General features: G+C 66.6%; 221 protein-coding genes and 5 tRNA genes (2 of these 226 cut by a window edge). 99 read left to right on the top strand and 127 right to left on the bottom strand.

Annotated features, from left to right (window positions below; all coding sequences use genetic code 11):
* From phoB to recJ, 11 genes are all read right to left on the bottom strand, one after another.
* Positions 1-462 carry the 5' portion of a phosphate regulon transcriptional regulator PhoB gene (gene phoB / locus AAW00_RS04335; protein WP_047003043.1) on the bottom strand. It extends 228 nt beyond the left edge of the window, so only the first 462 of its 690 coding nucleotides appear in the window; it begins with the start codon at positions 460-462; its stop codon lies beyond the left edge, outside the window.
* Positions 463-571: 109 nt separating this feature from the next.
* Positions 572-1,243: a phosphate signaling complex protein PhoU gene (gene phoU / locus AAW00_RS04330; RefSeq protein ID WP_047003528.1), complete on the bottom strand. Its 672-nt coding sequence runs from the start codon at positions 1,241-1,243 to the stop codon at positions 572-574.
* Between the two features lie 14 nt (positions 1,244-1,257).
* On the bottom strand, positions 1,258-2,004 hold the full coding sequence (gene pstB, locus AAW00_RS04325) for a phosphate ABC transporter ATP-binding protein PstB (RefSeq protein WP_241461656.1): 747 nt from the start codon (positions 2,002-2,004) through the stop codon (positions 1,258-1,260).
* A 104-nt stretch (positions 2,005-2,108) separates the two neighbouring features.
* Complete coding sequence (pstA, locus tag AAW00_RS04320; protein WP_047003042.1) at positions 2,109-3,359, bottom strand: phosphate ABC transporter permease PstA; 1,251 nt, start codon at positions 3,357-3,359, stop codon at positions 2,109-2,111.
* Positions 3,352-4,737, bottom strand: a complete 1,386-nt coding sequence (pstC, locus tag AAW00_RS04315; protein ID WP_047003041.1) for a phosphate ABC transporter permease subunit PstC — start codon at positions 4,735-4,737, stop codon at positions 3,352-3,354. The genes pstA and pstC overlap by 8 nt, the downstream gene beginning before the upstream one ends.
* Before the next feature lie 18 nt (positions 4,738-4,755).
* Complete coding sequence (locus AAW00_RS04310) at positions 4,756-5,805, bottom strand: substrate-binding domain-containing protein (RefSeq protein ID WP_047003040.1); 1,050 nt, start codon at positions 5,803-5,805, stop codon at positions 4,756-4,758.
* A gap of 112 nt (positions 5,806-5,917) precedes the next feature.
* Positions 5,918-7,309, bottom strand: coding sequence for an OprO/OprP family phosphate-selective porin (locus AAW00_RS04305; RefSeq protein WP_047003039.1), 1,392 nt, complete (start codon positions 7,307-7,309; stop codon positions 5,918-5,920).
* Positions 7,310-7,432: 123 nt separating this feature from the next.
* Positions 7,433-8,617, bottom strand: a complete 1,185-nt coding sequence (locus AAW00_RS04300; RefSeq protein WP_052761754.1) for an ATP-binding protein — start codon at positions 8,615-8,617, stop codon at positions 7,433-7,435.
* 86 nt (positions 8,618-8,703) lie between these two features.
* Positions 8,704-8,778, bottom strand: a tRNA-Glu gene (locus tag AAW00_RS04295).
* Positions 8,779-8,801: 23 nt separating this feature from the next.
* Positions 8,802-8,876 (bottom strand) — tRNA-Glu (locus AAW00_RS04290).
* Between the two features lie 62 nt (positions 8,877-8,938).
* Positions 8,939-10,645, bottom strand: a complete 1,707-nt coding sequence (recJ, locus tag AAW00_RS04285; protein WP_420911616.1) for a single-stranded-DNA-specific exonuclease RecJ — start codon at positions 10,643-10,645, stop codon at positions 8,939-8,941.
* Between the two features lie 293 nt (positions 10,646-10,938).
* On the opposite strand from recJ, the gene AAW00_RS04280 reads away from it, so the two are divergent.
* Both AAW00_RS04280 and AAW00_RS04275 read left to right on the top strand, forming a co-directional pair.
* The gene (locus AAW00_RS04280; protein ID WP_156169918.1) at positions 10,939-11,703 is read left to right on the top strand and encodes a hypothetical protein; all 765 of its coding nucleotides are present in this window, start codon (positions 10,939-10,941) and stop codon (positions 11,701-11,703) included.
* A 53-nt stretch (positions 11,704-11,756) separates the two neighbouring features.
* Positions 11,757-12,251, top strand: a complete 495-nt coding sequence (locus AAW00_RS04275) for an AHH domain-containing protein (protein ID WP_241461624.1) — start codon at positions 11,757-11,759, stop codon at positions 12,249-12,251.
* A 30-nt stretch (positions 12,252-12,281) separates the two neighbouring features.
* Here AAW00_RS04275 and AAW00_RS04270 read toward each other — a convergent pair whose 3' ends face one another.
* From AAW00_RS04270 to miaA, 10 genes are all read right to left on the bottom strand, one after another.
* Positions 12,282-14,267 carry a PAS domain-containing hybrid sensor histidine kinase/response regulator gene (locus AAW00_RS04270; protein ID WP_162199407.1) on the bottom strand — a complete coding sequence of 662 codons (1,986 nt, stop codon included), beginning with the start codon at positions 14,265-14,267 and terminating at the stop codon, positions 12,282-12,284.
* Between the two features lie 80 nt (positions 14,268-14,347).
* Entirely contained in the window at positions 14,348-16,042 is a 1,695-nt protein-coding gene (gene leuA, locus AAW00_RS04265) for a 2-isopropylmalate synthase (RefSeq protein WP_047003035.1), read from the bottom strand.
* Positions 16,043-16,265: 223 nt separating this feature from the next.
* Positions 16,266-16,919 carry a YceI family protein gene (locus tag AAW00_RS04260; protein WP_082124906.1) on the bottom strand — a complete coding sequence of 218 codons (654 nt, stop codon included), beginning with the start codon at positions 16,917-16,919 and terminating at the stop codon, positions 16,266-16,268.
* Between the two features lie 76 nt (positions 16,920-16,995).
* Entirely contained in the window at positions 16,996-17,352 is a 357-nt protein-coding gene (locus AAW00_RS04255) for a DUF2200 domain-containing protein (protein WP_047003033.1), read from the bottom strand.
* 4 nt (positions 17,353-17,356) lie between these two features.
* Positions 17,357-17,779 carry an I78 family peptidase inhibitor gene (locus tag AAW00_RS04250; RefSeq protein WP_047003032.1) on the bottom strand — a complete coding sequence of 141 codons (423 nt, stop codon included), beginning with the start codon at positions 17,777-17,779 and terminating at the stop codon, positions 17,357-17,359.
* Between the two features lie 41 nt (positions 17,780-17,820).
* Positions 17,821-18,840 carry a ketol-acid reductoisomerase gene (gene ilvC / locus AAW00_RS04245; protein WP_047003031.1) on the bottom strand — a complete coding sequence of 340 codons (1,020 nt, stop codon included), beginning with the start codon at positions 18,838-18,840 and terminating at the stop codon, positions 17,821-17,823.
* Positions 18,841-18,865: 25 nt separating this feature from the next.
* Positions 18,866-19,261, bottom strand: a complete 396-nt coding sequence (locus AAW00_RS04240) for a hypothetical protein (RefSeq protein WP_047003030.1) — start codon at positions 19,259-19,261, stop codon at positions 18,866-18,868.
* 12 nt (positions 19,262-19,273) lie between these two features.
* Positions 19,274-19,789, bottom strand: a complete 516-nt coding sequence (gene ilvN / locus AAW00_RS04235; protein ID WP_047003029.1) for an acetolactate synthase small subunit — start codon at positions 19,787-19,789, stop codon at positions 19,274-19,276.
* A complete protein-coding gene (ilvB, locus tag AAW00_RS04230; RefSeq protein ID WP_047003028.1) occupies positions 19,789-21,531 on the bottom strand; it encodes a biosynthetic-type acetolactate synthase large subunit in 1,743 nt (580 codons plus the stop codon). Before ilvB ends, ilvN begins: the two co-directional genes overlap by 1 nt.
* A gap of 127 nt (positions 21,532-21,658) precedes the next feature.
* Positions 21,659-22,606 carry a tRNA (adenosine(37)-N6)-dimethylallyltransferase MiaA gene (gene miaA / locus AAW00_RS04225; protein WP_047003027.1) on the bottom strand — a complete coding sequence of 316 codons (948 nt, stop codon included), beginning with the start codon at positions 22,604-22,606 and terminating at the stop codon, positions 21,659-21,661.
* On the opposite strand from miaA, the gene serB reads away from it, so the two are divergent.
* Positions 22,599-23,462, top strand: coding sequence for a phosphoserine phosphatase SerB (gene serB / locus AAW00_RS04220; protein WP_047003026.1), 864 nt, complete (start codon positions 22,599-22,601; stop codon positions 23,460-23,462). The genes miaA and serB overlap by 8 nt on opposite strands.
* 328 nt (positions 23,463-23,790) lie before the next feature.
* Here serB and AAW00_RS04215 read toward each other — a convergent pair whose 3' ends face one another.
* The 3 genes from AAW00_RS04215 to purL are packed head-to-tail and all read right to left on the bottom strand — an operon-like array spanning position 23,791 to position 27,094.
* Complete coding sequence (locus AAW00_RS04215) at positions 23,791-24,456, bottom strand: nitroreductase family protein (protein ID WP_047003025.1); 666 nt, start codon at positions 24,454-24,456, stop codon at positions 23,791-23,793.
* Positions 24,453-24,860, bottom strand: a complete 408-nt coding sequence (locus AAW00_RS04210) for a DUF3052 family protein (protein WP_047003024.1) — start codon at positions 24,858-24,860, stop codon at positions 24,453-24,455. Before AAW00_RS04210 ends, AAW00_RS04215 begins: the two co-directional genes overlap by 4 nt.
* A complete protein-coding gene (gene purL / locus AAW00_RS04205; RefSeq protein ID WP_047003023.1) occupies positions 24,860-27,094 on the bottom strand; it encodes a phosphoribosylformylglycinamidine synthase subunit PurL in 2,235 nt (744 codons plus the stop codon). The genes AAW00_RS04210 and purL overlap by 1 nt, the downstream gene beginning before the upstream one ends.
* 117 nt (positions 27,095-27,211) lie before the next feature.
* On the opposite strand from purL, the gene AAW00_RS04200 reads away from it, so the two are divergent.
* The 6 genes from AAW00_RS04200 to AAW00_RS14870 all read left to right on the top strand — a co-directional run bounded on the left by AAW00_RS04200 (position 27,212) and on the right by AAW00_RS14870 (position 31,383).
* Positions 27,212-27,460 carry an exodeoxyribonuclease VII small subunit gene (locus tag AAW00_RS04200; RefSeq protein ID WP_047003022.1) on the top strand — a complete coding sequence of 83 codons (249 nt, stop codon included), beginning with the start codon at positions 27,212-27,214 and terminating at the stop codon, positions 27,458-27,460.
* A 7-nt stretch (positions 27,461-27,467) separates the two neighbouring features.
* Positions 27,468-28,379 carry a polyprenyl synthetase family protein gene (locus AAW00_RS04195; protein ID WP_047003021.1) on the top strand — a complete coding sequence of 304 codons (912 nt, stop codon included), beginning with the start codon at positions 27,468-27,470 and terminating at the stop codon, positions 28,377-28,379.
* Positions 28,376-28,888 carry a pantetheine-phosphate adenylyltransferase gene (gene coaD, locus AAW00_RS04190; RefSeq protein WP_047003020.1) on the top strand — a complete coding sequence of 171 codons (513 nt, stop codon included), beginning with the start codon at positions 28,376-28,378 and terminating at the stop codon, positions 28,886-28,888. The genes AAW00_RS04195 and coaD overlap by 4 nt, the downstream gene beginning before the upstream one ends.
* A gap of 86 nt (positions 28,889-28,974) precedes the next feature.
* Positions 28,975-29,676 (top strand): peptidylprolyl isomerase, encoded by a 702-nt coding sequence (locus AAW00_RS04185; protein WP_047003019.1) that lies wholly within the window; start codon positions 28,975-28,977, stop codon positions 29,674-29,676.
* Positions 29,677-29,734: 58 nt separating this feature from the next.
* A complete protein-coding gene (gene queA / locus AAW00_RS04180; RefSeq protein ID WP_047003018.1) occupies positions 29,735-30,763 on the top strand; it encodes a tRNA preQ1(34) S-adenosylmethionine ribosyltransferase-isomerase QueA in 1,029 nt (342 codons plus the stop codon).
* 2 nt (positions 30,764-30,765) lie between these two features.
* The gene (locus tag AAW00_RS14870; protein WP_156169916.1) at positions 30,766-31,383 is read left to right on the top strand and encodes a hypothetical protein; all 618 of its coding nucleotides are present in this window, start codon (positions 30,766-30,768) and stop codon (positions 31,381-31,383) included.
* A 2-nt stretch (positions 31,384-31,385) separates the two neighbouring features.
* On the opposite strand, the gene AAW00_RS04170 is transcribed toward AAW00_RS14870, so the two are convergent.
* A complete protein-coding gene (locus AAW00_RS04170; RefSeq protein ID WP_047003017.1) occupies positions 31,386-31,604 on the bottom strand; it encodes a hypothetical protein in 219 nt (72 codons plus the stop codon).
* 105 nt (positions 31,605-31,709) lie between these two features.
* On the opposite strand from AAW00_RS04170, the gene AAW00_RS04165 reads away from it, so the two are divergent.
* From AAW00_RS04165 to tgt, 5 genes are all read left to right on the top strand, one after another.
* On the top strand, positions 31,710-32,657 hold the full coding sequence (locus tag AAW00_RS04165; protein ID WP_047003523.1) for an ABC transporter ATP-binding protein: 948 nt from the start codon (positions 31,710-31,712) through the stop codon (positions 32,655-32,657).
* Positions 32,654-33,421, top strand: coding sequence for an ABC transporter permease (locus AAW00_RS04160; protein WP_047003016.1), 768 nt, complete (start codon positions 32,654-32,656; stop codon positions 33,419-33,421). The genes AAW00_RS04165 and AAW00_RS04160 overlap by 4 nt, the downstream gene beginning before the upstream one ends.
* Before the next feature lie 109 nt (positions 33,422-33,530).
* A complete protein-coding gene (locus tag AAW00_RS14195; protein ID WP_052761751.1) occupies positions 33,531-34,079 on the top strand; it encodes an outer membrane protein in 549 nt (182 codons plus the stop codon).
* A gap of 88 nt (positions 34,080-34,167) precedes the next feature.
* Positions 34,168-35,121 carry a DUF481 domain-containing protein gene (locus AAW00_RS04150; RefSeq protein ID WP_047003015.1) on the top strand — a complete coding sequence of 318 codons (954 nt, stop codon included), beginning with the start codon at positions 34,168-34,170 and terminating at the stop codon, positions 35,119-35,121.
* On the top strand, positions 35,111-36,268 hold the full coding sequence (tgt, locus tag AAW00_RS04145) for a tRNA guanosine(34) transglycosylase Tgt (RefSeq protein WP_047003014.1): 1,158 nt from the start codon (positions 35,111-35,113) through the stop codon (positions 36,266-36,268). The genes AAW00_RS04150 and tgt overlap by 11 nt, the downstream gene beginning before the upstream one ends.
* Here tgt and AAW00_RS04140 read toward each other — a convergent pair.
* From AAW00_RS04140 to AAW00_RS04080, 13 genes are all read right to left on the bottom strand, one after another.
* A complete protein-coding gene (locus AAW00_RS04140; protein WP_047003013.1) occupies positions 36,265-36,453 on the bottom strand; it encodes a hypothetical protein in 189 nt (62 codons plus the stop codon). The two genes, tgt and AAW00_RS04140, sit on opposite strands and share 4 nt — an antisense overlap.
* A 110-nt stretch (positions 36,454-36,563) precedes the next feature.
* Complete coding sequence (gene rpsD / locus AAW00_RS04135) at positions 36,564-37,178, bottom strand: 30S ribosomal protein S4 (protein WP_047003012.1); 615 nt, start codon at positions 37,176-37,178, stop codon at positions 36,564-36,566.
* A 196-nt stretch (positions 37,179-37,374) separates the two neighbouring features.
* Positions 37,375-37,680, bottom strand: a complete 306-nt coding sequence (locus AAW00_RS04130) for a hypothetical protein (protein ID WP_047003011.1) — start codon at positions 37,678-37,680, stop codon at positions 37,375-37,377.
* Positions 37,681-37,731: 51 nt separating this feature from the next.
* Positions 37,732-38,460, bottom strand: a complete 729-nt coding sequence (locus AAW00_RS04125; protein ID WP_047003010.1) for an RNA methyltransferase — start codon at positions 38,458-38,460, stop codon at positions 37,732-37,734.
* Complete coding sequence (gene nrdR, locus AAW00_RS04120; protein WP_047003009.1) at positions 38,453-38,923, bottom strand: transcriptional regulator NrdR; 471 nt, start codon at positions 38,921-38,923, stop codon at positions 38,453-38,455. Before nrdR ends, AAW00_RS04125 begins: the two co-directional genes overlap by 8 nt.
* Before the next feature lie 6 nt (positions 38,924-38,929).
* Complete coding sequence (locus tag AAW00_RS04115; RefSeq protein WP_047003008.1) at positions 38,930-39,160, bottom strand: hypothetical protein; 231 nt, start codon at positions 39,158-39,160, stop codon at positions 38,930-38,932.
* A gap of 98 nt (positions 39,161-39,258) precedes the next feature.
* On the bottom strand, positions 39,259-40,569 hold the full coding sequence (glyA, locus tag AAW00_RS04110) for a serine hydroxymethyltransferase (RefSeq protein ID WP_047003007.1): 1,311 nt from the start codon (positions 40,567-40,569) through the stop codon (positions 39,259-39,261).
* Positions 40,566-41,015 carry a ribose 5-phosphate isomerase B gene (gene rpiB, locus AAW00_RS04105; protein WP_047003006.1) on the bottom strand — a complete coding sequence of 150 codons (450 nt, stop codon included), beginning with the start codon at positions 41,013-41,015 and terminating at the stop codon, positions 40,566-40,568. Before rpiB ends, glyA begins: the two co-directional genes overlap by 4 nt.
* Before the next feature lie 120 nt (positions 41,016-41,135).
* On the bottom strand, positions 41,136-42,935 hold the full coding sequence (locus tag AAW00_RS04100; protein ID WP_047003005.1) for a DEAD/DEAH box helicase: 1,800 nt from the start codon (positions 42,933-42,935) through the stop codon (positions 41,136-41,138).
* Positions 42,936-43,059: 124 nt separating this feature from the next.
* On the bottom strand, positions 43,060-45,096 hold the full coding sequence (gene rpoD, locus AAW00_RS04095; RefSeq protein ID WP_047003004.1) for an RNA polymerase sigma factor RpoD: 2,037 nt from the start codon (positions 45,094-45,096) through the stop codon (positions 43,060-43,062).
* Between the two features lie 10 nt (positions 45,097-45,106).
* Positions 45,107-47,008 carry a DNA primase gene (gene dnaG, locus AAW00_RS04090; RefSeq protein WP_047003003.1) on the bottom strand — a complete coding sequence of 634 codons (1,902 nt, stop codon included), beginning with the start codon at positions 47,006-47,008 and terminating at the stop codon, positions 45,107-45,109.
* A gap of 5 nt (positions 47,009-47,013) precedes the next feature.
* Positions 47,014-47,772 carry a hypothetical protein gene (locus tag AAW00_RS04085; RefSeq protein WP_241461623.1) on the bottom strand — a complete coding sequence of 253 codons (759 nt, stop codon included), beginning with the start codon at positions 47,770-47,772 and terminating at the stop codon, positions 47,014-47,016.
* Positions 47,769-48,221 carry a GatB/YqeY domain-containing protein gene (locus AAW00_RS04080; RefSeq protein WP_047003521.1) on the bottom strand — a complete coding sequence of 151 codons (453 nt, stop codon included), beginning with the start codon at positions 48,219-48,221 and terminating at the stop codon, positions 47,769-47,771. The genes AAW00_RS04085 and AAW00_RS04080 overlap by 4 nt, the downstream gene beginning before the upstream one ends.
* A gap of 160 nt (positions 48,222-48,381) precedes the next feature.
* Here AAW00_RS04080 and carA point away from each other — a divergent pair, with 160 nt between their 5' ends.
* The 4 genes from carA to greA all read left to right on the top strand — a co-directional run bounded on the left by carA (position 48,382) and on the right by greA (position 53,959).
* Positions 48,382-49,566: a glutamine-hydrolyzing carbamoyl-phosphate synthase small subunit gene (gene carA / locus AAW00_RS04075; protein WP_047003001.1), complete on the top strand. Its 1,185-nt coding sequence runs from the start codon at positions 48,382-48,384 to the stop codon at positions 49,564-49,566.
* A complete protein-coding gene (locus tag AAW00_RS14865) occupies positions 49,563-50,084 on the top strand; it encodes a hypothetical protein (protein WP_156169915.1) in 522 nt (173 codons plus the stop codon). Before carA ends, AAW00_RS14865 begins: the two co-directional genes overlap by 4 nt.
* Positions 50,068-53,391 carry a carbamoyl-phosphate synthase large subunit gene (gene carB / locus AAW00_RS04065; protein WP_047002999.1) on the top strand — a complete coding sequence of 1,108 codons (3,324 nt, stop codon included), beginning with the start codon at positions 50,068-50,070 and terminating at the stop codon, positions 53,389-53,391. The genes AAW00_RS14865 and carB overlap by 17 nt, the downstream gene beginning before the upstream one ends.
* A 100-nt stretch (positions 53,392-53,491) precedes the next feature.
* Positions 53,492-53,959 carry a transcription elongation factor GreA gene (gene greA, locus AAW00_RS04060; RefSeq protein WP_047002998.1) on the top strand — a complete coding sequence of 156 codons (468 nt, stop codon included), beginning with the start codon at positions 53,492-53,494 and terminating at the stop codon, positions 53,957-53,959.
* A 22-nt stretch (positions 53,960-53,981) separates the two neighbouring features.
* Here greA and AAW00_RS04055 read toward each other — a convergent pair whose 3' ends face one another.
* The 5 genes from AAW00_RS04055 to AAW00_RS04035 form a co-directional block, all read right to left on the bottom strand.
* Positions 53,982-54,218 carry a DUF4170 domain-containing protein gene (locus AAW00_RS04055; protein ID WP_047002997.1) on the bottom strand — a complete coding sequence of 79 codons (237 nt, stop codon included), beginning with the start codon at positions 54,216-54,218 and terminating at the stop codon, positions 53,982-53,984.
* An 89-nt stretch (positions 54,219-54,307) separates the two neighbouring features.
* A complete protein-coding gene (locus AAW00_RS04050) occupies positions 54,308-54,799 on the bottom strand; it encodes a hypothetical protein (RefSeq protein WP_047002996.1) in 492 nt (163 codons plus the stop codon).
* 65 nt (positions 54,800-54,864) lie between these two features.
* The gene (locus tag AAW00_RS04045) at positions 54,865-55,131 is read right to left on the bottom strand and encodes a hypothetical protein (protein ID WP_156169914.1); all 267 of its coding nucleotides are present in this window, start codon (positions 55,129-55,131) and stop codon (positions 54,865-54,867) included.
* Between the two features lie 31 nt (positions 55,132-55,162).
* On the bottom strand, positions 55,163-55,543 hold the full coding sequence (locus AAW00_RS04040; protein WP_047002994.1) for a phage holin family protein: 381 nt from the start codon (positions 55,541-55,543) through the stop codon (positions 55,163-55,165).
* 104 nt (positions 55,544-55,647) lie between these two features.
* Positions 55,648-56,172, bottom strand: a complete 525-nt coding sequence (locus tag AAW00_RS04035; protein ID WP_241461622.1) for a hypothetical protein — start codon at positions 56,170-56,172, stop codon at positions 55,648-55,650.
* 173 nt (positions 56,173-56,345) lie between these two features.
* Between AAW00_RS04035 and eno the strand changes: the two genes are divergently transcribed.
* The gene (gene eno / locus AAW00_RS04030) at positions 56,346-57,632 is read left to right on the top strand and encodes a phosphopyruvate hydratase (protein ID WP_047002993.1); all 1,287 of its coding nucleotides are present in this window, start codon (positions 56,346-56,348) and stop codon (positions 57,630-57,632) included.
* Here the strand turns inward: eno and AAW00_RS04025 are convergent.
* The 3 genes from AAW00_RS04025 to ribB are packed head-to-tail and all read right to left on the bottom strand — an operon-like array spanning position 57,629 to position 60,274.
* Positions 57,629-58,588: an aldo/keto reductase gene (locus AAW00_RS04025; RefSeq protein ID WP_047002992.1), complete on the bottom strand. Its 960-nt coding sequence runs from the start codon at positions 58,586-58,588 to the stop codon at positions 57,629-57,631. The genes eno and AAW00_RS04025 overlap by 4 nt on opposite strands.
* Complete coding sequence (gene ribH / locus AAW00_RS04020; protein WP_047002991.1) at positions 58,581-59,003, bottom strand: 6,7-dimethyl-8-ribityllumazine synthase; 423 nt, start codon at positions 59,001-59,003, stop codon at positions 58,581-58,583. Before ribH ends, AAW00_RS04025 begins: the two co-directional genes overlap by 8 nt.
* Positions 59,004-59,005: 2 nt before the next feature.
* Positions 59,006-60,274: a 3,4-dihydroxy-2-butanone-4-phosphate synthase gene (gene ribB / locus AAW00_RS04015; protein WP_047002990.1), complete on the bottom strand. Its 1,269-nt coding sequence runs from the start codon at positions 60,272-60,274 to the stop codon at positions 59,006-59,008.
* A 108-nt stretch (positions 60,275-60,382) separates the two neighbouring features.
* On the opposite strand from ribB, the gene AAW00_RS04010 reads away from it, so the two are divergent.
* Complete coding sequence (locus tag AAW00_RS04010; RefSeq protein WP_047003519.1) at positions 60,383-60,892, top strand: flavin reductase family protein; 510 nt, start codon at positions 60,383-60,385, stop codon at positions 60,890-60,892.
* On the opposite strand, the gene AAW00_RS04005 is transcribed toward AAW00_RS04010, so the two are convergent.
* Positions 60,889-61,884, bottom strand: a complete 996-nt coding sequence (locus tag AAW00_RS04005; RefSeq protein WP_052761749.1) for a PDZ domain-containing protein — start codon at positions 61,882-61,884, stop codon at positions 60,889-60,891. The two genes, AAW00_RS04010 and AAW00_RS04005, sit on opposite strands and share 4 nt — an antisense overlap.
* 157 nt (positions 61,885-62,041) lie before the next feature.
* Here AAW00_RS04005 and AAW00_RS04000 point away from each other — a divergent pair, with 157 nt between their 5' ends.
* From AAW00_RS04000 to AAW00_RS03975, 6 genes are all read left to right on the top strand, one after another.
* Positions 62,042-63,526 carry an oligosaccharide flippase family protein gene (locus tag AAW00_RS04000; RefSeq protein WP_047002989.1) on the top strand — a complete coding sequence of 495 codons (1,485 nt, stop codon included), beginning with the start codon at positions 62,042-62,044 and terminating at the stop codon, positions 63,524-63,526.
* Positions 63,527-63,664: 138 nt separating this feature from the next.
* The gene (locus AAW00_RS03995; protein ID WP_047002988.1) at positions 63,665-64,639 is read left to right on the top strand and encodes a hypothetical protein; all 975 of its coding nucleotides are present in this window, start codon (positions 63,665-63,667) and stop codon (positions 64,637-64,639) included.
* A gap of 32 nt (positions 64,640-64,671) precedes the next feature.
* Positions 64,672-65,148, top strand: coding sequence for a hypothetical protein (locus AAW00_RS03990; RefSeq protein WP_047002987.1), 477 nt, complete (start codon positions 64,672-64,674; stop codon positions 65,146-65,148).
* Positions 65,149-65,216: 68 nt separating this feature from the next.
* Positions 65,217-66,251 (top strand): DUF11 domain-containing protein, encoded by a 1,035-nt coding sequence (locus AAW00_RS03985; RefSeq protein ID WP_047002986.1) that lies wholly within the window; start codon positions 65,217-65,219, stop codon positions 66,249-66,251.
* A 77-nt stretch (positions 66,252-66,328) separates the two neighbouring features.
* Positions 66,329-71,395 carry a DUF11 domain-containing protein gene (locus AAW00_RS03980; protein WP_052761748.1) on the top strand — a complete coding sequence of 1,689 codons (5,067 nt, stop codon included), beginning with the start codon at positions 66,329-66,331 and terminating at the stop codon, positions 71,393-71,395.
* Entirely contained in the window at positions 71,392-73,482 is a 2,091-nt protein-coding gene (locus AAW00_RS03975; RefSeq protein ID WP_052761747.1) for a DUF11 domain-containing protein, read from the top strand. The genes AAW00_RS03980 and AAW00_RS03975 overlap by 4 nt, the downstream gene beginning before the upstream one ends.
* Positions 73,483-73,542: 60 nt before the next feature.
* Here the strand turns inward: AAW00_RS03975 and AAW00_RS03970 are convergent.
* From AAW00_RS03970 to AAW00_RS03945, 6 genes are all read right to left on the bottom strand, one after another.
* Positions 73,543-73,618: transfer RNA gene (locus AAW00_RS03970), tRNA-Lys, on the bottom strand.
* 112 nt (positions 73,619-73,730) lie between these two features.
* A complete protein-coding gene (gene rodA / locus AAW00_RS03965; RefSeq protein WP_277619334.1) occupies positions 73,731-74,855 on the bottom strand; it encodes a rod shape-determining protein RodA in 1,125 nt (374 codons plus the stop codon).
* Positions 74,852-76,903, bottom strand: coding sequence for a penicillin-binding protein 2 (gene mrdA / locus AAW00_RS03960; RefSeq protein ID WP_047002984.1), 2,052 nt, complete (start codon positions 76,901-76,903; stop codon positions 74,852-74,854). Before mrdA ends, rodA begins: the two co-directional genes overlap by 4 nt.
* Position 76,904: 1 nt before the next feature.
* Entirely contained in the window at positions 76,905-77,459 is a 555-nt protein-coding gene (locus AAW00_RS03955) for a rod shape-determining protein MreD (protein ID WP_047002983.1), read from the bottom strand.
* A complete protein-coding gene (gene mreC / locus AAW00_RS03950) occupies positions 77,459-78,367 on the bottom strand; it encodes a rod shape-determining protein MreC (RefSeq protein ID WP_047002982.1) in 909 nt (302 codons plus the stop codon). Before mreC ends, AAW00_RS03955 begins: the two co-directional genes overlap by 1 nt.
* Before the next feature lie 33 nt (positions 78,368-78,400).
* Positions 78,401-79,447 (bottom strand): rod shape-determining protein, encoded by a 1,047-nt coding sequence (locus AAW00_RS03945; RefSeq protein ID WP_047003515.1) that lies wholly within the window; start codon positions 79,445-79,447, stop codon positions 78,401-78,403.
* A gap of 186 nt (positions 79,448-79,633) precedes the next feature.
* Between AAW00_RS03945 and mutL the strand changes: the two genes are divergently transcribed.
* Both mutL and AAW00_RS03935 read left to right on the top strand, forming a co-directional pair.
* Entirely contained in the window at positions 79,634-81,445 is a 1,812-nt protein-coding gene (gene mutL / locus AAW00_RS03940) for a DNA mismatch repair endonuclease MutL (protein WP_047002981.1), read from the top strand.
* Complete coding sequence (locus AAW00_RS03935; protein WP_047002980.1) at positions 81,445-81,966, top strand: hypothetical protein; 522 nt, start codon at positions 81,445-81,447, stop codon at positions 81,964-81,966. Before mutL ends, AAW00_RS03935 begins: the two co-directional genes overlap by 1 nt.
* Here the strand turns inward: AAW00_RS03935 and AAW00_RS03930 are convergent, their stop codons facing one another.
* Together AAW00_RS03930 and AAW00_RS03925 are read right to left on the bottom strand one after the other, a co-directional pair.
* Positions 81,967-82,764: a DUF1206 domain-containing protein gene (locus tag AAW00_RS03930; protein WP_047002979.1), complete on the bottom strand. Its 798-nt coding sequence runs from the start codon at positions 82,762-82,764 to the stop codon at positions 81,967-81,969.
* A gap of 77 nt (positions 82,765-82,841) precedes the next feature.
* Positions 82,842-83,564: an NYN domain-containing protein gene (locus AAW00_RS03925; protein ID WP_047002978.1), complete on the bottom strand. Its 723-nt coding sequence runs from the start codon at positions 83,562-83,564 to the stop codon at positions 82,842-82,844.
* A gap of 80 nt (positions 83,565-83,644) precedes the next feature.
* Here AAW00_RS03925 and AAW00_RS03920 point away from each other — a divergent pair, with 80 nt between their 5' ends.
* Positions 83,645-84,427: a hypothetical protein gene (locus AAW00_RS03920; protein ID WP_047002977.1), complete on the top strand. Its 783-nt coding sequence runs from the start codon at positions 83,645-83,647 to the stop codon at positions 84,425-84,427.
* 93 nt (positions 84,428-84,520) lie between these two features.
* Entirely contained in the window at positions 84,521-85,114 is a 594-nt protein-coding gene (locus AAW00_RS03915; RefSeq protein ID WP_047002976.1) for a ferric reductase-like transmembrane domain-containing protein, read from the top strand.
* A gap of 3 nt (positions 85,115-85,117) precedes the next feature.
* On the opposite strand, the gene AAW00_RS03910 is transcribed toward AAW00_RS03915, so the two are convergent.
* Both AAW00_RS03910 and AAW00_RS03905 read right to left on the bottom strand, forming a co-directional pair.
* Entirely contained in the window at positions 85,118-85,618 is a 501-nt protein-coding gene (locus AAW00_RS03910; RefSeq protein WP_047002975.1) for a ComEA family DNA-binding protein, read from the bottom strand.
* A gap of 68 nt (positions 85,619-85,686) precedes the next feature.
* Positions 85,687-86,337, bottom strand: a complete 651-nt coding sequence (locus tag AAW00_RS03905) for a carbonic anhydrase (protein WP_047002974.1) — start codon at positions 86,335-86,337, stop codon at positions 85,687-85,689.
* Between the two features lie 64 nt (positions 86,338-86,401).
* Here AAW00_RS03905 and lipA point away from each other — a divergent pair, with 64 nt between their 5' ends.
* Entirely contained in the window at positions 86,402-87,346 is a 945-nt protein-coding gene (gene lipA, locus AAW00_RS03900) for a lipoyl synthase (protein WP_047002973.1), read from the top strand.
* The gene (locus AAW00_RS03895; RefSeq protein ID WP_047002972.1) at positions 87,346-87,810 is read left to right on the top strand and encodes a type II toxin-antitoxin system RatA family toxin; all 465 of its coding nucleotides are present in this window, start codon (positions 87,346-87,348) and stop codon (positions 87,808-87,810) included. Before lipA ends, AAW00_RS03895 begins: the two co-directional genes overlap by 1 nt.
* On the opposite strand, the gene AAW00_RS03890 is transcribed toward AAW00_RS03895, so the two are convergent.
* Together AAW00_RS03890 and AAW00_RS03885 are read right to left on the bottom strand one after the other, a co-directional pair.
* Positions 87,771-88,262 carry a CinA family protein gene (locus tag AAW00_RS03890; RefSeq protein ID WP_047002971.1) on the bottom strand — a complete coding sequence of 164 codons (492 nt, stop codon included), beginning with the start codon at positions 88,260-88,262 and terminating at the stop codon, positions 87,771-87,773. The genes AAW00_RS03895 and AAW00_RS03890 overlap by 40 nt on opposite strands.
* Positions 88,259-89,404, bottom strand: coding sequence for a bifunctional 2-C-methyl-D-erythritol 4-phosphate cytidylyltransferase/2-C-methyl-D-erythritol 2,4-cyclodiphosphate synthase (locus tag AAW00_RS03885; protein WP_047002970.1), 1,146 nt, complete (start codon positions 89,402-89,404; stop codon positions 88,259-88,261). Before AAW00_RS03885 ends, AAW00_RS03890 begins: the two co-directional genes overlap by 4 nt.
* Before the next feature lie 74 nt (positions 89,405-89,478).
* Here AAW00_RS03885 and dusB point away from each other — a divergent pair, with 74 nt between their 5' ends.
* The 7 genes from dusB (at position 89,479) to hflX (ending at position 99,105) form a co-directional block, all read left to right on the top strand.
* The gene (gene dusB / locus AAW00_RS03880; RefSeq protein ID WP_047002969.1) at positions 89,479-90,519 is read left to right on the top strand and encodes a tRNA dihydrouridine synthase DusB; all 1,041 of its coding nucleotides are present in this window, start codon (positions 89,479-89,481) and stop codon (positions 90,517-90,519) included.
* Positions 90,516-91,583 (top strand): two-component system sensor histidine kinase NtrB, encoded by a 1,068-nt coding sequence (locus AAW00_RS03875; RefSeq protein ID WP_047002968.1) that lies wholly within the window; start codon positions 90,516-90,518, stop codon positions 91,581-91,583. The genes dusB and AAW00_RS03875 overlap by 4 nt, the downstream gene beginning before the upstream one ends.
* Before the next feature lie 10 nt (positions 91,584-91,593).
* Entirely contained in the window at positions 91,594-92,970 is a 1,377-nt protein-coding gene (locus AAW00_RS03870; protein WP_047002967.1) for a sigma-54-dependent Fis family transcriptional regulator, read from the top strand.
* 354 nt (positions 92,971-93,324) lie between these two features.
* On the top strand, positions 93,325-95,577 hold the full coding sequence (locus tag AAW00_RS03865; protein WP_241461621.1) for a sensor histidine kinase: 2,253 nt from the start codon (positions 93,325-93,327) through the stop codon (positions 95,575-95,577).
* Positions 95,578-95,580: 3 nt separating this feature from the next.
* Positions 95,581-96,963 carry a nitrogen assimilation response regulator NtrX gene (ntrX, locus tag AAW00_RS03860; RefSeq protein WP_047002966.1) on the top strand — a complete coding sequence of 461 codons (1,383 nt, stop codon included), beginning with the start codon at positions 95,581-95,583 and terminating at the stop codon, positions 96,961-96,963.
* 178 nt (positions 96,964-97,141) lie between these two features.
* Positions 97,142-97,780, top strand: a complete 639-nt coding sequence (gene hfq / locus AAW00_RS03855) for an RNA chaperone Hfq (protein WP_047003513.1) — start codon at positions 97,142-97,144, stop codon at positions 97,778-97,780.
* Between the two features lie 2 nt (positions 97,781-97,782).
* Complete coding sequence (hflX, locus tag AAW00_RS03850) at positions 97,783-99,105, top strand: GTPase HflX (protein ID WP_047002965.1); 1,323 nt, start codon at positions 97,783-97,785, stop codon at positions 99,103-99,105.
* On the opposite strand, the gene mazG is transcribed toward hflX, so the two are convergent.
* From mazG to AAW00_RS03770, 17 genes are all read right to left on the bottom strand, one after another.
* Complete coding sequence (gene mazG, locus AAW00_RS03845; protein ID WP_047002964.1) at positions 99,102-99,860, bottom strand: nucleoside triphosphate pyrophosphohydrolase; 759 nt, start codon at positions 99,858-99,860, stop codon at positions 99,102-99,104. The genes hflX and mazG overlap by 4 nt on opposite strands.
* A 117-nt stretch (positions 99,861-99,977) precedes the next feature.
* Entirely contained in the window at positions 99,978-100,157 is a 180-nt protein-coding gene (locus tag AAW00_RS03840) for a hypothetical protein (protein WP_047002963.1), read from the bottom strand.
* Positions 100,154-100,921, bottom strand: a complete 768-nt coding sequence (locus tag AAW00_RS03835) for an MBL fold metallo-hydrolase (protein WP_047002962.1) — start codon at positions 100,919-100,921, stop codon at positions 100,154-100,156. The genes AAW00_RS03840 and AAW00_RS03835 overlap by 4 nt, the downstream gene beginning before the upstream one ends.
* Positions 100,918-101,712 (bottom strand): TatD family hydrolase, encoded by a 795-nt coding sequence (locus AAW00_RS03830; RefSeq protein ID WP_047003512.1) that lies wholly within the window; start codon positions 101,710-101,712, stop codon positions 100,918-100,920. The genes AAW00_RS03835 and AAW00_RS03830 overlap by 4 nt, the downstream gene beginning before the upstream one ends.
* On the bottom strand, positions 101,712-103,274 hold the full coding sequence (gene metG / locus AAW00_RS03825; protein ID WP_047002961.1) for a methionine--tRNA ligase: 1,563 nt from the start codon (positions 103,272-103,274) through the stop codon (positions 101,712-101,714). The genes AAW00_RS03830 and metG overlap by 1 nt, the downstream gene beginning before the upstream one ends.
* On the bottom strand, positions 103,267-104,226 hold the full coding sequence (locus tag AAW00_RS03820) for a DNA polymerase III subunit delta' (RefSeq protein WP_047002960.1): 960 nt from the start codon (positions 104,224-104,226) through the stop codon (positions 103,267-103,269). Before AAW00_RS03820 ends, metG begins: the two co-directional genes overlap by 8 nt.
* Positions 104,223-104,858 carry a dTMP kinase gene (gene tmk / locus AAW00_RS03815; RefSeq protein WP_047003511.1) on the bottom strand — a complete coding sequence of 212 codons (636 nt, stop codon included), beginning with the start codon at positions 104,856-104,858 and terminating at the stop codon, positions 104,223-104,225. Before tmk ends, AAW00_RS03820 begins: the two co-directional genes overlap by 4 nt.
* Positions 104,855-106,057 (bottom strand): D-alanyl-D-alanine carboxypeptidase family protein, encoded by a 1,203-nt coding sequence (locus AAW00_RS03810; protein WP_047002959.1) that lies wholly within the window; start codon positions 106,055-106,057, stop codon positions 104,855-104,857. The genes tmk and AAW00_RS03810 overlap by 4 nt, the downstream gene beginning before the upstream one ends.
* Before the next feature lie 64 nt (positions 106,058-106,121).
* Entirely contained in the window at positions 106,122-107,192 is a 1,071-nt protein-coding gene (locus AAW00_RS03805) for an SPOR domain-containing protein (RefSeq protein ID WP_082124901.1), read from the bottom strand.
* A complete protein-coding gene (locus AAW00_RS03800; protein WP_047002958.1) occupies positions 107,176-108,207 on the bottom strand; it encodes a lytic murein transglycosylase in 1,032 nt (343 codons plus the stop codon). The genes AAW00_RS03805 and AAW00_RS03800 overlap by 17 nt, the downstream gene beginning before the upstream one ends.
* A gap of 318 nt (positions 108,208-108,525) precedes the next feature.
* Positions 108,526-108,615, bottom strand: a tRNA-Ser gene (locus AAW00_RS03795).
* A 58-nt stretch (positions 108,616-108,673) separates the two neighbouring features.
* Positions 108,674-108,811 carry a hypothetical protein gene (locus AAW00_RS14860; protein ID WP_156169913.1) on the bottom strand — a complete coding sequence of 46 codons (138 nt, stop codon included), beginning with the start codon at positions 108,809-108,811 and terminating at the stop codon, positions 108,674-108,676.
* 82 nt (positions 108,812-108,893) lie between these two features.
* Positions 108,894-109,616: a sulfotransferase-like domain-containing protein gene (locus AAW00_RS03790; protein ID WP_156169912.1), complete on the bottom strand. Its 723-nt coding sequence runs from the start codon at positions 109,614-109,616 to the stop codon at positions 108,894-108,896.
* The gene (locus AAW00_RS03785; protein ID WP_047002957.1) at positions 109,613-110,539 is read right to left on the bottom strand and encodes an aminotransferase class IV; all 927 of its coding nucleotides are present in this window, start codon (positions 110,537-110,539) and stop codon (positions 109,613-109,615) included. The genes AAW00_RS03790 and AAW00_RS03785 overlap by 4 nt, the downstream gene beginning before the upstream one ends.
* A 4-nt stretch (positions 110,540-110,543) precedes the next feature.
* Positions 110,544-111,971, bottom strand: a complete 1,428-nt coding sequence (gene lpdA / locus AAW00_RS03780) for a dihydrolipoyl dehydrogenase (protein ID WP_047002956.1) — start codon at positions 111,969-111,971, stop codon at positions 110,544-110,546.
* A 3-nt stretch (positions 111,972-111,974) separates the two neighbouring features.
* The gene (locus AAW00_RS03775; protein ID WP_047002955.1) at positions 111,975-112,310 is read right to left on the bottom strand and encodes an acyl-CoA thioesterase; all 336 of its coding nucleotides are present in this window, start codon (positions 112,308-112,310) and stop codon (positions 111,975-111,977) included.
* A gap of 46 nt (positions 112,311-112,356) precedes the next feature.
* Complete coding sequence (locus tag AAW00_RS03770; protein ID WP_047003508.1) at positions 112,357-113,679, bottom strand: pyruvate dehydrogenase complex dihydrolipoamide acetyltransferase; 1,323 nt, start codon at positions 113,677-113,679, stop codon at positions 112,357-112,359.
* 132 nt (positions 113,680-113,811) lie between these two features.
* Here AAW00_RS03770 and AAW00_RS03765 point away from each other — a divergent pair, with 132 nt between their 5' ends.
* Positions 113,812-114,264 (top strand): universal stress protein, encoded by a 453-nt coding sequence (locus tag AAW00_RS03765; protein WP_047002954.1) that lies wholly within the window; start codon positions 113,812-113,814, stop codon positions 114,262-114,264.
* A gap of 74 nt (positions 114,265-114,338) precedes the next feature.
* Here the strand turns inward: AAW00_RS03765 and rnr are convergent, their stop codons facing one another.
* From rnr to radA, 10 genes are all read right to left on the bottom strand, one after another.
* The gene (gene rnr, locus AAW00_RS03760; RefSeq protein WP_047002953.1) at positions 114,339-116,633 is read right to left on the bottom strand and encodes a ribonuclease R; all 2,295 of its coding nucleotides are present in this window, start codon (positions 116,631-116,633) and stop codon (positions 114,339-114,341) included.
* Between the two features lie 18 nt (positions 116,634-116,651).
* Entirely contained in the window at positions 116,652-118,031 is a 1,380-nt protein-coding gene (locus AAW00_RS03755) for a M28 family peptidase (RefSeq protein ID WP_047002952.1), read from the bottom strand.
* A gap of 40 nt (positions 118,032-118,071) precedes the next feature.
* Entirely contained in the window at positions 118,072-118,662 is a 591-nt protein-coding gene (locus AAW00_RS03750; protein ID WP_047002951.1) for a DUF805 domain-containing protein, read from the bottom strand.
* A gap of 28 nt (positions 118,663-118,690) precedes the next feature.
* Entirely contained in the window at positions 118,691-120,235 is a 1,545-nt protein-coding gene (locus AAW00_RS03745) for an aminoacyl--tRNA ligase-related protein (protein WP_047002950.1), read from the bottom strand.
* A 17-nt stretch (positions 120,236-120,252) separates the two neighbouring features.
* Positions 120,253-120,816: a polyhydroxyalkanoate synthesis repressor PhaR gene (gene phaR / locus AAW00_RS03740; protein ID WP_047002949.1), complete on the bottom strand. Its 564-nt coding sequence runs from the start codon at positions 120,814-120,816 to the stop codon at positions 120,253-120,255.
* 84 nt (positions 120,817-120,900) lie between these two features.
* Positions 120,901-121,962 (bottom strand): alanine racemase, encoded by a 1,062-nt coding sequence (alr, locus tag AAW00_RS03735; protein WP_047002948.1) that lies wholly within the window; start codon positions 121,960-121,962, stop codon positions 120,901-120,903.
* The gene (locus AAW00_RS03730; protein WP_047002947.1) at positions 121,949-123,586 is read right to left on the bottom strand and encodes an MFS transporter; all 1,638 of its coding nucleotides are present in this window, start codon (positions 123,584-123,586) and stop codon (positions 121,949-121,951) included. Before AAW00_RS03730 ends, alr begins: the two co-directional genes overlap by 14 nt.
* Positions 123,587-123,616: 30 nt before the next feature.
* Positions 123,617-124,048: an iron-sulfur cluster assembly scaffold protein gene (locus AAW00_RS03725; protein WP_047002946.1), complete on the bottom strand. Its 432-nt coding sequence runs from the start codon at positions 124,046-124,048 to the stop codon at positions 123,617-123,619.
* Positions 124,045-124,590, bottom strand: a complete 546-nt coding sequence (locus AAW00_RS03720; RefSeq protein WP_047002945.1) for a CvpA family protein — start codon at positions 124,588-124,590, stop codon at positions 124,045-124,047. The genes AAW00_RS03725 and AAW00_RS03720 overlap by 4 nt, the downstream gene beginning before the upstream one ends.
* Before the next feature lie 12 nt (positions 124,591-124,602).
* Positions 124,603-125,970 carry a DNA repair protein RadA gene (gene radA / locus AAW00_RS03715; protein WP_047002944.1) on the bottom strand — a complete coding sequence of 456 codons (1,368 nt, stop codon included), beginning with the start codon at positions 125,968-125,970 and terminating at the stop codon, positions 124,603-124,605.
* Between the two features lie 79 nt (positions 125,971-126,049).
* Between radA and AAW00_RS03710 the strand changes: the two genes are divergently transcribed.
* Positions 126,050-128,362: a patatin-like protein gene (locus AAW00_RS03710; RefSeq protein ID WP_047002943.1), complete on the top strand. Its 2,313-nt coding sequence runs from the start codon at positions 126,050-126,052 to the stop codon at positions 128,360-128,362.
* A gap of 9 nt (positions 128,363-128,371) precedes the next feature.
* Here the strand turns inward: AAW00_RS03710 and dnaJ are convergent, their stop codons facing one another.
* Positions 128,372-129,487: a molecular chaperone DnaJ gene (gene dnaJ / locus AAW00_RS03705; RefSeq protein WP_047002942.1), complete on the bottom strand. Its 1,116-nt coding sequence runs from the start codon at positions 129,485-129,487 to the stop codon at positions 128,372-128,374.
* 72 nt (positions 129,488-129,559) lie between these two features.
* Positions 129,560-131,494, bottom strand: a complete 1,935-nt coding sequence (gene dnaK / locus AAW00_RS03700; protein WP_047002941.1) for a molecular chaperone DnaK — start codon at positions 131,492-131,494, stop codon at positions 129,560-129,562.
* A gap of 174 nt (positions 131,495-131,668) precedes the next feature.
* On the opposite strand from dnaK, the gene AAW00_RS03695 reads away from it, so the two are divergent.
* The 4 genes from AAW00_RS03695 to AAW00_RS15265 all read left to right on the top strand — a co-directional run bounded on the left by AAW00_RS03695 (position 131,669) and on the right by AAW00_RS15265 (position 134,494).
* Positions 131,669-132,190 carry a copper chaperone PCu(A)C gene (locus tag AAW00_RS03695; RefSeq protein WP_052761744.1) on the top strand — a complete coding sequence of 174 codons (522 nt, stop codon included), beginning with the start codon at positions 131,669-131,671 and terminating at the stop codon, positions 132,188-132,190.
* Positions 132,191-132,267: 77 nt separating this feature from the next.
* Positions 132,268-132,690, top strand: coding sequence for a hypothetical protein (locus AAW00_RS03690; protein WP_047002940.1), 423 nt, complete (start codon positions 132,268-132,270; stop codon positions 132,688-132,690).
* Positions 132,691-132,749: 59 nt separating this feature from the next.
* Positions 132,750-133,268 carry a hypothetical protein gene (locus AAW00_RS03685; RefSeq protein ID WP_241461620.1) on the top strand — a complete coding sequence of 173 codons (519 nt, stop codon included), beginning with the start codon at positions 132,750-132,752 and terminating at the stop codon, positions 133,266-133,268.
* 311 nt (positions 133,269-133,579) lie between these two features.
* Positions 133,580-134,494: a hypothetical protein gene (locus tag AAW00_RS15265; protein ID WP_047002939.1), complete on the top strand. Its 915-nt coding sequence runs from the start codon at positions 133,580-133,582 to the stop codon at positions 134,492-134,494.
* Between the two features lie 69 nt (positions 134,495-134,563).
* On the opposite strand, the gene AAW00_RS03675 is transcribed toward AAW00_RS15265, so the two are convergent.
* The 3 genes from AAW00_RS03675 to hrcA all read right to left on the bottom strand — a co-directional run bounded on the left by AAW00_RS03675 (position 134,564) and on the right by hrcA (position 136,588).
* The gene (locus AAW00_RS03675) at positions 134,564-134,854 is read right to left on the bottom strand and encodes a glycine zipper domain-containing protein (RefSeq protein WP_047002938.1); all 291 of its coding nucleotides are present in this window, start codon (positions 134,852-134,854) and stop codon (positions 134,564-134,566) included.
* Between the two features lie 77 nt (positions 134,855-134,931).
* Positions 134,932-135,534, bottom strand: a complete 603-nt coding sequence (grpE, locus tag AAW00_RS03670; RefSeq protein WP_047002937.1) for a nucleotide exchange factor GrpE — start codon at positions 135,532-135,534, stop codon at positions 134,932-134,934.
* 10 nt (positions 135,535-135,544) lie between these two features.
* The gene (hrcA, locus tag AAW00_RS03665; RefSeq protein ID WP_047002936.1) at positions 135,545-136,588 is read right to left on the bottom strand and encodes a heat-inducible transcriptional repressor HrcA; all 1,044 of its coding nucleotides are present in this window, start codon (positions 136,586-136,588) and stop codon (positions 135,545-135,547) included.
* A gap of 53 nt (positions 136,589-136,641) precedes the next feature.
* On the opposite strand from hrcA, the gene rph reads away from it, so the two are divergent.
* Both rph and rdgB read left to right on the top strand, forming a co-directional pair.
* The gene (gene rph, locus AAW00_RS03660) at positions 136,642-137,355 is read left to right on the top strand and encodes a ribonuclease PH (protein ID WP_047002935.1); all 714 of its coding nucleotides are present in this window, start codon (positions 136,642-136,644) and stop codon (positions 137,353-137,355) included.
* Positions 137,352-137,981, top strand: coding sequence for an RdgB/HAM1 family non-canonical purine NTP pyrophosphatase (rdgB, locus tag AAW00_RS03655; RefSeq protein WP_047002934.1), 630 nt, complete (start codon positions 137,352-137,354; stop codon positions 137,979-137,981). Before rph ends, rdgB begins: the two co-directional genes overlap by 4 nt.
* A gap of 1 nt (position 137,982) precedes the next feature.
* Here rdgB and AAW00_RS03650 read toward each other — a convergent pair whose 3' ends face one another.
* Positions 137,983-138,486 carry a CAP domain-containing protein gene (locus AAW00_RS03650; RefSeq protein ID WP_047002933.1) on the bottom strand — a complete coding sequence of 168 codons (504 nt, stop codon included), beginning with the start codon at positions 138,484-138,486 and terminating at the stop codon, positions 137,983-137,985.
* A 45-nt stretch (positions 138,487-138,531) separates the two neighbouring features.
* Here AAW00_RS03650 and hemW point away from each other — a divergent pair, with 45 nt between their 5' ends.
* Together hemW and AAW00_RS03640 are read left to right on the top strand one after the other, a co-directional pair.
* Positions 138,532-139,683, top strand: coding sequence for a radical SAM family heme chaperone HemW (hemW, locus tag AAW00_RS03645; RefSeq protein WP_047002932.1), 1,152 nt, complete (start codon positions 138,532-138,534; stop codon positions 139,681-139,683).
* Positions 139,680-140,579 (top strand): tyrosine recombinase XerC, encoded by a 900-nt coding sequence (locus tag AAW00_RS03640; protein WP_047002931.1) that lies wholly within the window; start codon positions 139,680-139,682, stop codon positions 140,577-140,579. Before hemW ends, AAW00_RS03640 begins: the two co-directional genes overlap by 4 nt.
* On the opposite strand, the gene AAW00_RS03635 is transcribed toward AAW00_RS03640, so the two are convergent.
* From AAW00_RS03635 to rsmI, 4 genes are read right to left on the bottom strand one after another with little or no spacing between them, the layout of a single operon-like run.
* Complete coding sequence (locus AAW00_RS03635; protein ID WP_047002930.1) at positions 140,576-141,190, bottom strand: DedA family protein; 615 nt, start codon at positions 141,188-141,190, stop codon at positions 140,576-140,578. The two genes, AAW00_RS03640 and AAW00_RS03635, sit on opposite strands and share 4 nt — an antisense overlap.
* Positions 141,191-141,222: 32 nt before the next feature.
* On the bottom strand, positions 141,223-142,194 hold the full coding sequence (gene gshB / locus AAW00_RS03630) for a glutathione synthase (protein ID WP_047002929.1): 972 nt from the start codon (positions 142,192-142,194) through the stop codon (positions 141,223-141,225).
* Positions 142,195-142,202: 8 nt separating this feature from the next.
* Positions 142,203-142,553, bottom strand: coding sequence for a YraN family protein (locus AAW00_RS03625; RefSeq protein ID WP_047002928.1), 351 nt, complete (start codon positions 142,551-142,553; stop codon positions 142,203-142,205).
* Positions 142,550-143,392, bottom strand: coding sequence for a 16S rRNA (cytidine(1402)-2'-O)-methyltransferase (gene rsmI, locus AAW00_RS03620; RefSeq protein WP_047002927.1), 843 nt, complete (start codon positions 143,390-143,392; stop codon positions 142,550-142,552). Before rsmI ends, AAW00_RS03625 begins: the two co-directional genes overlap by 4 nt.
* A 38-nt stretch (positions 143,393-143,430) precedes the next feature.
* On the opposite strand from rsmI, the gene AAW00_RS03615 reads away from it, so the two are divergent.
* Positions 143,431-144,603, top strand: coding sequence for a penicillin-binding protein activator (locus tag AAW00_RS03615; protein WP_047002926.1), 1,173 nt, complete (start codon positions 143,431-143,433; stop codon positions 144,601-144,603).
* Positions 144,604-144,665: 62 nt separating this feature from the next.
* On the top strand, positions 144,666-146,642 hold the full coding sequence (gene parE / locus AAW00_RS03610; protein WP_047002925.1) for a DNA topoisomerase IV subunit B: 1,977 nt from the start codon (positions 144,666-144,668) through the stop codon (positions 146,640-146,642).
* 28 nt (positions 146,643-146,670) lie between these two features.
* Here parE and AAW00_RS03605 read toward each other — a convergent pair whose 3' ends face one another.
* Complete coding sequence (locus AAW00_RS03605) at positions 146,671-147,579, bottom strand: class I SAM-dependent methyltransferase (protein WP_047002924.1); 909 nt, start codon at positions 147,577-147,579, stop codon at positions 146,671-146,673.
* A gap of 98 nt (positions 147,580-147,677) precedes the next feature.
* Between AAW00_RS03605 and AAW00_RS03600 the strand changes: the two genes are divergently transcribed.
* The gene (locus AAW00_RS03600; protein ID WP_047002923.1) at positions 147,678-148,046 is read left to right on the top strand and encodes a hypothetical protein; all 369 of its coding nucleotides are present in this window, start codon (positions 147,678-147,680) and stop codon (positions 148,044-148,046) included.
* Here AAW00_RS03600 and AAW00_RS03595 read toward each other — a convergent pair.
* Together AAW00_RS03595 and AAW00_RS03590 are read right to left on the bottom strand one after the other, a co-directional pair.
* Positions 148,040-149,242 (bottom strand): exo-beta-N-acetylmuramidase NamZ family protein, encoded by a 1,203-nt coding sequence (locus AAW00_RS03595; protein ID WP_047002922.1) that lies wholly within the window; start codon positions 149,240-149,242, stop codon positions 148,040-148,042. The genes AAW00_RS03600 and AAW00_RS03595 overlap by 7 nt on opposite strands.
* Entirely contained in the window at positions 149,239-149,706 is a 468-nt protein-coding gene (locus tag AAW00_RS03590) for a DOMON-like domain-containing protein (protein WP_241461619.1), read from the bottom strand. Before AAW00_RS03590 ends, AAW00_RS03595 begins: the two co-directional genes overlap by 4 nt.
* A 142-nt stretch (positions 149,707-149,848) precedes the next feature.
* Here AAW00_RS03590 and tyrS point away from each other — a divergent pair, with 142 nt between their 5' ends.
* The 4 genes from tyrS to cysK all read left to right on the top strand — a co-directional run bounded on the left by tyrS (position 149,849) and on the right by cysK (position 153,778).
* Positions 149,849-151,081, top strand: a complete 1,233-nt coding sequence (gene tyrS / locus AAW00_RS03585) for a tyrosine--tRNA ligase (protein WP_047002920.1) — start codon at positions 149,849-149,851, stop codon at positions 151,079-151,081.
* A gap of 68 nt (positions 151,082-151,149) precedes the next feature.
* On the top strand, positions 151,150-151,488 hold the full coding sequence (locus tag AAW00_RS03580; RefSeq protein ID WP_047002919.1) for a PilZ domain-containing protein: 339 nt from the start codon (positions 151,150-151,152) through the stop codon (positions 151,486-151,488).
* A gap of 68 nt (positions 151,489-151,556) precedes the next feature.
* Positions 151,557-152,861, top strand: coding sequence for an MFS transporter (locus AAW00_RS03575; protein ID WP_052761743.1), 1,305 nt, complete (start codon positions 151,557-151,559; stop codon positions 152,859-152,861).
* Positions 152,858-153,778 (top strand): cysteine synthase A, encoded by a 921-nt coding sequence (cysK, locus tag AAW00_RS03570; RefSeq protein WP_047002917.1) that lies wholly within the window; start codon positions 152,858-152,860, stop codon positions 153,776-153,778. The genes AAW00_RS03575 and cysK overlap by 4 nt, the downstream gene beginning before the upstream one ends.
* Positions 153,779-153,883: 105 nt before the next feature.
* Here the strand turns inward: cysK and hisI are convergent, their stop codons facing one another.
* Both hisI and AAW00_RS03560 read right to left on the bottom strand, forming a co-directional pair.
* The gene (gene hisI, locus AAW00_RS03565) at positions 153,884-154,252 is read right to left on the bottom strand and encodes a phosphoribosyl-AMP cyclohydrolase (protein WP_047003505.1); all 369 of its coding nucleotides are present in this window, start codon (positions 154,250-154,252) and stop codon (positions 153,884-153,886) included.
* 323 nt (positions 154,253-154,575) lie between these two features.
* The gene (locus AAW00_RS03560; protein ID WP_047002916.1) at positions 154,576-155,322 is read right to left on the bottom strand and encodes a ComF family protein; all 747 of its coding nucleotides are present in this window, start codon (positions 155,320-155,322) and stop codon (positions 154,576-154,578) included.
* 41 nt (positions 155,323-155,363) lie between these two features.
* Here AAW00_RS03560 and AAW00_RS03555 point away from each other — a divergent pair, with 41 nt between their 5' ends.
* A complete protein-coding gene (locus tag AAW00_RS03555; protein WP_047002915.1) occupies positions 155,364-156,116 on the top strand; it encodes a methyltransferase domain-containing protein in 753 nt (250 codons plus the stop codon).
* Here the strand turns inward: AAW00_RS03555 and ppdK are convergent.
* From ppdK to AAW00_RS03540, 3 genes are read right to left on the bottom strand one after another with little or no spacing between them, the layout of a single operon-like run.
* Entirely contained in the window at positions 156,094-158,772 is a 2,679-nt protein-coding gene (gene ppdK, locus AAW00_RS03550) for a pyruvate, phosphate dikinase (RefSeq protein ID WP_047002914.1), read from the bottom strand. The two genes, AAW00_RS03555 and ppdK, sit on opposite strands and share 23 nt — an antisense overlap.
* A gap of 60 nt (positions 158,773-158,832) precedes the next feature.
* A complete protein-coding gene (glyS, locus tag AAW00_RS14185) occupies positions 158,833-161,037 on the bottom strand; it encodes a glycine--tRNA ligase subunit beta (RefSeq protein ID WP_052761742.1) in 2,205 nt (734 codons plus the stop codon).
* A complete protein-coding gene (locus tag AAW00_RS03540; protein ID WP_047002913.1) occupies positions 161,034-161,936 on the bottom strand; it encodes a glycine--tRNA ligase subunit alpha in 903 nt (300 codons plus the stop codon). Before AAW00_RS03540 ends, glyS begins: the two co-directional genes overlap by 4 nt.
* Before the next feature lie 98 nt (positions 161,937-162,034).
* Between AAW00_RS03540 and AAW00_RS03535 the strand changes: the two genes are divergently transcribed.
* From AAW00_RS03535 to pth, 15 genes are all read left to right on the top strand, one after another.
* Positions 162,035-163,018, top strand: coding sequence for a TraB/GumN family protein (locus AAW00_RS03535; protein WP_047002912.1), 984 nt, complete (start codon positions 162,035-162,037; stop codon positions 163,016-163,018).
* Positions 163,019-163,180: 162 nt separating this feature from the next.
* Entirely contained in the window at positions 163,181-163,510 is a 330-nt protein-coding gene (locus AAW00_RS03530; RefSeq protein WP_047002911.1) for a UrcA family protein, read from the top strand.
* A 92-nt stretch (positions 163,511-163,602) separates the two neighbouring features.
* Positions 163,603-164,001, top strand: coding sequence for a hypothetical protein (locus AAW00_RS03525; RefSeq protein WP_047002910.1), 399 nt, complete (start codon positions 163,603-163,605; stop codon positions 163,999-164,001).
* Positions 164,001-164,462 (top strand): hypothetical protein, encoded by a 462-nt coding sequence (locus tag AAW00_RS03520; RefSeq protein ID WP_047002909.1) that lies wholly within the window; start codon positions 164,001-164,003, stop codon positions 164,460-164,462. Before AAW00_RS03525 ends, AAW00_RS03520 begins: the two co-directional genes overlap by 1 nt.
* Positions 164,452-164,910, top strand: a complete 459-nt coding sequence (locus tag AAW00_RS03515; RefSeq protein WP_047002908.1) for a hypothetical protein — start codon at positions 164,452-164,454, stop codon at positions 164,908-164,910. Before AAW00_RS03520 ends, AAW00_RS03515 begins: the two co-directional genes overlap by 11 nt.
* Before the next feature lie 44 nt (positions 164,911-164,954).
* Complete coding sequence (locus tag AAW00_RS03510; RefSeq protein ID WP_156169910.1) at positions 164,955-165,329, top strand: hypothetical protein; 375 nt, start codon at positions 164,955-164,957, stop codon at positions 165,327-165,329.
* Entirely contained in the window at positions 165,326-165,757 is a 432-nt protein-coding gene (locus AAW00_RS03505) for a hypothetical protein (protein ID WP_047002906.1), read from the top strand. Before AAW00_RS03510 ends, AAW00_RS03505 begins: the two co-directional genes overlap by 4 nt.
* Positions 165,754-166,245 carry a hypothetical protein gene (locus AAW00_RS03500; protein WP_206539313.1) on the top strand — a complete coding sequence of 164 codons (492 nt, stop codon included), beginning with the start codon at positions 165,754-165,756 and terminating at the stop codon, positions 166,243-166,245. The genes AAW00_RS03505 and AAW00_RS03500 overlap by 4 nt, the downstream gene beginning before the upstream one ends.
* Positions 166,242-166,436, top strand: a complete 195-nt coding sequence (locus AAW00_RS03495) for a helix-turn-helix transcriptional regulator (RefSeq protein WP_047002904.1) — start codon at positions 166,242-166,244, stop codon at positions 166,434-166,436. Before AAW00_RS03500 ends, AAW00_RS03495 begins: the two co-directional genes overlap by 4 nt.
* Positions 166,423-166,842 carry a hypothetical protein gene (locus AAW00_RS03490; protein ID WP_047002903.1) on the top strand — a complete coding sequence of 140 codons (420 nt, stop codon included), beginning with the start codon at positions 166,423-166,425 and terminating at the stop codon, positions 166,840-166,842. Before AAW00_RS03495 ends, AAW00_RS03490 begins: the two co-directional genes overlap by 14 nt.
* 41 nt (positions 166,843-166,883) lie before the next feature.
* On the top strand, positions 166,884-167,843 hold the full coding sequence (locus AAW00_RS03485; RefSeq protein ID WP_047002902.1) for a TraB/GumN family protein: 960 nt from the start codon (positions 166,884-166,886) through the stop codon (positions 167,841-167,843).
* Between the two features lie 86 nt (positions 167,844-167,929).
* Positions 167,930-168,697 (top strand): TraB/GumN family protein, encoded by a 768-nt coding sequence (locus AAW00_RS03480; protein ID WP_052761741.1) that lies wholly within the window; start codon positions 167,930-167,932, stop codon positions 168,695-168,697.
* A 104-nt stretch (positions 168,698-168,801) separates the two neighbouring features.
* A complete protein-coding gene (locus tag AAW00_RS03475) occupies positions 168,802-169,497 on the top strand; it encodes a 50S ribosomal protein L25/general stress protein Ctc (RefSeq protein ID WP_047002901.1) in 696 nt (231 codons plus the stop codon).
* Positions 169,498-169,499: 2 nt separating this feature from the next.
* Entirely contained in the window at positions 169,500-169,919 is a 420-nt protein-coding gene (locus AAW00_RS03470) for a hypothetical protein (protein WP_047002900.1), read from the top strand.
* A 14-nt stretch (positions 169,920-169,933) separates the two neighbouring features.
* Complete coding sequence (pth, locus tag AAW00_RS03465; RefSeq protein WP_047002899.1) at positions 169,934-170,506, top strand: aminoacyl-tRNA hydrolase; 573 nt, start codon at positions 169,934-169,936, stop codon at positions 170,504-170,506.
* On the opposite strand, the gene AAW00_RS03460 is transcribed toward pth, so the two are convergent.
* The gene (locus AAW00_RS03460; RefSeq protein ID WP_047002898.1) at positions 170,503-171,516 is read right to left on the bottom strand and encodes a tetratricopeptide repeat protein; all 1,014 of its coding nucleotides are present in this window, start codon (positions 171,514-171,516) and stop codon (positions 170,503-170,505) included. The two genes, pth and AAW00_RS03460, sit on opposite strands and share 4 nt — an antisense overlap.
* A gap of 123 nt (positions 171,517-171,639) precedes the next feature.
* Here AAW00_RS03460 and ychF point away from each other — a divergent pair, with 123 nt between their 5' ends.
* A complete protein-coding gene (ychF, locus tag AAW00_RS03455; RefSeq protein ID WP_047002897.1) occupies positions 171,640-172,740 on the top strand; it encodes a redox-regulated ATPase YchF in 1,101 nt (366 codons plus the stop codon).
* On the opposite strand, the gene AAW00_RS14180 is transcribed toward ychF, so the two are convergent.
* The gene (locus tag AAW00_RS14180; RefSeq protein WP_052761740.1) at positions 172,730-173,602 is read right to left on the bottom strand and encodes a DUF2167 domain-containing protein; all 873 of its coding nucleotides are present in this window, start codon (positions 173,600-173,602) and stop codon (positions 172,730-172,732) included. The two genes, ychF and AAW00_RS14180, sit on opposite strands and share 11 nt — an antisense overlap.
* A gap of 106 nt (positions 173,603-173,708) precedes the next feature.
* Positions 173,709-174,995 (bottom strand): tetratricopeptide repeat protein, encoded by a 1,287-nt coding sequence (locus AAW00_RS03445; protein ID WP_047002895.1) that lies wholly within the window; start codon positions 174,993-174,995, stop codon positions 173,709-173,711.
* Positions 174,996-175,270: 275 nt separating this feature from the next.
* Between AAW00_RS03445 and gyrA the strand changes: the two genes are divergently transcribed.
* The gene (gene gyrA / locus AAW00_RS03440; protein ID WP_047002894.1) at positions 175,271-178,114 is read left to right on the top strand and encodes a DNA gyrase subunit A; all 2,844 of its coding nucleotides are present in this window, start codon (positions 175,271-175,273) and stop codon (positions 178,112-178,114) included.
* Positions 178,115-178,138: 24 nt separating this feature from the next.
* Here the strand turns inward: gyrA and AAW00_RS03435 are convergent, their stop codons facing one another.
* Positions 178,139-179,236, bottom strand: coding sequence for an alpha/beta hydrolase (locus AAW00_RS03435; protein WP_241461618.1), 1,098 nt, complete (start codon positions 179,234-179,236; stop codon positions 178,139-178,141).
* 138 nt (positions 179,237-179,374) lie between these two features.
* Complete coding sequence (locus tag AAW00_RS03430; protein ID WP_047002892.1) at positions 179,375-180,070, bottom strand: lysoplasmalogenase family protein; 696 nt, start codon at positions 180,068-180,070, stop codon at positions 179,375-179,377.
* A gap of 65 nt (positions 180,071-180,135) precedes the next feature.
* Here AAW00_RS03430 and trmFO point away from each other — a divergent pair, with 65 nt between their 5' ends.
* On the top strand, positions 180,136-181,494 hold the full coding sequence (trmFO, locus tag AAW00_RS03425; RefSeq protein ID WP_047002891.1) for a methylenetetrahydrofolate--tRNA-(uracil(54)-C(5))-methyltransferase (FADH(2)-oxidizing) TrmFO: 1,359 nt from the start codon (positions 180,136-180,138) through the stop codon (positions 181,492-181,494).
* 1 nt (position 181,495) lies between these two features.
* Here the strand turns inward: trmFO and AAW00_RS03420 are convergent, their stop codons facing one another.
* Positions 181,496-181,960: an EF-hand domain-containing protein gene (locus AAW00_RS03420; RefSeq protein ID WP_047002890.1), complete on the bottom strand. Its 465-nt coding sequence runs from the start codon at positions 181,958-181,960 to the stop codon at positions 181,496-181,498.
* 30 nt (positions 181,961-181,990) lie between these two features.
* Positions 181,991-182,644, bottom strand: a complete 654-nt coding sequence (locus tag AAW00_RS03415) for a hypothetical protein (protein WP_047002889.1) — start codon at positions 182,642-182,644, stop codon at positions 181,991-181,993.
* Between the two features lie 447 nt (positions 182,645-183,091).
* Between AAW00_RS03415 and AAW00_RS03410 the strand changes: the two genes are divergently transcribed.
* From AAW00_RS03410 to AAW00_RS03385, 6 genes are all read left to right on the top strand, one after another.
* Positions 183,092-184,648, top strand: a complete 1,557-nt coding sequence (locus AAW00_RS03410) for a pilus assembly protein TadG-related protein (protein ID WP_162199405.1) — start codon at positions 183,092-183,094, stop codon at positions 184,646-184,648.
* Positions 184,645-185,112: a TadE/TadG family type IV pilus assembly protein gene (locus tag AAW00_RS15155; RefSeq protein WP_047002887.1), complete on the top strand. Its 468-nt coding sequence runs from the start codon at positions 184,645-184,647 to the stop codon at positions 185,110-185,112. Before AAW00_RS03410 ends, AAW00_RS15155 begins: the two co-directional genes overlap by 4 nt.
* Complete coding sequence (locus AAW00_RS03400; RefSeq protein ID WP_047002886.1) at positions 185,109-185,564, top strand: TadE/TadG family type IV pilus assembly protein; 456 nt, start codon at positions 185,109-185,111, stop codon at positions 185,562-185,564. The genes AAW00_RS15155 and AAW00_RS03400 overlap by 4 nt, the downstream gene beginning before the upstream one ends.
* A 106-nt stretch (positions 185,565-185,670) precedes the next feature.
* A complete protein-coding gene (locus AAW00_RS03395) occupies positions 185,671-187,596 on the top strand; it encodes a pilus assembly protein (protein ID WP_047002885.1) in 1,926 nt (641 codons plus the stop codon).
* Positions 187,593-188,186: a TadE/TadG family type IV pilus assembly protein gene (locus AAW00_RS03390; RefSeq protein WP_047002884.1), complete on the top strand. Its 594-nt coding sequence runs from the start codon at positions 187,593-187,595 to the stop codon at positions 188,184-188,186. The genes AAW00_RS03395 and AAW00_RS03390 overlap by 4 nt, the downstream gene beginning before the upstream one ends.
* The gene (locus AAW00_RS03385) at positions 188,183-188,881 is read left to right on the top strand and encodes a TadE/TadG family type IV pilus assembly protein (RefSeq protein WP_052761739.1); all 699 of its coding nucleotides are present in this window, start codon (positions 188,183-188,185) and stop codon (positions 188,879-188,881) included. Before AAW00_RS03390 ends, AAW00_RS03385 begins: the two co-directional genes overlap by 4 nt.
* Positions 188,882-188,900: 19 nt before the next feature.
* Here the strand turns inward: AAW00_RS03385 and AAW00_RS03380 are convergent, their stop codons facing one another.
* From AAW00_RS03380 to AAW00_RS03370, 3 genes are all read right to left on the bottom strand, one after another.
* Complete coding sequence (locus tag AAW00_RS03380) at positions 188,901-190,292, bottom strand: pyruvate dehydrogenase complex E1 component subunit beta (RefSeq protein ID WP_047002883.1); 1,392 nt, start codon at positions 190,290-190,292, stop codon at positions 188,901-188,903.
* Positions 190,293-190,295: 3 nt separating this feature from the next.
* Positions 190,296-191,381, bottom strand: a complete 1,086-nt coding sequence (pdhA, locus tag AAW00_RS03375) for a pyruvate dehydrogenase (acetyl-transferring) E1 component subunit alpha (protein ID WP_047002882.1) — start codon at positions 191,379-191,381, stop codon at positions 190,296-190,298.
* A 131-nt stretch (positions 191,382-191,512) separates the two neighbouring features.
* Positions 191,513-191,839, bottom strand: coding sequence for a septum formation initiator family protein (locus AAW00_RS03370; protein WP_047002881.1), 327 nt, complete (start codon positions 191,837-191,839; stop codon positions 191,513-191,515).
* Between the two features lie 109 nt (positions 191,840-191,948).
* Here AAW00_RS03370 and hppD point away from each other — a divergent pair, with 109 nt between their 5' ends.
* Both hppD and AAW00_RS03360 read left to right on the top strand, forming a co-directional pair.
* Positions 191,949-193,040 carry a 4-hydroxyphenylpyruvate dioxygenase gene (gene hppD, locus AAW00_RS03365; RefSeq protein ID WP_047002880.1) on the top strand — a complete coding sequence of 364 codons (1,092 nt, stop codon included), beginning with the start codon at positions 191,949-191,951 and terminating at the stop codon, positions 193,038-193,040.
* Positions 193,041-193,115: 75 nt separating this feature from the next.
* Positions 193,116-193,192, top strand: a tRNA-Arg gene (locus AAW00_RS03360).
* A gap of 12 nt (positions 193,193-193,204) precedes the next feature.
* On the opposite strand, the gene AAW00_RS03355 is transcribed toward AAW00_RS03360, so the two are convergent.
* Genes AAW00_RS03355 through grxC form a run of 3 tightly spaced genes read right to left on the bottom strand, consistent with a single transcriptional unit; the run spans position 193,205 to position 194,767 of the window.
* The gene (locus tag AAW00_RS03355; RefSeq protein WP_047002879.1) at positions 193,205-193,663 is read right to left on the bottom strand and encodes a DUF1178 family protein; all 459 of its coding nucleotides are present in this window, start codon (positions 193,661-193,663) and stop codon (positions 193,205-193,207) included.
* Positions 193,660-194,487 carry a carbon-nitrogen hydrolase family protein gene (locus AAW00_RS03350; RefSeq protein ID WP_047002878.1) on the bottom strand — a complete coding sequence of 276 codons (828 nt, stop codon included), beginning with the start codon at positions 194,485-194,487 and terminating at the stop codon, positions 193,660-193,662. The genes AAW00_RS03355 and AAW00_RS03350 overlap by 4 nt, the downstream gene beginning before the upstream one ends.
* Before the next feature lie 16 nt (positions 194,488-194,503).
* A complete protein-coding gene (gene grxC, locus AAW00_RS03345) occupies positions 194,504-194,767 on the bottom strand; it encodes a glutaredoxin 3 (protein ID WP_047002877.1) in 264 nt (87 codons plus the stop codon).
* 128 nt (positions 194,768-194,895) lie between these two features.
* On the opposite strand from grxC, the gene AAW00_RS03340 reads away from it, so the two are divergent.
* Positions 194,896-195,384, top strand: a complete 489-nt coding sequence (locus AAW00_RS03340) for an Hsp20 family protein (RefSeq protein WP_047002876.1) — start codon at positions 194,896-194,898, stop codon at positions 195,382-195,384.
* A 361-nt stretch (positions 195,385-195,745) separates the two neighbouring features.
* On the opposite strand, the gene AAW00_RS03335 is transcribed toward AAW00_RS03340, so the two are convergent.
* From AAW00_RS03335 to tpiA, 3 genes are all read right to left on the bottom strand, one after another.
* Entirely contained in the window at positions 195,746-197,383 is a 1,638-nt protein-coding gene (locus AAW00_RS03335; protein WP_047002875.1) for a CTP synthase, read from the bottom strand.
* A gap of 92 nt (positions 197,384-197,475) precedes the next feature.
* Positions 197,476-197,940 carry a preprotein translocase subunit SecG gene (secG, locus tag AAW00_RS03330; RefSeq protein ID WP_047002874.1) on the bottom strand — a complete coding sequence of 155 codons (465 nt, stop codon included), beginning with the start codon at positions 197,938-197,940 and terminating at the stop codon, positions 197,476-197,478.
* Positions 197,941-198,040: 100 nt separating this feature from the next.
* Positions 198,041-198,802, bottom strand: a complete 762-nt coding sequence (gene tpiA / locus AAW00_RS03325) for a triose-phosphate isomerase (protein WP_047002873.1) — start codon at positions 198,800-198,802, stop codon at positions 198,041-198,043.
* 228 nt (positions 198,803-199,030) lie between these two features.
* On the opposite strand from tpiA, the gene AAW00_RS03320 reads away from it, so the two are divergent.
* From AAW00_RS03320 to lexA, 12 genes are all read left to right on the top strand, one after another.
* Positions 199,031-200,974 (top strand): peptidylprolyl isomerase, encoded by a 1,944-nt coding sequence (locus AAW00_RS03320; RefSeq protein WP_047002872.1) that lies wholly within the window; start codon positions 199,031-199,033, stop codon positions 200,972-200,974.
* A 22-nt stretch (positions 200,975-200,996) separates the two neighbouring features.
* The gene (gene trpE, locus AAW00_RS03315) at positions 200,997-202,496 is read left to right on the top strand and encodes an anthranilate synthase component I (RefSeq protein WP_047003501.1); all 1,500 of its coding nucleotides are present in this window, start codon (positions 200,997-200,999) and stop codon (positions 202,494-202,496) included.
* A gap of 29 nt (positions 202,497-202,525) precedes the next feature.
* A complete protein-coding gene (locus AAW00_RS03310) occupies positions 202,526-203,293 on the top strand; it encodes a phosphodiester glycosidase family protein (protein WP_082124895.1) in 768 nt (255 codons plus the stop codon).
* Complete coding sequence (gene pip, locus AAW00_RS03305; protein ID WP_047002871.1) at positions 203,290-204,249, top strand: prolyl aminopeptidase; 960 nt, start codon at positions 203,290-203,292, stop codon at positions 204,247-204,249. The genes AAW00_RS03310 and pip overlap by 4 nt, the downstream gene beginning before the upstream one ends.
* Positions 204,250-204,521: 272 nt before the next feature.
* Positions 204,522-205,133: an anthranilate synthase component II gene (locus AAW00_RS03300; RefSeq protein WP_047002870.1), complete on the top strand. Its 612-nt coding sequence runs from the start codon at positions 204,522-204,524 to the stop codon at positions 205,131-205,133.
* Positions 205,130-206,122: an anthranilate phosphoribosyltransferase gene (trpD, locus tag AAW00_RS03295; RefSeq protein ID WP_047002869.1), complete on the top strand. Its 993-nt coding sequence runs from the start codon at positions 205,130-205,132 to the stop codon at positions 206,120-206,122. The genes AAW00_RS03300 and trpD overlap by 4 nt, the downstream gene beginning before the upstream one ends.
* Before the next feature lie 139 nt (positions 206,123-206,261).
* Positions 206,262-207,050 (top strand): indole-3-glycerol phosphate synthase TrpC, encoded by a 789-nt coding sequence (gene trpC / locus AAW00_RS03290; protein ID WP_047002868.1) that lies wholly within the window; start codon positions 206,262-206,264, stop codon positions 207,048-207,050.
* 132 nt (positions 207,051-207,182) lie between these two features.
* Positions 207,183-207,566, top strand: a complete 384-nt coding sequence (locus AAW00_RS03285) for a DUF3597 domain-containing protein (protein WP_047002867.1) — start codon at positions 207,183-207,185, stop codon at positions 207,564-207,566.
* A gap of 56 nt (positions 207,567-207,622) precedes the next feature.
* Positions 207,623-207,994: a tRNA-binding protein gene (locus AAW00_RS03280; RefSeq protein WP_047002866.1), complete on the top strand. Its 372-nt coding sequence runs from the start codon at positions 207,623-207,625 to the stop codon at positions 207,992-207,994.
* Positions 207,995-207,998: 4 nt separating this feature from the next.
* Positions 207,999-208,469 carry a cyclic pyranopterin monophosphate synthase MoaC gene (moaC, locus tag AAW00_RS03275; protein WP_241461616.1) on the top strand — a complete coding sequence of 157 codons (471 nt, stop codon included), beginning with the start codon at positions 207,999-208,001 and terminating at the stop codon, positions 208,467-208,469.
* A complete protein-coding gene (locus tag AAW00_RS03270) occupies positions 208,466-209,668 on the top strand; it encodes a molybdopterin molybdotransferase MoeA (RefSeq protein ID WP_047002864.1) in 1,203 nt (400 codons plus the stop codon). Before moaC ends, AAW00_RS03270 begins: the two co-directional genes overlap by 4 nt.
* Positions 209,669-209,763: 95 nt before the next feature.
* A complete protein-coding gene (lexA, locus tag AAW00_RS03265) occupies positions 209,764-210,426 on the top strand; it encodes a transcriptional repressor LexA (RefSeq protein WP_047002863.1) in 663 nt (220 codons plus the stop codon).
* Positions 210,427-210,451: 25 nt separating this feature from the next.
* Here lexA and AAW00_RS03260 read toward each other — a convergent pair whose 3' ends face one another.
* Positions 210,452-212,644: a ComEC/Rec2 family competence protein gene (locus AAW00_RS03260; RefSeq protein WP_047002862.1), complete on the bottom strand. Its 2,193-nt coding sequence runs from the start codon at positions 212,642-212,644 to the stop codon at positions 210,452-210,454.
* A gap of 29 nt (positions 212,645-212,673) precedes the next feature.
* Here AAW00_RS03260 and gltX point away from each other — a divergent pair, with 29 nt between their 5' ends.
* Positions 212,674-214,104, top strand: a complete 1,431-nt coding sequence (gene gltX, locus AAW00_RS03255) for a glutamate--tRNA ligase (RefSeq protein ID WP_047002861.1) — start codon at positions 212,674-212,676, stop codon at positions 214,102-214,104.
* Positions 214,105-214,145: 41 nt separating this feature from the next.
* Positions 214,146-215,432: a citrate synthase gene (locus AAW00_RS03250; RefSeq protein WP_047002860.1), complete on the top strand. Its 1,287-nt coding sequence runs from the start codon at positions 214,146-214,148 to the stop codon at positions 215,430-215,432.
* Between the two features lie 4 nt (positions 215,433-215,436).
* Here the strand turns inward: AAW00_RS03250 and AAW00_RS03245 are convergent, their stop codons facing one another.
* From AAW00_RS03245 to AAW00_RS03235, 3 genes are read right to left on the bottom strand one after another with little or no spacing between them, the layout of a single operon-like run.
* The gene (locus AAW00_RS03245) at positions 215,437-216,783 is read right to left on the bottom strand and encodes a sensor histidine kinase (protein WP_047002859.1); all 1,347 of its coding nucleotides are present in this window, start codon (positions 216,781-216,783) and stop codon (positions 215,437-215,439) included.
* 4 nt (positions 216,784-216,787) lie between these two features.
* Positions 216,788-217,747: a hypothetical protein gene (locus tag AAW00_RS03240; protein WP_047002858.1), complete on the bottom strand. Its 960-nt coding sequence runs from the start codon at positions 217,745-217,747 to the stop codon at positions 216,788-216,790.
* Positions 217,748-217,782: 35 nt separating this feature from the next.
* Positions 217,783-218,946 carry a hypothetical protein gene (locus tag AAW00_RS03235; protein ID WP_047002857.1) on the bottom strand — a complete coding sequence of 388 codons (1,164 nt, stop codon included), beginning with the start codon at positions 218,944-218,946 and terminating at the stop codon, positions 217,783-217,785.
* Between the two features lie 193 nt (positions 218,947-219,139).
* On the opposite strand from AAW00_RS03235, the gene AAW00_RS03230 reads away from it, so the two are divergent.
* The gene (locus AAW00_RS03230; protein WP_052761738.1) at positions 219,140-221,626 is read left to right on the top strand and encodes a hypothetical protein; all 2,487 of its coding nucleotides are present in this window, start codon (positions 219,140-219,142) and stop codon (positions 221,624-221,626) included.
* Positions 221,627-221,632: 6 nt separating this feature from the next.
* Here the strand turns inward: AAW00_RS03230 and AAW00_RS03225 are convergent, their stop codons facing one another.
* The 3 genes in view from AAW00_RS03225 to AAW00_RS03215 are tightly spaced (each overlapping or abutting the next) and all read right to left on the bottom strand, a layout consistent with a single transcriptional unit that may run on beyond the window.
* The gene (locus tag AAW00_RS03225; protein ID WP_047002856.1) at positions 221,633-221,923 is read right to left on the bottom strand and encodes a DUF1467 family protein; all 291 of its coding nucleotides are present in this window, start codon (positions 221,921-221,923) and stop codon (positions 221,633-221,635) included.
* Positions 221,920-223,569 (bottom strand): ribonuclease J, encoded by a 1,650-nt coding sequence (locus AAW00_RS03220; RefSeq protein WP_047002855.1) that lies wholly within the window; start codon positions 223,567-223,569, stop codon positions 221,920-221,922. Before AAW00_RS03220 ends, AAW00_RS03225 begins: the two co-directional genes overlap by 4 nt.
* Positions 223,566-223,780, bottom strand: partial view of a type III pantothenate kinase gene (locus AAW00_RS03215; RefSeq protein WP_047002854.1) — the final stretch only. 565 nt of this gene lie beyond the right edge of the window; 215 of the gene's 780 nt are visible here — the last part of the coding sequence; its start codon lies off the right edge, out of view — the gene reads right to left on this strand; it ends in the stop codon at positions 223,566-223,568. Before AAW00_RS03215 ends, AAW00_RS03220 begins: the two co-directional genes overlap by 4 nt.

Genomic DNA, 223,780 nt, shown 5'->3' with positions numbered 1-223,780 from the left:
CAGCTCGCGTCCGCGCCGCTCGATTCGATGCGCGACGGCATCAAGTCGCAGGTCCCCGACCTCGAGCGTTTCGCCCGCCAGCGCCGGACGCACCCGGCGCAGAACAGCGGCGACGCGCGCCAGCAGTTCGCGTGGGGAGAAAGGCTTGGTGATGTAGTCGTCGGCACCGGTTTCCAGCCCGCGTACACGGTCGTCCTCCGCCTCGCGGGCGGTGAGCATCAGGATCGGCACGTGCGCGGTCGCCTTTTCGCGGCGGAGGCGGCGGCAGACCTCGATGCCGCTTACGCCCTCGATCATCCAATCCAGGATGACGAGGTCGGGCGCGTCCTCGGCGGCCATCACTAGCGCCTCGTCGCCGTCCGGCGTGGCGCGCACCGCATAGCCTTCGTTCTCGAAGCGATATTGCAGCAGCTCGGCGAGGGCCGTGTCGTCCTCGACCAGCAGGAGCTTGGGGGCGGACATGGCGATTTAATCCCTGGCGGCGCCTGCGATCAGGCGGTGGTCAGGCAGCGCCATATGACAGGTTCATGGCAGATTTATTGCAATCCGGCTGCACCGCGCAGGCGCGAGGTCACCGCTCGATCTCGCGCGGATAGGCCCCGGTCGCCGAATAGTGGACCATTTCCGCCACGTTGGTCGCGTGATCGCCGATGCGCTCGATATTGCGGGCGACGAACAGCAACTGCGCCGCCGTGCTGATGGTCGAGGGATTCTCGACCATGTGGCTGACGAGGTTGCGGAAGATCGAATCGTAGAAGGCGTCCACCTTTTCGTCGCGCTCGATCACCTCCAACGCCATGACCGGGTCACGCGCGGCGAAGGCGGTGAGCACGTCGTGCACCATCTCGGCGGCGATCTCGCCCATGGCGGGAAGCAGGGTCAGCGGTTCGAACTTTGCGCGCCCGTCGATCTTGCCGATGCGCTTGGCGATGTTCTTGGCATAGTCGCCGATGCGCTCGACCACGCCGGAAATCTTCAGCGCGGCGACGATTTCGCGCAGGTCGTCGGCCATCGGGGCGCGCAGGGCCAGCACCCGCACGGCCATCGCGTCGACCTCGGCCTCGAGCGCGTCGAGCTTCTTGTCGCGTTCGATCACGCGCTTGGCCAGGTCCTCGTCGCCGCTGACCAGCGCGGACAGCGCCTCGCTGATGCCGAGCTCGGCCAGGCCGCCCATCTCCGCGATCAGGCCGCGCAGGCGGGTGATGTCCTCGTCGAATGCCTTGACGGTGTGCGTGTGTTCCATGTGGCCCTCTGCCATCACCCGTAACGCCCGGTGATGTAATCCTGCGTGCGCTGCTCGCGCGGATTGGTGAAAATGTCCGAGGTGTGTCCATACTCCACCAGGTGGCCCAGATGGAAGAAGGCCGTGCGCTGGCTGACGCGGGCGGCCTGCTGCATGGAGTGGGTGACGATGACGATGGCGTAGCGGCCGCGCAGGTCGTCTATCAGCTCCTCGATCTTGGCCGTGGCGATGGGGTCGAGCGCGCTGCACGGCTCGTCCATCAGGATCACCTCGGGATCGACGGCGATGGCGCGGGCGATGCACAGGCGCTGCTGCTGGCCGCCGGACAGCGCGGTGCCCGAATCGGTCAGGCGATCCTTCACCTCGTCCCACAGGCCGGCGCGTCGCAGCGACTTCTCGACGATGGCGTCGAGCTCGCCCTTGCCTTCGGCCAGGCCGTGGATGCGCGGGCCGTAGGCGATGTTCTCATAGATCGACTTGGGGAAGGGGTTGGGCTTCTGGAACACCATGCCCACACGCGCGCGCAGCTGCACCACGTCCATGCCGCTGGCGTAGATGTCCTCGCCGTCGAGCTCGATCGTGCCTTCCACCCGGGCCGAGGGGATGGTGTCGTTCATGCGGTTCAAGGCCCGCAGGAAGGTGGACTTGCCGCAGCCCGAAGGGCCGATGAACGCGGTGACGTGTTCGGTGAAGACGTCGACCGAAACCTCGTCGATGGCCTTTTTCGCGCCGTAGTAGATCGACACGTCGCGCGCGCGCATCTTGATGTCGCTCGGCTCCACCGACTCGTCGAGGCCGGGGGCGTTCGCGTTGTGCTCGATCGCCTGCTCGGCGAAGGAGGGATTGGCGGCGGTTTCTTCGGTCATCACCATTTCTTCTCGAAGCGGTTCCTGAGGTAGATGGCGAGGCCATTCATCAGCAGCAGGAAGATCAATAGCACGATAATCGCCGCGCTGGTGCGTTCGACGAAGCCGCGGTCGATTTCGTCCGACCACAGGAAGATTTGCATCGGCAGGACCGTGGCGTTGTCGGTGAAGCCGTCGGGCGGCGTGGCCACGAAGGCGCGCATGCCGATCAGCAACAGCGGCGCGGTCTCGCCCAGCGCGCGGGCCATGCCGATGATGGTGCCGGTCAGGATGCCGGGGAGGGCGAGGGGCAGGACGTGGTGGAACACGACCTGCACGGGGCTTGCGCCCACGGCCAGCGCGCCGTCGCGGATCGACGGCGGCACGGCCTTGATGGCGTTGCGGCCGGAAATGACGATGACCGGCATGGTCATCAGCGCCAGCGTCATGCCGCCGATCAGCGGGGCCGAGCGCATCGAGGGGAACAGCGTGAGGAAGACGGCAAGGCCGAGCAGGCCGAAGATGATCGAGGGCACGGCGGCAAGATTGTTGATCGACACTTCGATCACGTCGGTCCAGCGGTTCTTGGGCGCGTATTCCTCGAGATAGAGCGCGGCCAGTACGCCGATCGGGAAGGCGAGAAGCAGGGTGACGATCATCGTCAGGATTGAGCCCTTCAGCGCGCCCCAGATGCCCACCATCTGCGCGTCGGTGGCATCGGCGCGGGTGAGGAAGCCGGTATCGAAGCGCCTTTCGAGCAGGCCGCGCTCGCTCAGGTCGCGGGCGAGGGGCTGGAGATCGACCTTGCCGTCTCCGCGCAGGGCGCTGGCGATGTCCTCGCTGGCGGGGAGCGAAAAGGTCGCTTGCCGCTGAAGGATCGTGGGATCGCGCACGATGGCCTCGCCGACCTGTCGCCAGGCCTCGGGGTTGAGTTGCGCCGCGCCGGCCTCGCCGAGCGCCTGCTCCGCGCTGAACTGGACGACCTCGACCAGCCCCTGGCCCTGCAAGGCGCGGACCGCGTCGCTTTCGGACCCGGTGGCGGCAGGGGCGGACAGGCCCATGGCGGGAAAGTCGATCGGCACGCTCATCTCGGCGCGCTGGAAGCCGCCCACGCCGTTGATCGTCATGGTGACGAGCAGGAACAGCAGCACCGCGATGGAAAAGACGATGGCGCCGAGGCCCAGGGCCTTGAAGCGCTTCTCCGCCGCGTATCGCTTCTTCAGCCGCGCCTCGAAAGCGGGGGTGCGGGTGGGATGGACGAGGTCACTCATAGGCTTCGCGGAACCTCTTGACCACGCGCAGGGCGACGAAATTGAGCGCCAGCGTCACCAGGAACAGCACGAAGCCGAGCGCAAAGGCGGCGAGCGTCGCCGGATGGTCGAAGCTGCCCTCGCCGGTCAGCAGGGCGACGATCTGGACGGTGACGGTAGTCATCGAATCGAGCGGATTGGCGCTGAGCGAGGCGGCGGTGGAGGCGGCCATGACGACGATCATCGTCTCGCCGATGGCACGGCTGACGGCCAGCATCACGCCGCCCACGATGCCGGGCAGGGCGGCGGGCACCAGCACGCGGCGGATCGTTTCGTTGGCGGTTGCACCCATGGCGAGCGAACCGTCGCGCATGGCCTGCGGCACGGCAGCGATCGAATCGTCGGCCATCGAGGAAACGAAGGGGATGATCATCACCCCCATCACGAGGCCCGCGGCGAGTGCGCTCTCGCTGGAAGGATTCGACGCGCCGAGGGCCAGCGCGATGTCGCGGATGAAGGGCGCAACGGTCAGCGCGGCGAAGTAGCCGTAGACCACGGTGGGCACGCCCGCGAGCACCTCGAGCGCGGGCTTCACCCATTTGCGTAGCCCCGGCTTCGCGTATTGCGTGAGGTAGATCGCGCTCATCATGCCGAGCGGGATGGCCACAATCATGGCGATGATCGCGCCGATGAAGATGGTGCCCCAGAACAGCGGGATCGCGCCGTAGCGGCTTGGGTCCGGGTTGTTCGGGTTGCCCATCGGGTCCGGGTTCCACTGGGTCCCGAACAGGAAATCGATGGGCGAGATCATGCCGAAGAAACGGAACGTCTCGAACACCAGCGTCACGAAGATACCCAGCGTCGTCAGGATGGCGACGAGCGAGGCGATGAGGAGGGCGGCAAGGACGAGCCGCTCCACCTTGGTGCGGGCGGCAAAATCGGGTTTGAGCCGCAGGAAGGCCCAGGCCGCGCCCGCGCCGGCGATCAGCAGGCCGATACCGATGCCGATCAGCTGGTAGCGCGAGATCGCCTGGCGGAACGGCTCGGCCAGCGCGACCGACTCCTCGTTCAACGCCCTTGCAGTGGTGCCGTTGGCGATCCCCCAGGCTTCGTTGATGATGGTAGCGCGCCTGAGGCCGAATTTGGGCAGGGCCGCAGCCTCCGGGCTGGCGAGCACGTGGGCCATGATCAACTGGCCGCTGGCATAGTCCCACACGAGGAAGAACAGCAGCAGCGGCACGGCAATCCACAGCGCGGCATACCAGGCATGGTATTTCGGCAGGGCCGCGAGCCGCCCATGGGGCGCGGCACGCTTGAAGGTCCACGCGCGCGCCCGGGCCACCAGCCAACCGGCAAGCCCGAGGCCGAGGGCCAGGAGAAGCGGTATGGCTGGTGACATGGCTTTACGTCATTCGTCCTACTGCAGGTCTTCCGCAGTCAGGCTGGGAAGGCCGGTCACGGCACTGGTCTGCGCGGCCATAACGTCGCCACGGTTGGTCACAAGCCCAATCTGGGCCAGCGCGCCGCCTTCTCCCCAGCTCGAAACCCAGGTGTTCAGGAACTCCTGCAATCCGGGGATGATGCCGATGTGCTCTTTCTTGACGTAGATATAGAGCGGACGGGCACCGGGGTACGCGAAGCTGGCGATGTTGTCGTAGGTCGGCTCGATGCCGTCAATGTGCAGGCCCTGCAGGCGATCGGCATTCTCTTCGAGATAGGAATAGCCGAAGATGCCGATGGCGTTCTCGTTGCCCTCGATCTTCTGCACGATCAGGTTGTCCTGCTCGCCCTGGTCGACATACTTGCCGTCGCCGCGCAGCTCGGTGCAGGTGGCGTCATAGGCGTCCTCGTCGGCTTCCTTCGTCGCCGCGAACTCGGCGTTGGCTTCGCAGCCGACGTGCATGATCAGCTCTTCGAACGCATCGCGCGTGCCCGAAGTGGTCGGCGGACCATAGACGAGGATCGGCAGGTTCGGGAGCGAGGGATCGACGTCGCTCCAGGTGTTGGCGGTCTGTGCCTCGCCATAGGGGTTGGCGGCGAGCGCGCGGTAGAGCTGCTCGGGCGTCAGGTCCATGGTGATGCCGCCCTTGGCCGATGCTATGGCGATGCCGTCCATGCCCACCTGGATCTCGGCGATGTCGGTCACGCCGTTGGCCTGGCACTCGGCGAATTCCTCGGCCTTCATGCGGCGCGAGGCGTTGGCGATGTCCGGGGTGGAGGGGCCGACGCCGGAGCAGAACAGGCTGATGCCGCCACCGGTGCCGGTCGATTCGATCACCGGCGAGGCGAAATCGGGATATTCGGCGGCGAACAGCTCGCTCACCTTGCGGGCGAACGGATAGACGGTGGAGGATCCGACGGCGCGGATGGCGTCGCGGCTCTCGCCCCCGCCGCCCGGAGCACCCGAACCACAGGCGGAAAGCGCGGTCGCGGCGAGCGCGGCGGCGATGATGGCAATAGTCTTCATTGGGACGAACCCCTTTGCTGGTGTTGAGCTAGTGGCCCCCTATTACCGCGATGCGACAGATTTGCGTCACATGGCGGACTTGTATCGTGCAAGGGAGCGATGCGGTTTCTCGTCAGAAATCGAACTCGGCGCGCATCCCGATCACGTCTGCGCTGTAGTCGCGCGTGCCGTTCGGCAGCGCGAAGACGGCGTCGTCGTACTCCATGCGGCCGTAGTTGACTTGCAGCCGGGTGAAGTCGGTCGTCGTCCAGATCAGCGAGGCTTGGTAGGCGTTCTGCGAACCGCCGAGCACGCCGACATCGCTGTCGTTGAGCTCGAGGTAATCGTAACGCAGGTTCGCCTGTATCGCGCCGATCCCGCCTTCGCCCACGGGGCGCGCGGGACGGGTGCGGTTCCAGCGCCCGCCGCGATAGCCGCGGCTGTCGCCGGACGTCAGGAATAGCCCGCCCTCGACATAGCCGCCGGTGAAGCTGGCGGTATCTTCGGCAAGGCCGAGGCCGGAGACCTGCTGGCGGAATCCCTCGGCGGCGAAGTGGAACGGCCCGCGAATCGCGGCCAGCTCCACGCCGAGTCCGAATTCGCTGTCGGCGGCCAGGTTGCCGGTGTTGATCAGCCGCTCGCCGGTGAAGTGGACGAGCGGGCGCTGGCGATAGCGCACGCTGCCGCCGTCGGCGATGTCAGTGTAATGGGCCGAGGCACCGAAATGCAGCTGTGTGCCGCCGACCTCGGGGAAATAGACGACGCGTCCATCGGCGCTCCAGGCGCTCGATTCGGGCAGGTCGGCGATGTTGTCTGCAAAGACGCCGGCCTGCACCAGCACCGGGCCCTTGCCGTATTGCGCGGACACGCCAAGGCGGCGCTCGAAACCGAAGGCATCGGTGAAGGCGGCGCGTTCGATGAAGCTGGTGAAGCGGCTGCTGGTCAGCTCTTCCAGGCCCTGGAAAGTGTTGTGCTGGCCCACGGTCAGCTCGATGTCGCCCGCCTCGTAGGTCAGCAGCGCGTCGGTCAGCTCGGCCTCGCCGGTGGCGACGTCGATCTCCATCTTGTAGCCGAAGCCGCCGGGAATATCGCCCTCGACGCCGATGCGTGCGCGGCGAACCTCGGCGCCGAAGCCGTCTTCGCGGCCGAGGCCATCGGGCAGCGAAGTCCATCCGGCATCGAGCTGGAGGCGACCGAAGGGCTTGAAGCTGAAGCCGTCATCGCTTTCCACCTCGGGTGCGGCGCCCATGCTGATTTCGACCGGGTGGGCCGAGGTGACGACCGGCGCTGCCGCCGCGGGCGCGGAGGTGGGTACTGCGATGACGGGCTGGGCCGGAGCCTGCTGTGCCATCGCATCGATGCGGGCATTGAGAACCGCGAGCTGGTCGCTCAGCGCGGCGACCTGCGCGCGCAGGGCGGCAACCTCGGCCTCGCTGGTGTGGTGATCGGCATCCTGCGCCGCGACGGGTGTCGCCACCAGCGCGAGGGCGAGCAGGGGCAGGGGATAGGCTTTGATCGAGCGCATGAGGGGTCCGTCCAGTCACGTGTCCAAGATGTGACCGCGGCCCCTAGTTTCGTGACATTACACTTATGTGACAGGGCCGATTTCGGCTGTGGAAAAGCACTAGCGCCGCTCAGCGGCCGCAGCTCACGCCTCCCCGGCCAGCGGCAGGCGGACCGTCACGGTGGTTCCGCTGCCGCGCTCGCTCTCGATGTCGAGTCGGCCACGGTGGCGCTCGACGATGTGCTTTACGATGGCGAGGCCGAGGCCGGTGCCGCCCGCCGCGCGGCTGCGCCCCGGATCGGTGCGATAGAACCGCCGCGTGAGGTGGGGCAGGTGCTCGGGATCGATGCCGTCGCCCCGGTCCGTGACGGTCAGCACAGCCATCCTGCGTTCGCCCGGCGCCAGCGAGACCGTGACCGGCGTGTCCGGCGCGCCGTATTTCAGGGCGTTGTCGACGAGGTTGCGCACCAGCTGTTCGAGCTGGTTGGCATCGCCGCGCACCGGCACGGGACCGTCGGGGAGGGCGAAATCGATGCGCTCGAACTTCTCCGCTCCGGCGGCATCGCGGGCGGATGTGCGAACGACCTGCGCGAGATCGAGCCGTTCGCGCGGCTGGTCGTGCTTCTCCGCCTCCACCCGGCTGAGCGAGAGGAGGTCGGCAATGAGGCTCTGCAGCCGTCGCGCCTCGCGCAGCACGGTGGAACGGAACTTGGCGGCCAGCGCCGGGTCGATGTCGTCGCCTTCGTCTTCCAGGGTCTCGAGATAGCCGATGATGCTGGAGAGCGGCGTGCGCAGTTCATGACTGGCATTGGCGACGAAATCGGTATGCGCGCGGCTGACGTCGGCTTCCGACGTGCGGTTGATGAGTTCGACCAGGCGATAGCGGTCGTCGATAGGCTGGACGCTCATCTGCCAGTTGCTGCGGGGTCCGGTCAGCCCCTGCACGGTGACCGAGCCGCCCTCCGGCCGGTCGAGCAGGTGGATGGCGGCGGGATGGCGCAGCGCCACGCGCGCGTCCTGCCCGGTGATATGCCCACCGATCTCGCGCCGCGCCTCGGCGTTGGCGACGAGAATGCGGTCGGCATCGAGCAACAGCATGGGCAGGCCCGACTGCTCGATCAGATCGCGCATTCCGGAGCGCGAGATTGTCAGGCCGTCGTTGGCGGGCAGGGGCGCGGCGGCGGGCGGGGGCACGGCCAGCCAGAACGAGCCGATCCAGACCGCCATGACGGCCGCGACGATCCAGAAGCCGGTGCCGCTCCATAGCAGCACGCCGCCACAGACGAGCGCCAGCACTATGCCGGCGACGGGGACGAAGCGCGCTTCCATCGGGTAGCCGCTTAGACATACAATGATGACAATTGGAATGCCGCGGGCGGAAAAATTTTGCCCGGCCCGGGGAGGGCAGCCCGTGCTGGTGACCCCTACGGGAATCGAACCCGTGTTTCAGCCGTGAGAGGGCCGCGTCCTGACCGCTAGACGAAGGGGCCATCTGCATGGCTATGGCACCGCGTGGTGACCCCTACGGGAATCGAACCCGTGTTTCAGCCGTGAAAGGGCCGCGTCCTAACCGCTAGACGAAGGGGCCATCTGCGATGGAGCGGCGCACTTAGTTGCGCGCGCCGATGCGGTCAAGTGGGCAAGCGGCGATCAGTCCGCCCAGGCCGCATCTTCCAGGTGCAGTTCGGCGGCGGGGCGGCTGCCCCAGTCGTCGATCTTCGCGCGGCCCGCCAGCCACAGCCGGCGTCCGCTCGCGCCGTGGAGCAGGGCCTGGCCCATGTCGCTCGCCGCCGCGCGAAAGGCGATGGCCTTGAAGCTGCCGCCGTCCTTGCCCGCGGCGATGACGCGCAGGTGATCGTTGCCCACGACATCCGCCTTGACGAGATGCACCGGGCCGACCGCCACGCGCGGGCCGGGCCAGCCGACGCCGTAGGGTCCCGCGCTGTCGAGCGCCTGGATCAGTTCGGGCGTCAGGCCGCCGGGCGCAATGGACAGGTCGAGCAGCACCTCCTGCGATTCGCTGGCCCGCGCCACCGGTCCTGCCAGCCGCTCGTCCAGCCAGTCGGTAAAGGCGTCGAGCTTGTCGGCCGCAATGGTCAGGCCCGCCGCCATCGCGTGGCCGCCGCCCTTGACCAGCAGGCCGCCCTCGCTCGCCGCGATGATCGCTGCGCCGAGGTCCACGCCGGAGATCGAGCGTCCCGAACCCTTGCCTTCGCCCGTTTCCTCGTCGAGCGCGATGACCACGGCGGGCTTGCCGCTCTTTTCCTTGATCCGCCCGGCGACGATGCCGATCACGCCGGGATGCCAGCCTAAACCAGCGCACACGATCACCGACCGGTTGTGCTGCGCGGCGAGCTGTTCTTCCGCCGCTTCCTGCACCGCGGCCTCAATGGCGCGGCGTTCCTCGTTGAGACGGCTGAGCTGGTCGGCGATGGCGCGCGCCTCGTCCGGATCCTCGGTGGTTAGCAGGCGCACGCCCAGCGTCGCCTCGCCCACGCGGCCGCCCGCGTTGATGCGCGGGCCGAGCGCGAAGCCGCAGTCGCTGGCCTTGGGCGCGGCCTTGAGGCGGCTCGCGTCGATCAGCGCCGCCATCCCGGTGTTGGCGCGCCGGGCCATGACCTTGAGCCCCTGCGCCACGAAGGCGCGATTGAGCCCGCGGATGGCGGCGACGTCGGCGACGGTGCCGAGCGCCACCAGGTCAAGCAGGGCGAACAGGTCGGGCTCCGCACGACCGTCGAAATAATCGCGCTGGCGCAGCGTGCGCACCACTGCCACCGCCAGCAGGAAGGCAACGCCGACGGCGGCGAGGTGGCCGTGGCCCGCGGCAAGGTCGCTTTCGTCCAGCCGGTTGGGATTGACGAGGGCATAAGTGCGCGGCAGCTCGGGCGAGCACTTGTGATGGTCGACCACGATCACGTCGATCCCGGCATCGTGCGCCATGCCCAGCGCCTCGTGCGCCATCGCCCCGCAGTCGACCGTGACGATCAGGCTCGAACCCTGCTCGCCGATCCGCATGAGCGCCGGCCCGCTCGGGCCGTAGCCCTCCAGCAACCGGTCGGGAATGTAATGCTGCGCATCGTGCCCGAGCATTCGCAGCAGCCGGATCAACAGGGCCGAACTGGTCGCCCCATCAACGTCGTAGTCGCCGTAGACCGTCACCGGTTCGCGCGTGATGACCGCCTCGGCGATGCGTTCGGCGGCGCGGTCCATGTCCTGGAAGGCGCTGGGATCGGGCAGGAAACCACGCAGCGAGGGCTGGCGATGCAGGTCGAGATCCTCGCGCGCCACGCCGCGCGACAACAGCAACTGGGTGGCGATGTCGGCGTCCAGACCCGGCCCGCCGGCCCCAAAGGCCATGTTGCCTCCGCGCCAGCGCCATGTCTTTCCCGAAATGGAGCGGGAAACCCCAAGCACAGTACCGATCGCGTCCATTCCGGATGCATATACCGTGCGGAAGGCTTGGAAAAGTGTCCCGAAACAGCTCTCTACAGTCTTGGAGGGGGGCAATTGGGGTGCGATTTGTCCAAGCGCCATCACACGGACTCGACGATTCGGTCCTTTCGAGTCATCACCAAACGCCCGGGACACGGCGGGGATGGGAAGGGGTCGGTTCGATCGCAAGCGCGCAAGGCCTTGAATCGAAGGGTATGATGTCTGCCGCATCGTTGCTGTTTCGCGCGGGCGAGCGCCCGACGCTTGCCGATATTCGTGCGCTCGCCCGCCGCGAAGACAGCTTCTGCCTCAGTTTCGAGCCCGCAACCGACACGCCCCGCGAAACCGGCGTGGAGGAGCGCGGCGATACGGGGCAGGGCTGGGTGGAATTGCTGTCGAGCGGGCTGACCTTCCATCTTTCCGGCCTGGCCCCGCACGCGGGCGAGGGCGCGCCGCGGTTTGCCAATCGCTACGGGCTCGCAGCCGACCTCGCCGAGCGTCCCCTGGAAGCCATCACGCTCGTACCGGGGCCGCACCTGGCCGGGGGGGAGCGGATGTTCCCGGTCGTCCGCTGCCTCGCCATGCTTGCCGCGCGCCTGGCCGGGCTGCCGGGTGTCGAGGGCGTCGCCTGGCACGCGGCCGAGGCCATCAGCGCGCCCGACTTTTACGCGCGCGGGGTGCTCGCGTGGGTGGAGGGCGGCCCGTTTCCCGGCCTTGGACTGACCGCCCTGGAAGAGGGCGCCGACGGCAGCCTGCGCAGCCGTGGCCTCGCGCTGTTCACCGGACAGGAGCTATACCTCCCCGCCGACGTGGCGCAGGACCGCGCGGATGCCGCCAAGCTCGCCCTGCGGCTCATCAACTGGCTGGTCGAGCACGGGAAAATCACGGAAACGTTTTCCTTCACCGGGCCTTCCGGAGAGCCGATCGGGCTTGAACCTGTGGAAAACTCGGCCATCCTGCGGGTGTGGAGAGGGTCGCTCTAGACTTCACTGGCGATTCGGCGCGTCCTTGCGCGACGCTGGCCGTCCGCACGCGCTTGCCATTCACCGCGGTCAACGCACGCCATTCGCCCGGCTTCCGGCCCGGAATGCAGCGCCATCACCTGTTGCCCCGGCAGCTCGTACGGAGCGCGTGCTTCGGCCCGCTGCTCGCGGCGCTGGGGAAAGAGGCGATCGGCTTCGACGACTTTCGCGCGAACGGCTTGCTGCTGCCCGGCACCGAGAGCGCCGCGCTGGCGAGCGGGGCGCCGCTGCATCGCGGACCGCACCGGCTTTACAACGAAATGGTGGCCCAGCGCGTAGGGCGGATCGAGGCGTGCTGGTCGCGCCGCTGCGCGCGGCACCCGGAAACGGCCCGTATCGAGGCGCTGATGCGGATGCGGCTGTTGCAGCGAGCGCTCAGGGCCCGGCTGTTGCAACGCAATCGGCGCGCCCTGTTCCTCAACCGCAAGGATCCCTTTCGTGCGGGCCTGGATTTCACCATGCTGGATTCGATGGTCGAGAGCCTGTGGCTGGCGACGGCCGCGGCTTAGGGATCGCGCTCGGGCGTCGGTGCGAGCGTATCAGGCGGCACGCTCGAAGATCGGCCACTCCTCTCGCAACGCCTCGATAAGTTCCTCGACGCGCGCTTCTGCCTTTATCCGCCGTTCGAGACGCCGCGAGGCCTCGCCGATTTCCGCCTCGCCGAAATTGGCGGCGACACCGGCCAGCTTGTGCAGTTCACTGCCAAGCCGTTCCCAGTCGGTCCCTTCGCCGCAAGATAGGGTTTCTCGTAATTCCGACACGAGGACGGCCCGGCGACTGCGGTAGCGTTCCTCCAGCGACGCGATGGAGGCGGGCAGCGCGAATTCGGCATTGGTGCCGATGGCATCGGGGGAGGAGCCCATGGCATCTCGCACACTGTCATTCCCGGCATCGGGCGCGACCCATCGCGCCAGTTCGCGCGCCAAGGCCACTGTGGTGACCGGCTTGCCGAGATGCGACTGCATGCCTGCCGCAATGCAGGCCGCCACGTCTTCTGGATAGCAGTTGGCCGTCAATGCGATGATCGGCAGCGTGTCCGCATCGAACCCGGCGCTGCGCAGCCGGCGCGTGGCCTCCAGCCCGTCCACACCCGGCATCTGCATGTCCATAAGCACGACATCGAACGGGCGGCCCTGCCGAGCGGACGTCATCACCGCATCCACGGCCTGTTCGCCGTTTTCCGCCAGTGTGGCATCGAGACCCAGCGCGCTCGCCATCGCGAGGATCAACTGCTGGTTGATGGCATGGTCCTCCGCGATCAGCACGCGCGCTCCATGGAGATGGCCGACGGTTTCCACGGCGCTTACGGCTTCGGGGAGGGGACGATCGTGCTCCTCGGCCTCTACTAGCGGCATTCGCACGGTAAACTGCGTGCCGACACCGATCTTGGAATGGACCGTGATGCGTCCGCCCATCATCTCGACCAACTGGCTGGAGATCGAAAGCCCCAGGCCCGTTCCGCCGAACCGGCGCGCGACCGATCCGTCCTGCTGTTCGAAGGGGCTGAAGATCGCCCGCAGCTTGTCTTCCGCAATGCCGATCCCGGTATCGATGATGGAAATCAGTACGAACCGTCCCTCGGTAGAAGTTTCCACGCGGGCCTCGATGTCGATACCGCCATGCTCGGTGAATTTCACCGCGTTGCCGATCAGGTTGAGCAGGATTTGCCGCAGGCGCAGGCGGTCAAACAGCAGTCTGTCCGGCACCGCGTCGTCCACCCACAGCCCGAGCGCCAGGCCCTTGGCGCGGGCCATCGGCTCCATCAGCGCCAGGCAGTGCTGCAGCTTGTGCCGCATGCTGGTAGGCTCGGGCACGATCCGCATCTGGCCGGACTCGATCTTCGAGTGGTCGAGGATGTCGTTGAGCAACTGCATCATCGCGCGGCCCGAATCCGATATCAGCTGGACCTGCGCGCGCTGGTCGTCGTCGAGCGGGGACTGCAGCAGCAGGTCGGTGAAGCCGATCACGCCGTTCATGGGCGTGCGGATCTCGTGGCTCATGTTGGCGAGGAAGGTGGACTTGGCCTGCGCCTCCTGTTCGGTTCGCTCGATGGCCCGCGTCAGGTCACGCTCGAGGTCCTTGGAACGCTGGATGTCGATGTTGAGACCGACGTAACCGATCAGCTCGCCGTCAGGTGCGTATTCGGGCGCGCCGAGGCCCTTAACCCAGACGGTCTCTCCGTCCGGACGCATCCAGCGCCATTCGTCCTCGAAGCGCACGCGGCGGGCGACGGCGCTCATGAAGCTGGCAAACAGGCGTTCCTTGTCCTCGGGATGCAGCGCGTCGCCCCATTTCTCGCCGTGCCAGTCGGTAAGACCCGACATCTCCTCCCAGGCCTTGTTGACCCACAGGCACTGACCGCGCGCATCGGTGCGCCAGATGCCGGCGGGGGCGATCTCGGCGAGCGTCTGGAAGCTCGAAGCCTGTGCCCCGACCGCAGTGTGTTGCTCGCGCGAGCGCCAGTAAAGGACAGACAGCAGCCCAATGCCCGCAATGGCGGCGATCAGCGCAACGTGTTCCAGCATTTCCATGGCCCACCCGGATATTACGACGCGTATCGTATGCCCGGGGAATGGCTGACACCCGACCAGCGGCCGCCTATGGATTATTTCGTAGCGGCAGAGCCTGCGGAGACGGCGTTGGCGGCCGAGAGCAGGGCGCGCACGCCGGCGGTGGCGACGTCCTCGTCCACGCCCACACCCCAGCCGCTCGTCCCGTCGGGCAGGGCCCACTCGATGTAGGCCGCCGCGCGTGCATCGACCCCGCTGCCGAGCGCGTGTTCCGAGTAGTCAACGACCTCGAAATCGAGCCCGTAGGTGTCGCGGATGGTGGCGAGAACGGACGAGATGAGGCCCTTGCCCCGTCCCGAAACACGCTGTTCCTCGCCTTCATGACGGATGGTGCCGGTGAAGATGCGGTCGCCGTCGGCGGTCCGGCTCTCGTCGTAATCGACAAGCGCGAAGCGGCGCTGGTCGACCTGCAGGTAGTAGGTCTGGCGAAAGCATTCCCAGATGTCGGCGGCACCCAGCTCGCGGCCCAGCTCGTCCGCCATCGCCTGCACGTGACGGCTGAAATGCGCCTGCATCCGCTTGGGTAGCTTGAGCCCCTGGTCCTGCTCGAGCACCCAGGCGAAGCCGCCCTTGCCGCTCTGCGAGTTGACGCGGATGACCGCCTCGTAGCTGCGACCCAGATCGGCCGGGTCGATGGGCAGGTAGGGCACGCGCCACTCGCGATCGTTCTGCAAGCTGTGCGCCTCGAAGCCCTTCTTGATGGCGTCCTGGTGGCTGCCGGAAAAGGCGGTAAAGACCAGCTCGCCGCCGTAGGGATGGCGCTGGTGGACGGGCAGCTGGTTGCAGTACTCTACCGTCTCGATGACCCGGTCGATGTCGGAGAAATCGAGGCCCGGATCGACGCCCTGCGTGTAGAGGTTTAGCGCCACGGTCACGAGGCAGCAGTTGCCGGTCCGCTCGCCGTTGCCGAACAGGCAACCCTCCACCCGGTCCGCGCCCGCCATCATGCCGAGCTCCGCGGCGGCGACTCCGGTGCCGCGATCGTTGTGAGTGTGCAGGCTGATGACCGCCGCCTTGCGGTTAGGCAGGTTGCGGCAGAAATACTCGATCTGGTCGGCGTAGACGTTGGGCGTCGATGCCTCGACCGTGGCGGGCAGGTTGAGAATGATCGGCCAATCCGCGCTCGGGCCGACGACCTCCATCACCGCCTCGCAGACCTCCAGGCTGAAATCGAGCTCGGCGGTGGAAAAGGTCTCGGGCGAATACTGGAAATGCCACTTCGTGCCGGGACGCTTGGCCGCCTCGTCCACCAGCAAGCGCGCACCGTCCACGGCGATCTGCTTCACCTCCGCGCGGCTCATGCGGAAGACGATGTCGCGCCAGGCGGGGCTGACCGCGTTGTAGAGGTGCACGATGGCCTCGCGCGCGCCCTCCAGGCTCTCGAAGCTGCGCTTGATGAGGTCCGCGCGCGACTGGGTGAGAACCTGGATGACAACGTCGTCCGGCACGCGGCCCGACCGGACGAGCCAGCTGATGAAATCGAACTCGGTTTCGCCCGCGGCAGGGAAGCCGACCTCGATCTCCTTGACGCCGACGTCCACCAGCAGGTCGAAGAAGCGCGTCTTCTTCGCCCGGTCCATCGGGTCGATGATCGACTGGTTGCCGTCGCGAAGGTCGGTAGAAAGCCAGCGCGGCGGGGCGGTGAGGGTGCGGCTCGGCCACTGCCGGTCGGGCAGATGGACCTGCGGGAATGGGCGATACTTGGCGCTCGGATCGGGGAGCATGGGCATGGTGCTGGTTCTTCGACTTGGGGCCGCCGGGCGGCGTTTGCGTTGAAGGGCCCTTAGGCGAACTCCTGCGCGGGGCGCAGGGGGAGGGTCGCGCGCCTAAGGGCGCGTAAGTCGAAGCAGCAGGTAAGGGCGCGAGGCCGTGCTCATGCGGGAAGTGCTACATGCGAATGGCAGAGGGGGTCAATACCGGGCACGCAGGATCGTGCGCGCCCGGTGACAACAATTACTTCTCGAAGGCGGCGGTGATGTTGAGCTTCACCTCGTCGCCGAGCCCCATGGGGACACCGTAACCAAGCCCCCATTGCGAACGCATGATCGTCGCCGTGCCATGGAAGCCGAGCGTAGCCTTCTGGTTCATCATGTTGGTCCCCGCTCCCGAGAGGCCCGCGGTAATCTCCACCGGATGCGTCTGACCGTTGAAGGTGAGGTTGCCCATGATGTGCGCCTGGTTGTCGCCCATCGGGTGAACCGCGGTGGACACGAAGCGCGCAGGCTCGGGGCTGGGGCCGAAGAAATCGGGCGCCGCCCCCGCATTGCCCGGACGCAGCAGGTGATGAGCAAGGCCGGCGCTGGCGACGGTGGGCGTATCGAGCGGAATGGTGATGTCGAGGCTGGAGTTGCCGAGGTTCTCGGCGTCCAGATTCAGCGTGCCGCTGATGTTGCCGTAGAGACCGAAGTAGTCGTTGAAGCCGAAGTGGCTGAGGCTCCAGCCGACCAGCGTGTGGTTCGGGTCCGCCGTATAGGTGCCGGAGGTGACGACGACCTCCTGCGCTTCCGGACCGGCCTGCGGAGCCATCGGGGCGGTGGCGGAAACGGCACTGACGGCAGCGGCGGCGATGCCAAGCGAGGCGGCGGCGGCGAAAGCGATTTTACGCATGGCAAGCTCCGAAGCTGAAGGGTCGCCTGGCATTGTGCCGCGCGAGATTAACTCTGTCCACCGTCGCGCGCGCTCATCAGGCCCGCCGCAGGATCTTCGCCATCGGGCGGCCTTTCGCCAGTTCATCGACCAGCTTGTCGAGGATGCGGATCTCGCGCATCAGCGGGTCCTCCAGCGCCTCCACCTGCACGCCGCAGACCTTGCCGGTCACCAGCAGGCGATCGGGCTTGGGGGCGGGGGCCTGCGCGAAGAAGGCTGCAAAATCGCGCCCGTCATCGATGGCCGCTGCCAGCCCGGCTTCGTCATAGCCGGTCTGCCAGCAGATGATCTCGTCCACCTCTGCCTTCGTGCGCCCCTTGCGCTCCGCCTTGGCGACATAGGCCGGATAGACCTTGGCGAAGGGCTTGGCGTAAATGCGATGACTTTGCGCCAAGGCGTCAGCCGCAATGCGCCGAGACGAAGCGGTCGGTGCCGCGTTCCATGACCACGTTCAGGCGATCCTCGCGTCGGTCCGTGGTGACCATCGAGTCGGGATAAATCCAGCGATCCGAACCGGGTCTGGCCGCTTCCACCACGGCTCGGCGGACGGGGACGGTGGCCTCCTGCCCGATCCACGGGCCGACCTTGTCCGCTCCGCAGGTGCTGTCCGCCACGTCGGCAGGCTCGGTCGCCGTGGACGGTTCCCCCGCGGGAACCGGTACCATCATGGGCGTGACCGAAGGTGTGGGGGTGGTGTCGCTGTTGCCTGACGCGATGGTTTCGCCAGTTTCGGCAGCCGCGGGCTCATCGCCCGGCTCCTGACCGGGCTGGCAAGCGGCGGCGAGGAGCGCGAGCGGGGCGAAGGCGAGAAGGCGGGGCATCGGACTGGTCTCCTTTCCTCGCCAACGCCGCCCGCGCGCCGTCAGTTCCGTTCCTTGTCGACCAGCTTGTTCGCCCCGATCCATGGCATCATGGCGCGAAGGCGAGCGCCGGTCTGCTCGATCGGATGCGCCTCGGCGCGCTTCCGCGCCGCCTTGAGTTCGGGCTGGCCTGCGCGGTTGTCGAGCACGAAGTTCTTGACGAAGCGGCCCGACTGCACGTCGTCGAGCACGCGCTTCATCTCGGCCTTGGTCTCGGGCGTGATAATGCGTGGGCCGATGGTGATGTCGCCGTATTCGGCCGTATTGCTGATCGAATAGCGCATGTTGGCGATGCCGCCTTCGTAGAGCAGGTCGACGATCAGCTTGGTCTCGTGCAGGCATTCGAAATAGGCCATTTCGGGCGCGTAACCGGCCTCCACCAGCGTTTCGAACCCAGCCTGGATGAGGTGCGTGATGCCGCCGCACAGGACGGCCTGCTCGCCGAACAGGTCGGTCTCGCATTCCTCGCGGAAGTTGGTCTCGATAATGCCGCTGCGCCCGCCGCCCACGGCGCTGGCATAGGCAAGGGCGACATCATGCGCGTTGCCGCTGGCGTCCTGGTGCACGGCGATAAGGCAGGGCACGCCGCCGCCCTTCACGTATTCGCTGCGAACCGTGTGGCCCGGACCCTTGGGGGCGATCATGATGACGTCGATGTCTTGCGGTGGCTCGATCAGCCCAAAGTGGACGTTGAGGCCGTGCGCGAAGGCGAGCGCGGCGCCCGGCTTCATGTTGCCCTTGAGGTCATTCTCCCAGATCGCCGCCTGGTGCTCGTCGGGGGCGAGGATCATCAGGATGTCGGCGACCTCGGCCGCCTCCCTGTTGGACACAACGGCGAAACCCGCGTCCTCGGCCTTCTTCGCCGTGGCGCTGCCTTCACGCAGGGCGATGCGAACGTCCTTTACGCCCGAATCGCGCAGGTTCTGGGCATGGGCGTGGCCCTGACTGCCATAGCCGAGCACGACCACGGTCTTGTCGGTGACGAGGTTGAGGTCGGCGTCGGCGTCGTAATAAACTTTCATGATGTTCCCTGTCAGGATCGTGGATTTAAGCGGGCGGCGCGCTCGCCATCACGGCAAGGCAGGCGAGCAGGCCGACGAATGCGATGGGGGCGCCGGAGACATGGCGGCCTTTCGTCCAGGCGAGGTCGAACAGGCCGAAGGCGAGGTGGCCGATGCCGATGGCGAGCACCAGCCACGGCACGGCGATCTCGCCATAGGCGGCGAGGGCAAGCACGGCGGCGGCCAGCAGCCACAACAGGCTCGTCCAGTGCCAGGCGAGGCGTGTGACCTTGGCGTAGACGGGGTTCTCCAGCACGCCGGCCTTCTCGGCCAGCAGGGGGCGGATCAGCGCCCGCTCGCCGATCACCGAGTGAGCGAGGGCGAGGATGGCGGCGAGGGCGGCCGCCCACAGCATGACGAAGGTGGGGTTCACGAATTCCATTGCTCGAAGCTCCTAGGCGCCGTCCGGACCGCGCATCATGCCGACGATCCCGGTGCGGCCGACCTCGACCAAGCCGATTTCGCGCATCAGGGCAATGAAACTGTCGATCTTGTCGGGCGGACCCGTGAGTTCGAAGATGAAGCTGTTGGTGGTGGTGTCGACCGGGCGCGCGCGGAATACGTCGGCAAGGCGCAGCGCCTCGACGCGGTTCTCGCCGGTGCCGGCCACCTTGATCAGGGCCAACTCGCGCTCCACGTGCGGGCCGGCCTCGGTCAGGTCGACAACCTTGTGGACCGGCACCAGCCGTTCGAGCTGGGCCATGATCTGGTCGATCACCGGCGGCGGGCCGTTGGTGACTATGGTGATGCGGCTGAGTGCGTGGTCTTCCGAGATGTCGGCCACAGTCAGGCTGTCGATATTGTACCCGCGCGCGGTAAACAGGCCGGCGATCTTGGCGAGGATGCCCGCCTCGTTGTCGACGGTGACGGCGAGCACGTGCCGCTCGGTATCGCGGTGCTGGATCTTCATCAGACGAGTGCCTTCGCTTCGTCGGCCATCGTGCCTTCGACCATGTCGCCGTAGAGGAGCATCTCGGTATGCGCTGCGCCGCTGGGGATCATGGGGAAGCAGTTGGCATCCTTCGACACCTGGCAATCGACGATGACGGGCCCGTCGTGCGCCAGCATGGCCTCGATCCCCGCGTCGAGCCCGGCTTCCTCGGTGATGCGGATGCCCTTCCAGCCGTAAGCCTCGGCCAGCTTTACAAAGTCCGGCAGACTGTCACTGTAACTGTTTGAATAGCGGCTTTCGTAGGTTAGTTCCTGCCACTGGCGGACCATGCCCATGTATTCGTTGTTGAGGATGAACACCTTGACCGGCAAGCGGAACTGGCTGGCGGTGCCGAGCTCCTGGATGTTCATCTGGATGCTCGCCTCGCCAGCGATGTCGATGACGAGGCTGTCCGGATTGCCGAGCTGCGCCCCGATGGCGGCGGGCAGGCCATAGCCCATGGTCCCCAGGCCACCGCTCGTCAGCCACTTGTTGGGCCCCATGAAGCCGAAATACTGCGCCGCCCACATCTGGTGCTGGCCGACCTCGGTGGTGATGATGGGATCGCGATCGCGCGTCAGCTCGAACAGGCGCTGCACCGCGAGTTGCGGCATGATCTCCGACTTCTTCGCCAGATAGGCGAGGCTGTCGCGCGCGCGCCACCCGGCGATGCGGGCCTTCCATTCGCCGAGGTCGCGGCTGCGGCGAGAACCCCAGGCGCTGACGAGCTGGTCCAGCACCTGCCCGCAGTCGCCGACAATGCCGAGATCGACGGGGACGATCTTGTTGATGCTGGAGCGGTCGATATCGATATGGATCTTCTTCGAGCCCGGCGAAAACGCATCGAGCCGCCCGGTAACGCGATCGTCGAAGCGGGCGCCGATGCAGACCATGACGTCGCACTGGTTCATCGCCATGTTGGCTTCGTAGGTGCCGTGCATCCCCAGCATCCCGAGCCAGTCGGGATGATCGGCGGGGAAGGCGCCGAGGCCCATCAGCGTGCTGGTGACGGGCGCGCCGGTCAGTTGCTGGAGCTCGCGCAGAAGCTCGCTCGCGCGCGGCCCGGCGTTGATGACGCCGCCGCCGGTGTAGAGCACGGGGCGCTCGGCCGCGGCTATCATCTCGATGGCTTCGGCGATTTCCTCCGGCGCGGCGACGGTGCGCGGGGTGTACCGCTTGCGCCGCGGGGCGGGGCCGTCGGTCAGGATGGCGGTGGCGATCTGGACGTTCTTGGGAATGTCGACGACGACCGGACCGGGACGGCCAGTGGTGGCGATTTCGAAAGCTTCCTCGATGGTTGCGGCGAGGTCTTCAGGGTCCTTCACAAGATAATTGTGCTTGGAGCAATGCCGCGTCAGGCCGACGGTATCGGCCTCTTGGAAAGCGTCGGTGCCAATCAGATTCGTCGGCACCTGCCCGGTGATGACGACGAGCGGGATGGAATCGAGAAAGGCATCGGCAATGCCGGTGATGGCATTGGTCGCGCCCGGGCCGCTGGTGACGAGGACCACGCCGGGCTTGCCGGTTGAGCGGGCATAACCCTCCGCCGCATGCGCCGCGCCCGCCTCGTGCCGCACGAGGATGTGCCGGATGCGCTCGTCGGAAAAGAGTTCGTCGTAGATCGGCAGCACCGCGCCGCCGGGATAGCCGAAGACGAATTCGACACCCTGCCGCACAAGGCTTTCGACGAGGATCGCAGCGCCGCTGCGTTCGGTGGTCACGTCAACACTCCTAAATTCGGACCTAGCGGTTCCCGGAAACAACGGGCCCGGCAAGATCGCTCTCGCCGGGCCACGTCCTCTCCTCTTCGCGGACCGCTCTATGGATTAGAAAATATCCTGTCAACCGCTAATCAGAGAATAATATTTCAAAGTGAGTGTCCAAGGTGACATTTTCAGGAAGCTCGTGCGGCCAGTCATCCGGGGGCTGGTGGCGCAGCCAGGTGTATTGGCGCTTGGCGTAATTCCGGGTGCTCTGCCGACCGCGCGCAATAGCCTCATCGCGCGACCATTCGCCGCGCAGGCAGCCTGCGATCTCGGGTACGCCGATGGCGCGCATTACGGGCATGTCTGGCGGCAGATCGCGGGAGAGCAGCGCCTCCACTTCGGCCACTGCGCCTTGCCTCATCATCGCCGAGAACCGCGCGTCGCACCGCTCGTACAGCGTCTCGCGATCGGGCAGCAGCACCAACGGGGCGAGCGTGACCGCGCGGCCGATTCCGCCGACCTTGTGTGCCTGCCAGTCGCCCAGCGTCCGCCCGGTGGAGCGCACGACCTCCAGCGCGCGCGTGATGCGCTGGCTGTCGGCCGGCGCGAGGGTGGCGGCGCGCTCCGGGTCCTCGGCCTGCAGCGCGGCGTAGGCGGCGGGGAGGGGCAAGGCCCGCACAGCTTCGCGCACGTCCGGGTCGATGTCGGGAACGGGCGCGATGCCGTCGAGCAAGGTGCGAATGTACAGCCCGGTCCCGCCGACCAGGATCGGCACCGCACCATTTACGTGCGCAGTATCGATCTCGCGCCTGGCCGCTGCCGCCCAGTCCGCTGCCGAGCAGGCCACGGCACCGTCCCAAGTGCCGAAGAGGCGATGCGGTATGCCCCGCATCTCGGCCTCGGACGGGCGCGCGCTGAGTACCTGCAGGTCGGCATAGACCTGCGCGCTGTCGGCGTTGATGACGACCGCCTCGCGGCCCACGTCGGCAAGGGTAAGTGCCAGCCGCACCGCCAGATCGCTCTTGCCGCTCGCGGTCGGCCCTGCGATGAGCGCCAGCTCGTTGCCCCGAGGAGTTGCCGCCTTGCTCATCGCCCGCGTGATAGCAGACCCCGACACGCTGGAAACCCGGCTGGACGCCTTTGCCGCAGAGGTCGCCGACGGCCCGGTGCCCATGGCTCACGCCGCCATGCTCGATTTCTGCGGCGACGTGCTACAGATCGAGAGCCCGGGTGACGACATGGCCGCCATGCGCGCCGCCCTCGACGTACATTTTCCGGGCAGCGACGGCCTGATCGCCCGCGACGAGATCCGCGTGCCCGACGTTTTCGTGTCCGACATGGATTCGACTATGATCGGACAGGAGTGCATCGACGAGCTCGCCGATTTCGCCGGTTTGAAGGACCGCGTCGCCGCCATCACCGAGCGCGCCATGCAGGGCGAGCTCGACTTCAAAAGCGCGCTGCGCGAGCGGGTCGGCCTGTTGGAGGGCCTGCCCGAGGACGCCATCGATCGGTGCCTCGCCGAGCGTATCCGCCCGACCGACGGCGCACGGGCGCTGGTGGACGCGCTCAAGAGCCGCGGCTGCCGCACGGTGCTCGTAACCGGTGGTTTTCACCACTTCGCCGACAGGGTTGGCGAGCAACTCGGGTTCGAGCGGGTGGTCGGAAACCGGCTCGAGGTATCCGGCGGCAAGCTGACCGGCAGGCTTGTTAGCGCGATAACCGACAGCGGGACCAAGAAGACTGTGCTCGAGGAGGAAATGGCCCGGCGCGGCGCGGGGGCCGTCAGCATGGCCGCGGGCGATGGGGCCAACGACATTCCGATGCTTGAGACCGCGACATACGGCATGGCTTATCGCGCGAAGCCCAAGGCCCGTGCCGCTGCCAACGGCTGGATCGATCGCGGCGATCTGACCGCTGTACTCAGGTTGCTGGACTTTGCGTAGACGTGAAAACGGCGGACCGATCGCTCGGCCCGCCGTTCTCGAATTTCAGCGTTTGGACAATCGCCGCGCTTACGCGGCGACGTGCAATCAGGATGTGGGATACGAAACAGTGCCGCCATCGGGAGCCGTGCCAACGGCCTTGTTGCATACGTGGCTCGCGTTGGCATCCGCGTCGATTACGGCGGGCGTGGTCCAGGTCTGACGCTCGTTCTTGATCATCTTCCAAATCTCCGTCGTGTATGAGGCATGGTGCCTCATAGGCCGTGTGCTCAAAGCAAAAACGCAGCAAATGCGCAAGCGGTTTCAATGACTACGCGCGAACACGACCTCAGATCCAGCTGGCGATCCGACTCAGTCCTTTTTTACGGAGCGCGTGGTCCGGCACGGCCGCTTCGGCAGAGGGAAGGCCGGCAACGACAATCATCAGCGGTTTTTCGTGCTCGGGCCGCCCGCAGATTTCGCGCAGGAAACCCATCGGGGACGGCGTGTGGGTAAGCGTGGCGAGACCGGCCTCGTTCAGCGTCGCCAGCAGCATCCCGCAGGCAATGCCGACGCTTTCGGTGACGTAGTAGTTCGTCATGCGGCCATCCTCTTCGATGCCGCCCTTGCGCTGGGCGAAGCAGACGATCAGCCAGGGCGCTATTTCGAGGAAAGGCTTGTCTGGATCGGTGCCGAGCGGGGCAAGGGCGCCCAGCCATTCCTCGCTGGCGCGGTGGGCGTAGAAATCGCGTTCTTCCTCCTCGGCGGCGAGGCGGATGGCGCGCTTGGTCGCGGGGTCGGAGATCGCGACGAAATGCCACGGCTGATGGTTTGCACCGCTCGGCGCCGTTCCGGCAGCGGCGATGGCTTGCTCTATCACCTCTCGCGGGACGGGCGTATCGGCGAAGGCGCGGCAGGTGCGGCGCATGGCAAGACGCTGCGCCAAGGCGCGGGCTTGCGCGACCCGCTCGGCATCGGAGAGGTCGGGGAGGGGCGGGAAGGGGCTCTCGTTCATCGCAGCTCTTTGCGGATCACCAGCTTGAGCGCCGACCAGACCGCGTCTACCGCGCAGACTTTGGTGTCGACGAAGCCCATTGGCAGCGCGACTTCGCGGATCGTGTCCTCGGTGATGTCGGTCGGCAAACCTGCGGCCTTTTTCGGCCAGCTCACCCAGACCTGCCCGTCGCTCGCCATCGTCCCGCGCAAGGTTGCCAGCAGACGCTCTAGTTCGGCGCGCTCGGTGACGAACAGGTGCGCGGCCTCGACGCTGTCCTCGAGACCGGCGGCAGGGATGAGGTCGAGGGCGTATTCGCCTATCTCCTCCTGCACGCTTTCGGGCATGGCGTGGAACCACACGCGCTGCCCGTCGCGCAGGTTGAGCTTTTTCGCCAGCGGCGTGCCGGAATATCCGGCCGCCATCAGCTCTCCATCCATTCGGCGAAAAAGCGGCGGTGGGCGGCTTTTAGGTCGGTCACGGCAACGCCCAGCAGGCTATCGCCGCCGGTGGTGCCGATACGGGTGAAGCCGACCGCGGCGGTTTCGTCATTCTCCGTGCCCTTGGCGAGAGCGGCGTTGAAAGCGTGGGTATCGGGAACGGTGACGACGTAGCGCCCCTGATCCTCGCCGAACCACCACTGCGCGGCGGTGTAGTCGCCCTGCTTTTCGACCTCGGCACCGATGCCCGAAGCCATGGCCATCTCGGCCAGCGCCACGGCGAGGCCGCCGTCGGAGATGTCGTGTACGGCAGAGACCAGCCCTTCAGCGATCAGCTCGCGCACGATGCGGCCCGCAGCCTTTTCCAGCGTCAGGTCGACCGGCGGGGCGCGGCCCTCGTCGCGGCCGTGGATCTCCTTCAGCCACAACGACTTGCCGAGGTGCGAGCGGTCGGGATCGGGCGTGGACCAGGCATCTGGCGCGACGAGGTAGATCGCCTCGCCCGCGGCCTTGAACGGCATGGTCATCATCTGCGCGTAGTCGTCGATCAGGCCGACGCCGCCGATGGCGGGCGTGGGCAGGATGGCGCTGCCGCCGCCGGTCGCCTTGCTCTCGTTGTAGAGGCTGACGTTGCCCGACACGATCGGGAAGTCGAGATACTGGCAGGCCTTGCCCATGCCGCGCAGGGCGTGGACGAGCTGGGCCATGATCTCGGGACGCTGCGGGTTGGCGAAGTTGAGGCAGTTGGTGACCGCCAAGGGCCGCGCACCCACGGCGCAAAGATTCCGATAGGCCTCGGCGATGGCCTGCTTGCCGCCCTCATAGGGATCGGCAAAGACGTAGCGCGGCGTGCAGTCGGTGCTGATGGCGAGCGCCTTGCGAGTGCCGTGAACGCGCACCACGCCCGCATCGCCGCCGGTCTGCAGCGTGTCCGCGCCGACCTGGCTGTCGTACTGCTCGGAAATCCAGTTGCGGCTGGCGAGCGCCGGGCTGGCTATCAGCTTCAGCAGGTCCGCGCCCGGATCGCTGGTGTCGGGCCGGTCGGTGAGCGGCGTGACACCCGCCCATGCGGTGTAGTCCTCCATCGAGAGGTAGGGCCGGTCGTAGAGCGGGGCGTCCGCCGCCAGCGGGCCCAGCGGAATGTCGCAGACCACCTCGCCGCCGAATTCCAGCACCATGTGCCCGGTATCGGTCACCTCGCCGATGACCGCGAAATCGAGCTCCCACTTGCGGAAGATCGCCTCTGCCATGGCCTCCTTGCCGGGCTTAAGCACCATGAGCATGCGCTCCTGGCTCTCGCTCAGCATCATCTCGTAGGGCGTCATACCCTCCTCGCGGCAGGGCACCTTGTCCATGTCTAGGCGGATGCCGGCCTTGCCGTTGGTGGCCATCTCCACGCTGGAGCTGGTCAGGCCCGCCGCGCCCATGTCCTGGATGGCGACGATGGCATCGGTTGCCATGAGTTCGAGGCAGGCCTCGATCAGCAGCTTCTCGGTGAACGGATCGCCCACCTGCACGGTGGGACGCTTGGCCTCGGCGTCTTCCTCGAAGTCGGCGCTGGCCATGGTCGCCCCGTGAATGCCGTCGCGCCCGGTCTTGGAGCCGACGTAGACGATCGGATTGCCGAGACCGGTGGCCGCCGAATAGAAGATCTTGTCCGCATCCGCCACGCCCACGGTCATGGCGTTCACGAGGATGTTGCCGTCGTAGGCCGGGTCGAAATTCGTCTCTCCGCACACGGTCGGCACGCCCACGCAGTTGCCGTATCCGCCGATGCCCGCGACCACGCCCTGCACCAGGTGCTTCATCTTGGGATGATCGGGCCGGCCGAAGCGCAGCGCGTTGGCATTGGCGACGGGCCGCGCGCCCATGGTGAAGACGTCGCGCAGGATGCCGCCCACGCCGGTCGCCGCGCCCTGATACGGCTCGATGTAGCTGGGGTGGTTGTGGCTCTCCATCTTGAAGATAGCAGCCTGGCCGTCCCCGATATCGATCACGCCCGCGTTCTCGCCCGGGCCGCAGATCACCCACGGTGCCTCGGTCGGCAGCTTCTTCAGGTGCAGGCGGCTCGACTTGTAGCTGCAATGCTCGGACCACATGACCGAGAAGATGCCGAGCTCGACCAGGTTCGGCTCGCGGCCCAGCGCGTTCAGCACGCGCGAGTATTCATCTTCGGACAGCCCGTGCTGGGCGACGACTTCGGGAGTGATCTGGGACATGGCCGCGCCTTAGCGAGCGGGCGGGAAAGGCGCTAGCCCCGCGCATCCCGATTTCCCCCCGCCTCGGCACCCACCGCCCGCTTGACCCTGCGCCCATGCGCCGCCAATGCTGCCGCCATGGCAGAGGACACCATCGACATCGCCGCGATGACATTCGAGGATGCGCTGAAAGCGCTGGAAAAGGTCGTGCGCGACCTCGAGGGCGGGGAGGTGCCGCTCGACCAGTCCATCGCGCTCTACGAACGCGGCGAACAGCTGCGCGCGCATTGCCAGGCGCGGCTCGATGCGGCGCAGGCGCGGATCGAGAAGATCGTCGCCGGCTCCGACGGGCGCGCGACCGGCACCGTTCCCTTCGACGCGGACTAACGCGGGCATGGGTCTGATCCTCGCCGACGACGTTCTCGGCCGCGGTCTCGCCCGCGTGCAGGGCGAGGTCGATGCCGCCTTCGACGCCCTGCTCGGCGTACCCGACGACAGCCGCGCCACGTTGGTCGAGGCCATGCGCTACGCCGCCATCGGCGGAGGCAAGCGGGTGCGCCCCATGCTGCTCGTCACCGTCGCCGAGATGTACGGGGCCGAACGCGATGCCGCCGTGCTGGCGGGCTGCGCGCTGGAGGCGATCCACGTCTATTCGCTGATTCACGACGACCTGCCGTGCATGGACGATGACGACATGCGCCACGGCAAGCCGACGCTGCACAAGGCCTACGACGAGGCGATCGCCGTGCTCGCGGGCGATTCGCTGCACGCGCTGGCTTTCGAGATCCTCGCCAGCCAGCACGTCAGCACCGATCCCGTGATCCGCGCCGATCTCGTGCACGCGCTCGCCAGCGCGAGCGGGCACAACGGCATGGCCGGCGGGCAGGTGATGGACATCGCCGCCGAAAGCGCAGGCGCCGACTTCGACCTGCACACCGTTACCCGGCTCCAGCAACTGAAGACCGGCGCGCTGCTCGGCGCATCGGTGGAGATGGGCGCGATCCTCGCCCGCGTCCCCGAAGACCAGCGCGGCCACCTGCGCGCCTACGCCCGCGACATCGGCCTCGCCTTCCAGATCGCCGACGACCTGCTCGACGAGGAGGGCGACGAGGAACTGGCCGGCAAGGCGCTGAGGAAAGACGCCGATGCGGGCAAGGCCACCTTCGTCAGCCTGATGGGCGTCGAGGATGCCCGCGCACAGGCACAGGCGCTCAGCGAACAGGCCATCGGCCACCTCGTGCAGTACGGCGAGGAAGCCGACCTGTTGCGCGCGCTGGCACGATTCATCGTCGAGCGGGACAGATGACAGAGCGCATCGGCCTCTACCCCGGCACTTTCGATCCGGTCACGCTCGGCCATGCCGACATCATCCGGCGCGGGGCCAAGCTGGTGGACCGGCTGATCGTCGGGGTCACCACGAACCCCTCGAAGACCGCCATGTTCACCACCGACGAGCGCATGGACATGATGCGCGGCGAGATCGTGCGGCTGGGGCTGGGCAACGTCGAGATCGTCGGGTTCGATGCCCTGCTCATGACCTTTGCCGAGAAATGCGGCGCCAGCGTCATCGTGCGCGGCCTGCGGGCGGTCGCCGATTTCGAGTACGAGTACCAGATGGCGGGCATGAACCAGCAGTTGAACGACCGCATCGAGACGGTCTTCCTGATGGCCGACACCGCGCTCCAGCCCATCGCCAGCAAGCTGGTGAAGGAAATCGCGCTATACGGCGGCGACGTGACGCCCTTCGTCAGCCTGGAGGTGAAGTCGCTGGTGGACGAGCGGGTGGCGCGCATCGGGCTGAAGGGCGAGTGGTAGGCCCGGCGCGCTCATATGTTCATTGAACTGTCAGCCGCCCGTCCGTAAGAGCCGCACCCACAACTCAGCCATTCCCGGACCCACGAATGCTCCGCACCACCTTTGCCGCGGCCATCGCCGCCACGCTCATGCTCTCGGCACCCGCCCTCGCGCAGGATACCGCGCTGACCCCGGCGCTGGAGACCGCGGAGGCCACCAACACGCAGGCGAGCCAGGTCCCGCTGTCGGTCAACTTCAACCTGAACGAGGATCCCGAGAATATCCTCTATCTCGACCTTTCGACCGGCGAGCGTGTGGCGATCCGGCTCGTGCCCCAGTGGGCGCCCAACCATGTCGAGCGGGTCAAGACGCTGGCCCGGCAGGGCTTCTACAACGGCAACCCGTTCCACCGCGTGATCGACGGCTTCATGGCGCAGACCGGCGATCCGACCGGGACCGGGCAGGGCGGCTCGCAGCTGCCGGACCTGGAGGAGGAATTCAACTTCCTGCCGCACGTGCGCGGCACCGTGTCGATGGCCCGCGCGCAGGACGAGGATTCGGCCAACAGCCAGTTCTTCATCGTCTTCTATCCGCGCTTCGCGCTCGACCGGAACTACACCAATTTCGGCCGCGTGATCAGCAACATGGCCGCGGTCGATGCCATCACCCGGGGTGAGCCGCCGAGCAACCCGACGCGCATCCTGCAAGCCTCGATCGCCGCCGACGGGCGTCCGCAGGCCATGCCGCAGGCGGTGCAACCGGCCGAGCGCATCACGCTCGACATGCTCAACGCGCCCGGCGGCGAGTAAATCCTCCCCGGACCGGGGAGGCCCTTCGACCCGCTCAGGACAAGGTGGAGGGGCACCCTTGAAGGTCGACCTTTTCGATTTCGATCTCCCGCAAGAGCTGATCGCGCTGCGCCCCGTCGCGCCGCGCGACAGCGCGCGGATGCTTGTGGTGCGTGACGACGCGCCCTTTACCGATGCCACCGTGCGCGACCTGCCGGGCCTGCTCGCGCCGGGAGACGTGCTGGTGTTCAACGACACTCGCGTCATCCCCGCGCAGCTCGAAGGGCGGCGGGGCGAGGCCAAGATCGGCGCGACGCTGCACAAGCGGATCGACATGAGGCGCTGGCAGGCCTTCGTCCGCAACGCCAAGCGCCTCAGCGAAGGCGACACCATCGATTTCGGTGCGGGCGTTTCCGCCGTGGCCGAGGCGCGCCATGCCGACGGTTCGTTCACGCTTGCCTTTGCCGGCGAGGAACCGGTCGAGGTGCTGCTGGAGCGGGCGGGGCGGATGCCGCTGCCGCCCTACATCGCCGGCAAGCGCCCCACCGACGAGCGCGACCGCGCCGACTACCAGACCATGTTCGCGCAACACGACGGCGCCGTTGCCGCGCCCACCGCCGCGCTGCATTTCACGCCCGGGCTGATGGCCGCGCTGGCGGATCGGGACGTGGGCGCCGAGACGCTTACGCTGCACGTCGGCGCAGGCACGTTCCTGCCGGTCAAGGCCGAGGACACCGATGACCACGCCATGCACGCCGAATGGGGCACAGTCTCTGCCGAGACCGCGGCACGCCTGAACGCGGCGCGGGCGGCGGGCGGGCGACTGATCGCGGTCGGCACCACCAGCCTTCGCCTGCTCGAAAGCGCGGCGGGCGAGGACGGGCAAGTGCGCGCCTTTGCCGGAGATACCGCCATTTTCATCACGCCCGGCTACGCCTTCCGCGCGGTGGACGGCCTGATGACCAACTTCCATTTGCCCAGGTCGACGCTGATGATGCTGGTCAGCGCGCTCATGGGCCGCGAGCGCATGATGGATGCCTACGCCCACGCCATCGCGCGAGGATACCGCTTCTATTCCTACGGAGACTCGTCGCTGCTATTGCCGTGACGATGACCCGCGACCTTCCCACCCATCACCGCGCCACCGATCCGGGCGGCTATGTCGGCAGCTTCGGGTCGGTGACCTGGGTCCACTGTCCGCAGTGCAACAAGGCGGCGAGGAAAGGGCGGGGCGGCGTAAGCTGCGCGCACTGCGGCCACCGGACGATCCATTCGAAAATGCCGCGACCCGATCGCTGGGCTCTCCCACGAAAGCGTCACCCGGTGTGCGAGCAGTGCGATCAGGAATTGCCCCATCGCCCCGCACCCACTGCGCATACGGTGGACGGCGAATTGCGCATGACGATCATCTGCCCGCACTGCGACCACAAGGCGGACTATCCTGCCGTGCGCGCGTCCAGCCCCCAGTCCCGACCGCCTTACGAGCCTTTGCGGCGGTTCCTCGAGACGCAGGTCGCCGGCGAGACGCTGTGGGTCAACAACCTCGCCCACCTGGATGCGATCGAGCAATGGATCGGTGCCGCCGTGCGCGAGCGGGGCGACCGGCCCGGCCTCACCATGATGGCGCGGCTGCCCCGCTGGATGAAGGCCAGCACCAACCGCGAGAAAGTGCTGCGCGGCCTGGCGAACCTGCGCGAGAGAGCCCAGCGCGCGGGTATCGACGAATAGCGTCAGTCGGCGCGGGTGATGGCGCGCAGCTGCCCGTACTTGCGGACCATCAACGCCACGTAGGCACCGATCGCTGCGCCCAGCACACCTGCCGAACCGAAGCCCGCCAGCGTGTTCGGCACGTCGTCATACCAGCCGCCAACCAGGTAGCGCATCAGCGTGAGCGCCAGCGCGATGACCGCGCCGCCCATGGCGATACGGAATACCGGGGAACGCAACATCGGTCATTATCCTTTGCAATTTTAGGTCCCGCCCACTGTCTTGCACGAATGACACACCTTGCCAAGCGCTTGCAAATCGGCGGCGGCTGGCCAACTTCCCGTTTCATGCACGAACCCATCCTCGACATCTGCGGCCTCGAAAAGACCTACAAGGGCGGGGTTCAGGCGCTGAAGGGCGTCGACCTGACCATCCGGCGCGGCGAGATATTCGCCCTCCTCGGTCCCAACGGGGCGGGCAAGACCACGCTGATCGGTGCGGTGTGCGGGTTGGTGAATCCGACCGGCGGCACCATCGCCGCGTTCGGCGAGGACATTCGCCGGCACTGGAAGCGTGCGCGGCAGAAGATCGGACTGGTGCCGCAGGAACTCAGCTTCGACATGTTCGACAAGGTCATCCGCCAGGTGCGCTATTCGCGCGGGATGTTCGGCTTGCCGCCCGACGAGGCGCGGATCGAGGAAGTTCTTCGCAGCCTGAGCCTGTGGGACAAGCGCGACGCGCAAATCCGCGAACTGTCGGGCGGCATGAAGCGACGGGTCATGATCGCCAAGGCGTTGAGCCACGATCCCGAACTACTGTTCCTCGACGAGCCCACTGCGGGCGTCGACGTGGAACTGCGCCGCGACATGTGGCGGCAGATCGACGCGCTTCGCGCGCGCGGCGTGACCATCATTCTGACCACGCATTACATCGAGGAGGCCGAGGAAATGGCCGACCGGGTGGGCGTCATCAACAAGGGGCAGATTCTGCTGGTCGACGACAAGGACGCGATCATGGCTAAGCTCGGCCGGACCGAGGCGCATTTCATGCTGGCGTCGCCGGTTGCCGACGTGCCGGCCGTGCTCTCCTCCTATCCGCTGCATCTGGAGGAGGAGGGCAGGCGCCTCGTCTATCGCGGCGGCGACGGGACGGGCAAGGGCAAGCGCGAGGTGGCCGAACTGGCGCAGATCATGGCGCGCGAGGGCATTGTCTTCACCGGGCTCGATACCCGGGATTCCACGCTGGAGGACATCTTCGTGGACCTCGTCGAGGGCAAGCTGGAGAATGCGGCATGACGCTCAACCTGCGCGGCGCCTTTGCCATCTTCCGTAACGAGCTGATGCGGATGTTCCGCACCGCCTTCGGCTCGATCCTGTCGCCCGTCATCACCACCTCGCTCTATCTCGTCGTGTTCGGCGCGGCGATCGGCGGGCGCATGGAGCTGCCGGGCGGGGTGGGCTACGGGGCCTTTATCGTCCCCGGCCTGCTGATGCTGACCCTGCTCACCGAGAGCACCAGCAACGCCAGCTTCGGCATCTACATGCCCAAGTTCACCGGCGCGATTTACGAGCTGCTGTCCGCCCCCGTGGGCGTGGCCGAGACGCTTATCGGCTTCGTCGGCGCGGCGGCGGTCAAGTCGCTGATCCTGGCGGCGGTGATCCTCGGCACGGCGGCGCTGATCATCGACTACCAGATCGCCCACCCATTGCTGGCCTTTTTCTACATCCTGCTGGTGTCCGCCACGTTCTCGCTGCTCGGCTTCATCATCGGTCTGTGGGCAACGGGGTTCGAAAAGCTGCAGATCATTCCCTTGCTGGTACTGATGCCGCTGACCTTTCTCGGCGGTACCTTCTACTCGATCGACCTTCTGCCCGAGCCGTGGCGCACTGTCGCGCTGTTCAATCCCGTGGTCTACCTGGTGAACGGCCTGCGGTGGACTTTCCTCGGCCAGTCGGACTTCCCGATCGCGCTTTCGCTGGGGGCGACGATGGCCTTTCTGCTGGCCTGTGTCGCGGTGATCGGATGGATTTTCAATAGCGGTTGGCGGCTCAGAGAGTGACGTTCGTCGAACATTCTCTCCGTATTAATCTGCCAGCAATGCGAAACATTGGAACCGGCTAACGCCTCGATAATTTCGAGACTTCCTAGCTACCAAGAAAGCCGCAGACATGAAGAAAGTTCTATTCGCTCTCGCCACCTCGGTTGCCGCCATCGCCCTCCCGGCGGCTGCGCAAGCGCAGGCCTTCGCCGGCGTTTCAGCCGGTTACCACGAGCTGACCACCGACGACGATTTCAACGATCCGCTCCTCGACGGCATCGAGACCAACGACGGCGGCTTCATCTACGGTGTCTTCGCCGGTTACGACGTTCCGACCGACAGCGGCTTCTTCGTGGGTGCGGAAGGCAACTTCCACCTCGGCGACGGCCCGATCGACAACGAGTACGGCGTCAGCGCCCGTCTCGGCGTGGCCGATGCCGGCGGCGCGAAGTACTACGCCCGCGCCGGTTACCAGTGGGTCGATATCGATCCCAACGGCATTTACGATACCGACTTCCCGGATTCGACCTTCGATGGTCTCGACACGACCGCAGGCGATTTCCTCGTCGGTGCCGGCGCCGAGTTCCCGCTTGGCACCAACACCTTCCTGCGGGCCAACTTGGACACCGTGAGCTTCGATTCGGTGCGCGGCACCGCGGGCCTCGGCATCCGCTTCTAAGCGCTCGCTCCAGCGAGACAGGGGCCGGCTCCGCCACGCGCGGGGCCGGCCCTTCTCGTTTGCGCGTCGAGCCGCTAAGGGCCTCGCCGTGACCCGTTTTGCTACCGCCTGCCTGCCCGTCCTGCTCCTTGCCGCTCCGGCCGCCGCGCAGGATCTGCCCCTGCCCGACGCGGCGCGGGCCATGATCGAGGCCGCGATTGTCGGGGGCGACGCTAGCGCCGTCGAGGCGGTGACAGCCGCCGCGCGCACCGCCTTTCCCGCGAACGCGGCCGAGATCGATACTCTGCTCGCCGATTACCGCGCCCGGACGGCGGAGCTTGCCGCCCGGCAGGCCGCTGCCCGGCAAGCCGAGATCCGCCAGGCCGGGCTGTTCGACAACTGGAGCGGCGAGGGCCAGATCGGCGGGTTCCAATCCTCCGGCAACAGCAACGAGATCGGCGTATCCGCAGCGCTTGCCCTGCAACGCCAGGGCATCGACTGGGAACATCGACTGCGGCTGTCCGCCGACTATCGCCGCAGCGACGGCGACACCTCGCGCGAGCAATTGCTCGCCCGTTACGAGCCGCGCTACACCGTATCGGAGCGGATGTTCGCCTATGGACTGGCACAGTACGAGCGCGATCGGCTGCAAGGGTATTCCGGGCGCTACTCGCTCTCCGGCGGGCTGGGCTATCGCGTGATCGACAGCGATGCGGCGGAACTCAACGTGCAGGCCGGCCCCGCCTACCGCGTCACCCGCCGGTTCGACGGCACCAGCGCCAGCCGCCTCGCCGCTCTCGCGGGCGTGGATTTCAAATGGCAGGTGAGCCCCGCCATCAAGCTGACGCAGGATGCCAATTCCACCGTGGAGACGGGCGGCGAGGCGCTACTGGTCGTGGATGGATCCAACACCACGCTCAACGCCACGACCGGCCTGGAAGCGGCGATCAGCGACCGGCTGTCGGCCCGCGCTTCGTGGAATATCAAGTACGACAGCAATCCGCCTGCCTCGGCGGTGAGCACCGACACTCTCACGCGCTTCACGCTGGTCTATGGCTTCTGAGCTTCCTGCCGGCCGGCCGCGCTTCCGCTTCACCGTCTCGGCAACGGACGGGAAGGCGCGCACGGGCTCAATTGCCATGCGCCGCGGCACTATCCGCACGCCCGCCTTCATGCCCGTGGGCACAGCCGCCACGGTGAAGGCGATGAAGCCGGAGGCCGTGCGGGCGACCGGAGCGGACATCATCCTTGGCAACACCTATCACCTGATGCTGCGACCCGGCGCGGAGCGCATGGCGCGTCTGGGCGGGCTGCACCGTTTCATGCACTGGGATCGGCCGATCCTGACCGACAGCGGCGGTTACCAGGTCATGAGCCTTTCAGACCTGCGCAAGCTCACCGAAGCGGGCGTGGAGTTCCGCAGCCATATCGACGGATCGAAGCACATGCTGAGCCCCGAGCGAAGCATGGAGATCCAGCGCCTGCTCGGCAGCGACATCGTGATGGCCTTCGACGAATGTCCACGCGCCGACCGCCCGCTGGCCGAGATCGAGGCGAGCATGGAGCTATCGATGCGCTGGGCGCAGCGCAGTCGCGATGCCTTCGATGCCGGGGGCGATCACGCCGCCGGAAGCGCGCTCTTCGGCATTCAACAGGGGGCGCTCGACGAAGGGCTGCGCGCCCGCTCCGCCGAGGCCTTGCGCGCGATCGGCTTCGACGGCTACGCGATCGGCGGCCTCGCCGTGGGGGAGGGGCAGGAGGCCATGTTCGCCACCCTCGACTTCGCTCCCGCCATGCTGCCGGAGGATGCGCCGCGTTACCTGATGGGCGTGGGCAAGCCCGACGACCTCGTGGGCGCAGTGGAACGCGGGGTGGACATGTTCGACTGCGTGCTGCCGACCCGTTCGGGCCGCAACGGGCAGGCCTTCACCTGGGGCGGCCCCGTCAACCTCAGGAATGCCCGCCACGCCGAGGATCTCTCCCCGCTCGATCCGCGTTGCACTTGCCCCACCTGCGCCACCTACAGCCGCGCCTATCTGCATCACCTGACCAAGTCGGGCGAGATGCTGGGCGCCATGCTGCTGACCGAGCACAACCTGAGCTTCTACCAGCAGCTTATGCAGGCCATGCGCGATGCCATCGCGGCAGGCTCTTTCACCCAGTTCGCCGCGACTTTCCGCAGCGATTACGGGTTGGCCGGCACGGCCTAGGCGGCAGGCTTGTCGGCGCCCGGCGGCTTCTGGCGGATTTCCAGCACCGTGCCGCGGTAGGGGACGAAGGTGCCCGCGGCATCGAGGAACCCTGCGCCGATCCGCCCCGCAAAGGCCTGCGCCAAGGGCAGCGCATCGTACCATTTGCCGCAACGATTTTTGGTGATGTAGCGGTACTGGCGCATCCTGAATCGATGACGCGCGAACGGCCTTCGAGTTCCACGCAGAACCTTGGAACCAAACAAAAAAGGCGGCCCCTTGGGACCGCCTCGTTTGCGTCTGGCGAAAGGCCGGATCAGCGCGAGTAGAACTCGACCACCAGGTTCGGTTCCATCTGCACCGGGTAGGGCACCTCGTCCAGCGTCGGCACGCGGGTGAAGGTCACCTTGTCGTTGCCGTCGGTGCTGACGTAATCGGGAATCTCGCGCTCGGGCAGACTCTGCGCCTCGATCACCAGCGCCATTTCCTTGGCCTTGTCGCCCAGCGAGATGACATCGCCCACGTCGCAGCGACGGCTGGCGATGTTGCACTTCACGCCGTTAACGCGGATGTGGCCGTGCGACACGATCTGGCGGGCGGCGAAGATCGTCGGCGCGAACTTGGCGCGGTAGACGATCATGTCGAGGCGACGCTCAAGCAGACCGATCAGGTTCATGCCGGTGTCGCCCTTCATGGCGGCGGCAGCCTTGTAGGTGGCCTTGAACTGCTTTTCGGTGACGTCGCCGTAGTAGCCCTTCAGCTTCTGCTTGGCGCGCAGCTGCAGGCCGAAGTCGGACATCTTGCCCTTGCGGCGCTGGCCGTGCTGGCCGGGGCCGTACGAACGCTTGTTGACCGGGGAATTCGGGCGACCCCAGATGTTCTCGCCCATGCGGCGGTCGAGCTTGTGCTTGGCGCTGGTGCGCTTCGTCATGAGACGTGTCCTTCGATTTGCTGTCGCCACCCCAGCGGTGGCGCTTCAACCCGGCATCGCACCACCTGGCCGATCTGCCAGGCGCGGCCACCGCTTCACCGGGATGCGGAGCCAATAATCGCGAAGGCGCGCACATAGCGGCGTGCGCGGTGAAGTCAAGCGAGGGCGGAACAGAAGATTAGAGTGATGCGGTATGTCAGCGCAGGGCAGGGCGCGAGGCGGAGTTGTGCGCCTGAAGTATCGCGCGGAAGCGACGGTCTGCCGATTCGTCCTGCGCGATGCGGTCCGAAACCTGCTGCCATTCGTCCGCGGTAATACAGGCCCTGCTGTAGTCGAAACGACCTTCTGGCAGGTCCATGCAGTAGAGCCGCGCTTGCGCACCGGCTTCGATCAGTATCCGCCCGGCAGGCGACACGAACGTCTCTGGCTGCCGCAAGATTTCGGCATCGAGAGCGACAGGCATGATGACGACCGACATAGAGGCCAATGCAAGCAGGTTCATCGCAAGTCTCCTTCGAGCGAATAAGCGCTATAGGCAGTCTGAGCAGAATTGTCAGTTGTCTTCGCGCCTTGCCTTTTCCAGCGTCGAGAGGACGCCGCGCATGGTCCGCACTTCGAGGTGGTTCCAGCCGGGCTTGGTCAGCAGACCGCGCAGGGTCAGTCGGCTGGCTTCGGCACGCGCTTCGGGGAAGAAGTAGTTGCGCGGTTCGAGCAATTTTTCGAGATGCCCGATCAATCCCTCCAGTTCCTCCTGCGGGGCAGGTGGAAGCAGGTCCTCGGCAGTAGGCACGGCGAGGTCCGCAGTCTTGGAAAGCTCGTAGGCCACGAGGATCACCGCCTGCGCCAGGTTGAGCGAGCCGAACTGAGGATTGATCGGGGCGGTCACGATGGTGCGGGCCAGCGCCACGTCCTCGGTTTCCAGGCCCGATCGTTCCGGTCCGAACAGGAAGGCGCTGCGCCCGGCCTGCGCGGGTACCTCACGCGCAGCCTGTTCCGGCGTGAGCACGGGCTTGGTCACGCCGCGCTTCCTGACGGTAGTGGCATAGACGTGGGCGCAATCGGCTACGGCCTCGGCCGTCGTCTCGAATACCTTTGCGCGTTCCAGCACCACGTCTGCGCCCGAGGCGGCGGGGCCGGCGGCGGGGTTGGGCCAGCCGTCGCGCGGGGCGACGAGGCGCATCTCCGTCAGCCCGAAATTGAGCATTGCCCGTGCCGCCTTGCCTATGTTCTCGCCCAGTTGCGGGCGGACCAGCACGATGACGGGACTCCCGTCGTCAGACACCCGCGTCGCCCCCGACGTCCTTTACCGAGCTGGCGAATTCCTCGAAATCGCGCGCCTCGGAGAAGTCGCGATAGACGGATGCGAAGCGGATGTAGGCGACGGAGTCGATCTGCCTGAGGCCGTCCATAACCAGCGCGCCGATGCGCGAGGACGGCACCTCGCTCTCGCCCGCGGTTTCCACCTGCCGCTGGATGCCGGACACCAGGCGGTCGAGCCGATCCTGCTCGACCCCGCGCTTGCGGCAGGCGAGGGCCACCGATTGCTCCAGCTTCATGCGGTCGAAAGGTTCGCGGCGGTCGCCGGATTTCACCACCGTCACCTCGCGCAGTTGCACGCGCTCGAAGGTGGTGAAGCGCGCGCCGCAGCCCTCGCACTGGCGGCGGCGACGGATCGCGGCGCTGTCCTCGGTGGGGCGCGAATCCTTTACCTGGCTGTCGTCATGCGCGCAGTAGGGACATCGCATGGCAGGTTACGGGCGCACGCGCTTGTACAGCATGAAGCCCGCACCCGCGATGAGGCCGATCGGCCAGGTGACGATGGGCAGGATGCCCGCCGCCACCGCGCCCACGCCCGCGCCGATAAGGACGGGCTTGGTGCTGGGATGGGCCATGCCCTCGCGGCCCATGGCCTTGGCTTCCTCGACCGCATCCTTGAGGATGTAGCGGTCGATGGGGTCGTCGTCGCGTCGCGGGTCGGTCATGGGCCTGTTACCTTTACGAATTGCTGGCGGGCCGCCTGGTCCCGCTCGTCCCTTGCGCCACATGGCCATTGCGCCCTGCGATGGCAAGGCGCGCGAGATTAGCGGCCTGGATAGACCGGGAAGGCCTCGCACAGCTCGCTCACTTCGCGGCGCACGCGCTCTTCCACCTGCGCGTCCCCGTCCTCGCCGTTGCGGCTCATGCCGGAAACGACGTCGGCGATCAGCGCGCCGATGCGGCGGAACTCGGCCACGCCGAAACCGCGCGTCGTGCCCGCAGGCGTACCGAGGCGCACGCCGCTGGTGACGAAGGGAGAGCGAGGATCGAAGGGGATGGCGTTCTTGTTCGTGGTCAGCAGCGCGCGGTCGAGGCCCTTTTCCGCCGCCTTGCCGGTAACGTCGGTGGAGGTCAGGTCGAGCAGGACGAGATGGTTGTCGGTCCCGCCCGAAACCACGCTCAGCCCATGTTCCTGCAGGCTGCTGGCAAGCGCCTTGGCGTTCTCCGCGATGGCGGCGGCATAGGCGCGGAATTCCGGCCGCAGCGCCTCGCCGAAGGCCACGGCCTTGCCGGCGATGGTGTGCATCAGCGGGCCGCCCTGAAGGCCGGGGAAGATCGCCATGTTGAGCGGCTTGGTGAACTGCTCGTCGTTCCACAGGATGATGCCCGAGCGCGGACCGCGCAGGCTCTTGTGCGTGGTGCTGGTGACGATGTGCGCGTGGGGGAAGGGCGAGGGGTGCGCATGGCCCGCCACCAGCCCGGAGAAATGGCTCATGTCCGCCAGCAGCACGGCGCCCACCTCGTCGGCGATGCGGCGGAATTCGGCGAAGTCCCAAAGGCGCGGATAGGCGGTGCCGCCGCAGATGATGAGCCTGGGCTTGTGCTCGTGTGCTAGGCGTCGCACCTCGTCCATGTCGATCAGGCAGTCCTCGCGCCGCACGCCGTAGGGCACGACGTTGAACCACTTGCCGCTCATGTTGACGGGCGAGCCGTGGGTCAGGTGCCCGCCGCTGGCGAGGTCGAGACCCATGAAGGTGTCGCCGGGGTTGAGCAGGGCGAGGAACACCGCCTGGTTCATCTGGCTGCCGGAATTGGGCTGAACGTTGGCGAACTGGCAGCCGAACAGCTGCTTTGCCCGCTCGATGGCAAGCGTCTCGACCTCGTCGGCGAACTCGCAGCCGCCGTAGTAGCGCTTGCCGGGATAGCCTTCCGCATACTTGTTGGTGAACACACTGCCGCAGGCCTCGAGCACGGCGGGGCTGGCGATGTTCTCGCTGGCGATGAGCTCGATACCGTGGCGCTGACGGCCCAGTTCCTTGCCGATCAGGCCGAAGATCGCGGGATCGGCCTCCTCCAGGCTATCGTGCCAGAAGCGGTCGAGCGGCGAGGCGGAGGCGGCGGGCTGGGTGCTCATTGGGCGGACTCCTGAACGGTGTAGTGCAGCTTGTCGACGCGGCGCTGGTGGCGGTCGCCAAGGAAATCGGTGGAGAGGAAGGCGGTGAGGCAGGCCTTGGCCATTTCCGGGCCGATCAGCCGCGCGCCCATGGCGATGGCGTTGGCGTCATTGTGCGAACGGGAAAGCTCGGCGGATAGCGGCTCGCTCACCAACGCGCAGCGCACGGCCGGATTGCGGTTGACCGCGATGGCGATGCCGATGCCGCTGCCGCACAGGGCCACGCCGCGCTCCGCCGTGCCGTCCGCGACGACCTCGGCCAATTTGTAGCCGTAGTCCGGATAGTCGACGCTGCTCTCGTCGTGCGGGCCGAGATCGGCAACTTCGTGTCCGGCCTCGATCAGCCAGTCCCGCAATTCGGCTTTGAGACCCACGGCGGCGTGGTCGGAAGCGATGGCGATACGCATGACGTCAGGATCTCCGCGGGGCAGCTTGCGATGCCGCGCCACATAGAGCCTCGACCCGCGACCCGCCACCGCAAATGCCCTTTGTCCCCGACAAGTGGCTCTGCTGGCGCGAGGAATGCGTCAACCGCGCGCGCGGGGCGGCCCTTTCGGCTTGAAGGTCTTGCCCTTGAAGCCGGGCTTGCCGGGCTTGCGGTCGCCGAACGGTTTGCCCTTGCGATGCGGCTTGGCATCGACGCGCGGCCGGGCGGAGTTCCCTGCGTTGTCGGTGCGCCCGGCGCGGCGGTTCTGGCGCGCTTCCATGCGCGGGCCCTCGGCGCTGCGCTCGATGGCGATGCTCTCCTCGCCGGCGGAGATTTCGGCCGCGGCGGTGCGCATGACGGCATCGGCGAAGCGGTCGGCGATGGCCGTGGGAATCTGCACGAAGGTCTCTTCCGGTCCCACGCGGATGGCGCCGATCTCGTTGCGCGAGATATGCCCGCGGCGGCAGACGAGCGGCAGGATCCAGCGCGCCTCGGCATTCTGGCGGCGGCCGACGGAGAGGCGGAACCACTGCACGTCCTCGAAGCCGGGGCGGTGACGTTCGGCTTTGGCGGCGGCGCGGGCCTCGGGCGTGTTCTCGGCCAGCTCCTCGGGCTGCGGCATCGAAGAGCGATGGGCGGAGACGAGGGCAAGGGCGATGTCCTCGGCGCTCTTGCCCGCCATCAGCCGCTCGGCGAGCGCGCGGTCCTCGTCGTCGCTTTCGACCGGCTGCATCAGCCGCTCGAGCAGGCGCTCGTGATCCTGCTTGCGGATCATCGCGGCGGTGGGCGCGTCGGTCCATTCGGCCTCGACCTTGGCCTGCCGCAGCAGAGTCTCCACCCGGCGACGGCGCGGGTAGGGGGTGACGATGACGGCGGTGCCCTTCTTGCCCGCACGACCCGTGCGACCGGACCGGTGCTGGAGCGCCTCGGGATCGCGCGGAATCTCGACGTGGATGACGAGGCTGAGGCTCGGCAGGTCGATCCCACGCGCGGCGACGTCGGTCGCCACGCAGACCCGCGCGCGACGGTCGCGCAGCGCCTGCATGGCCTGGTTGCGTTCGGCCTGCGTGTGCTCGCCCGATAGCGCCACGACCGCGAAGCCGCGCTCCTGCAGGGTGGCGTGGAGATGACGCACGTTGTCGCGCGTGGCGCAGAACAGCATCGCCGTGTCCGCCTCGTGATAGCGCAGCAGGTTGACGACCGCGTTCTCGATCTCGTGCGGGCTGACGGTGACGGCTTGATAGGCGATATCGCCATGCCCGCGGCTGTCGCCGACGGTGGAGATGCGCAGGGCATCGTTCTGGTAGCGGCGGGCTAGGTTGACGATCTGGCTCGGCAGCGTGGCCGAGAACAGCAAGGTGCGGCGGCCCTCGGGCGTCGAATCGAGGATTTCCTCCAGCTCGTCGCGGAAGCCCATGTCGAGCATCTCGTCCGCCTCGTCGAGCACCGCGACCTTGAGCTCGGAGAGGTTCAGCGCGCCGCGCTCCAGGTGGTCGCGCAGGCGGCCGGGCGTACCGACCACGATGTGCGCCCCGCGTTGCAGGTTGCGCCGTTCCTTGCTCGCATCCATGCCGCCGACGCAGGTGACGACGCGCGCCCCGGCTTGGGCGTAGAGCCACGTCAGTTCGCGGCTGACCTGCAACGCCAGTTCGCGCGTGGGGGCGACGATCAGCGCGGCAGGACCGTCCGCCGGCTCGACGAAGCCTGCGCCGCCGATGAGCTGGTCGGCCATGGCGAGGCCGAAGGCGACAGTCTTGCCCGATCCGGTCTGCGCCGAGACAATGAGATCGCGCCCGGCGGCCTCCTCGGCCAGAACGGAGGACTGGACGGGCGTCAGCTCCTCGTAGCCGCGTTCAGCGATGGTCGCGGCAAGCGCGGGAGGTAGGTTGGCGATGGTCATTGCTGAAAACTCTGATGGTTCGGCCACGGGGGCCGGGAAAAAGGAAAGAGGCCGGGCGAGCCTCAGCCCGCCCGGCCTGCGAATTGTTGCGCCCGGCGCAGGAGCGCCGCGAGCGGGTAAGGCCCTACTGGTCGAGGAAGCTGCGCATCTTGCGGCTGCGGCTCGGGTGCTTGAGCTTCCTCAGCGCCTTGGCCTCGATCTGGCGGATGCGTTCGCGAGTGACCGAGAACTGCTGGCCGACTTCCTCCAGCGTGTGATCGGTATTCATGCCGATGCCGAAACGCATGCGCAGCACGCGCTCCTCGCGCGGGGTGAGGCTGGCGAGCACGCGGGTGACGGTTTCCTTGAGGTTCGCCTGGATCGCCGCGTCCACCGGGATAACGGCGTTCTTGTCCTCGATGAAATCGCCAAGGTGGCTGTCTTCCTCGTCGCCGATGGGCGTCTCGAGCGAAATCGGCTCCTTGGCGATCTTCATCACCTTGCGCACCTTCTCGAGCGGCATGGAAAGACGCTCGGCCATCTCCTCGGGCGTGGGCTCGCGGCCTTGCTCGTGGAGGAACTGGCGGGAGGTGCGGACCAGCTTGTTGATCGTTTCGATCATGTGGACCGGGATGCGGATCGTGCGCGCCTGGTCGGCGATCGAGCGGGTGATCGCCTGCCGGATCCACCAGGTGGCATAGGTGCTGAACTTGTAGCCGCGACGGTACTCGAACTTGTCGACCGCCTTCATCAGGCCGATATTGCCTTCCTGAATGAGATCAAGGAATTGCAGGCCGCGGTTCGTATACTTTTTCGCGATTGAGATGACGAGGCGCAAGTTCGCCTCGACCATTTCCTTCTTGGCGATACGGGCCTCGCGCTCGCCCTTCTGCACCATGTTCACGATGCGGCGGAACTCGTCGAGGCTCATGCCGGTCTGGCTGGCGATGTCGGCGATCTCAACGCGGATGCGCTCGATGGCGTCGGCCTCGTTCTCGGCGAAGGCCTGCCACTTTTTGTCCTTCTTGGCCTTGGCCTTCATCCAGCCGTCGTCGAGCTCGTTGCCGACGTAGCTTTCGAGGAAGTCGATGCGCTTGACCTTGTGCCGCTCGGCCAGGCGCAGCATCTGCCCGCCGAGCGCGGTCAGGCGGCGGTTGAAGGCATAGAGGTTGTCGACCAGGTACTCGATTTTGGTCGCGTGGAACTGCACGGACTCGACCTCGGCCGTCAGTTCCTCGCGCAGCGCCTCGTACTTGGCTTCCTTTGCGGCGGGGAAGGCTTCGCCGCTCGCCAGCACCTCGACGCGCTCGTTCTGCAGCTTCTCGAAGGTCTTGAAGAGGCTGGTGATCTTGGCGAAGCGCTCCAGCGCCTCCGGCTTCAACGCGGCTTCCATCTGAGCGAGGGACATGGTGTTGTCTTCCTCGTCGTCGTCGTCGCGCCGCTTCGACGAAGAGCCTTCGCCGTCCTCGTCCTCGTCGCCGTCCTCCTCGTGGTCTTCGACCTCGTCGTCCTCGCGAATGGTCGGACCTGCGGTCGCCTCCGAAATCTCGCCGTCGTCGTCGTCTTCCTCGCCGTCTTCCGACATCTTGTCGACCGGCGGTTCCTTCGACAGCATGGCATCGAGGTCGAGGATCTCTCGCAGCTGCATTTCTTCCGAATTCAGCGCCTCGGACCACATGATGATGGCGTGGAAGGTGATCGGGCTTTCGCACAGCCCGATGATCATGGTGTCGCGGCCCGCCTCGATGCGCTTGGCGATGGCGATCTCGCCCTCGCGGCTGAGCAGTTCTACCGCGCCCATCTCGCGCAGGTACATCCGCACGGGGTCGTCGGTGCGGCCCTCGCCGGCAACGGACTTCTTCTTCTCGGGAACGTGCTGCTTGGCCTCGCCCTGCGATTCGGATCCGGTGGGCGCGATCTCCTCGGGGCCCTCGTCTTCCTCGTCCTCGGCATCCTCGGCGCTCTCGACGATCTGCACGCCCATGTCGGAAAGCGCGGACTGGATGTCCTCGATTTGGTCGGAGCTCATCTCGCCCGAAGGCAGCGCCTCGTTGAGCTCATCGTAGGTGATGTAGCCCTTGCGCTTGGCCTTCGCGATCATCTTCTTGATCGAGCTCTCATTGAGGTCGATCAGCGGTGCATCGTCGGCCGCGTCGTTCGTCTTGGTGGGTTTGCTCGCCATTATCGCCCGGTCAATCCGTTTCCTGTTCCGTCGCTTCTCCCTCAACGGAGAAGGACGCTGAATGCTCCTCGGCCGCCTCGGACGCGGTCCGGGCGGCACGTTCGCGCGCCATCTGCCCCAGACGCGACTCGATTTCCAGCTTTCGTTTCCGCAAGCGTTGCTGCTCGGCGAAAGCGCCTTCCGGATCGGTATCGAAGCGCCGTGTCGCCGCCGCGATTGCCGCATCGAGTGCCGGCCTCTCGACCAGCAGGGATACTGCCTCGGCAAGATCCTGTCGCGCGTCGTCCGGATCGGAACCTTCCATCAGGAAGGAGAAGCGGGCTTTATCCGGCGGCGGAGGCAGGATGCCTGTCGCAGATATGGGCGGATTCGCCCCGGCTTCAAGCGCGGCGGCGTTCTCGAGCAGAAAATCAACTGCTGCTGCGACATCGCGGTCACTCTCGCCCAGCGCCAAGAGACTGTCGGCGTGGGTATGGATCTGGTCAGGATGGCGCAGGAAGCCGTTGAGCACGGCCTGGGCGAGCATGTCGCGAAACGCGCCGCCTGCGGCCTTGCGCAACCGCTCGGTGACCTGCGGGGTTTGCGGCTGCGGGCCGGGCTTGCCGAACCGCCTTCCGGGCGTGAACTGGCGGGGCGCAAACTCGCGCTTGGGAAAGGCGAAGCTGCCGTAGCGATCGAGCAACTCGCGCCGGTAGAGCGAGCGGATGTCGGGATGGCCGACGGCATCGACGTGACCCAGCAGCCGCGCCTTCAGGCCCGCCTTGTCCTCGGGCGAGGCGAGGGGGAGGGCGGCGTGTTCGTGTTCCCAGACGAGGTCCACCAGCGACTTCGGCTCGGCCAGCAACTTCTCCATCGCCGACGCGCCCTGTTGCTTGACGAGGTCGTCCGGATCAAGGCCTTGCGGCAGGGTGACGACGTTCAGCGAATGGCCGGGGCGCAGCAGCGGCAGCACCCGTTCGGCGGCGCGCATGGCGGCGCGGCGACCGGCGGCATCGCCGTCGAAGCAGACCACGGGTTTGTCCGCCATGCGCCACAGCAGCTCGATCTGGTTCTCGGTGAGCGCGGTGCCCATCGGCGCGACGGCATCCTCGATGCCTGCCTGCGCCAGCGCGACCACGTCCATGTAGCCCTCGACCGCGATCACCCGATCGGTCTTGCGCGATGCAGGTCCGGCGCGGTGAAGATTGTAGAGCGTGCGACCCTTGTCGAACAGCGGCGTGTCGGGGCTGTTGAGGTACTTGGCGACACCATCCCGATCCTCGAGGATACGCCCGCCAAACGCGATCACCCGTCCGCGTGCATCGTGGATCGGCAGCATCACTCGGCCGCGAAAGCGCGCGTAGGGCAGCTTTTCCTCGACATCGATCAGCAAACCGGCCTCGACCAGCATGGCGGTGTCGAACCGGCCAAGCGCCTTCACCATCGCCTGCTTGTCGTCGGGCGCGTAGCCGAAGCCGAAGTACTCTATCGTGCGCTGGGTGAGGCCGCGCCGGGCGAGATATTCGCGCGCGCCCACACCCTCGTCCGAGGCGAGGCGGGCGACGAACCAGTCCTGCGCGGCGGCCATGACGTCATGCAGGCTTGCCCGCTTTTCCGCTGCCCTGGCCGCGCGCGGATCGGGGGCGGGGACCTCCATCCCGGCCTCCGCCGCCAGCTCCTTCACCGCGTCCATGAACTCCAGCCCGCGCTGCTCGATCATCCAGTCGATGGCGCTGCCGTGGGCCTGGCAGCCGAAGCAGTGGTAGAAGCCCTTCTGGTCGTTGACGTAGAAGCTGGGCGTGTTCTCCGAGTGGAACGGGCAGCACGCCTTCCACTCGCGCCCCGCGCGCGTCAGCTTGGTGCTACGCCCGACGAGGGTCGACAAGGTGATGCGCGAGCGCAGCTCGTCCAGCCATTGCGGGGAGAGCGCCACCTAGATCATTCCGCCGGGAGGTTCTCCGTGCCTTCCGGCTCGGGCATGGCGGGCGGCCAGGGACCGGAGCCTCGGGCGCGGCCTTCGGCGGTTTCGATCTCGTAGGCCTCGGCCGGGCCTTCGGGCGGCAGTTCGCTCTGCCAGAAGAAGGTGATTTCCTCGCCCGCGGTCCAGCCGTCGCCCTTCTCGATGCGCCAGATAAGCTGGCCGTTGTCGATCTGCACGCCGATGGCATAGCCTTCGCCCAGCGCCGCCTCGGCCTGATCGCGGTCGAAGCCGATGGCGTTGGCAAAGCCGGTGGCGCGGCGGCTGGTGCGGAAGCTGAGGACGGGGCCATCCGCGCCTTCGGCGGGCGTGACGCGGTGAACGTAGGTGAACAGCGCGCCTTCGCCCTGCATCCCGGGCTCGCAGACATTGGTGAAGTCGGCGACGTTGCCGTCATTCTCGCCGGTGGTGGAGATGGGAGCGGGCGGAGCTGGCCGCTCGCTGCTCGTCTCGGGCACCTCGATGGGCGGGCAAGCGACGTAGGATACGATTTCGGCGATGTCGCGGCCCTCGAAGCTGACCGTGCTCGTCACCTCGTCCCCGTCCGGCCCCACGATGCGCGGGCCGAGCTTCTGCTCGTCGAACCCAGCGGCGATCAGCGTGCGCGGCCCGGCGACGGTGGGCGTCGGGGTGGGAGAGGCGAGCGTCTGGGGATCGGGCTCGCTGTTGCAGGCGACGAGCGCCAGCATCAGCGGCAGTGCGAGAACAGTATGCTTCACGAGAGCGACTCCTTCACCCAGCCGCTGGCCCGGCCCATGTCGAGCTCCTTGCCGTGGCGCGCCTTCAGTTCGGCCATCACGCGCCCCATGTCCTTCATGCCGGCAGCGCCGGTCTCGGCCTTGATCGCCTCGATCGCCGCCTTGGTGGCGCCCTCGTCCATCTGCTGCGGCAGGAACTCCTCGATGACCGCGAGTTCGCCCTTTTCCTGTTCGGCGAGTTCGGTGCGACCGCCTTCCTCGTACATCTGGATCGATTCGCGGCGCTGCTTGGCCATCTTCTGCAGCACGTCGACCACCAGCGCGTCGTCGTCCTCCACCGGCTTTCCGGTGCGCAGTTCGATGTCGCGGTCCTTGATCTTGGCGGCGATCAGCCGCAGCGCGGCGGTGCGTGGGCGGTCGCCCCCCTTCATCGCGGCGACGGTTTCGGTCTTGATGGTGTCCCTCAGCATCGGGCTATCCTGCAATTCGAGTGGCTTGTCGCGCTCCATGTAGCCCCTCGCGTGGATAAGCCAAGCGCCGTGCCAGAAAGCCGGTTGACGGGAACGCCAAGCGTCCCTAGCCGCTGGGACTTAGCACACATCGCCGGTCCAATATCCAACGGGAGCCACCATGGCCTTTCTCGCCTCTTCGCACGCGCAACCCAAGGGAGCGACGGGCGTGATCGTCTTCGCCGACGGCACGGTGGTCTGGGGCAAGGGCTTCGGCGCCAGCGGCTCGGCCGTGGGCGAGGTCTGCTTCAACACCGCGATGACCGGCTATCAGGAGGTGCTGACGGACCCCAGCTACGCCGCGCAGATCGTCACCTTTACCTTTCCGCACATCGGCAACGTCGGCACCAATGCCGAGGATGTGGAGAGCCGGGTCGAGGGCGCGGTCGGCTGCGTGGTGCGCGAGCCGGTGACCGAGCATTCCAACTTCCGCGCGGAGCGGCAGTTCGTCGAATGGATGAAGGACTTGGGGAAAATCGGCGTCTCCGGCGTCGATACCCGCGCGCTCACGCGCCGCATTCGCCTGAACGGCGCGCCCAACGCGGTGATCGCGCACGATCCCAAGGGCAGGTTCGACATCGATGCGCTGCTCCAGCGCGCGATGGAATGGCCGGGGCTGGAGGGCATGGACCTCGCCCAGCGCGTCAGCCGCGAGCACCAGGAGGGCTGGGAAGGCAATTACTGGCGGCTGGGGCAGGGCTATGGCCGCAGCCCGCGTGACGACAAGCGCCCGCACGTCGTCGCCATCGACTACGGCAGCAAGGACAACATCTTCCGCAACCTCGTGCGCGCCGGGGCGCGGGTGACGGTGGTGCCGGCGAAAACCTCGTTCGACGAGGTCATGGCGCTGAAGCCCGACGGCGTGTTCCTCTCCAACGGCCCCGGCGATCCGGCGGCGACAGGCGACTACGCCGTGCCCGTCATCAAGGCGCTGCTGGAGGCGGACGTGCCGCTGTTCGGCATCTGCCTCGGCCACCAGATGCTGGCGCTGGCAGCGGGCGCGAAGACGATGAAGATGCACCAGGGCCACCGCGGCGCGAACCACCCGGTCCAGCGCGTGGGCGAGGCCTGGGGCGACACGACGGGCCTCGTCGAGATCACCAGCATGAACCACGGCTTCGCGGTCGATGCGGATACCCTGCCCGAGGGCGTGGAGCAGACCCACGTCTCGCTGTTCGACGGCTCGAACTGCGGCATCGCGATCAGCGGCAAGAAGGCCTTCGGAGTGCAGTATCATCCGGAAGCGAGCCCGGGACCGCAGGACAGCTTCTACCTCTTCGAGAAGTTCGTGGGGATGTTGGGGTGAAGCGACGCCCACTTCTTGTTACAATTGCGCTCTTGCTCATCGCAGGAAACGCCGCTTTTTTCTTGTTGAAGCCAGCAACGGCTGTTGTCGAACAATCCAATCGCAACGCAGAAGTCGATGTCGAAGAAGTAGCAGCCAATTGGGTTGCTTTCATGCCTGATGTTGAGATGTCGCAACGGCTCGATCCAAAATTCTACGGCGTCCATGCAGGGCCACCACTGAATGACCCTGTCGAAATGATAGATGGCCGACCGGTCTTGCGAATTGCGATGGTCGCCGAGCAATGTGAGATCGATCGATATGCAATCAGAAATGCAAACGATATCGGCGGCGTTATGCCTGAGAGGCTTTTCGCTCAACAATTGTCCGAAAACCAACAAGCTTGCCTCGTCGAAAACCTTCCTGATGGATACCAACTTTCCCGACTGACGAGTCCTGCCATGCCTTCACAAGTGTCGTGGTCTACGGACTTGGTTGATCTAATTGCAGACGAAAGCACCAATGCCCAAACGCACTGACATCTCTTCCATCCTCGTCATCGGCGCCGGTCCCATCATCATCGGGCAGGCCTGCGAGTTCGACTATTCCGGCACGCAGGCGATCAAGGCCTTGCGCGAGGACGGCTATCGCGTTGTGCTGGTGAACTCCAACCCCGCCACGATCATGACCGATCCGGACATGGCGGACGCGACCTATATCGAGCCGATCACGCCCGAGATCGTCGCCAAGATCATCGCCAAAGAGAAGCCCGACGCGCTGCTACCTACGATGGGCGGGCAAACCGCCCTGAACTGCGCCCTGAAGCTGGAGGAAATGGGCGTGCTGGCCGAGCACGGGGTCGAGATGATCGGCGCCAAGGCCGATGCCATCGACAAGGCGGAGAACCGCCAGCGCTTCCGCGAGGCGATGGACAGGATCGGCCTCGAAAGCGCGCGCAGCGGCGTGGCGCACACCATGGCCGAGGCGCTGGAGATCCTCGAGCGCACGGGCCTGCCCTCGATCATCCGGCCCAGCTTCACGCTCGGCGGCACGGGCGGCGGCGTCGCCTACAACAAGGCCGAGTTCGAGCGCATCGTGAAGTCCGGCCTCGACGCCAGCCCCACCACCGAGGTGCTGATCGAAGAAAGCCTGCTCGGCTGGAAGGAGTTCGAGATGGAGGTTGTCCGCGACAAAGCGGACAACGCCATCATCGTCTGCGCCATCGAGAACGTCGATCCGATGGGCGTCCACACCGGCGATTCCGTCACCGTCGCCCCGGCGCTGACGCTGACCGACAAGGAATACCAGATCATGCGCACCGCCAGCATCGCGGTGCTGCGGGAAATCGGCGTGGAAACAGGGGGTTCCAACGTCCAGTTCGCGGTCAATCCGAAGGACGGGCGGCTGATCGTCATCGAGATGAACCCGCGCGTCTCGCGCTCCAGCGCACTGGCATCCAAGGCCACCGGCTTCCCCATCGCCCGCGTCGCGGCAAAGCTGGCGGTGGGCTATACGCTCGACGAAATCACCAACGAGATCACCGGCGCCACGCCCGCCAGTTTCGAGCCGACGATCGACTACGTCGTCACCAAGATCCCGCGCTTCGCGTTCGAGAAGTTCAAGGGCGCCGACAACCAGCTCTCCACCGCGATGAAGTCAGTCGGCGAGGTCATGGCCATCGGCCGCAGCTTCAAGGAGAGCTTGCAAAAAGCCCTGCGCGGCCTCGAAACCGGGCTCGACGGATTCAACCGCGTGCAGAACCTCGAAGGCGCGAGCCGCGACGAGGTGACCGCCGCGCTCAGCAAGGCGACACCCGAACGCCTGCTGGTCGTGGGCCAGGCCTTCCGCGAAGGCTTCACCGTGGAGGACATCCACGCCATCACCCACTACGACAAGTGGTTCCTGCGCCAGATCTGCGAGATCATCCACGAGGAGGGCATGATCGGCCAGAATGGTCTGCCGAATACCGCCGACGAGCTGCGCCGCCTCAAGGCCATGGGTTTCTCCGACAAGCGCCTCGCCACGTTGGCGGTGCGCAGCGTCGGCGTGGCGGGCGGCCTTGCGGAAACGCAGGCGCGCCGCTCCGGCCTGCTCCACGATGCCCTGCGCGCCATGGCCGGGGCCACCAGCGAGGACGAGGTCCGCAAGCTGCGCCAGAAGCTGGGCGTGCTCCCCGTCTTCAAGCGCATCGACAGCTGCGCCGCCGAGTTCGAGGCGGTGACGCCCTACATGTACTCGACCTACGAGACGCCCAGCTTCGGCGAGGCCGAGAACGAGGCCTGGCCGAGCGACCGCGAGAAGATCGTCATCCTCGGCGGCGGCCCCAACCGCATCGGGCAGGGCATCGAGTTCGACTACTGCTGCGTCCACGCCTGCTACGCGCTGGCCGAGGCCGGCTACGAGACCATCATGGTCAACTGCAACCCGGAGACGGTCAGCACCGACTACGACACCTCCGACCGCCTTTATTTCGAGCCGCTGACCGCCGAGGACGTGCTGGAAATCCTGCGCGTCGAGCACAGCCGCGGCACCTTGAAGGGCGTGATCGTGCAGTTCGGCGGGCAGACTCCGCTCAAGCTCGCGGGCGCGCTGGAGAAGGCGGGCATCCCGATCCTGGGCACCAGCCCCGATGCCATCGACCTTGCCGAAGACCGCGAACGCTTCGCCAAGCTGGTCAACAAGCTGGGTCTCAAGCAGCCCAAGAACGGCATCGCCTACAGCCGCGACGAGGCGATGGCCCGCGCGCACTACATCGGGTACCCGGTGCTGCTGCGCCCCAGCTACGTGCTTGGCGGCCGGGCGATGGAGATCGTCGACAGCGACGCGCAGCTCGACGACTACATCGCCACCGCGGTCGAGGTATCGGGGAGCAGCCCGGTGCTGGTCGACGAATACCTTCGCGATGCCATCGAGTGCGACGTCGACGTGCTGTGCGACGGCACGGACGTGGTCGTCGCCGGCGTCATGCAGCACATCGAGGAGGCCGGCGTCCACTCGGGCGACAGCGCCTGCTCGTTGCCCCCCTATTCTCTGCCCGCCGAGATCGTGGCCGAAATGGAGCGCCAGGCACACGAACTGGCCCGCGCGCTAAATGTGGTCGGCCTGATGAATGTGCAGTTCGCGGTGAAGGACGGCGAGGTCTACCTCATCGAGGTCAACCCGCGCGCCAGCCGCACCGTGCCCTTCGTCGCCAAGGCCATCGGCCAGCCCGTCGCCGCCATCGCCGCGCGCATCATGGCGGGCGAGAAGCTGGCCGACCTGCCGGCGATCAAGCGCGAGTTCGATTACGTCGCGGTCAAGGAAGCCGTCTTCCCCTTCGCCCGTTTCCCCGGCTCCGACCCGGTGCTGTCACCGGAAATGAAGTCCACCGGTGAAGTCATGGGAATCGATAGGGATTTTGCCACGGCCTATGCGAAGGCGCAGATGGGTGAAGGATCGAATCTGCCGGGATCCGGGACGCTGTTCGTCAGCGTGAAGGACAGCGACAAGGCCAACATCGTCGCCCCCGTGCGCACGCTCGTCGAGCATGGCTTCCGTGTCGTCGCGACCGGCGGCACGCGCGACTACCTGGCCGATCACGGCGTGGCGGTGGAGCGGGTCAACAAGGTTGCCGAGGGGCGCCCGCACATCGTCGACCTGATCGACGACGGCGAAGTGGCGCTGGTGTTCAACACCACCGAGGGCTGGCAGAGCCACAAGGACAGCCAGTCCATCCGCGCGTCCTCGCTTTCGATGAAGGTACCGTACTACACGACGGCGGCGGCATCGGCGGCGGCGGCACAGGCTATAGTCTCGGTTTCGGCGGACGATCTTGCAGTCAGGAGCCTGCAGGACTATTATAGCTGAGAATTAGAACGTCTCTCCCGCGATAGCCGAACTCCTGATCCGCCATTCCGGCGGGGAAGGGTGCTTTTGACGGGAGGCTGGGGAAAGTCAGGATTTAGCGATGCAGAAAGTGCCGATGCTGGCGGAAGGCTACGAGAAGCTGACCGCCGATCTCAAGGCATTGCGGGCCGAGCGGCCCAAGATCGTCGACGCTATCGAGGAAGCGCGCGCCCACGGCGACCTCTCGGAGAACGCCGAATATCACGCCGCCAAGGAACGCCAGGGCCAGGTCGAGGCTCAGATCGCCGAGCTGGAGGACAAGACCAGCCGCGCGCAGATCATCGATCCGGCCAGTCTGTCGGGCGACAAGGTGGTGTTCGGTGCGACGGTCACGGTTCTGGACGAGGACGACAAGCCGCTGAAATACCAGATCGTCGGCCAAGCGGAGAGCGACGCGAAGGTCGGCCGCATCAGCTACGAGAGCCCGCTCGCGCGGGGCCTCATCGGCAAGAGCGTGGGCGACGAGGTCGAGGTGACCGTACCCAGCGGCGAAAAGTTCTACCTGATCGAGAAAATAGAGTTCATCTGAGCCCTATTGGTGCGAGCCGGGCTTACTTGCCCTTCAGGTCCGGCTCCAGCAGCTTGTGCAGGTGGACGATGACGTATTTCATCTCCGCATCGTCGACCGTGCGCTGGGCCCAGCCGCGCCAGGCCTCTTCCGCGCTGGCGTAATCGGCGAAGTAGCCCACCGTGTGGATGTCCTTCAGATCCTGAAACTCGACCTTCTGCGGGTCGGTGACCCGGCCGCCTAGAACGAGGTGGAGAAGCTGGGGCTGGTGGTCGGACATCTGGAACTTCCTGAAAGCTGAAACGTGAATGCGCGCCCTATCGGCAATGCCGACGGGGCGCGCAAGCGGTTAAAGCACGGGAATTGGGCTCAGCGGCGACCCACTGCGCGCGCAATCGCCTTGCCGGTCTCGCGGCGGGCGATGCGCGCGGCGTCCGCCGTGTCGCCCAGACGATGCGTCGCCGAGCGGCCCAGCGAGCGGGCGCGGTCGCCCATGGTGTCGGAAAGGTCTCCCGCGCGGCGCGCACCGGCCTTGCCGATGTCGCTCGCATCGTCGAGCAGGTTTGCGGCGAAGGCGCTGGCGATCTCCGCACCCACGGCGGCAAGGCCAACGGCCTTCGCACCGCCACGCGCGGCGGCCTGGCGCGGCGCCTTGAACAGGCTGGCGATCAGCACGCCCAGCACGAGCCCGCCCGCGGCAGCGGTCAGCGGCCGTTCCTTGACGAAAGCGGTGAATTTCTCGGTCGCGTCGGAAGCGGTGTCGGCCGCACGCTCGGCGAAGGAACGTTCGGCCAGCGCAGCCTCGCGCTCCTGCGCGGCGGCGATGCGAGCCTTGATTTCTTCGCGCTTCGGATCGGTCATCGAGTATCTCCGGTAAAGAATTGGGGTTCTGCAAATGGAACGGCGAAATCGGGCGCGGGGTTCCGTCAGAACCAGTCGCGGTCCCACCATTCCTGCAATTTATCGGATATCTCGTCCCGAAACATCCAGCCGACGGCAGCGGCTATGGCGACCGCCACTCCGGTGCCGATGGTGGCAGGGTGATCCTCCGCAAAGTCGCGAGTGTCACCGGCGAGGTCGTTTGCGCCCTCGCTTAAGCGATCGACCAGGCGCTCACCCAGTCCGCGTTCGGCGTAACCACCTCGAAGATTTCGCCAATCGGCTTCGACGAGCCGTTTAGCTGCATCGCGCATGGCGCGATCCTCTTGAAAAGCGCGAAGCATCTTAGCCATTATCCGTGCTTTCCTCGGTCTTGTCGTCGCGAACCGCGTGCATCATCCCGCTCCAGGATGCGCTGGCCTTCCACAGGAAAACGCCTGCTGCGACCAGAAGGACGACCACGACAAGCGCAGTTGCCGCCCACGGTCCAATGATCGGGGTAAGCGCGATGATCGCACCGATGGCGAGGCCGATCGTCGCGAGCATGGCGAAGAAGGCTCCCACCGTGGCGAACACGATCGTGCGCTTGAGCGAATCCGCCATGAAGGCGGCCCGTGTCTTCTGAAAAGCAATCTCGGCATCGAAATAGATGCGCAGGTCACTTACCAGCGCTTCGAAATCCTCGACGAGAGAGCGGCGCCCAGCGGATGAGAAAGGCTCATCCACGGGCGCAAATGCCTCGTCCGAAGCGCCGCGAGGAGGAGCGACGAAGTCGTCCTCCCCGGGCGGCACTGGATCGAGCCTGTCGTCCTGTCCCAGTGCCACCTAGATCAGCGGAACAGGCGGGCGAAGAAGAAGCCAACCACGGCGGCGATGCCGACCGCGGCCACCGGGCTGTTGCGAATGGCGGTGCGGCCGTCCTCGGTCAGTTCGTCGAGGCTGCGCTCGTTGAGCCGCTGCGCGTTTTCCTGCAGCGAGCGCGAGGCGGAGCGGGCGTAGTCGCCGTATTTGGCGCCCAGCTTCTCATCCAGCGTCGCGGCATTCTCGTCGATCACGCGGCTGAGACCGGACAGCGCCTCGCTGGCCTTGGTCTTGCCGTCCTCGGCCAGTTCGCGGCCCTTGACCTTGGCATCGGCGGACCAGGTCTCACTCTTGGCCTTCGCGCCGTCGCGATACTGGCCGGCGCGCAGCTTCGCCTCGTCACCGAGCGCAGCGGCACCCGCCTTGGCTTCGTCGAGCGCGGCGTTGAAACGCGACTTCGCTTCGGCCGTATTGGGGTTGGTTGTCGGCGTGGTCGTCGTCGTCATCGGCGGAGTGACGGTGCCGGTGGTGGTGCTGGGCGTCGTGTCGTCCATTGGTACTTCCTTTCGCGTGTGACCGATGCTTCGGTCGGCTCGTGTCCCTAAGAGATGTATTATGGATCCAATACACCCGCGTTCAAGGATTTAACGAATGTTGCAGCGCAAGGTTCCGGCGGATAGGGACCGCGCCTAGCCCAATGCGCCCACCACCCGACGGAGCCTGACCCATGACCGCCATCCTCGACATTCACGGTCGCGAAATTCTCGATTCCCGGGGTAATCCTACGGTCGAGGTGGACGTATGGCTGGAGGACGGAAGCTTCGGCCGGGCGGCGGTGCCTTCCGGCGCGTCGACGGGCGCGCACGAGGCTGTGGAATTGCGGGATGGTGACGCTACGCGTTTTCTCGGCAAGGGTGTGACGAAGGCGGTGGCCGCCGTGAACGGCGAGTTGGCGGACCTGCTGCTCGGCTTCGATGCGGAGGACCAGCGCGACATCGACATGGCGATGATCGAGGCCGACGGCAGCGGCAACAAGGGGCGGTTGGGCGCCAACGCGATCCTCGGCGTCAGCATGGCGGTGGCCAAGGCCGCGGCCGCAGCGCGCGGAATGCCGCTGTGGGCCTACGTCGGCGGCGTTTCCGCCCACGTCCTGCCGGTGCCGATGATGAATATCGTCAATGGCGGCGAGCACGCGGACAACCCCATCGACATTCAGGAATTCATGGTCATGCCGGTCGGCGCGTCGACGCTGGCCGAGGCCGTGCGTTGGGGCGCGGAAATCTTCCACACGCTGAAAAAGGGGCTGCACGAGAAGGGCCTGGCGACATCCGTCGGCGACGAGGGTGGCTTCGCACCGGACATCGCCAGCACCCGCGATGCGCTCGACTTCATCATGGGGAGCGTGGAAAAGGCGGGCTTCAAGCCGGGCGAGGACGTGGTGCTCGCGCTCGACTGCGCGGCGACCGAGTTCTTCCGCGGCGGCAAGTACGAGATTTCGGGCGAAAGCCTCTCGCTGACCCCCGACGAGATGGCCGCCTACCTCGCGAAGCTTTGCGAGGACTATCCGATCCGCTCGATCGAGGACGGGATGAGCGAGGACGACTTCGAGGGCTGGCGCGCGCTGACCGATGCCATCGGCGGCAAGGTCCAGCTGGTGGGCGACGACCTGTTCGTCACCAATCCGGAACGCCTGCGCATGGGTATCGACAAGGGGCTCGCCAATTCGCTGCTGGTAAAGGTCAACCAGATCGGCACGCTCACCGAGACATTGCAGGCCGTCGATGTCGCGCACCGCGCCGGGTACACCACCGTGATGAGCCACCGCAGTGGCGAGACCGAGGACGCGACCATCGCCGACCTCGCCGTCGCCACCAACTGCGGCCAGATCAAGACCGGCTCGCTCGCCCGCTCTGACAGGCTTGCCAAGTACAACCAGCTCATCCGCATCGAGGAAGAGCTGGGCGACGCTGCGCTCTATGCCGGCAGGGGCTGCTTCGGGCGACTGGGCCGCTAGGCCAGCGAACGGGTCAGCCGGTCAAGCTGATCGTCCGACAGGTCGAGCGTCGTGAATTCCAGCGTCTCGCGCAGCTGGCCCACGTTGCGGGCGCTGGCGATGGGTGCGGGGATGCCGGGCTGGCGCACCAGCCAGGCGAGCGCGATGGCAGGCAGGCTGGCGCCGGTTTCGGAGGCAACCTCGTCCATCGCGGCGAGCACGGGCGGACCGCTCTCCATGTAATCCTTTGTCCTGTAGCCGCGCTGGCCTTTGTCGAAATCCTCGGGCTGGCGGTACTTGCCGGTGAGATAACCCGCGGCGAGGCCGAAGAAGGGTAGCATGGCAATGCCGCGCTCGGTGCAAAGCTGTTGCAGGCGCGGGCCGTAGTCGTCGCGGGCGACGAGGTTGTACTGGTTCTGCAAGGCGCGGAACGGTTCGAGCTCGTTGGCATCGGCATGGGCGAGGGCGGCGGTGAGACGGTCGGCCTGGAAGTTGGACGCGCCGATGGCGCGCACCTTGCCGCTCTTGACCGTCGCATCGAAGACATCGACGATGCTCTCGACCTCCAGCTCCTCGAAGTCGCGGTGGGCGTAATAGAGATCCAGATAATCGGTCTGCAGCCGCTCGAGCGAGGCGTCGAGGTGGTCCATGACCGCGCGCGGTTCGTAGAGCGAGGGATCGCCCATCGATCCCGGCGAGCTCGGCTTCTTCGCGCTCAACATGCCGGTCTTGGTGTGGATCTTCATCTCGGAGCGCACGCCGCGCGAGGCGAGCCACTTGCCGATAACGGCCTCGCTCTCGCCTCCCTCGTGCCCCGGCACCCAGGCGGAATAGACGTCGGCGGTGTCGATCATCCGCCCGCCCGCCTCGTAAAAGGCATCGAGCACTGCGAGGCCTTTGTCGCCTTTCGCGGTCCAGCCGAAGACGTTGCCGCCGAGAACCAGCGGAATGCCGGCGATGAAGCTATGGTCAGCCACCGAACGTCTCCCGCACCTTGAGCAGCCGCATGGCCGCTTCCGCCGCTTCGCCGCCCTTGTTCTTCTGCGCCGGGTCCGCCCGGACGAGCGCCTGCGCCTCGTTCTCCACGGTGAGGATGCCGTTGCCGACCGCCACCCCGTCCAGCGTCAGCGCCATGATCGCGCGCGCGCTTTCGCCGGCGACGATCTCGAAGTGATAGGTTTCTCCGCGGATGACGACGCCGATGGCGACGAAGCCGTCGAAACGCCCGCTCTCCGCCGCCAGAGCGATGGTGCCGGGCACCTCGAGCGCGCCGGGTACCGAGATGACCTCCGCGCTATGCCCGACCTCTTCCAGCGCGGCGCGCGCGCCCTCGATCAACATGTCATTGAGATGGGCGTAGAAGCGCGCTTCGACGATGAGGAAATGGGCCATGCTTACTCCGGGATAGCGCGTTCTTCGACGACGGTTATGCCATAACCCTCGAGCCCGACCACGTTGTGTTTGGAATTGGTCAGCAGGATCATCTCGCTGACCCCGAGATCGGCGAGGATCTGCGCGCCGATGCCGTATTCGCGCAGTTCGCCGGGGTTGCGGGCGAGACCGGCAACCTCGTCCTCCAGCATCTGCGGGCGGTTGGGCATCAGCACCACGATGATGCCGCTGCCCGCTTCGCCGATGGCCTTCATCGCGCGTTGCAGAGCGCGCTTCTTCTCCCCCGGGCGGCCGAGCACGTCGTCGAACACGCTGATGGCGTGCATGCGCGTCAGCACCGGCTCGCCGGAGACGACATGGCCCTTTTGCAGCACGAGGTTGGTCGAGCCGTCGACGGTGTTGCGATAGGTGATCGCGCGCCAGTCCCCGCCATAGTCTGAGCGGAAATCGCCCTCGCTGGCGCGGGTGACGAGATGGTCGTGCCGCATGCGGTAGGCGATGAGGTCGCGGATCGTGCCGATCTTGAGGTCGTGGCGGCGGGCGAAGCCGACGAGGTCGTCGAGCCGGGCCATGGTGCCGTCCTCGTTCATGATCTCGCAGATGACGCCCGCAGGGTTCAGCCCGGCGAGGCGGCTGATGTCGACCGCGGCCTCGGTATGCCCGGCGCGTACAAGCACGCCGCCGTCGCGGGCGACGAGCGGGAAGACGTGGCCGGGGGTGACGATGTCGTCCGGCCCCTTCGAGGAGTCGATGGCGACCGAAACCGTCCGCGCCCGGTCGGCGGCGCTGATGCCGGTCGTCACGCCCTCGCGCGCCTCGATGGCGACGGTGAAGGCGGTTTCGTGCCGGGTACGGTTGCGCGCCGACATCATCTCCAGCCCCAGCTCCTTCGCCCGTCGGCTGCCGAGCGCGAGGCAGACAAGGCCACGCCCGTGGGTGGCCATGAAATTGATCGCATTCGGCGTCGCCATCTGCGCGGGGATAATGAGATCGCCCTCGTTCTCGCGGTCCTCGTCGTCCACGAGGATGTACATGCGCCCGTTGCGCGCTTCCTCGATGATCTCCTCGATGCCGACGAGAACGGGCGTATCGTCGTTGGCGGTGAGGAAGCGGTCGAGCTTGCCCAGCGTCTCGGCGGTGGGATTCCAGCCGTCCTCCCCGCACTCGCGCAAGGTGTTGGCGTGGAGACCGGCGGCGCGGGCGAGGCCGGCACGGGTCATGATGCCTTCGTCGACGATGCGGCGGACTTTTTCGATGATCGTGTCGCTCATGCGTCTTCGCCTATCACATTATGGTGTGATGACAAGGGCGCTTAATCACATTGCGCACCAAATGCCCGTTGCGCGTGACCAGCTTCCCTGCCAATGAACCCCTCGGCCATGAGCAGTACTCTCGATCCCACCGGCACCGCCTTTCGCAACGCAATGCGCCATGTCGCTGCCACGGTTTATGCCGTGACCACGAGCCATGGCGGCGAGCGGTACGGCATCCTCGCCACATCGGTCGCTTCCCTGAGCTTCGACCCACCCTCGCTGCTCGCCTGTATCAATCGCGAAGCCTCGCTGCACGACCCGCTGGCGGAGGCCGAGCGGTTCTGCGTCAACGTTCTGGGCCTGGGCAATCGCGACGTGGCCGAGCGGTTCATGCAGCGGGGAGCGGCGGGCCGCTTCGATGTCGGCGACTGGGGCGACGAGCATGGGGTGCCGGTGCTCCGCAGTGCGCAGTCCAGCCTGGTGTGCACGGTGGCCGACCGCCACGTCTTCGGCACGCACACCATATTCGTCGGCGAACTGATCGCGGCAAGTCATCGGCAGGATGCCAAGCCGCTGACCTACTTCGATCGCCATATCGTCGACATCACCGAAGCGCCGGAGCGCGGCGGGCGCTAGTCCGCCGCCGAAAAGGCGACATCGCGCCGCGCCAGCAGGTGGCCGGGCCACGAGGGGCCGCGATGGCTCGGCAGGTAGAGCGCCAGCTCGCGCTCGACCAACTCGGCACGGGCCTCGGGCGAGGGATAGACGAAGCTCGGCAATGCCAGCCCGCGTATCCCGAGGGTCGGTGCGTTGCGGAAGAAGTCGGGCATGGTCGCCGGATCGTAGCCGGCATTGGCGAGCAGGTGGACGGCCAGCCGGTCGGCCTCGATCTCCGCCTCGCGATTGGCGCGCTGGTTGCGGCCGAGCTCGGCTAACAGGCCGCTGTCGATCCCCGCCGCCTCCTTGCGCCGCCGGTGTTCGAGCACCGTGTGCGCGAGTTCGTGGGCTACGACGACGGCAAGATGGGCATCGGACAGGCGCTCGACCGTGTCGTATTGCACCTGGATAACCTTGCCATCGGAACGCGCCATCGGCCCATCGCCCAGCAGAACCTCGACCAGCGAACGACAACCCTGCGGCGCATCGAGCACGACTTGCCGCTGCGCGCCGTCGCGGGCCACGGTAAGCGTCAGCGGCGCGGCCGATGTTCGTCCAGCCATGCGATAGAAAGCGGCTTCTCGCAGTCGCTGGCCGGTTTCGGGCGCGATGTCCGCGACCGGAACCCCGTCGATCGCCACCACCCCGTCGTCAGGCGCGAGCCCGGCGAGGGCGGCGGGCGAACCGGGGAGCAGGCTGGCTATCGCGAGCGGGCTATTGCGAAAGCGTTCGTTCGAGGACGCGGTGCCGTACTGGTCGGCACTGTGCAGGATCAAGCCTGTCAGCGGCATCAGCGCATTGCAGAGCAGCGCGTTGGCGCCCTGCAAGCGCTCGGCCACGGCGGCGAGCCGCAGGTCCTGCGCCTCCAGCCGCGCCCAGTCGTCGGCGGATTGTGCCCGCGCCGGCGAGGGCAGGGCAGTCGCCAGAAAGGCCGCCGCAAATACGACGGTGCGACTGGCGAACATCGACATCGGCAAGCCTCTCCCATGATTGCGCCCGGCCGGTTGTGCGGACAGGGGGCGCAAAAGACAATGCGCGACTTTGCCCTTGGACTCGCGCGCCAACCCCGCTAGCGCGCGGCCTTCGTCGGACCGCGAGCCGATCGCAACGCGAAGGCAGGCATACCGTATGGCGCAGCAAGGCGAATTAGGCCGCTCGGCACGCCAGTCCCTGATCTGGGGGGCGGGGTTTCAGTTTTTGAATCAGGCTATCCAGTTCGGTACAATGCTTGTGCTTGTCCGTTTGCTGACGCCTGCCGATTATGGCACCGTATCGCTGGCTCAGGCTATTCTTAACGCGCTGACGGTGTGCAGTTTCGCCATCTTCGTACAGCACGCTCTACAAGCTCGCGATCCCGCAACGATCGATTGGCAAAGCCACTGGACCGCAGGGGTAGCGATTAACGCCCTCATCTTGGTGATTACGCTGGGCGTGGTGCTTGGCCTATCGCAAAGCGCGAAATACGAGGCGATTGCCGCACCGCTCGCCGTGCTGGCGGCCAATTTCGTTATCGGCGTCCCCGCTTCCTTGCGACAGCGGATGCTGGAGGCGAACCACGAATGGCTCGTACTGCGCTGGCTTCTTTTCGGAGGAACGGTTGCCGGTCTCATGGCGTCGCTGCTCTTGGCTTGGCTGGGCGCGGGGTACTGGGCGTTGGTCGCTCCGGCGGTAATTTTCGGACTTCCATTGGCGGTCGACCTTTTCTGGCGCAGCGGCTTTCGCCCGCGCTGGACCTACGATCACGGTTATTACGCCAACGCGCTCAGCTTCGGGTTTCAGCGGATGTTCTCCGCCGCGGCTTCGCAGGGTCGGACCTTTACCGAGCAAGCGCTCGTCAGCGGGGTGTTCACCTTGGCAACGCTAGGAATTTACACCCGCTCGGCGGGCTTGGCGATCATGTTAGTCGGCCAGATTGGAGGACTGGCGATTGCAGCGCTTTATCCGGTCATAACCCGCGCAGAACACCGCACGCCCCGGTTTCAGCGGCTCGCGGCTCTGCTGTTACGCGGTGTGATATGGGGAATGGCGCCGGCTGCACTTTTTCTCTGGAGCGTTCCACGCGAGGTCGTGCTGGTACTGTATGGCGAACAGTGGCTCGCGGTGATCGACCTCCTGCCTTGGGCGGGCCTGTCGATCGGTGCTTTCTCGTGTGTGCAGATGTGTACCACTCTGATGTTGGCAAACGAGAGCCGGAAGCTGGTCCTTGCGATCGATATCGCTACCAGCGTGCTCGCAATTGCGCTCGCATTTGTGTTCATCCCATCTGGCCCGAGAACCTACTTCATGGCGACCGCCTCGCTGGGCGGTGCCATGATACTGGTCTCATGCGTTGCGATGGTCCGGACCCGGGCGATTGACGTGCGCGGGGTGGCAGAAGGACTTCTTCCACCCGCAGTTGCCGCGATGGGCGCCGCCTTTGTGATGGCCCTCGTTCATTCGTCGGTCGCTCACTTGCGCCCCTTCTTTGCCTTAACCGCGGCTGGATCGGTCATCTGCCTCACCTATATGGCCATCCTGCGGGTAGCCTTTCCCGAGGCGTTGCGGGCGCTGGCGGAAATCCTGCCGGGCGCGCCCGTGCTGCTGCGTCTGCTTGGGTATCGCCGGGGCGATTAACTCTTCACATTGAAGGAAAGCAGGCATCCGACCCGGAGGTCGAGATCGCCGATCAGATGCGAGTGGTCGATTCAATCGCAGCCAGATCCTTCCTCGCCATTAACCATTCTCTTACGGGATAGCGCGTAATTTTCGGGCATGAACCATGCTCGCCTTAAAATCGGCTTCGCCTTTGCGACCGTCATCGTCTCCGGGATCTCAACGCCTTCTTACGCGCAAAGCGTCGAGGCTGGCACCATTATTCAAAACACCGCGCAAGCGACGTTCTCGTCGCCGGGCGGTCCTGCGACGGTCACGTCCAACACCGTCGAGCTCACTGTCGACGAGTTGCTCGATGTCACGCTGACCTCGCTGGATGGTGGGGCAATCGCGGCGACGCCGGGCAACCAGACGCTTACCTTCGAACTCACCAACACCGGCAACGGACCGGAAGCCTACTCGCTGACTGCCAACCCCGCGGTGGCGGGCAATGATTTCGACGTCACCATCGACAGCATCGCGATCGACACCAACAACAACGGCGTCTTCGATCCGGGCGTCGACGAGATCCTTACCGGCCCGGCGATCACGCGATCGCTCGATGCAGGAGAGGCCATTACGGTCTTCGTCAACGTCGTCGTGCCCTCGACGGTAGCCGATGGCGATCAGAGCACGATCGAAATGACCGCCGATGCCGTGACCGGTACAGGGTCCCCGGGCGACGTCTTCCCCGGTCAAGGCGAAGGCGGCGTCGACGCCGTCGTGGGCAGCACGGGCGCGACCGCCACCGCTGCCGGTTCGCTAGTAGCCGGGATTACCACTGTCGAACTCGTCAAGACGCAAAGCGTGCTCGATCCCTTCGGCGGCACCAGCGTCGTTCCCGGTTCCATCGTGACTTACACGATAACGGCCAATGTCACCGGCAGCGGATCGGTCGCCGACTTCGTCATCACCGACGCCTTCCCCGCCGGCACCACGTATTCGACCGGCACGATCACTCTTCGTGGAGCGTCGCTGACCGACGCCGCCGGCGACGATGCGGGCGAGGCTGACGCAACCGGCATCGCGGTCGATCTGGGCACCGTGGCAGCCCCCAGCAGCCAGTCTGTCGCCTTTAAGGTCGTTGTCGAATAGCTCTCAACAATTTTTCTCAAGGGTCTGACATCATGAAGATTCTCAAGTTTATCACCTCCGTGCTCCTGTTTGCCGCCGCTCCCGCTGCAATGGCGCAGGATGCGGCTCAGCCGATCACGCTGGAAGCCGACGTCAAGGCCGTGGTCGAGACCACCGCCGCGGATGGCACGAAGCAGGTCGAACTGGTGGAGCCCGGTACGATCGTTCCTGGCGACCGCCTCGTCTTCGGTACCAATTACATGAATGGCGGAACCGAGCCGTTCAACAACTTCGTCATGACCAACCCGCTTCCGGCCCCGGTGCGCCTCGCGCCCGATGCCGATGCGGATCTGGTCGTGTCGGTCGACGGGGGCACCACCTGGGGCCGCCTGGCCGAACTGGCTGTCGCCAACGAAGACGGCACCAGCCGCCCCGCCGAACACCGCGACGTGACGCATATCCGCTGGACGCTCGCCGTGGTCGAAACCGGCGCAAGCGGTCGCTTCGAATATCCCGCCATCATTCGCTGAAAAGCGGACGAAAACCGCCGCGCCCGCGGGCGGTCCATGTCGTGGGCACCACATCGAGGACCAGAACAATGGGAAGCAACAGGTATCTGCTGGGGGCTGTGAGCGCCATCGCGCTCGTCGGCTTCGCGGCACCTGCGATGGCTCAGGAGACCAGCGCAGGAGAACTCATCACCAACAGGGTTACCGTCGACTTTCGTGTCGGCAACGTCCAGCAGACGGCGGTCGAGGATAGCGACACGTTCGTCGTCGATCGCAAGATCGACGTGGTCGTGGCAGCGGTCGGCGCGTCGCCGAACGTATCCTCGGGCGAAAACCAGATCGTTCGTGAATTTTCCGTCACCAACCTGTCGAATGCGACGGTCGGCTATCAGCTGACCTTCCAGTCGACGGGCGACTACGTGCCCGAAAATGCCGTCATCTTCATCGACGCCAACTCCAACGGCAGCTTCGATGCCGGAGAGGAAGTGACCTTCCTCGACGCGCTGGCGCAGGACGAGACCGTCAATGTCCTGGTGCAGTTCGACGTTCCCGCCGACACTCCCAACGGCGATACGGTCAACATCATCCTTGTCGCCAATGCCTACGAGGCCAACGATCCGGGCAGCGAGATCGTCGCGAGTACGGGTCCGGATGACCCCACAACTGTCCAGACGGTCCTCGCCGATGGCATCGGCGTTGCCGGTATCGACGCCGAATATGCAGGCGATCATGCCGACGCCCATGCGGTGACGATCAATGCCGCCGCCATGACCGTGGAGAAGTTCAGCACCGTGGTCTGGGACCCCGTGAACCTCACGGTCGATCCGAAGGCCATCCCCGGTGCCCGCGTACAATACTGCATCGCGGTGACGAACGCGGCGGGTGCGGCTACGGCCACCGGTGTCACCGTGAACGACGACCTGCCGGTGCAGGTGACGTTCTACCCGGATGCCTACGGCACGACCGGGGATGTCGTCATCGACGGCACGCTGTCGGGCGGCGTGTGCAGCGGCGGCACGGAAGTCGACGGCTACACCGCCGCCGACACCACCGTGAATGAACTCCTCTCGGACATTCCGGGCGGGACCACACGCACGCTGTACTTTACGGTCGAAATCAAGTGATCCGGCCGGACTGACCGGAATCTGACGTGACCAGCCTACGGTCCTTGATGCTTCGGGCGGCAGCGGCACTCTGCGGAGTGCTGCTGCCGCTCGCTGCGCCTGTGGTACCGGCAAAGGCACAGACGATCGAGAACGTGGCGCAGGCGCGCTGGACCTTCGACGGTCGCACGTTCACCGGTCAATCCAACCGTGTGCAACTGGATGTGCAGCAGCGCGCGCCCAGCATCCAGACCTACGTCCCCGGCTCGGGGTCGAGCCTGCCGCTGCGCCCCAGCGCGTGCGGCGCCTCCTACATTTCGTCGCAGCGAAGCGGAGGCGACCCCGTCGCGGTTGCCGTCGACCAAACCAGTGTCGTCACGGCCGGACGGACCCTGCTGTTCTCCGTCGACCTGGCGAGTGCCAACATCGATCCCGGTGCCATCGACAGCATCACGGTCGTTCTCTCCGCGGCTTCCGGAGATCGCGAGACCGTCACGATCTACGAAACCGCGGTCGATTCCGGGCGTTTTACAGGCAGCATCGCAACGCGCCGCTTGCCGCCTGCCGCTGTTCTCGGGGATTGCCGCCTCAGCCTGCAAGGCGGCGACGACATTCATATTTCCGCGCTCGCCCGCGATGGCTCGAGCACCGCCATCTCCAGCTCCGTCGCCGTCCTCGAGAATCCTTTCGGCATCGTTTTCGACAGCGAGACCGGAGCGCCGGTCGACGGAGCTGTCGTGACCTTGGTGGACGCGATAACCGGACGCCCAGCCATTGTCTTTGCGCAGGACGGTATCACGCCTTGGCCCTCTTCCATCGTCGCCGGTCAGCCTATCGTTGATAACGCCGGCAACACCGTCATCACCGGCCCGGGCGAATTCTGGTTTCCCGTCACCGCGCCGGGCAACTACCGCCTCGTGGTGACGCCGCCTGCGCCATTCAGCGCGCCGTCCATCGTGCCAGCGCCCATCCTCGCCCAGCTTGCCGGGCCTGGCGGCCGCGATTTTGCCATCGGCGACGGGTCCTATGGCAACGCGTTTGACGCGCCGGGCGGCATTCTCCCACTGACGGATATTCCGCTCGATCGACCCGGCAACGGTGTGACGATCGTCAAGACCGCCTCGCGCGCCCAAGCACTGCCGGGCGACGCGGTCTTCTACACGCTGACCATCCACAATCCCGACATTGGTCGGGCGCGCACCGGCGTGACCGTTACCGACACGCCTTCGCCGTGGCTGCGCCTTCGCCGGGACTCGATTCGCATCGATGGATCGGCTCCCTCTGGCGGCGTGACAATCGCACAGGACGGCGGAACCATCGCCTTCGACCTCGGCACCATCGCCGCTGGCGGGGAGCGTCGCATCACCTACGCGATGACCATCGCGCCCGATGCGCCTGACGGCCATGTTGAGAACGAGGTGTCCACGTCGGATTCGTTCGGCCGCAGAGCAGAGACCTCGGCTTCGGTCGAAATCCTGCGCGATATCATCGCGGGCCGCATGACGATCATCGGAAGGGTCACCGCAGGCGATTGCTCGCTGACCGACGATGCCCAGCGTATCGGCATTCCCGGCGTGCGCGTGATGATGGAAGACGGCAGCTTCGCCGTCACCGATATCGAAGGCCGCTATCACTTCGATGGCGTCGTCCCGGGCACGCACGTCGTCCAGGCATCGCGCATGACCCTGCCGGAAGGCGGCGAGTTCGTCGATTGCACCCGGTCCAGCCGCAGCCAGGGCAGCGCGATCTCGCGCCTCGTTACGGGGCAGGGCGGTTCGCTGGTCGTCGTCGATTACCACGCCACCGTTCCGCAGGACCGGCTCTCTGCCATCGTCGCTGCCGCGCAGCCGCTGGCCGTGCTGGAAGAGAACGGCCTCGACACGGCAGGGCTGGCGGACCAGATCGAAGGCGAGACGGCAGCCGACACCGTGCCGCAGGAAGCGTCGGCGACAGCGGAATGGCTGGCGATGGGCGACGGCGAGATCGACTGGCTTGCCCCCGCTGTCGACGAAAATCCTCGCGCGCCTTCGATCCGCGTGGCGATCCGCCATCGCCGAGGCCAGACCGTGGAGCTGCTGGTCGACGGCCAACCCGCCAATGCTCTGGCCTTCGAAGGCGTCTTGCAGCCTCGCGAAGGGCGCTGGGAAGTCAGCCACTGGCGCGGGATTCCGCTCTCCGGCACCAAGACCGCGCTGAGCGCGCGTGTCGTAAGCGCTGCAGGCGATACGGTGGCCGAACTGTCGCGCGAGGTTTACTTCACCAACATTCCCGCCCGCGCGGAGCTGGTCGAGGAGCGTTCGACCCTCGTCGCCGACGGCCGCACCGCCCCGGTCGTGGCCGTGCGCGTGCTCGACGCCGCGGGCCGGCCGATGCGCGAGGGCGTGTCGGGCCAGTTCAATGTGAGCGCGCCCTACGAAAGCGCACGCCAGGTCGCCCAGCAGCAGCTCGACCAGTTGACCCGGCGCGGGCCCTCCTCGGCGCGCTGGACCGTGGCGGGCGATGACGGCGTGGCGCTGATCGAGCTTGCCCCGACGATGGTTAGCGGTTCGCTGCAGCTCGACTTCCGCTTCGACGATGGCGAGATTGCGCGCGAACAGCAACTGGATGCCTGGATCGTGCCGGGCGACATCGAATGGACCATTATCGGTCTGGCAGAGGGCACGATCGGCGCGCGCAGCGTGGCCGACAACATGGAGCGCACGGGCGACTTCGACAGCGACCTGGGCGACGACGCCCGCGTGGCGCTGTACGCCAAAGGCCGCGTGCTCGGCCGCTATCTCGTGACCGTAGCTTACGATAGCGCCGCGCAGGAAGACGATGCGCGCCTGCTCGGCACACTCGATCCCGATGCCTACTACACTGTCTTCGCCGACGGCTCGAGCCGCCAGTTCGACGCTGCCAGCCGCGAGAAACTGTATGTCCGCATCGAGACCGCCAGCTTCTATGCGCTCTACGGCGACTTCGAAACCGGTTTCACCGATACCCGCCTGACGCGCTACCAGCGCGTGGCGACGGGCGTGCTCGCCGAAGCTCGCCTCGGCGATGCCAGCGTGCGCGCCTTCGGTGCCGAGATCGGCACGCGCTTCCGCCGCGACGAAATCCAGGGCCAGGGCATCTCCGGCCCCTACACGCTTTCCAGCCGGGCCATCGTAACCAACAGCGAAACGGTCACGCTGGAAACGCGGGATCGGTTCCGGTCGGAAATCATCGTCGATAGCCGCACGCTGGTTCGCTTCGCCGACTACACGATCGATCCGCTCTCGGGCACCATCACCTTCCGCGAGCCTGTCTTGAGCCGCGATTTCGATCTGAATCCGCAATTCATCGTCATCGATTACGAGACCGACACGCTGGGCGAAGGCCGCTTCAGCGGCGGCGTCCGGGCGGAATGGGAAAGCCGTGACGGGGCAGTGCGTATCGGCGGCACTGCCGTGACCGACATGGGCGACGGTGCGCGCACGGTGATGGGCGGCGTGGACCTGCGCGCCCGCATCCGCACCGCCACCGAAATTCGCGCGGAAATCGCCGCCAGCGAGCGCGACGGCAGTACCGCCACGGGCTGGCTGGTCGAAGCGCAGCATCAGACCGGTTCGCTCGACGTGCTCGCCTACGCCCGTTCGACCGATGCCGATTTCGGTGTCGGCCAGCAAAACGGCGTGGAACTGGGACGCCGCAAGGTGGGCGTCGATGCCCGCGTCCGCCTTTCGGAAGATTTCGCCGTGCTCGCCAGCGCCTGGCAGGATGACAGCCTCGACACCGCCGCCCGCCGCCGCGCCGCGCAGGTGGAACTGGGCTATACTACCGAGGCGACCGACCTACGTCTCGGCCTTGCGCACTTCGACGATCGCCTTGCGGATGGCACCAGCAATACCTCGACGGTTGTTGAAGGGGGCGTGACGCAGCGGGCGTTCGGCAACAAGCTGGAGCTCAGCGCCAGCACCAGCATCGCCCTCGACCAAGCCGAATCCATCGATCTGCCGACCCGGCATCGCCTAGGTGCGCGTTTTGCCATCACCGACGACCTGCGCGCCGTGGCGCTCTACGAATACGCGGATAGTGCCGACTTTACCTCCAGCACGCTGCGCGGCGGCTTCGAACTGACGCCCTGGGCCGGCGGCGCGGTCAACGCGGCGATCGGCCAGCAGGACATTGCCGAGCGCGGTACCCGCAGCTTTGCCGCCTTCGGTCTGTCGCAGAAGTTGCAGGTGACCGGCAACCTCAGCATCGATGCCACGCTCGACAGCAATTGGACGCTCGGCGGCCAGCCCGACGTCGGCGATCTCGTCAACTCCGGCCACCCGGCCGCGAGTGGCGGCCAGTTCGGCCCCGCGGGCGGGCTGTTCGAGGAATTTACCGCCGTCACGCTCGGCGGCGCCTGGCGCGCCGATCGCTGGGCGGCCACCGCGCGCGGCGAATATCGTAACGGGCAGTACGCCGACCGTCTCGGCTTTTCGGCAGGCCTTATCCGTCAGCTCGGCGAAGGCCGCGTCCTTGGTTCCGGCATCACCTGGACCCAGGCCAAAGCCGACAACGGGGCCGAGACCGAGATTGTCGATGCCGCCCTCGCAATGGCGCATCGTCCGGCCGGTTCCGACTTCGCCTTGCTCTCCAAGCTCGAGTATCGCAGCGATGCGGTCCGCGACGCGGTTGCAGGCGATACCGGCGGCGCCGGGCGCACGGCGCTGCTCGTCGATGGCGATGCCCGCTCGAGCCGGATGATCGCCAGCATTTCCGCCAACTGGTCACCTCGCGACTACGAAAACGAAGAATTCGACGAGGAAGGTCCGACCTCCAGCCTTCTGCGTCAAAGCGAGCTGGGGGTTTTCGTCGGCTACCGCCACAACTTCGATCGCTTCGAGGCTTTCGACCTGGGTAGCGATACCGTGCTGGTCGGTCTCGACGCACGGGTCGGTCTGGGCGAGCGTATCGAGCTTGGAGCCAACGCCACCGTGCGCGCCGATCTCGACGGAGCAAGCCGCTACGCCATCGGTCCCAGCGTCGGTTTCGTGCCGGTCGACGGGGTCTTGCTGACCGTGGGCTACAACCTTACTGGCTTCGACGATCCCGATTTTTCCGATACACGCAACACCAATGACGGGATCTATGCTGCGGTTCGCATGAAAATCGATGCCGATACGTTCGGTTTCCTGGGGCTGGGTCGATGAAGGCAATGTTGCGCCTGCTATGCATGTTCGTCGCAGCGACCTGCGCCATCATCGCCGCGCCGGAGCGTGCCCTTGCGCAGAGCACCGCCACGGTCGACTGGACGACGACCAATGCTCCAAGCGGCGGGGTGCTGCCCAACCCCGTTACCGCCACTGCCAGCGATGGCAGCACGACAGCGACCGTCAGCTATGCGACGGTCGCGAACGGAACCGCATTTACGCCCATCCTGGGTAGCTTCGTTTCCTATTACGATCCCGTCTTCGGCGGGTTTGCCGGATCGTTGCTGATGAATTTCGACAATTCCGCGTACGATCCCGGCGACAAGCTGACGACGACCGTGGTGCTGAACCGCGCGGTCACCGGATTGCAATTCAGCGTGACCGATATCGATGCGAACAACTGGATCGACGCGGTCGAGGTCTACTATCAGGATGCCGGCGGTACATGGCGCAACGCAGCCGACACCGCGGCTTTCTACACCGCAGGCACTGCCGCCACGCGCACGACCAACGCGACCGTCAATGGCTGGCGCGGCACTGCCAATGTCGCAGCGGAACAAACGACCGGGAACGTGAACTTCAACTTCGGCAACACGCTCGTGCAGGGCGTGCGGATCGTTTATTTCAGCTACACGGGCACCGGTGACCCGGGCGGCCAAGTGGCCGGCATTACCGATCTGACCTTCAACCGCGCATTCGCCGACCTGTCGTTGGCCAAGACCCTGCTTACAGCCTCACCGACAACCGGCAACACCGCAACCTTTCGCCTGACGCTGACAAATTCGGCCGCATCCAGTCTGTCGGCGACGGGCGTGCAGGTGCGCGACACGCTGCCCGCTGGATTCACCTTTAACTCGTCTTCCGGCACCGGCACCTTCAGCCCTGCAACCGGCCTCTGGAGTGTGGGTACTCTGGCACGCAACCAGACGGTGACGATCGACATCACGGGCGTGGTCACCGCCACCAGCGGTGCGGTCCTTGCCAACAGGGCTGAGGTTTCCGCCAGCAACCAGTTCGATCCCGATTCTACGCCTGCCAACGGCGTGACGACTGAAGACGATTACGCCACCGCGCTGCTTACCGTAGGTGGCACACGGACCGCGGGGATCGCGCCGAACCTCGTCTGCCCTAACCAGTCGATCGTGTTCGATTGGGACAACGTGACGTGGGCAGCCGGCAGCACCGCCAACACCTATGCGCTGGGCACCCTCGGGAATGTCGCGTTCAATCTAACCAACAACGGTGCCTGGCTAAACAACGCGGCCTTCGGGGGGCAGTCCCCCAATCGCCAGAATGTGTTCACCGGGGGGATTCTGACGCCGCAGTTCTCGCTGGGGCAGATCGTCGATCAGACGAGCCAGGCAGGTCGCGCGACGACGACCATCACGCTGCCTGAAATCATGCGCGGCGCGCAATTCTCCATCTTTGACGTCGACAGCAACCCCGGCCAGTTCGCCGACTTGGTCGTCGTCGAGGGTCGCTACAAAGGCGCGACGGTGGTTCCGACGCTGACCAACGGACTGGCAAACTACGTCGTGGGCAATGCCGCCTATGGCGACGGCGCTTCCGATAACAATGCGGCCAACGGCAACGTTGTCGTCACCTTCTCGCAACCCATCGACACCATTGTTATCAGCTATGGCAATCACGCGGCCGCGCCAGCCGATCCGGGGCAGCAGGGGATCGCACTCCACGATATCACGTTCTGCCGTCCGAGCACGACGCTGACTGTCGACAAGACCAGTCGCCTTCTGAATGACCCGGTCGATTTCGGAGACGAGGACTATCGCATCCCCGGTGCGATCATCGAATATTGCCTTTTGACTGCCAACACCGGCGATACGAGGGCGACCGACGTTGTCATCAGCGATGTCCTTCCTGCTAATCTGACCTTTGTCAGCGGCAGTATCCGATCTGGCGCGACCTGCTCGGGCGCGACGACGATCGAGGATGACGATGCCACAGGGACTGACGAAGCTGACCCGGTCGGAGCGCAATATCGAAACAACCGAGAGATCTACGCCACTAGCGCGTCGCTGGCGGCAGGAACGTCAATTGCGATCGTCTTCCAAGCGCAAATCAACTGAGGCATCGGCGCTTCGAAGAGGACGGCCTGCAGCCGGAACCAGATCGCGCCGTTGAGGGGATGGTGGACGCACTAGGGCTCGAACCTAGGACCCGCTGATTAAGAGTCAGCTGCTCTACCAACTGAGCTATGCGTCCGTACCGGCGTGGATTTCGCTGGCGCTCTCCAGCGGCGATTCGCCGGGAGAGGCGTCCACATAGCGGCTGCTGGGCGCGGTGCAAGGGGTTTGCCGCGGGAAAATGCTGGCGGTCAGGAGAACCCGTTGCTCGAGCCCATGCGGCGGTTGTGGCGCTCCACCATCATCAGGCCGCCGATGCACAGCATGTTGGTCAGCATCGACGATCCGCCATGGCTCATGAAGGGCAGGGGAATGCCCACCACCGGCGCGAAGCCCATCACCATCAGCAGGTTGATGGCGACATAGAAAAAGATCGTCGCCGTCAGCCCTCCGGCCAGGAGGCGCGAGAAGCGATCCTTGGCATCGCGCGCGACCGACAGGCCCCAGCGCAGCACGATGCCGAAGATCAGCAACACAAACAGGCCGCCGATCAGGCCCCATTCCTCCGCCATCGTGGCGAAGACGAAGTCGGTGTGCGGTTCGGGCAGGTAATCGAGCTGGCTTTGCGAGCCGTTGCCGAAGCCCTTGCCAAAAATGCCGCCCGACCCGATGGCGATCTTGGACTGGGTGATGTGGTAGCCGGTGCCGAGCGGATCGCTCTCGGGATCGAGGAAGGTCAGCACGCGCTGGCGTTGGTAATCCTTGAGCACGAACATCACCGCCAGCGGGATCGCCACCATGCCTGCGACACCGGCACCGATGAACCACTTCTGCGGAATACCGGCCAGGAACATCACCACCACTCCGCCAAACCCGATAGCGAGCGCGGTGCCGAGGTCGGGTTGCAGCAGCACCAGCGCCATCGGGAAGAGCATGATGCCGAGTGGCACCAGCAAGGCGCGCCAGGTCCGGATCATGCCGACGGGCAAGGCGTGAAAGAAGGCGGCGAGGATAAGAACGATGCCGGGTTTCATGAACTCGGAAGGCTGCAGCACCAGCGGCCCGATATTCAGCCAGCGCTGGCTGCCGCCGCCCAGCGCGCCCACCGCTTCCACTGCCATGAGCAGCACGAGCGTGGCCAGGTAAGCCGGGATCGCCCCCATCCGCGCCCATTCTATCGGGACGTAGGACATGATGAGCGCCATCACCAGCGTGACGGCGAAGCGCACGAGATGCGAGGACGCGTAGGGACTCAGCGAGCCGCCCGCGGCGGAATAGAGCACCATCGCGCCAAATAGCACGAGCATCGCCAGAGGGATCACTACGCGCCAGGGAAATTGGGCGAGCGGGGCGGGAAGGGCGATGGTGTTCCTCACGTGGCCGCCACCCCCGTGCCGAAGGTGGGCGGCGTCGTGGCCACGGGTGTCGCATCCTCGCGCGGACGGATGGCCCCGGTGTCGGCCTGCTGCGGCTCGGCGACGGCAGCGCGCGCCTCGGCGTCGACCTGGCGGGCGAGCGTCATCGGGGCCGGGGCGGGCGGCAGGTCGACACCGGCGGCAGACGCGTAGGCGGCATAGTCGCGGTCCAGCCGCTCCTGCGCCGTGCCGCCCCATTCGGCCTCGAACCCGTGCAGCGCATCGAGAGCTTTCTGCGGATCGAACAGGAAGGTCATCACGTCGCGCGCGACCGGGTAGGCCGCGCCGGAGCCGCCGCCGTGCTCAATCACCACCGCGCAGGCATAGCGCGGGTTGTTGAACGGGGCGAAGCTGATGAACAGGCCGTGGTCGCGGTATTTCCACGGACCGCTCTTGCCGTTCGAGAGGTTGAGGCCGACGACCTGCGCCGTGCCGGTCTTGCCGGCCAACAGCACGTCGTCAATCGGCAGCCGTGCGCGGCCTGCGGTGCCGGGTCCGTTCACCACATCGCTCATCGCCTGCTGGATGACCTGCACGTGGTCGCCGTGAAAGTTCATGCTGCCGAACTGCGGCGTCGTGCCGTCGAGCACCAGCCGGGGCATGATGACCTTGCCGGTCGCCAGCCGCGCCGACATGATTGCCAGCTGCAGCGGATTGAACAGCATGTAGCCCTGTCCGATAGTGGCGTTTACCGTGTCGTAGGGCTGCCAGGGCTGGCCGTACTTCTCCATCTTCCACGCCGGATCGGGCACGGTGCCGTAAAACTGGCTGACCACGGGCAGCGGGAATTCCTGCCCCAGCCCGCAGCGCCGCGCCATCTCGGCGATCACATCCATGCCGAGCTGCTGTGCGAAGTGGTAAAAATAGACGTCGCACGACTGATAGATGCCCTTCGCCATGTCGACATGGCCATGGCCCCCGCGCTTCCAGCAATGGAACACGCGGTTGCCCACGCGCAGGCCGCCGCTGCATCCCACGGCCGCATCGGGCGACAGGCCCGCTTCGAGGAAGGCCATGGCCACCATCGGCTTGACCGTGGAGCCGGGCGGATAGAGCCCCTTCAGCGTCTTGTTGCGCAGCGGCACGCGATCGTTTTCCGCCAGCATCGAATATTCGACGCGGCCGATACCGTCCGAGAAGCTGTTGGGATCGAAGCTGGGCATCGACGCCATCGCCAGGATGTCGCCGGTCAGGCAATCGATCACCACGACCGAACCCGATTCGAGGCCGAGGCGGCGGGCGGCATAGTCCTGCAGCGGTCCGTCGATAGTCAGCCGGATGGGGTCGCCCTGCACGTCCTCGCGCGTGTCGAGATCGCGTACGATGCGCCCGCCCGCGGTCACCTCCACGCGCCGCGCGCCGGGCACGCCGCGCAAGGTCGTTTCGAACTGCTGTTCCAGCCCGTCCTTTCCCATCTTGAAGCCGGGTGTGAGAAGCAGGGGTTCGGGATCGGTCTCGTACTCTTCCCGGCTGGGCGCTCCGACATAGCCGAGCAGGTGCCCGACGGAGGGGCCGGTGGGATAGTAGCGCGAGAAGCCGCGCTGGGGGATGACGCCGGGCAGTTCGGGCAGGCGCACGCTGACGGCGGCGAACTTGTCGAATTCCAGCCCGCTCGCCACCGGCACGGCGGAAAAGCCGCGGCCTTCCTCCACCCGGTGCAGCAGGTCGGCCTTTTCGATAGCGGTGAAGTCGAGCAGTTCGCTCAGCAGATCGACCGTCTTTTGTGCATCGTGAACGCGCTCCGGGATGATATCGACCCGGAAGTCCGCGCGGTTGGAGGCGAGGGGGGAGCCGTTGCGGTCGAGGATCCACCCGCGGCGCGGCGGTATCAGCGACAGGTTGACGCGGTTGCTCTCGGATTCGAGCGTGTACTTCTCGTTCTCGGCCACGGCGATGTAGCCCATGCGCGCCGCCAGCAGCAGTCCGATGCCGCCCTGCACCGCGCCGATCACGAAGCTGCGGCGGTCGAAGACATCCTTGAGCTGGTTGGAGGTGATGTGGCGATCCATGTCAGCCAAATCGCCGAACGCGCTTTAACCGAAGATTATCAAGCGCGGTGACGAGCCGCGCGATCATCGGAAACAGCAGGATGGACAGGCCCAGCTGCGGCAACAGCAGCGGCAACTGGTTAGCCGAAAGCGGCGCGCCGGAGAACAGCGCGGTCAGGCCGATGTAGGCGACGATGAAGGCGCTCGCCACGGCCCAGTCCTGCCAGAACCCGCGCCAGGGAAAGCGCATCTCGATCAGTTCGATGGCAATCATGGTGGCGGAAAACAGGAAGATGGCGCATCCGAACGGCTGGCCGGAATAAAGGTCGTCGACCAGTCCCAGCGGTACGCCAGCCCACAGCGGCAGCAGTCCGGGCCGCGCCATGCGCCAGGCCAGCAGCGCGATGTAGCCGAGCGGCGGCAGTATCGGGGCAGGCGCGATGACGGGCAGCAACGGCACCATCGAGGCGAGGATGATGGTCAGCCACGGGATGCCGAAGGCGAGCACCGGCGAGTGATCGCGGTTGAGCTTGCTGCCGAACTGGTCTCGCCTGGCGCTGGCGTTCAGGCGTTCCATCACTCTTCGTCTTCGGCCCGCTGTTCGGCGAGCGTGGGCGTGCGCGCCATCTCCAGCAGATCCTGCTCGAAGATCGGTTCGACCACCACGAAGTCGGTTGCCGCCGGATTGCTGAGCAACTGGCCGATGGCACCGTCGTCGGTGATCTGCGTCACCATCGCCACCGCAACGCCGGGCCTATAAAGGCCCCCGGCGCCGCTGGTAACGAAGATGTCGCCTTCCTCCAGCGGATTGATGCCGAGGTTGATGAGGCGGATACGCAAGGATCCGTCGGCGCGGCCCTCGGCAAAGGCGACCACGTCGTCGGTTGCGCGGCGCACTGGGACGATGCTTTCGCTGTCGGTCAGCAGCAGGACGCGGCTGGTGGAGCGGCCTACCTCGAGCACGCGGCCGACAAGGCCCATGGGCGAAGTAACGGGCATGCCCACACGCACCCCGTCGCGCGTACCCGCCGAGAGATAACCGAAACGCCGCGTGCTGGTGGAGCTGGAGCCGATCAGGCGCCCGGTGGCGACCGGGCGGCTCTCGCCTTCGCTCTCGACGAGGCCGAGCACGGCGCGCAGGCGGGCGTTCTCCTGCTCGAGCGCGGCCATCTCGGAGGCTTGAACGCGGGCGATCTCCAGCTCTCGCTCGAGCTCGGCGTTGCGGCTGCCGGCATCGTAATATCCGGCAATCGCCTCGAAGAAACTGCGGCTGCCGGTGCGCCCCGTCGCGCCCGCCTGGCCCACGGGAGAGGCGGCATCGGTCGCCATCGAGCGCAGACCGTTGAAGGTCTCCGGCCGCCACAGGCTGATGACGAGCAGCAGCGCGCCCAGCAAGGCGCCGAGCGTGGCGAAGGCGAAACCGGCGAAGCGGCCGAGCTGCGCCCGCTTGTTCGATCCGGTTCTCTGTGCTGTCGGCGGTGCCATCGCGGCCCGCTCCCCGAATTAAGTGTTGGGCCCTCAGGCGGTCATCAGGACGCCGCGGTAGATGGGGTCCTCCATCGCCTTGCCGGTACCGATCGCCACGCAGGTGAGCGGGTCCTCGGCAATGCTGACGGGCAGGCCCGTTTCTTCGCGGATGTGTTCGTCCAGACCGCCGATCAGCGCGCCACCGCCGGTGAGCACGATGCCCTGGTCGACGATGTCGGCGGCGAGCTCGGGCGCGGTGTTCTCCAGCGCGATGCGCACGCCCTCGACGATGGCCCCGATCGGTTCGCTGAGCGCCTCGGCGACGTGCGCCTGGTTGATGTTGATTTCTTTCGGAACGCCGTTGACGAGGTCGCGGCCCTTGATGACGATCGTCTCACCCACGCCGTCGTCCGGCACGGTGGCGACGCCGTATTCCTTCTTGATCCGCTCGGCGGTCGCGTCGCCGATCAGCAGGTTGTGGTGGCGGCGCACGTAACTGACGATGGCCTCGTCCATCTTGTCGCCGCCGGTACGGACCGAGGTGGTGTAGGCGAGACCGCGCAGCGACAGGACGGCGACCTCGGTCGTGCCGCCGCCGATGTCGACGACCATGGAGCCGACGGGCTCCGTCACCGGCATGTCCGCGCCGATCGCGGCGGCCATAGGCTCGAGGATGAGAAAGACCTCGCTGGCGCCCGCGTTGCTGGCCGCGTCACGGATGGCGCGGCGTTCCACGCTGGTCGAGCCCGAGGGCACGCAGATCACGATTTCCGGATAGCGCAGCAGCGTCTTGCGGTTGTGCACCTTGCGGATGAAGTGCTTGATCATCTCCTCCGCGATCTCGATGTCGGCGATCACGCCGTCGCGCAGCGGGCGGATGGCCTCGATGCTGTCGGGCGTCTTGCCCATCATCAGCTTGGCATCGTCGCCCACGGCCTTCACCCGCTTCACCCCGTTCAGCGTCTCGATGGCGACGACCGAGGGCTCGTTCAGCACAATTCCCCGGTCCTGCACGTAGACCAGCGTGTTGGCCGTGCCGAGGTCGATGGCCATGTTCTGCGAGCCGAACTTGAAGAGATTGGAGAAGAAGGAACCCATCGAGAAATCCGTATCCTGAAAAAGAGCCGCCGGGCGCGCGGAATCGCGCGTGCCGCGTGCCGGGGGGTGCGAAAGCGGCGTCACTTAGCGCGAGTGCACCGCAAAGGGCAAAAAATTTGTCGAAAACACCGCAGATATGCACCGGTTCATCTCGAAAACCGCCGGAAGCGGCTATAGGGTCGCGCGATGCCCGAAATCCGCCGCCTTCCAGAGACGCTCGTCAACCGCATTGCGGCGGGCGAAGTGGTGGAGCGACCGGCCTCCGCCCTCAAGGAACTGGTCGAGAATGCCATCGATTCCGGTGCGCGGCGGATCGTCGTTTCCATCGACGATGGCGGCCTGGGCGCGATCGAGGTGGTGGACGACGGCTGCGGCATGACCCCCGGCGAGATGATTTTGGCGCTTGAGCGGCACGCGACCTCCAAGATGCCGGGCGAGGCGATCGAGCAGGTCGCAACGCTCGGCTTTCGCGGCGAGGCCTTGCCCTCCATCGCCAGCGTGGCGCGGCTGACGCTGGAGAGCCGCCCGCAAGGTTCGCCCGAAGGCTGGCGGCGCGTGGTGGACCATGGCGCGATGGTGGAGGAAGGGCCCGCCGGCCTGCCGCCGGGCACGCGGGTCCGGGTGGAGAACCTGTTCGCCAAGCTGCCCGCGCGGCGCAAGTTCCTGCGCACCGCGCGCAGCGAATACGCCGCCTGCCACGACGTCGTGCGTCGGCTGGCAATGGCGCGGCCCGACGTGGGCTTCACCTTCGAACACGGCGAGCGTCGCATCTTCAGCGTCCCCGCGGGGCAGGAAGTGGCCGAGCGGGTGGCGCAGATCGTCGCACGCGAACTGGCGGACAACGGCGTTGCCATAGACCTGACGCGCGAGGGCGGGGAGGGCGCCATGCGCCTTTCCGGCGTGGCAGGCCTCCCGACCTACAACCGCGGCGTGGCGGACCACCAGTACCTGTTCGTTAACGGCCGCCCGGTGAAGGATCGGCTGCTGATCGGCGCGGTGCGCGGGGCCTATGCCGACATGCTCGCGCGCGACCGGCACGCAGTGCTGGCGCTGTTCCTCGACCTGCCGTTCGCGGATGTCGACGTAAACGTCCATCCCGCCAAGACCGAGGTGCGGTTTCGCGATGCCGCGGCGGTGCGCGGGTTCATCGTGTCCGGCCTCAGGCAGTCGCTCTCCACCGGCGATCGACGCAGCGCGCAGTCGCCCGACAGCGGCGCGATGGGTCGCTGGCAGGCGGAGCCGCTGGCCGAACCGTCGCCCGCTCTGCGCTCGATATTCTCGGGTCGCGACTGGGCGGCACCGTCGCAGGCGCGCGTCGCCGAGGCGCGCGCGGGTTGGGACACGATGGTGGAGACCGTCGCCGCGCCGCTCGGCCGCGCCGAGGTGGCCGAGGCCTTGCCCGAAGAAAGCGCCGCCTACCCGCTGGGCGTGGCGCGCGGACAGGTCGCCAACACCTATATCGTCGCCGAGGCTGCCGACGGGCTGGTGCTCGTAGACCAGCACGCCGCGCACGAGCGCATCGTGCTCGAACGCCTGCGCACGGCAGGGGCGGGGGACAAGGTGTCCGCCAGCCAGGCACTGCTCATCCCCGAGGTGGTCGAGCTTGAGGAGGCCGACTGCGACCGGCTGGAAGACCACGCCGAACAGTTCGCCACGCTCGGCCTCGTCGTCGAGCGCTTCGGCCCCTCGGCCATGCTGGTACGGGCCATGCCGGGCGCGCTGCGCAAGGCGGACCCCGAGCCGCTGCTGCGCGACTTGGCCGACGACATCGCCAACCACGGCGCCTCATTGCTGCTCTCGGAAAAGATCGAGCACGTGCTCGCCACCATGGCCTGCCACGGCTCGGTGCGCGCCGGGCGCACGCTCACCGTTGCGGAAATGAATGCGCTGCTGCGCGAAATGGAAGCCACGCCGCGCTCGGGCCAGTGCAACCACGGTCGACCGACCTGGGTGAAGCTGTCGATGGGCGACGTCGAGAAACTGTTCGGGAGACACTGATGCGTGCCACTGCCCTGTTGACCCTGCCGCTGCTGGCGCTCGCCCTTGCCGGGTGCGGGGACGATCCCGACCCCGCCGAACAGGCCGCCGCCAATGCCGAGATGGCCGAGCGCGTGCGGCAGGTGAACGATGCCCCGCCGCGGCTGGCGGAGATCGTGCCCGACGCCATCACCTATCCCGACCTCGAGGCCAACGACCTCGTCGGCGGGGCGCAGTGCGCCTATGCGCCGGGCACCAGCATGGGGGCACGGGTGATCGCGCGCGAGACCGATGCCTACATGAAGATCGACAACACGATGCAGCGCTTCGTGGCCGATGTCGGCTCGCGCGAGTTGCCGGCGCGCACGCGCACCCTCTACAACTCGCGCGAATACAAGCTGCGACTGGAACTGGAGGACGCGCCCGAGCGCGCCGCAGAGGCGGACGCGGTGGGCGGCACCTACAACGGCACGATCTGGCTCTACGATCCCTACGACCGGGTCGTGTTCACCGGCACGGGCACGGTCAACTGCGAGGTCTGATCAGCGGAAGTTCGGCTTCAGCCCTTCGGCGCCGAAGTCCGGGATGATGCGATAGCGGGCCGCAACCAGGCTGAACACGCCGAACAGCATCAGGCCGATGCACACCAGCGTGTACATGAAGCCGCTTTCGCGCAGCGACAGCAGCGCCTCGCCGATGCCCTTTACCTGCGAGGTGCTCTCCAGCCACGCGGCCTGCACCAGCGACCAGCCGACGATGGCGAAGACCACCGCACGCGCGGCATGGCCGACGCGTCCGACCAGTTCGACCTGCGAGGGGGCATCGCCCGCCATCCGGTGCATGAAGCTGGCGGTGTAGGCCTTCTTCGCCTGCATGAAGCCGCCGATCAGGAAGCCAAGGCCCACAAGTCCGATGAGGACGCCGCCAAGGCTCCAGTCGAGTACGGTGCCGGTGGCCTGCGCGGTTTGCCCGCTTTCGGCGCTCTGCTTGTCGCCCCCGGCGAATTGCAGCGCGGCCCAGGCGAGGATGGCATAGGCAATGCCGCTCGCCGCGTCGCCGACGCGTTGCAGGATGCCCTTGGTATCCGAACCGCGATGCTGCACGTCGCCGATGGCGGAGGCGAACTTGAAGACGCAGTAGGCCGCAAGCCCGATGGCCATCAGGTACAGCAGCGGCTGGCCCAGCGGCACATCCTGGATCATCTCGAACACGGCCTGGTTGCCCTCGTCGGGCGATGCCCGGGTGCCCAGCGCCATGTAGCCCAGCAGCAGGTAGGTCAGCCCGCGCGCGGCATAGCCTAGGCGCACGAGCCATGTGAATTTCTGCGATTTGTCGACCATGATCTGCTGAGCTCCCTGCCATTCGCCGCCCTGACGGCTTTCGCCTCCCAACGGACGAGGCGAGGGATGGTGCCCGCCTAGCGCAGGCGCTTGACGTAAAGCTGGTTGCCCGGCTCGCGTCGCTCCACCTGGAACTGCGGAATCTGCTCGAACATGTCGGACAGGCGCGTGTACCCGTAGTTGCGTACGTCGAAGCTGGAGCGGTTGCCGGCGATCTTGCCGACCTCGCCCAGCGCGGCGAAGCCCTGCGCATCGCGCCGGGAAGCCTTCCATGCCTCGCCCAGCAGGTCGATCAGTTCGGCATCCACCACCGCCTTTTCGCGCGGAGCAGGGCTTTCGGCATCGCCCGACTTTGCCGTTCGGATGAGCTGGTCAATGTCGATGTAACGAGTGCAGGCACTACGAAAGGCCTCGGGCGCCTTGGCCCCGCCGAAGCCGTAGACGATCATTCCGTCCTGCCGCAGCCGGGTGACGAGGGGGGTGAAGTCGCTGTCCGACGACATGATGCCGAATCCGTCCACCTTGCCGGTGTTGAGCAGGTCCATCGCGTCGATCGACATGGCGATGTCGGTGGCGTTCTTGCCCTTGGTCAGGTCGAACTGTTGCATCGGCTGCAGACCAAAGCGGTGGGTGATCTTGTTCCAGTTGGACAGCGCAGGCTTGGCCCAGTTGCCATAGGCGCGGCGAATGTTCACCTGCCCCAGCTCGGCGAGCACGGTCAGTACCGGGTCGATACCTGAATGACTGGCATTGTCGGCATCGATCAGGAGGGCGATGTTCTTGAGCTCTATCTCGGGCATGGGAAACTCATGGCGGGCGGTGCAACGGCGCGCAAGCCCTGCCTCCCGGAACGGGAGAAACGCAACACAGTTACGATGGCATGATCGCCAACCCCACGCGCAGCACCGCACAGCGCATCGCCATCATCCTCGCCGTCTTTTTTCAGATCGGCGCAAGCTTCCTGCCGTCGCTGGGGATCGGAGAGCAAATCGGTTCGCGGTCGGACGAGGTGCGCTCGCTGATAACGCCGGCGGGCTGGGCATTCGCCATCTGGGGACCGCTTTACCTCGGCTCGGTCCTGCTGGCGATCTATCAGGCCTTGCCAGCGCAACGCGATAGCGACCTGCTGGCAAGGATCGGCTGGCCCGCAGCCGGCGTTTTTGCGGCGAACGGGCTTTGGGCGCTCTACACCCAGCTCAACGCCCTGACGGCCGTTTCGGTGATCATCATCGCAACGGGCCTCGCCTGCGTGCTGACTGCCTATCGCCGCCTCGTCGACTTCGAGCGGCCCTTTACGACGGCGGAGCGCTGGCTGGTGATGTTGCCGCTGAGTGCGCTGGCGGCCTGGCTGACCGCGGCAACCATCGTCAACATCACCTCGACGGCGATTTTCTACGGCATCGGCGGCGACGGGCAGTATCCGTCCATTGCGGCAGCCATCATCGTCGTCGGCGGCATCATAGCCTCGCTCGCCATTTGGCGAGGTCGCGGAAATCCGGTCTACGCGCTCGTCTTCTGCTGGGCCCTGCTGGCAATCTATCTGGCCGGGGGACAACGCGCTGCATTGATCGCGCTCGCGGCGATAGCGGCAGCAGCTTTGGTGATCGGGGCAACCGCGCTCAAGTTGCGCGATCCTGCCAGCCGCGTGAAGTGGCTGGGCTAAGGTCACTCGTCTCGAAGGATGCGAGCAAACGAGAGCTGTGACCCTTCTCCACTCGCGTTGACCCGGCAGGCGCGCTGCCGCAAGAGTCCGGACATGGCATCGCAGAGACAATCGTTATCGCCCGGCAGGCTTGTCCTCTGGCTGCTCCTCGCCGCTCCCGGCGCGCTCATGCTGGCGAGCTGGGCGATGACGCCCGATGATTACGGTTATGGCCACATCATTGGCGACAGCGGCGATTGGGCGGCCTGGCTGCTGCTGGCGACGCTGGCGGTCACCCCTATAAGGCTGGCGTTCCGCCGCAACGCGATCACGCAGTTCCTCGTCAGGCGGCGGCGCGATCTCGGCGTGGCGAGCTTTGCCTACGCGCTCGGCCACACGATTATATACCTTTGGAACAAGGGCAGTCTGCCGCTAATCGTGAGAGAGGCGGGCGAGTGGCAATATCTGGCCGGGTGGCTCGCCTTTGCGCTGTTCCTGCCGCTGGCCATCACGTCCAACGATGCATCGATGCGGGCGCTGAAGCGCGGGTGGAAGCGGCTGCACCGGCTGGTCTACCCGGCAGCCGTCCTCACATTCGTGCACTGGGCGCTGACCGCCTTCGATCCGATGACGGCGTATCTCCACATCGGGATACTCGCCGCCATCTGGATCGCGCGTCTGACGCTGCAACGCCGCGCCAGGGTTTGAGACTTAAAGCGTGACGTACTGGCGATAACGGGCAACCTCGTCCGCATCGACATACTTGCCGATCTCGCGGTCGAATTCGGCCATGTCGTCGTAGGGTACGTATTCCTCGAACTCGTGGATCATCCGGTCGTCGATGCCGGGGATCAGCGCCAGTTCGTCGCGTGTGGCGGTGTTGAGGTTGACGGGGACGAACACGTTGGCGCGCAGGGCCGCGGCCTGTTCTTCCGTCATCGACTGCATCAACACCTCGTTGAACGCGGTGACATTGGCATAGGGCTGGCCGGCGACGATGGCCGCGGCAGCTTCCTGCGAAACGCCAGCGGCCGCCAGTTGCTCGGCGGTGACAGTGCTCGCGTCCATCACGCCGGAGGCCTCGGGCGCCTCGGGCACGTCGATGCTGTTTTCCGCGACGCGGTCGTCCATCGTGGTTTCCGGCGCGTCCCCGCAGGCGGTGAGCGCGAGGGCGGTGGAGGCGAGGGCGGTGGACAGGATGATCTTGCGCATGGAATTACCTTGAATGGCTGACATAGATTGCGAATGGTTCGCAACAATGCCGGATCAGCCTCGGCAGGTCAACCCGCGGGCGCGAATTCGCCGGTTTCCTCATCGAGCAGGTGCAGCACGCCGTCAGAAATGGCGAAGTAGGCGCCGCGAAGGGCGATCTCGCCGGCCGGTTCCTTCTCCTGGATGCAGGGGAAGGTCCTGAGGTTGGCGAGGCTGACCTTCACGGCGGCCAGTTCCATCGCACGTTCCGCTGTGCGTCCGGTGGTGCCGAGCTCCGCCGCGATGGGATCGCGCACGTCGTCGAGCATGTCGATCCACTTGGCGACGAACCCGCCTTCGCCCAGCGCATTGCCGTGCAGGTCCTGCGTCAGCGCAGCCTGGCAACCGCCGCACATGCCGTGGCCGAGCACGATGACCTGCTCCACCTTCAGGAACTGCACCGCGAACTCGAGCGCGGCGGAAACGCCGTGCTGACCGGGAGTAGTCTCGAACGGCGGCACCAGCGCGGCGACGTTGCGGACCACGAACAGCTCGCCCGGCGCGACGTCGAAAATCTGCGAGGGATCGACCCTGCTGTCGGAGCAGGAGATCACCATCGTGCGCGGGGATTGCCCTTCGGCGAGGGCGCTCCACCGTTCGCGTTCCTCGGCCCAATGGCCGTCGCGGAAGCGGTGATAGCCGGCAAGGAGATCGCCCATGGCGGAATTATGCTGCGTCATGGACGAAAGCCTCTGCCGCGCGGCATTGCCTCTGGCAAGGGGGGGCACTAAGTGGGCACGCGAAATGAACGATCTTTCCTCGCCACCGCAGCCCGAAGAGCGTCCGGCACGCCAGCGCAAGCCCGACTGGATCCGCGTCAAGGCACCGACCAGCCAGGGCTATCACGAGACGCGCAAGCTGATGCGCGACCTCAATCTCAATACGGTGTGCGAGGAAGCGGCCTGCCCGAACATCGGCGAGTGCTGGACGAAGAAGCACGCCACGGTGATGATCCTGGGCGACGTGTGCACGCGCGCCTGCGCCTTTTGCAACGTCAAGACGGGGATGCCGCGTCTCGTCGACCCGATGGAGCCCGAGAATGTCGCCGTGGCGGCGGGCAAGATGGGGCTCGAACACATCGTCATCACCAGCGTCGACCGCGACGACCTGCCCGACGGCGGGGCGAGCCAATTCGTGAAGGTGATCCGGGCGCTGCGCCGCGAGACACCGGACACGACCATCGAAATCCTGACGCCCGACTTCCGCAACAAGATGCGCCCCGCCGTCGAGGCGATTTGTGAGGCAGGGCCGGACGTTTACAACCACAATCTCGAAACGGTACCAAGGCTGTACCCGACGATCCGGCCGGGCGCGCGATACTACGCCTCCCTCCGCCTGCTGGAAGAGGTGAAAAGCCACGACCCGATGATCTTCACCAAGTCGGGCATCATGCTGGGCCTCGGCGAACAGCGCTTGGAGGTTCACCAGGTGATGGACGACATGCGCAGCGCCGATGTCGATTTCATCACCATGGGGCAATATCTCCAGCCGACGCCGAAGCACGCCAAGGTCGAGGATTTCGTTACCCCGCAGGCGTTCAACGCCTTCAGCTCGATCGCGCGTGCGAAGGGATTCCTGCAGGTGGCCGCAACCCCGCTGACGCGCTCCAGCTATCACGCAGGCGATGATTTCGCCCAGATGCGCGCCGCGCGCGAGGCGAAGCTGGCAAAGGCGAAGGCGAAGGCCTGATGCCTAAGATCCAGGAAACGCGGCGCCTTCCCTACAGCGCCGAGCAGATGTTCGACCTCGTCGCCGACGTCGATCGCTATCCCGAATTCCTGCCTTGGGTCATCGCCACGCGGGTGAAGCGCGACAGCGATACCGAGATGACGGCCGACATGCTGGTCGGCTTCAAGGCGCTGCGCGAGAAGTTCACCAGCCGCGTGATCAAGGACCGTCCGCGCACCATCAACGTCCACTACGTCGATGGGCCGCTGCGCGATCTCGACAACAACTGGACGTTCAAGGACGTGCCGGGCGAACACGCCTGCGACATCGATTTCTGCGTCGACTTCGCCTTCAAGAACATCATGTTCGAGACGCTGGCGGGCCAGTACATCGACCGCGCCTTCCGCAAGATGGTGGGCGCCTTCGAGGCGCGCGCGGCAGAGCTTTACGGCAGCAGCAGTTCCAGCGCGCAGAGCGTCGCCTGACGGCGTACGCCGGCGCGGTCCTCGCCCTCGAACAGTCGCTCGTCGGCGCTGGGATCGTCCTCGCCGCGCACCGCCTTGCCGAAGACCACCGTGCCCACCGGCTTCAGCGCGCTGCCGCCGTCGGGGCCGGCGATTCCGCTGATTGCCACGGCCACGTCGGCCCCGCTGCGTTCCAAAGCGCCGCGGGCCATCTCGAACACACACGCGACCGACACGGCGCCGAAGGCATCGATGATGTCGCCCGGAACGCCCAATTCGGCCTGCTTGGCGGCGTTCGAATAGGTCACCCAGCCGCGATCGAGCACGGCGGAGCTTCCGGCAATCTCGGTGAGAGCGGCTGCGACGAGTCCCCCGGTGCAGCTTTCGGCAAGGGCCACGGTGCGCCCGGCGGCGCGGTTTTCCTCGATCACGCGCCGGGCAAGGGCGGCGATGTCGTCCGGCAGCAGGCTCATGACCCGCGCACCAGCATGGCAATGGCCTGTGCGGCAATGCCTTCGCCGCGACCGGTGAAGCCGAGGCGCTCGGTGGTGGTGGCCTTCACGCTGACGCAATCGACGGCAACCCCCAGCAGTTCCGCCAGCTTCGCACGCATTGCCTCGCGGTGGGGGCCGATCTTCGGTGCCTCGCAGATCAGCGTTAGATCGACGTTGCCGACCTGCCATCCATCCTCGGCGGCCAGCACGACGGCGTGCTCGACGAAGGCGGAGGAGGCCGCGCCCTTCCAGCGCGCCTCGCTTGGCGGGAAGTGCTGCCCGATGTCGCCGCGCGCGCACGCGCCGAGGATGGCGTCGACCACGGCGTGCAGGCCGACGTCGGCATCGGAGTGACCGGCGAGGCCTTGGTCGTGCTCGATCCTGAGGCCGCACAACCACAGTTCCTCGCCGGGCGCGAGGCGGTGGACGTCGTAGCCTGTGCCGACGCGCAGGGAGGGAAGGGCGATGTGCATGAAATCCTCCGCAAATGTCAGCTTTTTGAGCCGCTCGTCACCCTCGACCAGTGCCACGTCGTGCCCGGCGGCGCGCAGCACCTGGGCATCGTCGCCCGCTGTGGCTTCACCCGTCCACGCGCGATGGGCGGCGAGGATGTCTGCGTAGCGAAAAGCCTGCGGGGTCTGCACCCGGCGTAACCGCTCGCGCCCGGCATCGCCTGCCATCAGGCCGTATTCCGCGACGACCATCGAGTCCACCACCGGTAGTACGGGAATGGCACCGGTATGCTCGTCTAGCGCGTAAAGCAGGCGGGCGATGACCTCGGCAGGCAAGTCGGGCCGGGCGGCATCGTGAATCAGCACGCGCTCGGGCGCGTCGCTCTCCAAAGTCTCCAAGGCCAACCGCACGCTGTCCTGCCGCGTCGCTCCGCCGGTGACGAGCTTGATGCCGGACAAACCTGCCAGTGCCTCGCCCGCCACCTCATCCGCACCTTCGGGGATGGCGACGAAGAGCTGGCTCGCACGGGACAGCACCTCGGCGGAGTGGCGCACCACCGGCTTGCCGCGCCACGAGGCGAACTGCTTGGGCAGCGGCTGTCCGGCGCGCAGGCCTTGCCCGGCCGCCACGATGATCGCGGCAAAGGAGGGGAGGGGGGTGTCCACCATCGGCTCCGCGCGCTAGCCGCTTGAGTGCACCCAAGCAATCCACTATGCGCCTGCCCATATTTTAGGCACCCCGCATGACGACCATCCCCGCCCCTCCGGCCCTCAAGCCCATCGCCGTCGGCCCCGTGACGATTGCCGAGCCGGTCGTGCTTGCGCCGATGACGGGGGTGACCGACCTGCCGTTCCGCACGCTGGTACGCCGATACGGCAGCGGCCTCAACGTGACCGAGATGATCGCCAGCGAGGCCGCCATCCGCGAGACGCGCGTGTCCATCCAGAAGGCCGAGTGGCATCCGACCGAAGAGCCGGTCTCCATGCAGCTCGTCGGCTGCGACCCGGCCTCGATGGCCGAGGCGGCGCGCATCCAGGAGGCAAACGGGGCGGCCATCATCGACATCAACTTCGGCTGCCCGGTGCGCAAGGTCGTGGGCCAGTTCGCCGGCAGCGCGCTGATGCGCGAGGTGCCGCTGGCCATCAAGCTGATGGAAGCGACGGTACAGGCGGTAAAGGTGCCGGTGACAGTCAAGATGCGCATGGGCTGGGACCATGACAGCCTGAATGCGCCCGAACTCGCCCGCATAGCGCAGGACCTGGGCGTCCAGCTCGTCACCGTTCACGGCCGCACCCGGAACCAGATGTACAAGGGAAGCGCCGACTGGCGCTTCGTGCGCAAGGTGAAGGAAGCGGTGTCCATCCCCATAATCGTCAACGGCGATATCTGCACGATCGCCGATGCCGCTGCGGCGCTCGAGCAATCGGGCGCGGACGGACTGATGATCGGACGCGGCGCCTACGGCAAGCCGTGGTTGCTCGGCCAGGTCATGCATTGGTGGTGCACCGGCGAGAGTCTCGAGGGCCCCAGCTTCGGCGAGCAGTACGATACGCTGATCGAGCATTATCACGGGATGCTGGCGCACTACGGCGAGGACGTCGGCGTCAAGATCGCGCGCAAGCATCTGGGCTGGTACACCAAGGGCCTCCACGGCAGCGCCGACTTCCGCAACAAGGTCAACTTCATCGACGATGCGAAAGTGGTGCTGGACGAGCTGGAGCGCTTCTACGAGCCGTTCGTGACGCGCTCGCCCGCCATGTCGCCTTCCCGCGAAGCTGCGTGAGCGAGGGCGTTTCAGCCGACGTTCCCGGCCCGCGCGAGCAGATCGCGGGACTGAATTTCGCCCTGCTGCTGGTCGGTCCGGACATGACCGTGCGCGAGGTCAATCCGGCGGGCGAGGACCTGCTGGGAGCCAGCGCCTCTCGCTTCGTCGGTCGCGGCCTGCTCGATTGCCTCCAGCTTGCCGAGCCCCGCTTTCGCGAGAGCCTGGAGAGTCCGGAGGCGCAGCTGGTCGCGCGCGGGCTGGACATGGCGGTCGGCGACAAACGCCTGCGCGTCAACCTTACCGTCTCCACCCTGCCGGGCAATCCGGGCTGGCGGGTGCTGACGCTGTCCGATGCGAGCCAGGGCGAGCGGTTCGAGGAGCAGGAACGGCGACCGGCGCTGCGCGGCCCCGCCGTGCTCGCGCACGAGATCAAGAACCCGCTCGCCGCCATCCGCGGCGCGGCGCAGCTGCTCGGCAGGAAGCTGGGGGAGGGCGAGGCCAAGCTGACCGGCCTCATCCAGGACGAGGTCGATCGCATCGCGCAGCTTATCGACCGGATGCAGCGGCTGGGACGCGAGCGGCCTGATCCCGTCGCCGCGTTCAACCTTCACTCTGCCGTCCACCGGGCAATGCAGACCGTGCGACTGACGACTGCGCCCGAGCTTGCCTGGCGCGAGGAGTTCGACCCCTCTCTGCCGCCCGTGCTGGCGAGCGAGGGGGCGCTCGTGCAGGTCCTCGTAAACCTGCTCGCCAACGCCCGCGATGCCGCCATGACCTCGCCCGCGCCGCAGGTGACGATCCGCACCCGGTTTGCCAGCGGGCTTGCCATGCGCGTCATGCGCCTGGGCCGGCCGGTCAAGCTGCCGATCGAGGTGCAGGTGAGCGACAACGGGCCGGGCATCGACCCCGCTTTAGCGGACCACATCTTCGAGCCCTTCGTCTCCAGCAAGGCCAACGGGCAAGGCCTCGGCCTCGCGCTGGTGCAGAAACTGGTGCGCGACATGGACGGGCGGGTCAGCCACGAACGCGACGACGAGGCCGGGTGGACGCATTTCCGCGTGCATCTGCCCGTGGCGCGCTGAGGAGTTTACGATGAGCCTGAAAGCCCTGCTGGTCGAGGACGACAACGCCATCGCCACCGTGCTGACCGCGGGGCTGGAGGACGAGGGCTTCGTGGTCGAGGCCACGGATTCGGTCGCGGGCCGCGATGCCGCCCTGGCGGCGGGACGCCATGACGTCATGCTGACCGACGTAATGCTGGCCGACGGCGACGGCATCGAGACGCTGGGCAAGGTGCGCGAAGCCTATCCCGACCTGCCGGTCATCATCCTCTCGGCGCAGAACACGCTCGATACCGCGGTACGCGCGGTCGAGCGCGGGGCCTTCGAATATTTCCCCAAGCCTTTCGACCTCGACGAAGTGGTGCGCGCCGCGCGGCAGGCGGCGGAGGCCGGGCAAGGGGAGGGGACGCAGGGCGAAACCCCCGAGGACCTGCCGCTGATCGGCCGCAGCAAGGCGATGCAGGACGTCTATCGCCTGATCACGCGCGTGCTGCACAACGATCTCACCGTGCTGGTGCTGGGCGAGAGCGGCACGGGCAAGGAGCTGGTGGCCGAAGCCATCCACGAACTCGGCAAGCGCAAGACCGGGCCGTTCGTCGCCGTGAATACGGCGGCCATCCCGCGCGAGCTGATTGAGAGCGAGCTGTTCGGCCACGAAAAAGGCGCCTTCACCGGCGCGACGGCGCGGAGCATCGGCAAGTTCGAACAGGCCAACGGCGGCACGCTGTTCCTCGACGAGATCGGCGACATGCCGGCAGAGGCGCAGACCCGGCTGCTGCGCGCACTGCAATCGGGCCGCATCCGCCGCGTCGGCGGGAACGAGGAGATCGCGGTGGACGTGCGCATCGTTGCCGCCACCAACAGGGATCTTGCGCCGCTGATCGCCGAAGGCACCTTTCGCGAGGACCTGTTCTACCGCCTCAACGTCGTTCCCATAAAGCTGCCGCCCCTGCGCGATCGCGACGGCGACGTGGGCCCTCTGGCGCGGCATTTCCTCGGACTGGCGGCGCAGGAAGGGTTGCCTGCGCGCCGACTGTCGGCCGAGGCCGAACGGCTGCTGGCGCAGCAACCGTGGCGCGGTAACGTGCGCGAGCTGAAGAACCTCGTCTATCGCGCGGCCCTGCTGGCGCGCGAAGACACTATCGACACCGCCACGGTGGCGGGCCTGTTCGACGATGCGCCTGTCAAGGGGATGGCGGACGACATCGGGGCAACTATCGAGGCATGGCTGGCGGCCGCGGGTTTCTCCGACGGCGAACTTTATCACGGAGCTCTATCAACACTCGAACCGCTGATCCTGCAGCATGCGTTGAAAAAAACCCAAGGAAATCAGCTGAAAGCTGCAAAAATCCTTGGCATCAACCGCAACACATTGCGTGCAAAATTAAGCGCCTTCAGGCAGGCTTAGGCATGCCTGGATCTGAGGGCGTCGGAGGATTGTTGACAGACATGCACACGACGAATCCATTAGTGCTCGTAAAGCGCATATAACCCGGAGGACAAGAGCCATCAGAATTCACCGGGAGTAGCGGAGGATCATCCGACTTTGCCAAGGCCATTGACTGCATGGGGAAGATCGCGGTGGAGAGCAGAAACGCGACGGCAAGAGGGGAGCCTTTTGACATGCCAGATTTCCTTCACACGAATATAGCCTCTCTTGTATTTCATTGACCGTCGACGTTGTCAAACGAGCGCGCATCAAAGTGCGCTTACCAGAGATTGTCCTTGCGAAAGGGCAACAGCGTTGTTGTAAGCTTGCAACGTGGCGACCTCGCTCCTCCTGAAAGCGGACCCTGCCGCAGCAACGCGATCGCGCCTGTGGCGACGCACGCAGGTTGCCGCGCGGCGCCTGAACCTGTTCCTGTGGCTGGAAATCCTGTGCGCGGTGACGCTCGTGGCGATGCTCGGCACCGCCTATTTCACCATCGCCGCGCGCGCCGGGACCGACGGGCTGATGCCGTCGGAGCAGGCGGCAGCGCTGCTGCTGGGCACGCTGATCCCCGCGCTCGGCATGGTGGTGCTGGCGGGACGCCGCGCCGCCATCCGCCGCGCCGGCGGCACCAGCGCGCGCCTGCACGTGAACCTGGTGTTCTTCTTCTCGCTGATCGCCGCCATCCCGACACTGTTCGTGGCGGTCTTCGCTTCGATCCTGTTCCAGTCGGGCGTGGAGTTCTGGTTTTCCGACGATTCGCGCGGAATGATGCAGAATGCCAACGACTTGGCGGAAGGATATTACGACGAGAGCCAGCGAAATGTCGGCTACAACGCCGTGACAATGGCAATGGACTTGCGGGGATTTTTGCAAGGTTCTCCGATCACCAGTGCCGAGTTCGAAGACTTTTTCATCTACCAGACATACCAGCGCGAATTGAGCGAGGCGGCCGTCCTCAGGTTATCCGAGGACGGTACTGTCGGAACGCTTGCGATCGTAGATCCAGGCAACGATCCCGAGCGCGTGCGGATGCTCGAAGGCGATGCAGAGCGTCTTCTGGCGGGTGAGCAATATATCGTCCGCCCGTCCGCGACGCGCATTGAAGCCGTGGCACTACTCGACCGCGATGCCGAGGCTTTCCTCTATGTCGCCCGAGAACCCCAGCCGCAGGTTCTGCAGCTTTACCGGCGCGCGCAACTGGTCACCAGTTCGTACGCCGACCTCACGCAAGGCGCCCGCGTGCTGCAATTGCAGTTCAATGTCGCGCTGTTCCTCGTCAGCCTCGCGCTCGTCGCCATCGCGGTGTGGGTGGCGCTCCGGTTCGCGGACCGTCAGGTCAAGCCATTGACCGAGCTTGCCGCCGCCGCCGGAGAGATCGGCAGCGGCAACTATGCCATGCGCGTGTCGGGCCGAACGGCACGGCAGGACGAGATCGGCCTGCTCAACCGCGCCTTCAACCGCATGACCGCGCAGATCGAGCGGCAGACCGACGAGCTGCTCGGTGCCAACCACCAGCTCGCCGAACGCCGCGCCTTCATCGAGGCGGTGCTCGAGTCGATCACCGCGGGGATTGTCTCGGTGGATGCCGGGGGGCGCATCGCGCTGATCAACGGTTCGGCGCAGGAACTGTTGCTTGCAGACGGGACAGGTGGCGTGATCGGGCATGACCTGGCCGAGGTCGCGCCGCAGTTCGCTCAGCTCATCCGCGAGAGCAAACGCAGCGAGATCATCCAGTACAGCCAGGGCGGCGAGCTGCTGACGCTGGCGGTGCAGATCTCGCCTGCCGCCGAGGGCCATGTGATTACTTTCGAGGACATCACCCGCCAGCTGGTCGACCAGCGGCAGGCCGCCTGGTCCGACGTGGCGCGGCGCATCGCCCACGAAATCAAGAACCCGCTTACGCCCATCCAGCTCGCCACGGAGCGCCTCAAGCGCCGCTACGGCAAGCAGATCGAGACCGATGCCGAACTGTTCGACGAGCTCACCGGCACGATTATCCGCCAAGTCGGCGATCTCAGGAAGATGGTGGACGAATTTTCCAGCTTCGCACGCCTGCCCAAGCCCGTGTTCCGGCAGGAGGACGCCGTCGACCTCGTGCGCCAGTCCCTGTTTCTGCAGGAGGTCGCGCATCCGGAGATCGTCTATACCTTCGCCGCTTCGCCCGACATTCCGCCCATCGCCTGCGATCGTCACCAGTTCGGGCAGGCCATGACCAACGTGCTCAAGAACGCCGCCGAGGCGGTCGAAACGCGGCTGCGCGGTGCCGAGCCCGACTGGCGCGCGCGCATCGGCGTGGAGGTTTCCGCCCACGACGGGTTCGTGCAGGTCGATGTGACCGACAACGGCATCGGGATGCCCAAGGGCGGGCTCAACGTGATGGAGCCCTACGTCACCACGCGCGAAAAGGGCACGGGCCTCGGCCTCGCCATCGTCAAGAAGATCGTCGAGGAACACGGCGGCGATCTGCAGTTCGCCGCGAACCCGGGGACGGGCGGTGGGACCCGTGCACGCCTGCGCTTCGCCCGAGATCCTGCCAAGCTGGCCGAACCCGGCGCCCCCGAACGCACCCCTTCAGGAGAGTAAACGATGGCACTCGATATCCTCGTGGTCGACGACGAACGCGATATTCGCGATCTTGTCGCGGGTGTCCTCAGCGACGAGGGCTACGAATGCCGCACCGCCGGCGACAGCGAAACGGCCATTGCAATGGTCGACGAGCGGCGGCCCAGTCTCGTCCTGCTCGACGTCTGGCTGCACGGGAGCCCGCGCGACGGGCTTGAGGTGCTCGATGCCATCAAGGCGCGCGAGCCGGGCGTTCCGGTGCTGATCTTCTCCGGCCACGGCAACATCGACACCGCGGTATCCGCCGTCAGCCGCGGGGCGATGGACTTCATCGAGAAGCCGTTCGAGGCATCCAAGCTGCTCCATCTCGTCGAACGGGCGACCGAGACCGAACGCTTGCGACGCGAGAACGAACGGCTGCGCGAGGGCATGGTGAACCATGACGAGTTCACCGGCAATTCCAGCGCCATCAACCAGGTTCGCGCCACGCTGAAGCGCGTCGCCAATACGGGTAGCCGGGTGATGATCAGCGGTCCCGCGGGATCGGGCAAGGAAGTCGCCGCCCGCCTGCTCCACGCCTGGAGTCCGCGTGCGGACAAGAGCTTCGTCACTGTCAATTCCGCGCGCATCACCCCCGAACGCTTCGAGCAGGAGCTGTTCGGCGAGGAGGATGACGGCAAGCTTGTTCGCCCCGGCCTGCTGGAGCTCGCCGACGGCGGCACGCTCTACCTCGACGAGGTGGCCGATATGCCGGAAAACACCCAGGCCCGCATCCTGCGCGTGCTGACCGACCAGAGCTTCGTGCGCGTGGGCGGGGCGCGGCAGGTGGGCGTGGACGTGCGGGTGGTCTCGTCGACCGCCAAGGACCTCAACGCCGAGATCGAGGAACGACGCTTTCGCGAGGACCTCTACTACCGCCTCAACGTGGTGCCGATCGAAGTGCCGGCGCTATCCGAGCGGCGCGACGACGTGCCCGCGCTCGCCGAGCATTTCGTGACCCGATACGCGCGCGAACAGGGTCTCAACCCACCTGCCATCTCGCCTGAGGCGATGGCCGCATTGCAGGCCTACGACTGGCCCGGCAACGTGCGCCAGTTCCGCAACGTGATCGAGCGCACCGTGATCCTCGCCCCGCGCGAGCACTTCGACACCATCACCCCCGGCCTCCTGCCGCAGGAGATTACCGGCGGGGCGAGCGATGCCGGGGCGGGGCTGACGAACCTCATGGGCGTCCCCTTGCGCGAAGCGCGCGAAAGCTTCGAACGCGAGTACCTGCGCATCCAGATCAGGCGCTTTTCCGGCAACATCTCGAAGACCGCGGGATTCATCGGGATGGAGCGCTCGGCACTGCACAGGAAGCTCAAGCTGCTGGGCATGAGCGATCGCAAGTCGGAAGAGGACGAATAGGCGCGCGGCAGGGCCGAAAGCACGTATTTTCGCCGGGAAACTTTTGCCCCTCTCGAAACTTGTCCTCACAGATGCCATGTTGCAGGTGCACAATCGGTGTGTTCGGCGCGCGGCCCTTACAGTCCGCGCGCCAGATCGCCTGCCATTACCCGGCGGGCCAAAGATAACGGAGTCGATGATGACCAAGGGTACCCTTTCGGCCCGACCGCGGCCCAAACGCGAAGAGGACACCGCGCCCGCAGCACCTGCTCCCACCGGTATGCGCCCGGCGACCGGCCGCAAGCCTTCCGCGAGCGGACCGAAGACGGGTAATCTGCAGGATATCTTCCTCAACTACCTGCGTCGCGAGAAAATGCCCGTCACCATGTTCTTGGTGAAGGGCGTGAAGCTGCAGGGCATCGTCACCTGGTTCGACAACTTCTCGATACTATTGCGCCGCGATGGACAGTCGCAGCTTGTCTACAAGCATGCGATCAGCACAATCATGCCCGCCAACCCGGTCGATGCCGACAGCTTCGACACGGGCTTCAATGGCAATCCCAAGCAACGCGTATTGCAGGATATTTTCCTCAGCCGGGTGCGCGATGCCGCGGTGCAGGTGACGATGTTCCTCGTCAATGGCGTCATGCTGCAGGGCCGTATCGCCGCCTATGACTTGTTCTGCATGCTGCTGGAGCGCGACGGCTACGTCCAGCTTGCCTACAAGCACGCCGTTTCGACGATCCAGCCCGCCACCCCTGTCGATCTCACCGACGACGGCTTTGCCGAGGATGACGGGGATGAGACCGCCAACGACGAACCGGGCGACGACGACTGATCGTGGATGACGACATCGAAGGCGAGGTGACGCGCGGTGCGCGCGCCCTTGTCGTGTGCCCGGACGTCCGCGGCCAACGCTCGGCGCAGGATCCGGAGGCACGGCTCGAGGAGGCGGGGGGGCTCGCGCTCGCTATCGGCATCGTGGTTGCGGAAAGCTACGTCCTCAACGTTCGCGACGTCCGCCCGAACACCCTCTTCGGTGAGGGCCAGGTCCAGCGCATTGCCACCGATTGCGAACTGCACGAGGCCGAACTGGTCATCGTCGATGGCGCGCTTTCGGGCATCCAGCAGCGCAACCTGGAGGAAAAGATCGGCCGCAAGGTCATCGACCGCACGGGGCTGATCCTCGAGATTTTCGGCGAACGCGCCGCGACCGCGGAAGGAAGGTTGCAAGTCGAACTGGCGCACCTCGACTACCAGCAAAGCCGGCTCGTGCGCAGCTGGACCCACCTCGAGCGGCAGCGCGGCGGCTTCGGCTTCCTCGGCGGACCGGGCGAGACGCAGATCGAGGCCGACCGCCGGATGATCCGTGACCGGATGGGCAAGCTGCGCCGCGAGCTGGAGCAGGTGCGCAAGACGCGCGAGCTGCACCGGAAGCGGAGGGGAAGGGCGCCTTGGCCAGTCATCGCCCTGGTCGGCTACACCAACGCCGGCAAATCGACGCTGTTCAACCGGATGACCGGGGCCGATGTGATGGCCGAGGACCTGCTCTTCGCCACCCTCGACCCGACGATGCGCGCCATCGGCTTGCCGGGCGTGGAAAAGGCCATCCTGTCCGACACCGTGGGTTTCATTTCCGACCTGCCGACACAACTCGTCGCCGCCTTCCGCGCCACGCTGGAAGAGGTGACGGCGGCCGACATCGTGCTCCACGTGCGCGACATGGCCAATCCCGACAGCACCGCGCAGAAGCGCGAGGTACTCGCCGTGCTCGAGGAGCTGGGTGTGGTCGACGAGGCGGGGGAGGGGGTGGACGCCCCCGTCATCGAGGTATGGAACAAGTGGGATGCCCTGAGCGAAGAGCGCCGTGTAGAGCTCGAACCTTTGGCAGGGATGGACGAGGATGTGCTGGCGCTCTCGGCAATCACCGGCGAGGGCGTCGATGCCTTGCGCGAACGGCTTGGTGAAGTGCTGACGGCCGGGGCAAAACGCTACTCCCTGCTGCTACCCGCATCGGACGGCGCACGCATTGCCTGGCTCCATGCCCACGGCGAAGTTATCGATGACGAGGACGGCGGAGAGGGCGAGGATGGTCCTATGCGGCGTCTGGACGTGCGATTGACCGACAAGGAATTCGGGCGTTTCGAGACGCTTCCCAGTTAAATTTCGGAGGCTTTCACACGCTGCCACAAGGCTTCCTGCTCATCGAGCGGGAGTGTCGAGAAATCGTCGCCGTGCTGTGCGGCAAGGGCCTCCATCGCCCGGAAGCGCTTCTCGAACTTGGCATTGGAAGCCCGCAGCGCCTGTTCGGCGTCGACGCCGTATTTGCGCACGATGTTGACAGCCACGAACAACACATCGCCCGCCTCCATCAGGCGCTCGTCCTCGCTTGCCTCGGCGAGTTCGCCAAGCTCCTCGACCAGCTTGTCGGACGGGCCGACAATGTCGGGCCAGTCGAAACCGGCACGCGCCGCGCGCTTTTGCAATTTCTCGCTGCGCATCAAGGCCGGAAGCGCGAGCGCGACGCCGTCCATTGCGCTGTCAGCCCCACCTGACACGCGCTCGGCGGCCTTCAGATCCTCCCAACGGGCACCGTCCATCGTCCCGCCTTCGGTGCCGAAGATATGCGGATGGCGCGCCTCCATCTTGTCCGAGATCGCCCGGGCGACATCGTCGAATGAGAAATGGCCGGCCTCCTCGGCCATGCGCGCGTGGAAGACCACCTGGAACAGCAGGTCGCCGAGTTCGCCGCACAGGTCTGCCATGTCGGCACGCTCGATGGCATCGTGGACCTCGTAGGCTTCCTCGATCGTGTACGGCGCGATGGACGCGAAATCCTGCGCGCGATCCCACTCGCAGCCGCGCTCCGGATCACGCAGCCGCGCCATGATGGCGAGAAGGCGATCGATCTCAGACATAATCAGGAAAGGGGAGTTCGGTCAGCACCGACCGCGATCCGCGTGCGTTGGGATGATAATATATATTATGTAAAACTCCGGTTCGCGCAGGTGGAGCGCTTTCCCCTTCAGCGCCACTCATACGATCATTCCGAACAGTATGGCCACTCCAGCGAAAATCGCAGCCCAGGTCAGCGCCATGCGCAGCGTTTTCGCCGTGTCGACACGGTACGACCGATATGCGCTTATCGCCAACACGGCCCATGCCAGCAACGCCACGATAGACAGCCACGCGCCTTCACCTCCGAAGCCGTTCACGCGACCAATTCCATCCCGTCGTAGCCTACCAGCACACCCTTCGGCACTTCGCCGGCCAGCTCCGCGTAGTCCATGCTCTTGTCGAGATGCGACAGCACCGTCGTACGCGCGCGCGTCCGTTCGGCGAATTCGAGCGCCATTGCCAGGCTCGCATGTGTCGGATGCGGTTCGCGGCGCAGACAATCCGTCACGAGGATATCGACGCCCTCGAAGAAGGTGATCATCTCGTTGCTAAGCTCACAAAAGTCCGTCGCGTAACCGATTGATTTGCCGTCGGCCTCGAAGCGGTATCCGGTCGAGCAAATGGGCCCGTGCGGCATTTCCAGCGAGTCCACGCCGAAGCCCGCATGGATGCGAAGCGTGTCGAGCCGATTGAGATCGACGATGTTGGGATAGCCGTTCTGCCCAGTGAAAACGTACGAAAATCGCCGTTTCAGGCTGTCCCCGGTCGCCTGCGAGGCAAATCCCGGGATGCCTGTGGTGCGTCCGAACCGCAGCGGCCTGAGATCGTCGATCCCGTGACAATGGTCGGCGTGGTCGTGCGTCCAGAACACCCCGTCGATGCGCCCGATGTCGTTGGCGAGCAACTGTTGGCGCAAGTCCGGCGAGGTATCGACGAGCAGCCTGTTTCGCGCCTCGCTCTCGACAACGATCGAAACGCGCGTGCGCCGGTTTTTCGGATTGGCGGGGTCGCATTCGCCCCAGTCGTTGCCGATGCGCGGAACCCCGGTGGAGGTGCCGCAACCGAGCACGATCAGCTTCACGAGGCGCGCGCCCCGGCCGTCCGCGTCTTGGAGAAGAGGCGGAAGAAATTGTCGGTGGTCGTCTCGGCAAGCGTCTCGATGCTCACGCCGCGCAGGTCCGCGACGAATTGTGCGGTGTTACGGACGAAAGCGGGCTCGCAGGTCTTGCCGCGGTGCGGGACGGGAGCAAGAAACGGACTGTCGGTTTCGACCAGCAGGCGGTCGGCGGGAATTTCTGCCACAAATTGCTGCAGTTCCACGGCATTCTTGAACGTGACTATACCGGAAATCGAGATTGTCAGCCCCAACGCCAGCACGCGCCGCCCGAAGTCAGGCGAAGCGGTGAAGCAATGGATCAGTGCGGGGAATGCGCCCTTCCCCATCTCATCCTCGAGGATCGCCGCTGTGTCCTCGTCGGCATCGCGGGTGTGGATGACGAGCGGCAGACCGGTCTCGCGCGCCACGCCGATTTGCATCCGGAACAGGTCGCGCTGCACATCGCGGTCGGACTTGTCGTAGTAGAAATCGAGGCCGCTCTCGCCGATGCCGACGACGCGCGGGTGATCGGTTGCCCGGCGCAAGACCTCGCGCCCGAGGTCGGAGTGCTTGTCCGCCTCGTGCGGGTGGATGCCGACGGTGGCCCAGACGTCGGGCTCTCGCTCCGCGGTGGCGACCACGTCGCGCCATTCGCTTTCGCGCGTCGAGATGTTGAGGAAACCTTCCACCCCGGCGGCGCGGGCATTGGCGAGAACCTCGTCCTGCCGTTCTGCCAGGCCCTCGTAATTGAGGTGACAATGGCTGTCGACGAGCATCATGCCGGCTCTTGCGCCGGAGCTTCTAGGCGGGGGAACAGGCCTTCCGGCTTGGCGAGACGGAAATCCCCTCCAGCGAGCGCCGCGTACCATTCTTCGAGGATGGCGGCGGGATCGCGCTGGTGCGCGTCTACGCCCATTGCCCCGAGCAACCTGTCCATCGATCCGGGCATGACCGGCACGACCGCTACCGCCAGCTGCGCGATCGCAGCATAAAGCGTCGCCAGCACCGTCTCCATCCGCTTAAAGTCGGTCTTCTTGAGCGCCCATGGTGCCTGCGCGTCGATATAGGCGTTGCACGCGAACACGGCGCCCATCCACGCCTCCAGCGCCTGCGCAAAGGCGAGGTCGGCGTAGGCGACGGGCATTTCCTTGCCGACGACACGGCTGACATGGGCGAGCAGGGCGTCGTCCTCGGCCGTGCGCTCATGCACAGAAGGCAGCACGCCGTCGCAGTTCTTGAAGATGAGCGACAAGGTGCGCTGGGCCAGGTTGCCGAAGCTGTTGGCCAGTTCGGAATTCGACCGCGAAACAATGGCTTCATGGGAATAGCTGCCGTCCTGTCCGAAACTGAATTCGCGCAGCAGGAAGTAGCGCAACACGTCGACGCCATAGAGGTCGGCCAGCTCGCCCGGGTCGGTCGTATTGCCCAGGCTCTTGCTTTCCTTCTGGCCGCGATTGAGCAGGAAGCCGTGGCCGAAGACCTGTTTGGGTAGCGCGATCCCGGCGCTCATCAGGAAGGCGGGCCAGTACACGGCGTGAAAACGCACGATGTCCTTGCCGATCAGGTGAAGGTCCGCCGGCCAGAACCTGGCCATTTCCTCGGTATCGTCGGGAAAGCCGAGGCCGGTCAGGTAATTGGTGAGCGCATCGACCCATACGTACATGACGTGGTCGTCGTGCCCCGGCACTTTTACACCCCAGTCGAAGCTGGTGCGGCTGACCGAGAGGTCGCGCAGGCCGCCTTCCACGAAGCGCAGGACCTCGTTGCGGCGGCTTTCGGGACGGATGAAGTCGGGCCGCTCGCGGTAGAGGTCCAGCAGCGGCTGCTGGTATTTCGACAGGCGGAAGAACCAGCTCTCCTCCACGGTCCACTCGACCGGCGTGCCCTGCGGGGACAGCTTGTCGCCCCCTTCCCCGTCCACCAGCTCGCTCTCGTCGTAATAGGCTTCGTCGCGGATCGAGTACCAGCCTTCGTAGCGGTCGAGATAGAGATCGCCATTCGCCTCCATCGCTCGCCATAGCGCCTGGCTGGCGCGGTGATGCTCAGCTTCGCTGGTGCGGAAGAAGCGGTCGTGCGAGATATCAAGCTTGGCGAACAGGTCGCGGAAATAGCCGGACATTTCGTCCGCCAGCTCGCGCGGGGTCACGCCGAGGTCGCGCGCCTTTTGCGCCATCTTCAGCCCGTGCTCGTCGGTGCCGGTCTGGAACCGCACCTCGCGCCCGCCCTGCCGGTGGAAGCGGGCAAGCACGTCGGCGGCTATGGTCTCGTAGGCGTGGCCGATGTGCGGCTTGCCATTGGGATAGTGGATCGCGGTGGTGAGATAGAAGGGGTCAGCCATTTGCCGGAGCCCTAGAGGGCGCCAGTCCGGCGAGCAAGGTGCCGATTTCCATCACGAGCAGCCCCGCGTCGAAATTTGCCGTCGGCGCCTGCGCGGCGAGGCGGACGAGGTCGGCGTGGATGCCGGTCATGGCGGGAATGTCGCGCGGGGCGACGGACGGCATCCGCGCGGCCACCACTGAGCGGGCGAGCTCGATCGCGGCGAGCTGTCTTTTCCTGTCGGGCCGCGTGCCCATTGCAGCCGCCAGCCTGCCGCGCAGGGCGAAGTCGGGATCGCCCTCGCCTGCGATCTGGCGCATCAAGGCGTGGATCTTGCCGAGGTCCAGCTGGACGAAATCGATTGCCGCCCCGGGCGAACCGCTGGCCGCGGCGATGGCGGCGGCGCGCATCTCCGCACTGGCGGCAGGCGCTTCGCGCGCCAGCACGGCTTCCATCTCCGTATCGGGCACGCGCGGGAAGGCGAGCACGCGGCAGCGCGAACGGATTGTCGGCAACAGGCGACCGATGCGGTGGGCGATCAGGAGGAAATAGGTGCCCTGCGGGGGTTCCTCGAGGCTTTTGAGCAGAGCGTTGGCCGTCGGCGTTTCCATGTCGTCGGCCGGATCGATGATGACCGCGCGCCGGGCGCCCAGCGTCGGCCGCGTGGTCAGGCGCTGCTGGAGGCGGCGGATCTGCTCGATCTTGATATTGCGCGCCAGCTCGAAGGGCTTGCCTTCGGCCTGCTTCCTGGCTTCCTGGTCGTTCTTGGCGGGGTGCGAGAGATAGAGGATGTCGGGGTGATCGGCGGGCTGCGGTACGCCGGGTTCGCCCACCAGTTCGCGCGCGGCGGCCATGGCAAAGGCGCTCTTCCCCACACCGCGCCTGCCCGAGAGGATCCAGGCGTGATGCATCCGCTCGCCGCCGAGCGCGCGGCGCCAGGCCTGCCACGCATCCTCGTGCCCGATGTAGCTCACCCGCCCTCGCCCAGCAGCGGCGCCATCGCGCGCATGATGCGCAGGTGCACATCGTGCGGGCTGCCCGAAGCATCGACGAGGACGAAGCGTTCCGGGTCCATCGCCGCGAGATCGCGAAACCGCTGGGCGACGCGGGCGTGATAGGCTGCGGACCTGGCCCCGATGCGATCCGCCCCGTCGCTGTCGCGCGCGGCCAGACGCTCGGCCACGGCGGCTCCGTCGGCCTGCAACAGGAAAGTGACATCGGGCATCAGTGCATAGGAGCCGATGGTGTGGAGCGAGAGGATGGCATCGTCGGAGAGATCGTCTCCGCCTGCCTGATAGGCGCGCGAGCTGTCCACGAAGCGGTCGCACACCACCCAGTCGCCGCGCTCCAGCGCCGGACGGATGGCGTGAACGACATGGTCGGAACGAGCGGCGGCGAACAGCAATGCCTCGGCGCTGGCATCCCAGTCGTACTGCTTGTCGAGCAGCAGGGCGCGGATCGCCTCGGCGCCCGGCGTTCCGCCCGGCTCGCGCGTTTGCAACACACCTAGGCCGCGCCCGCGCAGGGCATCGGCGAGCATGGCAGCCTGCGTCGACTTGCCCACGCCCTCCCCGCCCTCGAGGCTGATGAAGCGCCCGCTCCTCATCGTACCCATTGCCCGAGCGCGTTGAAGACCCGCCGGGCAGGGCCAGCCTTGGCCACGGACTGGTCGGCGAGCAGCGGGCTTTCCATTACCGTGCGACCATCCATCGTGAAGCGCAGGCGGGCAATCTCTGCATCGCGCGAGACGGGTGCCTCGATCGGCCCGCGATAGACGATCTCGACCCGCCATTCCCCGCCCGAGGCCAGCGGACCGCCACCTTCGCGCGGGACCGCGACCTCGAAATCCTCCGGCAGGCGCAGTGGGACGCTGGAGGCCGAACCGTCCTGCATCTCGGCATTGCCGACGATGGAGCCCCCGGTCAGCAGCTTGCGCCGATCGAACCCGTCGAAGCCCCAGTCGAGCAGCCCGCGCGCGGCGCGGTTGCGGACATTCGCACTGGGCGCCCCGCCGATGACCACCACCAGCCGTCGCCCCTCGCGCTCCGCCGAACCTACGAAAGTGTATCCGGCCTCGTTGGTGTAGCCGGTCTTGATCCCGTCCCCGCCCTCGACAACGCCCGTCACCGGGTCGTGGTTGGCCTGCGTCACCTCGCGCCAGGTAAGCAAGCGATGACCGAAGAAGCGGCGATAAAGGCCGGGATAGCGCTGGGTCAGCCCCTCCGCGAGAAGGGCCAAGTCGTGCGCCGTGGTATAGGTTTGCCCGCCGTCGGGAAATCCGTTGGGCGAGCCGAAATGCGTGTCCGCCATGCCCAGTTCCTGCGCGTTGGCGTTCATCAGCGCGAGCCAGGCATCGAGAGACCCCGCCCCGGCTATGGCGAGCGCCACGCTGGCATCGTTGCCCGAGACGGTGGTGACGCCGAGCAGCAGCTGAGCAATGGTCGGCCGTTCGCCCGCGAGGAGGAACATGTTCGACCCTTCATTGTACCACTCGTCCTCCAGGGCCTGCGTGTAGAGGAACGGCCGGTCAAGGCGCAGCTTGCCCTCTTCGACCAGCTTGAACGCCGTGTAGGCGGTCATCACCTTGGTCACCGAAGCGGGCACGAAGCGCCGGTCGGGTTCGCGGCTGTAGAGCACCTGCCCGGTCGAGAGATCGACCAGAAGGATCACGGGAATGTCGTCGGTAACGGGTGCATCGGGGGGATTGCGCGCCTCGTCCTGCTGCGCGGCCGGCGCGGCATCCGGCGTGGGCGTGTCGTCGGGCATGGCGGACAGTCCGGCAGCTGCCGCCGCCGCGAGTGCCATTGCCACGAGATACTTCACACCGCCTCCACCGCACGCCTGCGGGGGACGACGCCATAGGAACGTGTCAGCCGCTGGTCAGGATTCGCGCGTCGCTATAGCCTGCGCGCCGCACGTTGGCGAGCGAGGCCTCGGCTTCTCCACGGGTAGCGTAGGGGCCCGTGCGCACGCGGTAGAAGCGACCCGACTGCGTGATAGTGCCGTCCAGCGCGGCAGCCGCACGGCGAGCGTTGTCCTCGCTGGCAAAGGCGGCGGCCTGGACCACGAAGCGGCCGTCCGCGGTGGGTGTGGGCGTGGGCTCTGCTTGGGCCACGGGCGCGGCTTCGGCCAGCGTGACGGGTGCCACTTCGGAATCCGCATCTTCGGCAGCCTCGACCGGCTCGGCGAAGTCCTCGGCGAATTGTGCTACGTTGGGATGACCTTGGGCGGCAGCGGGAAGCTCGGCTTCGGCCACCGTTTCGGTCGGCGATGCGAACCCTGCCACCTCGACATCGCCCGACTGCGGCACCGCGCTGCGGCGAGCGGCGAGCGAAGCTGCACCCCGCTCGGGCAGGCGGCGCTGGAGAACGGTTAGCAGCGAGGCGGGCGTATCCATCCGCAGCGGTGCGGCGGCCCCGTCGCGCAGCAGGGCGCGCTGGTCCTCCGGCGGGTTCACGCGGCGCACGCGCACGGGATGCCCCTCCCCGGCACCGAGCTGCGCCAGCGCGCCGGGAGCAAGACCGATGACATCGTTCGTGCCCATCGGCCCGCGTCGCTCCACTCGGACGAGCACCGTGCGCCCGGTCTCAAGCGAGGTGACCTCGGCATAGCTGGGCAGCGGCAGCGTGTGATGCGCAGCGGAGTAACCGCGCGCGCCGATATCGGTGGCGGCATAGCCGACCTGGTCGACGTTCATGCTGTCGCTTGGCGCATACTCGATCCCATTCACGACGTAGGGTTCGCCGACGACCACGGGATAATCGGCTGCCGGGCCGCTCACCGGAGCCGCAATATCGCCCACGCCGGCAATCGGGCCGCGCTGCAAGCCATCCCCCGTCAGCCCGCCCAGAGTGCCGCACCCGGCAAGCCCGGCAATGGTGAGCAGGGTTAACGCGCTTCGGGCAAGCGAAGCGAAACGGGCGTCATCGGGCGATCTCATCTGCAAGCAATCCCACACTCATGGCGTAGTAATTCGAGCAGTTATATTCGAGGATGACCCTATAATTCTGGGTTAACAGGTATCCGGGCGCGGCCGGGCCATCGGGCTCGAACAGCGCGGCAAGGGCGTCATCGGGCAGGTAGCCCTGCGGCTGCACGCCGCGTTCGCGCCACTCGCGCACGGTCAGCCAGCGGCTGTGGCGATCGTGCACGCGCGGGCAGATCGGGGCATTCATGCTGCTCTCCAGCCCCGCGCGGTTGGCGCTGTTGGGCACGTAGGCGCGCACGGCCCAGGGCTGCCCGCTTCGCCAGCCGGCATCGCGGAAATAATTCGCGATCGAGGCGACGCTGTCGGCATCGGAGTTCCACACGTCGCGGTCCCCGTCGCCGTCCCCGTCCACGGCGAGGCGCAGGTAGATGCTGGGGAGGAACTGCCCGTTGCCGAAGGCCCCCGCCCAGCTGCCCACCAGCTGGTCGCGCCGCACGCCGCGGTCGACCATTTTCATGGTGTCGATCAGCTCCTGCTCGAACAGCTCGCGGCGACGGCCTTCCCAGGCCAGTGTTGCCAAACTGCGCGGCAGGTCGAACCCGCCCATCACCGCGCCGTAGCTCGTCTCGTGCCCCCAGATGGCCACGACGATTTCCGCGGGCACGCCGTATTCACGCTCGATCCGGCTCGCCATGCTGCCGATCCTCGCCAGTGCACGCCTGCCGCCGTCGATGCGGGCCTGCGTGTTGTGGCGGGCGATGTAGTTCGCCATCGAGGGAAAGCTGTTGGACGCGCCCGACCCGCTCGAACCCACGTTGTCGCGGTCGAGCTCGATCACCCGCTGGTTGGGCGTGAGGCCGCCGAGCACGCTGTTTATGGCCGATTGCGACACGCCCTCGGCGCGGGCGTGGCGGGCGACATCCTGCAGGTAGGCATCGAATGACTGGTTCTGCGCCGCGGCCGGGCTGGCGCAGGCGAGCAGGGCGGCGGCGGAAAGGGCGAGACGGCGGATGGCGGGAAATGTCATGCTAATGTGGCTATGTCCTTGCGCGGGTATGGGAAATGAACCGAGCGATCGGGCGCCCGTTCCCCGCGCCGAACCGTTAAGCGCTCGCCGGTCCGCTTAAGGCGACTGCAAATTTGCTTGCCGGGCGAGCTTACGGCCGAAGTGTGAGGCCGGATCTGCGCTGGGCACTATAGGCCACCGGATGGACGTAGCATAAGCACGCGTCCTCCATGCGGAAAGCCTTCGGCGTGGTCCCGGAACTCACGACATTTGATGAAGATAATCCCGCAACTTGGCGCGAATACGAGAGCAAGTTATCGCCGATGCCCGAAACTTTTCTGGCGGATGGGGTGGGATTCGAACCCACGAAGGGCTTGCACCCTCGCCGGTTTTCAAGACCGGTGCATTCAACCGCTCTGCCACCCATCCGTCCGAGCTGGTCGGCTGCTAGCGGGAATTTCTGCGCCTGTCATCAAGGGACGTGCGCTTAGCCCTGTTGCTGCCAGACGAACTCTTCGCCGTCATCACAGCCATGCCGCGCGGCCGGCGCTTCGTCCATCTGGGCAGTGCATCGCGCAAGCGGGCGTTGCATGTCGCGCTGGCGATCCACGATCTCGAATTCCACGGCAATTTCCTCTCCTGCCAAAAACGATGCAAGTTGAGGAAATATCCGGCAATTTGCGATAAACGGTTCGTCGCAATCGATGTCAGAGAGCGTGACGCTTCAAGGCATAGTAATCTTCGCGGCACACCTCGGCCACCACGGCGTATTCGGGCACGAGAACGGGCGGTTCGGGGGGCGGCGGGCCGAAGCTGGTCGAGGCATTGACGGCATCGTACCAATGGGCGCCCCAGACACCGTCGCGCGGATGCGGTCCCTTGGCCCAATGCAGCATGGCTGGATCCCAAGGGATGCCGAGCGCGTGGCATAGCCGCGACAGAACCCCCGACGGGTCGGCCAGCACGTCGGCGCTGTCGATGACCGGAGGCGCATGGCCGAGCCGGTCGGCCTCGGCCTCGAAATAGGCGCGCTGGCGGGCGGTGCCGAGATGTTCGGGACGAATGGCCGTGCGCTTGCCAGCATAGCTGGCAGCGACGCGAACCGGATCGCGAATGAGAAAGGCGTGCCGGTGATCGGGAAAATCCGCGATCGAGACCGGGCCTTCCATGTGGTGGCTCATGTGCTTCTGGTACCAGATCGACGCGCCGCCCGGAGCCGGTCCGCGCATGGCCCGGGCGACCGATTGCCAGTCGCAGTCCATCGCGGCCACGACCGCGTCCGCCATCGGTTGCGGGTCGCCGGTTTGCCTCAGGTAGGCCCCGTAGAACGGCTCGTCCGTCACCTCGCAGTCCGCGCGGGCGGAAAAGCTGCGCATCATCGCGGTGGAGAGGTTGCGCGGACCCGACCACATGGCGATGCGGATCGTCACGGCCGCGGCCCCTTCGCCTCGTCGGCGATGCGAGCCAGGTAGAGCTGCTGCAACCGCTCCACCATCGGGCCGCGCTCGGTGCCGAGCACCCGCCCGTCCACGCTGCCCACCGGAGCCACACCCGCGAATGTGCCAGTGGTGAACGCCTCGTCCGCGCCGTAGACGTGGGTGAGCGAGAAATTGCGTTCGCGCACGGTGATGCCTGCCGCGCGCGCGACCTCGATAACGACGCCGCGGGTGATGCCGTCGAGGCAGTAGTCGCCGCTGCTGGTCCAAATCTCGCCATCGCGGACGATGAAGAAATGCGTGGAGTTGCAGGTGGCGACGAAGCCATGCGGATCGAGCATCAGTGCCTCGTCAGCCCCCGCCTCGCTCGCCTGGATGCAAGCGGTGATACAGTTCAATTTGCTGTGCGAGTTCAACATCGGGTCCTGCACGTCCGGGTAACCGCGGCGGACGTGGACGGTGAACAGGCGCAGCATCCGCGTCGCCGTCTCGGGCGCGGGTTGCTTCCATTCGGGAATGATGACGATCGTGGCGGGCGTCACCACCACGCGCGGATCCTGGTAGGGCGTGGAGCGCACGCCGCGCGTCACCATCAGCCTGAGGTGCGCGCCGCTATCCGTCATGCCGTTGGCATCGAGCACGGCGTAGAGGCGGCGCACCATCTCCTCGCGGCTGATGCCGATGTCCATCGCGATGGCCTTGGCCCCGCGCCACAGCCGGTCGAGGTGGCGATCGAGGAAAGCCAGCCTGCCACCATGCAGCCGCAGCCCCTCCCACACCCCGTCGCCCAGCATGAACCCGCTGTCGAACACGCTGACCTTTGCCTCGTCGCGCGGCAAATGCTCGCCGTTGACGTCGATCAGTACCTCCGCGTTACGCGGATCGGGGATGTAGGAGTGGGTGCCCTGCCCTTCCACGCGATCAGATATGCAGTGCCCGGCCGTAGGCGCCGAGCACGCTTTCGTGCATGGATTCGCTGATGGTCGGGTGCGGGAAGACGGTGTTCATCAGTTCCGCCTCGGTCGTCTCCAGCGTCTTGCCGATGACGTAGCCCTGGATCATCTCGGTCACCTCCGCGCCGACCATGTGCGCGCCCAACAGTTCGCCGGTCTTCGCATCGAACACGGTCTTCACAAAGCCCTCCGCCTCGCCCAGGGCGATGGCCTTGCCGTTGCCGATGAAGGGGAAGGTGCCGGCCTTGACCTCGTGGCCCGCTTCCTTGGCCTTGGCCTCGGTCAGGCCGACGCTGGCGATCTGCGGGTGGCAATAGGTGCAGCCGGGGATGTTTGAGCGGTCGAGCGGATGCGGGTGGACCTCCTTGTTGCCCAGCTCCTTCGCAATAGCCTCGGCGGCGGTGACGCCTTCGTGGCTCGCCTTGTGCGCGAGCCATGGCCCCGGCGTGCAGTCGCCGATGGCCCAGAGGCCCTTCGACTTGGTGCGGCCGTAGGGGTCGATCTGGATGAAGCCTCGGTCCATCTCGGCGAGCTTCTCGACGCCGATGTTTTCCGTGTTGGGCACGATCCCAACGGCGACGATGCAGTGGGAAAATTCGGTCTCGGCGACCTTGCCCGCCTTGTCCTTGATCTTCGCCTTTACGCCACTGCCGGAGACGGCCAGCGCCTCGACGCCCGCGCCGGTCATGATGGTCATGCCCTGCTTAGTCAGGCTCTTCTCGAGGAAGGCGGAGACGTCCTTGTCCTCAACAGGCACGATGCGATCGAGCATCTCGACCACGGTAACATCGCAGCCCATGTCGTTATAGAAGCTGGCGAATTCAATGCCGATGGCGCCGCTGCCGATCACCAGCAGCTTCGTCGGCATTTCCTTCGGCGTCATAGCATGGCGATAGGTCCAGACCCGCTCCCCGTCGGCCTTGGCGAAGGGCAGGTCGCGCGCGCGGGCGCCGGTGGCGACGATGACGTGTTTGGCGGTGAGCTTCTCCTCTGCCCCAGAACCGGAAGCGCCGCCCTTGACCGTCAAGCTGGTGGGCCCGGTCAGCGTGCCCTCGCCCATGTGCACGGCGATCTTGTTCTTCTTCATCAGGTGCGTGACGCCCTGGTTGAGCTGCTTGGCCACCCCGCGGCTGCGCTTCACCACTGCTTCCAGGTCGGCCTCGATAGTCCCGGCGATCTTGAGGCCGTAGTCCTTGGCGTGCTGGGCGTAGTGCATGATCTCGGCGCTCCGCAGCAGCGCCTTGGTCGGGATGCAGCCCCAGTTGAGGCATATGCCCCCCAGCAGTTCCCGCTCGACGATGGCGGTCTTGAGGCCGAGCTGCGCGCAGCGGATCGCCGCGACATAGCCGCCGGGTCCGCTGCCTAGAACGATGACGTCGTAATTGCTGTCGGCCACTTGCTACTCCTGCTCGATTGGGCGCGGGTGCTTGTTCTCGTCGATGGCGACGAAGGTGAAGATCGCCTCGGTCACCTTGACCGCGTCGTCTTCGTTGCGATGCCGCCGCCACGCATCCACCGCGATGGTCATGCTGGTGCGACCCACGCGCTGGATCTCGGTATATACGGAAACTTCGTCACCCACGCTGACGGGCGCGTGGAACTGCATCCCGTCCATCGCCACGGTGACCGCCCTGCCCTTCACCCGGCGCGAGGCGGTGAGCCCGGCGGCGGAATCCATGAGGCTCATCAGCCACCCGCCGAAGATATCGCCATAGGCATTGGCGTCGGCAGGCATGGCGGTGACGCGGATGGCGGGGTCGCGGGACAAGGCGCCGCTCTCCTCAGGCCACCAGCCCCAGCGGCGCCTCGACCAGTTGCTTGAACGCCTGCATCAGTTGCGCGCCGTCCGCGCCGTCGATGGCGCGGTGGTCGAAGCTGCCGGTGGCGCTCATGACGGTGGCGACCGATAGCGCGCCGTCGACCACGTAGGGCCGCTGCTCGCCCGCGCCGATGGCCATGATCATGGCCTGGGGCGGATTGATGACGGCCTCGAACTGCTTGATGCCGAACATGCCCATGTTGGAGAGGCTGGCGGTACCGCCTTGGAATTCCTCGGGCGCCAGCTTGCCGTCCTTGGCGCGCGCGGCGAGGTCCTTCATCTCGGTCGAGATCTTGCTCATCGCCTTGCCGCCCGCGTCCTTTACGATGGGGGTGATGAGGCCGCCCGGGATGCTCACCGCCACGGAGATGTCGGCGCGGTTGAACTTCAGCATGGTGTCGCCGGCGAATTGCACGTTGCAGGCGGGCACCTGCTCCAGCGACTTGGCGAGCGCCTTGATCAGCATGTCGTTGACGCTCAGCTTCACGCCCTGCGGCTCCAGCGCCGCGTTCAGTTCGCCGCGCAGCTTGAGCAGCGCATCGAGGCGGACGTCCACCGTCAGGTAAATGTGGGGCACGCTCTGCTTGCTCTCGGTCAGGCGGCGGGCAATGACCTTGCGCATGGTCGAGAGCTTCTCGACTTCGTGCGGGATGCCGAAGTCCTGCGCCTCGGCGGGTTTGACAGGGACGGACGGCGCCATCTCGCGCTCGACCGGGCCGGCATCGGCGGGTGCCTGCTGCGGCGCGGCGGCGGCGCCGGACTGCGCACCCTCCACGTCGGCCTTCACGATGCGGCCATTGGGGCCGGAGCCCTTGATGCTGGAGAGATCGACGCCCTTCTGCTGCGCGATCCGCTTGGCAAGCGGGGAGGCGACGATGCGATCGCCGGACGCCGCAGGCGCGGGCGTCGGGACGGAAGCAGGCGATGCCTCCTCGGTGCGCTTGGCCTCGCCCGCGACCTCTTCCTTGCGCGCTTCTTCGACCGGCTTGGCGGCGGGCGCGGGCGAAGTGCCACCTGCGGCCTCCACGCTGCCGACGTCCTCGCCTTCCTCGGCCAGCGTGGCGATGACCGTGCCGACCTTGACGCCCTCGGTGCCCTCCTCGACCTGGATATGGGCGATGGTGCCCTCGTCCACGGCCTCGAATTCCATCGTCGCCTTATCGGTCTCGATCTCGGCCATGATATCGCCGGAACTGACCTTGTCGCCCACCTTGACCAGCCATTTGGACAGCGTCCCCTCCTCCATCGTGGGCGAGAGGGCGGGCATCTTGATGGCGATCGGCATGGGCTGATTGGGCTCCGTTTCGGGCGACAGGTCGTGGCCGCAATCCCTGCCCAATTTGACACGGCGGGGCAAGGTGTCTTGCGCCCGCACGCCATTCGCCCGATACTCTGCCCCTGCTTGGAGGAGGCGGGGATGCGCGTTTACCTGGTCATCGTGGACGAAACGGAGGAGGCACGTACCGCCCTGCGCTTCGCCTCGCGCCGCGCCGCCAAGACCGGCGGCATGGTCCACATCCTCGCGCTGGTGCCGCGCCAGTCGTTCAATGCGTTCGGCGCGGTGCAGGAGACGATCGAGGACGAGGCACGCGGCCGGGCCGAGGTGCTGGCGAACAGCGCGGCGGGCGAGCTTGCCTTCGAAAGCGGCAAGATGCCCCAGATCGCGGTGCGCGTGGGCGACGGCAAGACGGTGATCGCCGAATACCTCGCCGAGCATCCCGAGGTCGCCGCACTGGTGCTGGGCGCCGCGGCGGACGGTATACCCGGGCCCTTGGTGACGCACTTCTCTACCCACGTCAGCGCCCTGACCTGCCCGCTGTTCGTGATCCCGGGTTCGCTGGGGACCGAGGAGATCGACCGGCTTAGCTGAGGCAGTAGGCAGTAGGCAGTAGGCAGTAGGCAGTAGGCAGTAGGCAGTAGGCTTATTGCCACATCTCTACTGCCTCATTTCTTCTTCCCCCGACCCTGATGACGGATATTGCCCGGCCGGCCGCGCTGGCCGACCTGGTGCTTGCCCTTCGCATCCTTACGGCCATCGCGGCGCGGCTTTTTGTCGGGACGTTTGCCGCGCGGCTCCACGCGCTGCGATCCGCCGCCCTCGGGCAGCTCGAATTTCAGCGCGCCGGTAAGCGGATTGGCCTCGGCCAGCCGCAGTTCGAGAAAATCGCCCACGGCAAATCGCGTGCCCGTATCCTCGCCGATCAGCGTATGCGCGCCCTCGTCGTGGCGGAAGTATTCGCGGCCCAGCGTGCTGATCGGAACCAACCCGTCGCCGCCAAGATCGACGATGGTGGCGAAGAAGCCGAATTTCTGCACGCCGGTGATGCGGGTGCGGAAAACCTCACCCACCCGCGCGGATAGCCATGCGGCTACGTAGCGGTCGATGGTATCGCGCTCGGCCTCCATCGCCCGGCGCTCGGTCTGGCTGATGGCCTCGGTAATCTTCTCCATCGCCTCGCGGTCGCGGTCCGACAGGCCGCTGTGGTCCGGGATCGGCCCCTTTGGCGCGGGTTGCTCAAGACCGAAACCGTCGACCAGCGCGCGGTGGACGAGGAGATCCGAATAGCGGCGGATGGGCGAGGTGAAGTGCGCGTAGCTGCCGAGCGACAGGCCGAAGTGCCCGGCGTTCTTCGGCCCGTAGTAAGCCTGCGTCTGGCTGCGCAGCACGGCCTCCATCACCAGCGCCTTTTCGCCCGGATCGGCGATATCCTTCATCATCCGGTTGAACAGGCCCGGCGTGATGACCTGGCCGAGCGCCAGCTTCTTGCCGATGCTGTCGAAATATTCGCGCAGCGCGATCAGCTTCTCGCGCGTGGGCGGCTCGTGAATGCGGTAGACGACCGGCTGCGCCTTGCTTTCCAGCGCCTTGGCGGCGGCGACGTTCGCGGCGATCATGAAGTCTTCGACCACGCGGTGCGCGTCGAGCCGTTCGCGCACTGCGATCTCGGCGATGCGGCCCTTTTCGTCGAGCACGACACGGCGTTCGGGCAGGTCGAGGTCGAGCGGGTCGCGGGCATTGCGCGCATCGCCCAGCAGCTTCCACGCGGCCCACAGGTTGATGAGGTTCTCCCCCGCCTCGCCCGCGTCGATGCGCGCCTGCGCGTCCTCGTATGCGATGACCTCGTGGATGCGGACGAGCGCGCGGGTGAAGCGCCAGTCTGTCACCCTGCCCTCAGCGTCGATATGCAGGTGGCAGGCCATGGCCGCGCGGTCCTCGCCGGATTTCAGCGAGCAGACGTCGGCCGAAAGCACCTCGGGCAGCATGGGCACGACGCGGTCGGGGAAGTAGACCGAGTTGCCGCGCTTCCGCGCCTCGCGGTCGAGCTTGCTGCCGGGCCGGACGTAGAAGCTGACGTCGGCGATGGCGACCACGGCCTTGAAGCCGCCCTTGCCGTCGGGCTCGGCCCAGATCGCATCGTCGTGATCGCGCGCGTCGGCGGGATCGATGGCGACGATCGGCAGGCCGCGCAGATCCTCGCGCCGGTCCTCGCTGAGCGGCAGCTTGGCGGCGAGCTTGGCCTCGTCCAGCACCTCGTTCGGAAACGTGTGCGGGATTCCGTACTTGTGGATGGCGATGAGCGAGTAGCTGCGCGGCGCAAGCGGATCGCCGAGCACTTCGACCACCTTGACGCCGGCGTTGCGCCCGCGCCCGGCCGGTTCGGCGAGCACCAGCTGGCCCTTGTCGGCCTCGCCCCGGTCGCTGACCTTCACGGAGTTGCGGATCTTCTTGTCGACCGGCGCAAGCCAGGCCTGCCCGCCCGCGTCGATCTCCAGCACGCCGAGCATCGCACCCTCGGCGTCCGGCAGCTTCTTCATCGGATGCGCGATCCAGCCGCGCCCGGCTTCTTCGGTTCGGGCAAGGATGCGGTCGCCCTTGCGTAGTGCCGCCTGCTTCTTCTTCTCGATCACCCGCAGGCGCGGCGGAGCCCCGCCGTCGTCGGGGTTCCAGCTCTCGGGAACGGCGATGGGCTCGCCCTCGTCGATCTCGACAATCTTCAGCACCGTCACCTTGGGCACGCCGCCCATGCGGTGATAGGCGCTCTTGCGCCCGTCAATCAGGCCTTCCTCGGCCATGTCCTTGAGCAGCGCCTTCAGGGCGATCTTCTCCTGCCCCTTGAGACGGAAATGCTTGCCGATCTCGCGCTTGCCGACCTGCCCCTCGGCGCTGGTAACGAAGGCGACGATCTGGTCCTTGCTCGGCAGTCCCTGGAATTTCGACTTGTTCTGTTTCTGGTTCATGGCCCGCTATATGGGCGCTTACTCTGCCGTGTCGACCGGCAGCGGATAGAACGCCCCGCCCGGCACGGCGCTGGCGACGGGGCTGCACACATCGTTCGCGCACGATGCGACTCCGAAGATCCAGTCGTCCCCGCGGAACGGCGCCGTGTAATGGATTGCACGTTCGGTCATCGGGGTCGGATCGCCGACGGGTGTCTCGAACGACATGATCACGGCATCGTCCTCTTCCCAGTTGCTCGCGTCGGTGCGCCGCTTGACGATGACGTAGTTCGTCGCCCCCTCGACACCCTGCCATTCGAGCAGTGTATCGACCCTCAGCGCGGCATCGGCGGTCACCGACGGCGGCATCGGTGCGCGGGCGAGGCGGTCGGCGGCGCGGACGTTGAAGCGAGTCGCCTGCGCGAGATAGTCGAAATCCATCTCGTCGACCGTGTCGCCGTAGGTGACGCCATCCTCCACCCGCAGGTCCTGGTGCTGGTGCTCGTAATCCTCGATGGCGACGGACATGCGGATGGCCGGGAAACCGTGGTCGAGGAAGGGCAGGTGGTCCCCGCCGCGGCCCATGCGGTCGCTGCGCCAGGTCTGACGCACGTCGAGCCCGTCCGGATGCCCTTCGGCCAGCCGGTCCAGCCAGCGCGAGAGATTGCGGCTCGGACTGTCGTTGCCGCCGCCGCGGCTGCGCATGGCGGCGCGCATCTCGTCGGTCGCATCGACCCGCGTGCCATCGGAAAACACCCGCAGGTGATCGTCGTCGCACACGCCGTCGCTGCCGCAGCTGCCGCCCACGATGTCGTTGTTGAGCACGGCCTTGACCGTCCAGCCCTGTTCCCTCGCGTAGTCGGCCAGCAGTTGCCCGCCGTAGAGACCCTGTTCCTCGCCGGCGAGAAGGGCATAGACGATGGTGGTGGGATAGCTGCGGCGGCTGAGGGAGCGCGCCGCCTCCAGCACCAGCGCGCTGCCGCTGGCGTTGTCGTTGGCACCGGGCGCCTCGACCGCGGCGTCCATGACGTCGGAGCCGCGGCTGTCGATGTGGCCCTGGATGATGACGACCTCGTTGGGGCGCTCGGTGCCGCGCTGGATGGCGATGGCATCGCGGATCAGCACGGGTTCGGGGATGCGGCGACCGCTCGCCATCGTCTCGATGAGTTGCGTCTCGAGGCATCCCCCGCAGGCGGCGCTGGCCTCGTCGAATTCGGCCTTGCCCCAGTCGAGCGCCGCGCCGATTCCGCGCACCGGGTCGTCGTAGCCCGAGAGCGTGTGGCGGGTGCCGAAGGCGACCATCCGCTCGACATCGGCGCGCAGCCGTTCTGCCGAGACGGGCGCGGCGGGGTCGTCCTGCGCGGTGGCGGGGATGGCGACGAGGGCGGAACAGGCCGCCAGCAAAACGGATAAACGCATGGGGCCGACTTTGCGCGCAAAGTCATGCGCTTGGCAAGTCTCAGCCGAGAAGCGCGGGCTCCGCGCCGTATCGGTTCGCTCCGGGCTGCGATTTCCACACGCCGAAGACGATCACCACGAGATAACCGATCCACGCAACGTAATTCAGCGGGTCCTGCTGGACCTGCGCCTGCATCGCTTCGATGTTGGCGGGCGTGCCGCTGCCCTGCGCGAAAGCTTCGCGGATGACATCGACGGAGCGTACCGCGACGACCATCGCGATGGCCTGCGTCGCCAGTGGGATCGCGGCAATCCACCCGGTGAAGCCGCCGTCGTGCAGGCGGCGCACGAAAGCCGCGAGTAGCATCAGCGTCGTCACCGCGCTGACCGCCAGCGACAGCCAGATGGTCGAGGCAAGGTTCTCGCCCATCTGCGCCATGAGCTGGCTCTGCATCTGAGCCTGGTCCGCGCCCGATTGCGCTGCATCGTAGGCGGTGGTGGCCGAATCGACGACCAGCGGGATCGAGATCAGCAGCCCGGCGACGAATTGCACGATTAGGAGGAAGAGCAGGTACCACCAGAACGTGGGGCGCGCGTCGCGCCCGGCGAAGTTGGCCAGGTTGCCCAGGCAATACTTGATGGCAGTCAACATTTCGAAATCCCCCTCTAAACGACCCGCGCTAGTATGCGCGCGCGACCAGGACCCGTTCCACCGCCGGTTCGCCGGTGAACACGCAGGTGCCGTCCGCCGGAGCGGCATCCAGCGGCACATTGCGCAGCGTGAGCCGGTGCGTCTTGAGCTGCTCGACCACCTTGTCGAGCGCGCCGCCGGTCGGCTTCGACCATTGGACCTCGACCCAGCCCGGATATTTCGCCTCGCCGCCGAAAAACGCCGCGAGCGCGTCCATGTCGGTAATGCCGCGAACAATGTTCGCATCACGCCGGGCGCGCGCCTCGGCGAGCAGGCCAGTCTGCATTTCGGCGAGGATGGCGGGCACACGTGTCAGTGCCTCGTCGCGGGCGGGCGACTGGAAGGCAGGTTTGCCGCTTGCTTCGTCCCACAGCGCGTCGCGGCGCAGCAGGCTGACGACGCCGTTCTCCATGTCGCGCGGTCCCACCTCGATGATGACGGGCGCGCCCTTGCGCACCCAGTCCCAGCGCTTGGCGGCGGCCTTGCCCGGCTTGGTGTCGAGCAGAACGCGCAGCGGCTCGCCCAGCACGTGATGCGCGGCCAGTCCGGCGCGCAAGTCCTCGCACCAGGCGATAATCTCAGAATCTTCGGGCTTGTCGCGCAGCATCGGCAGGATGACGACCTGCTGCGGCGCCAGCGCGGGCGGCACGCGCAGCCCGTCGTCGTCGCCATGCGTCATGATGAGACCGCCGACCATGCGGGTCGACACGCCCCAGCTGACAGTATGCGCCAGCGCCTGTCCGCCCTCGCGGTCCTGGTACCGGATGTTCGCGGCCTGCGCGAAATTGGTGCCCAGATAGTGGCTGGTGCCCGCCTGCAGGGCCTTGCCGTCCTGCATCATGGCCTCGATCGACCATGTCTCCACCGCGCCGGGGAAGCGCTCGTTCTCGGGCTTCTCTCCGGCCACGACCGGGATGGCGCAGTTCTCCTCCGCGAAGGCGCGGTACATTTCCAGCGCGCGCATGGTCTCGGCCTTGGCATCGGCCTCGTTCTCGTGCGCGGTGTGGCCTTCCTGCCAGAGGAACTCGCTGGTGCGCAGGAACATCCGCGTGCGCATCTCCCAGCGCACCACGTTGGCCCACTGGTTGAGCTTCAAGGGCAGGTCGCGCCAGCTCTGGGTCCAGCGGCTCATGGCGTCGCCGATGATCGTCTCGCTGGTGGGGCGCACCACGAGCGGCTCTTCAAGCTTCGCCTCGGGATCGGGAATAAGCCCGCCCTTGTTGTCGGCGATCAGGCGATGATGGGTGACGACCGCCATCTCCTTGGCGAAACCCTCGACGTGCGCGGCCTCGCGTTCGAAATTGGCGAGCGGGATGAACAGCGGGAAATAGGCGTTCTCGACGCCTGCGGCCTTGATCCGGTCGTCCAGCAGGCGCTGCATCCGTTCCCAGATGCCGAAGCCCCACGGCTTGATGACCATGCAGCCGCGCACGCCCGATTCCTCGGCCATGTCGGCGGCGGAGATGACTTCCTGGTACCAAGCCGCGAAATCGTCCTCGCGCCGGGTGGTGAGTGCGTGCCGAATCTGGGACATGGGACAGGCGCGTTAGTCTATTCGCCGAGCTTGTCGAGCTTGCGCTGCATTTCTTCCATCTGCGCGCGCAGGGTTTCGATATCGGACCCGTCCCCGCCCGCCGCGGTAGTCGCGGTCGTCGGAGCTGGCTTGGCGCCGGGCATGAAGGCCGCGGCGGCGGCCTGGAACATCGCCATGTTGGTTTCCGCCATGCGGGCGAACATTTCCGGCCCCATGTTGGCCTTGAAGGCGTCACGCATCTTGTCCTGGTTGGACTGGAAGTTCGCCATGGCCGCCTCGAGATAGGGCGGCATCATCGCCTGCATGGAATTGCCGTACATCCCGATCAGCTGGCGCAGGAAGCTGACGGGCAGCATGTGCTCGCCATTGGCCTCTTCCTCCATGATGATCTGGGTCAGGATGGAATGGGTGATGTCGTTACCGGTCTTGGCATCGACCACCTGGAAATCCACCTCGTCGCGCACCATCACGGCGAGATCGTCGAGCGTGATGTAGCTGGAGGAGCGGGTATTGTAGAGACGCCGGTTGGCGTACTTCTTGATGATGACGGGCCCCTCTCCCGCGCGGTCGTTGTTAGCCATGATGTTGCACTCGATAGAGGGTTGCGCCCGGTTCGCCTTAGCACTTGCAGCAAGCAATTAGCAAACGCGGTAAATTGTTGTCCCCTAGCGGGACTGGAAGCGGTGGCCGATGGTGGTCAGCAGCTCGTATTGCGACAGACCCGACCGCGCACTCACCTCGGGCAGGGCGAAGGGCACGGTCAGGTAATCGCCCTCCTTCACCGGCAGGTCGCCGCAGTCGACCACCACCATGTCCATCGATACGCGTCCCAGGATCGGCAGCATGACACCCCCATAACCGAGCGCCCCGCCCTCGCCCCGCGCGCGCAGGAAGCCGTCGGCATAGCCGATGGACACCGTTGCGGCGCGCACTGGCCGGTCGGCGGTCCACAGTGCGTTGTAGCCCACGCTCTCGCCCGGCTTCAGGTTGCGCACCTGCAGCACCGCTGCCTCCGGGAAGGCGACCTGAGCGACGTGGGGCGCGAGCGCCGGCACCGGCACTCCGCCGTAGAGCGCGATGCCCGGACGGGTCAGGTCGAAGTGATAATCACTCCCCAGCGCAATCCCGGCACTGTTGGCGAAACTGAGGCGCCGCGCCTCGACTTGCCCTGCGACCTCGCGAAAGGTCGAGAGCTGGCGCGCGTTCATGTCACTATCCTCGTCCGCCGAGGCGAGATGCGAGAGCAGCACGTCGACGTCCAGCCCGGCCACCGCGGCATCGCCTACCTCGTCCGCAGCGATGCCCAGGCGGTTGATGCCGGAATCGAGCATCAGATGGCAGCGCCCGCCGCCGGTCCGCGTCCACAGGTCGGCCTGCCGCAGCGAATTGATGACCGGCACGGCCCCGGTGGCGCGTGCATAGGCGGCCTCCGCCTCGTCGCGCGGCCCGTGGAGGACGGCGATGGAGGCTGCATCGGTATGCGCCAGTAGCGGCGCGACTTCGCCCCAGTGGGCGAGAAAGAACTGCCGAGCGCCCGCCTCGCGCAGGGCAGGTACGACGCGCTCGACGCCCAGGCCGTAAGCGTTCGCCTTTACCGCCGCGCCGGCCGCCGCGGCGCCCGACAGCCTGTCGAGAGTTCGCCAGTTGGCCTTAAGCGCCTCGGTATCGAGCCGCATCCGCAGGCTGGCGGGCGGCACCGCGACCTGTGACAAGTCAGGCGGGGTCATCGGCGAAGTCGGTAGGCGGTCCGCTCTTGAGACCCCACCAGGCGACCAGCGCGCCGAAGGCGACCACAGCCCAGGTGTACCAGAGGCCCGAATAGACATCGCCCGTGCGTGCCACGATGTAGCTGGAGATCAGCGGCAGGAACCCGCCGAGATAGCCTGCGCCGATGTGGTAGGGGATCGACATGGAGGAATAGCGGATGCGCGCGGGGAACATCTCGGTCAGCAGAGCCGCAACGGAGCCGTAGGTCAGCGCCGAGAGCGCACCGAGCGCGAGTAGCAGCGCGACGATGCCGAGCACGGCGATCCACGGCGGAAACTGGCGATCGAAGTCGTAGCCCGCCGCCTCCAGCGAACCCTGGATTCGCTCCTTGCGGGGCGCATCCTCCAGCCCGGTGTAATCGAGACTGAAGTCGCCGATCTCCACGACCTGCGGCACATCCTCGGCACCGGCGGCAACCGGGCGGATATCGTAGGGCACGCCGAGCGCGGTGAGATCGGACAGCACCCGTCCGCACTCGCTCGCCTGCACGTCGGCGAAGGGATCGAAGTCGCAAGCCGGGCCGCTGACGAAGACCTGGGCCTCGGCACTGCTGCGGGACAGGCCCGGATTGGCCAGCGCGCCCATGCCCCAGAAGATGGGAAACAGCAGCACTAGCGAGAGCAGCGCGCCGATGAGGATGGGCTTCTTGCGCCCTACCCTGTCCGACCACTTGCCCACGACGATGTAGAAACTCATCGCGATCGCACCGGCGACCAGCATGATGCCTTCGACAAGGCCGTTTTCCATCCGCATGGGCCCGCGCAGGAAGCTGAGGGTGGAGAAGAAAGCCGTGTACCAGATCACCGTCAGCACGCCCGCCACGCCGAACAGCGCCACGAAGATGCGGCGCTTGTTGCCGGGATAAGTGAAGCTTTCGACGAAGGGATTGCCCGCGGTCTCGCCGGCTTCCTTCATCGCCTTGAACACCGGGCTTTCCGACAGCTTCAGGCGCATCCACAACGATATGGCGAGAAGGGCGATGGAGAGCAGGAAAGGCACCCGCCAGCCCCATTCGGAAAAGGCCTCCTCCGGGATCAGCGCGCGGCATACAAGCACGACGAGGATGGACAGCACGAAGCCGCCGACCACGCTCGCCTGGATGAAGCTGGTGTAATAGCCGCGCCGTTCGGGCGGGGCGTGCTCCGCGACGTAGATCGCCGCGCCGCCGTATTCGCCGCCGAGCGCCAGGCCCTGCAGCACGCGCAGGGCGATGACGATGATCGGCGCGGCCACCCCGATGCTCGCCGCGGTGGGGATAAGGCCGACTCCCGCCGTCGCTACGCCCATCAGCGTGACGGTGACGAGAAAGGTGTACTTGCGCCCCAGCTTGTCGCCCAAGTAGCCGAACAGGATCGCGCCCAGCGGACGGCAGCCGAAGCCCACCGCAAAACCGGCCCAGACCAGCAGCGTTTGCAGCGTCTCGTTGCCGGACGGGAAGAAGGCCGCGCCGATCAGCGCCGCCAGCGTGCCGTAGATGAAGAAATCGTACCATTCGAAGATCGTGCCCGCCGAGCTGGCAGCAATCACCAGGCGAATGTCTTTCGCCGTGGGCTGGTGTTCCGATTGCGCGAGTATCGCGTCCATGCGCTCCCCCGAAGTCTCCTGAGCGAGCGGTTAGCCGGTCGCGGGCGCGGTGGAAAGGGCCGCCAGCGCCGCCTTCCACGGCAGCAGCATGGCGCCGTGACGTCCGGGAAAGGCGCGCGCCGGAGCGATCAGCGCGAGGTCGGGCCAGTCGGGCATGGCGCCTTCGCCCGCGATCCAGGCCGCGATGGCATCGTGGGCGGAAATCACCTCGTCCGGCATGCGACCGCCCACGTGGCGCGCGAAGACAGCGGCCGCCGCCTGTCCGACGGCGCAGGCGCGCACGAGCATTCCCAGCCCGGCGACCGAACCGTCCGCGGCAGGCTCTACGTCGAGCGCGATGGTCGAGCCGCACGCAGGCGAGCGCGCCTCTGCATGGAGCGCAGCGCCAGGCAGCGGCGGCCAGGCGGCCAGTTCCACGGCGGCGGCCAGCAACTGCGGGGTATAGAGCTTGTCCGCGCTCACCCGGTAGTGCCGACGGCGGGATCACCCTCCGCCTCGCTCTCGCCCTGCAAGCGGGCGCGGCGTTCCTGTATGATCTGCACCATGGCGCGCGAACCGGCATCGACGAGCTGGTAGGTGCGCGCCTCGGAAATCCAGTCGGGCCGCCCGCGCGCGCCCCAGACGGTATCGTAGCCAAGCACCAGCAGCGAAAAGGCGATGACGACGATGATGACGCCCTTCACCGCGCCGAAGCCGAAGCCGAGGACGCGGTCGATCGGGCCGAGCACCGAATTGCGCGAGCTTTGCCCGGCCATGCGGGCGATCAGCTTCATGCCCGCATAGGGGATGAGCAGCAGCAACGCGAAGGCAAGAATAGCGGCGGTGACCGGCGAGCCCATGAAATCGAGGATGGCGGCGGTCAGATCGGTGTGAAGGTAGCGGATCGCCAGCACGGCGAGAATCCACGCGGCGAGCGAGAGCACTTCCTGCACGAAGCCGCGCATGAACCCGCCGACCGCCCCGACCCCCACGAGCAGAAGCACGATGATATCGAAACCCGTCATTCGCCGGTCAATTTAGGTCGATGCCAGCAACCGGTCAACGAGTGACGTCACGCCGCCGATCCCGGCATAGCGCAGCCCCTTCACGTCCTGCCCGCCGTCCGCGGGGCCGAATGCGCGGGCAAAGCCGAGCTTCGCCGCCTCGCGCTGGCGCAACGAGGAATGCGCCACGGGGCGCACCTCGCCCGAAAGCGACAGCTCGCCGAACCAGATCGCGTCCTTGGCCAGCGGTTTGTCGGCCAGGGCGGAAATCAATGCAGCGGCCACGGCGAGATCGGCGGCCGGGTCCGACAAGCGGTAGCCGCCCGCGACGTTGAGATAGACCTCTGCCGTGGAGAAACTGAGCCCGCAGCGCGCCTCCAGCACGGCAAGCAGCATCGCCAAGCGCCCGCTGTCCCACCCCACCACCGCGCGGCGCGGGGTCGCGCCCGATTGCAGCCGCACGATCAAGGCCTGGATCTCGACCAGCACGGGCCGGGTCCCCTCAAGCGCAGGGAAAACCGCGCTGCCGGCGATGGGCTCGTCGCGGCCGGACAGGAACAGGGTGGAAGGGTTGCTGACCTCGGCGAGGCCATGCCCCTCCATCGCGAAGACGCCGATCTCGTCCACCGCGCCGAAACGGTTCTTGAGGCTCCTGAGGATGCGATACTGGTGGCTGCGCTCGCCCTCGAAGCTCATCACGGTATCGACCATGTGTTCCAGCACGCGGGGCCCTGCGATGTTGCCGTCCTTGGTGACGTGGCCGACGAGGACGAGGCAGGTCCCCGTCTCCTTGGCGAAGCGGATCAGTTCGAACGCGCTGGCGCGCACCTGGCTGACGGTGCCGGGCGCACCCTCGATCATGTCGGAATGCATGGTCTGGATCGAATCGACCACCAGCAGGTCGGGCGGCGTGCCGTTGCCGAGCGTGGTCAGGATATCGCGCACCGATGTGGCCGAGGCGAGGCGCAGGTTGGCATCCGCCACGCCGAGGCGTCCGGCGCGCATCCGCACTTGCCCGGTCGCTTCCTCGCCACTGACATAGACCACGTCGCCCCCCGCCTTGGCGATGGAGGCGGCCGCCTGGAGCAGCAGCGTGGATTTGCCGATCCCCGGCTCGCCGCCCATCAGGATAGCCGATCCCGGCACCAGCCCGCCGCCGAGCGCGCGGTCGAATTCGGCGATGCCGGTGGAGCGACGGGCCAGCGGGGCGGTGGGCGCGTCGAGGCTTTCGAACCGGATCGCCCGCCCGCCGCTCGACAGGTTGTGCGCGGCGGCGAACTTGGTTTCCGGCGCTTCCTCGACGAGCGTATTCCACTCGCTGCAATCCGCGCACTGCCCCTGCCAGCGCGAGGCGACGCTGCCGCATTCGGTGCATACATATCGCTTCTTCGGCTTCGCCATCGCAGGCGGACTAACCGGAACAGAACTGGAACGCAACAGCGGTTGTCGGCCCCTGCCCCATCTGCCAACAAGGTGGGCGATGCGGCAGAAGGAACTGAGGATAGCGCTGGTCTGCTACGGCGGGGTGAGCCTTGCCGTCTACATGCACGGCGTCACGAAGGAGATCTGGAAGCTCGCCCGCGCCAGCCGCGACCACCACGCCGCCACGCCTGCGCCGTCCGGCGGTGTCGAGGCCGTCTATCTTGCCCTCCTGCGCAAGATCGAGAGCGGCGACGGCCTGCGGCTGCGGGTGCTGACCGACATCGTGACGGGCGCTAGCGCGGGCGGCATCAACGCGGTCTTCCTCGCCCAGGCGATCCACTCCGGCCACAGCCTCGAGCCGCTGACCGAGCTGTGGCTGGAAAACGCCGACGTCGAGCAACTGGTGGACGAGGACGCGCGGCCGTGGTCGGACGTGGCGGCCAAGCCGTGGATGCGGCCCTTCGTCTGGTACCTCACCAATCGGCCCGGCAACCCGGTGAGCGAGAGCGTCTCTGCCGAAACGCGGCAGGAGGTGCGACGCAAGCTATCGGGGCTGGTGCGCGGGCGCTGGTTCGAGCCGCCGTTCTCCGGCCCCGGCTTCACCCGCCTGCTGCACGATGCGCTGCTCTCGCTCGGCACAGCGGGCGCCGAGAAGCCGTTGCTGCCGCCGGGCCATCCGCTCGACCTGCTGGTCACGGCCACGGACTATCGCGGCCACCGCGAGTTGCTGCGGCTCAACAGCCCGCCGCTGGTGGAAGAAAGCGAGCATCGCCTGCCCATCGGCTTTCGCGCGGCGACCCCGTCAAGCGGTGGACGGGACCTTGCGCCTCTCGCCGAACTCACCTTCGCCGCCCGCGCCACCGCGAGCTTCCCGGGCGCCTTTCCGCCGATGAGTGTGGGCGAGGTGGAAGCTGCGCTGCCCGGCGGATGGGAGGGGCGCGACGCCTTTCTGAAGCGCGTGATGCCTGCACACGTTGCACAGGGAACGCTCGACCAGGTGGCGCTGATCGACGGATCGGTGCTGGTCAACGCGCCATTCGCGGGCGCCATGGCGGGGCTTAGCGCGCGGCCGGCCCAGCGCGAGGTGGATCGCCGTTTCGTCTACATCGACCCCACCCCGGCCCGCCGCGCCCCGGCCCGCGGCGAAACCCCGCGCCGCATCGGCTTCTTTTCCGCCATCGTCGGGTCGCTTTCCGCGATCCCTCGGGAACAGCCGATCCGCGACAACCTGGAGACGCTCGCCGCACAGTCGCGCGAGGCGCTGCGGCTTTCGCGCATGGTGCAGACCCTGCGACCGCAGGTGGAAGCGGTGGTCGAGGGCATTTTCGGACGCACGCTGTTTTTCGACCGGCCCACGCCCGCTCGCCTCGCCAAGTGGCGTGCTCGCGCGCAGCAGGAGGCGGCGGAGCAGGCCGGCTACGCGTTCCAGTCCTATGCGCTCGCCAAGCTCGCCGGGATCGTCGATCGCCTCGCGGACCTGGCGCTTGCTGCCGGCAATTTTGACACCGCACCCGACCGCGCGAGCGTGGCCGCGGCGTTGCGCGGGGCTATCGAGGCGAGCGGGCTTGACACCCTGGGCAGTCCGAAGGGCGGCGCCAGCCCCGCGGCGATCTTCTTCCTGCGCGATCACGACCTCGCCTTTCGCATTCGCCGCCTGCGACTGATCGCCCGCCGCCTGTCGCGCGAATGGGATGCCGATCCGCATATCGACGATGACGAACTGGAGCGCGCGCGGGACGGAGTCTACCGCGCGATGGCGCTGTATTTCGACCGCGAGAACTTCAGCACTTTCGGCGACGACTTTGTCTCAGCGGCGAGCAATGTGCTGGCCGAGCCGGGAGCGTTTCTCGATGCCCTTGCCGCGGCCCGTTCGCTCCGCGCCGCCGACGAGGAGGCCGAAGGCATACTCGCCGAGACCATGCAGGCCATGTCGCGCGACCTCAGGCGCCGCGTCCTGCTCGCCTACCTCGGCTTCCCATTCTACGACGTCGCCACCCTGCCTTTGCTGCGCAACGAGGGCTTCACCGAGTTCGACCCGGTCAAGGTCGATCGCATCAGTCCCGACGATGCCACCGCGATCCGTGAAGGCGGCGCGGCGGCGAGCCTGCGCGGCACCGAGTTCTTCAACTTCGGCGCCTTCTTCAGCCGCGCCTACCGCGAGAACGATTACCTGTGGGGCCGGATGCACGGGGCCGAGCGGATGATCGACCTCGTCTGCTCGACGGTGCCGGGCGGTTTCGACGAGACCGTGTGCCTCAGCTTCAAGCGCGATGCGTTGCTCGCGATCTGCGACGAGGAGCTGGAGCGGGGCCTCTGCAAGCCGGCTTTGGTCGAACGGCTGCGCGACGAGATTGTCGGCAAGCTCGGCTAGCTATGACCGCTAAGCCCCGAAAGCGTCCTTAATCTTTTCGAAGAAACCGCGGCTCTCCGGGCATTCCTCGCCGGTCTCGGTCTCGCGGAACTCGCACAGCAGTTCCTTCTGCCGCGCCGTAAGCCTGGTCGGCGTTTCCACCATGACCTCGACCACCAGCTCGCCGCGTCCGCGCCCCTGCAGCACTGGCATACCCGCACCGCGTTTGCGCAACTGCTTGCCCGACTGGATTCCGGCGGGAATCTCGATCTGGTTCACCTCGCCGTCGAGGCCGGGAATTTCGATCGTGTCACCGAGCGCTGCCGTGGTGAAGCTGATCGGCACGCGGGTGAAGAGCGAAGTGCTCTCGCGCTCGAAGACCTTGTGCGGCTTGACGTGGACGAAGATGTAGAGATCGCCCGCGGGGGCGCCGCGCGGGCCGGCCTCGCCCTTGCCGGAGAGGCGGATGCGCGTGCCGTTGTCGACGCCGGGCGGCACCTCGACCTCGTAGTGCTGCTCCTTGTCGACGCGACCCTCGCCGCGGCAGTCGCGGCAAGGGCTCTCGATCACCTCGCCCGCGCCGTGGCAATTGGGGCACGGCCGTTCGATGACGAAGAAGCCCTGCTTGGCCCGAACCTTGCCCGCGCCGTGGCACAGTTCGCAGCGGCGGCTGCTGGTGCCGGGGGTGGCGCCGGTGCCGGTGCAGGTGTCGCAGGTGGTGGAAACCTCCACCTCGATCTCGGTCTGCTTGCCGTGGAACGCTTCTTCCAGCGTGATCTGCATGTCGTAGCGCAGGTCCGCGCCGCGACGCGGGCGGGCCCTGCCGCCGGGAGCCTGCCCGCCGAAAGCGCTACCGAAGATCGTCTCGAAGATATCGCCGATGTCGCCGAAATCCGCCGCGCCCGGGCCGCCGCCCTGCTGGAAGGCAGCGTGGCCATAGCGATCGTAGGCCGCGCGCTTCTGCGGGTCCTTCAGCACCTCGTAGGCGGCGCTGCAGATTTTGAACTGGTTTTCCGCCTCGGCATCACCCGGATTGCGGTCCGGGTGATATTTCATGGCGAGCTTGCGATAGGCGGACTTGATCGTCGCGCCGTCCGCCGTGCGCTCGATGCCGAGCACCTCGTAGAAGTCGATTTCAGATGACATACGCGAACCCCCAAACGTCGCCGCCACCGGCGCGCAGGGCGACGGTGGCGGCTTCGTTGTCCATCGGGATGATTATCCCTTGTTCTCGTCGTCGACTTCGGTGAACTCGGCCTCGACCACGTCCTCGTCGGAAGACGCGCCCTCGGCCGAGCTCGCAGCCGCATCGGCAGAGGCCGCGGCACCCGCGTCCTGCTCCTGCTGGTAGATCGCCTGGCCCATCTTCATGGCGGCGTCGGTCAGCTTCTGGCTCTTGTCCTTCATCGCATCGATGTCATCGCCTTCGAGCGCGGTCTTGGCCTCGGCAACGGCGGTCTCGATCTCGGACTTGAGGCCGGCATCAATCTTGTCGCCATTGTCGGACAGCTGCTTCTCGGTCGCATGGACCAGGCTGTCGAGGCCGTTGCGGACTTCGGCGGCCTCGCGGCGCTTCTTGTCCTCCTCGGCGAACTTCTCGGCATCCTGCACCATCTGGTCGATGTCGGCATCGGACAGACCGCCCGAAGCCTGGATCTTAATCTGCTGCTCCTTGCCGGTGCCCTTGTCCTTTGCATTGACGTTGACGATGCCATTGGCGTCGATGTCGAAGGTCACCTCGATCTGCGGCACGCCGCGCGGCGCGGGCGGAATGCCGACCAGGTCGAACTGGCCGAGCAGCTTGTTGTCCGCCGCCATCTCACGCTCGCCCTGGAAGACGCGGATGGTTACCGCGTTCTGGTTGTCCTCGGCGGTCGAGTAGACCTGCGCCTTCTTGGTCGGGATCGTGGTGTTGCGGTCGATCATGCGGGTGAATACGCCACCCAGCGTCTCGATGCCCAGCGACAGCGGAGTCACGTCGAGCAGCAACACGTCCTTCACGTCGCCCTGCAGCACGCCGGCCTGGATGGCTGCACCCATGGCGACCACCTCGTCGGGGTTTACGCCGGTGTGCGGCTTGGAGCCGAAGAACTCCTCCACCACTTCGCGCACCTTGGGCATGCGGGTCATACCGCCGACCAGGATCACCTCATCGACCTCGTTCTTGGAAACGCCTGCGTCCTCGAGCGCCTTCTTGCAAGGCTCCAACGTGCGCTTGATGAGGTCGCCGACCAACTGCTCCAGCTTGGAGCGGGTCAGCGTCTCGACGAGGTGCAGCGGGGTGGAGCTGCCGCCTTCCATGCGTGCGGTGATGAAGGGCAGGTTGACCTCGGTCTGGGCCGAGCTCGAAAGCTCGATCTTGGCCTTTTCCGCGGCTTCCTTCAGGCGCTGAAGAGCGAGCTTGTCGGTCTTCAGGTCCATGTTTTCCTTCTTCTTGAACTCGGCCGCCAGGTACTCGACGATCGTGCTGTCGAAGTCCTCGCCGCCGAGGAAGGTATCGCCGTTGGTGGACTTCACCTCGAACACGCCGTCGCCGATCTCGAGGATCGAGATGTCGAAGGTGCCGCCGCCGAGGTCGTAGACGGCAATGGTCTTGCCGTCATTCTTGTCCATACCGTAGGCCAGCGCCGCGGCGGTCGGCTCGTTGATGATGCGCTCCACCTCAAGTCCCGCGATCTGCCCTGCGTCCTTGGTCGCCTGGCGCTGCGCGTCGTTGAAGTAGGCGGGCACGGTAATCACGGCCTTGGAGACCGTCTCGCCGAGATAGCTCTCGGCGGTTTCCTTCATCTTCTGCAGGATGAAGGCTGAAATCTGGCTGGGCGAATAGTCCTCGCCGCCGGCCTCGACCCAGGCGTCGCCGTTCTTACCCTTGACGATGTCGTAGGGGACGAGCTCCATGTCCTTCTTGGTCAGCGGATCGTCGAAGCGGCGGCCGATCAGGCGCTTGATGGCGAACAGGGTGTTGTCGGGATTGGTCACGGCCTGGCGCTTGGCGGGCTGGCCGATCAGGCGCTCGCCATCCTTGGTGAAGGCGACGATCGAGGGCGTGGTGCGCGCGCCTTCGGAATTCTCGATGACCTTGGGCTTGCCCCCTTCCATCACCGAAACGCAGCTGTTGGTGGTGCCGAGGTCGATGCCGATAATCTTGCTCATTTACGTTCCCATTCTCTTTACGGTTGGACGCTGCGCGCTCGGTTTCCCGTCCCGGCGAAACCTGTCGGCAGCTCGGATAAAGCTGTGTAACGAGCCGCGATATAGGAGCGGTTTGGCTTGGCACAAGAGACCTGCCCGGCTAGAAATCCGCCATTGTCCGAGAGGGGTACACCAATGATCAAGACGCCGTTTTCCGCCACGATTTCGCTCGCCGCCGCCGCGCTGCTGCTCGCTTCCTGCGGCGAAGATGCCGCGCCCGAACAGGTTGCCGAGGCGAATGGGGACTGCGTAACCGGCATCGAGGTGACGGACGCATGGCTCTCGCTGCCTGCGGTCGAGGGCAATCCCGGCGCGGCCTATTTCACCCTCACCAACACCGGCAGCCAGCCGTGGACGATCCGCGGCGCGGACCTGCTGGGTGCCGAGAGCGCAATGCTGCATGAGACCACCGAGTTCAATCTGCAGGAAGACATGCAGGAGCTGGTCCAGCAGCCGGTCGAGCCGGGCGAGACCCTGCAGTTCGCGCCGGGCGGCAAGCACGTGATGGTCATGGGCGTCCCCGCCGACCTGGTCGCAGGGGGCCAGGGCGAGATCACCCTGACCGACGTGCGCGGCGACAAGTGCAGCTTCCCGGTCGAGGTGCGCGCCGCGGGTGACGCGCCTGCCGCCGCGACGGAAAACGCCGCCGCCGAGTGAACGGCGAAACAGCCCTCTCCTGCCCCGTCGGCGGGGAACGCCCCCTGAGTGCGGGCGAGGTCGCCCTCGCCCGGACCATGTTCGGCCACGCCATCGACTACGCGAAGGTCACCATACGCCGACGCAAATTCGCCTTCTTCCAGCCGAAGCGGGTGACGATGGCCCCGCGCGGCCACATTCACTTCCACCCGCTCGGCAGCGGCTATTGCGACGATTTCACAAAGGTCTCGCTCAGGCGGCAGGCGCTCTTTATTCACGAGATGACCCATGTCTGGCAGACCCAGACGCTGGGCGACTGGTATCTGCTGCTCAACCGCATGCCCTGGGCGCGATACGACTATGCGCTGAAGCCCGACTGGAAGCTGGAACAGTACGGCATCGAACAGCAGGCGCGCATCGTCGAGCATGCCTTCCTGCTGCGCAACGGGGTGAAACTGGCGGGCGTGGCAGATGCGCGGGCTTACGAGGCCCTGGTGAATTTTCCGGGAGCGACCGGCTGACCGACTTCGAGTTCATTTTCGCGCTTTACGCTCTCATTCTCGGCTTCTCGCTGGTCGAGTTGCTCGGCGGGCTGGGCCGCGCGCTGGAACTCGAATTCGCAGGCGAGGCCCGGGGCGGAGAGCGGCGTTTCACGATAGGCTGGCTCACCCCGCTCATGGCGATCTTCGTCATGGTGGACTTGATGTCCTTCTGGATGTTCTCCTGGACCGTCCAGCGGCTCGTCACCGTGACCCCGCACACCTTGCTGGCCGTGATGGCCTTTGCGAGCGCCTATTACTTGGCGGCGCGGCTGGTATTTCCCGCGGATCCAGAGCGTTTCCGCAACCTCGATGCCCACTACTTCCGAGTTTCCCGCACCATCTTCGGCATCCTCATCGCGCTGGTCGCCATCCAGTGGGCCTACCTGCTCTCTATCGAGGAAATCAGGTCGGCGCTTATGTCTGCGCGCAGCATCTGGACGACCCTGCTGTTCGTCGGCCTGATGGGAGCGGCGATGGTGTTCCGCCAACGCAGGGTGCAGGCGATTTTGCTGGTTGCGCTGATCGTTCGCTACTTGGTGCTTTACCTGCTGGTCTGACAGCTGTTTGGCGCGTCAAGCGACACGCGATTCCAGCTGATTTTTCCCACTTCGGCCAGCCCGGCGAGCACGCCGCGCAACCGGTGGCCAAAGTCTCCGGACAACACTCGAGATCGGCGCGCGGCTATGCACCATGGTTCGATTTCGGGCACCGTTTCAATATCTTGATTCGGAGACTTGCCCATCGGATGCACTGTGTTACACAAACAGAGACCGTGCTGGGGGGCAATCGGTCGTTCATGCTGGTGGGCACATGGCTGAACGAACGGGTCGCTCCGCATAGTCGCACAGACTACTTAGGGGGACCATTCATGTATAAGAAGACCTTGCTCGCCGCCGTCGCGATGTCCGCGCTCGGCCTTTCCGCGCCCGCGATGGCGCAGGATTATTCTGCCGAGCCGAACTACGGCACCTTTTCCATCCAGCCCGGCTTCGCCGACGACCCCCGCGTGATCAACGTCCAGTCGGGCGGGTCTGTGGATGCGAGCGGCATTTCCAGCGACTGCGCCGGTTATATTTCCGATGCGCCCGACGTGCGGCTGAACTACGGCCAGGGCAGCGGCACGTTGCCGCTGATCATCGGCGCGATGGCCGACAGCGATACGACGCTGGTGATCAACGCTCCCGACGGCAGCTGGTATTGCGACGACGACCGCGGCGCCGATCTCAACCCTCTCATCCGCTTCCACCAACCGCAGGCCGGGCAATACGACATCTGGGTCGGCACCTACGGCGGCAGCGACCTCCATCCCGCCCGCCTCTACATCACCGAGCTGGAAAGCACGCTGGCGGACGATCAGGGCGGTTCGTCCAGTGGCGGCGGCAGCTCCGGCGGTGGTGGCACCAACTACGGCAGCGTCAGCCTGCAGTCCGGCTTCACTCCCGATCCCTACCTCGTGCGCGTCCAGGCCGGCGGCAGCATGAGCGCTTCGAACATGGCTTCGGGCTGCGCCGGCTACGTCTCCTCCGCCGCCGATTTCGAACTCGACTACACCTCGGGCTCGCTGCCGCTATACATTTCCGCCGACGCCATGGCGGACACGACGCTGGTCGTGCGCGCTCCCAATGGCAGCTATTATTGCGACGACGACAGCGGCGAGGGCAACAATCCGCGCGTGTGGCTGCAGACGCCCATGACGGGCCGTTACCAGATCTGGGTCGGCACCTTTTCGAGCGGCTCGCTACAGGCGGCCGAACTCAATATTTCCGAGCTCTACAGCGAATAGAGCCGCAGGTGCGAATGGAGGCGGGTCCGCCGGGTATTGCCCGGCGGACCCGTTTCGCATTTTTACTCTTCAGAAATATCGGCGATAGCGATCGTCATTGCGACAATCGTCGTCGACATAGCGGCCATCGTAGTAGTAGCCGTCGCAGCGGTTGTTCTTGTCAGACACGTAGCCGACCACGGCACCGATAGCGGCACCTGCCAGGGCATAAGTCGTGATGTCCTCGTCGGTTATCGCAGCCACGGCTGCGCCGGCTGCAGCCCCGGCCAGACCACCTTCGACAGCGTAATTCTCGGCGCACGCGGTCAGGCCCATGCTGGACGCGATCAGCGCGGGTGCGAGCAAAATCTTGTTTTTCATGTCGTCTCTCCGTGTCGCCCCCGCTGATGACGATACGGACAGGAACGGCCGGTGTTCCGAATTTTACGCGCCTGGTATCAATCCGGCTTCTTCGCAACGCCGACCATGCTCGGGCGCAGCAGGCGGTCGCGGATCATGTAGCCGGCCTGCATTTCCTGCACCACCGTGCCCGGTTCCGCGTCGTTTGAGGGGATTTCCAGCATCGCCTGGTGCTGGTTCGGATCGAGCGGCAAACCCATCGCCGCGATTCGGCTGATGCCGTGCTGGGCGAAGACCTTTTCCAGCTCGCGCTGGGTGGCTTCGATCCCGGCGACCAGGCCGCGAAACTTATCGTCCTCGCGCAGTTCGGCCGGCACCGCATCGATGGCGCGCGAGAGGTTGTCGGCCACGCTCAGCACGTCGCGGGCGAAGCCGGTCGCCGCATAGGTGCGTGCGTCCTGCACCTCGCGCTCCATCCGGCGGCGCTGGTTCTGCGCTTCGGCCTTGGCATAAAGCGTCTCCTGCTTCGCCGCCTCGAGATCGGCGCGCAGCGAGGCGAGCGCGTCGTCCACGCTCCCGCCGTCCTCCTCGTCGTCCCCGTCGGCGAGAAATTCCTCCGGCACGCCTTCCAGTTCGCGCGCCACTTCCTCGTCGCGTTCGATATCCGTCTGGCCGGTTTCGGCCTTTTCGTTGTCCGTCATCTCTACCTGTCTATCCGATGATCCTGCCCAGCGATCGGGCGGTGAAGTCCACTATCGGTACGACGCGCGCGTAATTCAACCGCGTAGGGCCGATAACGCCAAGCACACCCACCACCCTGCCCTCTCGGTCGCGGTAGGGCGAGGCAATGACGCTGGATCCGGAGAGCGCAAACAGCCGGTTCTCGGCGCCGATGAAGATGCGCGCCGATTCGGCCTCGCGCGCGCTTTCCAGCAATTCGGCGACGGATTGCTTGTTCTCGAGGTCGTCGATCAGCGAGCGGACCCGTTCGATATCAGTCAGCGCGCTCTCGTCGAGCAGGTTGGAGGCGCCGCGCACGATCAGCACCGGGCGCCGCGCGGCATCCTCGCTCCAGGTGGCGATGCCGGCCTCGACCAGGTGCCGCGCCGCCTCGCCCAGCGCGCTGCGGCCCGAGGCGATTTCCGCCTGCATGGCCCGCGCAGCCTCGGCGAGCGTGCGCCCGGCAAGCTGCGCGGTGACGTAGTTGCCCGCCTCCACCAGATCTGCCGGGGAGAGCCCGTCGCCGATGTCGAGCACGCGGTTCTCGATCCCGCCGTCCTCGCCCACAAGCACGGCGAGCGCGCGCCGTTCGTCGAGCGCGACCAGCCGCATCTGCGCGAGCCGCGGCTCCCGGCGCGGCACCATGACCATGCCCGCCGCGCCGCTGATTTCCGACAGCATGGCGCTGGTCTTTTCGAGCGCGCTCTCGATCGGTCCGGGGGCGGAGAGCTTCCTTTCGATGGTCGCGCGCTCCTCGGCGGTCGGCTCGGCCACCTGCATGATACCGTCGACGAACATCCTGAGCCCGCTCTCGGTCGGCATCCGCCCGGCACTGGTGTGCGGCGCGGCGAGCAGGCCGAGAATTTCCAGCTCGCTCAGCACCGAGCGGATCGAGGCGGGCGAGAGGTTCACCGCCCCGCTCTGCGCGAGCGCCTTCGAGCCGACCGGCTGCCCGCTGGCGAGATAGTCCTCCACCACGAGCCGGAAGATGTCGCGCGCGCGGTCCGTCAGGTCGGTGATGGTGGGGGAAGCCATGACAAGTCCTACTCTAGGCGCTACGGCCCGCTTCGCAATATCTGGAGACCTTCATGCGACCTTCCGGCCGTGCGCCCGACGAAATGCGCGCCATCACGATCGAAACCGGCTTCACCAAGCACGCCGAAGGAAGCTGTCTCATCAGTTTCGGCGACACGCGCGTGCTGTGCACCGCGAGCGTGGAAAACAGCGTGCCGCCGTGGATGCGCAACAAGGGCCGCGGCTGGGTGACGGGCGAATACTCGATGCTTCCGCGCGCCACGCACACGCGCGGCAGTCGCGAGGCGGCGCGCGGCAAGCAGAGCGGGCGCACGCAGGAAATTCAGCGGCTTATCGGGCGCTCCTTGCGCGCCGTGGTAGATCTGGAGAAGCTGGGCGAGCGACAAATCACGCTCGATTGCGACGTGCTGCAGGCCGACGGCGGCACGCGCACGGCCTCGATATCGGGCGCCTGGGTGGCGTTGCGGCTCGCGGTCAACAGCCTGCTGGCATCGGGCACCTTGAAGGCCGATCCGATCACCGCCAAGGTCGCCGCGGTTTCCTGCGGCATCCACCAGGGAACGCCGGTGCTCGACCTCGACTACATCGAGGATTCGAACGCCGATGCCGATGCCAACTTCGTGCTGATCGAGGGCGGGCAGATCGCCGAGGCGCAAGCCACGGCGGAAGGCGCGACCTACGACGAGGAAGGCTTGCTGCGCCTGCTGCGCCTCGCGCAGATGGGTTGCGGCGAGATCTTCCGTGCACAAGAGGCGGCAGTCAGGTGACGCGGCAGCTCGGCAGCGGCAAGCTCGTCATCGCGACGCACAACGCGGGCAAGCTGAAGGAGATTTCGGCCCTGCTCGCGCCCTACGGCGTTGATTGCGTGTCGGCGGGTGCGCTGGGCTTGCCGGAGCCTGCCGAGACAGGCCGCACTTTCGTCGAGAACGCACTCATCAAGGCGCGCGCTGCTGCCGAGGCTTCGGGCCTGCCCGCGCTCGCCGACGACAGCGGGCTCGCCGTCGATGCGCTCGACGGCCGCCCCGGCGTCTACACCGCCGACTGGGCCCAGCGGCAGTGGTTCGAAGGCGAACCGGGACGCGACTGGTACATGGCGATGGGCAAGGTCGAAGGGCTTTTGCAGCAGCTCGGACCCGGCGCCTCGCGCGCCTGCGCCTTTCACTGCGTCCTCGCGCTGGCATGGCCTGACGGCGAGCACGCGATCTACGAAGGGAAGGCGGCGGGCAAGTTCAGCTGGCCTCCGCGCGGCACGCTCGGTTTCGGTTACGATCCCGTTTTCGTGCCGGAGGGCCGCGAGCACACGTTCGCCGAAATCGACCCAGAGGAAAAGCACGCCATCAGCCACCGTGCCGATGCCTTTGCCCGGCTGAAGGCCGACCAGTTCGGCGCCTAGGTCACATCACCTCTCGATCGTAGACATTGCCCGCGGGCCAGTAGCGGCAGACGAGGAAGTCGTCGCGCGCGCCCCGCGCCACCGCACAGCCGAGCTGCCGGGTCTCGCGCCAGACGACCTGCGTGTAGTGCCCGACGTCGCTCCATTGCCCGGTGGTCGAGACATGGGGAAAGGTGCCGGGGCGATAGTGCTGGCGCTCGGCCACGAAGGCACCGACCATGAATTCCGCGCCGAACCGCCCCGCGCTGCCCATCCACAGGTTCTCGCCCACGCCCGCGCGCGTGTCGCGGTCCGAGTGCTCCATCCGTCCGATCTCGGCGAGATGCTCGGCCCACGCCTGCGCCTCGGCGGCAAGGCGCGGGTTCCATTCAAGCGGAGGCGTTCCCGCCTCGGCCCGTGCGGCGTTGTGCGCGGCCAGCAGGCGGGCGGCAAAGGGGTTCGTTTGCGCCGTGACAGGCAAGGCGGCGACCAGGGCGAGGAGCGCGAGCGGAAACAGGCGTTTCATTCCGCGCAGCTTGACTTGGCGGCGTTAACGCACACTGAAACGGGCATGGCGCGCGCGCTCTACATTCACTGGCCCTTCTGCCTCGCCAAGTGCCCTTACTGCGACTTCAACTCGCACGTGCGCGAGAGCGTGGACACGGCGGCATGGCAGGCCGCATTGCTGGCCGACCTGCGGCACGAGGCGCACCTTGTGGGCGGCGAGGCACTGGAATCGATCTTCTTTGGCGGCGGCACCCCGTCGCTGATGCCGCCCTCGCTGGTCGACGCGCTGCTCGCGGAGGCGGAGAAGCTGTGGGGTTTTACCCCCGGCATCGAGATCACGCTGGAAGCCAATCCGAGCTCGGTCGAGGCGGCGAAATTCGCCGATCTCGCGGCGGCAGGGGTCAATCGCACTTCGCTGGGGCTGCAGTCGCTCGATGACAAGGCCCTGCGTTTCCTCGGACGCCTGCATAATGCGGCTGAGGGGCTGGCGGCTCTGGAGACCGCGCAGCGGGTGTTCGGCCGCGTCAGTTTCGATCTCATCTACGCCCGGCCCGGCCAGGGCGCGGCGGCATGGGACGCGGAACTCTCCCGCGCGCTTGCCTTGGGCACCGGCCACCTCTCGCTCTACCAGTTGACGATCGAGCCGGGCACCCGCTTCGCCACCGATGTGAGGCTCGGCGGTTTCGCGCCGCTGGACGACGATGCGGCGGCGGACCTGTTTACCCTCACGCGCGAGCGCACGGCGGCCGCTGGCCTGCCCGCCTACGAGATCAGCAACCACGCCCGCCCCGGCGAGGAAAGCCGCCACAACCTCGCCTACTGGCGATACCGCGACTATGCCGGCATCGGGCCCGGCGCGCACGGACGGCGCGGCGGCCTTGCGACCATGCGTCACAAGAAGCCCGAGAACTGGCTATCCGCCGTGGCGCGCAACGGCCACGGCCTGCAGGAGGAGCGCGCTCTCGGGATGGCGGAGCAGGCGAGCGAAGCGTTGCTGATGGGATTTCGGCTGGCCGAGGGTGTGGATCTCGATAACCTCGGCAGCCGCTTTGCCTTGCCGCGAGAGGCGCTGGTCGATCCGCGCGAACTCGACCACCTCGTCGCCATCGGGATGGCATGGCACGACGGCGGGCGGGTCGGGGTCACCGAAGCGGGAATGCCGTTGCTCGACGCCATCCTGCCGCGCCTGGTGGCGGACGAACTGGTCCAGGCGTGAGCGAGGCCGCGGACCTCCTCGACCAGTGGCGCCATCATCTCGCGGCCGGCCAGCGTCGCTCGCCCCATACGGTGCGCGCCTACGTCGCCACGGCGGCGCGTCTGCTGACGCGATGGGACGCGCCGGGCTGGGCCGAGGTCGCCGCGCTCTCCACCCGCGACCTGCGCGGTCACCTGGCGGCGCGGCGGGCCGAGGGCCTGTCCAACGCCTCCGCGGCGCGCGAACTCTCGGCGCTAAAGGCCTTTACCGCCTACGCCCGCGAACAGGTCGGTGCCGATCCGGGCAGCGCCCCGCGCCTGCGCGGTCCGCGCATCAAGAAAGGCCTGCCCCGCCCCGTCACGCCCGACGAGGCGGCTAACCTTGCCGATGTCGTGGCGACCAGCGCCGCCGAGGACTGGATTGGCCAGCGCGACATGGCGGTGCTGATGCTGATGTACGGCGCGGGGCTGCGCATTGCCGAGGCGCTGTTGCTGACGGCCCGCGACCTTCCGCTGGGCGAAACGCTGGTGGTGACCGGCAAGGGCAACAAGCAGCGCATGGTTCCCCTGCTGCCCGTGGTGCGCGAGGCCGTGGCGACCTACGCCGCCGCCTGCCCCTGGCCGCTGGAGCGCGAGACACCGCTGTTCCGCGGCGCCAAGGGCGGACCGCTGGGACAAGGCATGGTGCAAAAGGCGATGGCACGGGCGCGGACTGCGCTCGGCCTTCCCGATACCGCCACGCCCCACGCCCTGCGCCACAGCTTCGCCACGCATCTGCTTGGCGCGGGGGCGGATCTCAGGAGCCTACAGGAACTGCTCGGCCACGCCAGCCTCGGCTCGACGCAGATTTACACCAAGGTGGACGCGGCCAGGATGCTTGAGGCCTACCGCGACGCCCATCCCCGGGAGCAGGACTAGTCGGTCGGCCGCTCTGACCGCGGCACCCAGGTCATCACGCGCCAGACGTAGCCGATCACGCCCAGCACGATCAGCCCAATGATGATCCACGCGAGGACGTGCTGCGATTCCGCGAAATAGGCGCCCAGCCACTCGCCGCCCTTGATGAGCAGGGCGTTCCAGATCAGCGATCCGGCAAAGGTATAGCCGAAGAATTTCCACAGCGGCATATGCGCCAGCCCCGCGGGCAACGAGACGATGGTGCGCAGGAAAGGGCTGAAGCGCAGGAAGAAGACCACCCAGTGGCCCTTGCGCACGAAGAACTGCTGCGCCTTGGCGATATGCTCCCAATCGAGGGTCAGCCAGCGGCCCCAGCGCTCGACGAAAGGCTCGAGCCGCTCGAAGCCCCACTTGTCGCCGATCCAGTACCAGAAGTAGTTGCCCGCCGTTGTGCCCAGCGTGCCGATCAGCAGCAGCGGCCAGAAGTCCATCCGGCCCTGGTGCACCAGCAGGCCACCCACGCCCATGATGACTTCGCTCGGTACCGGCGGAACGACGTTCTCGAGCGCCATCAGCAGGAAGACGCCGAAGTATCCGCCGCGGTGGATGAGGTCGATGATGAGCTGGTCCATTCGCCCCCAACGGACAAATGGCCGGTTCGGTCCTAGGTCGCGCCGCCGATCATCGCCGCGTGGCGCCGTTCCAGCGCGTCCCAGATCATGCCGGCGGTGTCGGTGCCGTTGAAGCCGTCGATGGCGACGATGCCGGTGGGGCTGGTGACGTTGATCTCGGTCAGCCACTCGCCGCCGATCACGTCGATGCCGACGAATGTGAGCCCGCGGCGCTTGAGGTCGGGGCCCATCGCCTCGCAGATCTCCCGCTCTCGCGGGGTAAGCGTGGTCGCCTCGGCGCTGCCGCCCTGCGCCAGGTTGGAGCGGAACTCGCCCGCACCCGGCCGCCTGTTGATCGCGCCCGCGACCTCGCCGTCGACCAGCACGATGCGCTTGTCGCCCTTCGCCACCTCGGGGAGGAAGGGCTGCACCATGTGCGGCTCGGGCCAGGTCTGGTTGAACACCTCGAACAGGGCGGACAGGTTGGTGCCGTCGGCATCCACACGGAAGATCGCCTTGCCGCCGTTGCCGTGCAGCGGTTTCACCACCACCGCCCCGTGCTCGCGCTGGAAGGCGCGCACGTCCTCCAGCACTCTAGTGATGAGAGTAGGCGGCATGAAGCGCGCGTAATCGAGCACGTACATCTTTTCCGGCGCGTTGATTACCTCGCGCGGATCGTTGCTGACGAGCGTTGTGCCCTTCAGCCGGTCGAGCAGCAGCGCGGCGCTGATGTAGCCGAGATCGAACGGCGGGTCCTGCCGCATCAGGACCACGTCGATATCCTCGGCGAGATCGATCTTCTGCCGCTCGCCCGCGCGGAAGTGGTCGCCCTTCACCCGCTGCACATGGCTTACGGGCCGCGCCCAGGCGCAGATCGCGCCGTCCTGCCAGCTCAGCGTCCTGACGTCGTATTCCCACAGCGAATGCCCGCGCTCCTGCGCCGCGAGCATCAGGGCGAAGGAGCTGTCGCCGGCGATGTTGACGGTTTCCAGCGGGTCCATCTGGACGGCTACTTTGAGGGACATTGGGGCTCCTACGGCATCCAGGCATTGACGATGTGGCGCGGCTCGGTGCCGGGGGCAAGGAGGATCACGTCGATGCGGATGTCCTCGCCGCCCAACGCATACTTGTGCGCCACGGCTTCGGTCGCGGCGGCAACGCGGGCCAGCCGGTGTTCGTCGATGGCGTGGTCGAGATCGGCGGCGCGATGGCGCCACTTCACCTCGACGAAGGCAACCACGCCTTGTGTTCGCGCGACGAGGTCGATCTCGCCCACCTTCGTCTTCACGCGGCGAGCCAGCACCGCGTAGCCCTGTCCTTCCAGCCAGCGCGCGGCCCGCGCCTCGGCATCGCGGCCGCTAGTCTCCGCGACCTGGCGCTTCATTCGCCTTTCAGCTCCATCGCGCGGGCGTAAAGCGCCTTGCGGTCGAGCCCCGTAACCCTGGCGACCTCGGCGGCGGCGCGCGAAGCCTTCTCGGTCTCGAGCAGTTCGCGCAGCATGGCCTCGGCTTCGTCCTCGCTCGGCGCTTCCTCTAGCGGCGGGCCTACAAGGAGGACGATCTCTCCCTTGGGCGGATGAGCTTCGTAATGCGCCGCGAGGTCTTCGGCGGTGCCGGTGCGACATTCCTCGAACATCTTGGTCAACTCGCGTGCCACGGCCACCGCGCGGCCCGGCAGCACCTCGGCGATGGCGGACAGGCTTTTCACGAGGCGCGGCGCGGTCTCGAAAAAGATGAGCGTCGTCCGCACCCGCCCCAGCTCGGCCAGCACATCACGCCGGGCCTTGCCCTTGGGCGGAAGGAAGCCTGCGAACAGGAAGCGGTCGTTCGGCAGGCCCGAAAGTGCCAGCGCCGTCAGCGGAGCGTTCGCGCCCGGCAGCGCGGTGACGCTCACGCCCGCTTCCTTCGCATCCTGCACCAGCCGATAGCCGGGGTCGGAAACGAGCGGCATGCCCGCGTCGCTCACCAAGGCCACGGCGCGGGTGCGCATCGATTCCACCAGCCGCGCCCGGTCGTTGGGGGCGCTGTGATCGTCGTAACGCCACAGCGGCTTCGACACGCCGAGATGGCGCATGAGCTTGTGCGTGACTCGCGTATCCTCGCAGGCAATCCCGTCGCAGCGCGCCAGCACGTCGGCGGCGCGCATGGTGATGTCGCCGAGATTGCCAATGGGCGTGGCGACGATGTAGAGTCCGGGGGAAAGGGTCGCGCTGTCGTCGGTCACGCCGCGACCCTTGGACGCGAGGCAGAGGGACGGCAAGTATGTTCGATGCGGTGAAGCGGCTCGCACTGGCGGGGCTCGGCGCGCTCGCGCTGGCGGGGTGCGCAGTCATTCCCGGCGGCAACGAAGCGCCCGTTCGCAATGAGCCCGCCGTGATGCTGCCCCCGCCACCGCCCCCCCCTCCCGATGCCGATGCCCTGCCCGTCGATGTCGAGCGGCACCGCATCGCCCTGCTCGTGCCGCTGTCGGGCGAGAATGCCGAGGTCGGCCAGTCGATCGCCAATGCCAGCACGATGGCGCTGCTCGACACCGGCGCGCAGAACCTGCGCATCACCACCTACGATACGGGCGCGGGAGCCGGCGATGCCGCGCGCCGCGCAGTGGCGGACGGCAACCGCCTGATCCTCGGCCCGCTGGTGCGCGACGACGTCGCTCCGGTGCTGGCCGCGGCACGGCCTGCCGCGACACCGCTGCTCACCTTCTCCAACGATACCTCCGTCGCCCAGCGCGATGTCTTCGTGATGGGCCATATCCCCGACCAATCGGTGGCGCGCGTGGTGACATTCGCGGTCGACCAGGGCGCGCGCACCTTTGCCGCGCTCGCCCCGCGCGGCGACTACGGCGACCGCGCCCTGCGCGCGCTGGAGCAGGCGGTGACGGCCAGCGGTGCGCGGGTGGTGCGCAGCGAGCGGTACGACCGCAACAACACCTCGATCCTCTCTGCCGCCGACCGGCTGCGTGCAGCAGGCGGCTACGACACCGTGCTGATCGCCGATGGCGCGCGCCTCGCGGCGATGGCCGCGCCGCGGCTGAAGGATGCAGGCCAGGCCCTGCCCTCGATCATCGGCACCGAACTGTGGAGCCGGGAGGACGAGCTCACCCGCACCCCGGCGCTGCGCGGTGCCTGGTTCGCCGCCGTGCCCGATGCCCGCTATCGCCAGTTTGCCGCAAGCTACGTCTCGCGTTTCGGAAGCGAGCCTTACCGCATCGCCACGCTCGGCTACGATTCGGTGCTGCTGACGCTGCGACTGGCGCGCGACTGGCAGCCTGGCCGCCCGCTTGTGCCCGCGATGCTGACCGACGAGGGAGGCTTTCTCGGGCTCGACGGGCCGATCCGGTTTTCCGCCGACGGTGTAGGCCACCGCGCGCTGGAGGTCCGCCAGATCGGCAACGGGGCCTTTACCGTCGTCGATCCCGCGCCAACGGGCTCCTGATGCCGGATAACCGCTGCTGTGCGCCTTGAACGCCGGGATTCCGCCAGCCTATATCCCCTTCCATGAGCGATGACCTGTTCGACAGCCTGCCCAAGGGCGGAGGCGATTACGATTCCAGCGCGATCGAGGTGCTGGAGGGGCTGGAGCCCGTCCGCCGCCGGCCCGGTATGTACATCGGCGGCACCGACGAGCGCGCCCTGCATCACCTCGCCGCCGAGGTGCTCGACAACTCGATGGACGAGGCCGTGGCAGGCCATGCGAGCCGCATCGAGGTGACGCTGGAAGAGGGCAACCGCCTCACCATCACCGACAATGGCCGCGGCATGCCGGTGGACGAGCATCCGAAATTCCCCGGCAAGTCCACGCTGGAAGTCATCATGACCACGCTGCATTCGGGCGGCAAGTTCTCCGGCAAGGCCTACGCCACCAGCGGCGGCCTGCACGGCGTGGGCGTCAGCGTGGTCAACGCGCTCTCCAGCCACACGCGGGTCGAGGTTGCCCGCAACAAGGAGGTCTACGCGCAGGAATTCTCTCGCGGGATGCCGCAAGGCGCGCTGAAGAAGGTGGGCGATACGCCCAACCGTCGCGGCACCAGCGTCACATTCGTGCCCGATACCGAAATTTTCGGCGACCGCGCCTTCAAGCCCAAGCGCCTGTTCCAGCTCGCCCGCTCCAAGGCCTACCTCTACGCCGGGGTCGAGATCCGCTGGAAATGCGCCCCCGCCCTCTCCAACGACGACGTGCCGGCGGAAGCGGTATTCCAGTTTCCCGGCGGCCTTGCCGATCACCTGCGCGAACAGGTCGGCGCGCGCGAGTGCGTGACGGCGGATTTCTTCACCGGGCGGCAGGATTTCGCAGAAGAACAGGGCCGCGTCGAATGGGCCGTTGCCTGGCCGCTGTGGTCCGACGGCTCGACCAGCTGGTACTGCAACACCGTACCCACGCCCGATGGCGGCACGCACGAGGCGGGCCTGCGCGCGGCCATGACCAAGGGCCTGCGCGCCTTCGGCGAGCTGACCGGCGCAAAGAAGGCGAAGGACCTGACGGCCGACGACGTGATGACCGGCGCCGAGATCATGCTCAGCGTGTTCATCCGCGATCCGCAGTTCCAGTCGCAGACCAAGGACCGGCTGACCTCGCCCGAGGCTGCGCGGCTGGTCGAGAACGCGGTGCGCGATCACTTCGACCACTTCCTCGCCGACAACATGGACCGCGGCCGCGCCCTGCTCGCCAGCGTCATGGAGCGGATGGACGAGCGGCTGAAGCGCAAGCAGGAACGCGAGATCAAGCGCAAGACCGCGACCAATGCCAAGAAGCTGCGCCTGCCCGGCAAGCTGACCGATTGCTCGGGCGAAGGGGACGGCGAGACCGAGCTGTTCATCGTCGAGGGAGACAGCGCGGGCGGCAGCGCCAAGCAGGCGCGCAACCGCAAGACGCAGGCGATCCTGCCGATCCGCGGCAAGATCCTCAACGTCGCCAGCGCCACCGCCGACAAGATCCGCGCCAACAGCGAAATCGCCGACCTCGGGCTGGCGCTCGGGTGCGGCACGCGCAAGGACTACGACGAGGAAGCGCTGCGCTACGACAAGATCGTCATCATGACCGATGCCGACGTCGACGGCGCGCACATCGCCACGCTGCTGATGACCTTCTTCTTCCAGGAGATGCCGGAGCTGGTGCGCAACGGCCACCTCTACCTCGCGCAGCCGCCGCTCTACCGCCTGACCGCCAACAAGGAGAGCGTCTACGCCCGCGACGACGAGCACCGCGCGGAGATCGAGGCGGGCAAGTTCAAAGGCAAGAAGGTGGAGGTCAGCCGCTTCAAGGGCCTTGGCGAAATGAACCCCGGCCAGCTGCGCGAGACGACGATGGACCCGGCCACCCGCACTCTCACCCGCATCACGCTCCCCGCCGAACATCAGGATCGCCACGCGGTGAAGGAGCTAGTCGACCAGCTCATGGGCCGCAATCCGGAACACCGCTTCAACTTCATCCAGAACCGCGCCGGCGAGGTCGACCGCGACTTGATCGACGCCTGATCGAGCGTTTGCCCGCCAGGTCGTCGTCTCAGTCGCGCGTTGCGCCGAGGTACAGCCAGTCGCCCTGCCCCATGTAATTGCCGACGACCGCGACAGGGGCGAATGCGGCGGCGTAGGCGAGCATCTTCGGGCTGACTTTCCAGTGCGCGGGCGTTCCGAAGTTGTAGGCGAAATCGATGGCCACGTGATGCGCGCCGGTGGTTCGGTATCCGGCCTTCTCGACCATCGCCGCGAGCGTGGCTTCGGAGAACTGGAACAGGTGGTGCGGCGGCTCGGGATGCGGCCAGTAATCGAGCGCCCCGGCAAAGCGCTGCGAGATGCGAGGGAACAGGCCTTCGATATCGGGTGTCGATTGCAGCAGCAGACCGCCCGGTTTCAACAGGCGGCGGATGTCGCGCAGCTCCTGCATGGGATCGGGCAGGTGCTCGATCACGTCGAACAGGGTGACGATGTCGAAGCTGGCATCGCCATAGCCCGCTTCGCGCCAGTCGCCGGGGTGGATCGGCAGTCCGAAATGGGTGCGGGCGAACTCGGCGGTCCGGCGTGAGAGTTCGGCGCCTTCACCCTCGACGCCGTGGGCGCTCGCCTCGCTCAGGAAAATGCCCGAAGAACACCCGATGTCCAGCAACCGCAGCCCTTCGAGTTGCGGCCGAAACCTTCGCAGCATCTTCAGATGCTGGTGTGCGACGCGCAGCTGGCGCCTGTGGTCCTCGCTCTCGGGATCGAGCAGCTGGTCGTGATAAGACGCGGCGACGTCGTAGATGGCCGCGATACCTGCCGCATCGGGCGGGTTGGCGATAAAGGCGAGACCGCAGTCGCAGCATTGCACGAGGCGGTAGCCCTTCTTGGTGAACAGGTGCTCGGCCGAGTGCGACCCGCACAGGTTGCAAGCCGCTTGCGCCGCGGTGTCGCTGGTGATGGCGAGGTCCCTGCCCATGCCCGCGCGCTAGCAGCGGGACGCGAATATCGGGTTAACTCTCTCGCTAGGCGAAACGGAGGCCGCATGATAGCCTTTGCTCCGAAAGGAACCTATCGATGAGGAAAATCCTTCCCTTTGCCGCCCTGATCGCCGCCGCCCCGCTGCTGGTCGCAGCGCAGGAGAGGTTGGAGCAAGCGCCCGCCAACCCGCCCCCGTTGTTCGAGCGCGGCCCCCTCGTGCTGGATGCGCAGCCCGATCTTCAGCTTACGGCGCGCGGTCGCTGCGACGATACGATCCATCAGGTGCGAGAGGAGCGTGGCCTGCCCCGGCTCGACCGCCGCCCCGCCGATCCGGACTACCCCATCCTATTCAAGGCCGTGGACCACACCGTGGACGGGTGTGCCGTGCTGGTCGTGAACGATGGCGACATTCGCCCCCTCCCGCTGCCGCAGGAAGGGCCGCTCCGTCCGCAGCCGGCTCAGTAAAGCAGCAGGTCCGCCACATCCTCGCGCCACCGCGCCTCATCGGGCGCGGCGAGCGCTTCGAGGTCGGCTGGCGTGGACGACGGATCGTCCACCCATTCGCGCAGGGCTGGCCCGCCGTTGATAACGTCGATGGCGAGCACATCGTCGGTGTATTCGTACTTGAAATCTTTGCCGCGCCAGATCGGGTAATCGGCGTGGAGATTGCGGATCGCCTTGAAGGCCAGCGCCTGCAGCCGCCACGGGCGGAAATCCTCGTGGTCGTAGAACGGGCCCTCGGCGTGAATCATCAGCGCGCTGCACAACTGGTGCGCGTGCTTGTGGAAGGTCGGCTCGAACCAGCACTCGCGGATCGCGCAGCCTGCCAGCCATTCGGGCGCGAAGCGGTGCATCTCGGCGAGCACGGCCTTCGCGTCGAGATCGGGCGCGCCGAACAGCACTTCGAGAGGGCGGGTGGTGCCCCTGCCCTCGCTCAGCGTCGCGCCCTCGATCATCACCGTCCCGGCATAGGCGCGCGCCATGTTGACGTTGGCGGCATTGGGCGACGGGTTGATCCACACGCGGTCGCTCGGCCAGCCGTGCCCCGGTCCCTCCGGCAGCCAGTCGAGCATCTCGATAACGCGGTAGTCGACGTCGAGTCCGAAGTGGCGGATGAACCAGTGGCCCATCTCGCCCATCGTCAGCCCGTGGCGCATGGGCATGGGCGCGGCGCCGACAAAGCTCTCGTGCCCCGGCACCAGCAACGTGCCTTCGACCGGGCGACCCGCGGGGTTGGGCCGGTCGAGCACCCACACGCTCTTGCCGTGACGCGCGGCCTCCTCCAGCAGGTAGAGCAGCGTGGTGACGAAGGTGTAGATGCGGCAGCCGAGGTCCTGCAGGTCGAACAGGAACACGTCCGCGCTCGACATCATCTGACCCGTGGGCCGCCGCACTTCGCCGTAGAGGCTGAAAACGGGAATGCCGTATTGCGGATCGGTTTCGTCCGCGGTCTCCACCATGTTGTCCTGCTTGTCGCCCTTCAGCCCGTGCTGCGGGCCGAAGGCGCTGGTGACGTTGACGCCAGCCGCGATCAGCGCATCGAGGCTGTGTGTCAGATCCACCGTCACGGACGCGGGGTGCGCGACGAGCGCCACCCGCTTGCCGGTGAGCTGGTTCAGCAGTTCAGGTTCGGTGAGGAGCCGGTCGATTCCGAATTTCATGCAGCGCGGGTTCGCGCAAGACAGGCGTTGAAGCAAGCCGGATCGTGGAAATCCGGCTTTTCCTTGTGGTGCGACAGCGCCCAGTAGCTTTTCACGCCGCCCTCTTCCTCCAGCACCGCGGCAAGCCCGATCGAGCACGGCGGACCGGGCAGCTGGACGCGCGGCAGGGCGGCATCGAAGATGGTGATCGACTGGCCGGAGCGGATCGAGCAATCGGGTTCGCGCGCGAAATCGCGCTGGCGCATGCCTTCGCGATAGTCGTCGAAGTCGTAAGCGGCCCAGCGTTCGGACGGCGAGAGGTTGAATTCGCTGTAACCCGGCGTGCCGTCGCGCGGCATGATGAACAGCTCGAAGCAGGTCGTCTGCCACAGGTCATCCTGGCGACCCTTGCCCGCGAAGGCAGGAATGACGAGCTTTTCCGAACCGTCGATGCGCCAGCGCACACGCATCCACGCGTCCGTCATCGACAAGATCTTGGCTTCTACCCGGCGAATGCCGAGCGGCGAATGCGCCGCATGTGCGACCAGTTCATGCGTTTGCAAGCAGGCAACCCCGTGCTACCGCCCCCGTCCCTTGACCCTAGTATAAGACGCCAGATCCCCCGAAATGACGACTTACGATTCCGATTTGCTCCGATTGCTCGACGAGCGCGGCTATGTCCATCAGGCGACCGACGCGGCGGGACTGGACGCCCTTGCCGTGCGACAAGTCGTTCCCGGATATATCGGTTTCGACGCGACCGCGCCCTCGCTTCACGTCGGCTCGCTGGTGCAGATCATGATGCTGCGGCGGATGCAGCAGACCGGGCACAAGCCCATCGTCCTGATGGGCGGCGGGACCACGCGCATCGGCGACCCGTCGGGCCGCGACGAAAGCCGCAAGATGCTGACCGACGAGGCGATCGAGGCCAACATCGCCGGTATCCGCACCGTGTTCGAGAAGCTGCTGACATTCGGAAACGGGCCGACCGACGCCGTGATGGTCAACAACCACGATTGGCTGGGCGGCCTTGGCTACATCGAGATGCTGCAGAAGGTCGGCACGCATTTCACCGTGAACCGGATGCTGAGCTTCGATTCGGTGCGTCTGCGGCTCGAGCGTGAGCAGCCGATGACCTTTCTCGAATTCAACTACATGATCCTGCAAGGCTACGATTTCCGGCACCTGGCGCAGGAGATGGGCGCGCGTTTGCAAATGGGCGGCAGCGACCAGTGGGGCAATATCGTTAACGGCGTGGAGCTAAGCCGGCGCATGGACGGAACCGAGTTGTTCGGCCTCACCACCCCGCTCCTGACCACGGCGGACGGCGCGAAGATGGGCAAGACCGCCGCGGGCGCAGTCTGGCTGAACGAGGAGCAGCTACCCGCCTACGACTTCTGGCAATACTGGCGCAACGTCGACGACCGCGACGTGGGCCGCTTCCTCAGGCTTTTCACCGACCTGCCGCTGACCGAGATCGCCCGGCTGGAGGCCCTGCAGGGCAGCGAGATCAACGCCGCTAAGATCGTGCTCGCCGACGAGGTGACGAAGCTGGTGCGCGGCGAGGAAGCCGCCTTCTCGGCCCGCGCCACCGCCGAGCAGACCTTTGCCGGCGGCGGCATGGGCGATGATCTGCCGGTGCTCGACGTTCCCTCCGAAGGCATCCGCATCGGCGCTGCGCTGACGCAGCTCGGCTTCGCGGCATCGGGCGGCGAGGCCAAGCGCAAGCTGGCCGAGGGCGCGGTGAAGCTGGACGGCGAAACCGTGAGCGAGGCGGGCTATCTGATTGAATTGCCGCAGGGCGGCGAGACGCGCCTCAGCCTGGGCAAGAAGCGCCACGCGGCCTTGCGACGGGTCTGACTTTACCAAAAATCCACCTATCGCTGTCACACCGGCCCCCGGTCCAATCGCAAGGGAGTTCGCGGGCAATGGCAGGGGGAGCCCAGTTGTCGGTCACCGATATGCGGCGCGCGTCGCGGCATCCGGTCGACTATTCGGTGATCGCCGAGCACTTGCTGCACGGCGACGTGAAGCTGCACGTCTCGAACATCTCCGCGCACGGCTTCATGGTCGATGACGCGCCGGACATCGCTCGCGGCGACCGCCTGATCATCCGACTGCCTTCGGTGGGCCGGATCGAGGCCTATTGCATCTGGAAGACCGAGGACCGCGCCGGCATGCAGTTCGAGCGGATCATCCGCCTCGACGACTTCCAGGCCATGATCAACGAAATGCAGCCCAACCCCGCCCTGCGGCGGCGCAGTTAGGCGGACCTACACCTCGCACAACTTTAGCTAGCTTGGCATCGCTTCGGCGCGGTGCCATTGGCGCTGGCGTGAGCGAGCCTGCGACCCCTCTCCAGATACCAGATTACCGGCGCTACTGGGTGGCGCGGTTTCTCGCGGTTTTCGCCACCATCTCGATGGTCGTGCTGCTGGGTTACCAGACCTACGACATCGCCCGCGCCGACTATGGCATGACGCGGCCGCAGGCGGCCTTCCAGCTCGGCCTGCTGGGACTTGTCCAGTTCGTGCCGCTGCTGCTGCTGACGCCGCTGGCGGGCCTTGCCGCCGACCGTTTCGACCGTCGCCGCGTGGTGCTGGCCGCCAACCTAGTCGACGCCTTCATTGCGGCCGCGCTCGCCTGGATGACCTGGCAGGACGCGCTCACGCTGCCGATCGTCTTCGCCCTCGCGGCGCTGCATGGCGGGGCCCGGGTCTTCAACGGACCGGCGCTGTCGGCCATCGCGCCCAACATCGTGCCCGCCCGCCTGTTGCCGCGTGCCATCGCGCTCGGCTCCATCGCCTGGCAGGCAGGCTCGGTCGTCGGCCCCTTCGCGGGCGGCCTGATGTTCGAGCACGAGCGCGCGCTGCCCTACGCCGTCTCCGTCGTGCTGCTGGTGGTGTCCGGCCTGCTGATCCAGACCATCCGCCCGGTGCGCGCGAAACACGAGGGGCCGCCTGTCCACCCCTTCCGCCAGATGGCCGACGGCTTCCGCTTCGTGACGAAAGAGCGGTTCCTGCTCGGCTGCATCACGCTCGACCTGTTCGCCGTGATCCTGGCGGGCGCGACGGCGCTGCTGCCGGTTTATGCGCGCGACATCCTGAACGTCGGCGCCGACGGGCTCGGCCTGATGCGCGGGGCCATCGCGCTCGGCGCTGCTGTTGTCGCGCTCTACCTCTCGTTCAGGCCGCTGGAGAACAACGTTGGGGTGAAGATGCTGTGGGCGGTGGTGGTGTTCGGCGCGGTGACGATCGCCTTTGCGGTGTCGACGAATTTCTACCTGTCCCTCGCCCTGCTCGTCACCCTCGGCGCGGCGGACATGATCTCGGTCTTTATCCGCAGTTCGCTTGTCCAGCTCTACACGCCCGACCAGATGCGCGGGCGCGTCTCGTCCATCTCCGGCCTCGCCATTTCCGCCTCGAACGAACTGGGCGAGTTGCAATCGGGCCTTGCGGCGGCAATCATGGGAACGGTGGGCGCGGTGATTTTCGGCGGAGTCGGCGCCATCGTGGTGACGGGCCTGTGGGCCGTGATCTTTCCGGAACTTCGCCGCGCGCGAACCTTTGCCGTCAAGTACGACGAGGCGCCCGCAAGGCGGACCGCCCAGGCCATAGAAGAAAGCGAGCCAGCCCCATGAAATTCGACAACGTCCTCCAGACCATCGGCCACACGCCGCATATCCGGCTTTCGCGCCTGTTCCCCGACCACGAGGTGTGGGTGAAGAGCGAGCGCGCCAATCCCGGCGGATCGATCAAGGACCGCATCGGCCTGGCGATGGTGGAAGCGGCGGAGAAGGACGGCAGTTTCAAGCCCGGCGGAACGATCATCGAGCCGACCAGCGGCAATACCGGCATCGGCCTGGCGATGGTCGCCGCGGTCAAGGGCTACAAGCTCGTCCTCGTCATGCCCGAGAGTATGAGCATCGAGCGCCGCCGGCTGATGCTCGCCTACGGTGCCAGCTTCGACCTGACGCCCAAGGAAAAGGGCATGAAGGGCGCGATCGAGCGCGCGCAGGAACTGGTGGCGGAGACGCCCGGCGCATGGATGCCGAGCCAGTTCGACAACCCCGCCAACTACCGCGTCCATGCCGAGACCACGGCGCGCGAAGTCCTCGCCGACTTCGCCGACAGCCCCATCGACGTGATGATCACGGGCGTGGGCACCGGTGGCCACATCACCGGCTGCGCCGAGGCGCTGAAGGCCGAGTGGCCGCAGATGAAGGCCTATGCGGTCGAGCCCGCGCTCAGCCCCGTCATCAGCGGCGGCCAGCCCGGCCCGCACCCGATCCAGGGCATCGGCGCGGGCTTCATCCCCGGCAACCTGCACACCCAGGCGATCGACGGTGCGATCCAGGTCGATGCCGAAGCGGCCAAGGACATGGCGCGGCGCTGCGCGGCGGAGGAAGGCATGCTCGTCGGCATCTCCAGCGGCGCGACGCTCGCTGCCATCGCCTCGAAGCTCGGCGAACTCGACGCCGGAACGCGGGTGCTGGGCTTCAACTACGACACCGGCGAGCGGTACCTGTCGGTACCCGACTTCTTGCCCACCGAGTGATCGGGCGCAAGACGCCGCTGGCGTGCGAAACGTTGCAACCGGTAAACGTGTGTGCGGCCCGGCATTGGCATAAGACGTACATCTTTGGCCGCTCTCTGCATCCGCTCACCCGGACGGCACGAGTGAGTTGCCGTCGAGCCGGCGGTAGAAGCAGCTGCGCGCACCCGTGTGGCAGGCGGGCCCGGCGGGCCTGACCTTTAGTACCAAGGCGTCCTGGTCGCAATCGACGAGGATTCGCTCGACGTGTAGCACATTCCCCGATGTCTCACCCTTCTTCCACAAGGCGTTGCGGCTGCGAGAGTGGAAGTGGGCGATGCCGGTATCCTGCGTCGCCGCAAGCGCGCGCTCGTCCATGAAGGCGACCATCAGGATTTCGCCGCTGCTCGCGTCCTGGACCACGGCGCTGAGAAGGCCTGCTGCATCGAATTTCGGGCTGAAGGCGCTTCCCTGCTCGCGCGCCGTATCGGTTGAAATCGGGAGACCCTTTCGACTTTGTCCAACAGGTTGCACTTCGCATACCGGTTTGTTGCACGATAATCACAATCGCGGTTCAAAATCCATCGCGCGTTGCGAAGGCGGTTTGATCGGAAACCTTTCGGTGGAATGAATGCGCCTCGGCCTGACGAGCCGGACTTCGTTTGGAGCGCCACATCGGCCAAGGACGGGGGGAGACGGAGCCGGACACCGGCCCGGATCATGAGGGATTGGAGCTGCCGCACCTGCTGGGGGGCAGACGCGAAGCTCCAGCGTTATTCGTCACGCGAACGCCCGGGGGGAAACTCCCGGGCGTTTTGCCGTCAAAGCGCCTCCTCCAGCACGCGAGAGAAGCAGGCAATGCGCACCTTCGCCGCGCCCGCCCGCCGCAGGGTCTCCACGCAGGCGTTGCTTGTCGCGCCGCTGGTGAGCACGTCGTCCACCACCAGGACCTTCGCGCCCTCCAGCTGTCCGGCCCGTGCGGGATTGACCGCGATAGCGCCCTCGAGAGCGCGCGCCCTCGCCGCCTTTCCCAGCCCGCCGAGGCTGGGCGTGGCCTTCGGACGAACGAGACCATCGACCAGCAATTTTGCCCCGGTCAGCTGGGCCAGCTCGCGCGCAAGGAGGACCGACTGGTTGTAGCCACGCTTCCACAATCGCGTCCGGTGCAGCGGCACCGGCACAGCCAGCCACTCGCCCTCCAGCGCCGGCAGCCGCGCCGCCACGAGACGCGCCAGCATGGGCGCCAGCGCAATCTTGCGCCCATGCTTGAAGCGCAGCACCAGCTGGCGCGCCGTGTCGTTGTAGAGCGTACCCGCGGCGATCCCGTCATGCCGCGGCGGGCGCGCGAGGCAGTGGGGGCAGGTATGTCCGAGAGCCGGCGCGTCGTCGCCGAACGGGCGCTGGCACCTGTCGCAGGCGGGCTCGCCAGGAATCGCCAGCTCACTCCAGCAGGCGGTGCACAGGCCGACCTGCGCCGCCAGCCCCTCGCCGCACAGCGGGCAGCGCGGCGGATAGACCAGGTCGACGAGCGGGGCGAAGCTCTCGGCGATCAGCTTGGTGGCGGACATCGGGGCTATGCTGGCGCTCCCGGCAGCTCTAGGCAAGCGCGATGACCGAAGCGCCGCCGCTCATCTTCTCCCCCGTTCGGCGACGTTCGCGCCATGCCCGTATTGCCGGTCTGCAACGCCGCGAGCATGCCGCGCGCTACGTCATCGACGACATGATTGCGGAAATAGCCGAGCGGCTCGCCTTCGTGCGCCGAGAGCCTGGCGCGGCAGCGGTCGTGGGCGACTGGACGGGCGATCTCGCCGCTTATCTCGAGCGGTCCGGCCATGCGATCACCAGGTTCGATGCCGCCACGCTCGACGAAGAGCTGCCCTGGCCGACGGGCGAATTCGACCTGGTGGTGAGCCTAGGCACGCTCGACACCGTCAACGACCTGCCCGGCGCGCTCGTCCACGTGCGGCAGGCGCTGGCACCGCGCGGCATGGCCATCGCCACCATGGTCGGCGGGGCGAGCCTGGGCAAATTGCGCCGCGCCATGCAGGAGGCCGACGGCGACCGCCCGGCTGCACGGATGCATCCGCTGGTCGATCCGCGCTCCGCCCCCGGTCTGTTGCAGCGCGCCGGATGGAGCAATCCGGTGGTCGATACCCAGCGGCTTACGGTGCGCTATTCCTCGCTGGACGTGCTGGTGGCCGATCTGCGTGCACAGGGTCTGGGCCAGGTGCTGGCGAGCGTTCCCCCGCCCCTCACCCGCGCCGCCTGCGAGCGGGCACGCGCGGCGTTCATGGCGCAGGCCGATGCCGACGGAAAGGTCAGCGAGACCTTCGAGATCGTTACCCTGACCGGCGGGCGCTGAGCGCCGCCTGCGCCGCGGCGAGCTTGGCGATGGGCACGCGGTAGGGGCTGGCGCTGACGTAGTCGAGGCCGACCTTCTCGCAGAAGGCGATGCTCTCGGGGTCGCCGCCGTGTTCGCCGCAGATGCCGAGCTTTATGTCGGCGCGCGTCGCGCGGCCGCGCTCGGCGGCGAGCTCGACCAGCTGGCCAACCCCGTCGATGTCCAGGCTGACGAACGGGTCGCGGGCGTAGATGCCCTGGTCGACATAGGCGCCGAGGAACCGGCCCGCATCGTCCCTCGAAACGCCGAGAGCCGTCTGCGTCAGGTCGTTGGTTCCGAACGAGAAGAATCGCGCTTCCTCTGCGATCTCGCCGGCCATCAGGGCAGCCCGCGGCAGTTCGATCATCGTGCCGACGAGATAATCGAGCGTGAGGCCCTGTTCGCCGAAGACCTCGCCTGCCACCCGGTCCACCAGCGCGCGCAGGATTGCCAGTTCCTTGCGCGTGGCGACGAGCGGGATCATCACCTCCGGCACCACCGGCTCCCCGCCCTCGCCCGTCACCGCGCAGGCCGCCTCGAAGATGGCGCGCGCTTGCATCTCATAGATTTCGGGGAAGGTGATGCCGAGCCGGCAGCCCCGATGGCCGAGCATCGGGTTGAACTCGTGCAGTTCCGCCGCCCGCCGCTTGAGGTGGTCGACGCCGACGCCCAGGTCGCTTGCCAGCCCCTCGAAGTCCTCGTCGCGGGTGGGCATGAACTCGTGCAGCGGCGGGTCGAGCAGGCGGATCGTGCACGGCAGCCCGGCCATGGCGCGAAAAATGTCGGCGAAGTCGCTGCGCTGCTCGGGCAGCAGGCGGGCGAGCGCGGCGCGGCGGCCGGCCTCGTCGTCGGCCAGGATCATCGCGCGCACGGCGCTGATGCGGCCGGCGTCGAAGAACATGTGCTCTGTGCGGCACAGGCCGATGCCCTCGGCCCCGAACTGGCGCGCGGTGCGGCAGTCTGCGGGCGTCTCGGCATTGGTGCGAACGGCCATGCGGCGGTGCTTGTCCGCCCAGTCCATCAGCACGCCGAAGTCGCCGGCCAGCTCGGGCTCGATCGTGGGCACCTCGCCCGCCATTACCTCGCCCGAGGCGCCGTCGAGCGTGATCGTGTCGCCTTCCGTCAGTTCGCGGTGGCCGATCCTGAGCGTGCGGGTCTTGAGGTCGATGGAGACCGCCGAGGCTCCGCTGACGCAGGGCCTGCCCATGCCGCGCGCCACAACCGCCGCGTGACTGGTCATGCCGCCGCGCGCCGTCAGGATGCCCTTGGCCGCGTGCATGCCGTGGATGTCCTCGGGGCTGGTTTCGACGCGCACGAGGATGACGGACTCGCCGCGCCCGGCGCGGGTCTCTGCAGTATCGGCGTCGAGCACGATCGCCCCGCTCGCCGCGCCCGGAGAGGCGGGCAGGCCGCGGGCCAGCACGTCGCGCGCGGCATGGGGGTCGAGCGTGGGGTGCAGCAGCTGGTCGAGCGCCATGGGATCGACGCGCAGGATTGCGGTCTCCTCGTCGATCAGCCCCTCGCCCACCATGTCCACCGCCATGCGCAGCGCCGCCTTTGCGGTGCGCTTGCCGCTGCGGGTCTGCAGCATCCACAGCTTGCCCTGCTGCACGGTGAACTCGATGTCCTGCATGTCGCGATAGTGCGTTTCGAGCAGGTCGAACACGCGGGCGAGCTCGGCGTAGGCATCGGGCATGGCCTCTTCCATGCTCGGCGCCTGCGCCCCCGCGGCTTCGCGCGCGGTGCGGGTGAGGTATTGCGGCGTGCGGATGCCGGCGACCACGTCCTCGCCCTGTGCGTTCACCAGCCACTCGCCGTAGTAGGCGCGCTCGCCGGTCGAGGGATCGCGGGTGAAGGCGACGCCGGTGGCGCTGGTGTCGCCCATGTTGCCGAAGACCATGGCCTGCACGTTGACCGCCGTGCCCCAGTCGCCGGGAATGGCGTTGAGGCGGCGGTAGACGCGCGCGCGCTCGCTGTCCCAGCTGTCGAAGACGGCGGCGATGGCGCCCCACAGCTGCTCGGTCACGTCCTGCGGAAACGGGCGGCCCAGCTCGCGCTCGACGATGGCCTTGTACTCGCCGACGAGCGCCTGCCAGTCTTCGGAATCCATCTCGGTATCGCTGAAGAAGCCCTTGTCTTCCTTGGCGATTTCAAGTGCTTCCTCGAACAGGCCATGCTCCAGCCCGAGCACCACGTCCGCATACATCTGGATGAACCGGCGATAGCTGTCCCAGGCGAACCGGGCATGGCCGCTGGTGGCGGCGAGGCCTTCCACCGTCGCGTCGTTGAGGCCGAGGTTGAGCACCGTGTCCATCATGCCCGGCATCGACACCCGCGCGCCCGAGCGCACCGAAACGAGCAACGGATCGCCCGCGTCGCCGAAGCGCTTGCCGACGGCGTTCTCGATGTGGTTCAACGCCTTGGCGACGTTTTCTCGCAAGTCGTCGGAAAAGTTCGCGCCTTCCTTAAGGTAGCGGACGCACTCCTCGGTGGTGATCGTGAAGCCGGGCGGCACGGGCAGGCCGATGCTGGCCATCTCGGCAAGGTTGGCGCCCTTGCCGCCGACGACGGCCTTGTCCTTCTGCCGGGGGTCGGAGTGATCGGCCTGGCCGCCGAAGAGATAGACCGTATTGTTCATTCGAGACCCCGGAATTCTGGACAAGTCAGGCGAAGTGTTCACCGCTCCGTTGTTTATCGATCAGCCCTCGATGCGGCTGAAATCCGCGACTTGGTGCACGGCGTCGCGGAATCGTGCGAGCAGGTTCAGACGCGCCGCCCGCTTGGCGGGGTCTGCGTCGTTCACCGTCACGCTTTCGAAGAAGGCATCGATGGGTGCGCGCAGCGTGGCGAGCGCGGCCATGGCGGCGGCAAAATCTTCCGCCTCGACCGCGCGGGCCGCGGTCGGTGCGGCAGTATCGAGCGCCTCGGTCAGCGCGCTTTCCGCCGGCTCGGGCGTGTAGGAAACGGCGCCCGCCTTGCGCTCGGCCATCTTGGCGTCGATGACCGCCTTCATGTCCGGATCGTCGACCAGCGCAAGCGGGTCCTCCTCCCCGGTATGCGCGATCTCGCCCTCGATGCCATGCCAGTCCTCCTTCTTGAGGATATTGGCGGCGCGCTTGTAGCCAGCGAGGAGGTTGGCGCCGTCGGGCGTGTCGAGGAAGGCGCCAAGCGCACGGGCGCGGGCCTCGATCCTGTCGGTGCGGGCATCCACCTGCCCCGCCCACTCGCGCGAGGCGGCGATGTAGTCGTGGCGCACGCCCTGATCCTTCATCTGCACAGCCAGACGGTCGGAGAGGAACTCCGCCACCTGCGTGCCCAGCTTCGCGCGGCCCAGTCCGCCCCAGGCCTGTGCCGCCTGTTCGAGCGATAATTCGAGGCCGTTGGCCTGCACCAGCCGGAGATAGCCCAGAGCCGCGCGGCGAAGCGCGAAAGGATCCTTCGATCCGGTCGGCAGGATGCCGATGTTGAAGAAGCTGAAGAGGTTGTCGAGCTTGTCGGCCAGGCTGACGGCGACGGTCAGCGGTGCGGTCGGCACAGCGTCGTCCTGGCCGACAGGCTTGTAGTGATCGCGTATGGCGTTGGCGACCTCATCCGGCAAACCTTCGGCACGGGCGTAATAGCCGCCCATAAGACCCTGAAGTTCAGGGAATTCCCCGACCATCTCGGTGACGAGATCGGACTTGCTGAGTTCTGCCGCCTGCCGCGCGAGGTTGTGGTCGCCATTGGGCGCGCGGGCATCGGAGACGAGCCATGCCGCCAGCTTCGCCACCCGCTCGACCTTGTCGGCGACGGTGCCGAGCTTTTCGTGGAAGGTGATGCGCTCCAGCTTCTTCGCGTGTTCGGCGAGCGAGGTCTTCCGGTCCTGCTCCCAGAAGAAGCGGGCGTCGGAAAGTCGCGCGGCGAGGACCTTGCGGTTGCCTTCGACAACCACGGCGGGATCATCGGCCTCGATATTGGCGGTGCAGACGAAGGCATTGGCGAGGCGCTCGGCAGACGGTGCCCCTCCACCATCCTGCGGATGGTCCCCCTCCCCGGTCCGGGGAGGATGGCACACGAAATACTTCTGGTTCACCCGCGCGGTCAGCTGGATGACCTCGGGCGGAACGTCGAGATAGGCCTCATCGAAGCGGCCTAGCAGCGGCACGGGCCATTCGGTGAGGCCGGCGTTCTCGGCCACCAGCCCCTCGTCCTCGACCAGGGTCAGCCCCGCGTCCGCCGCCGTCTTGGCCGCACCATCGCGGATGATGGCGGCGCGTTCCTCGTGATCGACGATGACGTGGCCGGCGCGCAGCTTCACCGCGTAGTCGGCGGCGCTGCCGATGGTGATGTCGCCCGAATGGTGGAAGCGGTGGCCCAGCGTCACCGCGCCGCTGGTCACGCCGTGGATCTCGCAGTCGACGACCTCGTCGCCCAGCAGCGCGACGATGCCGGAGAGCGGCCGCACCCAGCGCAAGGATTCGGTCGAGCGCGACGCCTCGCCCCAGCGCATGGACTTGGGCCAGCTGAAATCGCGCACGATCGCGGGGATCGCCTCGGCCAGCAGGTCCGCCATGGCGCGGCCCGGCTTGTCGATGACGGCGAACCAGGTGGCGCGGCCCTTGACGTCGCGCTCCTCGAGCTGGTCGCGGGTTACGCCGTTCTTGCGGCAGAAGCCGTCGATGGCCGCATCGGGCGCGCCGACGGGCGGGCCCTTGACTTCCTCGCGGACTGCCTTGGTCGCTTCGGGCAGGTCGCGGGCGATCAGGGCGAGGCGGCGCGGGGTCGACCAGGCGGTGATGTCGCCGGGCGCGATGCCGGCGGCATCCATCTCGCGGCGGAACAGCTTTTCCAGCTCCGCCCGCGCGCCGGCCTGCATCCGCGCAGGGATTTCCTCGGAGCGCAGTTCGAGCAGGAAGTCCGTCACAGCGACCACTCCGGATAGTCCGCCTGCCACTTCGGCGTCATCACCTCGGCGTACTTCTCGCAGGATCCGCGCGCCAGATCGCGTACGCGGGCCATGTAGCTGGCGCGTTCCTGCACGCTGATGACGCCGCGGGCCTGGAGGAGGTTGAACAGGTGGCTGGCTTCCACCGCCTGCTCGTAGGCGGCAATGGGCACGTCATGCGCGATGGCGTTGCGGCACTCGGACTCGGCCTTGGCGAAGAGGTCGAACAGGGCGGCAGTATCGGCGACCTCGAAGTTCCATTTCGACATCTGCCGCTCGTTCTCGAGGAAGACGTCGCCGTAGCTGACGCCCTTCCCGTTGAAGTCGAGATCGTAGACGTTGTCGACGCCCTGGATGTACATGGCGAGGCGTTCGAGACCGTAGGTCAGCTCGCCAGCGACGGGCTTGCAATCGAAGCCGCCCATCTGCTGGAAATAGGTGAATTGCGTCACCTCCATGCCGTCGCACCAGACCTCCCAGCCCAGCCCCCAGGCGCCGAGCGTGGGCGATTCCCAGTCGTCCTCAACGAAGCGGATGTCGTGCTTCAGCGGATCCACGCCGATGCGGCGGAGGCTCTCAAGGTAGAGGTCCTGGATGTCCGGCGGGCTCGGCTTCAGGATCACCTGGTACTGGTAATAGTGCTGAAGCCGGTTGGGGTTCTCGCCATAACGGCCATCCGTGGGGCGGCGCGAAGGCTGGACGAAGGCGGCGTTCCACGGCTCCGGCCCCAGCGCGCGCAGGGTGGTGGCGGTGTGGAAGGTGCCCGCGCCCATGCGCATGTCGTAGGGTTGCAGGATCAGGCAGCCCTGCGCGCTCCAGAAATCGTGGAGCGCGAGGATCATGTCCTGGAAGCTGGTCGCGGGATTGGGGCTCGTCATCGCGCGGCGGGCTTTGGCTCAAGGGTGAACGAGCGTCAATGGCAGGCGGCAACGGCGCTTGACAGCAAGAGCGCGCGCGTGTGTGAATCGCCTGCGAAATGGCTCGCACCCTCTCGCGCATCGCGCTCGCCCTGACCTCCCTGTTCCTCGCCGCCACGCCGCTGGCCGCGCAAGACACGGGCGGCAGGGTCGCCGAGGAGGCGGACCGCTACGCCTTCCACCAGGACTACGAGCCCGCGCCTGCGCTGTGGAAGCTGTCGGACGAGGACACGACCATCTACATGTTGGGCACGATCCATGCGCTGCCCGAAGGGTTCCGCTGGCGCAGCGCCCAGCTCAACAGCATCATCGCCGAGGTCGACGGACTGGTGCTGGAAACGACCGATTATGCCGAATACGAGGGCGCGATCGACCTCGACGCGAAGTTCACGCACCGCGTGGCGAACCGCGTGCCCACCTCGCAGCGTCTCTCGCCCGAGGGCGCAGCCCAGTGGCGGCGGCTGATCGAGCGCAGCGGCGCGGACTTCGAGGCCTTCGACAACCTGCCCGTGCTCTCTGCCATGCTGTCCATGGGATACGGGCCGGTGGGGTCCAATCCCTCCTCGACCGAGTACGGCGTGGAGACGGTGCTGGAGGGCGATTTCCTGGAAACGAACAGGCCGATCGAGTCGATCGAGGATTCGGGCGCGGTGATGTACTCGCTGCTGCGCCTCGACGACGATGCCATCATCGCCGACCTCGACGCGAAGCTGCTGGCCTGGCGCGGCAAGTCGGTCGAGCAGTTCTACGACGCGGACTACGTCGACGCGCGCGGCGACGATTACTGGGCGGACGAGCACCGCTGGGCGCGCGGCGAGGTGCAGGATCACTTCGACATCGGTTTCGGCGACGGCGCCATCGGCAGGGCCTTCAACGCCATGCTGCTCGACCGCCGCAACACGGCCTGGGCGCAGTGGCTGGACGAACGACTCGATTCGCCCGGCACCATCCTGCTGGCGGTCGGGTCCGGGCACTTCGAGGGCGATGTTTCGCTTCTGGCGAAGCTGCGAGAGCGCGGCCTGACGGCCGAACGCATAAATTAATTCAACCAATATTTCAGATGCTTGGCAGGCGCGCGGGTCACGCACGCCTGTCCTTTTGTCAGGTCATGTTGACACGGTCAGTGAGTCACGACATAAAGTCAGCACAACCTGACATAAGGGAAGGTTGACCGAACACATTGTAAGGTTAAAAGGACCATTGCTATGACCAAGCTCCTCGCCTCCGCCGCCATCGCCATCGTTGCCGCCTTCGCCGTTCCGGCCGCTGCGCAGACCGGCGAGCCGGCGCAGATCACGGTGCCCACCGCCGACCTCGACCTGACCCAGCCCGCCGACCAGGAACGCCTCGATAGCCGAGTCGACCAGGCCATCTCGCGTGCCTGCCGCACCGGCGGCCGCGATAGCGCATCGCGCCGCTTCGAGAGCGCCTGCCGGGAAGATCTCGAGGCATCCTTCGCCCCGCGCATCGAACTGGCCATCGTCGCGGCGCGCACCGAACGTCTCGCCACGCTGACCCTCGACAACCGGGGCTGATCTTGCGCGGGACAGGGGGCGACGCACCACCAGCCCGGCAGCGCCGCCCCCGCCTCCCTCGCTTGCAAGCAACCGCTAACAGGACCGATCACTTGAACACGATCAAGCGCCGCCGCGACTGGGCTTCCGTCAATCTTAATCTCGGGATCGTCGGTCTGCTGGGCATCGCCATGCTGGTGATCGCGGCCTTCCATCCGCTACCGCGGAGCCTGGTGATAGCGGCCACCGTTTGCCTGGTGGTCTCTCTCCCCGTGATGTTCTTTACCCGCAAGACCGACGAGTACACGCTCAGCCTCTGGTCCACGGCGACGAACGCCGCCTTCGCCACGATTATCGCCTGGCTCGTGGCGGCTCCGGGCATCGAAGGTTTCATCGATGGCCTGTTCGGTATCGAGAACGGGCAGGACTTTCCCGAGCGCGGCGCTGCGGCTGCCTCGCTTTTCGCTTTCTTTGTCGTCTTCAATATCAAGCGCCTGACCGGAGCCTTCTGATGCCCTACGAACCCTCCACCGGTTACCGCATCGACCACGAGCGCAACCAGCGCGAACATCGCGAGCGCCTGTACTGGCTGACCCTCGCGAGCGGCGCGGTCAACGTGCTCGCCATTCCGCTCCACCTTTCAGGTGCAAACATCGCCTTCATGGGCCCGCTCTTCGGCGGCATGTGCGGTTCGCTGATCGTCGCTGGAATGAAGGGCAATACCGACGGCTACTACCGCTCGCTCGTGGGCACCGGCCTTTCGTGGATGGCGTTCGGCCTCGGAGTCGTGATGCTGCTGCTGTGGATCGACAGCAACACGAGCTTGATGGACCGCCTTATCGCGGGTTTCGACGTGCTTGCCAGCGACAGCCTGCTACTCGCGCTGGGCCTCGGCCTGCTGTTTCACGCCGGATATGCTTTCGCCTACCTTCGCGACCGGCTGCCGTTCGGGGGCGACAACGATGGTTTATGATCCCAACCGACTGGACCAGGGCGGGCGCGAAGCCGCCTACTGGCAGGTGCGCGCGGCGGGCGTGATGAGCCTTGTCATGCTCGCGTCCAATTTCCTGCCGCTCGGTCCGCATGTCGAGGGGTTTGTCGGCTTTTACGTCGGCATCTGGTTTGTGCTCTTCGCGCTCTATCGCAAGTTCGACGATTACTTCATGGGCCTCGTGCACGAGGGTGCCTTGTGGGCGCTGTGCGTGCTCGGCCTGTGGCTAGGGGTGCAGGGCCTGCTGTCGATCTGCGAGGGCTTCTATGGCATCGGTTACAGCGCCGGCGGTGCCGAGCTTTCCGCGGACGATCGCACATTCGCCCTTCCCGCGCAGTTCAACAGCGCGTGGCTCATCGGTTCGGCGGTCGCCTGCGCCTTTCACGCAGGCTTCCTCTACAAGCAGTTTCGCGGCGGAGGTAATGCCTGATGCCCTACGATCCGACAGCTCCTTCGGAGAAAGAGCGTTCGGGGATGTTCGCCCTCGCGCCTCTCGGACTGATCGACACGCTGATCGCGGCGGGCTCGTTCGCTTTCGGTAGCAATACGCGCCTTGCCGGCCTGTTCCTGCTGATGGCGTGGTGCGGGATTTGGGTGCTGCTGCTCTATCGTTTCGCTGACGACTATCTCGCCAGCCTGCGACTGGAGGCGGCACGCTGGTGTGCCGTGGCGCTGGGGCTGTGGTTCACCGGAGTGGCGCTCGTTTTTGCGCTCGGCGGCGGGGCGGAAGAAGGCGTGCGTTTCGCCATGCCGGCCGTGCTCATCGAACCGCAATGGCCGGCGCTGCTGGGCGCCTTTGTTTTCTACCTCGCCTTCGATGGCAAGCGTCTTCGGGGAACTGCTGCGTGATCGGTCTGCTGAACAAGAGGTCGCTGGGGCCGTTCGTCGGCCTCGACCTCGTCTTCCTGGCGCTGGGCGTGCTGGCTGTCGCACTACCTGCCCGCCACGCCGCCCGCGGTGCCGAGGCTGTCGCCCCCCTCGCCGACACCGCGACCTTTGTCGCAGCTGTGCTCGCAGCGGTCGCCGTGTTGAGCGTGCTGGCCTTTTTCACCTTGAAGATCGATCGCAAGGTCAACGACGAGTATACCTTCCAAGCCATGGCCAACAGCGCAATCAGCGCCATTCTCGTGACGTTGGTCGCCGACCTCGGCATGCAACTCGCACCGGCTTTCGGCCTTCTGCGCATCGTGTCCTCTCCGGACCTGACGCTGGGCGTTCTCGCCGGTAGCTGGACAATCGGCTACGCAATATATCGCGTGCGGGGAACTGCACTGTGAGCAAACATACACCTGCGCAACCGAAGGTAAGGGAACGACGGCGTCGATTGTATTTCCGGTTGATGGACCTGTGCCTGCTGGCCGCAGCATTGGGCACGGCGGATTTCCTGCGGGACGACGCGTTCGGATGGCAGCCCTGGTCGGACGACGACCCGGTCTATATTGCGATCGGCGTGCCGATCCTGTTCGTCAGCTTCATCGTGGGGCCCGTGCTCGTCGTGACGCGATCCTTGCGCGACGAATATGCCGAGCAGTTGTGGAAGCGCACCGTGGAATTGCTGGTCAACGTGCTGGCCATTGCGCCGCTCGTCATCATCCTTGGCACGTGGGCTGCCTACGCTGCCATCGGGGGCGAGGAGCTGCCGGATGCGCTGGGTTTCCTGAATCTTCAGATGAATTTCTGGACGTCCCTGGTTACCGCCTGGCAAACTTTCCTGCTGCTGTTCGTCGGCATCTTCCAGTTCCTGCGCTGGAGGGACAGCAGATGAATAACAAGCTCAAGGTGCTGCGCGCCATGCGCGACTGGAGCCAGGCGGAGCTGGCCGGGCATCTCGACGTCTCGCGCCAGGCGGTGAACGCTATCGAGACCGGCAAGCACGACCCGTCGTTGCCGCTGGCCTTCCGCATTGCGCGGTTGTTCGAGATGCCGATCGAGGAGATTTTCGATGACGGGCTCTAGCCTCTCGGGCGAGGAACGCCTGAAGCAGCGCCGCAGCCGGTTCTACCGCTATTCCGCGCTCGGCATCGCGGTGGCGGTGCTGTTCGGGATGGTCAGCGGATACACCCGTCGCTGGTACGAGAGCGGGCTGCTGCCCGGTGCGGCCATCGTCGCCATGTGGGCGTTAGGTCTCGGGGCCTTCGGCTTTTACGTCGCGGGCTACCTGCGCCGCCTGGACGAGGTCGACATGGCCGACAACCTGTGGGCCGCCTATTGGGGCTTCCACTTCTACATGGTCGCCTACCCGACGTGGTATTTCTTCGCGACGGTCGGCATGATGCCCGATCCCAACCAACAGATCATCTGGTTCACCACCATGCTCGTCATGCTGGTGGGCTATGTCACGCGCAAACTCGGCCTGCGCTGAAGGCCGGACCCATCGTTTCAACTGCAACAGGAGTCGCCATTATGATCTTTCGCAAACTGCTTTTCGCCGCATCGGCCATCGCCCTTTCGGCCTGCGCCTCCACGCCCGGCATCGCCCAGGTCAGCGCGCCGAACGAAGCCGAGGCGACCGCGTCCTCCGGCCCCGCATTGTGGCGGCTGAGCGACGATGACACGACGATCTATCTCTTCGGCACCGTCCACTTCCTGCCCGAGGGCGTGGAGTGGTACAATCCGACGATCCGCGGCGCGCTCGAATCCGCCGACGAGTTCGTCAGCGAGATCGACACCAGCGCCATTCCCGAGGTCGTGCCCGGCGAGGCCCCCTCGCCCGAACTGATGGCCATTATGCAGACGCAGATGCGCCTCGCCACGCTGGAGACCGGCGGCACGGTGCGCGACCTGATGACCGACGAGAACCGCGCGGAATACGAGGCCGCCCTCGCCCGCGTCGGCGTGCCCGCAGCCGCGCTCGACGGGTTCGAGCCGTGGATGGGCATGATGACGCTGACCCAGCTCGGCCTGGTGCAAGTGGGCATCGATCCCTCGACCGGAGTCGAGCGCGTGCTCGACTCCCTGGTCGAGGGCAAGGAACGCGCCGCCTTCGAGACCGTCGAGCAGCAGTTCGGCTTCTTCGACAGCCTGCCGATGGAGGCCCAGCTCGCCGGGCTCGACCAGACGGTAGAGATGATGGCGACGCCCGAGGCGCTGCGCGAGAACTTCGACGCGATGGTGACCGAGTGGATGGAAGGCGATGCCGCCGGCCTCGCCACGCTGGTCAACGACGAGCTTGCCGCCGATCCGGCGCTCTACGCCACGCTCCTCAGCGATCGCAACGCACGCTGGGCGGAATGGCTGGACGAACGCATGGATCGCCCCGGCACCGTCTTCGTCGCCGTGGGCGCAGGTCATCTCGGCGGTGCGGGCAGCGTCCAGTACTTCCTGCACGAGCGCGGCCTGACGGCGGAGCGCGTCGCATACTGAGGCAGATTTTCCTGACACTGGGCGGGGCGCTGTGGCTTGCGAGCTGCGGCGCTCCGTCCGCGTCGGACTGGCCCGAGCCCAGCCCCATGTTGTGGGAGATCACCGCACCCGGGGGCGAGCGCGGGGCGCTGTTCGGCACCATCCATGCACTGCCCGACGATGCCAAGTGGCGCACTCCCGCGCTCGATGCCGCGCTGGCGGATAGCGACCTGCTCGTGGTCGAGGTCGCCAACCTCGGCGATACGTCGGGCGCGGAACTCTTCAGCGACCTTTCCGAAACGCCCGGCCAGCCCCCGCTCTCGCGCCGGGTGGACGCGGAGGCGCGCCCCGCCCTTCTCGCGATGATGGATGCCGCCGGGATGGACGACGGCGATTTCTCGCGCATCGAGAGCTGGGGCGCCGCCCTCTTGCTCGCCGCCGCAACTCGCACCGGCGATAGCGACAACGGCGTCGACCGTGCGCTGATTGCAGAGGCGGACGAGGTCGTCGGACTGGAGAGCTATGCCGGCCAGCTCTCGCTGTTCGACCGACTTTCGCAGGAGGCGCAGGGTGACTTGCTGGCCGCCACCGCGCGCGACTGGCAGGCGGGCCGGGGCGATGCCATGCTGCGAGCCTGGCTGAGCGGCGACGAACGCAGGATCGCGGAACACGTAGGCGGCGAGCTGCTCTCCAACCCGGAGCTTCGCCGCACCCTCCTCACCCGCCGCAACGAGGCCTGGACCGACCGCATCGCCGCGCTGGTGGAGGAAGGCCGCCGCCCGTTCGTGGCCGTGGGCGCGGCGCACCTCGTCGGCGAGGATGGCCTCGTCGCGCGGCTGGAGGCGCTTGGCTATACGGCGCGCCGTATCCAGTAGTTGCTTTTCGGGCCAGCGCTGCTATTGGCGCGCCTCCCTGTCGGCATGGTCATCCCTGGAGGCGTGACGGCAGGTGCAACACCCGCAACCCGAAAGGCAATACCATGAGCGACGCTCTTGAACTGTCGGCCGAGCTGCGCGAACGGGCTGGCAAGGGAGCCTCCCGTGCGCTGCGTCGCGAAGGCCGCGTACCCGCCGTGATCTACGGCAACAACGAAGAACCCACGACGATCCACGTCGAAGAGAAGGAGCTGCGCAAGCAGCTTGGCACGGGTCACTTCATGAATTCCATCGTGATGATCGGCCTCGGCGGCGACACGCTGCGCACCATCCCCAAGGATGTCGCGCTCGACCCCGTCAGCGATCGTCCGATCCACGTCGATTTCCTCCGCCTGTCGAAGAACGCCAAGATCCAGGTCGCCGTGCCTGTAGTGTTCATCAACGAAGAGGATAGCCCCGGCCTGAAGAAGGGCGGCGTGCTCAACGTGGTGCGCCACGACCTCGAGCTGGTCTGCGAGAACGCCAAGATCCCGAGCGAGATCGAGATCGACGTCACCGGCCTCGAAGTGGGTGACAGCATCCACATCAGCTCCGTCACGCTGCCCGATGGTGCCGAAAGCGCCATCACCGACCGTGACTTCACCATCGCGACGCTCGTCGCCCCGTCCGCGCTCAAGCGCGCCGAGGGCGAGGCCGGCGACGACCAGACCGGCGAAGGCATGGATGCGGGCGAAACCGCTGCCACCGAGCAGGGTCCGGACGACGACGCTGCCGCCGAGCAGGAAGCGAAGAGCGAGTAAGCATGCGGCGCGCGATCCTGTCGCTCGCCGTCATGAGCCTGGGGCTGGCCGGAGTGTCCGCGCCGGCCCCGGCGCTCGCGCAGCAGGGCGGCGTCCTGCCCGCCGATCCGCAGGACTTCCAGTGTTTCGTGCTTCTGCAGCAGCGTCGCGCGGCCTTCATGGCGAACGAGCAATTGCCCGTGGAACAGCGCGCCCAGTTCGTCGACAACCTGACGATTATCTCGGCCTTTTACGCCGGGCGCATCAGCCACTATTCCGCCGGCGAGGCCGTGGCTCAGTTCCGCAGCGCCAACGCCGAAATCGCCGCGGCCAGCCCCGCGCAGCGCGATGCCTTCGCCAACGTGTGCACCAACTTCTACATTTCCGTGATCAACGTCCTGGCGACCACTAGCGAGCAGGCGCAGAGCGCACCGCGACAGTAGGAGGCGCTTGCGCCATGCAGCTCTGGGTCGGCCTCGGAAATCCCGGTCCCAAACACGCCATGCAGCGGCACAATGTCGGCTTCATGGCGTCCGACGTGTTGGCCGAGATGCACGGGTTCGGGCCGGTGCAGAAGAAGTTCCAGGGCTGGTTGCAGGAGGGCCGCATCGGCGGAGCGAAGGTCCTGCTGCTGAAGCCCGCCACCTACATGAACGAAAGCGGCCGCAGCGTCGGCGAAGCGCTGCGCTTCTACAAGCTGGGCACCGATGCGCTGACTGTGTTCCACGACGAACTCGACCTCGCCCCGTTCAAGATCAAGGTGAAGATCGGCGGCGGCCATGCCGGGCACAACGGCCTGCGCAGCATCGACCGCCACCTCGGCCCGGATTTCCGCCGCGTACGGCTCGGTATCGGTCATCCCGGCCACAAGGATCGCGTCCACGGGTACGTGCTGGGCAATTACGCCAAGGACGAGATGGACGACCTGACCGATATGCTCGCCGCCGTCGGCGCGGAGGCGGACTGGCTGGCGAAGGGCGACGACGCCCGCTTCATGAGCGACGTGGCAGTGCGGATGCAGGCAGGCTAGCCGCGCGCTGCACCGTCGATGCGCGCAAGGGTTGCGCGATACTCTGCGTTATCGGGATAGGCCTCTGCCAGCGGCTGCACCATCGAGCGCGCTTGCTCCACCTGCCCCAGTTCCAGCATCGCTTGCCCGTAGAGCAGCCGCGCGGGCGCGAAATCGATTACGGCGCGCTCGCTGCGCTGCAATCGCTCGCGCACGGCCGGCCAGCGCCCGGCATCGGCATCGAGCAGCGCGGTGTGGTAGACGAACGCGATGTCGCCCGGCCAGGCCGCGCTGCCGCGCGCCACCAGCGGCGCGGCGATGTCCATCCGGCCCAAGTTGCGGGCCGAGGCGATCGCGCCCAGCAGCGCGGGCCGATCGGACGGGTTCCTTTCGAGAATGGCCATGTAGGCCCGCGCGGCCAGTTCGTGTTCGCCGAGCAGGTTGGCGAAGCGGGCGGAGACGAACAGCGTTTCCACCGCCTCGGGCGCCAGCCGCTGCACCTCGCCCACTGCGCGGCGTGCTCCTTCGGCGTCGCCGCGATCGAGGTGCCAGGTCGCCTCCAACGTGTAGAGCCGCAGCTTGTCCCCTTCGGCCCCGTGACCGTTGCGAAAGGCCGCCTTGACCGCCGCATCGTCGCCCTGCCGGGCGGCGGCGAGCGCACGCAGGCGCCAGGCCTCGGCGCTGCGCTGACCGGTCAGCGCGGCGCGGGCGGCCTCGACCTCGCCGGTCTGCAACAGGGCCTCGGCGCGCAGCAGGTTTGCATCGGCAGGCAGGGCGCGGGCATCATCGAGGCGGGCGAGCGTCGCCAAGGCGGCCTGCCCCTGTCCCGTCGCCACCTGCACCCGCGCCAGCAATTCCAGCGCCCCTGGACCGTCGGCATCCTGGGCCAAGGCCGCCTGCGCCCCCGTCCGCGCCGCCGGATAGTCCTGCCGGTCGTAAGCCGCGCGCGCCTCATCCAGCGGATCGCCGGCGACGAGCGAGCAGGCGGCAAGGCCGGCCGCGGCAACGGCGGCGAGGAACAGGTTTCGCATAACCGCCCCGCCCTAGCGCCAAGGCGCAAACATTCGGTGAACTCGCGCCGCCCGCTGGCAATCCGTCCGCAGCCCCGCTAAGGCGCGCGGCAACGCCATCCGCCACACGAAAGTTTGCACATCATGGGATTCCGCTGCGGGATCGTGGGCCTGCCCAATGTCGGCAAGTCGACCCTTTTCAACGCCCTTACCGAGACGCAGGCTGCACAGGCCGCGAACTATCCGTTCTGCACCATCGAGCCCAATGTCGGGCAGGTGGCGGTGCCGGACGAGCGGCTGGAAAAGATCGCCGCCATCGCCAAGAGCGCCAAGGTCATCCACACCCAGCTCGGCTTCGTCGACATCGCCGGCTTGGTGAAGGGCGCAAGCGCAGGCGAAGGTTTGGGAAACCAGTTCCTAGGCAACATTCGCGAGGTGGACGCCATCGTCCACGTCCTGCGCTGCTTCGAGGATGACGACATCCAGCACGTCGCCAACCAGGTCGATCCCATCGCCGATGCCGAGGTGGTGGAGACCGAGCTGATGCTTTCCGACCTGGAGAGCCTGGAAAAGCGCGTCGACAACGCCCGGCGCCGGGCGACCGCGGGCGACAAGGAGGCCAAGGCGCTCGCCAGTGTGCTGGGCCAGGCTCTCGAGCTGCTGAAGGACGGCAAACCCGCCCGCCTGACCGAGCCGAAGGACGACGAGGAAGCGCGGCTGTTCGCGCAGGCCCAACTGCTGACCGCCAAGCCCGTGCTCTACGTCTGCAACGTGGGAGAGGAAGACGCCGCCGAGGGCAACGCGCTTTCGGCAAGGGTTTTCGAAAAGGCCGCCGCGGAGGGCGCGGAAGCCGTCGTCGTCTCCGCCGCCATCGAGAGCGAGCTGGTGGCGATGGAGCCGGAAGACCGCGCCGAATATCTCACCGAGCTGGGCCTGACCGAGAGTGGCCTCGCCCGGGTGATCCGTGCCGGTTACAAGCTGCTCGGCCTCAAGACCTTCTTCACCGCCGGTCCCAAGGAAGCACGCGCCTGGACCTTCCCGGCGGGCGCACGGGCACCGCAGGCGGCGGGAGAGATCCATACCGATTTCGAACGCGGCTTCATCCGCGCCGAGACCATCGCCTACGAAGACTACGTGGCGCTGAACGGCGAAAGCGGGGCGAAGGACGCAGGCAAGCTGCGCCAGGAGGGCAAGGAATACCTCGTTCAGGATGGCGACGTGATGCTGTTCAAGTTCAACGTGTAGCGGGATCGGCCTCGTTGCGGCGGAACAGGCGGCGCAGCGGCGTCGCCAGCGCAGCGGCGAGCACCAGCAAGGCAACGCCGATGGGCTGTGCCAGCTTTGCCAGCAGGGCCAATAGCCCCACGTTCTTGGCGACGACCAGCCCCGTGCCCGCGCCGACCAGCCCGGCAATGCCGAAACCAGCCGCCTCGTCGCGCGCCTCGTCGTAATCGACATGGCGCGCGCCGGGATCGAAGCGGGCGCGTTCGGCAAGATCGGCGGCGGCGGCGCGGATTTCGGGCAGCTGGTCCATCTCGCCGACCATGTCGAGACTCAGCACCCCGCGCCGCCCCAGCAGGCGCAGGTCATAATGCAGGCCGTCTGGCCCGCCGTCCGCATAGGATAGCTGGCGACCCCAGGTGACCGCGCGATGCACGCTGTCGTATCGCGGGCGCTGAGCCCAGCCCTCCAGCGTCACCTCAGGGAAGCCTTCGTCGCGGCGAATATCGTTGGCGGCGAGCGTCTCGGTCTGCATCTGCCGCATGAGCGCGTCGTAGTCCGCGGAGCGCGCGTCTTCGGCGCTGACCCAGCCCAGCGGCTCCCACGTGACGATGGCACCCCAAGATCGCTCCCGCGGGTCCGATGCGGCGGGCATCACCAGGCCGAGCACCCCGTCCGCTTCGGCAGGCGGGTTCTCCCAGATATCTACGAGAATAAGTCGTGTGTCGGCGGGTCCGTAGAAACGATAGTCGCCGCCAAGGTCGAGCCTTGCCCGAGCCTCCGGCAACATGATTTCCCCGCTGCGAGGCGCGAGGTCGGAATCCCCCTTGGCGTGCAAGGGCGCGGCGAGGCACAGCAAGACCGGAATGACGAGGCGGGCGAGCATGGCCTACCCCTAGCGGCAAATGTTTACCGGCCCGTGCAGGCCGCAAACGAAAACGGCGCGCAAGGCCGAAGCCCTGCGCGCCGTATTTCGTCGTCCTGTCCTAGGATCAATTGGCCTGCGAGTTGATCCAGGCAGTCCACATGCGGGCAATCGGCTGCCGCTCGCCGGTGATGCGGGCAAACGTCGCCAGCGCCGCGGCATTGTCGCCGCCCAGCGCCTGCACCATGCCGAGGCGAGTCAGCGCCACGTTGCTGTCGTAGCCACGGTCGAGCGCCCGCTGGTACATGGCGGCCGCGCGGGTGTAATCCTCGGTCGAATAGAGGATGTCGCCCGCGTTGATGGCATCGAGCCCGTCGCCGTTCTCGCCCTCGCGCACGATAGCCGCGATGCCGTTGCGGTCCGCCGCCGCACGCACGTCAGCGGCAGCCTTCACATCGGTATAATAGGTGTCGCTGGCGGTATAAACGCCGTTGGACAGGCCTAGTGCCAGCGCCCTTTGCACCTCGTTGCCGCGGACGCGGGCATCGAGGTCGTCGATGTAGCGGCTGATATCCTGCCGTTCGCGCAGCACGCCGGCAGCCAGCATCAGGCGATAGAGGTCGACACGGGCCTGCGGGGTGAAATCGTAGAGCTGGCTGACGATCTGCATCGAATTGGTCAGATTACGCTCGCTGGGGTAACTGAGGACGACCATTTCCCCGACATTCAGCGCTTGCTCGGCAAGTTCGTTGTCGTAACTGAGCTGCAAGGCGTTCAGCAGCCACGCTTCGGGCACTGCCTGACCGGCCGCGGTATTGGCGGCAATGCGCTGGAGAAGGTAGTCGACCCCCTGCTGTTCGGCACCCTCCTCCACGTAGGTGTTTGCGATCAGCAGCGTCGCGTCACCCTCGTCCGGCACATAGCCGGCGTCGAGCGCGGCCTGCAGATAGCGGCGCGCGTCGGCGTAGTTGTCGAGCTCATAAGAGATGTTGCCGGCATACCAGTTGAAGAGGCCCGTCTGCTCACCGACACGGCCCGCCTGCAGGCGCATGGTCAAACCCTGCAACTGCAGCTGGCGATCGTTGAAATGGCTGCCGATGTTGAGGATGAGGTTCCCGGCCAGATCGCGGTCTGCATCGTTCTGGATGGCCGCCACCAGGCCAGGGATCGCGGCGCGCGCGCCCTCGTAGTTGGCGGTCGAGGGCTGCACCATCGCGGCGACCGGCTGATAGGCCGCGGCGAAGGCCTGCGAATTGGTTTCGCCCTGCGGCTGTTCGGCCTGTTGGGCCCGCTGGCGGCGGTTCTGCGCGAAGGCGGTTTCCGGCAGCACGGCGGTCGCGGTCATGGCGAACCCGCCGAGCAGCATGGAAGCGAGCGCAAGGCGCGTGCGAGCGGAGCGAATGGGGGTCGTCATTGGGTCTTTTCTCCTGAAACTTCCGACAGCAAGGCTGCCGCCTAATTCCCGCGCGGCGGGTTCTGCACACAACGCACGGGATTGCAATTCTGTCCTGCCCAAACGGCGGTGAACCGCGTTTTAACGCAAGTGTCAGGCGACAGACCGCCAATCGGTCGGGAAGTGTGGAAAAGCCGGGGTGAAAGCCCATATGAGGCTTTGCGAAACTGGCCTGTGCGCGCCCCTTCGCGTACCCTCCCATCACCCGTAACAGCGACGGAAATAGACAGCCAACCGTGAGCGACGAAACCGACACTCTCCCCGCGCCCGCAGCGCCGGCCGAATTCGAACGCATCGACATCGTCGAGGAGATGAAGACCAGCTATCTCGATTACGCGATGAGCGTGATCGTCAGCCGTGCGCTGCCGGACGTGCGCGACGGGCTGAAGCCGGTCCACCGCCGCATCCTGTTCGCCGCCAACGAGGGCGGCTACGTCGCCGGGCGTCCGTTCCGCAAGAGCGCGCTGATCGTGGGCGACGTGATGGGCAAGTATCACCCGCACGGCGACAGCGCGATCTACGATGCTCTCGCCCGCATGGTGCAGCCGTGGTCCTTGCGCGTGCCGCTGGTGGACGGCCAGGGCAACTTCGGCAGCATGGATCCCGATCCGCCTGCCGCCATGCGCTATACCGAGAGCCGGCTGGCGCGCGTCGCCAACGCGCTGCTCGACGATCTCGACAAGGACACGGTCGATTTCACCGGCAACTACGACGAGAGCCGGCAGGAGCCGACCGTCCTGCCCGCGCGCTTTCCCAACCTGCTGGTCAACGGCGCGGGCGGCATTGCCGTCGGCATGGCGACCAACATCCCGCCGCACAACCTCGGCGAAGTGATCGACGGCTGCCTCGCCTTCATCGAGGATCCGGGCATCAGCGACGAAGGCCTGCACGAGATCATTCCCGGTCCGGACTTTCCCACCGCCCCGCTGATCCTCGGCAAGCACGGCGCGCGTTCGGCCTACACCACGGGTCGCGGCTCCATCCTGATGCGCGCCCGGCACGAGATCGAGAAGGGCCGCAACGACCGCGAGAGCATCGTCCTCACCTCCATCCCCTACCAGGTCGGCAAGGCGGGCCTGGTCGAGAAGATCGCCGAGGCTGCCAAGGACAAGCGGATCGAGGGCATCACCGACATCCGCGACGAAAGCTCGCGCGCGGGCGTGCGCGTCGTCATCGACCTCAAGCGCGATGCCACGCCCGAGGTGGTGCTCAACCAGCTATGGCGGCACACGCCCGCGCAGGCGAGCTTCCCCGCCAACATGCTCGCCATCCGCGGCGGCCGGCCCGAGACGCTGGGCCTGCGCGACATCATCTCCAGCTTCATCCAGTTCCGCGAGCAGGTCATCACGCGGCGCACCAAGTTCGAACTGAATAAGGCGCGCGAGCGGGCACACGTCTTGCTCGGCCTGGTGGTGGCGGTCTCCAACCTCGACGAGGTGGTGGCGATCATCCGTGGCTCCTCCAACCCCGGCATCGCGCGCGAGCGCTTGCTGGCGCGCGAATGGCCCATCGGCGACATCGCGCAGTACATCCGCCTGGTCGAGGCCATCGATCCCTCGTCCGACGAGGAGGGCGGCACCTATCAGCTGTCCGAACGGCAGGTGAAGGCCATCCTCGCCCTGCGCCTCTCCAGCCTCACCGCGCTCGGCCGCGACGAGATCGGCGGAGAGCTGGAGGAGCTGGCGAGCAAGATCGAATACTATCTCTCGCTGCTGGCCGACCGCGCCAAGCTCTACGGAGTCATGCGCGACGAGCTGATCGAGGTGCGCGACCAGTTCGCCACCCCGCGCGTCAGCGAGATCGCGCCCGCCTGGGACGGGCTAGACGACGAGGACCTGATCGAGCGCGACGAGATGGTCGTGACCGTCACCCACGACGGCTACATCAAGCGCACCCCGCTCTCCACCTTCCGCGCCCAGGCGCGCGGTGGCAAGGGGCGCAGCGGCATGGCCACTAAGGACGAGGATGCCGTGGTGGAGATGTTCGTCACCTCCACCCATAATCCGGTGCTGTTCTTCACCAACACGGGGCGCGTCTATCGCCTGAAGGTGTGGAAGCTGCCCGAGGGCGGTCCGCAGACCAAGGGCCGGCCCATGGTCAACCTGCTGCCGCTCGGCAACGACGAACGGATCACCAACGTTTTGCCCCTGCCTGAGGACGAAAGCGAGTGGGCCAGCCTCAACATCGTCTTCGCCACTGAGCAGGGCATGGTGCGGCGCAACTCGATGGATTCCTTCACCAACGTGCCCACCGCCGGCAAGTACGCGATGGGCTTCGTGGAAGGCAGCGGCGACCGGCTGATCGGCGTGGAACTGCTGACCGAGGAGCAAGAAGTTTTCCTCGCCTCCGACACCGGCAAGGCCATCCGCTTCTCCGCCAGCGACGCGCGCGAGACCAAGAGCCGCACCGGCATCGGCGTGCGCGGCATGAAGCTGCCGCGTGGGTCGAAGGTCGTCTCGATGGCCGTGCTCGACCCGCTGGAAGCCGACATGGAGCGGCGCGAGGCTTACCTGCGCGCGGCCGCGTGGAAGAACAACGAGGCCGAGCATACGCTCAATCCCGAAACCGTCGCGCAGATGGAGCAGGAGGAGGAATTCATCCTCACCCTGACGGCAAACGGCTATGGCAAGATCACCTCGGCCTACGAATACCGCACCATCGGGCGCGGCGGGCAGGGTCTGACCAACATTGGCGAGCCGTCGAAGAACCCGGACCGCAACGGCCCGGTGGTCGCCAGCTTCCCGGTGACCCACAACTCGCAACTGATGCTGGTGACCGACCAAGCCAAGCTCATCCGCCTGCCCATCCGCTTCCGGCACTGCATCGAGGGCGGGTTCGACACGCTGGAGGGCATCTCGATCTCCGGTCGAGGTTCGTCGGGTATCCGCATCTTCAGCGTCGCCAAGGGCGAGCGCATCGTCGGCGCGGCGCTGATCGACGAGACCGAGGAGCCGGAGAACGAGGCGGAGGAAATGATCGCCGACGAGATCGCCGAACGCGGCGGCAGCCTCAATCCGACGACGCCGCACACCACGGCGCATTCGGACGACAACATGGAAGGCGAGCCGGACAGCGAATAGGCGCACCGTCCGGCTCTCCCGCCTTTATTCGGCGAGATCCTCGCGCATCCGCGCCACCGCGTACTGCTCGGCCTGCAGGGCAATGGGAACGACCTTGCCCATCCCGAAGAACTCGTGGCTGACGCCGGCAAAGGTCCGCTGCTCGACCTCGACGCCCGCTGCACGCATCGCCGCGGCAAGCGTTTCGCCATCCGACCGCAGTGGATCGGCCTGCGCGTTGATGATGGTCGTGGGCGGGAGGTTGCGCAGATTCGCGGTAACGAGATTGAGCCGGGGATCCTGCGCGTCCGCCGGCGTGCGCATATAGTAATAGCCGAACCAGTTGAGCGCCGCCGTATTCAGGGGAACCGCCTGCGCGCTGTCGCGCCGCGAGGGCAGGTCCATGCTGGAATTCGCGATCGGATAGACCGAGACGATGTGGTCCGGCATGGTCAGGCCATTGTCACGGGCGTAGATCGCGGTCGAGACGGCCAGATTGCCGCCCGCGCTTTCGCCCACCATGAACAGACGTTCGGTATCGCCGCCCCAGTCGTCGGCGTTCGCCAGCACCCATCGATAGGCAGAGGCCGCGTCCTCATGCTGCGAGGGGAATTTGAACTCGGGCGCATGGCGATAGTCGACCGAAACGACCACCGCCTGCATCGCCTCGGCAAGGTAGCGCGGGGCGGCGTCATACGTATCGAGATCGGCGATTACCCAGCCGCCGCCGTGGTAGTAGACCACCACCGGCAGGTCTGAACTGGCCGTGGTTCCGGCGGGGCGATATACGCGGGCGACCTGTTCGTCGTCGCTGCCGTAGGACATGTCCTGCGTGGTCACGGCATTCGTTCGCAGCGTAACGCCGCGCTGCTGCGCCACACGGGCGTAGGCGTCCGCGAACGAAGGCTGCACGCGCGCTTGTGCGGGGGTCAGGCTGGTCAGCGGCTGCGGGCCCAGCGCCGCCAGGGCGTCGAGCACATCCTGCATGGCCCGGCTGACCGCCGGCGGGGCGACCTGCGCCGTAGCCGGCACGGGCGGCGGCGCGGCGTTGGCATCGCGCGGGCTGGTTATCATGGTGCCGGCCATCCCGTTCATGGTGGTGCAGGCACCAACCGACAGGGCGCTGAGAGCAAGTCCGGACATGGCGAGTACTCGGACCAAGGTACGGCGGTAAGACATTCGGGTTCTCCTGTTGCGTCAGTGGTGGCAACGCGGAAAAATCGAATGGTATCCGAGCATTGCGGCCTTAATCAACTTTCGGCCTTGGCTTTCTTGAAGACGTCAATGGACGGACGCACGTCCGCCCTGTACCACGCGCAGCTCCGGATCGCGCTTGCGCAGGTTCGTCATCACGCCGACCGTCAACAGGAATTGCCCGAGATAGTAGATTGGCCAGACGAGATATTGCGGGATCGGGCTGCCTGACAGAGGCCCCATCCCGGCAAAGATCAGTAGGTCTGACACCACGAAAAGCACCGCGCCCGCCCCCACGGTGAAGCGCGGATAATCGCTCGCCCAGGCGCCCGCCGCCATGGCGCCCAGCGCCAGACCGTAGATTGCCGCGGGCATGGCGACGCCCGGCACACTCACCAGCCAGTAGGCTGCGAGCGGTGTGCCCAGCAGCAGCGCGAGGAAGATAAGGCTGTCCGCACCCTCCAATGGAGCGCCGCGATGGCGCAGGAACAGCGAAAGCATGACGCAATGGAAGACGAAGAACAGCGCCCCGCCCACCCGGATGTCCATTTCCATGAACATGTCGGCGACGCTCGCGATCGCCATGGCGCCCGCCAGCATCCGCGCGCTCTTGCTGCCGTGGCGCAGCCAGGCATAAATCGCGAGAAAGGCGCAGGCGCTCCCTTTAAGCGGGATAAGGTAGAGCTCGGGCAGCTCGCTCGCCGAGAGATAGTAGAACGCCAGCGCCGCCAAGATGCTGAGCAGCAGGTAGGGTCGCTTCTCTGAAAGGGCACGGCGCGGCATGGCATCGGGACTAGCCGCCAGTCTGCATTTGCGCCAGCGCCCCGCGTCACTTATCTGCCGCCCCCATGACACATCAGGTCCACATCATCGGCGGCGGCCTCGCCGGGAGCGAAGCGGCATGGCAGCTCGCCCGGCGCGGCATCAGGGTGCGCCTGAGCGAGATGCGCGGCAGCGGCCAAGGAGAGACGGCGGCGCATCACACCGACGGACTGGCGGAACTGGTCTGCTCCAACTCCTTCCGCTCCGACGACGACGAGAAGAACGCCGTCGGCCTGCTGCACCACGAGATGCGGCGTCTGGACAGCCTCGTCATGCGCGCGGGCGAGGCGGCGCGGGTGCCAGCGGGCAGCGCCATGGCGGTGGACCGCGACCACTTCAGCGCCGAGGTGCAAAGGGCGTTGGAGGAGCACCCCAACGTCGAGATCGTGCGCGAACTCGTCGAGGTGCTGCCGGCCGAGGGCATGACCATCGTCGCGACCGGCCCGCTCACCGCAGCGGCGCTTGCCGACAGCATCATCGAGGCGACCGGAGAGGACCGACTGGCCTTCTTCGACGCCATCGCACCCATCGTCCATCGAGACAGCATCGACATGGACAAGGCCTGGTTCCAGTCGCGCTGGAATAAGGGCGACGGCAAGGATTACATCAACTGCCCGATGACGCGCGAGCAGTACGCCGCCTTCCACCAGGGCCTGCTCGATGCCGAGAAGGGCGAGTTCCGCGAGTGGGAGGCGAACACCCCCTACTTCGAAGGCTGCATGCCAATCGAGGTCATGGCCGAGCGGGGGTTCGACACACTGCGCTTCGGGCCGATGAAGCCCGTCGGGCTCGACAACCCGCGCGATACCACGCCCGAGTTTCCCCAAGGCCGCTGGCCGCACGCGGTCGTCCAGCTGCGGCAGGACAACAAGCTTGGCACGCTGTGGAACATGGTCGGCTTCCAGACCAAGATGAAATGGGGCGCGCAGGTCGAACTGTTCCGCACCATTCCCGGTCTCGAGAACGCCGAGTTCGCGAGGCTGGGAGGGATGCACCGTAACACCTTCATCAACTCGCCGATCCTGCTCGACCGCCAGCTGCGCCTGAAGAGCGCGCCGCACATTCGCTTCGCCGGGCAGGTGACGGGGTGCGAGGGTTATGTCGAGAGCAGCGCCGTCGGCTTGCTCGCGGGCATGATGGCGGCGGCCGAGCTGGCGGGCGACGCGTGGACCCCGCCGCCAGCCACCAGTGCCATGGGCGCGCTGCTCAGCCACATCACCGGCGATGCGGAGGCGAGCGACTACCAGCCCATGAACGTCAATTTCGGCCTCTTCCCGCCGCTTCACGATGTGAAGAAGAAGGCGCGCAAGGAAGCCTACACCGAGCGGGCGAAGGCGGATTTCGGCGACTGGCTGGGCGCCGCACGAATCGCCGTGCCCGCCTGACCTAGCACCGGCACCGCGCCGGAGTTCGCCGCGGTGCCGGTGCACTTGTTGCGAATTCCGCCGCGTTCAGTTCCCCGTCGCGGTTGCCGTCCATTTCGGCAAAGCGCTCGCTCGTGGTGATGGCCCATTCTTCGAAGGTGAGCAGGTTGTTGCCGTCGGTGTCCAGCGCGCGAAAGGCGTTGGTGCGGGTTGAGAGCATCTCGTTGCGGGTGATCTTCAGGTCGCGATTGCGGTCGTAGCGAAAGAAGCGCTGCTGCTCGCGCGTCAGTTCGCTCGCCTCGGGCGGCGCGGGACCGCGCATGTCGGATACGTCGGCTGTGGGCAGCGCGTCGGGATCTTCCGCCGTCGTCTCCACCGGCTCGGGCGGCGGCGCTGCCTGCTCGACCTCGGCCCTTCCCTGCATCCAGAACAGCCCGAGACCCACAAGCAGCAGGGCGCCGAACGCGCCCAGGATGACTCGATTCATAGGTAGCTCCCCTTATGCGGGGAACTTAGCTCAACGCCCGGCAATGCCAAGCCGCATGGCGACCATCATCGCGCCCGGACCGTCCAGCGGGTCGCTTGCGCCACGCTCGAGCGCACGGCGCGACAGTCCGGCGAGCACCGCGAGGGGACGCAAACGGCGCGGCATCCTTTCCGCAGGGGGAAGCGAGAGCGCAGCCTGACGCACCATCTCCGCCTCCGCTCCGTCGCCCAGGTGCAGGGCGAGGTCGGCCAGCGCCCAGCCTTCGGCGGCCATTCGCACCGCGCCGGCATCCGCCTCACCGTCCGTCCGCTCCGCAACGGCAAGCCAACCTTCGGCCCTGCCTTGCGCGAACTGCATGAGCGCTGCTTCATCTAGCCGTTCGGCCAGAAGAGCCTCCCAGCCATCGACGAGCGGAGCCAGTCGCCCGGTCGCCAGCCCCGATGCGCGCAGCAGGGCCAGCAGCGGCTCGCCGAGCGGCCAATGATCCGGCTCTTGCGCGAAGCGCTCGCGCCACCAGGCGAGCTTCAGCTGCGCGATGACCGGCTCGCCGCGTGTGCGTACGATCCCCGCTAGCCGGGTATCGAGCGCCAGCAGCGCCGCTGTCGGCTCAAAGGCGGCCGCAGGCGCATAGCTGAGCGCCAGGCGCTGCACGAGCGGAAGGGTTTCGAGCAGGGTCCTGTCCATCGCCAGCGCAGGTGGCCACCCGGCCACGTGCGGTCAAGCGCGATGCGAAGGAGACCATTAGGTGGGTCGCAGATATTGCGAAATTAACCACCTGCGTTGACCATTGTTTCAACCCTTGTCCGGCATAAGCATCCTGCCGGGAAACCGCGGCGCCGACCGAAAGCCCAGGCGGTCGGCAAAGCGGATGTCCGGCCGCCGAGACAGCGCGCCCGCGGGGCCACCCTTCCCTTCCCGCGGACGTGCTGCCTCGACACCGAGCGGGGGGCAAGCGGTTCACGAATTTTCCCCTCGACGCGCTCGGTATTGCGCCGAGTGCGATGGCTTAACGGGCATTAACCGTGAATCGTTACGCGCCTACAACCACACGTTCCCTATTGGTCCCAGCGACTAGGTAGCATCTCGAGGTTCCACATGGTCCTGAAAGCCTTCCAACACACGATCTCTCGCATGACCGGCTGCACCAGCGGAAACGCGACCCTGCTCGTGGCGCTGGGAATGCCCATGCTAATCGGCGGGGCCGGCCTCGGCGTCGACGTGACGCAATGGTACATGTGGAAGCGCGAGCTGCAGTTCGCAGTGGACCAGGCGGCGATTGCCGGTGCCTGGGCGCGGGCCGACGAGGACACCGAGAGCACCTACATCACGCGCGCCGAACAGGAATTCGATGCCAATATGCAGGTCGCGGGCGGCTTCGCCAGCGACCCGGAAATCCAGCTGGCGGACTATGCCGGCGGCGAGGACAACTCGGTCGCCGTGTCGGTCACAGCGCACAAGCCCCTGCCCTTCACCAGCATCCTGACCGAGGAGACATTCCCGGTCTATGCCTATGCCCAGGCCAGCTTCGAGGAAGGTACGACCTTTTCCAGCTGCCTGATCGCGCTCGACGACGACGATTACGGCGCCATCACCATCGGCGGCAACTCGGTGCTGACAGCAAGCTGCGGCCTTGCCGCGCTGTCCACCGACGACACTGCCATCACCGTGAGCGGCAATCCGCAGGTGGATGCAGGCTGGATCCTCGCCGCAGGCGGCGTTGACCAGTGGCTCAAGGACAATACCGACGACGTCATCATGGAGCACATGGAGGGCCTCTTCGACCCGTTCGAGGAATTGTCCCCACCCAACCCCTCGTCTTCGCGCCAGGCGCGCACCTATTCATGTTCGGCAGAACCGGACACCACGACCGCCAACAAATCGGTGACGACCACGGTCACCTATTCGTACTGGAAAGGCAACACCAACAACCGCACTGAATGGAACGGGTATGCCAGCCCCAAGGCCAGCACGGAGTACACCGCGCCTACGGAGGTCGGTATTTCCGTGCCCAACGGCACCGTTGCGGGCACGACCAATGCGACGACGACGACATGGACCGGCCTTGGCGGCAATGGCCAGGACCGCAAGTGGGAAAAGGCGGTCACCGTAACGACAACGACCTATTCCAACGTGCTTGTAACCCCCGGCGCGCAGGCCGGAAGTGTACGTCCCGGCACCTACACCGACATTCAAATCCGCTGCAACACGGCCTTCGCGCCAGGAGTATACAACATTGTGGGCGGCGGCTTGAAAATCACGGGCCAGTACGAGGTTACCGGATCGGCGGTTATGTTCGTGCTTTATGACGGTGCATGGATCGACGTGGCCGGCGGCGCCGACGTGAACCTCACCGCGATGCAGGCATCCGATCTCATGTCGCTCGGCGTTTCCGCCGACGATGCCAACGAACTGGCCGGTATGCTGGTCTTCGAAGACCGCGATTCGCGCGGCAGCAGCAAGACCAAGCTCAACGGCAACGCCAATACGGTGCTCAACGGCACCTTGTATTTTCCGGTCAGCAACGTCCAGTTTGCCGGCACCGTGGGCGTCACCAGCCAGTGCCTGATGATCGCGGCAAACAACATCACCATCACTGGCACCACCAACATGACGACCTTCTGTCCCGCCGGCTCGACCGAGGACACGACGGTCGCCACGACCGAAGCCCGCGTCAGGCTGGTGGCATGATCGGCGCGCGCGCCCTGATTGCCCGCGTCCGCGGCGACGAGCACGGCTCGATGGCGATCGAGACCGCCTTCGTCGCGCCGGTCCTGCTCGTCATGGCGCTCGGTGGGTTCGAGGTGAGCACGATGGTCGCCCGCCAGACCGAGCTGCAGAGCGCGGCGGCCGAGGCGGCGCAGGTCGTGCGCGCGTCGGCACCTGAAACCGCGGCGCAGCGCCAGACGATCCACGACATCTTGGTCGTCTCCTCGCGCCTGGAAGACGACCAGGTTTCCATCACCCCTCTCTATCGCTGCGGCACCTCGGAGGATTACGTCACCGTCGCGGGAAGCTGCGGGTCCGACGTGGAATACCAGTTCATCCGCATCGATCTGGAAGACACTTACGAGCCGATCTGGACCAGCTTCGGCGTGTCGGAAGGTTTCGATTACAACATCAGCCGCACGGTCCAGGTAGGGTCGCAGGCATGAAGGCGCTGATCGCCCGAACGCTTTCGCGGCTGCGCGCCGACACCGGCGGCTCGGTCTTCGTCGAATTCGCCCTGCTCGGTCCGGCCTTGCTGGTGATGATGTTCGGCGTTCTGCAGGTCGGCATCGCCTTTCAAAGCTACAGCGCGCTGCGCAGCCTGTCGGCCGACGTCGCGCGCTATGCCATGGTGCAGTACCAGACCGGCAACACGCTCTCCAATTCGCAGCTGCGCACCTTTGCCCGCAACCAGGCGCTGGGCGCGCCCTACCTGATGACGTCGGATCGATTGGCGATCACCGTCGAGGATGCCGATGACCAGCGCGTCACCGGGGCCAAGGAAGTCGAGATTTCGGTTACCTACCGCATCTACAACATGATGGGCTTCATCGGCATCGAAGGCCCGACCGTCGACTACGTGCGGCCCATCTTCCTGGTTGAAGAAGCAGCCGCCTGACACCAGGCGCGCCATCGATGACCCACCTGTGCGTTCGCACAAATCATGAATTCCTTAACCATCTGCGTTGACGGTTATCTCAGGCGCATTGCGTAAAACACGCAACATGGCCACGCCCTCGCCTCACCCTCGGTGCCTGATCGGACGCTTCCTCGGCGATTTCGCGCGCGATGCGTCGGGCAACGTACTGGCGATTATCGCCATCTCCATCTTTCCGCTGATCGCGCTGGTGGGTGGCGGCGTGGACATGGGCCGTGGCTACCTTGTGCAAAGCCGGTTGCAGCAGGCCTGCGATGCGGGCGTTCTGGCCGCGCGCCAGCGACTGGGTAGCGAAGTCGTCGTCAATGGCGAAGTGCCCGACGAGGTGGCCGAAACCGGCAACCGCTTCTTCAACGTGAACTTTCGCGACGGCGCCTACGGCAGCGAGGACCGCGCCTTCGAAATGGCGTTGGAGGACGACTTCGCCATCACCGGAACGGCATCGGCAACGGTGCCCACGACGCTGATGCGCGTGTTCAATTTCGAGGAAGTGGAAGTCAGCACAAGCTGCCAGGCCGTCCTCAACTTCACTGACACCGACATCATGATGGTGCTCGATGTCACCGGCTCCATGCGCCATACCAACCCCGGCGACACCATGTCGCGGCTGGATTCGCTGAAGCAGGTCATCCGGGATTTCCACACGCAGGTCGACGGCAGCAAGGCCCCGGGCACCACGATCCGCTACGGCTTCGTGCCTTACGCGACGAACGTCAACGTCGGCGGCCTTTTGCGCGATAATTGGGTCGTCGACGACTGGACCTATCAGACGCGCCAGCGGGCCTCCCTTGCCACGAACGCCAACAGCTCGACCTATTATCGTGGCTGGACCTATGTTTCCGGCGACAGGCCAGACTGGAACAACTGGCCCATTTATTCGACCTACGCGGCAACCTTTCACGCCGCCACCAGCGCCGACCAGAGAGGGCACTACAGCTGCGATCAGGGTAACCCGCCCGACACGCTGACCTCGACGTCCGCGCCCACCGGACCGAGTTATGTCGAGGTGCAGGCCTCGCCGGCCGCGACACTGACGGTGACGCCGAAGCGGGTCACTGAAAACGGAACGCGCTACACGACGACCCTCAACGGCGCGATGTGCGAGAAGCGCTCGCTGACTTCGAACAATTATGTCCAGGACGTCGAGGAGGTAGTCTCGGTACCCGATACCTCCTACAATTGGAAATATGCCCCTTTCTCGCGCGATGTCTCGAACTGGCGCAGCGAAACCGGTGGATGCATCGAGGAACGTTCGACCTATCAAATAACCGATTATGACAACGTCGATTTCGATCGCGCACTCGATCTCGATATCGACCTCGTACCCGGTCGCAACGACCGCACCAAGTGGCGCCCGCGCTATCCCGACACGATCTTCACCCGCGCGCTGAAGGACAACGGCTCGGGTGCGATCAATGTCGATGCCGTCACCACGACCGATACCTTCAGCAAGACCGGCACCTGGTGGTTCTCCGCCTGCCCCGCCGCCGCCCGCAAGCTGGCGCCGATCAGCAGCGGCGAGCTGGACAGCTATCTTGCCACGCTCGTGCCCTACGGCGCGACATACCATGATATCGGCATGATCTGGGGTGGGCGCCTGCTCTCGCCTACCGGCCTGTTCGCAAGCGAGAACGAGGACAGCAACGGTCGTTCGCGCAGCCGCCACATGATCTGGATGACCGACGGCCAGACCGAGCCCTACGACCTCGCCTACGGGGCCTATGGCACCGAGCCGCTCGATCGGCGGCGCTGGTCGCCGGGCTCCTCCATGACGCTGGCCCAGACGGTCGAGGCGCGCTTCGGCGTTGCCTGCGAGGAAGTGAAGAAGCGCAACATCACCGTCTGGGTCATCGCCTTCGGTACCCAGCTCAATCCGATCATGGAAGAATGCGCGGGCCCGAACCGTTCGTTCGAGGCGGCGAACGCGGTCGAACTGAACGAGGCCTTCACCTCCATCGCCAGCTCGATGGGCGACCTCAGGGTCTCGCGATGAACCTGCGCGCCCTCCCAGCCCTGCTGCGCGACGACCAGTCGGGCGCGACGATCGTCGAGTTCGCACTGATCCTGCCCGCGCTGGCGATGACGCTGATGGCCTTGTTCGATTTCAGCTACAATTTCTACGCCGAGACGATGATCGAAGGCGCGGTGCAGAAGGCGGCGCGCGATTCGACGGTCGAAATCCACGCCGGCGACTACGAGGCGCTGGATGCCAATGTAGAGCGCGCCGTGCGCCGCATCGTCTACAGCGCCGACATCGAGTTCAGCCGCACGGCCTATGCCAACTTCTCCGACATCGGACGGCCCGAGGACTACACCGACGTCAACGGCGATGGCATCTGCAACGCGGGCGAGCCCTTCGAGGATGCCAACGGCAACGGTGAATGGGACGACGATCGCGGCAGCGACGAAACCGGCGGCGCGCGCGATGCGGTGCTGTACGAGGTGACTGCAACCTACGGCCGCGCGTTCCCGCTCAACGCCTTCATCGGCATCGATCCAGAGGTCAGCGTCGTCGCCCGCACGGTGCTGCGCAACCAGCCTTTCTCCCTGTCGGAGGAAGCGAGCGTGGAGAACTGCCCGTGATCCGCCGCCTCGCCCGCGCCCTGCGCACCGACCAGTCCGGCCTGGCGATGACCGAATTCGCGCTGGCCCTGCCCTTGGTCCTGACGCTCGGCCTGATGGGGCTGGAGACGGCCAACCGCGCCTTGGTGCAGATGCAGGTCTCGCAGCTTGCCGTGCAGATCGCCGACAACGCCTCGCGCATCGGCGAGACATCGGTGCTTGAAGATCAGAAGATCTACGAATTCGACATCAACGACCTGTTCTACGGCGCGCACCTGCAAAGCGGCAAGGGCGTCGACCTGTTCGAGCACGGCCGCGTCATCCTCAGCAGCCAGGAAGTCGTCCCGGGCACCGAGGAAGACCAGTACATCCACTGGCAGCGATGCATGGGCAAGAAGCGTGTGGGCAGTTCCTACGGAGTCGAGGGCGACGGCCTGCGCTCCCGCCGGTTCAAGGGCATGGGGCCGCGCGGCGAGGAAGTGCTTGCCTTCAAGGACGGGGCGGTGATGTTCGTCGAGATCGCCTACGATTATCAGCCGATCATCGGCCAGCCCTTTGGCCTCGGCGGCGACCAGGTGGTGCGCGCCGTCGCCAGCTTCACCGTCCGCACCGACCGCGACCTGACGCAGATCTACCAGCGCGACAGCGGCGATCCCGATCCGGTCGCCAACTGCGATGTCTATGGCGGGTCGGGATACAAGGACGGCGCGAACTGACGCTATCCCCAGGTTAGCGTCAGTCGGCGTAGCAGACCTTGCGGCAGGCCTTTACCACCGCATCCTTGTCGATGAGCGCGAGCTTTTCGAGGTTGGCGGCGTAGGGCAGCGGCACGTCTTCGTTGCAGACACGGATCACCGGTGCGTCCAGGTGGTCGAAGCCCTCCCCCATGCAGATTGCGACGATTTCCGAGGCGATCGAGCAGGTCGGCCAGCCCTCTTCCGCCACGACCACGCGATTGGTCTTGGCGAGCGAGGCCAGCACGGCTTCCTTGTCGAGCGGGCGCAGCGTGCGAAGGTCGATGACCTCGGCCTCGATGCCTTGTCCCGCCAGCTCTTCCGCAGCCTGCAGCGCGACGCCGACGCCGATGGAATAGGAGACGATGGTGACATCAGATCCCTCGCGCATGGTCCGCGCCTTGCCGATGGGCAGGACATGGTCGTCCAACTGAGCGACCTCGAAGCTCTGTCCGTAGATGAGCTCGTTCTCGAGGAAGACCACAGGGTCCTCGCTGCGAATGGCGGCCTTCATCAGGCCCTTTGCGTCCTGCGCGTCGTACGGCGCGATGACGATGAGGCCGGGCACGCTGGCATACCAGGGCCCGTAGTTCTGGCTGTGCTGCGCGCCCACGCGGCTCGCCGCGCCGTTGGGGCCGCGGAACACGACCGGGCAGCGCATCTGGCCGCCGCTCATGTAGTTGGTCTTTGCCGCCGAGTTGATGATGTGGTCGATCGCCTGCATGGCGAAGTTGAAGGTCATGAACTCGACGATCGGGCGCAGGCCGCCCATGGCCGCGCCCGTGCCGATGCCGGCAAAGCCGTATTCGGTAATCGGCGTGTCGATAACGCGCTTCGGCCCAAATTCTTCCAAAAGGCCCTGCGTAACCTTGTAGGCGCCCTGGTACTCGGCGACCTCCTCGCCCATCACGAACACGCGCTCGTCACGGCGCATTTCCTCGGCCATGCCATCACGCAGTGCCTCGCGCACGGTGAGCTTGACCATGTTGGTGCCGGCAGGAATGTCGGGATCGGCGGCGCGCGGCTTTGCCTCGGGCTTGTCGGCCTGCTGCGTGATCTCGGCCTCGGAAGGCTCGCGGCCCACGTCCTTGCCCTCGCCCGCCACGTCCTCGACCGTGTCCGCAGGAGCGGCAGCGGCAGAGACATCCTCCCCCTCGCCCGCCAGGATGGCGATGACGGTGCCGACCTTTACGCCCTCGGTCCCTTCCTCGACTAGGATCTTGCCGACCGTGCCCTCGTCGATGGATTCGAACTCCATCGTCGCCTTGTCGGTCTCGATCTCGGCCAGCACGGTGCCGGATTCGACGCTGTCGCCTTCCTTCACCAGCCACTTGGCGAGCGTGCCTTCCTCCATCGTGGGGCTGAGGGCGGGCATCTTCAGTTCGATCGCCATGGCTCAGTACTCCTCCACCAGCACATCGGTGTAGAGTTCGCTCGCCTGCGGCTCGGGCGACTGCTCGGCGAAGTCGGCGGCCTCGGCCACGGTCGCACGGATGGCCCTGTCGATCTCTTTCAACTTGTCCTCGTTCACGCCGGCCTCTGTCAGGTCCTTCTTCACCCGCTCGATCGGGTCGTGGTGGTCGCGCTGTTCCTGGACCTCCTCGCGGGTGCGATACTTGGCCGGGTCGGACATCGAGTGCCCGCGGTAGCGATAGGTGTTGCACTCCATCAGCACCGGGCCGTTGCCGCCGCGCACGTGGGCAAAGGCGATCTCGGCCGCCTGGCGCACCTCGAGCACGTCCATGCCGTTTACTTCCATGCCGGGGATGCGGAAGGCTGTGCCGCGACGGTAAAACTCGGTCTCCGCGCTGGAGCGTTTGACCGCGGTGCCCATGGCGTACTGGTTGTTCTCCACCACGAAGACGATCGGCAGCTTCCACAGGCTGGCCATGTTCATCGTCTCATAGACCTGGCCCTGGTTGGCCGCGCCGTCGCCGAAGTAGGCGAGGCAAAGGCCGCCGTCGTCGTTGTACTGGTGCGCCAGCGCGAGGCCCCCGCCCAGCGACACCTGCGCGCCAACGATGCCGTGGCCGCCGTAGAATTTGTGCTCGGTGCTGAACATGTGCATCGAGCCGCCCTTGCCCTTGGAGATGCCGGCGGCGCGGCCCGTCAGCTCGGCCATGATGACCTTGGGATCGATCCCATAGGCGAGCATGTGGCCGTGATCGCGGTAACCGGTGATCACGCTGTCGAGCCCCTCGGTCAGCGCCGACTGCAGACCCACGGCAACGGCTTCCTGACCGATGTAGAGATGGCAGAACCCGCCGATGAGGCCGAGACCGTAGAGCTGGCCGGCCTTTTCCTCGAACCGGCGAATGAGCAGCATCTGTTCGTAGAAATGCAGCAGGTCGTCGCCGTCAGCCTTGAAGCGCTTCTGCTTTTCGAGCGCCTGCTGGAGGCTGCGGAGCGCGAAATCGGCGGCATCGTCGGCAGACGGCGCTGCGGCACCCTTCGCGGCTTTCGGCGTGGCGGCTTTGGCCAAGGCATATCCCCTGTTGCGGCCCTTGAAGTGGGCGTCGTGTGTGGATGGGAATGCCTATAGGCAGCAAAATGTTTCGCTGGCAACGCCGACCGCGAGCGATTTGCCAAAGCGGTTATTTTGCCAGAACGGATTTACCGTTCGGGCAGTGGTTCGATTTCGACGATATATTCGTCCTCGTGCGCGACGTTGAGCCCGCCGCGCACCAGTTCGTCGGCAAAGTCGGCATCGACGTTGTCGGGATCGAGCAGGTCGACCCGGTTTTCAAGGACGTCGCGGCGTTCCTCCAGCGTGGCGATGCGCTGCTGGTATTCCTCCAGCTGCACCGAGTGATCGCTCCACGCCAGCACACCCGATGGGCCGATCAGGGCCATCAGGCCGATGACCACTAGCACCGCCAATGCCGCAGCGTTCCCGATCCTTTCGCGCACCGCGTCCCGACGATTCCGGTTCTTTCCCATCGCCGCCCTTGAATCACAGGAATGCGCGGGGTTCAAGGATATTGCGCTCCAACATGCGGTTTGGCGCAAATTTCTTGACCACGGAAGAAAAGAAGTTACAAGTGAAACCATGAGCGATCTCTTCGAAAATCCCATCGGCCTCGACGGCTTCGAGTTCGTCGAATTCTGCGCTCCGGAAAAAGGCGCGATCGAACCCGTGTTTCAGGCGATGGGCTTCACCCATGTCGCCAATCACCGCAGTAAGGACGTGCAGCTCTGGCGCCAGGGGCAGATCAACCTCATTGCCAACTACGAGCCAAAGAGCGCAGCCTGGTTCTTCGCCCGCGAGCACGGCCCCTCGGCCTGCGGCATGGGCTTCCGCGTCAAGAACGCCGCCAAGGCCTATGACGAGCTGATCGCCCGCGGGGCCGAGCCGGTGCAGGTGCAGACCGGCCCGATGGAGCTGCACATCCCCGCCATCCGCGGCATCGGCGGCGCCATCGTCTACCTGATCGACCGTTATGCCGACGACGAGGGCAAGGGCCTCTCGATTTACGACATCGATTTTGAATATCTCGAAGGCGTCGATCCCTGGCCCGAGGGCGCGGGGTTCGACCGCATCGATCACCTGACGCACAACGTATACAACGGTCGCATGGCCTACTGGGCGGATTACTACGAGAGCCTGTTCAACTTCCGCGAAATCCGCTTTTTCGACATCAAGGGTGAATACACGGGCCTCACCAGCAAGGCGCTGACCGCACCCGACGGCAAGATCCGCATCCCGCTCAACGAGGAAGGCGAAGGCGGCAAGGGCCAGATCGAGGAGTTCCTGAAGCAGTTCAACGGCGAGGGCATCCAGCATATCGCCCTCATCTGCGACGACCTGGTCAAGGCATGGGATCGCCTCAAGGACTTTGGCGTGCCCTTTATGACCGCCCCGCCCGAAACCTACTACGAGATGCTGCCCGAGCGCCTGCCCGATCACGGCGAGCCGGTGGACGACCTGAAGGCACGCGGCATCCTGCTCGACGGGACGACCGAAGGCGGCCAGCCCCGCCTGCTGCTGCAGATCTTCGCCGAGGCGCAGGTCGGGCCGGTCTTCTTCGAATTCATCCAGCGCAAGGGCGACGAAGGTTTCGGCGAGGGCAATTTCAAGGCCCTGTTCGAGAGCATGGAGCGCGACCAGATCAAGCGCGGGACGCTCAACGTCGACGCCTGATCGGCACGCCGGCTTCCGCGCCGAATGCCTTGGCAGTTGTGCGCGCCGCTGCCTCCGACTAGATCGTCAGCCAGCGCGCCCGTAGCTCAGCAGGATAGAGCACCGGATTCCTAATCCGGGGGCCACAGGTTCGAATCCTGTCGGGCGCACCACCCCATCGGCAATCAGTTCAGTTCCTCGGGCGGAGCGACGGGAAACGGCAGGGGGGAGACGGGCACGCCCTCCTCCACCAGCGCCTTCGCTTCGTCGACGCTCGCCTGGCCGTGGATAACCTGATGCTCGCGCTCGCCGTAGTGCATCGCGCGCGAGGCTTCGGCGAAATCCTTGCCGACCCAGGTGCTGTCCTTCAGTGCCCTCGCCTGCGCCTCGGCCAGTCTTGCCATCGCCTGCGCCACCTCGGGCGGCAGCGGAGCATTCGCGACGGGCGTTTTCACCCCACCTTCCGCTTTCCGGTTGCCCTTGCGCGGTACGGCGGGAGCCATCGGCGCCTTCGTCACGTCCACGCTGCCGCAAGCCGGACAAGCGAGCAGACCGCGCTCCGCCTGCGATGCGAAGTCGGCGGAGGATCCGAACCACCCCTCGAAGCGGTGGCCGTGGTCGCAGGTGAGATCATAGACGATCATTGCCCGCCCGATCTGGGGATTGGCCGCTTGTTGGCAAGACTGGGCAACTGGGCACGCACCTCGCCGATGCGGGAAAGATCGAGATCGCAAAGGCCGAGCCCCGCCTCCTCACCTCCCATGTCGAGCAGCACCTCGCCCCACGGATCGACCACCAGCGAATGGCCGAAGGTCGCTCGCCCGTCGGCATGACGGCCCACTTGCGCCGCGGCCACGACGAAGGCGCTCGCCTCTACCGCGCGGGCGCGTTGAAGCAGGTGCCAATGGGCCTTGCCGGTCGGCACGGTGAAGGCTGCGGGTATCGCGATCGCATCGCAGGAGCGACGGCCAAGTTCGTCGAAAAGCGCGGGAAACCGCACATCGTAACAGGTCGTCAGGCCTAGGGTGCCGATCGGAGTGCCCGCGGCTGTCACGACCGCGTCACCCGGCGCATAGGCTGCGGATTCGCGCCAGCTTTCACCAGTGTCGAGTGCAACGTCGAACATGTGAATCTTGTCGTACCGCGCGGCGATTCCGCCAGCCGGGTCCAGCAGCAGCGTGCGGTTGGCCCAGCGACCGTCCGCACGGGCGACTGGCAGTCCCAGGGCGATCCACAAGTCGTGCTTCGCAGCCGCCTCTTGCACCAGCGCAACGCCCGGATTGTCCTCTTCGGCCACTATACCGGCCGCAGCGCGCACGCGGTCGCGGTCGATCAGCAGCGCCATTTCGGGGGTGAAGAGCATGGTGGCGCCCTCCCCGCCCGCGCGCTCCGCGGCATCGGCCACTACGCGGGCATTCGCCAGCGGGTCGATGCCCGAGGTCATTTGCAGGAGAGCGATACGGGTCATGGTGCCCGCCCGAATGTCAGAGCCCGAGCAGCACGTCCAGCTTGCCCTCGCGTTCCAGTGCGGCAAGGTCGTCAGACCCGCCGATAGCGCGGTCGTCTATGAAGACCTGCGGCACGGTGCGCGCGTCGGGGCGGCGCTGCATCATCTCTTCGCGCTTGGGCCCGCCCATCGTGATGTCGTACTCGGTATAGTCTACGCCCTTCTCGTCCAGCAGGCGCTTGGCCCGGTGGCAGAAGCCGCAAAAGGCCTTCGTGTAGATTTCCACCTTAGGTGTGGTCACGCGCAATTCCTCGCTGGATTGGCCGTCTGGCCGCGCTTGAAACCGCGCGCCCGGCAATTATCTTGTCTCGTGCGGACGCCGTCAGGGTCCGCTCTATCGTCAAATTGCTCAACAGAGGATTTGTTTCAATGAACCGTTTCGATCTTACCCCTTATCGTCGCTCGACCGTCGGCTTCGACCGCATCTTCGACCTGCTCGAAAACACCGCGCGCAGTGCCGGTGGCGGCGATAATTATCCCCCCTTCAACATCGAGCGGCGCGGCGAAGATGCCTATCGCATCACCGTGGCCGTGGCCGGCTTCACCGCCCGCGATCTCGACATCACCGCGCAGCAGAACCTGCTGACCGTGCAGGGCCGCAAGCGCGACGAGAGCGTCGAGGGCGAGATGCTGCACGTCGGCATCGCCAATCGCGGGTTCGAGCGCCGCTTCGAGCTGGCCGACTACGTCCGCGTCGAGGATGCCGATCTGAAGGACGGCTTGCTCGTCATCGACCTGGTGCGCGAGGTGCCCGAGGCGATGAAACCCAAGAAGATCGCCATCGGCGGAACCACGCTGAACGTGGTCGAGGGTGACAAGGCAGACACCGACTCCAATGACGAACAGGCTGCGGCCTGACGTCGTCGCAAAAACCAATCTTACGAAAACGTTGGGGGCGGGCCCGCTAGGACCCGCCCCCTCGACGCTGGAGGCGCCGACTCGCCTCTGGCATTGGCTGTCCGGGTCGCAAGAGACAACCAGTTCCAAAGGCAAGAGCCTATCGATCGCGCGCGTATCCCTGCAACGCACCGACGATCGACCTCGAACCAGACTGAAACCGTTCTTAGGGACGGATGGAGCAAAGGCTGCCGGACACGCCCCCACGGCCCAGAATTTCGCGATTAATCAATGGCGCCGCTTGTGCAAGCGAATTTTGACATATGTTGATCTTGCCGAAACAATCGTGCGATCCGGCGCAATACCGTGAGTTAGGGGTATTCTAAACGAGGCGCGACTGGGCGAGTGCGGCCTCGATGAACCCCGAGAATAGCGGATGCGGGTCGAAGGGGCGACTCTTCAGTTCAGGGTGGAACTGCACGCCGACGAACCAGGGATGATCGGGCCGTTCGACGATCTCCGGCAGCAGGCCGTCGGGCGACATCCCGGAAAAGATCAGCCCGCCGTTCTCCAGTCGCTCGACATAGGCGGAGTTGACCTCGTAACGGTGGCGATGGCGTTCGGAGATGGTCGTTGCCCCGCCGTAGATGCGCGAGACGTGGCTGTTACCGTCGAGCTTCGCCTCGTAGGCGCCGAGCCGCATGGTGCCGCCGAGATCGGTCTCGGCAGAGCGCTGCTGCAGGCCTTCCGCGCTCATCCATTCGGTAATGATGCCGACCACGGGCTCGCTCGTCTCGCCGAACTCTGTGGAGGAAGCCGTGTCGATGCCGATGCTGCGGGCGCCCTCGATACATGCCATCTGCATCCCCAGGCAGATGCCGAGGAAGGGCACCTTGCGTTCGCGGGCGAAACGCACCGCGGCGATCTTGCCCTCGCTGCCGCGCTCGCCGAAGCCGCCGGGTACGAGGATCGCGTGGAGCGGCTCGAGCTGGCTGGCGATGATGGAATCGTCCTGCTCGAAAACCTCGGCATCGATCCAGCGGATCTTCACCTTGGCGCGGTTGGCCATGCCGCCATGGATCAGCGCCTCGTTGAGGCTCTTATAGGCATCGGGCAGGCCCACGTACTTCCCGACCACGCCGATTGTCACCTCGCCCTCGTAATGCTCGTAGCGATCGAGCACGTCGTCCCAGCGGGCCATGTCGGGCAGGTTGGATGTGCCGAGCATCCCGAAGGCGCGCAGAACTTCGGTATCGAGGCCTTCCTCGTGATACTGGCGCGGCACGGCGTAGATGCTGCTGGCGTCGAGCGCCTGGATGACCGCCTCTTTCCGCACGTTGCAGAAGTTGGCGATCTTCTGCCGCTCGCCGTCGGGCAGCGGATGCTCGCAGCGGCACAGCAGGATGTCGGGCTTGATGCCGAGGCTTGCCAGCTCGCGCACGGAGTGCTGCGTGGGCTTGGTCTTGAGCTCGCCCGCGGCCTTGATGAAGGGCACCAGCGTGACGTGGACGGACAGCGTCTGCAGCGGCTCGAGTTCGTTCCTGAGCTGGCGGATGGCCTCCATGAACGGCAGGCTCTCGATGTCGCCCACGGTGCCGCCGATCTCGCACAGGATGAAGTCGTGGTCGCCCTGGTCGGCCAGTGCGAAGTCCTTGATTGCATCGGTGACGTGCGGGATCACCTGCACCGTCGCGCCCAGGTAGTCGCCGCGCCGCTCCTTGGCGATGATGTCGCGATAGACGCGGCCCGAAGTTATGTTGTCGTTCTGGTGCGCGGAGACACCCGTGAACCGCTCGTAGTGGCCGAGGTCGAGGTCGGTCTCGGCCCCGTCGTCGGTCACGAAGACCTCGCCGTGCTGGTATGGGCTCATCGTGCCCGGATCGACGTTGAGATAGGGGTCGAACTTACGAATGCGGACTTTGTAGCCGCGCGCCTGCAGCAGCGCCGCGAGCGATGCCGCCATGAGACCCTTGCCGAGCGAGGAAACCACGCCGCCGGTGATGAAGATATACCGCGCCATGGGACTTGGTCCTTAAGGGTGTACAGGGATTCGGCGCAAGCGTTCCGGCGCGGATTTCCACCGCGTGCCGGAAAAAACCTGCGTTGCCGCGATTACTCGCCGATGTTGGCGAGCGGGTCCTCGGTGAGGCCGGTGCTGTCCGCCCGGTCCTGTGCGCCCTCGGGCGCGGGAGCCACCTCGACCGGAGCCGCGCCGTCGAGGCCGGTGTCGGCCGGGAACACGCCATCGCCCTGCGGCGCGCCGGTCGCCGGAGCCGCGCCCTCGATGTCGCGGGTGGCGGTCGAGCGGTCGATCGTGGCATCGAGATCGCCCGGGCCGGTGGTGCCGGTAGCGATGCCCGCCAGAACGATCGCCAGCACGACGAAGACCACGGCCGACCACTTGGTGGCGCGGGTGAGGAAATCGGCCGCGCCGCGCGCGCTCATCAGGCCGCCGGGGCTGCCGCCGCCGCCGATGCCGAGGCCACCGCCCTCCGAACGCTGCATGAGGACGAGCGCGACGAGCGCCGCGGCAACGAAGCCCTGGAGGACGAGGAGGAAGTTGAAGAGCGAGTTCATGGTCTGACGATCTGGCTGGTGTGCTGTGCGTATGTGACGCGCGATGTAGTCCGCGCCGGACTATCCGGCAAGGGCCGCGCGCCGCGGCGTGGGAGTGGCCTTATTCGGCGTCGGGATCGGGCGCGGCGGCGACGATGATGCCGAGGAAGCTCTCCGCCGTCAGGCTGGCCCCGCCGACCAGCGCCCCGCCCACGTTCTCGACCGCGAGCAGCTGCGCCGCGTTCTCGGGCTTGACCGAACCGCCGTAAAGGATGCGCACGGCAGCCCCGCCCTCGCCGTAGATGCGCTTGAGTTCGTCGCGGATGTGCGCGTGCATGGCGGCGACATCTTCGGGCGTGGCAGTGTTGCCGGTGCCGATCGCCCAAACGGGCTCGTAGGCGACGGTGACCTGCTCGGCCGGGCTGTCGCTGGGCGGAAGCGAGCCCGCCAGCTGGCCGGAGACCACGCTCTCGGCCGTGCCCGCGTCGCGCTGCGCGGCGGTCTCGCCCACGCAAACGATCACGGTCAGGCCCACCGCCAGCGCCGCCTCGGCCTTCTGCCTGACCAGCGCGTCGCTCTCGGAATGATCGGCGCGGCGTTCGGAATGGCCGACGATGACGAAGCCGGCGCCCGCATCCTTCAGCATGGCGGCGGAGATATCGCCGGTATGCGCGCCGCCATCGGCCGGATGGCAGTCCTGCGCGCCGATGCCGATCAGCGTCGCTTCCTTGCGGCAGGCGTGGACGAGAGTGGCAGGCGGCGCCAGCGCCACCTCCACCTTGATCAACCGTTCGGCGGCACGGTCGATGGCGCGGGCCTCCGCCAGCATGGCGCGGGTGCCGTGCATCTTCCAGTTGCCGACGACATAGGGGCGAAAAGTCATTGCTGTTCCCGAATTTTCTAAGCGCCATAAGGCGATCGGCGATCACGGGGCCGAAATCGCAGGCGAGATGGCAGCCGCGCTAACCTTCGCACCCGCGCTTGTCAAAGCCGGTTTTGCCCCGTGCCGGAAAGCGCAACCGGGCTGTTGCGGCAAGGTCCCATGCGGGATAAAGCGGCGGCCTTCGAGGCGCCCGGGGCGCCGCGCACGAGACACCAGAACCGGAATCCCATGATCAGTTTCTTTCGCAAGTTCTTCCAGTCCAAGCTCGGCCTGGGCCTGACGCTCGTCTTCCTCGTGCTCATGGGTTTCGCCTTCGCCAGCGCGGATGTCTCGAATACGTCCGTATTCGGCGGCGTGGCGGGCGGCGACCGGGTGGCGGTAGTCGGCGACCGGACGATCTCGACCAGCGAGCTGTCGCTCAACGTCACCAATTCGATGCAGCAGGCGCGCCAGGAGAACCCGACCCTTTCGATGCAGGCCTTCATCGACGCCGGCGGGTTCGACGAGGTGCTTGATTCGATGATCAGCCGCGCGGCGCTCTCCGAATTTGGCACGATGCTTGGCCTGCGAGTAGGATCGGCGCTGGTGGACAGCGAAATCCGCTCCTCTCCCGGCCTGCAGAACGCCGCTGGCGAGTTCGACGTGAACGCGTTCCGCGCCTCGCTGCGCCAGCGCGGCCTGACGGAAAGCGCCGTGCGTGACGATCTCGCGCTCAGCCTGATGGCGCGGCAGATGCTGCTGCCGGTCGCCTACCAGGCCACCCTGCCCGAAAGCGTGGCGCGCACCTATGCCCAGCTGTTGAACGAGACGCGTATCGGCCGCGCGGCGGCATTCCCCGCCGAAGCCTTCGCCCCAACCGGTGCGCCGACGAGCGCGCAGCTGCAGGAATACTACGATAGCAACCGCGCACGCTACGTCCGGCCCGAGCGCCGGGTGATCCGCTACGCCACTTTCACCGCCGAGAACCTGAGCGACATTCCGCCCGTCACCGACGCGCAGGTGGCCGCCCGCTACCAGGCCGATGCCGTCCTTTATCGCGAGCGGCAGCAGCGCAGCTTCACCCAGCTGGTCCTGCCGACCGAGGCCGCCGCGCGGGCGGTGATTGCCGAGGTTCGCGGCGGCACCACGCTGGAAGCCTCGGCCCAGTCCAAGGGCTTGGCGGTGACACAGGTCGAGGATGTCGAGCAGCAGGATTTCGCCAGCAGCGCCTCGCAGGCCGTGGCGCAGGCCGCCTTTGCCGGCAACGACGGCGCGCTGGTCGGCCCCGTGCGCGGCAGCCTGGGCTGGTACGTCTTGCGGGTCGATGGCGTCACCCGCATCGCAGCGCGCTCGCTGGCGCAGGCGCAGGGCGACATCCGCACCACGCTCGAAACCGAACGCCGCACGCAGGCGCTCGGCGAATTGACCGAGGAGCTGGAGGACCAGTTCGCCCGCGGGCGCACCTTGGATGAAGCTGCTCGCGAGCTCGGCGTGGAAATCCAGTCGACCCCGCCGCTGCTCGCCAGCGGCCAGGTCTATGGCCAGCAGGCCCAAGCCCCGGCGGAGCTGGCGCGGGTGATGAATTTCGCCTTCGAGGTGCCCGAGGGCGAGGCTTCGCTCGACGAGATTGCCGCGGGCCAGCAGTTCCTGATCTACGATGTCGGAAACATCATCCCCAGCGCCGCCGCGCCGCTTGCCGAGATCCGCGAGCAGGTGGCCGCCCAGTGGCGCCGCGACCGGGGCATGGCCGCCGCCGGACAGGCCGCCAACCGCGTCCTCCAGCGCGTGGAGCGAGGCGCTTCGCTCGCCGATGCCGTGGCGCAGGAAACCGCCAACCTTCCTGCCACGCAGGCGCTGCGCATCTCGCGTCGCGAGCTGCAGCGGCTGGGCCAGGTGACCCGCGGCACCGTGCTGTTCTTCTCGATGGCAGAAGGAACCGCGCACCGCGTGGCAGAGCAGGCACAGGATCGCTGGTTCGTGATCCAGCTGGACGATATCGAGGTGCCCGAGCTTGCCGCCAACGATCCCCTCATCGCCGCGACCCGCGCCCAGCTCGGCCAGACGCTGGGCAGCGAGTATGCCGAGCAGTTCGTTGCCGCGGTGCAGCAGGCGGTCGAGGTCGAGCGCAACGAGGACGGGATCGCCGCCGTGCGCCAGTCCCTGCTGGGCGGCAACAATCCCGCCGCCAATTGAGGGCGCGGTGCAGGCCGCGGCGCTGAACAACGAGGCGGCGGCCCGCGCGGCGCTGGCGGAAGGGCGCAACACGCTCGTCTGGCGGCGGGTGGTGGCCGATACCGAGACCCCGGTCGGCGCGGCGCTCAAGCTGATCGAGGAGGGGCGCGGCGACTTCCTGCTGGAATCGGTCGAAGGCGGCGAGGTGCGCGGGCGTTACAGCCTGCTGGGGCTGGACCCGGACCTGCTGTTTCGCGCCACGGGCGAGCGTGCCGAGGTCAACCGCCGCTGGCAGCACGATCGCGCGGCTTTCGAGGGGGTGGACGGCGACAGCCTCGCCGCCCTGCGCTCACTGGTCGAGGCCTGCCGCATCGAGGTGCCGGACGGCCTGCCCCCGGCCCTCGCCTGCCTGGTCGGCTATTTCGGGTACGAGACCATCGGGCTCGTCGAGAAGCTGCCCCGAGCCCCGCAGAGCGCTCTCGCCCTGCCCGACATGCTGTTCGCGCGGCCCACCCTGGTGCTGGTGTTCGACCGGCTGACCGACGCACTCTACGCCGTTGCGCCGCTGTTTGCCGGGCAACCCGATCCCGCCGCTGCCGTCAATCGCGCCGCCGAGCGCATCGACGAGGCGTTGCGCAAGCTCGCCGGCCGCGTGCCCGATGCCGCCCGCCTTTCCGCGGCGCCCGAACTGGCACTGTCGCCGGTCACGGACGAGGCCGCATATGCGCGCATGGTCGCCTCGGCGAAGGATTACATCGCGGCTGGCGACATCTTCCAGGTCGTGCTGGCACAGCGGTTCACCTGCCCATTCCCGCTGCCGCCGCTGGCGCTCTATCGCAGCCTCAGGCGCGTAAACCCCTCGCCCTTTCTCTACTTCCTCGACCTGCCGGGTTTCGCCGTGGTAGGGTCATCGCCGGAAATCCTCGTGCGGGTAAGGGACGAAGAGGTCACGATCCGCCCCATCGCAGGCACCCGGCCGCGCGGGAGCGACGAGGCCGAGGATCGCGCCAACGAGGCGAGCCTGCTCGCCGATCCCAAGGAATGCGCCGAACACCTCATGCTGCTCGACCTCGGGCGCAACGACGTGGGCCGCGTGGCCGCGCAGGGCAGCGTCACCGTCACCGACAGCTTCACCGTCGAGCGCTACAGCCACGTCATGCACATCGTCAGCAACGTCGTGGGCAGGCTGGCGGTCGAGCGCGATGCGCTCGACGCGCTGTTCGCGGGATTCCCGGCGGGCACGGTTAGCGGCGCGCCCAAGATCCGCGCCTGCGAGATCATCGCCGAACTGGAGCCCGAGACGCGCGGCGCCTATGCCGGCGGCGTCGGTTATTTCGCGCCCGATGGGTCGGTCGATAGTTGCATCGTCCTGCGCACCGCCGTGGTCAAGGACGGCATCATGCACGTGCAGGCGGGCGCGGGCATCGTGGCCGACAGCGATCCGGCCTACGAGGCCGCAGAGTGCCGCCACAAGGCGGGCGCCCTCATCGCCGCCGCGCGCGATGCCGTGGCCCAGGCGAGCGCGCCGGGTTTCGGCCAGTGAGGCAGCGCCTGGCGCGACCGCTGCGGCGAATGGCGCTCGTCATCTTGTCCGCCCTGTTACTGAGCGCCTGCGATATCCACGTCGATGCCGAGCGCAGCGAGAACGTCGCCTCGATCTGCGAGCCGTTGATGTTCGAGCAGTCGCCCTTCACCCATTGCACCGCCGATCCCGCGCGCGACGAGGTCTTCACCGCCCTCGCCCCGGAAGACGAAGCGCCCTACCGCTCGCTGCGCGCCTTTGCCGACGATGCCGCTGCCTCGGCAGGCGTGGTCATGGCGATGAACGGGGGCATGTACGATCAAGACGGCGAGCCCATCGGGTATTTCGTGGAAGGAGCCGAGCGGCTGCACGCGCTCAACCGGGCGGATGGACCGGGCAATTTCCACCTCATGCCCAACGGCGTGTTCTTCGGCGCGGCGGACGGTGGATGGCGGGTCATGGATACCGATCGCTTCGCCGCCGAGGTGAGCGAGCGCCCCGCGTTCGCCACGCAATCCGGACCGATGCTGGTGATAGGCGGCGAACTCCATCCCGAATTCGACCCCGACGGCGAGAACCGCAAGATCAGGAACGGCGTGGGCGTGGATGCGAACGGCCGCGCGCATTTCCTCGTCAGCGAGGCGCCGGTCAGCTTCGGCAAGATGGCCAGGCTCTATCGCGACGTGCTCAATGTCGATAACGCGCTGTTTCTCGACGGCACGGTGTCGGTGCTTTGGGATGCGCCGCGCGGGCGGATGGACAGCGGCGTGCCGATCGGGCCGATCGTCGCGGTGCGCACGAGGGAGAACGACCAGTGAGCGATTACCGGGGTCTCTACCCCATCACCGAACCGTTCGAGAGCGGGATGCTCGACGTGGGCGAAGGGCACCAGCTCTACTGGGAGCGGGTCGGCACGAAGGGTGCGAAGCCCGCGGTCATGCTCCACGGCGGCCCAGGCGGCGGCATCAGCCCCAGCCACCGCGGCCAGTGGGATCCCGAGCTTTACGACGTCATCCTGTTCGACCAGCGCGGCTGCGGCAAGTCGCTCCCTTTCGCCGAGATCGAGGCGAATGACACCTGGCGCATCGTCGAGGACATGGAAAAGCTGCGCGAAATGGCGGGCTTCGAGACCTGGCAGGTCTTCGGCGGCAGCTGGGGCGCGACGCTCGCGCTCGCCTATGCCGAGAAGTATCCCGAGCGATGCAGCGAACTGATCCTGCGAGGGGTCTTCCTTGCGCGGCAGAAGGAAAAGGACTGGCTCTACACCTATGGCGCCAGCGAGATCATGGCCGAGCAGTGGGACAGGTTCTCCGGCCTCATCCCGGAGGCCGAGCGCGGCAACCTAGTGCAGGCCTACTACGACCGCCTGACGAGCGCGGACGAGGCCACCCGCCTCGCCGCCGCGACCGAGTGGTCGCTGTGGGAAGGCAGCGTCGCCACCCTGCTGCCGAACGAGGAGCTGCTCTCCAGCTTCGCCGATCCGGCCAAGGCCGTGCCCTTCGCGCGCATCTGCGCCAAATTCTTCCTGTCCGACTTCTTCCTCGAAGAAGCGCAACTGCTGCGCGACGCGAACAAGCTGAAGGGCATTCCCGGCATCATCGTGCAGGGCCGCCACGACATCTGCTGCCCGCCGACCAGCGCGTGGGACCTGAAGAAGGCCTGGCCCGAGGTCGACTTCCGCGTGGTGCACGATGCCGGGCATTCCGCCGGCGAGCCGGGCATCATCGACGGGCTTGTTCGCGCGACGGACGAGCTGGCGGGAAAGCAATCGTAAGTGAGAAGCGATCTTAGCCTGCCATCGGGTCCGAGGCTGTGCGACATAACGCGTGTCGAATTCTTCAAGCGCGATGAAATCGTCAGCGACCTAATCTGCTGCGAGGTCCACACGCATGACCGAGCCTTCCTCTTTCACGAGGACGAAACCCGGTGGCAGGATTGCGTAAATGCCTCGGAAAGTCTTGAAAACTTCAAGGATGACTGGTTTTCGCATGTGAGCCAGCCACCCTTTGCCGAATGTCGCTTCGTGGCATTCGAAAGAAAGCCATAATGATCCTCGTCATCGACAATTACGACAGCTTCACCTTCAACCTCGTCCACTACCTGATGGAGCTGGGCGCCGAGGTCGAGGTGGTGCGCAACGATGCGCTCACCGCCGGGGAAGCGCTGGCGAAGGGGCCGCAGGGCGTGCTTATCTCGCCCGGTCCCTGCACCCCGAACGAGGCGGGCGTCAGCCTTGCTCTCGTCGCGGCCTGTGCGGAGGCGGGCGTGCCGCTACTGGGCGTGTGTCTCGGCCATCAGGCGATCGGCCAGCATTTCGGCGGGCGCGTGGCGCGCGGCGGGTTGATGCACGGCAAGACCAGCGCGGTGGAGCATGACGGCACCGGCGTCTTCGCGGGCCTGCCCTCCCCCTACACCGCCACGCGCTATCACTCGCTGATCGTCGAGGACATTCCCGCCGTCCTGCTTGTCAACGCCACCAGCGAAACTCCGGGGCTGGACGGCACCGCGGTCATGGGTTTCCGCCATGCCGAGCTGCCGATCCACGGCGTGCAGTTCCATCCCGAGAGCATCGCCACCGAACACGGCCATGCGCTGCTCGCCAACTTCCTGCGGATTTGCGGCCTCGAACCCAGCCTGCCGGAAAAGGCCGCCGCATGACGCAGCTTCCCGACCCGAAGGCGCATCTGACCGAGGAGGAGGCTGAGGCGGTCTTCGGCAGCATCCTCGACGGCGAGACCAGCGAGCAGGCCATCGCCGATTTCCTCACCGGCCTTTCCGACCGCGGCGAGACGGCGGACGAGATCGCCGGTGCGGCGCGCGCCCTGCGCGCCCGGCTCGTGCCGATCGAGGCACCGGAAAATGCCATCGACGTCTGCGGCACGGGCGGCGACGGGCATCATACACTCAACGTCAGCACCGCCGTCGGTCTGGTGGTGGCGGCCTGCGGCGTGCCGGTGGCGCGGCACGGCAACCGTGCGGTCTCGTCGCTGGCAGGCGTGGCGGACACACTGGAGGTCCTCGGGCTCGACATGGAGGCGGCCGGACGCACGGCGGAGAAGACGCTGAACGAGATCGGCATCTGCTTCCTTTTCGCGCCCAACCACCACCCGGCGATGCGACGCATCCAACCCATCCGCAAGGCGCTCGGCCGGCGGACGATCTTCAACCTCATGGGCCCGCTCAGCAATCCCGCGCGCGTGCGCCGCCAGCTGATCGGCATTGCCCGCCCCGCCTATGTGCCTATTTATGCCGGCGCGATGGCGCGGCTGGGGACGGAACGCTCGATGATCGTCTCGGGCGACGAGGGGCTGGACGAACTGAGCCTGGCGGGCGGCAACGAGGTGGCCGAGGTCATCGGCCGCGATTTCGAGATGCAGCGGCTCAACGCGAAGCAGGCCGGCCTCGAGAACGCGCCCGTCGAGGCCATTCGCGGCGGTGACGCCGTCCACAACGCCAAGGCGCTGCAGGCCCTGCTGATGGGCGCCCCCGGTCCCTATCGCGACGCCGTGCTGCTCAACGCCGCCGCCGCGCTGATGGTGGCGGGCGAGGTCGAGAGCTGGAGCGATGGCGTGGAGGAAGCCGGCGAGGCTATCGACAAGGGGCTCGCCAAGGCATTGCTGGATTGCTGGATCGACAGCGTTAAATAGCCGCGCCTTGTTTCGTCCGCTCATCCTAAGCCCTTCGACAGGCTCGGGACAGGCTTGTCGAAGGATCGCTTTTTCTTCATTCGCCGCGTCGCACAGGGAAGACGACCCTTCGACAGGCTCAGGGTGAGCGGAGTTAGCTATGAACAAGCTCGAAGAAATCTGCGCCACCAAGCGCGAGGAAGTTGCCGCGCGCAAGGCGCTCGCCACGCTGGACGATCTCGACCGCCTCGCCGCCAAGGAGGAAGCACCGCGCGGCTTTCGCCGGGCGCTGGAGGACAAGGCGCGAGATGGCTTCGGCCTGATCGCGGAGATCAAGAAGGCCAGCCCTTCCAAGGGCCTCATCCGCGCCGATTTCCGGCCTCACGAACACGCGATGGACTACGCCGCGGGCGGTGCGGCCTGCCTCTCGGTGCTCACCGATGCGCCCTATTTCCAGGGGCACGAGGATTACCTCGCCGATGCCCGCGCCAGCTGCGCGCTGCCGGTGCTGCGCAAGGACTTCATGGTCGACCCCTGGCAGGTGGCCGAGAGCCGCGCCATCGGTGCCGATGCCATACTGATCATCGTCGCCGCGCTGGACGACACGTTGATGCGCGAGATCGAGACCGCCGCGCTGGAGCGCGAGATGGACGTTCTGATCGAGGTCCACGACGAGGCCGAACTGGAGCGCGCCGCGACCCATCTCGTCTCGCGCCTCATCGGCGTGAACAACCGCGACCTCAGGACCTTCACCACCGATCTCGGCACCACCGAGCGCCTCGCTCCCCTGGCGCCCGAGGGCAGCTTGCTGGTCGGCGAAAGCGGCATCGCCAGTAACGCCGACTGCCGGCAGCTCGCCGCATCAGGCGTGCGCTGCTTCCTGGTGGGCGAAAGCTTGATGCGCGCGGACGACGTGGAGGCCGCCACGCGCGCTTTGCTGCAGGGCTGAATAGCACTCGCCCGGCATGATAGGCCAATAAAACGCTCTCGCCGGGACATTTCCTTCGCTCGTGCGTTGGTCGCGGGACACGCCCGTGCTGGCACGACGCCACGCGAAATCGCAACAAGGAAGAGAAGAGCCATGAGCATTTTCAGCAAGATCAAGGACGCCATCTTCGGCAAGAAGGAAGAGGCACCCGCGCCCGGCACCGCCGGCAAGACGATGGGCGCCCCGCAGACCAAGGGTTTCAGCGTCGGCAAGTCCGCCGCCGTGAACGAGGTCGATGTCGAACGTAACCTCGACGCCATGCCCGGCGCGGACAACCTCAACTGGCGCACGTCCATCGTCGACCTGATGAAGCTGGTAGGCCTCGATGCGAGCTACGAGAACCGCAAGGAACTCGCGACCGAGCTGGGCGACACTGACTATTCCGGCAAGGCCGAGGAGAACGTCTGGCTGCACAAGCAGGTGATGAACAAGCTTGCCGCCAACGGTGGCCGGGTACCTGCGGACCTGCGCGACTGAGCCGCGTCGCGAAGCCGAATTGACGATTGCGGCCGGTCCGCTAGGTCTTTGCGCCCATGCACATGAGCCATGACCCGGCGGCTCCGGCCGCAGCCGTGATTGCCTTCGACGACTTCCTCGCGGTCGACATCCGCGTCGGGACCATCATGTCCGCCGAGCCTTTTCCGGAAGCGCGCAAGGCCGCTTTTAAGCTGCTGATCGATTTCGGGCCAACCATCGGGCATAAGCGCAGCTCGGCGCAGATCACCGAGAATTATGCGCTCGACGACCTGCCCGGCCGGCAGGTGGCGAGCGTCGTCAACTTTCCGCCCCGCCAGATCGGCACGTTCATGAGCGAGGTGCTCACGCTCGGCTTCCCCGATGAAAACGGCGCCGTCGTCTTGCTCGCGCCCGATACGGCTGTGCCGGTTGGCGGCAGGCTGTTCTGACACCGTGACGTCACTCACCCATCTCGACGAACATGGCGCGGCGCGCATGGTCGATGTCGGCGGCAAGGCGGAAACGGCGCGCTCCGCCACCGCGTCGGGGCGCATCCGCATGGCCCCGGCGACGCTGGCAGCCGTGCGCGACGGCAGCGGACCCAAGGGCGACGTGCTGGCCGCCGCGCGCATTGCGGGCATCATGGCGGCAAAGAAGACCGGCGAGCTCATCCCGCTCTGCCACCCCCTCGCGCTCGATAGCGTCAGCGTGGGCTTCGCGTTTCTCGACGATGGCATCGAAGTCATCGCGCGCGCCTCGCTGACGGGGCGCACGGGCGTCGAGATGGAGGCTCTGACCGCAGCCTCGATCGCTCTGCTGACGATCTACGACATGGCCAAGGCGCTAGAGAAAGGCATGGTCATCTCCGACATTCGCCTGCTCGAGAAGACCGGCGGCAAGAGCGGCCACTGGCGCTCGGAATGAGCGCGCCGCTCGATTTCGACCTCGCCCAGCAGCGGCTGGTCGATTTCGCGCCGAGGCTGCCGACGGAATTGCTGCCCACGCGCGATTGCCTGGGCCGGTACCTTCGCGCGCCGCTCGCCGCCAAGCGGGCCCAGCCTGCGGCCGATCTCTCGGCGATGGATGGCTATGCGCTGGCGACAGGGGAAGCCGAGACATGGCGCGTGGTCGGCGAAAGCGCTGCCGGTCGTCCCTATCCCGAGACGCTGGAGGGCGGACAGGCGGTGCGGATAAGCACCGGGGCGCTGATGCCGCGCGGAGCCGCGCGCGTGTTGTTGCAGGAGGAGGCCATAGTCGAAGGCAATCGCCTTGCCATCGCCCCGGGCGGCGAAGCGAGCGAGCGCCACGTGCGCCGCCGCGGCTTCGATTTCGGCCTCAACGACGTGGTGCTCGGCAAGGGTGTCCGGCTCGGTCCGGCCCAGCTCGCGCTGGCCATTGCCGCGGGCTTCGGGGCAGGCCGACTGACCGTCGGCCGCCTTCCGCGCGTGGCGGTGATCGACAGCGGCAGCGAGCTGACCGACGGCGCCGGCCCCTTCACCGACGCACAGGTTCCCGCCAGCAATGGCGCGATGCTGGCCAGTATGGCCCGGCCCTACGCCTCATCCGTGGAGCGCATCGGCCCGGTGCCCGACAGCATGGACGCGCTGGCAGATGCACTGGAGGCGGCATCGGGCGCCGATGTCATCGTCACCAGCGGCGGGGCCTCGGTCGGCGACCACGATCTCGTGCGCCCGGCGCTGGAGGCCTGGGGTGCCACCATCGATTTCTGGAAAATCGCCATGCGTCCGGGCAAGCCGCTGCTACTGGCACGGCGCAGGGACCAGGTTGTGCTCGGACTGCCGGGCAACCCCGTGTCGAGCTTCGTCACCGCCACCCTCTTCTTGCAGCCGCTGTTGCGGCGTATGGGCGGCGCCGCCGATCCCGTGCCCCGCCCGGTGGCAATGCCGCTTGCCACCGACCTTCCGCAAACCGGACCGCGGACGGAATTCGTGCGTGCGACTCTCGGCCCCGAAGGCGTGCGCCCGATCGCCCAGCGCGACAGCAGCGCCCTGCGCTCGCTGGCACAGGCCGAGGCCCTGATCCGCCGGCCGGCAGGGGCTGCGGCGGCCCGGGCCGGAGACCTCGTTCAGGTCTATTGCCTCCAGAATGGCGCAACCGCTTGACTTGGTAAATTCTGTTTTCTAATTGTTCTTTGTTCGTTCCTGAATTGGAACATTGGAGTCGCTTCTCGCAGGGCGGCCCGGCAAGGAGTACCGCGATGTTGACTGCCAAACAGCACGAACTGCTGCTTTTCATCAATCGCCGACTTGAGGCGTCGGGCATCTCGCCCAGTTTCGAGGAGATGAAGGAGGCGCTCGATCTCAAGAGCAAGTCCGGCGTGCATCGCCTGATCTCCGCGCTGGAGGAGCGCGGCTTCATCCGCCGCTTGGCCAACCGCGCCCGTGCGCTCGAAGTCGTGCGCATGCCGGAGAACGCTTCGAACGAGACCGTCGCCAAGGTCACTGCCCCTCCCGCCGCGCGGCCGGAGCCGGCGAACGACGTCATCGAGATTCCCCTGCACGGCAAGATCGCTGCCGGCGTGCCGATCGAGGCGCTCGAGTCGGATCGCTCGCTGCCCGTGCCCGCCGCCCTCCTAGGACCCGGCGACCATTACGCGCTCGAGGTTTCGGGCGATTCGATGATTGAAGCCGGCATCTTCGACGGCGATTACGCGCTCGTGCGCAAGGCCGATACCGCGCGCGATGGCGACATTGTGGTCGCGCTCGTCAACGACGAGGAGGCCACGCTCAAGTACCTGTATCACGACGGCGGCATGATCCGCCTCGATCCGGCCAATGCCAGCTACGATCCGCAAATCTACGCCGACAGCCAGGTGAAGGTGCAGGGCAAGCTGGCGGGTCTGCTCCGGCGCTATCACTGACAGGTGAATGGCGCGGGCGGCGCACCTAGTCGCGCCGCCCGCGCCACCAGCCATGTTCGCCCTGCCTCCCGGCGACCGTGGTAATCGACGGGTCCGTGAGCGTGATGGCAAGCCCTCCGCTCTCCTCGAGCATCCTGCGATCGGCCTTGATCCAGCGCGGCTTGCAACTGCGCGGTAGCCATCGGTCGGAAACCACGATGTCCGACCGCTCGCAGGCCGCCGCCAAAGCGCGCTCCCCGATGATGGAGCGGCTGCGGCTGAGCAGCAAGTGCCAGTCGCGGCCGCCGCGTTTCAGAGTGACGACGCAGAAATCTCTGCTGCACCGCGCGCCCGGCCAGGCCGCGAGCGGCACCGGCTCTCCCTCCACTCCGGCAAGCTCCATCAGATTGTCGCGGGTGAAGCTGCTGCGGCTATCGCGAAGGACCAACAGCCGCTCGTCCTCGCCGGTGATGCCGACGTGACGGCCATCGCCGGAGACCAGGACGTCCGGAACCGGTGTCGCCAGCAGCAAAAGCGTCGCCGCCACGGCGGGTACAAATCCCAACAGGCGCGCTCGGCCCCGCCACAGCGCCAGCCATAGGCCGCCCGCAACGAACAGCGCCACCGTCGGCAGCGTCATCTGCGGTATTAGCTTCACCGCGCCCGGCTGCGCGGAGGTGACATGGGCGATGCCCAGCAGCAGTTCGAGCGACTTGCCGGCCAGCCACCAGAACGGCGCCCCCGCCCCGACCAGGTCGAAGACCAGCGCAATCGCGATTAGCGGCATGGACACGAATGTCGTCAGGGGAATGGCGATCACGTTGGCAAAGGCGCCGTAAACGCCAGCCCGGTGGAAGTGGAACAGGACGATCGGCATCAGCGCGATCTCGATTACGAAGCCCGTCACCAGCAGCATGATGGCTCCGCGCGCCATGCGGCTGATGCCGCTTTCCTCGCGCGGGGCGAGAAAGCGCTTGACCGGCGCAGCGTTGTGCAGCGCGACGATGGCGATCACGGCGGAAAAGCTCATCTGAAAGCTCGGGCCGACGAGGCTTTCCGGCCAGGCGAGCAGCACCACGGCAGCCGCCACCGCCACCATCCGCATCGACAGCGGCTCGCGTCCCAGCGCCAACGCTACCAGCACGAGCACCGCGCCGATACAGCTCCTGACCGTCGGCACCTGTGCGCCGGTCAGCAACGTGTAGGCAATGCCCGCCAGCGCCGCCACGCCCGCCGCCAGCACCGGCAGCCGCACGCGCAGGGTCAGCCACGGCCACATCGCGAGCAGCCTGATCGCCAGCAGGTAGGCGGCGGCAATCACCGCGCTGACGTGCAGGCCGCTGATCGACAGCAGGTGCGTCAGGCCCGCATCGCGCATCGCGTCCTCGTCCGCTTGGCTGATCGCCCCGCGGTCGCCGCTGGCAAAGGCTGCCGCGATGCTGCCCGGCGACCCGCCAAGCTGCTCGCGCACGTGAGCCGAAAGACGGCGCTGCACCCGGGCGATCCAGCCTCCGTCGCCGCGCGCGGGCTCGACGATCGCGATGTCGCCCTGCACGCTGCCGGTCGCGGCCAGACCCTCGAACCAGGCAGTGCGCGCGAAGTCGTAGCTGCCCGGCAACATCGGCGCGGTCGGCGGCATCAGGCGGACCTCGGCCTGCACCAGGGCCCCCTCGCCCATGGCCGCGCTGGCCTGCTCCAGCGGAACGTTGATCCGCACGCGCACCGCCTCACCGCTGTCGGGATGACGCACGGCTAGCACGAGCCTGACGCGGTCTTCAGCCGGTTGCTCGATCCGTTCGAGCACGCGCCCCTCCAGTTCGGCGAACATGGGCCGGTCGAAGGCGGGTTGTCCGACCAGTTCCGAGCGGGCCCAGATGAGCCCGGTGCCGAATGCGAACAGAAGCCCGCAAACGACCAACGCCAGCGTGAGCTGCGCCCGGTCCTCCCGACCGCGCCAGGCGGCGAGTGCCCCCAGCGCCAGCACGACACCACCGGCGATGCAGGCGATCCAGCCCGCCGCATCGGGCAGGGCGAACCAGGCGCCGATGCCTGCCGCCAGTGCCACGGCCAGCCACGGTCCGCGGTCGAAGCCCGCCGATCCCAGGAAACGCTCCGCCGAAGCCGGCAGGGCGGGGCCGATACTGGACAAACGCACGCGGCTTCGCCAAGGCGTGTGCTGCATCGCAGCATCGCGCTCGTCGTCTCCCATCGGGACCAGTGGCGGCGCCCTTGTTGCCATGCCCACACATGGACAGGATTCGGCGAGTTATGGCAAGTTCGGGTGAGACGGCAGCGGGACAACGTCCGGTTGTGACGCGGTTCGCGCCCAGCCCCACCGGCTTCCTGCACATCGGCAATGCGCGCACAGGCCTGTTCAGCTGGCTTTACGCTCGTCACCACGGCGGCAAAGCGCTGCTGCGGATAGAGGATACCGACAAGGCCCGCTCCACGCAGGAAGCCATCGATGTCATCCTCGAAGGTCTCGACTGGCTGGGCCTCGAGTTCGACGGAGAGCCGGTGTACCAGAGCGAGCGCGCCGAGCGGCACGCCGAGGTGGCGCACAAGCTCCTCGAGGCGGGCCGCGCCTACAAGTGCTTCGCCACGACCGACGAACTTACCGCCATGCGCGAGGCGCAGAAGGCGGCGAAGCAGCCCATGCGGTACGACGGGCGCTGGCGCGACCGCGATCCCTCCGAGGCGCCCGAAGGCGCGCCCTACACCATTCGCATCAAGACGCCCGAGGGCGGCGAGACGGTTATCCAAGATGCCGTGCAGGGCCGCGTGAAGGTCGACAACCGCGAGATCGACGACTTCATCCTGCTGCGCGCCGACGGCACCCCCACCTACATGCTGGCCGTGGTGGTGGATGACATGGACATGGGCTGCACCCACATCATCCGCGGCGACGATCACCTCAACAACGCCTTCCGCCAGATCCAGGTGATCGACGCGATGGCGGGGATCGAGGATGGCTGGGAACGCCCGGTCTATGCCCACGTCCCGCTGATCCACGGCAACGACGGGGCCAAGCTTTCCAAGCGCCACGGCGCGCTGGGCGTGCGCGATTACCGCGACATGGGCATCCTTCCCGAAACGCTGTTCAACTACCTGCTGCGCCTCGGCTGGGGCCACGGCGACCAGGAGGAATTTACTCGCGAGGAGGCCATCGCCGCCTTCGATATCGATGCCGTCGGCAAGGGGCCGAGCCGCTTCGACATGAAGAAGCTGCTCAACATGAATGGCCACCACATCCGCGAGGCTGACGATGCGCGGCTTGCGCGGCTGACGGCGGACTTGATCGGCCCGCAGGCGGACGTCGCCCTGCTCACAGAGGCCATGCCGGTGCTCAAGACCCGCGCGCGCGATATGAATGAGCTTGCAGAGGGGGCCGCCTTTCTGTTCAAGCAGCGACCGCTCGCCATGGACGACAAGGCCGCTGCCCTGCTCGACAAGGAGGCGCGGGCGCGGCTATCGGCAATCTCGACCCGGTTGCACGGTGAAACCGACTGGACAATCGAGGCTTTGGAGGCCAATCTAAAGGCCTATGCGGACGAACTGGGGCTGGGCCTCGGCAAACTCGCACAGCCGCTTCGCGCGGCGCTGACCGGGACGACGACCTCACCCGGGATTTTCGATGTGCTGGTGCTCCTCGGACGGGAGGAGAGCCTCGCGCGGATCGACGCGCAGGCCGCGGGCTGAAGCCTGCGCCGGCAATACAGGATTACGCAAGGAGACGAGTTTTGGCGGACAAGCAGGCGGATCTGGAAGTGGGCGGCGAGACCTATCACTTTCCCACGCTGGAAGGCACCGTGGGCCCGGATGTCATCGACATCCGCAAGCTTTACGGCAGCACCGGGCGCTTCACCTATGATCCCGGCTACAAATCGACCGCCAGCTGCGAAAGCGCGCTGACCTACATCGACGGGGACGAGGGCGTGCTACTGCACCGTGGCTATCCCATCGGCCAACTGGCCGAGCATTCCAGCTTCATGGAAGTCAGCTACCTGCTGCTGAACGGCGAACTGCCGAGCAAGGAAGAGCTCGACGACTTCACGCAGACGATCACCTACCACACCATGATCCACGATCAGATGCGGCAGTTCTACCAGGGCTTCCGCCGCGACGCGCACCCGATGGCGATCATGTGCGGCGTGGTCGGCGCTCTGTCGGCGTTCTACCACGACAGCACCGACATCTCCGATCCCGAACAGCGCAAGATCGCCAGCCACCGCCTGCTGGCCAAGATGCCGACGATCGCGGCCATGGCGTACAAGTACTCGGTCGGCCAGCCCTTCCTCTATCCCGACAATTCGCTCAGCTATACGGGCAACTTCCTGCGCATGACCTTCGGCGTTCCGGCCGAGGAATACGAGGTGGTGCCCGCCGTCGAAAAGGCGATGGACCGGATCTTCATCCTCCACGCCGACCACGAGCAGAACGCCTCGACCAGCACCGTGCGCCTCGCCGGATCCTCCGGCGCCAATCCGTTCGCCTGCATCTCGGCCGGTATCGCCTGCCTCTGGGGTCCGGCACACGGCGGCGCGAACGAGGCGGCGCTCAACATGCTGCGCGAGATCGGCACGCCCGATCGCATCCCGCACTATATCGAGCGCGCCAAGGACAAGAACGACCCGTTCCGCCTGATGGGTTTCGGCCACCGCGTGTACAAGAACTACGACCCGCGCGCGACGGTGATGCAGAAGACCGTGCGCGAGGTGTTCGATGCCCTGAAGGTCAGCGACCCGGTGTTCGAGACCGCGTTGCAGCTGGAGGAAATGGCGCTGAAGGACGATTATTTCGTCGAGAAGAAGCTGTTTCCCAACGTCGATTTCTACTCGGGCGTGATCCTTTCGGCCATCGGTTTCCCGACCACCATGTTCACGGCGCTGTTCGCGCTGGCGCGCACGGTCGGCTGGGTTGCGCAGTGGAACGAAATGATTTCCGATCCCGACCAGGTCATTGGCCGCCCGCGCCAGCTCTACACCGGTCCGACCGAGCGCGACTACGTGCCCATCGACCAGCGCTGAAAGGCTATCCCTCGGGGTTGCCCGGTAGTTCGAGCGTGAAGCGGGCGCCCTGCCCCTTCGCGCTCTCCACCGTCAATGCGCCGCCCATGGCTTCGGCCAGGCGGCGGGAGATGTAGAGGCCTAGGCCTGAACCGCCATCGCCGCTGCGCCCGAGCCGCTCGAACTTGGCGAAGACGCGCGCCTGCTCGCCCAGGCTCAGGCCCTCGCCCTGGTCGGCCACGGTCACGCGGGCGCGCTCGTCGACGGTTTCGACCCGGATCCACACCTGCCCGCCTTCGGGCGAATAGCGGATGGCGTTGCCCACCAGGTTCAGCAGGACCTGCAAGGTCCGGCGGAATTCACCGATGGCGGGCACGCTTTCGCCTTCGCGCGGGGCATCGAGAACGATGCCGCGCTCCTTGGCGCGCACGCCGAGGATGCCAGCGGCGCGGCGGGCCACGTCGGCAAGGTCGATGTGATCGGGGGCCGGGTCGAATGCCTCATCCTCGACCATCTCCAGCGTCGTGAGGTCGTCGATCAGGGCCAGCAGGTGCTCGCCGGCAGAGGCGATATCGGCAGCGTAGTTGCTGTATTCCTCTGCCAGCGGCCCGGCGAGCTGGGTGCGGATCGTCTCGGCATTGGCGATGATGCGGCTGACGGGCTGGCGGAGCACAGGCGCTATGTCACGCCCGAGGCCCGCAGCCCTTTCGGCCTTGCGCGAAGGTTGCGGCGCGACATCGGGCAAAGGCCGGTCGGGCACGAGATACAGCTCGAAACCACCGCGCAGAGGCACCAGCTTGACGGCCCATTGTCGTTCCGATCCGGGCAACGCGACGACCGTCCCGTCCCAGGCGCGCCAGTCCGATCCGCGGCGCTCTTCGTCGACGTTTTGCGCTGTGAATTCCGTCCAGAGGCGGCCCGCACCCGCCATCATCGCCTCGCCTGCCGCGTCGAGATCGCGCGCGCTCCAGTCGACCGCCAGCAGCCGCTGGGCGTCGTCTAGCCGCGCGCTGAGCCCCGCCATGTGGCGCACTAGGGCAAGGCGCTGGACATCCTCGGCACCGGGATCGAGCGGCGCGATGTCCTCGGCCTGCCAGGCGCTGAGATTGACGATGGTGCCTGCCCGGCCGGGCACGACCTCGACCCACGTGGAGATCTGCTCGGCGCTGTCCTGCGCACGGATGGCCCGCGACAGGCGCTGCCCGGTCCGGCGCGCCTTGCGCACAAGTTCGAGCAGCGCAGGCGTGACGATCGGCCCCGGCAGCTCGCCTCCTGCGCGCCGGTGGAAGCTGGCGAGCGGCTCCTCCGCCTCGATCAGGAAATCGTTGGCATCGGTTCGCGCGCGCGCGGTGATGAGCGGATCGCTCGCCATCGGCTCAAGCGTCCTCGTGCAGGCGCGCGGCGGCGAGCATCGTGGCCGCCCGGTCGACACGCACGCGATCGAAACCGTCGGGCAGTTCGATATCGGGATGGAGATAGAGGAACTGGTCCTCCACCGCTTTCTGCCCCAGGCCCGCGGCGCGAAGGCTGAGTGCCAGGCGCGCGCACTGGTTTTCGCCGAGCGAGAGGATTACCGTATCGCGGTCCTGGTTCGAAGCCATGCCGAGGGCGGAAACGAAGAGGGCTACTCCGGCGTGATCGACCTCCAGCGCGCGTTTTGCCCGGTGTTGCATGGCGCTGACCAGCGCAAGCGTACGGGCGACGCGGCGATCCTCGGCCTTGTAACCGGCGTTCAGCGCAGCCACGGCCGACTGAGCCGCCACGGCCATGTCCTCGTTGTGATCCGCGAGCAGTGCGAGGGCGCGCTCGAGCAAGTCCGCAGGCAATTCCGCCAGCGGCAGTTCCATGCGCCGCTGCGCCTGCATGAAGCGCGCCTGCGCCGACAGCACCTGCATGGCCGCCGCCGCCATGGCCGGATCGCTCGATGCCGCCTGTTCCTGCAACAGCGGCGAGAGGACGGCATCGATGCCGCTGCGATGCTGCAGGCGCTGGGCGATCTGCGCCTCGATGGTCAGCGCGTGGGCGTGGCCCAAAAAGTCGCCATCCTCCAGCAACGCGAGGGCGATGGCGTCCTCGCGCGCGTCGGCGAAGCGGGCCGGATCTTCCAGCTCGGCGTGCTGCGCGAGAGCGAAGAGCAGTTGCCGGGCCACATTCACCATCATCCCGCGCACCCGCGCGATCACCTCGTCGCTGAACAGCGCGTGGTCGTCGTTCGCGAGGAGATGGCGCAGGATCGGGCGCGCCGTGGCGATCATCACGTCGCCATGCGCCAGCTCGTCACGAAGCATGTCTTCCACCGCTTCCACGGATGGACCGGCCTGGGCGGTATCGCTCATGCCTGGATCGCTACACCCTCAGCGTTAATTCCGCGTTATCCCTCGCCCCCGCGAGGCAGAAGATTTGCGCCGATGACCAACACCCCTGCAAGCATGATAGCCATCTCCGGCGTGGTCAGTGCGGCGACCGCCGCCACCAGCAGCGCCACCAGCGCCTGGTCGCGCAAGGGCTCGGCATAGGTTGGCACGCGGTCGCGGTCGAGAAGCAGCAGCCCGGTGCCCAGCACCAGCGGCGGGAACAGCGCCCGCTGCCATTCGCCCTCGATCGCCAGCACCCCGATGGCCAGAAGGGTCAGGTCGACGATGCGCCGCAGCCATGGCAAGCGCCCGATGGCACCGAACGGCGCGACGGCAAGTCGGGACAGCGCGAGGAAGCTCTCGATCGTCGGCACGGCCAGCGCTGTCAGTGCGAAGGCGACCACCGGCAGCGCGTTAAACGCCGCTGCAAGCGCACCGCCCAGCAGGCCCATCGACAGTACGGCGAGCATGGGCCGGGCGAAGGGCCGGTCCATCAACCAGCCTCCCGCGCGCACGACGATTCGCTGCGCCAGCCAACGCGACGGCGCGGTCGGCGGAGTGTCGCCCAGGTGGCTGCGTAGCCACGTCGCCTCTCGGCGCTGTGCCGAGGCGGCATCGCGCACCACCATCCAGCGTCCGTCGTCGAGCAGCGACTGGTCGAGCCGGGCTTCGGGCAGGCGCATCTGCAACGCGATTCTGAGCAGCGCGGCATGAGGCGCCGCATCCTCGGGAAGGCTGATGAGGCGGCCGAGCCACTTGCCCGGAATCGTCATCGCGCCGGCCCAGGCGCGGTCGAGGTCGATGCGTTCGAACCCGGCGCTGGTGCCGGGCCCGGCGGAGACGATCAGCATCCGCTCTCCCTCGGCGCGCAGCAGGTCGAGCGCCTGCCGCGCCTCCGGCAGCATGGCGGGCTGAAACACCATCAGGCTGTCGTCGTCGGCGATGGCGCCGGGGAGCGCGTGGGCGCTCGAGATCACCTGGAAGCGCATGTCTTCGCGTTCCGCCGCGTGGCGCAGGGCCACCGCCGCCGCAGAAGCCCCTCCTCCGAAGGCGATCGCAGCGGTGCAGCCGCAGGCCTTGGCGAACAGGAGCTGGCGTTCGGCCACGCTCTTTCCGGCGATGGCCGGAACCTCGGCCTCGCCCTCTTCGGGCCGTGGCAGGCTGATCAGTGCGGCCCGCAAATGTCTCGCTCCCGGTCGTCCATCGTGAGCGGCGCACGCTAGGCAGGCCGCCCGCTCCTGCCAAGCCGCCTCGTTGCGGCAGCGCGGAAAAGCGTTGCGAAACCGCGATGGAAAGCGAGTGCGCGCAAGTGGATGGCGGACAACGGGATCGGACGGGGTTTCACGCGCATGCCAATCTGATAGATGTCCCGGCATGACACGCCGCCGAAATTTCCTGCCGCTGGAGAATGCCGACATGGTCCATCCGGAGCCCGATTACGGCACGTCGGACGAGGCAGCAGACCCCGCGACGTTGGAGCTGCAGCAGCCCTACGAGGACGAGGCGGAGGTCGAGGCGGAGCAATTCTGGGTCGAGGACGAGGAGCAGCACCCCGCTCGCCCGCGCTTCGCCTGGGCCGTCCCGGCACTTGCGATCCTGGCGGTGCTTGGATGGACCGTGTTCTTCGCCTGGGCCAATTTCTCCCAGATGCTCGGCGGCGCAGGCCCGCAGCAATGGATCGACTGGGTCGGCCAATGGTCGCTGCCGGTGATCCTCGTGGTCGGCCTGTGGCTGCTCGCCATGCGCAACAGCCGGCGCGAAGCCAACCGCTTCACCGATGCCGCGCGCGCGCTCTCGCACGAATCTGCCCAGCTCGAGAGCCGCCTCGGCATCGTGAACCGCGAACTGGCCATCGCCCGCGATTTCATCGCCGCCCAGTCGCGCGATCTCGAGACTCTGGGACGCCTCGCGAACGAGCGGCTTTCCACCAACGCCGACCGGCTGCAAAATCTTATTCGCGAGAACGGCGCGCAGGTCGAGCAGATCGGCACCGTCAGCGACACCGCGCTCGCCAACATGACGAGCCTGCGCGATCACCTGCCCGTGGTCGCCAACGCCGCGCGCGACATGACCAACCAGATCGGCAACGCGGGCAACGTGGCGCAGGGCCACATCGAAGCGCTGGTGACCGGGTTCGACCGCCTCAACCAGTTCGGCGAGGCCAGCGAAAGCCACGTCGAGCGCATCGCAGAACGCGTGGGCGCCACGCTCGAACTGTTCGACAGCCAGGTCAGCGCGCTGGGCGAGGCGACCAAGGAGCGGTTCGAGAAGCTGCGCCGCGTCAGCGAAGGGTTCCGCGCCGATCTTGCCATGTCGCAGGAGGAGGCCATCGCCTCGATCCGCACCCGCGCAGCTGCCGTCGCCGAAGAATTGCGCGCGCACGACATTGCGCAGCGCGAGGCGGGTGAAGCTGCGTTGGCCGCCATGCGCGAGCGGCTTGCAGCGCTCGAGGCGGACGGCCAGCGCGTCATCGCCTCGCTGGGCGACGGACGCGACCGGGCCTTGGGCCAGTGGAGTGATGGCATCGCCGCGCTGGAAGAGCGCATGAATGCAGCGATCACGAGCATCGCCCAGGCAGACGAAGCCGCCGTGACGAGCGCAAGCGAGCGTCTTGCCGCGCTCGATGCGCGCCTGCTCGCCATCGATACCGCCATGCACGAGCGGCAGGACGCGCAGATTGCGCACGCCGCGGGCATGACCAGGCGGGCCGATGCACTGGCCGAACGCATGGCCGAACTCGATGCCGAGATGCAGCGCATGGCCGCGGAAAGCCGCGACGCGGGCGATGCGCTGGGCGGCGCGGCACAGGTATTGGCGGAGCGGGTGGAGCAGAGCCGCGCAGTGCTCGACAGCAGCGGCGCGACCATCGCGCGGCTGACCGATGACAGCGTAAGGCTGCTCGAGATCATCCGTTCGGGCTCCGACCATTCGCAGGGCGCCCTGTCCGATTCCATCGCCGAGGCCGAGCGACGGCTCGCCCGTTTCGGCAACGAGGCCGCGCGGCTTCACGGCCTCATCGGCGAGGCGGCAACGCGCGGCGAGACGCTCTCCGCCCACGTCGAGACGGCGCGCGACACCGGCGCGGCGTCGCTGGAGACGTTGGGCGCGCTCGAGGAGCGCATGGCCGCCCTCGCCGCCGAAAGCGAGCGCCTGGCCGAGCGCACCGGCGGCGAGCTGCGCGCCGCGCTGGGGCAGCTTTCCGGCGAAGCCACGGGCGCGCTCGAGGGACTGCGCGACAATCAGCGCGAGGTCATCGCCGAAATCGCGGAGCGCATCGCCGAGGACAGCCGAACCCGCATTGCCGAGGCCATTCACCGCAATGCCAGCGAGGCCATCGCCGAACTCGAAACCGCCGTCGCCCGTGCCAGCGCAAGCGGTGCCGCCACGACCGAGACCCTGCGCAGCCAGCTGGGCGAGGTCGATGCACTGGCGCACAACCTCGAAGCCCGCGTGGCCTACGCACGCGAGCGCGCCGAAGAGCGCGTCGACAGCGAGTTCACCCGGCGCATGGCGCTGATTACGGAGGCGCTCAATTCCTCCGCCATCGACATCGCCAAGGCCTTCGAGAACGAGGTGTCCGATACCCAGTGGACCAATTACCTGCGCGGCGACCGGGGCATCTTCACGCGTCGCGCGGTGCGCCTGCTGGACAAGCAGGAAAGCCGCGCCGTGGCCGAAGTCTACGACGCCGACGGCGAATTCCGCGAAACGGTGAACCGCTACATTCACGACTTCGAGGCGATGCTGCGCGAGGTGCTCTCGACCCGCGACGGCAATTCCATCGCGGTCACGCTGCTGTCCAGCGAGGTGGGCAAGCTCTACGTGGCGCTGGCCCAGTCGATCGACCGCCTGCGGGGCTGACGCGACCTAGCGCCGGGGAGGCTCGTAGCCGGGCGGCGTGCCGAACAGGTTGACGTCGTCGACCGTCACCCAGCCATAAATGTAGTTCGCGACGTAGAGCCCGCACAGCACCGCGGCCAGCACCGTCGCACGAACGACGATCCGCCACGGGTGGAACTCGGCAGGCGCGCTGTCGGCCTGGCCGGGCACCTTGGCCACCCCCGCCTCGTCCGCCGTCCGCACCCCGAAGGGCAGCAGCAGGAAGGCGCTCATCACCCAGAACAGCGCATAGATGGCGATGATAGAGGTGAGCTTCATGGCTGGAGGGAGATGACCCGCGTCTGCGGCTTCTTGCCCGACCAACGCTGCGCGGCACGGCGCGCGGCGAGGCGCGCAGCCTCCGCGACCGCATCCGGATCGGGGCGGCGGCCCTTGCCCGCGCGCGCAATGGCCTTAACCACGTCGGCCTGCGCCTCGGCGACGAAGGCGTCGTAATCCTCGTCTAGGGGCAGGCCGATGCCCTCCACCGTCACGCCGCCGCGCCCATCGAGCACCACGACCAGAACCCCGTCGCGCGCGAGGCGGCGACGCATGGTGATCGCCTCTCCGTCGGCAGGCACGATGATATCGCCGTCCAGCACCAGGCGGCCTGTCAGCACTTCGCCAAGCTTGGTCGGCTCACCGGGGGCAAGGCGCACGATGTCGCCGTTTTTCTGGAATACGTTGTAGGGAATGCCGCTCGCCCTTCCCACGCGCGCCTGTTCGAGCATGTGGCGGATCTCGCCGTGGACAGGCACCAGCACCTCCGGGCGCAGCCAGCCATAGAGCGCCTCCAGCTCGGGCCGGCCCGGGTGGCCGCTAACGTGAATCTCGCTCTGCCGGTCGGTCACCATCACGATGCCGCGCTGGGCGAGCAGGTTCTGCACGCGGCCGATGGCAAGCTCGTTACCGGGGATCTGCCGGCTGGAAAACAGCACGACATCGCCCGCGACCAATTCGAGCGGATGGCTCTCCTCGGCGATGCGGCTCAAAGCCGCGCGCGGCTCGCCCTGCCCGCCGGTAGCGAGGATCATCACCTCGCCGCGGGGCAGCATCATCGCCTCGTCGAAATCGACGGTTTGCGGGAAATCCTGAAGGTAGCCGTTGTCCTGCGCCACCTCGATGATGCGGTCGAGCGAGCGGCCCGCGACGCACAGCTGCCGCCCGGTCTCGCGCGCGACCTCGCCCAGCGTCTGCAGCCGCGCCACGTTGGAGGCAAAGGTGGTGACGAGCACGCGCTTGCCCGCGTGCTTCTGCACCTCCTCCAGCAGCCCGCGATGGACCGCGCCCTCGCTGCCGGATGGCAGGGGATTGAAGACGTTTGTGGAATCGCAGACCAGCGCCAGCACGCCCTCGTCGCCGATGGCCGACAGCTCTTCCTCGGTTGCCGGCTCCCCGATGATCGGCTCCTCGTCAAGCTTCCAGTCGCCGGTGTGGAAGACGCGTCCGTACGGCGTCTCGATCAGCAGCGCGTTGCCCTCTGCGATCGAGTGCGCGAGCGGGATATAGGTGATCGAGAACGGGCCGAGATCGAGGCGGCCGTGATCCTCCTCGATGATGTTCAATTCGACTACATTCTCCAGCCCCGCCTCGGCCAGCTTGCGGCGGATCAGTTCGGCGGTGAAGGGCGTCGCGTAGAGCGGCACGCCCAGTTCGTCGGCGAAATAGGGGATCGCGCCGATGTGGTCCTCGTGCGCGTGGGTCAGCACCACGCCGAGCAGGTCGTCCGCGCGCTCTTCGATGAAGTCGGGGTCGGCGAACATCAGTTCGGTACCCGGGTACTCGTTGCTGCCGAAGCTCATGCCGAGATCGACCATCAGCCACTTACCGCGGCAGCCGTAGAGATTGACGTTCATGCCGATCTCGCCGCTGCCCCCCAAGGCGAGGAACAGCAGTTCGTCTTCGGGGGTAAAATCTTTCTTCATCTGGCTCCGGCTCGATCTGCGAGGATTTGCAGACCACGGATCGTCAGGTCGGCATCGACGACATCGAAAATGTCCGTCTTCTCGTCGAACAATATGGCGAGCCCGCCCGTCGCTACAACCTTTACCGGGCGACCTATTTCGGCCTTCATGCGCGCGATGAGGCCCTCCATCATCGCGACATAACCCCAGAAGACGCCGATCAGCATCTGGT

The organism is Aurantiacibacter luteus, from assembly GCF_001010945.1.
GTDB lineage: Bacteria > Pseudomonadota > Alphaproteobacteria > Sphingomonadales > Sphingomonadaceae > Alteraurantiacibacter > Alteraurantiacibacter luteus.
This window is presented reverse-complemented; position numbering and strand designations above follow the sequence as displayed.

Bases quoted from the DNA above. Each gene is read 5' to 3' on its own strand.
- rph (WP_047002935.1), top strand. From the start codon at position 136,642: ATGCGACCTTCCGGCCGTGCGCCCGACGAAATGCGCGCCATCACGATC.
- AAW00_RS03600 (WP_047002923.1), top strand. From the start codon at position 147,678: ATGAGGAAAATCCTTCCCTTTGCCGCCCTGATCGCCGCCGCCCCGCTG.
- AAW00_RS14180 (WP_052761740.1), bottom strand. From the start codon at position 173,602: ATGCTCGCCCGCCTCGTCATTCCGGTCTTGCTGTGCCTCGCCGCGCCC.
- miaA (WP_047003027.1), bottom strand. From the start codon at position 22,606: ATGAGCAAGGCGGCAACTCCTCGGGGCAACGAGCTGGCGCTCATCGCA.
- carB (WP_047002999.1), top strand. From the start codon at position 50,068: ATGCCCAAACGCACTGACATCTCTTCCATCCTCGTCATCGGCGCCGGT.
- AAW00_RS03260 (WP_047002862.1), bottom strand. From the start codon at position 212,644: ATGGCAACAAGGGCGCCGCCACTGGTCCCGATGGGAGACGACGAGCGC.
- AAW00_RS03490 (WP_047002903.1), top strand. From the start codon at position 166,423: ATGACGGGCTCTAGCCTCTCGGGCGAGGAACGCCTGAAGCAGCGCCGC.
- ribH (WP_047002991.1), bottom strand. From the start codon at position 59,003: ATGGCCCATTTCCTCATCGTCGAAGCGCGCTTCTACGCCCATCTCAAT.
- pstA (WP_047003042.1), bottom strand. From the start codon at position 3,359: ATGAGTGACCTCGTCCATCCCACCCGCACCCCCGCTTTCGAGGCGCGG.
- AAW00_RS03340 (WP_047002876.1), top strand. From the start codon at position 194,896: ATGAACCGTTTCGATCTTACCCCTTATCGTCGCTCGACCGTCGGCTTC.
- pth (WP_047002899.1), top strand. From the start codon at position 169,934: ATGCAGCTCTGGGTCGGCCTCGGAAATCCCGGTCCCAAACACGCCATG.
- AAW00_RS03770 (WP_047003508.1), bottom strand. From the start codon at position 113,679: ATGCCGATCGCCATCAAGATGCCCGCCCTCTCGCCCACGATGGAGGAG.
- AAW00_RS03605 (WP_047002924.1), bottom strand. From the start codon at position 147,579: ATGGGCAGGGACCTCGCCATCACCAGCGACACCGCGGCGCAAGCGGCT.
- AAW00_RS04260 (WP_082124906.1), bottom strand. From the start codon at position 16,919: ATGCGTAAAATCGCTTTCGCCGCCGCCGCCTCGCTTGGCATCGCCGCC.
- AAW00_RS04185 (WP_047003019.1), top strand. From the start codon at position 28,975: ATGCTCCGCACCACCTTTGCCGCGGCCATCGCCGCCACGCTCATGCTC.
- rnr (WP_047002953.1), bottom strand. From the start codon at position 116,633: ATGAACCAGAAACAGAACAAGTCGAAATTCCAGGGACTGCCGAGCAAG.
- AAW00_RS03995 (WP_047002988.1), top strand. From the start codon at position 63,665: ATGAACCATGCTCGCCTTAAAATCGGCTTCGCCTTTGCGACCGTCATC.
- AAW00_RS03805 (WP_082124901.1), bottom strand. From the start codon at position 107,192: ATGAGATCGCCCGATGACGCCCGTTTCGCTTCGCTTGCCCGAAGCGCG.
- AAW00_RS03830 (WP_047003512.1), bottom strand. From the start codon at position 101,712: ATGCTCGTCGACAGCCATTGTCACCTCAATTACGAGGGCCTGGCAGAA.
- AAW00_RS04035 (WP_241461622.1), bottom strand. From the start codon at position 56,172: ATGGACGACACGACGCCCAGCACCACCACCGGCACCGTCACTCCGCCG.
- greA (WP_047002998.1), top strand. From the start codon at position 53,492: ATGCAGAAAGTGCCGATGCTGGCGGAAGGCTACGAGAAGCTGACCGCC.
- radA (WP_047002944.1), bottom strand. From the start codon at position 125,970: ATGGCGAAGCCGAAGAAGCGATATGTATGCACCGAATGCGGCAGCGTC.
- AAW00_RS04240 (WP_047003030.1), bottom strand. From the start codon at position 19,261: ATGGAATTCGTGAACCCCACCTTCGTCATGCTGTGGGCGGCCGCCCTC.
- AAW00_RS04160 (WP_047003016.1), top strand. From the start codon at position 32,654: ATGACGCTCAACCTGCGCGGCGCCTTTGCCATCTTCCGTAACGAGCTG.
- AAW00_RS03485 (WP_047002902.1), top strand. From the start codon at position 166,884: ATGATCTTTCGCAAACTGCTTTTCGCCGCATCGGCCATCGCCCTTTCG.
- AAW00_RS03990 (WP_047002987.1), top strand. From the start codon at position 64,672: ATGAAGATTCTCAAGTTTATCACCTCCGTGCTCCTGTTTGCCGCCGCT.
- AAW00_RS04140 (WP_047003013.1), bottom strand. From the start codon at position 36,453: ATGCGCCAGTACCGCTACATCACCAAAAATCGTTGCGGCAAATGGTAC.
- coaD (WP_047003020.1), top strand. From the start codon at position 28,376: ATGACAGAGCGCATCGGCCTCTACCCCGGCACTTTCGATCCGGTCACG.
- AAW00_RS03910 (WP_047002975.1), bottom strand. From the start codon at position 85,618: ATGCGCAAGATCATCCTGTCCACCGCCCTCGCCTCCACCGCCCTCGCG.
- AAW00_RS03745 (WP_047002950.1), bottom strand. From the start codon at position 120,235: ATGTCCCAGATTCGGCACGCACTCACCACCCGGCGCGAGGACGATTTC.
- AAW00_RS03395 (WP_047002885.1), top strand. From the start codon at position 185,671: ATGGCCACGCCCTCGCCTCACCCTCGGTGCCTGATCGGACGCTTCCTC.
- AAW00_RS03245 (WP_047002859.1), bottom strand. From the start codon at position 216,783: ATGGCGAGCGATCCGCTCATCACCGCGCGCGCGCGAACCGATGCCAAC.
- AAW00_RS03520 (WP_047002909.1), top strand. From the start codon at position 164,001: ATGCCCTACGAACCCTCCACCGGTTACCGCATCGACCACGAGCGCAAC.
- gshB (WP_047002929.1), bottom strand. From the start codon at position 142,194: ATGTCCCTCAAAGTAGCCGTCCAGATGGACCCGCTGGAAACCGTCAAC.
- AAW00_RS03240 (WP_047002858.1), bottom strand. From the start codon at position 217,747: ATGAGCGATACCGCCCAGGCCGGTCCATCCGTGGAAGCGGTGGAAGAC.
- AAW00_RS03225 (WP_047002856.1), bottom strand. From the start codon at position 221,923: ATGAAGCTCACCTCTATCATCGCCATCTATGCGCTGTTCTGGGTGATG.
- AAW00_RS03675 (WP_047002938.1), bottom strand. From the start codon at position 134,854: ATGAAAAACAAGATTTTGCTCGCACCCGCGCTGATCGCGTCCAGCATG.
- AAW00_RS03895 (WP_047002972.1), top strand. From the start codon at position 87,346: ATGCCTAAGATCCAGGAAACGCGGCGCCTTCCCTACAGCGCCGAGCAG.
- AAW00_RS03400 (WP_047002886.1), top strand. From the start codon at position 185,109: ATGAAGGCGCTGATCGCCCGAACGCTTTCGCGGCTGCGCGCCGACACC.
- glyA (WP_047003007.1), bottom strand. From the start codon at position 40,569: ATGAGCACCCAGCCCGCCGCCTCCGCCTCGCCGCTCGACCGCTTCTGG.
- AAW00_RS03280 (WP_047002866.1), top strand. From the start codon at position 207,623: ATGCACATGAGCCATGACCCGGCGGCTCCGGCCGCAGCCGTGATTGCC.
- AAW00_RS04210 (WP_047003024.1), bottom strand. From the start codon at position 24,860: ATGGCGGCCGGATATTCCGGCACGCCGCTGGCGAAAAAGCTCAACCTG.
- AAW00_RS03335 (WP_047002875.1), bottom strand. From the start codon at position 197,383: ATGGCGCGGTATATCTTCATCACCGGCGGCGTGGTTTCCTCGCTCGGC.
- AAW00_RS03695 (WP_052761744.1), top strand. From the start codon at position 131,669: ATGATCAAGACGCCGTTTTCCGCCACGATTTCGCTCGCCGCCGCCGCG.
- nrdR (WP_047003009.1), bottom strand. From the start codon at position 38,923: ATGCGATGTCCCTACTGCGCGCATGACGACAGCCAGGTAAAGGATTCG.
- AAW00_RS03370 (WP_047002881.1), bottom strand. From the start codon at position 191,839: ATGGGAAAGAACCGGAATCGTCGGGACGCGGTGCGCGAAAGGATCGGG.
- AAW00_RS03590 (WP_241461619.1), bottom strand. From the start codon at position 149,706: ATGACGGACGCGTGGATGCGTGTGCGCTGGCGCATCGACGGTTCGGAA.
- dnaJ (WP_047002942.1), bottom strand. From the start codon at position 129,487: ATGTCATCTGAAATCGACTTCTACGAGGTGCTCGGCATCGAGCGCACG.
- purL (WP_047003023.1), bottom strand. From the start codon at position 27,094: ATGTCCCAGATCACTCCCGAAGTCGTCGCCCAGCACGGGCTGTCCGAA.
- rpiB (WP_047003006.1), bottom strand. From the start codon at position 41,015: ATGCGTATCGCCATCGCTTCCGACCACGCCGCCGTGGGTCTCAAAGCC.
- AAW00_RS03310 (WP_082124895.1), top strand. From the start codon at position 202,526: ATGGCGCTCGTCATCTTGTCCGCCCTGTTACTGAGCGCCTGCGATATC.
- AAW00_RS03810 (WP_047002959.1), bottom strand. From the start codon at position 106,057: ATGGCACTCGCGGCGGCGGCAGCTGCCGGACTGTCCGCCATGCCCGAC.
- AAW00_RS04165 (WP_047003523.1), top strand. From the start codon at position 31,710: ATGCACGAACCCATCCTCGACATCTGCGGCCTCGAAAAGACCTACAAG.
- ychF (WP_047002897.1), top strand. From the start codon at position 171,640: ATGGGATTCCGCTGCGGGATCGTGGGCCTGCCCAATGTCGGCAAGTCG.
- trmFO (WP_047002891.1), top strand. From the start codon at position 180,136: ATGACACATCAGGTCCACATCATCGGCGGCGGCCTCGCCGGGAGCGAA.
- tpiA (WP_047002873.1), bottom strand. From the start codon at position 198,802: ATGACTTTTCGCCCCTATGTCGTCGGCAACTGGAAGATGCACGGCACC.
- metG (WP_047002961.1), bottom strand. From the start codon at position 103,274: ATGGCTGACCCCTTCTATCTCACCACCGCGATCCACTATCCCAATGGC.
- AAW00_RS03930 (WP_047002979.1), bottom strand. From the start codon at position 82,764: ATGGTCGACAAATCGCAGAAATTCACATGGCTCGTGCGCCTAGGCTAT.
- hemW (WP_047002932.1), top strand. From the start codon at position 138,532: ATGGCGCGCGCGCTCTACATTCACTGGCCCTTCTGCCTCGCCAAGTGC.
- mrdA (WP_047002984.1), bottom strand. From the start codon at position 76,903: ATGGATCGCCACATCACCTCCAACCAGCTCAAGGATGTCTTCGACCGC.
- AAW00_RS04000 (WP_047002989.1), top strand. From the start codon at position 62,042: ATGGCGCAGCAAGGCGAATTAGGCCGCTCGGCACGCCAGTCCCTGATC.
- ilvN (WP_047003029.1), bottom strand. From the start codon at position 19,789: ATGAAGATCCAGCACCGCGATACCGAGCGGCACGTGCTCGCCGTCACC.
- AAW00_RS04005 (WP_052761749.1), bottom strand. From the start codon at position 61,884: ATGTCGATGTTCGCCAGTCGCACCGTCGTATTTGCGGCGGCCTTTCTG.
- AAW00_RS03870 (WP_047002967.1), top strand. From the start codon at position 91,594: ATGAGCCTGAAAGCCCTGCTGGTCGAGGACGACAACGCCATCGCCACC.
- AAW00_RS03730 (WP_047002947.1), bottom strand. From the start codon at position 123,586: ATGGACGCGATACTCGCGCAATCGGAACACCAGCCCACGGCGAAAGAC.
- AAW00_RS03270 (WP_047002864.1), top strand. From the start codon at position 208,466: ATGAGCGCGCCGCTCGATTTCGACCTCGCCCAGCAGCGGCTGGTCGAT.
- AAW00_RS03470 (WP_047002900.1), top strand. From the start codon at position 169,500: ATGCGGCGCGCGATCCTGTCGCTCGCCGTCATGAGCCTGGGGCTGGCC.
- AAW00_RS03475 (WP_047002901.1), top strand. From the start codon at position 168,802: ATGAGCGACGCTCTTGAACTGTCGGCCGAGCTGCGCGAACGGGCTGGC.
- AAW00_RS03650 (WP_047002933.1), bottom strand. From the start codon at position 138,486: ATGAAACGCCTGTTTCCGCTCGCGCTCCTCGCCCTGGTCGCCGCCTTG.
- AAW00_RS03750 (WP_047002951.1), bottom strand. From the start codon at position 118,662: ATGTTGACTGCCATCAAGTATTGCCTGGGCAACCTGGCCAACTTCGCC.
- AAW00_RS04200 (WP_047003022.1), top strand. From the start codon at position 27,212: ATGGCAGAGGACACCATCGACATCGCCGCGATGACATTCGAGGATGCG.
- AAW00_RS03755 (WP_047002952.1), bottom strand. From the start codon at position 118,031: ATGCGTTTATCCGTTTTGCTGGCGGCCTGTTCCGCCCTCGTCGCCATC.
- AAW00_RS03445 (WP_047002895.1), bottom strand. From the start codon at position 174,995: ATGACGACCCCCATTCGCTCCGCTCGCACGCGCCTTGCGCTCGCTTCC.
- AAW00_RS15155 (WP_047002887.1), top strand. From the start codon at position 184,645: ATGATCGGCGCGCGCGCCCTGATTGCCCGCGTCCGCGGCGACGAGCAC.
- AAW00_RS03985 (WP_047002986.1), top strand. From the start codon at position 65,217: ATGGGAAGCAACAGGTATCTGCTGGGGGCTGTGAGCGCCATCGCGCTC.
- AAW00_RS04080 (WP_047003521.1), bottom strand. From the start codon at position 48,221: ATGCTGAGGGACACCATCAAGACCGAAACCGTCGCCGCGATGAAGGGG.
- AAW00_RS03920 (WP_047002977.1), top strand. From the start codon at position 83,645: ATGATCGCCAACCCCACGCGCAGCACCGCACAGCGCATCGCCATCATC.
- AAW00_RS03380 (WP_047002883.1), bottom strand. From the start codon at position 190,292: ATGGCGATCGAACTGAAGATGCCCGCCCTCAGCCCCACGATGGAGGAA.
- pstB (WP_241461656.1), bottom strand. From the start codon at position 2,004: ATGCGCGCGCGCGACGTGTCGATCTACTACGGCGCGAAAAAGGCCATC.
- eno (WP_047002993.1), top strand. From the start codon at position 56,346: ATGACCGCCATCCTCGACATTCACGGTCGCGAAATTCTCGATTCCCGG.
- AAW00_RS04215 (WP_047003025.1), bottom strand. From the start codon at position 24,456: ATGAACGAGAGCCCCTTCCCGCCCCTCCCCGACCTCTCCGATGCCGAG.
- AAW00_RS03595 (WP_047002922.1), bottom strand. From the start codon at position 149,242: ATGAAATTCGGAATCGACCGGCTCCTCACCGAACCTGAACTGCTGAAC.
- phoU (WP_047003528.1), bottom strand. From the start codon at position 1,243: ATGGAACACACGCACACCGTCAAGGCATTCGACGAGGACATCACCCGC.
- hfq (WP_047003513.1), top strand. From the start codon at position 97,142: ATGACCAAGGGTACCCTTTCGGCCCGACCGCGGCCCAAACGCGAAGAG.
- secG (WP_047002874.1), bottom strand. From the start codon at position 197,940: ATGAACTCGCTCTTCAACTTCCTCCTCGTCCTCCAGGGCTTCGTTGCC.
- AAW00_RS04305 (WP_047003039.1), bottom strand. From the start codon at position 7,309: ATGCGCTCGATCAAAGCCTATCCCCTGCCCCTGCTCGCCCTCGCGCTG.
- ntrX (WP_047002966.1), top strand. From the start codon at position 95,581: ATGGCACTCGATATCCTCGTGGTCGACGACGAACGCGATATTCGCGAT.
- tyrS (WP_047002920.1), top strand. From the start codon at position 149,849: ATGACGACTTACGATTCCGATTTGCTCCGATTGCTCGACGAGCGCGGC.
- dusB (WP_047002969.1), top strand. From the start codon at position 89,479: ATGACGACCATCCCCGCCCCTCCGGCCCTCAAGCCCATCGCCGTCGGC.
- recJ (WP_420911616.1), bottom strand. From the start codon at position 10,645: ATGGCCTTTGGGGCCGGCGGGCCGGGTCTGGACGCCGACATCGCCACC.
- alr (WP_047002948.1), bottom strand. From the start codon at position 121,962: ATGACCCCGCCTGACTTGTCACAGGTCGCGGTGCCGCCCGCCAGCCTG.
- AAW00_RS03580 (WP_047002919.1), top strand. From the start codon at position 151,150: ATGGCAGGGGGAGCCCAGTTGTCGGTCACCGATATGCGGCGCGCGTCG.
- mutL (WP_047002981.1), top strand. From the start codon at position 79,634: ATGCCCGAAATCCGCCGCCTTCCAGAGACGCTCGTCAACCGCATTGCG.
- phaR (WP_047002949.1), bottom strand. From the start codon at position 120,816: ATGGCTAACAACGACCGCGCGGGAGAGGGGCCCGTCATCATCAAGAAG.
- carA (WP_047003001.1), top strand. From the start codon at position 48,382: ATGGCCTTTCTCGCCTCTTCGCACGCGCAACCCAAGGGAGCGACGGGC.
- cysK (WP_047002917.1), top strand. From the start codon at position 152,858: ATGAAATTCGACAACGTCCTCCAGACCATCGGCCACACGCCGCATATC.
- ppdK (WP_047002914.1), bottom strand. From the start codon at position 158,772: ATGAACAATACGGTCTATCTCTTCGGCGGCCAGGCCGATCACTCCGAC.
- lipA (WP_047002973.1), top strand. From the start codon at position 86,402: ATGAACGATCTTTCCTCGCCACCGCAGCCCGAAGAGCGTCCGGCACGC.
- AAW00_RS03285 (WP_047002867.1), top strand. From the start codon at position 207,183: ATGAGCATTTTCAGCAAGATCAAGGACGCCATCTTCGGCAAGAAGGAA.
- AAW00_RS03300 (WP_047002870.1), top strand. From the start codon at position 204,522: ATGATCCTCGTCATCGACAATTACGACAGCTTCACCTTCAACCTCGTC.
- AAW00_RS04270 (WP_162199407.1), bottom strand. From the start codon at position 14,267: ATGCTGGAACACGTTGCGCTGATCGCCGCCATTGCGGGCATTGGGCTG.
- AAW00_RS03230 (WP_052761738.1), top strand. From the start codon at position 219,140: ATGACACGCCGCCGAAATTTCCTGCCGCTGGAGAATGCCGACATGGTC.
- AAW00_RS04045 (WP_156169914.1), bottom strand. From the start codon at position 55,131: ATGCGCGATGCAGCTAAACGGCTCGTCGAAGCCGATTGGCGAAATCTT.
- AAW00_RS14195 (WP_052761751.1), top strand. From the start codon at position 33,531: ATGAAGAAAGTTCTATTCGCTCTCGCCACCTCGGTTGCCGCCATCGCC.
- AAW00_RS03800 (WP_047002958.1), bottom strand. From the start codon at position 108,207: ATGACATTTCCCGCCATCCGCCGTCTCGCCCTTTCCGCCGCCGCCCTG.
- leuA (WP_047003035.1), bottom strand. From the start codon at position 16,042: ATGCCCATGCTCCCCGATCCGAGCGCCAAGTATCGCCCATTCCCGCAG.
- AAW00_RS03430 (WP_047002892.1), bottom strand. From the start codon at position 180,070: ATGCCGCGCCGTGCCCTTTCAGAGAAGCGACCCTACCTGCTGCTCAGC.
- AAW00_RS04010 (WP_047003519.1), top strand. From the start codon at position 60,383: ATGAGCAGTACTCTCGATCCCACCGGCACCGCCTTTCGCAACGCAATG.
- AAW00_RS03535 (WP_047002912.1), top strand. From the start codon at position 162,035: ATGGCTCGCACCCTCTCGCGCATCGCGCTCGCCCTGACCTCCCTGTTC.
- hrcA (WP_047002936.1), bottom strand. From the start codon at position 136,588: ATGGCTTCCCCCACCATCACCGACCTGACGGACCGCGCGCGCGACATC.
- AAW00_RS03460 (WP_047002898.1), bottom strand. From the start codon at position 171,516: ATGCGAAACCTGTTCCTCGCCGCCGTTGCCGCGGCCGGCCTTGCCGCC.
- AAW00_RS03625 (WP_047002928.1), bottom strand. From the start codon at position 142,553: ATGAAGCGCCAGGTCGCGGAGACTAGCGGCCGCGATGCCGAGGCGCGG.
- tmk (WP_047003511.1), bottom strand. From the start codon at position 104,858: ATGAGGAGCGGGCGCTTCATCAGCCTCGAGGGCGGGGAGGGCGTGGGC.
- AAW00_RS03905 (WP_047002974.1), bottom strand. From the start codon at position 86,337: ATGACGCAGCATAATTCCGCCATGGGCGATCTCCTTGCCGGCTATCAC.
- AAW00_RS03635 (WP_047002930.1), bottom strand. From the start codon at position 141,190: ATGGACCAGCTCATCATCGACCTCATCCACCGCGGCGGATACTTCGGC.
- AAW00_RS03435 (WP_241461618.1), bottom strand. From the start codon at position 179,236: ATGTCCGGACTTGCTCTCAGCGCCCTGTCGGTTGGTGCCTGCACCACC.
- AAW00_RS03410 (WP_162199405.1), top strand. From the start codon at position 183,092: ATGACCGGCTGCACCAGCGGAAACGCGACCCTGCTCGTGGCGCTGGGA.
- AAW00_RS04050 (WP_047002996.1), bottom strand. From the start codon at position 54,799: ATGACCGATCCGAAGCGCGAAGAAATCAAGGCTCGCATCGCCGCCGCG.
- AAW00_RS03925 (WP_047002978.1), bottom strand. From the start codon at position 83,564: ATGCCCGAGATAGAGCTCAAGAACATCGCCCTCCTGATCGATGCCGAC.
- AAW00_RS03885 (WP_047002970.1), bottom strand. From the start codon at position 89,404: ATGGTGGACACCCCCCTCCCCTCCTTTGCCGCGATCATCGTGGCGGCC.
- trpD (WP_047002869.1), top strand. From the start codon at position 205,130: ATGACGCAGCTTCCCGACCCGAAGGCGCATCTGACCGAGGAGGAGGCT.
- AAW00_RS03495 (WP_047002904.1), top strand. From the start codon at position 166,242: ATGAATAACAAGCTCAAGGTGCTGCGCGCCATGCGCGACTGGAGCCAG.
- AAW00_RS04195 (WP_047003021.1), top strand. From the start codon at position 27,468: ATGGGTCTGATCCTCGCCGACGACGTTCTCGGCCGCGGTCTCGCCCGC.
- AAW00_RS03935 (WP_047002980.1), top strand. From the start codon at position 81,445: ATGCGTGCCACTGCCCTGTTGACCCTGCCGCTGCTGGCGCTCGCCCTT.
- AAW00_RS03355 (WP_047002879.1), bottom strand. From the start codon at position 193,663: ATGATCGTCTATGATCTCACCTGCGACCACGGCCACCGCTTCGAGGGG.
- dnaK (WP_047002941.1), bottom strand. From the start codon at position 131,494: ATGAGCAAGATTATCGGCATCGACCTCGGCACCACCAACAGCTGCGTT.
- ribB (WP_047002990.1), bottom strand. From the start codon at position 60,274: ATGAGCGACACGATCATCGAAAAAGTCCGCCGCATCGTCGACGAAGGC.
- AAW00_RS03690 (WP_047002940.1), top strand. From the start codon at position 132,268: ATGTTCGGCCACGCCATCGACTACGCGAAGGTCACCATACGCCGACGC.
- AAW00_RS03720 (WP_047002945.1), bottom strand. From the start codon at position 124,590: ATGACGGGTTTCGATATCATCGTGCTTCTGCTCGTGGGGGTCGGGGCG.
- AAW00_RS03415 (WP_047002889.1), bottom strand. From the start codon at position 182,644: ATGGACAGGACCCTGCTCGAAACCCTTCCGCTCGTGCAGCGCCTGGCG.
- AAW00_RS04300 (WP_052761754.1), bottom strand. From the start codon at position 8,617: ATGGAAGCGCGCTTCGTCCCCGTCGCCGGCATAGTGCTGGCGCTCGTC.
- AAW00_RS03915 (WP_047002976.1), top strand. From the start codon at position 84,521: ATGGCATCGCAGAGACAATCGTTATCGCCCGGCAGGCTTGTCCTCTGG.
- AAW00_RS03775 (WP_047002955.1), bottom strand. From the start codon at position 112,310: ATGCCTGCCGACGCCAATGCCTATGGCGATATCTTCGGCGGGTGGCTG.
- pstC (WP_047003041.1), bottom strand. From the start codon at position 4,737: ATGTCACCAGCCATACCGCTTCTCCTGGCCCTCGGCCTCGGGCTTGCC.
- AAW00_RS03515 (WP_047002908.1), top strand. From the start codon at position 164,452: ATGGTTTATGATCCCAACCGACTGGACCAGGGCGGGCGCGAAGCCGCC.
- AAW00_RS03530 (WP_047002911.1), top strand. From the start codon at position 163,181: ATGACCAAGCTCCTCGCCTCCGCCGCCATCGCCATCGTTGCCGCCTTC.
- AAW00_RS04280 (WP_156169918.1), top strand. From the start codon at position 10,939: ATGTCTGCCGCATCGTTGCTGTTTCGCGCGGGCGAGCGCCCGACGCTT.
- AAW00_RS03320 (WP_047002872.1), top strand. From the start codon at position 199,031: ATGATCAGTTTCTTTCGCAAGTTCTTCCAGTCCAAGCTCGGCCTGGGC.
- AAW00_RS03945 (WP_047003515.1), bottom strand. From the start codon at position 79,447: ATGGGTTCCTTCTTCTCCAATCTCTTCAAGTTCGGCTCGCAGAACATG.
- AAW00_RS15265 (WP_047002939.1), top strand. From the start codon at position 133,580: ATGTATAAGAAGACCTTGCTCGCCGCCGTCGCGATGTCCGCGCTCGGC.
- trpC (WP_047002868.1), top strand. From the start codon at position 206,262: ATGAACAAGCTCGAAGAAATCTGCGCCACCAAGCGCGAGGAAGTTGCC.
- AAW00_RS03390 (WP_047002884.1), top strand. From the start codon at position 187,593: ATGAACCTGCGCGCCCTCCCAGCCCTGCTGCGCGACGACCAGTCGGGC.
- AAW00_RS04250 (WP_047003032.1), bottom strand. From the start codon at position 17,779: ATGCCCCGCCTTCTCGCCTTCGCCCCGCTCGCGCTCCTCGCCGCCGCT.
- AAW00_RS03890 (WP_047002971.1), bottom strand. From the start codon at position 88,262: ATGAGCCTGCTGCCGGACGACATCGCCGCCCTTGCCCGGCGCGTGATC.
- AAW00_RS03615 (WP_047002926.1), top strand. From the start codon at position 143,431: ATGTTCGATGCGGTGAAGCGGCTCGCACTGGCGGGGCTCGGCGCGCTC.
- AAW00_RS03480 (WP_052761741.1), top strand. From the start codon at position 167,930: ATGTTGTGGGAGATCACCGCACCCGGGGGCGAGCGCGGGGCGCTGTTC.
- AAW00_RS03420 (WP_047002890.1), bottom strand. From the start codon at position 181,960: ATGAATCGAGTCATCCTGGGCGCGTTCGGCGCCCTGCTGCTTGTGGGT.
- AAW00_RS04130 (WP_047003011.1), bottom strand. From the start codon at position 37,680: ATGAACCTGCTTGCATTGGCCTCTATGTCGGTCGTCATCATGCCTGTC.
- mazG (WP_047002964.1), bottom strand. From the start codon at position 99,860: ATGTCTGAGATCGATCGCCTTCTCGCCATCATGGCGCGGCTGCGTGAT.
- AAW00_RS04055 (WP_047002997.1), bottom strand. From the start codon at position 54,218: ATGTCCGACCACCAGCCCCAGCTTCTCCACCTCGTTCTAGGCGGCCGG.
- AAW00_RS03540 (WP_047002913.1), bottom strand. From the start codon at position 161,936: ATGACGAGCCCCAATCCCGCGACCAGCTTCCAGGACATGATCCTCGCG.
- AAW00_RS04100 (WP_047003005.1), bottom strand. From the start codon at position 42,935: ATGACCATCGCCAACCTACCTCCCGCGCTTGCCGCGACCATCGCTGAA.
- tgt (WP_047003014.1), top strand. From the start codon at position 35,111: ATGGCTTCTGAGCTTCCTGCCGGCCGGCCGCGCTTCCGCTTCACCGTC.
- parE (WP_047002925.1), top strand. From the start codon at position 144,666: ATGAGCGATGACCTGTTCGACAGCCTGCCCAAGGGCGGAGGCGATTAC.
- AAW00_RS04310 (WP_047003040.1), bottom strand. From the start codon at position 5,805: ATGAAGACTATTGCCATCATCGCCGCCGCGCTCGCCGCGACCGCGCTT.
- AAW00_RS03220 (WP_047002855.1), bottom strand. From the start codon at position 223,569: ATGAAGAAAGATTTTACCCCCGAAGACGAACTGCTGTTCCTCGCCTTG.
- AAW00_RS03955 (WP_047002983.1), bottom strand. From the start codon at position 77,459: ATGGAACGCCTGAACGCCAGCGCCAGGCGAGACCAGTTCGGCAGCAAG.
- rpsD (WP_047003012.1), bottom strand. From the start codon at position 37,178: ATGACGAAGCGCACCAGCGCCAAGCACAAGCTCGACCGCCGCATGGGC.
- gltX (WP_047002861.1), top strand. From the start codon at position 212,674: ATGGCAAGTTCGGGTGAGACGGCAGCGGGACAACGTCCGGTTGTGACG.
- AAW00_RS03710 (WP_047002943.1), top strand. From the start codon at position 126,050: ATGCGGCAGAAGGAACTGAGGATAGCGCTGGTCTGCTACGGCGGGGTG.
- AAW00_RS14870 (WP_156169916.1), top strand. From the start codon at position 30,766: ATGACCCGCGACCTTCCCACCCATCACCGCGCCACCGATCCGGGCGGC.
- AAW00_RS03560 (WP_047002916.1), bottom strand. From the start codon at position 155,322: ATGTCCGCCACCAAGCTGATCGCCGAGAGCTTCGCCCCGCTCGTCGAC.
- grpE (WP_047002937.1), bottom strand. From the start codon at position 135,534: ATGACGGACAACGAAAAGGCCGAAACCGGCCAGACGGATATCGAACGC.
- AAW00_RS04170 (WP_047003017.1), bottom strand. From the start codon at position 31,604: ATGTTGCGTTCCCCGGTATTCCGTATCGCCATGGGCGGCGCGGTCATC.
- lexA (WP_047002863.1), top strand. From the start codon at position 209,764: ATGTTGACTGCCAAACAGCACGAACTGCTGCTTTTCATCAATCGCCGA.
- AAW00_RS03975 (WP_052761747.1), top strand. From the start codon at position 71,392: ATGAAGGCAATGTTGCGCCTGCTATGCATGTTCGTCGCAGCGACCTGC.
- AAW00_RS04115 (WP_047003008.1), bottom strand. From the start codon at position 39,160: ATGACCGACCCGCGACGCGACGACGACCCCATCGACCGCTACATCCTC.
- AAW00_RS03510 (WP_156169910.1), top strand. From the start codon at position 164,955: ATGTTCGCCCTCGCGCCTCTCGGACTGATCGACACGCTGATCGCGGCG.
- rpoD (WP_047003004.1), bottom strand. From the start codon at position 45,096: ATGGCGAGCAAACCCACCAAGACGAACGACGCGGCCGACGATGCACCG.
- AAW00_RS03765 (WP_047002954.1), top strand. From the start codon at position 113,812: ATGCGCGTTTACCTGGTCATCGTGGACGAAACGGAGGAGGCACGTACC.
- hppD (WP_047002880.1), top strand. From the start codon at position 191,949: ATGAGCGATCTCTTCGAAAATCCCATCGGCCTCGACGGCTTCGAGTTC.
- mreC (WP_047002982.1), bottom strand. From the start codon at position 78,367: ATGGCACCGCCGACAGCACAGAGAACCGGATCGAACAAGCGGGCGCAG.
- ilvC (WP_047003031.1), bottom strand. From the start codon at position 18,840: ATGAAAGTTTATTACGACGCCGACGCCGACCTCAACCTCGTCACCGAC.
- AAW00_RS03350 (WP_047002878.1), bottom strand. From the start codon at position 194,487: ATGACCCGTATCGCTCTCCTGCAAATGACCTCGGGCATCGACCCGCTG.
- AAW00_RS03555 (WP_047002915.1), top strand. From the start codon at position 155,364: ATGACCGAAGCGCCGCCGCTCATCTTCTCCCCCGTTCGGCGACGTTCG.